We start from the raw sequence: 222,238 nt of genomic DNA, 5'->3' as shown, positions 1-222,238 counted from the left end.
AGCGTTCCGCGTGACCCAAAACGGACGCTCCCCCAACGAGGTAACGACACCGATGAGTCCGACCTAGACGGTCAGACTGTACTGGAACAGGCGGAAGCGATCACAGATCACATCAGCCGCGTCGTTTTCCCGGCGTTCTCATTGGACCGTGGTGAGGGTTGTGAGATCCATGAGAACGCCTACTGGGACTTACAGACCTATCTCGGTCTCCGCGAGAACTTGGCTGCCAACGAGGGGGCTCGGAGCTTCATTTGCGAGTCAACGCGTGATCGGAAACCACTCGGGCACGCCCATCGCGAGCATATTCGTGACCTCTCGATCGCGGAGATTCGCGAGATGTACCGCCAAGCAGTGAAACGTCTACTGGATGAAGTCGCGGAGACAGAGCAGTTCTTTCGAGCGGGAATCATCGCGATCGATATCACGGAAGCTGACCCGTTCACGGGTGACCGAAGTGGGCACAAGGACGAGATTCTCGGAACGAAAGAGAACACCGACGAGTACGCCTACCAGTGGGCGACAGTCCAGCTGGTCGGTAATGCTGTCCCACTTGTGCTCGATGCGCGGCCAGTTCGACGAGGTAAGTCACGCAAGGAAATCGTTGAGGACTTGCTGGATTCGGCTGAAGGGCTCGTCCACGTCGATAACGTCCTGATGGACCGGGAGTTCGACAGCCAGCACGTTCTGGAGATGATCAGCCAGCGTGGACTGTCCTACGTCGTTCCGAAACGGATGCAGACCAGCGAGAAAGCTCAGGCGAAGCGGTTACTCCAACAGAGCCAGGACCGGTACGAGACCGACCGCAAACTCCATCTCGGGAAGAACGAATGGCACGAGACGACGCTGATCTACCGACGCAAAGAGAACTCTGAACACGACGATCACCGGCAGTACTCGGTGTTCATGTCCAACCGTGGCAGTGGATTCCTCAGCGAGTATGGGTATCGCTGGGAGATTGAGAGCGGTTATCGGTCGATCAAGCGATTCATGGCTGCGACAACCTCGACCGATTTCGGACTGCGGTTCTTCTACTTCGTGTTTGCGTGTCTTCTCTACTCGATTTGGCGAGCGGTCGATCTACTCGTCCAAGTCGAGTTGACGGGTGAGTACGAACACTCACCCATTGTGACGGCCGACAATACGCTTACGCTGCTGAAGAAGGAGACCGGAATTGGATAGGGAGGTACTCTGTCCGGGGCAAAGCGGATTCCTGAGTGGCAACGCTGTCGTGAATCTTGGAAATTCACCGTTCTAGTTGGTAGTACTACACGAGAAGACCAACGAGAGAAGATTCGAAGTAGCTTCGCCTCGAGAATTTGGTCGAAACCACGCATTACAGCCCCTCTAAACCCGCCGTAGTCTCAACTTCCGGGGTCCGGCAGTAGTTGAGACGCGTCGTCTCAATGCATATGGAAGCCTGGCGCAGTTCATAAATAGTATGAAGGCGTAGTTTGGGATAGGACGATGGCACGAATTACCGGCTCCTATCCAGACGACCTCGACCTCCTCATCGAGGGTGCTGTCGAGGCTGGTGTGTTCGGGGGCAAGAGCGATGCGTTGCGAGAGTTCGTGCGTAAATACTTCGAGGACCACGAAAACGAACGCATTGCGGCTGCAGTCGCCCTCTACGAACGGGAACGAATTACGCTCGGTGATGCTGCGAGACTTGCCGACGTCGACCGTTGGACGATGCGTGATATCCTCCGTGAGCACGGCGTCGAACTCCGTCTCGGACTCGTCGACGAAGACGACGCAGCCTACGAGGTAGAGGCAGCAAGCGAACTCGAATTCGATGACGAGGACTCGGACGACGAGGAGTCACGCGCGAAATGACAGGTGACGATATCCCACCCAACCCGAGCGCTCTGAACACGACCGTCCTCTCGAATTTTGCGTACATTGACCAGCTGTGGGTGGTTGCAGGACTCTCTGGGATCTGTACGGTTCCAGTCGTTCGCGAGGAACTCGAAGACGGGGTCGACGACCACCCGTATCTTCAGTCAGCACTCGATACACTCGACGATGAGATCCCAGTCGCGACGATTTCGGACACCGTCGCAAACAGAGAGGCTGTTGTTGGTGGCCATCTCGATCCCGGCGAGGCCCAAGCGTTCGCCTTGGCGGACGCAGCGGACGGCCGCCTACTGACCGACGACGGGGATGCCCGGTCGTTTGCGAAAGATCAGGGCGTGACCGTTGTCGGATCCGTCGGAGTTCTGTTGGCTGCAATCGACGCTGGGAAGATCGATGAAGCGACTGCTGACGAGTGGCTGTCGACGTGGATCGATGAAATCGGGTACTACGTCCCGTATCGAACGATTTCGGAATATCGATGAGGAACTCGCTCGAAGTTCGAAACGCCTGATTAGTGTGACCGTAAACACGTCTATTACCAATGAGTGAAGCCGACAGACGATTGTCAGACGAGAGCGAACAACGGTTTCTGGATCTCTATGCCCATCTGTTGGTGTACGTCAACGAACGGTTCGATGTCATCGAAGGGATCGAAACAGTCGCTGATCTGGAACAGCACTACACTGACGAGCTTCTCCCACTCCGAAATACGCTGTACAACGAGTCAACGACGGACCTGATAGAGGACTTCGTTGAACAGAATCCTCCCGAACTGTCAGAAGCTGATCTCGAACAGGTCGCAGCGTGGACTGATTTCGTCGCCGGAGAGTTCGTCGCCGTTCGCTATCGAGCGGACGATGCGATCTTTCTCGATTGGACAGAACCGCCGAAAGCATACGCAGTCCGGCCGGCTCGGCTGCCGTTCACCGAAGTGTGGGACGAATCTGCACTTCCAGTCCCGGTTTCGAGTGTCGTCCTATTGCCGTTCGAGGACCAGATCGTCTACGATGGATGGATCGGTGTCAAGAACATCATATTCGGGGGCTCGCTCAGTACCGACATCGACGACGAATACGAGGAGGCCAAACATCGTTTCGGCATAATCGACTCGCTTCCAGTACCCGAGGAAGACGAAAAGACGGACGCCGAGGAGTTGCGCTTCTATATGAAGAACAAGCGTAATCGGGAGCGATACGCGTCGGAGATCGAGCAGTTGCGGGAGAGAACCGACGAACTGGAGTGGATTTACCATCAGGAGACGGGGAAGGCTCGAGCTCGAAGCTTGGGTCGAGAACTGCGCGAGTTGGGACTTAACGAAGCCTATGTGGCGATCTACGACGATCGGATCATCACTAGTGCGCCCTCCGAATCTGAGGTTCACGAGCTACTCGAAGAGATTATGCCCGCTGGGAAGGTTGATCACCCCTATATCTACCACTTCGATCCCTGAACGAGAGTCCACAGCCTACGACTGGAGTTGCGTGACAGTCGATGCGATTTCGCTTTTGGACGGTTCGCTTGAGAACTCGAACACTCTGTCTCCGACACCGAAGGCGTATCTCTGGTAGGAGACATCGACGTGAATCCAGCATTCGACATCGCTGTCTGTCGCCTCATACTCGGCTTTACCTGTATTCTGTCCGTGCTTCAGCACATCGAACAGGTACTCTTCGATACGTGGCGAATTCGTGATTCGCAAGAGATGGTCGGCAGCGACGTTGTCCAACACGTCTGCTGGGGTTCCGTATCCTTGGCCGACGAGATAGAACTCGCCGTCGTACTCGTGTGACTCGATCTGAACACGGAGTGCGTACGTCTCAGCCATATCGGTAGTTCCGGAGAGACACGTATCAGACTGTCTGTTACGGAGACTGCCCACCGATGGCCGCGTTGTGAACAAGATTTAGTCTGAATGGGCCACAACCACAGTATATGTCTTTCACCGCCAGCTGGCACACGCTTCTCGAAGAACTCGATGACCTTCCTGAAAGTGCGACGCTCATCACGCCGCTCTCCCATCACCGATTTCGTATTACTGACGTACAGGACGCTCGCGTCATTATCCATTTCGAAGACAGGGATGAGACGCGGCCGCTCCAGCGAGACCAGTTCGAAACGCTCTATCGGCGAATCGAGGACGCCCCCGACGGGTTTGATCTTGATCGTCTCCCGGCAGATGCCGATCCGTATCCTGCGGTGTGGAGTGTCCATCCACGATTCGAGGTTGATGAGGATGCTGGTGTCATCACTCAATCAGAGATCGCGACGGCGACGCAGGTAGTCAACGCGGAACAGGAACCCACGGACGAGGACCGAATTGAACCCGACGGACTGGCTGTCTATTCGGACGCGCTCCTCCTCATTGATGCACTCGAACGTCACGAAGTGACTGATCTCCCTGAATTGGACACAGATGCGCTGGTGAATCTCTACACACTGCTCTCGGATGTCCAGCGAGATGCGAACGACTTCCGCCAGGAGGTCGCAGATGTCCTCCTCGCTCGACTCCATCACGACCGTCCGGTCTCTGGGCAGTATGGCTCTGTCCAGCGGACGAGTCGCCGCAATCGCTCGCTCAAAGACGACGAGGAGGTGTTAGATCGCCTTGGAAACGCTGGTATCGACCGTGAACGTGTGCTGAGCGTCGACCGCTCGAAAGTCGATGAAGCACTCGAAGTGACCACACTCTCTGAATCGGATGTCTACAACATCGAGGAAAGCGAGTACGTCCGGAAGGCAGAGGTCGATGAAGACGTGAAAGAATCTCGGCTCCAGGGGTTGAAAGACCGTCTCGCCGCCAGTGATGACGACGAAGCTGAACAACTTCGAGACGAGATCGAAGACCTAGAGCAGCGTATCGACGACCTCACGAGCTTCCGCACGGGTACGGAGATGCAAGGATGACTGCCTACCGCTTTCGCGTCAAATTCGATCCGGACCCGACATCGCTGTGGCGAGATATCATCGTCGGGGCAGACAGGACGATCGCCGAGTTTCAGTCGGCGATCAACCCCGCATTCGGACTCGATCAGGGTCATCTCTGGTTTGTTGGGGACGATGAGAATTACTGGGACAGCGCAGTCAAATACCAGTGCTTACAGGAGTATGAGGAATCACTTGGTGGCGATCCGGTATTACGCACCGAGCGGATCGAGAACGCGGGTGATGTGACGATCGGTGAAATGACTCGTCAGCTCGGTCTCGAACAGTACGACCGCATCTGCTATCTCTACGACTACGGCGACGAGTGGCGCTTCTACGCTATCCTGAAAGAGATTCTCAGCGAGGAACCGAGTGACACAGAGCCAACAGTCGTGAAAGAGAAAGGCGATCCGATCGACGACCAGTACGAGCCGTCGGGGGCCGATGAGAGCGGCCCTCTTCTGCCTGATCCGCTGTATTCTGTACTTCCAGAAACCGCTGTGCCCGTTGCGGACCTCCGTGAACTGGAGGAGCACGAGGATATCGTCCACGTCATTCCGTTGCTCAGCATCGAAACCGGGTTCGGAGCAGTCTGTGAGCGGTTCGCGATTCAGTTCAAGGAGACAGGATACGTCCTCGAAAATTTTCAGCCGGGGTGGCAGATCGTCGAGGAAGTCGATGGAGCAAACAAGCCCGAAGAAGAACTCCTCGCCGCGCTTGCGGACGCAGTTCGCGAGTGGCACGCTGAGATCGCGGAGATCTCGGGAGCGATGACGGGACAGCACTTCGGCGAGGAAACTGTCAAAGCGATGCACGTCGAACTGGAAGCCGAACTCGAACGCAAAGGGTACGGCCACCTGTTGTAGTAGTCGTCTAGCCCTCTGTTGATCTGGACGAATTCTTGTGCGTGTCCTACTGACTATCCCGTAGTGGCTTCGACTCCTGTCTCTCGTCGCACGGTCTTTCGAAGCATCGCTCGACAATCGTACGTCGAGTGGCCGGCGTATGATTCGACACCACTGTATGACCGAACGTCGCTCGCGGGACTGGAATCAGATGTTCGGACGATTTCGGAGACGTGGTTCAGCCACGAGAGCCACAACTCGGTCGAAAAATTCGTCTGTTCGCTGCCGCTCGCTTACTTCAAATTCGAGACCCATGACCGCTATGCGGGATCGACGAGCTACGAGATGGACACCCTCTTTCGAGTGTTCATGTTGAAAGAACTCCACGGATGGAACCACGAGACAGCACTCGTCGGATTCCTCGAGTGCCACCCTGAATTGCGTGAGCAACTCGGACTCGAGAGCGTTCCGAATCAGTCGACGCTCTGGCGTAGCTGGCACGAGCGCTTCACGGGTGAGTTACGCGAGACGGTTGAGACGGCTGCCCAGACGGCCCTGATCAATGCCCAAAACGCGGGTGTGAGCGTTCCGCGTGACCCGGACAGGACGCTCCCTCAGCGAGGAGACAGTACCGGAGACTCCGATCCGGACGAGCAGACCGTGCTGGAACAGGCGGGAACGATCACGGATCACGTCAGTCGCGTTGTCTTCCCGGCGTTCTCGATGGATCGCGGAGAGGGTTGTGAGATCCACGAGAATGCCTACTGGGACTTACAGACCTATCTCGGCCTCCGCGAGAACTTAGCTGCCAATGAGGGGGCTCGGAGCTTCATTTACGAGTCGACGCGTAGTCGGACACCTCTGGGGCACGTCCATCGTGATCAGATTCGTGACCTCTCGATAGCGGAGATTCGTGAGATGTACCGTCAGGCCGTGAAACGGCTACTGGATGAAGTCTCGGAGACAGAGCAGTTCTTCCGAGTCGGAATCGTGGCCATCGACATCACTGAAGCTGAGCCCTTCACCGGTGATAGAACAGGTCACGAGGATGAGATCATCGGGACAAAAGAGAAGACCGACGAATACGCCTATCAGTGGGCGACCGTCCAGTTGGTCGGGAACGCTGTTCCACTCGTGCTTGATGCTCGTCCCGTGCGGAAAGGCGAATCACGCAAAGAAATCGTCGAGGACTTGCTCGATTCGGCTGAGGACCTCGTTCACGTCGATAACGTGCTGATGGACCGGGAGTTCGATAGCCAGCACGTTCTGGAGATGATCAGCCAGCGTGGGCTCTCTTACGTCGTTCCGAAGCGGATGCAGGCTAGTGAGCAAGCTCAGGCCAAGCGGTTGCTCCAGCGCGACCAAGACCGCTACGAAACCGACCGGAAGTTGCATTTAGGGAAGAACAAGTGGCACGAGACGACGCTGATCTACCGACGGAAAGAGGACTCAGAACACGACGACCACCGACAGTACTCGGTGTTCATGACGAATAGAGGGAGTGGACATCTCACGGAGTACGGGTATCGGTGGGAGATCGAGAGCGGCTACAGGTCTATCAAGCGGTTTATGGCCGCCACCACGTCGAAGGACTTCGGACTGCGGTTCTTCTACTTCGCGTTCGCGTGTCTGCTGTACTCGATCTGGCGAGCCGTGGATCTGCTCGTCCAGGTTGAGCTGACCGGTGAATACGGACATTCGCCGATCGTGACGGCCGACAATACGCTGACGCTGCTGAAGAAAGAGACAGGGATCGGATAACAGGTCCTCGCTCTGGGGCAGCGCAGATATCTGAGTGGCAACGCTATCGAGACTCTCGGGAGAACGACGATATAGTTGCTACTGCGACAGGAGTATGCGAACGAAGGGTGATCTGAAGCAGTTTCTGCTTACTGATTCGGCTGAGACCACGCATCACAGCCCCGCTAAACCCACTGTAGTCTAACTTCCACCGAATATAATAAATATAGCGATATACGATATACAATTTCTTGTAGTGCGGAATTTCGACGCTATGAGCCTCCAGATACTCGATTTCTCCCGATGAGACGAATACAGCAAGTGATCTTGATTACTCTGATAATCACGACCAGTTTGAAGTACCCCGACGCCGTCGGTGAAGCACGAATGCTGCAACCCCCTCACAACGGCGCTTCCCCCGGGTAGAGCCGACAAGACCGGGCTCCGAGTTTGCTCTGACTCTCCTCAGCCGGGGTCGAGGCGATGGCGAAGAAACGCACTCGATATAGAACTAATGACCTCAACCTATATTAAGACAAAGCGCGAACGGTGTTGTATGTCCGAAGACGAACCGAACTCCGAGGGCCTAATGGAACGCCAAACCACGGGCGAAGACCGCGTGAGGATGACCGCCCGGCAGCTTTCGGAGCCTCAGACGGCCAACTGGATCGCCTCGGAAGCGGGCTGGTCACACGAGCCGACCAAACGCGTCCTCGATCGGCTCGTCGACGATGGCATCCTCCACCGGGACGAAAGCGGTACTCACACCACGTATTACCCAGATTATCGCCGCCAAGCGATGCAGGAGGCGATGCGGCTTCGAGACAGCGGGCACACTGTCGAGGAGCTTACGGACCGTCTCGCCGATATGAAGACGCAGATTCGCGACTGGGAGGGCGAATTCGGCGTCGAGTCACCGAATCAGCTTCGCGGAACGCTCGCTGACGAGTCCCTTGACGGTGACGAGGAAGACCGTCGCCGTGAGATTGCCCGCGAGTGGGAGCACCTTCAGCGTCGTATCCAGATCGTTGGCTTTGCCATCCGCGAATGGGACTTCCTCGCTCCGACGACAGAGTCTGCCGAGGCCAGCAGCTAACGGATGTCGGTCCCGCATCCAGGTGGTGACCCGAACGCGAACCTCTACGCCCAATTGAAGCGGGACGTCCTCGACCGTGTCCCCCAGATCACGGCCGTCGAGTACGTTCCTGACGATATCGAGGCCAAGCAGCTGCGGGCGGTTTTTGATCCAGCCCGCCTTAATCCCCCAACGGGCCCTGATTCGCCGGAACTGACCGTCAAGTGGTATCGACAGGACCCTCACGACTGGTTCCGTATCAACTACACCGATCCGAACACGGGCTTTCACGCCGGCTGGCACCAGGACGAGGACCATCCCGATCTCGGACGGGCGCATTTCCAGTACTCTGCCGCCAATACGGAGGACCGCTGGGGGATCACATTTGAATACGAGACTCCTTCCCTGATCCTCTGGGAAATCGTCGAAACGCTCTTCGAGGACGTCCGTCCGACTTACCAGTACGCGAACGAGGAACGATGACACCTCGAGAACGCACTAATCAGTCACTCGCGAGTTCCTTCGAGCGCTACCTCCAGGACAAGGGGAAAGGCCGCGGCGGCGACGGTGGGAACTATCGACGTAACGCTGCACGCGAGCTTGAACGGTTCGCCGAGTGGGCCGCCGGCGACCGCGGCGCCGACGACTGGACCGGGATCGTCTCCGACGACGTCGACCGCAAACCGACCTTCGACGATCTCGACGAACGCGTGTTCCGGGAGTACGCCCGACATCTCGGTGGAGATCGGGGACTCAAGCAGAACACGGTACAAACCTATTACCGCTATATCTCTGCCTGGTGTGGGTGGTGTGTCAACGAAGGGTATCTCGAGGCGCATTACGCGCAGCGGGCGAGTGCGATGGCACCGTTACCGGAGGACGACGGCCGCAAGCCCGGCGACCAGCAGGCCTGGACGTCTGAACAGCGCCACGCTCTCACCCGCCACGTCGACGAACGGGCCCGCGACGCTGTCGAGGCGTACACGACACTCCCAGAGGATACTGACCCCCTCGACAAGCAGCGAGCGCGCTACGTAGCGCTGAAGGCGACTCGTGACCGGGCTCTGGTGTTCGTCCTCGCGTACACCGCTGTCCGCGTTGGCGAACTCCTCCGAGATCCAAACGACCCGCGCCGGCGCGGCGTCCGCTGGGAGGATCTCTCCCTCGACGACGGGAGTATGGACGTCTACCGGAAGAAACAGCAGTGGGACGCCGCGAGTCTCCCCGATCCAGTGATTTCTCCGCTGCGAAGCTATCGCCAGCTGATGGACCCGCCGACGGAGCAGTGGCCGGTGTTTCCGACGTTCGACCAACGGACGCTCGCAGAGCTCGTCCAGGATGACCTCGCCGATCGAGGGGAACGCCCAGAAGCAATCACTGAACGCCGTGCGGAGTACGCTCGCGACCTGCTGCTGGCGCTTGATCAGGACATTCGGCCTCCATCGATCACGACGGACGGCGCACGGTCGATTCTCCAACGGCTCTCAGAGGCTGCAGAGATCGACATCGACCATCCGAAACACGACTATCTCGCGCCCCACGGTGGTCGACGTGGAATGGGCGAGGTGCTAGTCCGCGCGTTCGGGTACACTGTTGCGGCTCGCTATCTCGATAACTCGGAGGAGATGGTTCGTGAACGGTATTCGCATATTGAAGCCGGTGAATTGGGTGATGTCGCAACTGAAGCACTCGAACAGATCGATTGACGCAAGCGTTTATACGGGAGGAGAACCTAGATTAGGTTAACCAATGAGCCTTGACCAAGCGGTTGACGAAGCGCTCGCGACGTACAATATGTCGCGCAGCGAAGAGGCCGAGGAAACGGGCCGAACAGTCGCCACGCTTCAAGACTAGTAGAACCGCTTAGTTGAGGTCTCGGATTTTTTCGGCGAATTCTGCTTTCGAGAGGCCAGACGTCTCTTTTAGCTCCGGATAGCCGGCACGTTCGACAGCCTCCTCAACAAACGTTACCCAGAGATCTTCGTGCTTCTCCGCGTAGGCGATTTTCGCCTCACTTGGGTACATATCCAACTCGTATTCAGTCAGATCGATCTCGACTGCGTGTTTTCGCTCAAGCGTCCGCGCACCGAAGCTATACAGGTGCTTGAAGAGGACGTTCTTCCGTCGAACGGTCAACAGTCGCTTCGATTCGTTGATGTACTCGTTCACCCACTCTCGCCAGTCGTAGGATTCTGGATCGGTCTCTACAGAGGTTTCCGGCATAGCGAAATCCGGATTCAGTCGCCGGAGGTAGAACTGAATCAGCGCAACAGCGGTTCGATGGTTGGCATTTGGAAGCGCGTGCTTGAGGATCAGGTTCGAGGCGAGTCGGCCCGCTACGTCTGTTGCTGATCCTTCCCACGACGTCCGGTCGAGAACGTCCGGCAGTGCATCGACGTCGATATTCTTGTACGCCTCAACGGGAGTTCCCTCTTCTTCTTCGTTCTGAGCGATAAGTGCGCGGTAAATCTCGAGAAGACGAACGATGATGGTACTGTTGTCGGCACTCATCTCTGAGAGCGACTCGTTCAGGTTAAAATCAATCTCTTGAACAGGCCCACCGCCGACGCGGGATGTGTAGATGACGTAGAACGGTTCGTCGATATCGTATTTCTGGACCTTCACAGCGACGTCGTCGCCGTAGTCGACGATCTTCGAGACGATTTTGGCAGGAGCTGGATGGACGAAGTCAAGGGAGAACTGCTTGTCGCCGGGGTGGTGGTAGTAGACGTGGCCCATCTGCGTGCGTATTACTACTCATCTGTGCTTCTTAATCAAGTTCACGAGCGAGATTCTCTTCGAAAAGTCGGTGGACTGCTTTTTTATACTGCTAAGCATGCCGAATACCTATTTCTCCAGTTATGGCCGTCCGTGGTCTGAATTCAGGTGTCTCATTCGTGCGTCTCTCGACGTTGTTCATGTTCATCGTGAGTCAGTTCTCCGCGGGCGTAGGCGAGAAGGGGCTCCTCGACGACGGAAACGGCGAGGTTGTAGAGCTCGAGTAAGCGAGCTGATTCTCATTCTTAACCAACAGATGCCCAACTTTCTCAGTGGATGTTGGTTAAGACTTTTTCTACTAGGTCAACAAGTGATTTGGTTATAATTTATCGGATAAATTTGCACCACTTGGCAGCCAGAAAGCATTTATTCCTCATCCAGCTACCGTGCCAATATGTACCGGGACTCAGCCGGTGCATACCCATACCCGCATGTATGATTACGAGGTCAGTCACCATCGAGGACATCGATGACCTGTACCTGATGTGGAACGACCACATCAACGCCTCCGCCCTCTATCTCCGCGCCCTCCGCGAGGAAATGGAAGTCCGCGGTGTTGACCCCGATGAGCTCCGCGACCTCCTCGAACGGGCCCGCGAGCAGGGCTACACCCTCGAAGAGATCGCAGAGGACACCAACCGATTCGACGACCTCCAGTCGCTCGTCGAAGAGCAGCAGAACCAGCCAACGGCTGGAGACGCCACCGATGATTGACCCGCTATGTCACAGGACCAGACTCCCTCCGACCCTGAGCGTAGCACTGACACCGAGTCACCGCTGACTGGGAAAATCCCTCGGCAGGCAGCGCTCACCATCGTCCTCCTGAGCCTGTTTGCCGTTCAACCGGTTGCAGCCCAGAGTAACGCGGTCTGTAGCGCAGACAACCTCCCGAGTATGATTGAGGGGTTCTTCCAGCTGACCACCGCGCTGGGGATCGTCGGCCTCGCAATCGTTTGGCAGGCTGACTCCCTTATCGAGATGTTCACCCTCAATCCCGAGCAGAAGAAGGGGCTCAAGCGCCACAAGCGTTCGGCGATGAAGTCCGCGGTCGTCCTCGTCGTCCTCGGCCCGCTCTACACCGTCGCCGGGTCAATGATGGGCCTCCCGCTGGCGCAGTGCGTCGACCTCGTCCCCTGGTAAGCACTCCACAGCACCGTTGCGAGCCCTATGAACCACCGAGAGCTCTCCGTGCTCATGGCCGGCTTGCTCGCGACGAGCCTAGTCACGGGTATCGTCGCCGCTGACCCGCCACGACCAGGTACGGAGGGGAATGGGCTCACGGAAAACGAGTCGGCAACGCTGTGGTCACGTGATGCGGACAACTACATCAGCCAGGAGGAGTACCGCCAGCGCTACGGCGAGGACCGCTCCGCCGTCCATCAGGTCGCCAACGGGACGGACGTTACGTTCAAACGGCCGCCCGCGACCGCGGCGACGTGGACGCGGAACGACTTCGAGGACCTCGACGCCGCCGGCCCAGATACGTCCGTGCATCCGCCGCACGCGGACCTCGAGGAGGGCGTCTTCATCGAAGATGCTCACGCGACGATCTTCGCGGTCCAGCCCTCTACTCGTGGCCACCTCGAGTCCGGTGAAACCCCACTCTACATCGCGCCGAATGGGACGATGCGCGGGTTCGTTGATTACCGCGTTCGCGTCCCCAACGGGAGTTCCTCCGGCAACACGACTATCTCGTGGTCGCTCACGGAGCACGAGATCGAAGAAGTCCGGTTGAAGAAGGACGGCGAGACCATCGCCGAGCGTGACGGAGCCCATACGCCTGTCCTCGACTACCAGATCGAGGACGACTGGAGTGCGAATCTCACGCTGGAAGCGGAGATTAGCGTCCGGCTGAAGAAAACCGTCAGGACCGACCTGGGTGACCGGACGGACGTCGACGTCACCTATCGGACGGAATCACACAACGTCTCCGATTCGATCGCCGTCGAGATCTACGACCTCTCGGCGTACCCCTACTACGCCGAGTATCCGAACGGCGAAGCCGGCGTGGCCATCTTCCAGTCGCGGCCGTGGCAAGGTCTTCGGCGCACCGGGCTCCTACGAGGTCGACTGGTGGAGTCCAGCACCTGGGGAGGACTGGGAACCGGTCGAACGTGGTGAATTCGACGACGTAGAGGAACCAGACGAGGTATCACATCTCGCGTAGCGGATTGCAATCCCGCAACGACTGCGTGGTGTTGTTCCTGCGCCGGCGATGGGTGCCGGCGCACACGCGCCGGCGAGTATCGATGTCGACACGGAGTCAACTCCGATTCGTCCAACGAGTCGAACAGATTGGTGAGACAGATGGCAGTGCCGACCGCGTCGCGCAGGTGTACCGGCATTCGGATGGCTACCCGGGGAGCGTCCTCCGGGATCTCATACAGCTGAAAGGGCTTCTCGATGCGACCCGTGCGGAGCGCGGACCGGGGTACACAGCGGCGACGTTCATGTTCCTCGACAAGCTCTCGACGGTCGACCTCTATCTGGATGGCGACCTAGAGCGAACGATCGACGCGACTCAGCCAGCGGATCTCCTCAAGCCGGCCAATATGGAACACCTCGACCAGCCATTGTTCCTGCTTGGCCACGGCGTCGAGGATCCAGCTGACGGCATTCACGGCGACGAGGAGTATCTCTACGTCGTGGAACTCCCGACGGAGAACCCGTTCGACGAGCCGACTGAGTGGACAGTCGAAGTGAGCGGTCGCTCTGCATTCCCCCGCTGGGACGGCCCGACCGACGAGGCTTTCGAACGGGCAAACTGGCAATTCCGCGGACCTCTCGAGGACGCACTCAGAGACGTCGTCACCGAATAGGAGATTCGTCAACCTAAATCCAAAAACGTATTTATACGGGTGAGTGTTAAGGTATACATGGATGATTTCAAAGGCCGGACTCGCCGTGATTGACGCGCTGAGTACCGGTCGCGAGGCGACGCCAGTAGACCTCGCAACGGAAACCGGGTATTCACAGGCACACATCTACGAGGTGCTCGATGACTTGCTGGACGCGGGGCTCTTGGTCGAACGCCGTGGGCCCAACAACCAGCGGCAAGTCCGTGTCGCGGACCACCCGGTCATTGAAGCATACCGGACGTTGCAGTCGGAACTCAGCCACGTTGAATGGGCCGACCTCCTCTCGCCTGCTACCCTCCAGGTGTGCTGGTTTCTTGACGAGCCCCGCCGAGTATCCGAGATTGCAGAGCGACTCGAGATTACTCGACAAGGCGTTCATAAGGCGCTGTCGCCGCTCAAACATCGGGCGATGCTGTCCCCGTCCGGCCCCGAGTATGCGGTGAGTGAGGACCTCGTGCCACTGCTGGCATTCGCGCAGGCCGTCGTGACCCACGAACACCGATCACGAGCACGGGAGATCGCGCCGAGTGCGACTGTCGAGTGGTGCGATCCGAAACGCGCACTCGTCCGCGTGCAGACCACCGAGGATACGGACACGCTCCTAGACAGACCTGATTGGCAGGTCACTGGACTCGGTCGATTCGAGGAGTACGGGCTACAGTTCTTCCTCGCGGGCGAACCCGCGTTCTGGTATGCACCCGACGAGGAACTCACGCCCGCCGACGTAGTGTGTCACACCCTCGTCCGCAATAGTGAATCCCGTCGCGTTAGCTATGCAATGCTGTTGATCGAAAAGTTGGACATCGACCAAGAGACGCTCACAGACACTGCAACGTGGTACGATCTGGAATCCACGATCGCTGCGATGTACCAGGCACTGCAGGAAGGGGTTGAGGACTCGGACGAGTTCCCTGTCGTCCTTCCAAGTGAATCAGAATTTATGGCGCTCAAAGAGCAGTACGGAGTCGCATGACTGTATTCAAGGGTGGCGAAGCGATCAAAGATTTCCTCGAAGAGTTCGACAGTTGGCTGTCGGAGTCCGTGACGGTGTATCTCCTCGGCGGATCTGCGATGACAGTGCGGGGATTGAAAGACCAGACCGAAGATATCGATCTCGCAGTGGGTGTGGTGTCCGAGTTCGAGCACGTCCACCAGACGCTCACGTCTGAAGGATTCACGGTTGTCGATGAACCTACGGAGTCGTTCGAGGGCGTCGGAAAAACCGTCGAACTACATCACGAAGATCGTGGTTTTCGGATCGATCTCTTCGAACGGCAGATCGTCGGGAAAGTCTGGATCACCGACCGGATGCATGACCGGGCCGAAGAGCTCTGGACCGGGCGTTGCGTAACCGCGTTCATCCTCTCGGATGAGGACATGTTCCTGCTGAAGGCAGTCTCCGGCGGTGACCTCGGGAGTGGCCGTCGACGCGATATCGAAGATATGCGGAAATACGCCCAGCGTGGGCTGGACTACGAATCGATTCTGGCCGAGATCGACGAACAGCGGCCATTCAACACCGGATCCACGGAAGCACAGCAGATCCATGACCGTTCACATCCGCTGTTCGCGATCGAGACAGCGGTAAACTCGCTCTCGGGGCTCCCAAACACGTTTACCTCCCGTATCGAAGAATTTGCGACGGAATTCGAGATCGAATACACCATTCTGAGAGCAGTGGACGATGGGATCGACGACATCGATACGATCCGAGAGCGAGTACTCTCGGATGTGCGAGTGCTTTCAGACGACCAAGAAGACGCCGTCGCTGACGCGATTGACCGACTGGTCACCAAGCAGATTCTCGAGCGCGACGGCGAGACGGTTCGACGCCGGTGAGCTGGCACTTCGTCCGCAGTTGTTGTTTGTCGCCCCCCGAGGGGTGCGGGGGTGTTCGAAGGAGCCTCCGCGGACCAACCGATGAGTGGAATCAGCGACCCACAATCGCACGTACAGTCACGAACCTCGGATGATTGCGATGTCGTCTACGTCGGCTACCGTCGTCAAGGCCGCGTTATCGTGGAGAAACGACCCGACCAAGAACAGCTGACACCGGAGCGAAGTCTTGAACTAGTAAATCACAGTCCAAGCGGATTCGAGGTTGGGTATTGTGGCAGCGGGCCGGCCCAACTCGCGCTCGCACTCTTGCTCGATTACACCGACGACGAGGACGTCGCCCTCGCGGAGTACATGGAATTCAAGGCCAAGGTCGTGAGCCAACTGGAGTGTACAGAACCCGACAGCTGCTGGCGGCTTACCGGGCGCGAGATTGATGCAGCCCTTCGCGAGCTAGCTGACGAACCGGTCGCACCGTCCGCCTGAAATCGATTCCAGAGAGCAACCCATGTCAGAACACTCGCAGCAGTCTCGCACGAACGCTGAATCGACAGAGAACAACGAGCGACAGACACGGACCGAGTACGTCGAGCGAAGCGACGTCGGCGTCTCCCTCACGGTGAAGCTCAAACGCGGAACCGGAACTCGAGATCAGGACGAGGTGATCGCGAAAGCGAAAGGCAAGACGCTCGAAGACGCCCGCGAGGATATGGAGACCCTCCGCAAGTATATCCACGACCTCGCCGAAGACGCCCGCCAGATCCAACCAAGAGACGACGACGAGTAGCGGGCCGATGCTGTTTCTCGTCGCCCCAGGAAGCACGGAGGCGACCAAGAGTGAGCGACACAGAAGAGCAAGACTCAGATTCGAGCGACCTATCCCCGGAACAGCGCCTCGACCCACCGAATACACGGCTCATCAACGCCGGTATCACGACGATCAACGACATGGAGACGCTGCGAGCATGCGTTGCCTACGAGAACACCCACCAGCAACGCGTCCAGATCCTTCGCCGGCTCGAAGACCGGGCCAGCGAGCTTCGGTCAGACGATACCTGACGGGACGCTCGCGGGCTGTTTGTCGGCGCCGTCACGGGTGGAGGCTCGAGATAGATGAGCGATCGACCCGAGATCGAGATTCAACGACAGACCGCATTCGGTGACGATGGCCAACTCGAAGTGACCGAAACGAGCGTCGAGACCTCACTCGAGGATTTCGGCGCTGACGTGGATCATCGCGACCGCGATTCGCGTCTCGATCGGCCCGAAGCGAGTGAGTTCGGTGTCGACGATCGACCCGAAGCTGAGCAACCATCCGAGGGCGATCAGTCGACGCTCTTCGCAGATACGGACGAGGATCAACAGACCCTCGCTGGCGACGATGCAGCCGCTCGCTGCCTTTTCGAAGAATAGACTTGCCTCTATCGAGTGGTTGTCTGATGGATTGTTATAGTCTGAACTATAATAATGGCTGTGTTGAATCGCTGTAAGGCGTAGAGATTCACTGTTTGACGAAGCGCTTGATGTTATAGACGACACACATCAGCGCGATCTCGCGGAACTCACGAAACCATGACCGCGCTCGCACGGCGAAGCCGAGCGAGCGCTTCACAGCCGAGTTCACAGTTTCGGTCATAGAGCGCTGATTGTAGCGGTTATCGTCGATTCTAGCGTTGTGGGCGTGATCGTACGAAGCGAAGATACGGTGCTTGATCAGCGGTCTGATCCCGATCTCACGTAATCCTTCACGAAGCGATTGCTTGTCATAGCCTTTATCGGCCGCGAGAGACCGCAGATCGCCCGCGTTCCGGCGGGCGATCTGCTCAGCAAGGTCTGCGTCGCTTCCTTCCCGATTCGTTGAGCAGTGAACGTCAAGGACGGCTTGAGACGCTGTATCGACGAGTTTTGTGACTTTGAGTTTTTGAACGCGGTAGCTGATTCGCTGGCAGTAGTGGCGGCTCGCTGGTGAGCGGTCGTAGAACGTGGCGTCAATCGCGGCGTGTTCAGAGAGATCGTGCAGCTGCGCCGACTGGCGCAGCAGCACTCGACAGACGCTCATGCTGATCCGATCGAACGCCTTACACAACGTGGACGGTGCGGGGAGATCGGCCGCGTTGAGGCCGATCTCCCCGGTTATTTGTGGCATCTCTTTGAGCAGGTCGATCGTCATGCGGTACGATGAATCGAGGTAAATCCGCAGACAGTGAAGGGAAACGAGTGCATAGTCGGCGAATCCGCCGCCACCGTCCGGGGCGGCGGATTCGCCTCCATCGCCAGTAACTCTTTGAGCAACCGGCACAACTTCCCCGATGAAGCGGGAGATTTGCGTCATAGACAACCGCATTCTCCCGCTTCAGCTCCTTTGATTTAGCGGCCTATCTCGCTGCTGTATGGCGATTCAACACAGCCCGACACTTCGACCAGGGGCTTCTTCACGCCCTTTACTGCCGCCAACGATCGGCGGTTTGCCGGTGACAACACCCGGTGTTGTCTCACCTTCTTGCATCGAGTACGCGTCCATCAACCACGCCATAGTTTGTGGATCCGTTCCCATATCAGGCGCGGGAATATCCTGATTGGGGCCGATGGCATCACGAAGTTCCTGCGCGAACCGACGAGTGAGCCGCTCCTTTTCGTCCGAACTCAGGTCCTTTGGATTGACAGCGACGCCGCCTTTGGCCCCGCCGAAGGGCAGGTCCATAACGGCACACTTCCAGGTCATCCACATACCGAGTCCGACACACTCGTCTCGGGTGACGTGCGGGTGGTACCGAAGCCCACCCTTGTACGGACCTCTGACGCTGTCATGTTGGGCTCGATAGCCCGTGAACACTTCGACAGTTCCGTCGTCCCGCTTGATGGGGATCGTCACCTCGTGAACCTTTTTCGGGTGTTTGAGACGCTCGACGACGTTCGGATCAATGTCGAGGTGATCGGCAGCTTGGTACAGCTGGCGACGGGCCGTTTCGAGCGCAGATTCCGACTCGATCGATGATTCCGCCTCGTCGCCTGACTCGTCGCGGGTAGTATCGGCTTTGGAGGCCATAGTCATTCGAGCGGCATTTGACGGTTTCGCATCGATCCACTACAGTCGGGACACTGGTCGGGGCTGGTCTCTGCGATGATGATTTTTCCACACTCGAAGCACTCGTATGTGGTTTCTTCGTCTGTTTCAGGGTCGATATCTTTCATAGTGAGTTCACGAGTGCCAGCACACAGACCAGGGCACTCTACATACGGATAATAAGTGTATAAGGGAATATTGGGCTGTTGATTAACAAATGCCTTGTTTTGCCGCCTAGTGACGACGTTCTCAGACGCTCTTACTGTAATATTCCGTTAGATTAACCCGGAAATGGACGCCGTCTGGCGATATGGCATCGCTCAGACGGCTTGCTTGGATGTGTCGAGATCTTGCCAAACAGCATGTTGATGATCCGGACGTACCCGCCGCGCCGGACGGCGCGGACGGGTACGCCGAGTGGGTGCAGATCGCGTTGATCCTGTACCGCGTCGAACTGGAGAAGAGTCTCCGTGAGACCGAAGACTACCTCAACGAAATGCCCGGCGTCCTCGCCGTGTTTGATCTTGACGACGCACCGCACTACAGCTCGTTTTGTCGGTGGGAAAAGGAGTACCGAATGCGTGAACTCCGCCGCCTGCTCCGCGCTTCGGCGGAGCAGGCGGGCTGGAGTGGTGAAGCCGCAATTGACGCAAGCGGCTTTCAACGCGATCAAACCAGCTACCACTACCGCGACCGCGCAGACTTCTCGTTTCAGTCGATGAAGACGACGATTTTGATCGACGTGAATTCGCTAGCGATCAAGGACGTTCATTTCACGACGCAGAAGGCATGGGACGGTCATATTGGGATGCAGGTCTTCCGCCGGAACGCGGAAGACCTGCGCGTGTTATCTGCCGACGCAAACTACTCATGGAGCGATCTCCGTGAGGAGTGTCGCTCCAACTCAACGCGACCACTGATCAAGCACAGAGAGCAAACACCGCTACAGAAGGCTCACAACGCCCGGATGAATGAGGATTACAACCAGCGCTGGATGAGTGAAACGGGCTTCTCGCAGTTGAAGGAAGACGACGGCGAGAAGCTACGCTCCCGGAGCTGGCACGGCCAGTTCCGGGAGCTCACGCGGAAGTGCATCATCCATAACCTAACGCAGGCGGCGAGTTAGGGCTCGCCGCCTGCTCCCCCTTCTCCGGACATATTTGGGAGAGGCATCGCCATCGTCATCTGATCAAGGGAGTAAGATGGCATAGTTTTGACTCTTCGAGCAACACCGTCAGCGGCAGCTACTACATCTTCTGAGTGTAAGAACCGTGCTTTAACGCCGTGAAACCGTGAGTTACCGACCCTACCCCGACGCTGTCTTGCGTTCAACAAGGCATTAACAAACCATCTCAATGATCCATAGTTTGTTATTCAACCGTCTTAACAGAAGCAGCGAGAGGGAGGTTGTTCTCTTCAAAAATCGTCGCAAACAGTTTGCGCTGGACGGTCCGAGCGTGTGTATAGAATGCGGGCGGAGAAATTCCTAACGTCGCTGCAACGTCTTCCCCGGTGCTCTCGCGTGGTGATTCGAAATACCCACTGTAGTATGCGGTTTGGATCACCTCGAGTTGTCGCTCGGTTAGCTTGTCGAGGAACTTCGAATAGAGATCGTGTGCAGCGGTCTGGTCGAGTGTCTGTTTGGAACGGAGTTCGACAGTGGAAAACGTCTCGCGAACGAGTTGCGTGATCGTTCGGACGTCGATACTGTCCGGGATATCGATGACGAGTGTCGTCGTGATCGGATCAGCCGTCGCTTCACGAAACACGGCGCCATGATCGGCCAGTTCTAAGGCGAGAAACGGCTGTGTAAGCCGGAGTCGTAGAACGCCGCCTTCATCCTCGGTGCTGATCGTCTGGACATCACCGATAGCAACCAACTGCGAGGCGGCTTCTACGACGTCTTCCAGCGATGCGTTTTTAACGGTGACGAACACATAACTCCCCTCTCTGGATTGCTGGACTCCCCCCTGGTACGAGAGAGTACACCCAGCGTCCTTCGCAAGTCGTGAGAGGACGAATACCGGATCATCGATGGTGAACTCGACACGCGTCATCGATGTCGTAAGTAGCGCATTTTTCCGCTCGATCGCACTAAGAGCAGACGCAATTGTTTCGCCGAGTTCGGCCAAGACGGCTTTCGTCGTGTCGCCGAACGCATCTTGGGTCGGCGCGTAGACCGTCAGGACGCCGTGCGTGAGGTCGTTGTACACGAGGGGAATGCTCAATACCATCCGTCTTTAGCTAAGCGAAGAACCGCGTGACAGCAGCGGCTTATCGAGGCTACTTTTCGGAAGGAATGAGGAGGTGTCGAGTGTGTACAACGAGACCTCCTCATCGAGAATCTTGCGTCGTCTCACTACACTGTTTCCCTCTGAGTTCCTTGAAGAGCACGCCGAGGAACTCGGCGTGGTCGAACGGGAGGGGAAGCTTCAGATTCCCGTCCTCGTGTGGGCGCTTGTGTTCGGCTTCGCCGCAGGCGAGAGCCGAACACTCGCTGGATTTAGACGCAGCTACAACTCTACAGCCGATGAGACGATCTCTCCCGGTGGCTTCTATCACCGGTTGACACCGTCACTTGCAGAGTATCTCCGCGACCTCGTCGAGCGTGGTCTCGACGAGGTCGCTGTTCCCGACGCTGTTGACGCTGATATCAACCGATTCAGGGACGTGATGATCGCTGATGGAACGGTGTTGCGGTTGCACGAGTTCCTTTCCGACGAGTTCCAAGCTCGCCACGAGGAGCAGGCTGGAGCGAAGCTCCACCTGCTCCACAATGCCACCGACCAGACGATTGAACGAATCGATGTGACCGATGAAAAAGCGCACGACAGCACGCTGTTCAAGACGGGATCGTGGCTGCATGGACGGCTGGTTTTGTTCGACCTAGCGTACTTCAAGTACCGCCGCTTTGCGCTGATCGACGAGAACGACGGCTACTTCGTGAGCCGGTTGAAGCAGAACGCGAATCCGGTGATAACAGAGGAACTACGGGAATGGCGCGGCCGCGCCATTCCCTTGGAAGGGGAGAATATCCACGACGTGGTCGGTGATCTCTCGCGGGAGTACATTGACGTAGAGGTCGAAGCGGAGTTCAAGCGGGGTCAGTACGAGGGAACACGGTCGCTAGACACGAAGCGGTTCCGCGTCGTCGGCGTCCGGGACGAGGACGCCGACGACTACCATCTGTATATCACAAATCTACCGAGAGAAGAGTTTCTCCCAGCAGATCTAGGGACGCTGTATCGGTGTCGATGGGAGGTAGAAACGCTGTTTCGTGAGTTGAAGACGCAATACGAACTAGATGAGTTCGACACGAGCAACCCTGTTGTGGTGGAGATTTTGCTGTATGCGGCGTTGCTGTCGCTGCTAGTGAGCCGTGAGTTGTTGGATCTGGTCACCGAGCAGGCTGACGACGAGATTGTGTTTCCACCGGAACGCTGGGCGGCGACCTTCCGGTCGCACGCCCAGCTTGTTCTCCACGAACTCGGTGAGTACCTCGGCTACTCACCACCACCGTTGCTGGAGCGGCTCATCGAGGATGCTCAGAAGATCCATCAACAACGACCGATCTTACAAGAGACGCTCGCTACCGCTACACAACCGAGGTGTGAGTCTTAGCTAAAGACGAATGCTGGCGGTCGATTATCTAGCGATTGATGCGGTCGCTGGTGGTTATAATAATGTGCAAACTGCAAACACCAGCGACGAACGCTCGACCGACTGCCCACCCACGAATTATGGAAGCGGTCGATCCTCATTTTGAGTGTCTGAAACCACTTTTCGATCAGGTTTCGGTCGATATAATCACGCCGACCGCCCAGTCCTAATCGAGCAAGGGCAGTCTGGTATCCGAAGCCATCGACGAGAAACACGGCCTCGGAGAGGTCGTGTTTCTCGGAGAGCCCATGCAGAAACGCAGCAGCTGGATCGGTACCGTGAGATCCGAACAGATCGACACCCAAAATCAACTTGGTGTCGAGGTCTATTGCAGCATACAACCAAGACCACTCGCCATTGATTTTGACAGCGGTCTCGTCTACAGCGACCCGCTTCGGCTTCGCCTCAGGCGGGTCGGGAACGCTGTCAGCAACTCGATGTACCCACTGAAAGATTGCCTGATGAGAGCGTTGTACGCCGAATAATCGCAGAATTGCTTGTGTCTCTCTAAGCGAACAGCCGGTCGCGTGGAGTCGGACGGCGAACGCCCTGACGGGCGTGGCCGTCCGCTCTCGCTCCCAACATTCAAGATTTGCCGTGTCCAACGTCTCCCTGAGCAGTTCTGGCGACAGCATCAACAACTCAAACCACGAACTGCTCGCTTCTCAAACTGGCTTAACTAGACAGTGCCGTTTGAGTTGGATCACTAACCGAACGGGTGTCTCAGCCAGGATTTGAAGCGGGTCGAGTTCATTGATTCGGTTGAAATCCTGCATTCTGACCATCCTATAACCCGTGTAGCCTCAACTTCTCCCCGCGAAACAGTAGTTGAGACTGGTCGTCTCAATGCATAGGATGTTCTCTTTGGGTCCTCAAACAATCAACTCCTCTCGGATTCAATAGAACCGTAGGCGGAGATAATCTCAGTCAGAAGAGATGATGGTCAATACTCTCCACCCCGTTACCGACATGCCACGTCCGAGATTCTACTCTAACCCCTTGACTGCGTCTGAAACTTCATCAGCGTATTCGGCGGTTGTGTTGAGATACGCTGTCGCTCCAGTATCAGACGAGAAATAGACGGGAATACCAGTCTCTCGCAATTGACGAGCTAACTGGAGCAACTCAAGCGTCTCCGGCTGCCAGTAAACCCACCCGTCGGGTCCGGTCATCGTCACGGCGAGGAGGTTGAGTGAATCGCGCTCTGCACGCTCGAACGCCGATTCGAAATCTCCGCTCTGAATTGCATCACGCATCTCGGCCAATTCGCTGTGGATGTGTGCAAGCCGGCCGCGAAAGAGATGTGACCGTGGTGTCTCCATATGAGCACGAGAAGTTCGCTTGTATTCCGGCACGACTCCAACGATTATTCGAATATCCTCCTCAAAACTGTCAGATATCCGTTCCCCGACGCAGTCTTCCGCGTGTTCGCTCGTACGCAGATGTGAGAAGCCCCCAGTTACGCTCCGAGCAGCAGATGTGGATCCACGCCGAGCCACCCTCGAGAGCTCCTTGCGCGGAAGATCGAGACCGGCTGCTTCCGTCGCTGCAAGGGCGAGGGCAGCGAACGCTGAGGCTGACGCACCAAGACCGATGTTCGACTCGAAGTTGTTCTCGGAGATAACCCGGGCGTGGCTATCGATACCAGAACGATCCCTGACAAGGTCAAGGACGGTCGTCACCCGTTCGAACCCCTCATCGTCGATTGGGGACCCGTCGACGCGACATGTGTCGGCCTCGTACCCGAACGCTACAGTCGTCCACGTCTCCGAGGGCGCAGTGCAGACTGAAATCGAATCGTGGTACGGGATATTCAGGGGTGGGTCCCTCTGGCCGTGATACTTGATCAGCCCTTGGATTGGGTGGGCACGCGCGCTGGCCTTCATATTCACAGCTCTCCGCTAGTCAGAGACGCTACGTGTCTGCGACATCCACGACCTCATAGCTGAGATTCTGATCCCGGAGTTTGTCGGTGTGTGCCGAGAGCAGATCTGTCGAAGAGAGGAGCAGTATGTCGAGTCCCCTCGCAGCCGCTTCTTGAACAGCAGCCGTGCTTCCGAAACGGATGTCGGGCTCGAGATCTGCTGCCTCCGCGACGGCGATAGCTTCGACTCCACCAACCGCTATCAGGTCGTGCCTTTCGGCCATCTCAGCGATTCTATTGGAATCCACCGCCGAACTTCCACCGTTCTGCACCCGTGGGATCGAGACGATAGTCACCGAACCCAAGTCGTAATCGACGACCCCGTCGAAATTCGTAATCCCAACATCCTGCCCTGCCTCCGCGTTCGTTACTGCAACTGCAGTTGCGCTCCCGGTCCCACCAGACATAGCCCGTAGAACACCGTCCTGCATCGTCAGTGAGACGGTCTCTCCTTCACTGATTTCCGTCGTCGCGATCGCAGTTTCGATCTCGACCTGTCCGATGACGTCTTCAGAAACGTGTTCGATGAAGTGGCGCAGCTCATCGGTCTGTGAAATCAGCCAGTCGACCCCTTCTTTGGTTACTTCGTATCGGCCACGGCCGTGCTTGTTGACGTATCCGTGTTCAACCAGGTCTTGGAGGTAATCGCTCACAGCCTGGGCAGTGACCCCGATGGCATCGGCTATCTCTTGTTGGTTTACCGCGGGTTGTCGTTCTGCGATCTGGACGAGGATTTGATACCGCGTGGCGTTTCGTTTGCTCTGGAGAACGCCGAATTTCTCGGGATCGGCCGCGTTCTTCGGCATTATCTCTTCTCTGGACTACGAACTAAAGTAACTTTGGCTTAGAACGCCTGAGGTTGGGTAAAAATACCTTCTACGGCGAATTACCCAACTTAGATTTCTCTAAATCAACCACAATTGTTTTACGCCTCAGGATAGTTGTGTTCGGCGATGGCACACGTATCGCTCCCACACGATGCGAAGGCCGGCCCGACGAAACCGGAGGTCAGGGCCGTCCTTCTCAGCAAACTCGACCTCGGGCCGACCAACCACTTCGCAGAGGTCGGTTCGTGTACCGGCGCCGTCACGATCAAGGCGGCACGGCGCGCGGGTCGGGTCACTGCAATCGAACGAAAAGCAGAACGGATCGAAACCACCAGAAAAAATCTCGCTGCCAACGACGTGACCGGGGACGTTGACCTTCGGGAAGCCGAAGCTCCCGAGGGGTTACCCGGCGACGCAGACGTCCTGTTCATCGGCGGCAGTCGGAACTACGAGGCAGTCCTCGACCACGCCGTCGAAACCGAGGTTGACCGTATCGTGATGAACGTTTCGCGGCTCGAAGTCGCTGGCGCCGCCACCGAGGCGTTCCGTGAACGGGACCTCCTAGAAGAGGTCGTCCAGTTGCAAGTGAGTCACGGGTACGAACTCGCCGGCGCGACGAGTTTCGATGCCGACAACCCGGTGTACATGCTGGTGGGCGGGACCGATGCGGTCGCGACAGACGGGAGACAGCGATGACTCTCTACGGTATCGGACTCGGCCCCGGCGACGCCGACCTCGTAACCGTACGGGGACGTCGCGTCCTCGAAGCGGCGGACGTCGTCTACTCGCCGGGACGCCTCTCCCGATCGGTCGCGACCGAGCACGTCCCCACAGACCGAATCGGTGACGTCGACTTTCCGATGACTCGCGACGAGGACGAACTCCGGCGAGCGTGGCGCGAGGCCGCCGACAGGATCGCACCGCGTGCTCGCGACGGAACTGTGGCGTTCGTCACGCTCGGCGATCCGAACGTCTATTCGACGTTCGGGCACTTGCGGCGGACGCTCTCCGCGTTTCACGCTGATGTCGATATCGAGGTCGTTCCCGGAGTGAGCGCCGTAACGGCCTTTACCACGGCTCTCGGCGTCGAGATCTCTTCCGGGGCGAGTCTCGGGCTTCACGAGGCCGCTCGTGGTGCAGCACCTACCGGACCAGACCGGCTGATTCTGTTCAAGGTCACCGACGTCCCGACGACCCACGAACAGCTCGTCGAGGCGGGCTATGACGTGGTGTACGGCCGCCGACTGTACATGGAGCAAGGCGAGACGGTCGTGACGGATGATCCCGGAACGCTGAACGAACGCGACTACTATACGCTGGCCTACGCAGAGAAACGCGGTCTCGATTCGGAGCCAGCGACTGCGGCCTTCGAAGAGACCGAATCGGAGAGCGACTCTGGCACCGGAGCGAGAGTGAAGACCGATGGCGGGGCGCAGCCCGCTTCAGAGCCTTGGTCTGGGGATGAATCTCGGAGTGATACCGTGTCGATGGAGCGAGCCGAAGGTGAAGCCTGCGGCGACGAAGTCCCAGAGGTCCCGCCGCGATGACCGACCCGCAAGACGCTATCGACGCGGCGACGGCCACCCGAGCGGCGGAGCGGGACCCTCGCATCGAGGAGCGAACTGCTGGCGAGAGACAGGAGGGCATCCCGTTCATCGGTGCCGGTCCCGGCGACCCAGGGCTCCTCACTGTCACCGGTAAAGAGCTGGTCGAGGCGGCAGATCTCGTCGTCCACGCCGGATCGCTGGTCAACAGCGAACTTCTCGACGAATACTGTGCGGACGCCGAGCAGGTGTCGAGCATCGGTAAAGACCTGGAGGAGTTGGTGCCGCTGATGCGGGACGCCTACGAGGCGGGGCAGACAGTCGTCCGTCTCCACAGCGGCGACCCGGCCATCTACGGAGCAGCCTTGGAGCAGATGGACGCTCTGGAACACGAGGGAGTTCCAACCTACATCGTTCCGGGCGTAACCTCGGCGTTCGCAGCCAGTGCGACGCTCCGAACCCAGCTCACGCTGAACGGCGTGGCCAACCACGTCGCGTTCACTCGTCCTCAGGGGAAGACGCTCGACCCGGAAGACGACCACATCGGCGAGTTCGTCGAGATGGGCGACGTGACGACTTGCATCTACCTCGGCACCCACGCGGTCGGCGAGACGATGGATCGCCTCCTCGAAGACGGCCACGACCCGGAGACGCCGGTTGCCGTCGTCTATCACGCCTCGTGGCCGGACGAAGAGATCATCGAGGGGACCATCGGAACGATCGGCGAGCGACTGGAGGCAGCCGGCTACCGTGCGTCCGCGCTTGTCGTCATCGGCGACGCGGCGCGAAAAGCGGGATACGAGCGTTCCTACCTGTACGGTGACTGGGCGAACCGCAGTTCCACCGAGAGCGAAGCAGACGACTGACACATGAGTACTGACACCAACGACGCGGATTCGGACGAATCGAGCGGTCACTGTTCCACACCGGACTCGGATGGTGAGGTGGCCGAGGAAATCGCGATCATCAGCTTCGAACGAAAACTCGACACCGCTCGCGAGATCGAGGCGGGAATCGGCGACGCCTACGAGCGCGTGGACATCATCGAGTACCACGGCGACGTGTTCGCGGAACACTGGGGCGAGTACGATTGCTTCGTCGGGCTAATGGCCTCGGGTATCGCGATGCGCAAGACTGCACCGCTCCTCGATGACAAGTGGGACGATCCCGCTATCGTCGTCGTCGACGAGGCGCTCACGTGGGCAATCCCGATCACGGGTGGCCACCACGGTGCGAATCAGGTCGCCCACGATCTCTCACAACTGGGCGCAGTCCCAGCGATGACGACCGCGAGCGAGGCTGCGGGCAAGCAGGGCGTCGAGAGCAAGGCGAAGGCGCTGGACACCCACGTCGTCAACGGCGATTCGACGGTCGCGACAAACCTCGCCGTGTTGAACGATGAACTCGGTCCGGTGGCCCGTCTCGACGGCCCCCGAGCGGTCCTCGTCGGCGACGACGTGACCGTTCTCAAGCGTAACGCCGAGGACGGCGTCGTCCTCGGGACCGGCACCGTCTCGGGGGTGAAGAGAGCGCAGGTACTCGATGCCTGGGAGGCTGTCCTCGACGATTTGGGTCTGGGGTTCTCGGACGTGGAGTTCGTCGCGACCGGCACTCGAAAGGAGGGTGAAGAAGGACTCTACGAGGCAGCCCAGGAGGTCGGTGCGGGGGTCGTCCTCTTAGAGAAAGAAACACTGGAGGAGTTCGAGGGGCCCTCACCCTCGCGGTCGAAGGAACTCATCGGCTGGCCGGGAATCGCCGAAGCGTCGGCTATCGCCGGTGGTCGCGAGCACGACCTCGCCCGGAAGAAAGAGCGGTTCGACGACGCCGTGACCGTCGCGGTGGGGCGGTAACATGGATGGCAAAGATGCTCCCGCCGACGCGATGGGGACCCTCTACGTCGTTGGTATCGGTCCTGGACTGCCCCACGCGATGACACAGCGGGCCAAGGACGTCATCACCACCGCCGATTGCGTCGTCGCGTCGAACCTCTATCAAGAGTTCCTCCGGCGCGACGGAACGCTCCCCCCAGAAAACGCCGAGGTGGAAGCAGCACCTGATGGAGGGACGACGACGGGAGACGAGTCCGGTACCGTCCTCGAACGGCCAGGGGGTACCCGCCAGACCCTCATCCGCTCGACGATGGGAAAACAGGTCGAACTGGCCCGTGAGGCGTTCCAGCGCGTCCGGGCGGGCGAAGCTGTCGCCCACGTCTCTGGCGGCGATCCGAACGTCTACGGTAAGAGCGACCTCCTGTACACGATGGCCGAGGCGGACGAGGCGTACGACGTTCCCATCGAGGTGGTCCCCGGTGTGACGGCGGCGCTCGGCGGCGCGGCGAACCTCGGCGCACCGCTGTCGAACGACTTCTGTACGGTCTCGCTGTCCGACAAGTGGCGCGGATGGGACGAAATCGAAGAGAAGCTTCGAGCCGCAGCGATCAGCGGCTTCGTCATCGTCCTCTACAACTGCTGGCGGGATTACCAGCGGGCCATCGACGTGGTTCGAGAGGAACGCGCTGACGACGTGCCGGTCGGCATCTTCAACGACGCCGGCCGCGGCGACGCAGGTCGAAATCTGGACGACGAGACACACACCATCACCACCCTCGGCGAGGCGAACGACTACGACGACGAGGTCGGTGGGATGGGAACGTCCATTCTGATCGGCAATCACGAGACGACGGTCTGGGAGAACGACTACGGCAACCACCTCGTCACCCCGCGCGGCGGGCGTGACGTCGACGACTTCTGACAATGAGCACTGACGATACCACCACTGAGACGAGCACAGACACCGAAACCAGCTGTGGCGCGAGTGACGATTCGAACGCGGCTGAAACTGCGACTGACACCGAATCCGGTTCGAAATGCGGCGCTTCGACCTCGGACGCCGAGGCCGACGGTGGCGTCACGAACGCAGCCGGAACGGCGACAGACGCTGACGAGAGCACGTCGACGTGTGGCGGGTCCACGTCGTCGTCCAGTTCCGGGTGCGGCAGTTCGAAGAAGTCGGCAACCGACGAGAAGGTTGGGTCGACCGTCGACGACTTCGAGGCGGACCCCGGACGACTCATCGCAGTTGGCTTGGGTCCCGGACAGCCGGAAGGGATGACCCAGCGTGCCCACGGGGCGCTGCTCGACGCAGAGCATATCGTCGGATACACCACGTACGTCGAACTCCTGCCAGAGGAGGTCACGGAGTCGGCAGAGGAACTGTACGACACGCCGATGTGTGGCGAGGTGTCTCGCACGGAGGAAGCGATCGACCGCGCGCTCGCAGGGAACGACGTCGCCATCATCGGGAGCGGCGATCCGAACGTCTACGCACTGGCCGGTCTGACGCTAGAGATCCTCGAGTCGAAGGGCGCGACCGCGAGCATGGTCGACTTCGAGGTCGTTCCAGGTGTCCCCGCTGCCCAGTCCTGCGGCGCGCGGTTGGGCGCGCCGCTCGTGAACGACACGGTCAGTCTCTCTCTGTCGGATCACCTGACATCGATGCCGACCATCGAGTCACGGCTCCACGCGGCAGCTAAGGAGGGTTTCACCATCGCAATCTACAACCCTTGGAGCCGCAAGCGCCGAGAGAACTTCCAGAAGTGTTGTGAGATCCTCTTAGAGCACCGCGCACCGGACACGCCTGTCGGGGTCGTCCACGGGGCGGGCCGCGACGATGAGGAGGTCGAGATCGTCGAACTCGGCGATCTCGAGGAGCTCGGCGAGACGGACCTCATCGACATGACGACGACGATCCTCGTCGGAAACGAGGAGACGTACGTCTGGGACGACCGGATGGTGACGCCACGGGGATACGAGTCCAAGTATGACTACTGAGTATCAGGTTCGGCTCGACCGTAGTGTCTGTGATGGCGTGTTCGCTTGTCTCGTCCGAGACGACCGCTTCGTCGAGGCGTCGGACGGGTTGGCGACCATCGACGGGGGCGACGACGGTAATCCTCAGGAGCGAGACGTGAACGGAGAACAGCTCGTGACGTTCACCGACGAGCGGCTGTCGGCGGCCGAACAGGCGGCTCGCGCCTGCCCGGTCGACGCGATAGAGGTGCTGACGGAGGAAGACGATGAGTGACGCGAACCGACAGTCCACGACGCCCGACCCGGTCGAGGACCTGCTCACCTCGACATCGGCCACGGCGTACTTCTGGGGACGGGTGGCCGGCGATGGCGACCTGACCCAAGACTGTGTGACCGTTCGGACAGAAGACCAGATGTCGGCCGACGCGCTTGCGGCGGTCGCCGGTGCCGGTCGAACGGATCACGACCATCGCATCGCCGCCCGTGAGTCGGCGCACGACGCCTCTATCGTCCGGTTCGAAGACGAGTACCAGTTACAGGTGTTCGGGATGCTGGCCGACCGCGCAAGTGCTGCGCTTGGACTTCCCATCGACGAACAGCCGGGTGGATATCGGTTCGACACGTTCTCAGAGCACCGTCCACAGCTTGTTCGTGGATTACTCGAGGCCTGTGGAACCGTCTGTTTCCGTGAGTCCTCGGGGTCGGTCGGTGTCTCGTTCGTCCACGACGACCAAGCCCTGCTTCGGACGGTTCAGTCCCTCCTCGCCGCCGCCGACCCCTACGTTCCGGCCGACGACCTCTCCGAGACGTCCTCCGGTGGCTACTGGTTCGGTCTGGGCGACGATGCGGACACGGCGGCGTTTGCACGGTGGGTATACGCCGGCAGCGACGGGTCGGGACTGTACTCGACGGAGCGGCGGCAGAAACTCCGCCGGAGCATCGAACGTGCAACGGGTAGCGAGGTGGGCGGACTCTCCCGATGACCACGAACGCGAAAGCGACCTCCATCGGGCTCGACGACGAAGCGGTGCTGCTGGTCGGACACGGGTCTCGCCGCGAGAAGTCGAACGAACAGGTTCGCACGCTCGCCGCCGACCTAGAAGGACGACTCGGCGTGCCGGTCGACGCCGGGTTCCTCGAACTCGCGAAACCGTCGATTCCCGACGCCATCGCAGGCCTCGCCTCGAGTGTTTCGCGAATCACCGTCGTCCAGTTGTCGCTCTTTGCAGCCAGTCACGTCAAGAACGACGTGCCACTGGCAGTCCAGAACGCCCGCTCGGAACACCCTGGGATCACACTCCACAACGGTGCACATCTCGGGGTACATCCCGCACTCGTGGACCTCCTCGACGAACGGGCCGCAGCTGTGGAAGCGGAGCTGGGAATCGACCGTGACGAAGCAGACGTCGCGGTCGTCCTCTGTGCCCGTGGCTCCAGTGACCCGGACGCGAACAGTGACGCACACAAACTCGCCCGGTTACTGTACGAGGGGCGCTCTTTCGCCCGTGTCGAAACCTCGTTCATCGGTGTTACCGCCCCCCGCCTCGAGGAGACACTCCACACAGTGGCGAAAACCCGTCCGGACGCCGTGGTCGTGCTTCCGTACATGCTCGGCGACGGCGTACTCACCGGACGTATCCGCAACGGTGCCGCCGAGTTCGACGACGAATACCCGTACGTCGACGCCGCGGCCGGCGACCCGCTCGGGACCGACACCCGAATTCTGGACGTACTCGGTGATCGCTGGCAGGAAGCCCGGACGGACAGCGTGGACATGTCCTGTGACAGCTGCAAATACAAGGTGGAACTCGACGCGTACGAGGAGGACGTCGGCGGAGCGAGAGCGATGCTGCGGGCGCTGACACATCAGGAGTCTCACGCAGACCGCGACGACGTCGACGCCCAGCCTCACGCGCACGACGCACCGGAGAAACACGTCGCGGTCTGTACGAATCAGACCTGTGCCGCCGACGGTTCACCGGCCGTTCTGGAACGGTTGAGACAGGAGGCCCGGGACTCCGACGCCTGTGACGCCCGAATCACGCGTTCGTCGTGTCTCGGCCGCTGTGGCGACGGCCCTATGGTCGCCGTCTATCCCGACGGTGTCTGGTACGGGGATATCGACCAGACCGACGCGGAGCGAATCGTTTCGTCCCATCTCGACCGGGACCGTATCGTCTCGAATCTCGTCGATCAAACGCTGTAACCACAACCATGAGCTGCTACGAAATCGAAGCCCTACGACTCGGATTGATGAACGTGCTCGGAACCGAAGACCGGAGCGCACGCGAACACGCGGAGACCGAACTAGAGGGTCATCTGGATGGGCCGATCGAGGCCCTGGCAAACGCGGAGACCGTTTCGGAGATCGAGCGTCACCTCGATGCGGCGCTCGTCGACCTCGAGGAGGAAATCGCCGCCACCGATTCAGATGACCCGGAGTACGGCTACATGCGTGGCCGACTCGTGGCCGTCCGCGACGCGGAGCGCGCCATCCATCGACTGACCGACCAAGGTGAGAGTGTCCTGAGCGGGTTGGGTGAGGCACACGACGTCCTCCACGAGACCTTCCCCGTCGATGAGTGACGCACTGCAACAGCGAACGGTCGGACTCGGTGACGTACCGCCCGCTCGGTCTCGGCACGCGGGCAGACGGTCGGCAGTCACGTTGCTCGAGGAGCTGGTGGTCACTGGAACGGCCACCGGCGACGTGGTCGCTCACGACCGAACGACCCTCGACGAACGATGGCGCGGAGGAACGGAAACTGAGATGACGTCTGTCGTAGCAGCGGCGCCGTTCGGCGACGGTGTCGCGGTCGGCGAGCGAAGCACCGAGGGAACAATCCGAGTCTACGACCAGGAGACCGGCGACCTTCGGTGGCAGTACGCCACAGCGACGGACCTCGGAGCTCCACAGAGATCGTCTCGGTTCTTCCTTCCCTTCGTCGCAGATATCGAGACGGATGGAGACCGGTTGTACGTTGCGTCCCGTCGCTACGAGCGCGACGGCGAACGAAGTGAGCCGTCGGGACGAGTGAGCGGGGAGGCGGAGCCGACCCGTGAGCAAGAACGAACCGCGAGCAGCGACGGTGACTGTCGGTCGTTCACCAGTGTCGTCTACGCGTTCGACGAGGCGGGCGATATCGTCTGGGCGCACGATACCGACGCCTCTCCGATCAGTCTCGATGTCGACCATCGCCGCCTAGCCGTTGCGTACAATCGCTGTCCCGGTACCCACCAACACGGCTTGGTCGTCCTCGATGCCGAAACGGGCGCCGTGCGATACGAGTGGGACCCCGGTTCCGACGGCCAGCGACGCGTCGGTGACGTTTCACTCGTCGAAGACGGGGTTGTGGTTGCCAGCCACGGCGACTACTGTGGCTACCGTCTCCGCGACGGGGGTGCCGAACAGTGGTTTGTCGACCTTGGGACACCAACTGAGGTCGACGACGAAACGCTGTACGCCTATCCAAACCATGTGCACGCGACAGAGCACGGTGTGGTCTTCGTCACGGGGAACACGTATTCGACGGAAGGTCGCGAGACGACGTCGCTGCATCCCTGTGAGCACACTGCCCTCGGCTACACGCCGGACGGTGAGCGCGCTTGGACGGCCTCGGTCGGCGGCTTCGCGGGGGAACTCGGCGTCGACGGCGGGCGCGTGGCCGTACCCGGGGCCCAACACTTCCGGACGCGCGAGGCCGACGTCCACGGGCTCCGCCTGTTCGACGCGGCGACCGGCCCCGAGACGAGCCTCGAAACCGACGGCGTCGTTACGGCTGTCGCGCTCGATGGCGACGCGTTCGCCGCCGTGGAGGAGCCCGTCGTCTACCACGACGAGGGGACGGAGCGGGGGACCTATCGGCTACACCTTGGAACGCCCCGTGACTGTTAGTCATCGGAGGTGGGCTCCGGCCGTGAGTCAGCCTCCGGTGTCTTGGCGGGGTCCCATCGACCGTCGTGAACCAATTCGTCTCGGGCGATGCGGTCGCGCCAGCCCTCTCGTTGGAGCACCGGTTCGTCGGGGAAGCCGTCCTCGGGATAGCCGACGCAGAGATAGGCGACGGGTCGAACGTGGTGCGGAATGTTCAGGACGTCCCGGAGTTCGTGGGGGTAGAGGAAGGAAACCCATCCGACACCGACTCCCTCCGCGCGAGCGGCCAGCCAGAGGTTCTGGACCGCGAGACACGTGGAGTAGACGTCCATCTCCTGCATCGTGTTCCGCCCGAGGACGTGCGGTGCGTCGCGGGTCGGGTCGCAGGTGACACAGACGTTCACCGGTGCGTCGGTGATTCCTTCCAGTTTCAGCTCGCCGAACTCCGAGCGTCGGGGTTCCCGGTACCCCTCTCGGGCGGCGGCGATCGCCCGTTCGGCGATCTCCGCGACTGAGACTTTCGTCGCGTCGTCCTCGATAACGATGAAGTCCCACGGCTGGGAGAACCCGACGCTCGGTGCGTGGTGTGCTGCGCCCAGAACCCGCTTTAGTACCGCCTCGGGGACGGGCGCGTCGCGGAACCGCCTGATATCTCGGCGTGCGTAGATGGCGCTGTAGACGGCTTCCCGTTCGTCCGCTCCAAATTCAACCATACTTGAGATACTGAATAGGTGTTTGTATATCGGTTGGGAAATCGCCCCGATTGACATCTCATCGAGGAACGTCGCCGAGTTCCTGTGAGCGACCGAACTTTTTCAATGCCGTCAACCAATCACAAACCTGTGGTTTACGAGACCGATAACACGACGATAGCCGACGCCGTCGAGCGGGTACTGGCGGGCGAGCGATTGGATCGCCGTGACGGGCTAGCACTCATCGCACAGCCGGTCGGGGAGCTCGCGGCCGCCGCCGACTACGTCCGCGCGCAGTTCGGTGACGACACGGTCGACGCCTGCTCGATCGTGAACGCGAAAGCGGGCAACTGTGCGGAGGACTGTGGCTTCTGTGCCCAGTCCGTCCACTTCGACGCCGGCATCGAGACGTACGGGTTTCTCAACCCCGAAGAGATACTCGAAGCGGCGAAACGGGCCGAGCGCGACGGTTCCCAGCGCTTCGGCATCGTCGTCGCCGAGAAAGGCGTCTCCAAAGAACGACGACCCGACGAGTGGCAGGAGGTGCTCCGGGCCATCCGCCTCGTTCGCGACGAGACCAACGTCGAGGTGGACGCATCGCTCGGCATCCTCACGGAGACAGAAGCCCAGATTCTCGCCAACGAGGGGATCAACCACTACAATCACAACATCGAGACCTCTCCCCGGTTCTTCCCGGAGATCGTTGGGACCCACTCCTTCGAGGACCGTGTCGAGACCCTGGAGATCGCCAAAGCGGTCGGAATGGACCTCTGTGCCGGCGTTATCCTCGGCATGGGTGAGACGCCGACGGACCGCGTGGACGCCGCTATCGCCCTGCAGGAGATCGGTGTCTCCTCGCTCCCGGTGAACGTCCTCAACCCGATCGAGGGGACGTCGCTGGGCGACCGACTCGGTGAAGACGCGGCAATCTCCACCGACGAGATCATCAGAACCATCGCAGTCTATCGGTTGCTCCACCCCCACGCGCGGGTGCGGCTCACGGGCGGTCGCGAGGTCAACCTCGAGACGGACGAACAGCACCTGCCGTTCGAGGCGGGAGCCGACGGCATCCTGACTGGCGACTACCTCACCACGTCGGGGCAGTCCCCCGGTGACGACATCGAGGTGATGGAGCGGGCCGGGATGGAGCCGAACATGGCCGTCAACGAGTTCGATACGGAGGCCGTCAAGGCGCGGACGACACGGGAACGCAGGACGATAAAAACGGCAGCAGAACCGGCGATAAGCAACGCGGAACTAGAGGAGTAACATGCACGAAAGCAACTTCGCAGTGCTCGGTACCGGCGGTATCGGTCGACGAATGCTCGAGGTCTCGACGGAGAAGGCGGGGCTGACGCCCGTCGCAGCGTGTGACCGTCACGGAGTCGCCATCGACCACGACGGCCTCGACGTGGACGAGTTGCTTGCGGCGACGGAAGGGAACGTTGCGAGCGACCCCGAGGGGCGCGACGTGACCACGGACGGCGGGTCGGCGTCCACCCGAGGTAGTGGCGTCAAGCAGACCGGCGAGGACGCTGGCGTCGTCGCGTCCGCACAGGCGACCGCCACGGAGACGCCGATCGACGACGTCATCGCAGAGAGCGACCGGATCGACGCGGTGCTCATCGCGCTCCCGAACTTCGAACACGACTTCATCCCGCGGGTGGCCGACCGCTTCGCGGACGCGGACTACTCCGGTGTCCTCGTCGACGTGCTCAAACGCTCCCGAGTCATCGGGATGCTCGACGAGCGCGCGGATACCTTCCGAGAGCGAGGGATCACGTTTGTCTGCGGTGCCGGTGCCACGCCTGGCTTGCTCACCGGCGCAGCGGCCATCGCGGCCCAGTCGTTCGTTGAGGTCGAGGCGGTCGATATCTGGTGGGGTGTCGGACTCAAATCCGGTTACGAGGACAACCGCGGCACCGTCCGCGAGGACATCGCCCATCTGCCGGGGTACGATATCGAGGACGCCCACAAGATGAGCGACGAGGAGATCGCGGCGGTCATCGACGAGCACGACGGCGTCATCGAGTTCCGGGACATGGAGCACGCCGACGACGTACTCCTAGAGCGCGCTGGCATCTGCGACGCCGCGGATGTAACGGTCGGCGGTATCCTTGACGTGACCGCCGACGAGAAGCCCACGACGACGACCGTGCGTGTCACGGGTCGGACGTTCGACGGGGAGACGGCGACGAACACCTTCCAGCTCGGCGATGATACGAGCATGGAGGCCAACGTCAACGGGCCAGCCCTGGGCTACATGAAAGCGGCCCTCCGCCGTAATCGCGCTGGCGAGTACGGGGTGTTCGGTCCCGCCGAGCTGATGCCGGGGTTCTAGAGATGCGCCGCGAATCGGACCTTGGTTTGGATGCCGACGCGGGCCGGAGCCGAGGACACGGGTTCGACCTCGCGCCCCGGCTCGCTGCGCGGGAGCGACGGGGGCTCAGGCGGAACCTCACTCCGGCCGAACGGGTCGCCGCGCGCACCCGCGTGGCTCCCGATCCGAAGGGGGGAGTACCCGACTTCGATAGCCGGGAGCAACTGGTGTTCGCCGCGAACGACTACCTCGGCCTCGCAGCTAACGAGCGCGTACAGGCGGCGGCAGCCGATGCGTCCCGCCAGACCGGGACCGGTGCCGGTGCGAGTCGGCTCGTGACCGGTGACACACGAACACATCGCGCCCTCGAACGCGAGATCGCCGAGACGAAGGAGACGGCGCGCGCGCTCGTTTTCTCGTCGGGGTACGCGACGAACCTCGGGGTGCTCTCGGCACTGGCTCCGGACCTCGTCTTCTCCGACGAACTGAACCACGCAAGCATCATCGACGGCTGTCGCCTCGCCGACACGGAGACGCAGGTGTACGACCACTGCGACCCCAACGATCTCCGTGCGATGCTCGACCGACGCGCCCACGAGGCGACCGGGGACGAATCGTGGCTGGTCGTCACTGACTCCGTATTTAGCATGGATGGTGACGTGGCTCCCCTCGAGGAGCTCTGTGCCGCCGCCGAAGAGTACGGCGCGTGGCTGATGGTCGACGAGGCGCACGCGACCGGCCTATACGAGGCAGGCGGCGGTATCGTCCAGCGCGAGGGGCTCGCCGACCGCGTCCACGTGCAGATGGGGACGCTTTCGAAGGCGCTCGCGAGCCAAGGCGGGTACGTCGCTGGCAGTGAGATGTTGATCGAGCATCTGCTCAACACCGCCCGCTCATTCATCTTCTCCACGGGTCTCACACCGCCGGCCGCGGCGGCCGCCCACAAAGCGTTCCAGATCGCTCGCGATGGCGACTGGCCGGCGCGGCTCTGGGCGAACGTCGAGCGACTGCGCGACGGACTCGAGGAACTGGGGTACGAGGTGTGGGGCGAGACCCAGATCCTGCCCGTTGTTGTCGGCGAGCGGGAGACCACAATGACACTCGCCGAGCGGCTCCGCGAGCGAAACATCATCGCGCCGGGGATTCGACCGCCGACGGTCTCCGAGGGGACCAGCCGTATCCGGGTGGCACCGATGGCGACGCACACGGACGAGGAGATCGACCGCTGTCTGGCGGCCTTCCGCGATGCTGGCCGTGCTCTCGATCTGCTATGACCGAGGATTTTGCGGTCGTTGGGACGGACACAGGCGTCGGCAAGACCATCGTCACCGCAGGACTGGTCGGGAATCTCCGCGAGGCCGGTGTCGTCGCTCGCGCTGTCAAACCCTGCCAGACCGGCTTCCCCCCGGACGACGACGCGGGGTTCGTCGCCGAAGTCTGTGGGACGTCCGCTGCCGCAACCTGTCTCCGCCGCCTGGAGGAACCGCTGGCTCCCCAAGTTGCTGCCGAAAAAGCAGGCCGCACCCTCTCCTATGGGACGCTACTGACGGACTGTGAACGGGCGCTGGCCGACGCGGCGTGTGGCGTCCTCGAGGGCGTCGGTGGACTCCGAGTGCCACTGGCCGAGGGACGGGAGGTAATCGACCTCGTGGCCGACCTCAAGCTCCCCGCCGTGGTTGTCGCCCGGTCGGTGTTGGGGACACTGAATCACACGGCGCTGACCGTCGACGCGCTTCACGAGCGCGGGATCCCGGTCCACAGTGTCGTTCTCAACGAGTACGAGGAGGCCACCGTTGCCGAACGGACGAATCCAGCCATGCTCGAACGAATGCTTGACGTGCCGGTCGAGACGCTCCCACCACTGGACCTGACGGACCCAACGGCCGTTGTCAGTGGTACGGCGGAACTCCTTTCGGAGTCGCTGATCGGGGACGCCGGATAGCGTAGCGGCCCGGGCCGCCAAACCGGTTGCTCCACGGCCCGGCGACCGGAATCAGTCGTCCGCGTGCGACTCCGGTGTGAACGTGACCCCATCAATTTCGATTTTTTCGGGAATGCGACTGGTGTCGTGTGTCCCTACCGGCGGGAGGTTCACGTCGGCAGCGACCGAGACGGACAAGTCCGTTTCGTCGTCGATTGCGGACATCTCGCCATCTGCGTTACGGGCGTCCTGGTCGATACGCATCGAGCAGAACTCGACGCCACACATCGAGCAGAACCGTGCGTCCTTGTAGTTGTCACCCGGCAACGTCTGGTCGTGATATGCTTGTGCTCGTTCCGAGTCGAGAGCGAGTTCGAACTGACGGCGCCAGTCGAACTCGTACCGCGCCTCAGAGAGCGCATCGTCCCAGTCCCGCGCGCCGGGGAGACCAGTCGCGACGTCCGCCGCGTGCGCCGCGATTCGATACGCTGCGAGGCCGTCACGAACGTCGTCTTTGTCCGGCAGACCGAGGTGCTCTTTGGGCGTGACGTAACAGAGCATCGCTGCACCCGCACGGGCGGCTTCCGTCGCGCCGATTGCGCTGGTGATGTGGTCGTATCCCGGCGCAACGTCCGTGACGAGTGGGCCGAGCACATAGAACGGTGCGCCGTCACAGACTTCCTGCTGCCGCTCGACGTTGTCCTCGATTTCGTCCATCGGAACGTGCCCAGGTCCTTCGACCATCACCTGCACACCGTGCTCCCACGCGGTCCGCGTAAGTTCCCCGAGTGTTTCGAGTTCGGCGAACTGCGCTTCGTCGCTGGCGTCGGCTAGACAGCCAGGGCGGAACCCGTCGCCGAGCGAAAACGTCACGTCGTGCTCGGCGAAGATGTCACAGATTTCCTCGAACTTCGTGTACAGTGGGTTCTGCATCCCATTTTCTTCGATCCACTGGGCCAAGATAGACCCTCCTCGCGAGACGATACCCGTCTTGCGACCATCCGTCAGCGGCAGGTGCTCCATGAGTACACCCGCGTGGATGGTCATGTAGTCGACCCCCTGTTCAGCCTGCTTTTCGATAATGTCGAGAAGGAGTTCGTGCGTGATATCGGCAGGACTTTCGGCCTGCTTGATGGCCTCGTAAATCGGGACCGTTCCGATGGGAACGGGTGAATGTTCGACGTTGGCTTCACGAATCTCGTCGAGGTCGTCGCCCGTCGAGAGATCCATCACCGTGTCGGCACCGTAGTGGACTGCTGTGTGGAGCTTCTGAAGCTCCCCCTGAAGGGTGCTGGTCGTGTCGCTGTTCCCGATGTTGGCGTTGACTTTCGTGGAGAACTCTTTCCCGATGATCATCGGGTCGAGTGACTCGTGAGCGTTGTTATTCGGAATCACTGCCTGGCCGTCCGCAACCTGCTTACGGACGAACTCTGGCTTCCGATTTTCCCGTTCTGCCACGCGTCGCATGGCAGCGGTTATCTTTCCGGACTTGGCGTGCTGAAGTTGGGTTCGTGCCACGTATTACATAGTAGTACTACTAAGTTATAAATCTCGGGTAGAAGGAGCAACGACCCCTGTCGAAAGTGTAGAAATATCGTCGATTATCGTTCTCGATTTGACCACAACATACGGAGAAAGCTTGCGAGGCGTAGGTCAGGGTTCGGCCGTCTTTTCGTCGTTGCTCTCGTGCTCATCGTCTATCTCGACGCCCAGCCGTGAGCCGTCGACGCCGAACTCGTCTTCGAGTAGTTTCGGCACCTCCGTGGGGCTCACATCCGAATACCACCGATTGCGTGGATGAATCACGATTGCCGTTCCCTCGGCGCTACACAGTCCGAGACAGCTCGTCTCTGCGACGTGGACGCGCGACCAGAAGATATCCTGCCTTGTTGAACGCAAGACAGCGTCGGGGTAGGGTCGGTAACTCACGGTTTCACGGCGTTAAAGCACGGTTCTTACACTCAGAAGATGTAGTAGCTGCCGCTGACGGTGTTGCTCGAAGAGTCAAAACTATGCCATCTTACTCCCTTGATCAGATGACGATGGCGATGCCTCTCCCAAATATGTCCGGAGAAGGGGGAGCAGGCGGCGAGCCCTAACTCGCCGCCTGCGTTAGGTTATGGATGATGCACTTCCGCGTGAGCTCCCGGAACTGGCCGTGCCAGCTCCGGGAGCGTAGCTTCTCGCCGTCGTCTTCCTTCAACTGCGAGAAGCCCGTTTCACTCATCCAGCGCTGGTTGTAATCCTCATTCATCCGGGCGTTGTGAGCCTTCTGTAGCGGTGTTTGCTCTCTGTGCTTGATCAGTGGTCGCGTTGAGTTGGAGCGACACTCCTCACGGAGATCGCTCCATGAGTAGTTTGCGTCGGCAGATAACACGCGCAGGTCTTCCGCGTTCCGGCGGAAGACCTGCATCCCAATATGACCGTCCCATGCCTTCTGCGTCGTGAAATGAACGTCCTTGATCGCTAGCGAATTCACGTCGATCAAAATCGTCGTCTTCATCGACTGAAACGAGAAGTCTGCGCGGTCGCGGTAGTGGTAGCTGGTTTGATCGCGTTGAAAGCCGCTTGCGTCAATTGCGGCTTCACCACTCCAGCCCGCCTGCTCCGCCGAAGCGCGGAGCAGGCGGCGGAGTTCACGCATTCGGTACTCCTTTTCCCACCGACAAAACGAGCTGTAGTGCGGTGCGTCGTCAAGATCAAACACGGCGAGGACGCCGGGCATTTCGTTGAGGTAGTCTTCGGTCTCACGGAGACTCTTCTCCAGTTCGACGCGGTACAGGATCAACGCGATCTGCACCCACTCGGCGTACCCGTCCGCGCCGTCCGGCGCGGCGGGTACGTCCGGATCATCAACATGCTGTTTGGCAAGGTCTCGACACATCCAAGCAAGCCGTCTGAGCGATGCCATATCGCCAGACGGCGTCCATTTCCGGGTTAATCTGGCGGAATATTACAGTAAGAGCGTCCCAGACCGTCGTCACTAGGCGGCAAAACAAGGCATGCTAACATCAAATATCCCAACAAACGCATGATCGTTCATTTCATGCAGCCCCATATGCCGTATTTAGGGAGCAAGGCGGACGAACTCCGTCGTCGCGTCGAAGACGAGGGGCTTGTTGTTAGGTCTCGAGATCCGAAAAAAATAGAGAAATACGATACTGACGAGGCAAATGTGGTCAGTGGGCTAGATGGGGGGTTTAGAGAGGGATACATCAGTGAATCGGAACTTCGACAGATCTATATTGAAAATCTAGAAATCGTACTGGAACACGTCGAAGAACTACTCAAAGAGATCGACGGAAAAGTCGTCATAACCTCAGATCACGGCGAACATCTCGGGGAAAACGGGTTAGCTGGACATTTCAAATACAAATATACAGAGGAACTCCGGATCGTTCCATGGTTAGTTATTGACAACATCCGTCTTTAGTTAGGAGACGAACCGCGTGACAGTGGCGGCTTATCGAGGCTACTTTTCGGAAGGAATGAGGAGGTGTCGAGTGTGCACAACGAAACCTCCTCATCACGGATTATGCGTCGGCTCACTACACTGTTTCCCTCCGAATTCCTCGAAGAGCACGCCGAGGAACTCGGCGTGGTCGAACGCGACCGCAAGCTCCAGATTCCCGTCTTCGTCTGGGCATTCGTGTTCGGCTTCGCCGCAGGCGAACGCCGAACACTCGCAGGGTTTCGACGCAGCTACAACTCCACAGCTGACGAGCCGATCTCACCGGGTGGGTTCTATCAGCGGTTGACGCCGACGCTCGCGGAGTACTTCCGCGACCTCGTCGAGCACGGTCTCGACGAGGTCGCTGTTCCCGACACTGTTGACGTTGACATCGACCGATTCAGTGATGTAATGATCGCTGATGGAACGGTGTTGCGGTTACACGAGTTTCTCGCTGATCAGTTCGAAGCCCGCCACGAGGAGCAGGCTGGAGCGAAGCTCCACCTGCTCCACAATGCCACTGAACAGACGATTGAACGGATCGACGTTACCGACGAGAAAGCACACGACAGCACGCTGTTCAAGACAGGGTCGTGGCTTGAGAACCGCCTCGTATTGTTCGACCTCGCGTACTTCAAGTACCGACGGTTTGCGCGGATCGACGAGAACGGCGGCTCCTTCGTGAGCCGGCTGAAACAGAACGCGAATCCGGTGATTACGGATGAATTACGGGAATGGCGCGGCCGCGCCATTCCCTTGGAGGGCAAGCAACTCCGTGATGTGCTCGACGATCTCGACCGGACGTACATCGATGTGGAAGTCGAAGTCGAGTTCAAGCGCGGGCCGTACAACGGGACGCGGTCGCTGGATACGAAGCGGTTCCGCGTCGTCGGCGTCCGCGACGAGGACGCCGACGACTACCATCTATACGTGACAAATCTGTCGCGAGAGGAGTTCTTTCCGGCGGATTTAGCGCAGATCTACCGGTGTCGGTGGGAAGTGGAGTTGCTGTTCCGTGAGTTGAAGACGCAGTACGACCTGGACGAGTTCGACACGAGCAACGAGCACGTGGTGAAGATCTTGCTGTACGCAGCGTTGCTGTCACTGCTTGTGAGCCGTGATCTGTTGGATCTGGTCACCGAGCAGGCGGATGATGAGCTCGTGTTTCCACCGGAACGCTGGGCGGCGACCTTCCGGTCGCACGCCCAGCTCATCCTCCACGAACTCGGTGAGCACCTCGGTTATTCGCCACCGCCGCTGTTGGAGCGGCTGATCGAGGACGCACAGAAGATCCACAAGCAACGACCGATCTTACAAGAGACGCTCGCTACCGCTACACAACCGAGGTGTGAGTCTTAACTAAAGACGAATGGTTATTGACAACGGTTCGCGACCAGTAATAACCGAAGAAGAACCAGTTACTTCAGCGACTGTGAGTCAAGCGGATATCGAAGAGAGGCTGAAAAACCTCGGATACAAAGAATAAAGCGATTCTCTAAACTCTACTGTGGTTCGTTCTCTGAGAAGTCAGTCGATTCTAATTACTCGTCGAACTGGGCTGCAGTTTCACGAAGTCCCGTTTCAAGGTCGACAGTGGGACTGTAGCCGAGCATCGACTCGGCTTTCGAGATTGAAGCCTGCGAGTGGCGCACGTCACCCGGCCGTGGATCGTCGTGTTTCGGATGGAGAGCAGTGCCAAGCACCTCGTTTATCGTCTTGACGAGTTCGTTGATTGTGATTCGGCTGCCCCCAGCGATATTGAAGATTTCGCCAGCACAGTCGGCGGTCGCTGCCGCGAGGTTGGCCGCCATGACATCGTCGACATAGACAAAATCCCGTGACTGTTCGCCGTCGCCGTAGATCACTGGCTGCTGGCCGTCGATCATCAACTGGATAAACTGGGGAATAACTGCTGCATACTCCCCCTCAGGATTTTGTCGGGGACCGAAGACGTTGAAATAGCGGAGCGCAATGGCATCGAGTTCGTATTGCTCGGCATACTGCAAGGCGAGCTGTTCGGTGTACCGTTTCGAGAGCGCATACGGCGACTCTGGTGCTGTCGGCGCCTCCTCTGAAACTGGGACCTCATTATCAGAACCATAGACGGCGGCTGACGAGGCGAGTATCACCCGACAGACACCTTCGTCACGGGCAGCTTCAAGCAGTTTTGCCGTCCCTGTACAGTTGACATCGGTTGTCCGTGCCGGGTGTTCGATACTTTCTGGCACCGAGATGGCCGCCGCATGATGAAACACCACGTCCACGCCTTCGATGGCTGTTTCTAGTGCGGCCTCATCCCGCAGATCACCCTCAACCAGCTCAAAAGACTCGCCAGCACTCGACAGATTTGACCGTGTTCCCGTGGAGAAATCATCCAATCCCGTGACCTTCCACCCCTCATCGAGAAGAGTGTCGACCAAATGAGACCCGATAAATCCGGCAGCACCAGTGACAAGCGCAGATCGCATAGCAGTATTTGGTGGTGACGGCCTATTGAAGACGTTGTTCTCGTCCGTGACACCTATTCCAGACTGTCTGTCCGTATCTCTCCGAGCGTTTCACAGATACGACTCGTTGCGTCGGTGGCGAAATACTGCTCACGGTCAAATTCCTTGGAATCATTGTCTAGCGCTGATACAAGTTGGTCAACTGATGAGACAAGCGTCGCTACCCCATCGTCAAGCAGCCGTTGAAGCGTCTCACCTTCCTCACAGTCGTAGAGATAGGTCTCTAGCCCGAACTGTAACCCCTCGTAGAGTGCCGTTGAATATACCCCAATTTGACCGCTGGCCTCGGCAAACAGACGATATAGTGCCGGCTCCGACGTATCGATCACCTCGATATCCGTGTCGACGAGCCATGGATACTCGCTGCGCCACCGATCGTACTCCCCGGGATGGAGTTTGTAGACGACTTCAGAGCTAATCTCCGGGTGTTGATTGACGGCAACTGCGAACTTCGAGAGCTGTTTTCCGATTGTACCCTGTGAAATAAACAGGAGACGATCGGTGGTCTCGACATCGTCGTAGGTGTGGGCCGCCTGTTCGAGATACGGATAACCGACTGGGATAACACGCTCCTTCGGTATGGGAAATTCGGCTGCGTCCGTCCAAAATTCGCCGAATGTGAGCAGGTAATCCGGAAATGTCTCTTTGGTCCGTGGACTAGGATAGGCGTAGCCGAAGTGATTCGGATAAATGACGCCGTGCTGGAGTTCAACGACTGGTACGTCCTGCTGTTGGCAGACTTCAATAAATGTTTCTCGACCGTAGCTGGCGATAATGACCACCAGTTCAGGGTCAACTTGGTCAATAAGTCGTCGGTAGAACGGGAGTGTCGTCCGCCGGTCGTACAACTCCGCGTGTGCCATCGAGAGGAGGTTGATACTCGCATCGAACCGCTCTCGAATCTCGTCATGGGCAGTTTCTAGTTGCTGACGTTCGGGCGCTGGAATAGTTGGTTCGTTGAACCCGAGTAGCTGCTGCAGTTCTCTACCAACAGTTATTAAATCGAGATAACGGAGGTTCTTGGTTCGGGCCGGTCTCCGGTGAGTCAGAAAGTACGGCTCTTCGAAATGGACGTAGTCGTAGTCACAGGCTTCGTGGACCGGATCACAGTAGAGGTCCCACCAGTAGCCGTCCTCGCGCTGTTTACGTCGTCGCGTGCCGAGATAGAGAATATCATGTTCGCCGGCGAAATACGGATTATTCCGAACGAGGTTTCTGAGGAACAGTCCAGCTCCTTTGCTATACTGCCGCCACGCCGTGGTGTTGTCACCATGGGCGACCCCCCTACCATTTTGTTGTTTGATCTGTTTAAAAACTGGAAGCCGAAGCCGCTCCCAGACCGGAACACCGTCTATTCGAATATCAAAAAGGGAGTGATCGAGTTCGAATGACTCGAAGTTGGCGGCGACAGTGTTCATTATATATATCTCGAACCAGCAGCTGGATAAATCGTTTCGTCTTTGACTGTCTTGTTGTCTATAGTTCTGCCGTCTGTTCTCGCCCCGGCGCCCACGACGCTCTGTTATCAAGCTCCGCGAGCACAAAGTATAATATTTGCAGTTGAATATGGGTACTTATTAACCGCAGTACTAGGGCTCGGATCTTTCAGTGGCGCGTTCGAAGCACCGTCCGGACGGTGGTAGACAGACTCCCGGTCGACATCACCGGCGCTGTCAAGCCACTTGACGAGATGGCCTTCGATGAGCTACTGTCGTCGTTTGATGCTGACACCGTGTTCGTTCACGTCGGGCTGAGTGATGTGAATGCGGCTGTCGACGGCAACCCCTACACGTTTCTCTACGACACACTTATTGACAACTTCGAGAGCGTGTTAGCTCCTGGGTTTACGCCATCGTTTCGAAGCTGTGGCGTCTACCACAAGCAGTTCTCCAAACCAGAGTACGGGATGTTTTCGAAACTGTTTGGGGCGGATGCCGAGTATCGGACTAACGACGCCATTCATTCGATACTCGTTGACGGGAATTACCGGTTCGACAATTGTGACCACCACGATAGCTTCGGTCCATCAGGATGCTGGCAGCAGCTTGAGGAAGATAACGTGCTGTACCTCAACATCGGTACTGACGATTTCCTGGCCACACAGCTCCATTATCTCGAAGTCGCGCTTGATCTCCCCTATGTCACCACGCCTGAACACGATGGTGTCGTCTACTACGACGTCGACGACTACGAGGAGATTACCCAATCGAACTACGGCTACGAATACGACTACTGGTTGGAGACGTTTCCGAACTGGTCGAAGATCAGACGCTACCTCGAGTCAACAAACGCGGTAACCGACCATTCGACAGGCGGACTCACGATCTACTCATTCAAAGCTCGCGATATTCGTGAGGCGCTCGAACCGAAACTTGCCGACGATCCTTACTATTTGGTCACCTAGAACGCTGAGCAATCAGATCAGCTGTCTGTTCCAGAACCTTATAACAACGAAACGCCTATCGGTAGTCAGAATATTCGATGATCGTCTTCAGCTTTGATCGCGATAGCACGGTCGACGTCAACCCGATCGACTCGTCTCAGTCTGTAGTGCCGCTCGACTGGATTCAGTATCTCGCCCACGAAACTGATCACGTTGTCTGGGCGCACGGAAATCAAGATTTGAAGCGCGAGGCCGTCATTCCCGGGAAACAGGAACTCGTTGATGCCTACACTGAGCGCTGGGGTAGCCCCGTAGCTCACGTTAACGACAGGAGATACAAACATATGGAAACCCAACTGGAGGTTGAAAGCGACAACCAACCGCCGGATCCAGATGTCACCACGGCCGCAGCCGAATATCTGAAAGGCGGCGATCTACATAAGCATCAAATTCTCCGGCTGCTTCGGTCTATCTATCCAGACGCGGAAAAATACGTTTGTGTCGATAACCAGTATCTGGGTTACGTGGACGGCTGGGAATATCATCTCCCACACGGGTTCGTCGAAGAATACGCCTCGCTCGCTGCTGATGTTGAGGCCGCTGACATAGATATGGACGCCGTTCAGCAGTCGAGACCCTCGGCGCCCACCACGAAGCGACGGCGGTCGGTTGCACTTCTCCGACAACTTGGACGGTACGTACCACAATCGGTCAAAGAGATGGTTGACATCACACCCGACAACCGGATTCCGATTCGACTGCGACGCAAATAATAATCACTTTCGAGATATCCATGCAGGTTACACGCTTCGATACCAATCCGATCATTGAAACTTCCGAGGACATCGGTGACATCGTCAATTATCCTTCTGTCATTGAGGCCCCATCGTGGATCGATGATCCACTCGGGGAATACTATTGTTACTTTTCACATAAAAATGGCAAATATATTCGGCTTGCATATGCGAATTCGGTCACGGGACCGTGGAAACTCTATTCGCCAGGGACACTTCGACTTGAAGAGACACCCTTCGTCGGCCACATAGCCTCACCGAACGTCCACGTCGACGATGATAACGAACTGATTCGGCTCTACTACCATGGCGAAACACGAATTAGAGACCTCATTGCGACTGACAGACAGAACACTGACTATCGGCGGGACCATTATAACTACCGAGCACGCTCGCTTCCCCACCGCGTCCTCTTCGAGACCGGCCGATATCTTGTCAACACTGTGGAAACCAAACGCGCTGCCAAGCGATCTCAGCAACAGGAAGCGACAGAATCCACTAGCCAATCGATACAGACTGATACGTCGGTTCTCTCTTCGCTCGTCGAGAACGCACCGTATAAACGATGTCTTCGTGGGAGTCGGCTGATTCCACCTGCTGTTCAAGAGACGAGACAAGCGATTTCGACTGACGGTCTGTCGTTTTCGGCTGATTCACCGATTCTCGGTCCCTCATGGTTCGCGGTGTTCAAGTATGACGATCGCTACTTTGCAATGGCTCGGGACGGCTACGTGTACGAATCCAGTGGACCAGACACGCCGTTTAGGCGCTGTCGGGATTTGTTTAGTGGTCATCGCCATTTCGGTGTTCACGTCTCGGGTGACGAATTGGAAGTCTACTACTCTCGAACGACCGAGAGCCCGGAGTGTATTCTGCGAACACGTATTGCGCTGGCTCCGACTGTCGGCGAATGGGAGATCGGGGAGACGACGACGGTTATCTGTCCAGAGACGACGTACGAGGGCGTCGATATCGATCCCGAACTGTCGAACCAACGGAACCCATGGGAGCGCAGGCAGGAGCTTCGAGACCCCAATGTGTTCGTTGATGACGGTACCAAATACCTGTTTTATGTCGTCGGTGGCGAATCTGGAATCGCTGTTGCCGAGTTGACAGAGTAACACTGACACCCGAGACGTACCGCCCGAAGCGGATTCAGTCCCGGTTCCGTATCATATCACGCAGGTCCGTTTCGGTGTACTGTCGGACGATCTCCCACGTTTCACGGTTGTGATCGTAGTTATCAGCCGCGTGGATCAGTAGGTTCGCCTCTGGAGAGTCAGGATCGAGCCGAGGTGTGAACTTCTCCCGCACGCGCTCTTTCATTTTAATCATCTCGTTGGAGAACCCCTCTCTGATCCGGGGATTGGGTACTTCCACCCCACCGATGGTGATGACCTTCTCGTAAGGGGCCATACAGTCGAGTTTCGTCTGGATGTGTTTGGGGTCGAGATCGTCTTGTGATTCGTACAGTGCCCAAATAAACGATTCGAAGGCCTCCTCGCTCAACTCGAGTGTGGTTGTGAAATGAACACGTTTCTCTGCTTGGAGTTGTGAGAGGATCTCCTCTCGGTACTGCTGGGCTGGCGGCCACAGCATGAACGGGAACATCGCGTTAGACTGGTACAGTAGTTCGGCGAACCGCGTCTCGATCTGCTGGCGGTGTTCATGCGAAAAACCAACCGAGTTGAACCACTCACGGGAGCACGCTCCTTGTGTGGTGCCCGACTGAATTCTCACCGGTACCGATTCTGGCGTCCGGGCGAACGCACATGCGAGTGCGTTTGCATCAAGAATCGATGAATCGTAGCCGATTGTAACTGGTTCATTGCCCCATGTCTCAAGATACTGTTCGATGTCTGCACGCAGTGTAGTTCCGGTTTTCTCTGCGAACTTGGAGACGACTGCCGGAATCTCGTCACCTGCGCGCAGTGTTTCGACAGCAAGCAGTCGAACGACGATATCCATCCGAGTGAACGTCTCACCATCGTACTGTTTTTCAAAGAGCTTTGCTGTGGGATATCGAAGTTCTAGTTCTCGATCAACGAGGGTGCCGAGTTTTACTTTCCGACGAAACCCACTGTACCGGTCCAAGAGACCAGTTGGCTCTGTGAGTCTGACGAGCCGAACCCCACGGCTGAGAGTCGTTCGAATACCGTCTTCTCGAAGTGACCGGACTGCTTTTCCGGGAAGAGTCGTCGGCTGGCCGCTGTAATCTGACCTTCCTCGTGGCAGTGATCCATGCCAGCGAAGGTATGTGATTCCATGGCCGAGTGTCGTCAGCAGACCATCTTCTTGGAGTGAGTGCACCCCGCGGTGAACGAGATGACTGAGATCAACTGTATAGTCGTCGACTTCCAATGTCTGATCCCAACTATCAGTTTGGGATTTATATGCTTCGAGGAGTTCGATATCTTCAATATCTTTCTCCCACTGCCGGATTTTTTTGTGGGAGTACTCGATCTCCGGACGGATGATCTTGAAGCCCCCTACGACATCGTGATATCGGTCGTCCGAGAGAATCTCTTCGTCAGAGATGCCAATGTGTTCGTACTTGTTTGGAGCCGTTTCGATCCCCTCAAACTCCGTGACATCTATGCTTTCTCGGATAGATGGTGCAAAACAGACATCCAAGTCGCCATTTTCACGCAGATCGACTGCAGCCAGCGATGCACTGCCAACGAGACAGAACTCCTCTGCCGAGAGATCGTACCGGTCGATTAATACCTCTAGCGAATCGATCCAGTTGATGGTTGAGAGTGTTCCCGGCATATGATTTTTGAAAACTCGCTATTCAATCTACCTAATAATTACGTTCGATATACGACAGTGTCCTGTAGAAATCAATGAGACGCCAAATTCGGGAACTCGGTCGTCGCTCGAAGCGGGCTATCGAGTATGGACTTGCCCGAATTCCGGGGGTTAAACGAGTCTACTGGCGATACGCGCCTGTCTACTATCGGTGGAAACTTCGTGAACAGATCGGCCACGATACCCCTCTCGATCCTATTAGGGTCCTCTCGGTAAATCCGGATCAAATCATCCGGTTTACTGGTCGGACGGATGCTGCTGGCTACCGGTATCAGGACCTCGGGACGGTGATGGAAGGAGAGTGGGATACTCAGCCAACACAACTGATCGAGGACACGGTTATCTACCGTTCGTTCGTCGACCGATATAGACGGGACCAGCCGTGGGAAGAGACTGAACTGTTCGCCAAACTGTTGTCTGGAGATCTCACGAAAGTCGATATGAATACGGAATCCGCCGAGACGCTTCGCGAAGAATTGGAACGGTATGATGACCTGTATCAGATGCTCCAACAGACACAATATAAGACACAGCAAGAACTCCGTCGGGAGACAGGTATTCGGTTCGACAACCGAGTCGGGCTACTAGATCGGCTCACAGATGAGATTACGGTTGATGTGGGTCGAGATGGCGAACTCCTCTTTGTCGATGGTCGCCATCGGCTTTGTCTGGCGAAGCTGCTGGGTTTGTCTACGATTCCGGCTGTGGTACTTGTCCGACATGCGGAATGGTTACCGAAGCGTGAGGCCGCGCTGAATAATGGGACACACGAACACCGTGATCATCCCGACATCGCTCCATATTTGCGATCGACCTGACAGCGTCGCCGGGGTGTTCGGGCTCAGGAGCCGGTCAATCACGGTCTTTTTATCAGTAATTCGCTTCAACAGTGATATCTCAATGTCACAGCCGTCGATCTCGATTATTATTCCAGTCTACAACGACCCTGAGGGGGTGAGACAAACAGTTGATTCTCTGATCGCCCACACCGACTCGACCGCGGAGATCATCCTAGTTGACAATGACTCCACTGATCGGACTCCTGAGACTGCCGCCGAATACGCAGAGAAACACGATCATGTCTTACTCGTGGTTGAACGAGAGATCCAGTCCTCCTACGCAGCCCGAAACACTGGTATCGAACACGCCACGAGTGACCTCATCTGCTTCCTCGACGCCGATCAAACGGTCACCGATGGGTGGCTCGAAACCGCCCTAGAGACGATCGACGAGCGGGATGCCCACTATCTCGCGCCGAATGTTCACCTCGTCGAACCAGATAACCCTACGCTTGCAGGACGTTACAATACCAGTACGGGGTTCCCAATTGCGGACTTCCTTGAGCGCCATCACTACGCTCCGACCAGCTGCCTCTTTGTCACTCGAGAACTACTCGAGGATGTCGGCACCTTCGACGAACGGCTTATTTCGGGCGGCGACAAGGAGTTCGGTAACCGCGTCCACGATACGGGTTACGAACTCCACTACGCACCCGAGATCGTCGTCCACCATCCGGCGCGTAACTCGCTCCGCGCACTTGCAAAGCGCAGCCTTCGGATCGGCGGCGGACACTGCCAACTCCAGCAGTATTATCCCGATCGATATGGTCGCGTCGGGATTCCCCCAAGACCGAGCGGAATTCATGGAGATCAGATCCGAACTCCGGACACAGAACAGCCAAACCACGAGAGCTCGAGAGGATTCGAGCGAATACTGTTTACTATGCTCGCGCTCGGAATGACTGCGACCCGCGGGATCGGATATTATAAGGAATATCTAAGATGGATCGCACGCCGGATTTCCGGCACATAACTACTCCTCGAACGCTTTTCGGGATTCGGTATCAACTTCCCAGGTTCCGTCTTCCTCACCGCGTAGCAAGCGTAACGAGGCGATAACGAGCGAAATGTTTGAGTCGAACACTGCATATAGCGGCTGTGTTGGACCGAGCGCATCACGCTGACCCATAAAAACGAACCCCGCAAGCGCGATGAGCGTGCTTACACCACCCACTCCGAGCCAAGAGAACCCCATCATAATAGTCCCGACAATGAGTACCAGCATGAGCCATGGAGCGATGATCATGAACCACCAGTTGAACGGAAGGACGACCCGTCCGTACCACCCGTATCCACCGAGCATGTCTCGGGAACGCACGAGCATTTGAATAAGGCCCATTGCACGACGATCCTTTCGCTGCCGACGTCCACGTATATCGGAAACGCCGGATTCAGTAAACTCCATTTCTGGATCAAGGACAACCCGTTTGCCTTGTCTACGGAGATTCACACCGAGTTCAGTATCATCTGCCAATGAATTGGGGTGGATCGGCTCGAAATCCTCACGACGGAATGCGAAGCACGGTCCATGGACGATGAACGTTGAGTCAAGGTATGATTCCAACGCCTGATTACGTGCCTGAAGATTCCGATAGTCAGTCTCGACTTGACTCTCGCCGAGTACTTTCGTCTGTTGACCCATGACACCACCGATATCGGAATCGTGGAGTGCCGCGACTGCGTGCTGTATGGTCTTATTGTCGATCCGAGAATCACAATCGGTTCGAAATATCACATCCCCCTCAGCAGCATCGACACCTAGATTTACCGCAGTTGCCACCCCTCGGCGTTCGGACTCAGTTATCACTCGAATGCTGAGTGATTCATGCTTATTTGCGAATTTTTGAGCTATTTCCGCAGTGTCGTCCGTACTCGAATCAACGACGATGATTTCGAACTGGTCCACGGGGTACTCAATGTTGGCGAGCTCCTCGAGCTTCGACACCACGATCGACTCTTCGTTGTATGTGGGCAGAACTACACTCACGGACTCCGCTTTGAAAGATTTGTTTGCCGGGCAATCAGTCGGTTGGATGAGAGCGTACCATACCAGATAGACGACATATGGGGCAACGACGAGGAGGGCAAAAAAAAGGAGTATCGATACAAGCACTCTCTATGATCTACTTTGGGCTAATAAATGATTTCCGAAGCGTGTCAACTTTAGTCAAATCACAACGGTCGTGGCTATGTAAGGCTGAAAAGTGAGCCAGAAATAGCTTGCAACCGATCTATGAAAACCTACGAACCTTATGACTCGTAGTGTTTAGCAACTGAACGACTGTTATTTGTTTTGGTATTTCTTCATAGATCTAAGACAACATCAAGAAAATACTCTAAAAAGAAAAGATGGCCGCTGTTTAGTAATAGTATTACTCGCGTCAGTCCAGAGACCATCGAAACGCCGTTACAAGCCTTCGACATCTGGTGGATTCGGTTGGTTTAACACATGAGAATATTTACTCTGAGCAGTCAGTGACAGAGACGATTTCAATTCGAAAATCTATATGTAGCTGCGTTATAACGGGATTATAGATTGATGCATTCAAGACAGCGTCTGTTTATAATTTTGTTTATAATCATTTTGCTATTCCCGTTGGGTTCCATATATGCTTCAGTTGATTATAGATCATACCCAGAGAAATCAGAAATCATTACTGATCCAGTCACTAATACAGGTGAGACAGTGTTAATATTCGCAGATGTTCTAGCGACTAACGAGGATCAAAATAGTTTGTATATTCGACTCGAGGATGATCGGGTCGTGGATATCAACTCAAATGGGATGTCGAAATCAGAATACAGACAGAATATAACGGTTCAGATAAATAACACCAGTATCTTTGGCAATATTGAAAAGGGATCTTATATCCAAATATATGGAGACCTCCGCGACGAATCAACTGTCATAGATGCGGAAGTAGTGGTCGTTGATTATCAAGACTCATCTGACTATAATTATATGTACGGCATATCCCTTCTTGGAGCGTTCTTCGCTATTCTATACTTTTTCAAGCACTGGCGTATCAATTTGCGTGTTGGGTGTTTTCAACCACGAGGTCGAAACGATGGCTGAATGGCTCACTCACGTTTTGCTCGCTTACGCTACGTTTCGAATTCTTAGTTGGTATGTCGAATGGCTCGATAGTCAGTGGATATCAGTAGGAATGGTCGGTGCTATTCTTCCAGATCTGAGTCGCTTGAACTTAGTTATCTCATCAGACATAATATCCTATTTTATCGGATCAGAGTTTGACTGGTTTGGAATTCATACTGCGGGAGGAATTATCCTGCTATCCGGCATTGGAGCGCTTCTATTTCGTGACGCGTTAGAACAGCAGAAGGCATTTATTATGCTATTGAGCGGGTCAATATCACATATCCTAGTGGACCTGCCACAACGGTACGCTGATGGAAAGATGATATTAGACATGTACGCCTTTCCGCTTCCCCTGCCTCGACCGGTAACTCCCGGATGGTACGTCACACCAGATCGGTGGGTCGTACTTGTGGCGTTCGTTACAGCGATAGTCGTATTTTTCGCTGATCAACATCGAAAAAGTGTCAAATGATAAAAATATTACGCACGATCTACCCTTGAATTTCACTACTCACACACTGTTCCAACGTCACACAAACTAGTCATCAAGTGTTGGGTCGATCTCGCTGTCCATCCTCCTGTGTAGCGCACAAATTCCATGAAATTGTATTGTTCAGTTTATAATTCCAAACAGCTTTGCTCAGATATAACCACGACACTATCTTTGGGTTTGACAAACCAGACTACTAATATTTATTATAACCATGATGTTGCGTCTTGTTCCAGAGAGATCACAGTGATATCAACGAAGCAGCCACTGTCGCGGTCGTTTTCAGACATGAATTACATTGGAATAGAACCATTTTATCTTTCAATCGTTATCTGAACACCGCCAGACGGAGGTCAAAAGCCTTATGCGCATTTTACCAGTCATTGTGCATAATGAGCGGAAATCGCACCTCCGATCAGGAGGATATGTCGATACTCGATTACTTCGAGTCCTACTACCACGTCCCGGCCCTCGTCGGGGCGCTCGCGTTCATGCTGTGGACACGCCTCCAATCGTACGGCAGTTTCGTCCAAAACGGCGAGGTGTACTTCCGCGGCAACGACCCGTGGTATCACCTTCGCGAGACAAACTATCTTCTCGAAAATTGGCCGAACACGCTCCCGTTCGATGTCTGGACGGGCTTCCCGATTGGAAGTCAAGTCGGTCAGTTCGGTACTCTCTGGGACCACATCATGGCGATCAGTATCTGGATCGCCAGCCCGATCATGGGCAGTCCTGAGGAAGTCATGCTTATCATGGCTCCTCTCGCCGGCACGCTCGTCGCGATCCCGACCTACTTCATCGCGCGGCGGTTCGTCGACCGCTTCGCTGCCATCGCCGGCGTCGCCGTCCTCGCGCTGCTCCCGGGTACCTTCTTCAGCTACTCACTCGTCGGCTTCCCAGACCACAGCGCGGCCGAGGTGCTCTTCCAGAGCCTCGCCGTCCTCGCGTTCCTCGTCGCCTTCGCGGTCGCCGAACGCGAGGCACCCGTCTGGGAACTCCTCGTCGATCGAGATTGGATCGCTCTCAAGCGACCCACGCTGTATGCGGTCGCCGCGGGTGTCGCACTCGGTCTCTACCTCTGGACGTGGCCCCCGGCCGTTCTCATGGTCGGATTCACGGGTGTGTACCTCGCAGTGAAGCTCGTAAGCGACACCTTCCACGGCCGGAGTCCCGAGCCGATCGCCTTCGCTGGCTCACTCGCACTTGGCGTCACCGGTCTAATGCAGTTGATTCCGCTCGACACGTTCTCGTTCTCGGCCAGTCAGTATTCTCTCCTCCAAGTCGTCCTCCCGCTCGGCGTCGCTGTCGGCGCAGTGTTCCTCGCGTGGCTCGCTCGCCAGTGGGAGTCACGCGATCTCGACACTACGACTTACCCGCCCGCCGTTGCTGGACTCATCCTTGCGTCGGCAGGAGTCGTCTGGCTTGCACTCCCCTCGTTGTGGTCTACGCTCACCCGCAACCTCCTCAACTTCGTCGGCTTCAGCGCCCGCGCAACCTTCCGCACCATCGGCGAAGGCCAACCACCACTACAAAACGCCTCCTTCGCCGACTTCGTTCTCTCGCAGTACGGCCTCGCGTTCTTCCTCGCGCTCGCGGCGGTCCTCTACATCATCGCGCGTCCCCTCTACCGCTCTGAGGACACCAACCACACGCTCTACATTCCGGCCGCGCTCGCGGTCGTCGGCTCCGTCTACGCAGTCCCCCAACTCTACGACACCATCGGCGGCGTCGTCGGCGTGAGCTGGCAGGTGATCGGGCTCGCGCTCGCCGCCGCCCTGCTCGTCGGCGCGACGTTCCTCGTCGAGTACGACGCCGAAGAACTCTACTTCGTCGTGTGGGCGGCGTTCATCGGGAGCGCCGCGTTCACCCAGACCCGGTTTAATTACTATCTCGCCGTCATCGTCGCGGTTGGCGCGGCGTACTTCCTGCAGATCACGCTAGACGCGATCGACCTCACCTCGCTCGCGGCGCTCCGCGATATCGAGGGCTGGCAGGTGATGACCGCGCTCGCGGTGATCGCCATCCTGATCGTGCCGCTCGTCGGCGTCGCGACCCCGGTCTGGACCGCCGGCAACTCCACCGGGCCCGGCAGCGTCGTCGAGTGGGACGACAGCCTCCAGTGGATGAACGACGAGACGCCCACGCCGGGCGAACTCGAGGGCGCGGACAACCCGATGGAGCTGTACGGCACCTACGAGCGCCCCGAGGACGGCGACTTCGAGTACCCCGACGGGGCGTACGGCGTGCAGTCGTGGTGGGACTACGGCCACTGGATCACCACGCGCGCAGAGCGCATTCCGAACGCCAACCCGTTCCAGCAGAACGCGGACGAAGCGGCGAACTACCTGCTCGCCCCCAGTGAGGAAGAGGCCCGCGAGGTGCTCGCGAGCCAGAGCACCGAGGGCGAACACACCCGCTACGTGATGGTCGACCGACAGATGGCGTCGCCGAACTCCAAGTTCAACGCCCCGGTCACCTTCTACGAGGGCAACGAGACGACGGAGGACTTCAACCGCGTCCTCTACCAGCAGACGGAGCAGGGCGGGTTCCAGACGCTGATGCAGGTGAACACCCAGCGCTACCACGAGAGCCAGATGATTCGCCTGTACGAACACCACGGCAGCGCGGTCGAGCCGCGGCCGGTCGTCGTCGACTGGGATCAGCAGGCGGCCCAGACCGCGGGCGGCGACCGGATCGACGTCTCCGTCGCGCCGCAGAACACGAGCGCGACCGTTCGCCAGTTCGACACCATGGAGGAGGCCCGCGCGTTCGTCGAAGAGGACGGCAGCGCGCAGGTCGGCGGTATCGGCGGCGTCCCCTCCGAGCGCGTCGAGGCGCTCGAACACCACCGGCTCGTTCACGCCACGGAGTCGCAGGGGCAGTCGCCCTCGGCGCTGCAGGTGAGCGTCCTCCAGCAGCTCGGCGTCGACCTCCAGAGCGCGCTCGGCGAGAACGCGCTGCGGGCGTTCCAGGACGACTGGGTGAAGACGTTCGAGCGCGTCCCCGGCGCGACGGTCGAGGGCTCGGGCGCGGAGCCCGGCCAGGAGGTCGAAGCGACCGTCCAGATGGAGAAGGCCTCCGGACGGACGTTCACGTACACGCAGTACGCGACCGCGGACGACAGCGGGAACTTCGAGCTGACGGTGCCGTACTCGACGACGGGCTACGACGAGTTCGGCCCCGAGAACGGTTACACGAACACGAGCGTTCGCGCGACGGGTCCGTACCAGGTCTCGACCGGCCTCTCGATCGACAACGGCACGCCCAGCGCGCTCACCGGCACGGTGAACGTGACCGAAGGGCAGGTCGTCGGCGCAGATGACGCGGCCGCCACCGTCGAACTCGAAGAGACGACGCTCGGCGGGAGCGAGGACGGTAGCGACGGCGGCAGCGACACCGAGGACGGATCGAGCGACGAGACCACCGGCGACGACGCGAACACGACGAGCGCGGTGACTGCGAGCGACGCGCTCGCCGTCGACACGCCCACCGACTCCGGGCTCGTGGCCGCGTAACACGGAGCCCCGCCGTACCGTCCACCCGTTTTATGACATTTCCGCCTGTACTGCATGAGTATCTCGTCGTACGAATTCGTCTCGCACGAGTCGCACCCTGCACCCCACACGACCGTGGTAGCACATGAGTGACCGTCGCGACTGGGCCGTGCTGTACCTGAAGGGGATCGCGATGGGCAGCGCCGACGCGGTCCCCGGCGTCTCCGGCGGCACCATCGCGCTGATCGTCGGGATCTACGAGCGGCTGATCGCGGCGGTCACCGCGGTCGATCCGGACCGGATCCGGCGCGTGCTCGCGGGCGTCCGCCCCGCGAACCTCCCCGACGCGCGCGCGGCGTTCCGCGAGGTCGACGGCGGGTTCCTGCTCGTGCTCGGAGCCGGCATCGCCACCGCGGTTGTGGTCGTGTTGAGCGGCGTCGACTACCTGCTCGCCACGCGCCCGGTCGCCACCTACGGCTTCTTCTTCGGGCTGATCGCGGCGTCTGCAGTCGTCTTGCTCGGCGACGTCGCGCTCGACACGCCGCGGCGGAAGGCGGCCGCGCTCGCCGGATTTGCGCTCGCCTTCCTCGCTTCCGGTGCGGCCGCGACGTCGCTCGGGAGCCCGCTCCCGCTCGTGTTCGTCGCCGGTGCGGTCGCGGTCAGCGCGATGGTGCTCCCGGGGATCTCCGGCTCGCTCCTGTTGGTCGTGCTCGGGCAGTACGAGTACATGTCTGGGACGGTGAGCCGGGCGATCGACGGACTCGCCGCGCTCGCGCTCGGGAACGGGAGCGACGCGCTCGTCGAGACGCTGCCACCTGTTGTGACGTTCCTCGCCGGCGGCGTCGTCGGCCTCTTTACGGTCGCACACGCCGTGCGCTACGCCCTGAAGCGCGCGCGCGCCGCGACGCTCGCCTTCCTCGTCAGCCTCGTCGTCGGCGCGCTGCGCGCCCCCGTCGTCGAGGTGTCGGTCCGGCTGACCGAGAGCGGCGAGTCGTGGCGGGCCGCCGCGCCGCGGTTCGCGCTCGCCGCGCTCGCGGGCGCGACGCTGGTGCTCGTCTTGGACCGGTACTCGGCGACGATCGAGTACTGACAATCGAACTCCTACGCTGAAACAGCCGGTCGATGAAGACTGCGAAATGATCGCTGAGAACCTCTCAGTTTGAGACCACCTGACTACGCACTCGCGGGGGCGCTGTCGGCATCGCCGTTATCGATGAGCGGGTAGTCGATGTGGACTTCGATGCGGTCGAATGGGACGATCGGTTGTATCGCGCCGCTGGGGCCGCCCGCTTCAAGCGTCAGGATACCCAGTACTTCCAACTGCTTCAGGTCAGAGTGGACGTCGGATACGTCTCGCTCGACGAGCCGCGCCGCTTCGCGCATGCTTTCGGGAGCTTCCTCAGCGATCGCTCGGATGAGTTCGAGGCGGAGCGGGGTGAGACTGTCGACGAAGTCATCGTAGGTTCCGAACTGGAGCGTCGCTTTTCCGTCCTGGTCGTCGAGATCGTCGGCCTCGACGTCTTGGACGAACTGGAGTGCGTCCTGACGGGTCTGTTCTCGGTCGCCGACGGTGATGTGGAGTGTGGTCATGGTTGGGATGGGGTGGGTCGGAGGGTGTTCGATCAGTGTGGCCGGGGCGGGTCGCCGCCGACAGCGTCCCAGTACTCGTCCGCGCTCGCCCAGAACTCGACGAGCAGCTCCTCTATTCCGGGGAACCCGACGCCGTCGAGATCGCCGGCTGCGGTGTGATGCTCGTGCCCCTTCGTGTCCTCGTGGGAGTTGTCGTACCGGACGAGCGTGAGATCGTCGAGGGTGCCCAGATGGAGCGTGTACTTCCAACCCGAGGGGTACGTCTCGGTGTCGTCAGTCGGCCGAAGCACGACGTTCTCGACGAGGCCGGCTTCGACGTGCGTGTATTGGAAGAACGGCTCTGGGGGCATCCCTTACGTGTTGGGACACCCCCCAACGCCATAAGCGTTGGGCAGAAGTCCAACACCGAACAGAAACGCCGCTCGTCGGCGACATCTTCAGTGGATGTTAGTTGTTTGTTGGTTATTTGTTTCAGGAAATACACACCTGAAAGAGATCGGAATCTTCGAGATCGATACTGTTTCTGGCGGACCAACACAAATTCTTCCAAGTCACGAGTTCCTGGATGCGATCGAGAAAGAGCCACCCAAATCTTCGCTTCGGCAGTCCGATCGATAACTAGCGCCATCACTGCTCTACGAGCGCATTGAGATCCAACTGTTGGCAGATGCTAGTGTACAGCAACTCACCGCAATGTCTAAGTCATTATCTAGATAATGATTATTTAGATAATGACCTTTCACGATAGGGTAGACGAACTCGACGCGCTCGAATCCGCCTTCGAGTCGCCGGGTCACGCGTTCCACGTCGTGTACGGCCGCCGCCGCGTCGGGAAATCCGAACTGCTGAAACGGTTCTGTGCCGACCGGCCGCACGTGTACTTCCTCGCGGCACAGGAGGCGGAAGAGCGCCAGCGCGAGAAGTTCACAGAACGGGTCGCCGCTCACTTCGACGACCGTGTGCCACGCGTCGAGGGGTGGGACGACGCCTTCGCGTATCTCGGGGAGAAACTCACTGACGAGCGACTCGTCGTCGTGATCGACGAGTTCCCGTATCTCGTTGAAGGAAACGACTCGATTCCGTCGTATCTCCAGTCGTTCGTCGACGAGCAACTATCGGACACCGAATCGATGCTGGTTCTGTGTGGCTCCAGCGTGAGCACGATGGAGTCGACAGTTTTGGGCCACGAGAGCCCGCTGTACGGCCGCCGCACGGGCCAGATCGATCTCGAACCGTTCTCGTTCACCGAGGCTCGCGAGGTGATCGACTACGACTTCGAGGACACAGTTCGATCGTACGCGATCACGGGCGGGACACCGATGTATCTCCTGCAGTTCGACTACACGCAGTCGCTTGCAACGAACGTCCGAGAGCAGATTCTGACGCCGTCAGCGGTGTTGTACAACGAGCCGGAGTTTCTGCTGCGGACCGAACTCCGAAATCCCGCCCGGTACCTGAGCATCCTCGAAGCGATCGCGACGGGCCACACGACGCCCAACGAGATCGCGGGCGCGACGGGGATCGACTCGGGGCCGCTCTCGAAGTACCTCCAGACGCTCCGTCGGCTCAGACTCGTCGACCGAGAGGTTCCCGTGACAGCCTCCGCCAAACAGTCCAAGCGATCGCGATACGGCGTCGCCGACGAGTTCTTGCGGTTCTGGTTCCGGTTCGTCGAGCCGAACCGCTCCAGTATTCACGAGGTGCCCGGTGTCGTGTACGAGGGAACGATCGAGCCGGCGCTCCCCGATCACGTCTCCCGAACCTTCGAGCGAGTCTGTCGGGAGACGGTCTGGGAGGCGGTTCGCAGCGGCGTACTCGATCCGTATTCGGAGGTCGGTCGGTGGTGGTACGGAGAAGACGAGATCGACATCGTCGGACTCCATTCGGCCGACGATCGGATCCTCCTCGCGGAGTGTAAGTGGACGGCAGAGCCTGTTGGACACGCACTCGTCGACTCGCTCCGTGCGACGGCCGACCACGTTCGCTGGGGGACACCCGACCGCTCCGAGCGGTTCGCGCTCTTCTCGAGGAGTGGCTTCACTGACGGACTGCGAGCCGAACTCGGCGACGACTGGTCGCTGTTCGGTCCCGAAGCGATATCGACACTGGTGTCGGCTGAACTGTCCAATCCCGACCGATGACGGAAAACGACTCGCTCCCTGCTGGTGTCCAAACGCTATTACTCGTCACTGGCCAACCCGAACCGTGACGACCACCAACCGCGAGTGGGTCCTCGCCGAGCGACCATCCGGCGAACCCGACCTGGACTGTTTCGAACTGCGCGAGACGGACGTGCCCTCCCCCGACCCCGGTGACCTCCTCGTTCGCACCCGGTATCTCTCGGTCGACCCGTACATGCGCGGCCGGATGCGCGACGCGGAGTCGTACGCCGAACCGTGGGCCGTCGGCGACGCCCTCCGTGGCGGCGTCGTCGCCGAAGTGATCGAGAGCGAGAGCGACGCCTACGACGCGGGCGACCTCGTCACCGGCGAGGGGACGTGGAGCGACTACACCACGCTCGCCGCCGCCGATGTCGCGCCGGTCGATCCGAGGGTCGCCGACCTCGAAGCGTACCTCGGCGTCCTCGGAATGCCCGGCCGGACGGCGTACTTCGGGCTCCTCGAAGTCGGCGAGCCCAAACCCGGAGACACCGTCGTCGTGTCGGGCGCGGCGGGCGCGGTCGGCTCCGTCGTCGGGCAGATCGCCAAACGTAACGGCTGTCGCGTAGTCGGGTTCGCGGGCACGGACGAGAAGATCGACTGGCTCACCGAGGAGTTGGGCTTCGACGCCGCGATCAACTACACAACCACGGACGACTACCGCGACGCGCTCGACTCGGCCGCGCCCGAGGGCGTCGACGTCTACTTCGACAACGTCGGCGGCCCGATCACCGACGCCGTCTTCACGCAACTGAACCTCGACGCGCGCGTCGCGGTCTGCGGGCAGATATCCCACTACAACGACGAGGAGGTGCCGACGGGGCCGCGGAAGCTCCCACAGATCATCGCGCCGCGCGCGAAAGTCCAGGGACTCCTCGTGAGCGACTTCGCGACCCGGTTCGAGGAGGCGAGCGAGCGGCTCGGCGAGTGGGTCGCCGCCGGCGAGTTGGAGCATCGCGAGACGGTCGTCGAGGGGTTAGAAAACGCGCCCGACGCCTTCCTCGGGCTCTTCGCCGGCGACAACATCGGCAAGCAGGTGGTGCGGGTGGCCGCCGACTCCGGCGACGAGTGAGTCCGAGGTTCGGGCCAGCACTGTGAGACGTGATCGCCGACAGAACACTTTTCACCGATACCACGCCTCAGTATAGGTAATGGCAACCACTTCGGAGAACGATCGCGGCGGCGGAGTGGTGTTTACGTACGAAGAGGATCTCGTGACGGCACGGGATACGGAGTCGGGAGTTGCCGCGTCAGGCACGTCGAAGCCGGCTGCACTCTCTCGGCTCGCGGACGCGTTGACCCTCCAGGCGGGCGGTGGAGAGCCGATCGACGACGAAGAGGCGTTTCTCGAGGAAATTGGCGTGGACGCCGACGAGATCGACGACGCCGGCGAACCGCCGTGGGAATAGCCCTCCCGGATGGTCTATGCGAACTTCGCCGGTCGAGAGATTGTGAAAGCGCTTCGAGCGATGCGATATCGACCGGTCGGCCGTGAAGGGAGTCACGTCAAACTTCGATACGAACATCCAGAGACAGACGAGATCCGCGTGGTGAGCGTCCCGCTGACGGACAGCGATCATATATCTCAGGACACGTACCGGTCGATCGCCGGTCAGTGCGATGCCGACGATTTCGAGTCGTGGTGTCAGTGGATCGACGAACACCGCTGACCGATATTCGAGGGACGGTCGTCGACGGCTTGGAGAACGCGCCAGATGCCTTCCTCGGGCTCTTCGCGGGCGACAACATTGGTAAGCAGGTGGTGCAGGTGGCCGGCGGCTCCGCCGACGAGTGACGCCGCGGTTCCCGACCGCTCCGGTGGGTTCAAATCGGCGCGCGGAGAACAGCCGGTCGATGCAGACGCGTAGGAGCCTGCTTGCCGCGGGCGGTGCCGGTGTCGCGGGACTCGCGGGGTGTTCGGCCGCCCCCTCGGAATCGAGCGGGACCGGTGCCAGCGAGGCGGGCGAGACCGGAGGCGACACCGCCGACGGCGACGAGACCCGAATCGGGTTCGTCGGCGACCTGATGCTGGGCCGGAGCGTCACCGATCGGTGGGTCGCCGGCGAGAATATCGATTCGACGGGCGTGTGGGGGTCGACGCTCCCGCGACTGGAGGCGCTCGACGGACTCGTCGGCAACCTGGAGTGTTGCGTCTCCGACCGGGGCGAGCGGTGGCCGGACAAGACGTACTACTTTCGCGCGCCGCCCGCGTTCGCGGTACCCGCGTTGGAGGCCGCCGGCGCGTCGTTCGTCTCGCTCGCGAACAACCACATTCTCGACTACCGCGAACAGGCCCTGCGCGACACGAAAACGCACCTGTCAGACGCGGACATCGCGCACGCCGGCGCGGGAACGAACCGAGAGACGGCGCTCGAACCCGCGGTGTTCGAGGCGGGAGACGTTCGGGTCGCGGCGTTCGGCCTCACGGACCAGTCCGCGGCGTTCGGGGCGACGGACGACGATCCCGGGACGGCGTACGCGACGCTCGACCCGGGCCGACCCGGGACGCGCGCGCTCGTCGACGACGTCCTCGACCGGATCGGCGCGCTGGAGCCGGATCTGGTCGTCGCCTCGCTGCACTGGGGACCGAACTGGGAGACCGAACCGCGGGCCGTCCACGAGCGGTTCGGCCGGTTCCTCGTCGACCGCGGCGTCGACGTCGTCCACGGCCACAGCGCACACGTGCTGCAGGGCGTCGAGGTGTACGACGACTCTCCGATCATCTACGACGCCGGTGACTTCGTGGACGACTACGTCGATTACATCGACCGCGAGGGCGTCCACAACAAACGCAGCGCGTTGTTCGAACTGACCGTGCGCGACGGCGACCTCCACGAGATCGAGGTCGTCCCGATCCGTATCGTCGACGAGGCGGCGACACTCGCCGAGGGCGAGGTCGCGACGTGGGTCCGCGACACCGTCGCCGAGCGATCGCGGCCCTACGGGACACCTGTCGAGCGCGACGACGGTCGGCTGACGATCCCGCTCGGAGGAGATTGACATCTTCCGGTGTCTGAAGGCGCCGGAATCGCGATCACAGATGAGAGATCATACAGAACAAAGATTACACCGGCACGGACGCAACAGCAAATCGAATGGCTGACTCATTCTGGTATCCCTCCGTCGACGATGTCTGCACCATCCATGATGACATCGTGTCGGAGTATTCTGACACACATACCGGAATCCAGAACTCCGGCGATATCGAGTTCGCTCTGCACTACATCGAAGCGGGTCGCTTTGGGACAGCACCAGATACGGTTCACGAGAAGGTGTACCATCTGCTTCGACTGCTGGTTGCGAATCACCCGTTCGTGGACGCAAACAAGCGTACTGCGCTCAACACGGCGGTCGTGTTCTACTACCTCAACGGATACCGCTTCGAATACGACGACGAGATCAGGTCGATTCTCAAGCAATTCGGTACTGACGAAGCCGCCGTCGATGAAGCTGCAGTCATCGAATACCTTCGCTCACATACCAAGGCGATCGACCTCCCCGGCGCAATCGAGGAATGGCGTGAGGATCTCATCAGGTTCGGGGTGGACGAACTGACCGGTGACTCGTCGGACCCGAACGATTAACGGCGCTCGGGACGACAGGTGAGATATGGCGACCGAGGACAGAGTGGAATCCAGCTCCCCGCTCGACGAAGTGATGGAAGATATCCGACGGGAACTAGTCCGCCGAGTCGCGGCGGGCGATCGAGACGCGAACCGAGACATCTACGACGCGCTCGAAAACGAGTGAGGTCAACGGCTTCAGCTTTCTAGCTGTCGGACGTTGAATAGTCTGTTTCCTCGGTAGCAAGTGCTGACTATACTCTCTGTATTCAGAGCCCGTACTGCTCGCGGACGACGCCGTCGAGCCCGCGATCTTCGAGTAGGTCGAGCGGGGCGAGCATGTCGAGTTGGATGACGCCCGGCAGCCGACCGATCTGGACGCCGCCGGTGAACGTACACCGCGCCCGGATCTCGCCTTCGCTCATCTCCAACAACTGGCCGGCGCGGTCGAAGGCGTTCTGCGTCGCGTCGTTGACGGTCGCCCCCGAACCGACCACCTGAATCGGGGCCATCTCCGACTCCACGTCGACGCCGTGTTGCGCGCCGAGGTCGTCGCCGGCCGCCACCTCCTCGTCGCTGTAGGGCTTGCTGATGAAGGGGAGATCCTCCTCGTTCGGCAGCAGGACGGGGCCGTCGAGTTCCAGTCCCTCGATCACCTCGACGTCGAACGTGACGGTCCCGCTCACGTCCGTGGTGTGCAAGGAGAGTTCGCCGTCGCCCTGATTCGCGTGGAGATCTCCGACGTACACTCCACCGCCGTCGACGTCGACCGGACAGATCAGCGTCGCGCCCGCGCGCACCTCGGGGATGTCCATGTGGCCGTCCGTCCGCTTTTCTAAGTCCGCCTCGGTCTCGACGCCGTAGTCGTGGTCCGCGCCGATCAGGCTCTGGCCGAAGTCGCCCGCGTTGTGCGAGTCCGGCATCGTCACCGACGGCGTCGTGCCGATGTTGCCGATGAACGGTCGGAGGCGACCGAGCGTGCCCGGCATCCCGTCGGGCTCGTACAGCAGGATCGGATGCTGGCGGGCGTTCTCGGGGATGTCCATCACCTCGGCGGCGTCGAGCGCCAGCTCGTGTGCCCCGTCTTTGTCGAGGGTGATCCCGACGGCATTCTCGTGGTCGAACGCGACGGTGTACCCGTACTCGAATCCGAACGAGGAGGCGTTCGCGCCGCACTCGGCACAGCGGATCGCGTCCTCACCGGTGCCCTCGACGACCGAGTCGGGCCACGCCGTCCCGCACTCGGGACAGCGGTGGTCGACGAACGGGTCGTCCTCGAAAGCCCCCTCGCGCTCCGCCATCGATCCCGTGCTCGTCGCCATGCTCGTCACCTCGACGTCGCGGATGTGGATGGCGACGGCGTCGCCGACCGACGCGCCCTCGACCCGGATCGGTCGCGTCACTTCGTGTCCGCCGCGGAACGACGGCGTCACCATCGGCCCCCAACACCCCGGCGGCGTGTACGTCGTGACCGTGCCCCCGTCCGCGACCGTCCCGGCCCACTCCTGATCGGGCCCGACCAGCCCGAGCGTGTACCGATCGACGTACAGCTCCTCTTGAACGCCTTGCTGTGACATACCATGATACTGTACGCAGCTCATCGGAATAACCCTAGCGCTCGCGGAACAGAGCGTGGCTGCGGAACTGGATCGGCGTGGTCGTCTGTTCGTGGCCGAGGGAGCTAGAATTCCACAGAGCTAGTCAGACGTTTCGAATCCTCGGCGGGGACTCACCGATACTCCGAGATGGTTCGATACGGAACGTAGTAGCCGATATCATCAATCCACATCGACAACCACTCGTCAGCTGTCGAATCCTCTATCTGTCCGGCATCGATCGCGGCCAACAGGATACCAACCGATCCGACAACAGTCACGCCTTGGTCTTTCGCAAACGACCGGGCATCACCGTCGTCTGTCAGCAATCGACCGTGGTGTGCGTCCGCCACGGCGAACGCTTGTGCCTCTCCGGGATCGAGATGATCCCTGACGACTGACTCTCGATTTGCGATCGTATCCGAAATCGTCGCGACAGGAATCTCGACCTCGAGTGTATCGAGTGCTCGCTGGAGGTATCGATGGGTCTCAACGCTCCTCTTGAACGACTGGAACTGCGCAGATTCCAGAGAGCCCTGCAACTACCCACAGCTGGTCAATGTACGCGAAATTTGAGAGGACAGTCGTGTTCAGGACGCTTGGGTTGGATGGAGTGTCGCCACCTGTCATTTCGACTGAGACGTCGTATCATCTGACCCTTCAGCATCGAATTCGAGTTCCCTCGCTGCCTCTACCTCGTAGGTTGCGTCGTCTTCGTCAACGAGTCCGAGGCGGAGTTCGACGCCGTGTTCGCGGAGGAGATCGCGCATCGTCCAGCGGTCGACATCAGCGAGTCTCGCGGCATCACCGAGCGTGATCCGTTCGCGTTCGTAGAGGGTGACTGCGGCTGCGATACGCTCGTTTTCGTGGTCATCGAAGTATTCACGGACGAACTCTCGCAATGCATCGCTCTTCCCTCTAAACACCCCAGCCTCGACGGCCCCTTCGATGAGGAGATCGAGGTCGTCTGGATACGAGCCAGTGATTCGTGCCATCGTTTCACCTGAAACTACGTATTCATACTATTTATGAACTTCGGCAAATAGGCACGTACACGAGAGGATCGATCGGCTTCATCCCCACCCTGAGGGGCGAGGCATTCGCCTCGAATTCCCCGAAACTACTGCAGGTGCGAGCGAGAAGAGATGACCCAAACAGTACTCTTCAAAGTCGATCACTGACGGAGATACTGTACTACAAGTACTCACCGAGCAGCGGCTCGACGCGCTTGCGAGTGTCGTCGGGGATCGCCTCGGTCGGCGTGTTGACGGTTCCGTCGAGGGCGGTGTGCGCGGCACAGTCGTGGTCTTCGGGAAGCGTCCGGACCGCCTCCTCGACGGCGGCTTTGATCGCCGTCTGGTTCTTCTCGGCGTTTTCGAGGACCTCCGCGAGCGTCACCTCGCTGTCCTCCTTCCAGACGTCGTAGTCGGTGACGCCCGCGATAGTCGCGTACGCGATCTCCGCCTCGCGTGCGAGCTTCGCCTCCGGGACTGCGGTCATGCCGACCAGATCCCACCCCTGACTCCTGTAGAACTCCGATTCGGCGCGCGTCGAGTACTGCGGCCCCTCGATGCAGACGTAGGTACCGCCCTTCACCACGTCGGTGTCGGAGGGTGTGGTCGATTCCGCGGCCGCGGTCAGGTGATCGACCAGTTCGGGGCTGTACGGGTCCGCGAAGGGCTGGTGGACGACGACGCCGTCGCCGTAAAACGAGAGATCGCGGCGCTTGGTCCGGTCGTAGATCTGGTCGGGGACGACGAGCGTGCCGGGCTCTAGTTCCTCTCTCAGGCTTCCCACCGCGTTCGACGCGAAGACGTGGGTGACGCCGGCCCGCTTCAAGGCGTACATGTTCGCGCGGTACGGCAGGTCCGTGGGGGAGACGCCGTGGTCCGAGCCGTGTCGCGGGAGGAACGCGACCTCGCGACCGGTGTCCGCGAACTCGCCGATCGCGATCGCGTCGCTCGGCTCGCCGTAGGGCGTGTCGTACTCGACCTCGCGCACGTCGGAGAGCGGCAGCGCCTCGTAGATTCCGCTGCCACCGATGAAGCCGATGGTGCTCATGGCGAGAGTGCGGGCGCTCGCTACTTATACAGACTGAACCGGGGTGGCGGGACTGCTCGCGGCGACGACCCGCCGACAGCGCGGCCTACAGCAGCCACCGAACGGCCACGAGTGCGAGCGCGCTCACGACGAGTAAGTGGACCAAGACGGCCCCGACCGCCGCACCACCGACCTCGCGCATCTCCCGCAGCCGGATCGAGAGACCGAGGCCGACGAACGCCAGCGTGAACAGCGCGTCCGAGACGCGGCCGATAGAGTCGAGCGCGGCCGGCGAGAGGACCCCGCTGTTGGCGACCGCGGCGATCACGAGGAAGCCGAGCAGGAACTTCGGGAACTCCGCCCACAGCCGTCGCACGTCGGGGTCCGCGGCCGAGCGCGCCGCGTACGTCAGCGAGTACGCGATCGCGACGAGGCCGAGCAGGGAGTTGCGCGCGAGCTTCGTCACGGTCGCCCACTGCCCCGCCTCCGGCGAGTGCGCGAAGCCGGCGGCCGCCACCGGTCCAGTCGAGAACATGCTCACGCCCGCCCAGACGCCGAACTGACGGCTCGTCAGGTCGAGCCACTCGCCGGCGAGCGGGAACGCGACGAGCGTGACGGCGTCGAAGAGCAGGACGGTCGCGGCCGCGAAGGTGATCGCAGACCCCCGCGCCTCGAGCACGCGACCGATCGCCACGACCGCGGAGACGCCACAGATGCTCGCGCCCGCGGCCAGGAGCGAGGGCGTCGCCCCGTCGAGCCGGAACAGCACCCGGGCGATCGCCTCCGCGAGCAGGAGCCCGCCCGCGACCGCGACGACGACGAGGCCGAGGACGGTCGGGCCCGCCGCGAGGAACTCCTCGATGACGACAGCCGCGCCGAGCAGGACGATCCCGGTCTCTAAAAAGAGTTTGTCGACGCTCACACCTGGCTCGGCCACCGTCGGCGTGCCGACCGTATTACCCACGATCGCACCGACGCCGACGGCGACGACGAGCGGTTGGAGCCCGTCGACCGCGCCGGCGACGACGTTCGCGAGCAGCGCGCCGGCGACGAGCAACGCGAATCCGGGTACGTACGGCCGGGCCGCGGCGACGGCGGAGGTCACGACGTATCGCATCACAGCGAGCCAACCGCGAACTGGATCGCGAGGTGAGCGGCGACGATACCCAACCCGAGCAGTAGCGCCTGCCAGCCGCGATCGAGCGCGGTCCAGCGATTGACGAGCGGTGACTCAGTTCGGTCCGCGGCGGACGGTCCGGCGTCCGATGTCATTGTGTGTCCGTCATCACGGCACTACTTACCGATATCGCTCGCGGCACGAACTCGGGATCGAAACGAGAGAACGAGTGCGTTCGAAGTCAGTCGCTGGCTTCGGCGGCGATAGGGTCGTCGTCGGTGGACGATCCGTCGACCTCGGATCCGGAAGAAGTTGCCTCTTCATTGTCGTCAACTCGAGGGAAGTTCTCGATCGTCGCGTCGCGGAAGGCCGCCTCGTCGAACGCGTACTCTCCGTCGAAGAATTCGAGCACGGTCTCCACGTCGGTCATCGCGGTCTTCAGCGCGGTCGACGCCCCGGGAGAGGGCGTGATGTTGAACAGGATGCCGTCGCCTTCGATCTTCGCTTCGCCCATGTCGAGTTCCTTGGTCTCGGTGTCGACGATCTGCGGGCGCACACCGCCGTACCCCTTCGCGCGCTGGATGTCGTCCGCCTCCACGGTCGGCACGACCTTCTGCACGTGCGGGAGGAACGCGCGCTTGCCGAGTTCGGGGACGTCGTACACGAGGTTCCGCATCACGTAGGGGAACAGGATGCGATCAGAGAGGATGTTGGCGTAGCTCAGGAACGACGAGACGTTGAGCCCGAACACGTCGGCGAAGTCGCTCACGGTCGAGATCTCGCCGCGTTCGAGCGCGGGCACGAGCTTCGCGGTCGGTCCGAACCGGGTGACCCCGTCGTCGTGAACGTCCGCGTCGCCGTGGACCGCGGCGAATGGGAGCTTCTTCATCTGTAACGTGTACACCTTCCCGTTCAGCAGGTCGTCGGCGAGGAAGAAGCTGCCCGCGACCGGGAGCAGCGACATGTCCTCGCCGTAGCCCATCTCCTTCGCGAACTGGAGGCTGTGAGAGCCGGCGGTGACGACGACGGCGCCGGCCGCGAACTCGCCGTCGTCGGTCTCGACGGTGAACCCCTCATCGCCCTCGTCGACGTTCGTCACCTCGGTACCGAGGTGGACGGAGACACCCTCTTCGGTGCGGGCGGCGTCGACGAACGACTGCGCGACCGCGCCGTAGTCGACGACGTACCCGTCGGGCGTCTGGAGCGCCTTGAGTTCGGTCTCGGAGTCGCGCCCCTCGACGACCTTCGGCTCCAGCTCCTCGATCTCATCGCGGCCGATCTCGCGGAGCTTCGGGAAGAGGTCGCCGAACCCCTCCTCACGGTACCGCTGCTCCAGCTTGTCGACCTCCCCGTCGCCGACGCCAAGCACCATCTTGCTCCGCTTGCTGTGCATCTCGCGGTCGGGGTCGGTCCCTTCGAGGTACCCCGCGAGCAGCTCCGCCCCCTCTTTGACCTCCTCGGCCTTCTCGAGGGTGTAGTTCGTCTCGATGTCCCCGAAGTGCAGCGTCTGGGAGTTGTTCGTCCGGTGAGAGTTGACCGCCGCGATCTCCCGCTCCTTTTCGATCAGGGTCACGTCGTCCACGTCGGTGAACTTCGCCACCGTGTACAGAAGCGACGCGCCGCTTATCCCCCCGCCGACGATTAGTAGATCTGTGTTTTCGGACATGCGTGGTGAAAGCTCTCACGTGTCGAGACGGACTCCCCCGTTAACCATTTTACCATCTCTGCGCGGAATCTGGCCGTAGAAGCCCTACAAACGTCGTTTAAGACATACGACGATCGTCGAACTACTATCGCTACGTTTCCTCACGCGTCCCGAGCGATCCGGTACCGCTCGCGGAGTCGCTCGAACAGGTCGCGGCCGGTCTCGGTCCGGATCCGGGGCTCGGACGTCGCGAAGAACTCATCGAGGTCGGCGTACTCGCGGAACGCGTCCGGGTCGCCGGCGGCGGGATCGTATCGGTCATCACGCTCGTAGATCACGGCCTGTAGACAGACGTCGAGGATGTCGCACTCCTTGACGAGGACCGCCTCCGGCGACTCGCGGGCCTCGTAGGCCTCCCACGCGTCGCGGACGCGGTCGGGGAGCGGTCCGGCGAGGTCGGTCATCACCTCGCGCTCTGCGGCCGCTTTGGCAGCCGGTTCCGGTGAATCGGCCGTGGAATCGGCGCGTGTCGCCACGTCGCCCGTCTCCGCCTCGGCGACGTCGTGGACCACCGCGAGCCGGAGGGCGCGGTCGAGGTCGACGCCGGGGAGGTCAGCGCGGAACCGGTCGCCGAGCGCCACCACGAGGTAGGCGACGCCCCACGTGTGAGCGGCGACCGACTCGGGGTCTTCCACGCCGCGGAGCTGCCACCCCGTGCGACGCTCGTCTTTGAGCGCGTAGGCGTCACAGAGCGCGTCGAGCGCGGGATCGAGGTCCGGATCGTCGTCCGTGGACATCGAGATGTGCGGACGGCTACTCGACGAGCGTCAGCGCGTCGCCGTCGGTCCGGGCGGCCACGTCCCGGCGGACCATCTCGTCGACAACCTCTTCGAGGCGGTCGGGTTGAGCGACCTCCATCTCGATGCGCCCGATGCCGTGGTACTCCTCCAGGTAGTGACGAATCGCTTCTCGGTCGAAGACGGTCTGGTCGGCGCGCTCCATCGCGCCCTCAGTGAGGTCGATCATGTCCTCGACGAAGTTCCACGGGTAGACGACCCACGTCCACTGTTCGAGCCGTTCGCCGACGAAGTCGGGCTGGAACTCGGAGGTCCCCAGAAGCTGGAGCGTGGCGGTGCGCACGTCGCCCGCGTCGCGGTCTTCGACGTACTCCTCCGCCCGGCGGATCGACCCGCCCGTGTCCGCGATGTCGTCGATGATCAGGACGTTCTTCCCCTCGACGGAGCCCTCAGGCATCGGGTAGCGGATCTGCGGCTCGTCGGTCTTCTCCGCGGCCCCGACGTAGTGTTCCATCTTGAGGCTCGTCAGGTCGTCGAGCCCGAGGAAATCGCAGATACACCGCCCCGCGAACCAGCCGCCGCGCGCCAACGCGACGACGACGTCCGGATCGAAGTCCGCGCGCTTCACCGCGTTCGAGACGTTGCGGCAGAGCCCGTAGATGTACTCCCAGTTGGTGAGGGTGCAGTCGAAGTCGTCCGGGAGGTCGCTCATACGGCCGTTCGTCCCACCCGCGCGCTGATAAGGGTTTAGCAACGCTCCCAGAGCGGTCCCGACACGATTTAGGTGACCCGCTCACAACGGGTCGGTAATGAGTACGCAGGCCGCAACGGCGGAGCGGACGGTCGTGATCGGGCTGGAGGTCCACGTCCAGCTCGAGACCGACACGAAGATCTTCTGCGGCTGCTCGACGGAGCCCGGAGACGACGAGAAGCCGAACACGCGCACCTGTCCGACCTGCCTCGGTCTCCCGGGCGCGCTGCCGGTCCTCAACGAGGGCGCCGTCGAGGCCGCGGTGAAGATCGGCAAGGCGATAGACGCCGACATCCCCGAGACGACGACGTTCCACCGGAAGAACTACTACTACCCCGATCTGCCGAAGAACTTCCAGCTCACCCAGTACGACGCCCCGATCTGCCAGTCCGGCGAGTTGGAGGTGCGCGTCGACGACGAGACGCGCGCCATCGGGATCACTCGCGCCCATCTGGAGGAGGACCCCGGCAGCATCCAGCACGCCGGCGGTTCCATCGAGAACGCCACCCACACGCTGGTGAACTACAACCGCGCGGGCACGCCGCTCATGGAGATCGTCACCGAGCCCGACTTCCGGTCGCCCGCCGAGACGCGGGCGTTCCTCGCGAAGCTGGAGGAAGTGCTGGAGTATCTGGGCGTCTTCGACCCCACCCGCGACGGGAGCCTCCGCGTCGACGCCAACGTCTCCTTAGTTCCCGAGGGCGACGTCGCCGCCGACGGAACCATCACCGAGGAGGCGCTCGCCGAGGCCAACCGCGCCGAGGTGAAGAACATCTCCAGTCACAAGGGCGCAGAGCAGGCGCTCGCATACGAGGTCACTCGCCAGGAGAACGTGCTTCGCCGCGGCCGCGAGATCGAACAGGAGACCCGTCACTGGGACGAGGCGCGCGGCGTCACCGTCTCGATGCGCTCGAAGGAGGCGGAGAAGGACTACCGCTACTTCCGGGAGGCCGACCTCCCCGCGCTTGCGGTGTCGGACTGGAAAGACCGGATTCCGATCCCGGAGCTTCCCGACGCCCGCCGCGAGCGCTTCCGCGAGGAGTACGGCCTCGACCGCGAGGCGGCCTCGAAACTCACCTCCACGAAGGAGGTCGCGGACTTCTTCGAGGACGTCGCGACCGAGTTCGACCCCGAACTCGCGGCGACGTGGGTCGCCGACAACCTGCTCGGCGAACTCAACTACCGCGAGATGGCGATCACGGACGTAGAGGGACGGCTCGACGAGTTCACGCGGCTGATCGAGCTGGTCGCCGCGGAGGAGCTAACGGTGAAAAACGCCGAGGAGGTCGTCCTCCGTCAGATGCTCGACGAGGGCGACGACCCCGACACCGTCATCGACCGCGAGGGGCTCGGAAAGGCCGAGAGCGACGAGGTCGAGCGCGCGGTCGAGACCGCCATCGACGAGAACCCCGACGCCGTCGCCGACTACCACGAGGGCGACGAGGGGGCGATCAACTTCCTCGTCGGCCAGGTGATGCAGTCGACCGGCGGCAGCGCCGACCCCGGACAGGTGAACGGGCTGCTCCGCGAGGAGTTGGACGGGTAACCGTCGTGTTCAGCAGCGCCGAGGCGCGCGGCCGATGAATGTACGCGTACAGGTAGTCGGCGGAGAGGCCGACGAGTTCGACCTCTCAGACGACGCCACCTACGACGACTTGATCCGCGCCGCCGGCTACCATCCCCAAGAGGCGTCCGCGCTCGTCGACGGCTCGCCCGTCCCCGGCGACCGAGTCGTCGACGCCGACGAGGTCAAACTCCTCCGGCTGATCAAGGGCGGCTCGACGGCTCCGGGCGTGTGAGCGACAGTGCCGCGACGAGATCCGCCAGACGGTTTCACTGTGGAACCCGCCACCCCTGACGACCGGCTCGATATCCTCCGCGTGCTCGACGCCGCGATGTTGGAGACCGATGCCGAGACCGTCGCCGCCGCGATCGACGCCGGCGCTGCGCTGGTGGCGCGCTTCGATCGAACGGACGCGGTCGTCGGCGCGCTGGTCGCGGTGCGACCAGATTCTGACCGACTCCACGTTGACGCCGTCGCAGTCCGCCGACCGCGTCGCGGGCGCGGAATAGGAACCGCGCTCGTCGCGACCGCAGTTCGGCAGGCTGATCGAGATCCGGTGATCGACGTCGTCACCGCCGAGTTCGACGCCGACCTGGCGGAGTTCTACCGCGGCCTCGGGTTCGATGTCGTCTCCGTGGGAGACGGCGAGGAGGCCGGTCGGCTGCGTGGCAGTCGGCGAGTCGGCGATGGCTCTCGTAACTGATCGGTCCCCGCCCCGTCGCCGCTCACGCGCGGACGACGAGGACGGACAGATCGGAGAAGGCGGTGTCGTCGGGGGCGTCCCCGCCGGCCCCGTCAGCGAGGGTGCCGAGGTCGGTGTGCGTGATCTGTTCGTCGGGGTGGGTCAGCCGCTCGCAGACGATCGCCTTCAGAGCCCGGTCGGCGCCGCCGTCGACGAGGTCGGCCGCGACGTCCTCGGGCATCCAGTCGTACGGCCGTGGGATCACGATCAGGTGGCGGTCGCCGACGGCCCGCCGGAGACGCGCGAGGGCGGGCGAGAGGTCGCCCCTGACGTGGAGCGTCTCGAAGACCGAGTCTTCGAGCGGGGTGCGGGCGCGGCTCGCGGCCATCTGCACCGAGGAGATCCCGGGGACGACGCGGACCGGCGCGTCGACCGCGGCCTCCACCTTCCCGAGGAACTGGTAGCCGGAGTGGTTCGGGTCGCCCATGAGCACGGCGACGCCGCGCGCGCCGTCGGCGACGCGGGCGGCGAACCGGCCGAGCGCCTCGGGCTCGTCCCGGTACCCGCAGGTGATCAGCTCCGCGTCGGTCTCGTCGGCGACGAAGTCGACCACGGTCTCGAAGCCGACGACGACGTCCGCGTTCCGGAGCAACCGCCCCGCGCGCCGCGTCAGGAACTCGGTGTTGCCGGGACCGATCCCGACGGCGTGGACCTGCGGATCGGTCTCGGGATCGCCTCGAGACGGCTCGGGCGCCGCGCTCGACGCCTCGGCCGGCGCGTCGGGGAGATCGGGGACGGCGGGGTCGTCACCGGTCACGGCCCTGCTTCCCCTTCGTCTCGCGGCTCCGCGTCCTCGCCGCTCGACCGTTTGGAGGCCTCTACGGAGGCCTCCCCCTCGCCGTCTCGCGGCTCCGCGTCCTCGCCGCTCGACCGTTTGGAGGCCTCTACGGAGGCCTCCCCCTCGCGGGCGTCGCTGGCGACGTGGACGAGTTCGTTCGTCAGCCCGGCCGCGAGGCCGCTGCCGCCGCGACGACCCACGTTTGTCACGGCGGGCACGCCGTGTGCGGCGCAGACTTCGCGGAGTCGCTCGCGCGAGTCCGCGGCCTTCACGAAGCCGACCGGGGTGGCGACGACGACCGCCGGCCGCGTGCCGTCTTCGATGCAGTCCGCGAGCGCGAGCGCGGCGGTCGGCGCGTTTCCGACGACGGCGATAGCCCCGTCGTAGACACCCTCGCGGTCGAGTTCGAGCACTGCCGCCGCGGTCCGGGTCATCCCGGTCTCGGCGGCCAGCTCCGCGCCGTTCCCGATCGCCTTGCGCACCGGACAGTCGTGGCCGCGGCCGGTGATCCCGGCTTTCACCATCGTGATGTCCGTCACGATCGGCCGCTCGTCGAGCACCGCTCTCGCGCCCGCGCGCACCGGCTCGCTCCTGTCCGCGCCGGTGAAGCGGACGAGGTGCTGGAACTCCGGGTCGCCGGTCGCGTGGACCGACTTCGCGCGCAGGCGGTCCGCGAGCGTCTCCTGTGGAACCAGCTCGTGGACGCGGTCCATGCTGGTCTCGGCGATGTCCATCGCCGCCTCCGTCGTCGCCCCGAGGTCGGCGTACGCCTCGCGGTCGCCGGAGTCGTCGTCCGGTTCGGGTGTCGTTGCCGTCGCGTCTGGTGTCTCTGGTGTGTCGCTCATGATGAGATGATGGTGGTCGGAATGAGGTGATGGTGGTCAGATCAGTCGTCGTCGCCGGCGCGGCCCGCGAGCGCGTCCGCGTCGCCCCGCGATTCGCGCTCCTCGATCGCCCCCTCGGCGCGGAGGTTCAGGTCGCGCAGGCGCTCTTCCGTCTCCGCGTCGGCGTCCCACAGCCCGCGGTCGATCGCTTCCGTCAGCGTGTCGGTGATCGAGTCGAGCGCCCACGGGTTCACGTCCGAGAGCCACTCGCGGCGGTCCCCGTCGAAGGCGTACGCGTCCGCGACGGCCTCCCAGAGCGTGTCGCTCACGACGCCGGTGGTGGCGTCCCAGCCGAGGACCACGTCGACCGTCGTGGAGAGATCGCCGGCCCCCTTGTAGCCGTGCTCCTCCATCGAGCCGAGCCAGCGCGGGTTCAGGACGCGCGAGCGCAGCGCCTTGCGGACCTTCTCCTCGTTGGTGTAGACGCGCACGTCGTCGGGATCTGAGGAGTCGCCGACGTAGGAAGCGGGCTCTTCGCCGGCGTGTTCCGTGACCGCGGTGATGAACCCGCCGTGGAACGCGTACCAGTCGGAGGAGTCGAACTCGTCCTGCTCGTCGGTGTCCTCGATCTTCACGGTCGCCTCGACGCCGGAGAGCCGGCGCTCGAAGGCGTCGTGCGCCTCGCTCACGCGGCCGCGCTTGCCGAGGGCGTAGCCGCCCCACTGGGTGTACACGTCCGCGAGGTCGGAGCGGTCCTCCCACTCGCCCTCGTCGACTGCCTTGTTCGTCCCCGCGCCGTAGCCGCCGGGCGTCGTCGTGAACACCCGGTGTCTCGCGGCCGACTCGGGGTCGTCGACCCCCGCGGCGGCGAGGTCCTCGGTCTCCGCTTCGACGTGTTTTTTGATGTAGTTCATCGCGTGGGGCTCGTCGAGGTCGACCACGGCGTCGACGGCGTCGTGGATCACGCCCGCGGCCGCGGGGAAGGCGTCGCGGAAGAGCCCGGAGACGCGCGTCGTCACGTCGATCCGGGGGCGGTCAAGCTCCTCCAGCGGGATCGGATCCACGTCCTCGACGCGGCCGGCGTCGGACCACACCGGCTCGACGCCCATCAGCGCGAGCACCTGCGCGATCGTCTCGCCGCGCGTCCGGACCGTCGGCGTCCCCCACGCGACGACGCCGACCTCCTCCGGGTACTCGCCCTCATCATCTACGTGGCGGTCGAGCATTCCCTCGGCGACCTCCCTGCCCACGTCCCACGCGGCGCGGGCCGGCACCTTCCGCGGGTCCAGCGTGTAGAAGTTCCGGCCGGAGGGGAGGAGATCGACGCCGCCGCGTGTGGGCGCGCCGCTCCCGCCCGGCGGGACGTACTCGCCGGCGAGCGCGTCCGCGACGTTGCCGACCTCGGCGCGCGCGCCGCCGACGCGCGGGGCGGCCTCCTCACATATGTACGAAAGCGCCTCGCGGAGGTCGTCGTGCGCGCCCGAGGTCGCTCGCGCGTCGCCGATCGTGTCGACGTCGACGACGAGCAGGTTCATGTTCACCTCGTCGTCCGGGCCCGCCTCCCGCTCGGACTCTGGCACGTCGAAGCCGCACTCGGCGAGCGTCGCCACGAGGTCACAGCTCACCTCGTGGACGCGGTCGGCTGCCGCCGAGTAGGTCATGCCCAACTCCTCGTCGTACGCGCCGGGCTGCTCGCGCATTTGATCGTAGTCGACGCCGAGGACGCCCGCGACCGACTCACGGAGGCTCGGTGCTCCGGGATTCTCAAGCCGGGTGAGCGCGACGAGGTACTCCACCAGCCGGTCGCCCGCCGGCGGCTCGCCGAGCGTGTGCAGCCCCATCCGGATCTGCGTTGTCTTCACGTCGGTGAGGTACGCGTGGATCCGCTCGACCAAGGTGTCGATGTCGAGGATTTCGCCCGCTACTTCGCCCTCAGCGAGCGTCGATCCGGCCTCGTCGGGACCGCGCACGTCGGCTTTCTCGTCGATATCTCCCGCGACTCCCAGCTCGACCGCCAGGTCCAGTTCGTCGACCGCCTCGCGGATCCGACGTTTGAGCCGCTCGCCGTCGTCGGGGCGCGCGTCCGTCGTGCCGGCCTCGCGGTACTGGTCGGCAAGCTCCTCCAGTTCCGCGAGGTCGTCGTAGGTCCCGGCGTTCGCCATCGGCGGAGTGAGGTGGTCGACGACGGCGGCGTACGACCGACGCTTCGCCTGCGTCCCCTCGCCGGGGTTGTTTATCACGTAGGGGTAGACGTTCGGGAGGTCAGAGATTAGCTGGTCCGGCGCGGACGACGCGTCCAGCCCGACGGTCTTGCCCGGGAGCCACTCCAGCGAGCCGTGAGTGCCCATGTGGACGACCGCGTCGGCGTCGAACGCTTCCCGGAGCCAGCCGTAGAAGGCGACGTAGTCGTGGGGCGGTTGGAGGTCGGAGTCGTGGTACACCTTCGAGGGGTCCATCCCGAACCCGCGGGGGGGTTGGACCGTGACGAGGACGTTCCCGAACTCGACTCCCGGGATCGCGAACGGGCGATCGGGCGGGTCGCCCCACTCCGTCAGGACGGCCTCACGGAACTCGTCGTCGAGCGCCGCGAACCGCTCCCGGTAGGTCGCGGGGCTCACGGTGTCGACGCTGAGGTCCCGAACGTCCTCGGGAGCGACCCAGCGGTCGTCGAGGGTGAGCTGGGCGGTGAGCGCGTCGATGAGCGCCGCGCCGTCGCGTGGGGGAGTCTCTGCACCGTCCCCGCCAAGGTCGTACCCGCGCTCGTCCAGCTCCCCGAGGAGGTTCGCCGTGCTCTCGGGGGTGTCGAGCCCGAACGCCGTGCCGATGCCGTCGTCGCTCGGCGGGTAGTTGTGGAGGACGACTGCCACGCGCGCCTCGTCGTTCGGGCGGTGTCGGAGCCGCGCCCAGTTGACCGCCAGCGACGCGACGTGATCGATCCGGTCGTCGATCGGGTAGTGCTGTTTGGGGGCCGAACCGATCCCCGCCGCGTCGTCCGTGCGCTCCTTCCCCGAGACGGGGTGGGTGATCACGTTGCCGTCGAACTCCGGTAAGGCGATCGAAAGGGCCAGTTCGAACCCCATCACGCCCGTGTCGCTGGCCTCGTAGCGCGACCGCGACCGCATCGTCGTCACCGTCTGGAGAACGGGGACGCCCAGACGGTCTAAGAACACCTCCTCGGCGCTCGCCCCCTCGTCGTTGGCGTCGCGGCCGCGCTCGTCCATCGACAGCGCGAACATGAACGACGAGCACATCGCGTCGACCACGGGCTCGCCGTCGTCGAGCAGCCACTCGTCGGTGACGCGCTCTGCGTCCCAGCCGTCCTCGTCGCCCGCGGGGTTACAGAATATCGGGAGCGCGTCGACGCCCCGCGCCTCCAGCGCGCGCACCTGGGCGTCGACGTACCGCGTGTTCTCGTGGGTCCAGTGCGACTCGTAGAACCACACGCCGACGGTCGGCGTGTCGGGGTCGAACGTCGCGACCAGTTCCCCGTACTCCGCCCCCGGGTGATCGGGGTGGTAGACGCCCTCGGACGGCAGCGCGACCGGGTCGTCGTACGCGTACCCCTCCGGCGGCGCGTCGGCCGGCGCGCCGTACGTGTCGGCGAGATATCGCAGGAGGTTCGCGAGGTTGGCGACGCCGCCTCGCTCCAGATAGGCGCGAGCGCGCTCGGCGACCGCGTCGTCGGCCGTCGTGTCCTCGGCGGCGAACGCGTCCCCGGTCGCCTTCACGACGACGGGGATCCCCGCCTCGCGGAGCCGAGCCGTCGCCCGCTCGTAGCCCGGCATGCTGTCGGTTCCGCCGTGGAGCCACAGCACGACCGCCGCCGCGTCAGCCTCGGTCACCGCCGAGAGGAAGTCGTCCACGTCGGCCGGGTCGTCGAGGTCGCCCTTCGAGCGCGCGAGCAGATCGATGTCCGTCTCGTCCGCCGCGGCGGCCACGGACCCGAGTTCGTTCTCCGTCGCCGTGTAGAGTCCGAGTGTCGTCATAAGGTTTGTAAATCCTCGTTGCTGTAAGTCAACTGTGCTTGATGAAGGCAGCGACAAAAACCCACCGACGCCGACCGCCGAGTTCGACGACGTGGTCGGACAGACCGAACTGAAGCGGGCGCTTGCGGCCGTCGGCGCGAACGACGAACTCTCCGGCGCGCTCGTCCGCGGCGAGAAGGGGACCGGCAAGTCGACGCTCGCTCGCGCGCTCGCGTCGTGTCTCCCCGAGCGACGCGTCGTCGCCGACTGCCGGTACGGCTGCCCGCCCGGCGACCCGGACCGACAGTGTCCGACGTGTCGCCGGCGGGCGACCCTTCCGGTCGACACCCGGCCGGCACCGTTCGTCACGCTGCCGCTCGGGGCGACCCGCGAGGCGGTCGTCGGGTCGCTGTCGGTGGCGGACGCGCTCGACGGCGACGCGGCGTTCGACCCGGGGGTGCTCGCGCGCGCGAACCGCGGCGTCCTCTACGTTGACGAGGTGAACCTCCTCGACGACCACCTCGTCGACGTGGTGCTCGACGCGGCCGCGTCGGGCGTGAACACGGTGGAGCGCGACGGCGTCTCGCTGACCCACCCCGCCGAGTTCACGCTGATCGGGACGATGAACCCGGAGGAGGGGGCGCTCAGGCCGCAGCTTCGCGACCGATTCGACCTCGCCGTCGACGTGACCGGCCTCGACGCCACGGCGGACCGGATGGCGGTGGTCGACCGGGCGCTCGGCCGCGACGGCGGCGCGAGTCGGGAGGGCGACGCCGGGCGCGACGCGGACGGCGTGACGGCCGGCGATCCGCCGTTCGACGATCCGGCCGCGGCGATCGCCGACGCCCGCGAGCGCCTCGGGTCGGTGACGCTCCCCGACTCGTTCGTCCGCGACATCGTCGAGCTATGCCGCGACGCCGGCGTCGACGGTCACCGGGCGGACATCGCGGCCGCGCGCTGCGCCCGCACCCTCGCCGCGCTCGACGGCCGGAGTCGCGTGATCGAGGGCGACGTTCGCGAGGCGGCGTCGCTGGCGCTTCCGCACCGCCTGCGCACCGATCCGTTCGAGGAGTCGGCCGACGCTGAGGAACTGATCGACGACCACCTCGACGGCGACGACCCGGAACCGAGCGACCCGGACGCCGATGGCGATGATGGAACAGCAGACGGCGAGTACGATGAGCGCGGAGGCGACGTCGGCGACGGGAGCGGAGACGACGCGGCCGATGGAAGCAGAGACGACGCGGTCGATGAACACAAACCCGATGCGTCCGGCCGGCGGGGAGACGGAGACTCCACCGAAGACGGCGACGGCACCGGTTCAGAGACCGATCGCGGAGACGCCGGTGCGGAGGTCGACGCCGGCGACGGCGAGAGGGAAACCGATCGCGGCGATACCGGCGGCAGCGGGTGCGGCGAGTCCGCCGAAGCGACCGGCGGGAACGCCGAGGGCGACGGCGACAACGAGTCGACGGTCGGCGAGCCTTCGGGCTCGAACGGCGGGCCCGAAGCCGAGACCGAGGAGGCGACGCCGCTGGTGCCGGGGGCAGACCGGGTCGGCGTCGGCGACGCGGTCGCGCCCGAGATGGAGAAACCCGACGCCGACTCGACGGTCGCGGGCGACGGCGACGGGCGGTCGAGCGCGGCTCCCTCGACGCGCGGGACCGGTCCGCGAGTCCGAACCGAGCGAGCGACTCCCGCCGACCGGATCGACGCCGGCGCGTCGGTCCGCGCGTCGGCCGAGCGCGGGGGGCGGGCGGTCGAGGAACGCGACCTCCGGCGGTCCGTCCGCGCCGGCGACGCAGAGACGCTCGTCTGCTTTGCCGTCGACGCCTCCGCCTCGATGCGCGGACCGATGCGGGCGGCGAAGGGCGCGGCGGTCGACCTGCTCCGCGACTCCTACGAGCACCGCGACGCCGTCGCGCTGGTGGCGTTCGCCGGCGACGACGCCGGTGTCTTGCTCCCGCCGACGGACGACGTGGGACGGGCGGCGCGCCACCTGAAGGACCTACCGACGGGCGATCGCACGCCGCTCTCGGCGGGAGTGGACGCCGCGGCGGACGCGATCTCGCGCGCCGACGCCGACGTGGCGCTCGCGATCGTCGTCACCGACGGCGGTGCCAACGGCGCGGAGCGGCCCACCGCGGCCGTCAGAGAGGCCGGCGGCCGGCTCCGCGAGGTCGCCGACCGGACGCTCGTCGTCGACGCCGGCGACGCCGAGGGCGTCGTCCCGACGCTCCTCGATTCGACGGGCGGCGAGCGCGTCCCGCTGTCGTCGCTGTCGGCCGAGCGGGTCGACCGGGAACTCGGTGGAACGGCGGAAAAATAGGTCGCGGAGCGGAGACCGTCGCCGACAGAACGGTGCGATGGCTTCCGGTGTTCACCGTCGCCAGCGGTGGAGCCGGTATGCGCCGCGTTCGTCGGCGTCGCCGTCGTGGTACGCGACCGGTTCCTCGACCGCGGCGATCGCGCCCGCATCGAGCGCGACTGCGGTCGAGACGCCGTCGGTGTCCGCGGACGCCGCCGCTCCGGTTTCGAGATCAACCACGGACACGCCGTGGACCGCTGGGTCGCGGTCGCGGAAGTGCTGTGCCGTCGGCACCGCCAGCGCGGCGTCCGTGCCCGCGACGTGGTGGGCGAAGCCGCCCACGTCGGCGTGCCAGCGTTCCGCGCCCGAGAGGTCGACGCCGACGACGGTGTGCTCTGCGGGATGGCGGGCGACCGTCTCGCGGCCCGCCTCGGGGAAGGTGTTGCCGACGACGAACGCGACGCCCGCGGAGCCGGCGTGGACGTGGTTCGGATAGGCGTACACTCGGTCCGTCGACGTGTCGTCGGTCGACTCGCTCGGGTCGGACGCTCCGTCGCGCACCTCTCGATCGACGGGCGTCCCGAGGTCGAGCGACGCCTGGACCGTTCCGTCGCGACCGAGCAGGTAGCCGCGGTAGTCCGCATGGCTCGCGACCGCGTAGCCGTCCGGAGTGAGCGCGATGTCGCCGACGGGTCTGGTCGCGTCGGCATCGCCGCCGGCGTCCGGCGCGCGACGGGGATCCCACCGGAGCCTGACCTCGCCCGACGCGGGGTCGAGCGCGACCAGCCCGTCGTCGTGGGCGTCCGGCTCGGGACAGCGGTTGTACGCCACGGCGACCCGATCGCCGTCGGCCACCACCGCGATCGGCGAGGCGGCGGCCGCGTACCGCCACGCGACGGTTCCGTCCGGGTCGAGCGCGTACACGACGCTCTCGAAGTGCCGCGCGCTCGCGTCGCCGTCGGTCCCCCGTCGCTCGTACCGCCGCGCGGCCGCGTACGCCCGGTCGCCGTGCGTCTCGATCGCGGCGACGAACGGGTACCAGAAGCGCGTCTCTTTCGCGGGCGGTCCCACGTCGTCCGCCGCCACCAGCCGCCAGCGCTCGGAGCCGTCGGCGTCGACGAGGCGCACGAGGCCGCGCTCGCCCCGAGTGCCGGCGAGGACCCCGCCGTCGAACGGCGTCAGCGCGACGACCGGCTCGTCGCCGGAGAGTCGCCAGCGCTCGGAGCCGAGCCGAACGCCGCGAGTCGCGTCGGAGGGAGAGCCGTCGGTGCGGTCGAACGCCCGGATGTCCCCGTCGGCGGTCCCGACGACGACCGAACCGTCGGTCAGCGCGACCGCGGAGCGGCGTCCTCGCTGGCGCGAACCACCGGGGTCGACGTCGCCCAGCGGAGCGGCGGCGTGCGCGTCGAGCGCGGCGTCGATCCGCGAATCGCTCGCTCCGGGGTCGTCGTCGGCCCCCTCACTCCTCGACGGGGAAGGCATCGTGGAGATCGTGGTGGGTCTCGCCCAGTCCGTCGAGCAGGTCGGTGCCGTGGGTCGCGAGGCGAGCGAGGCTCCGCTCGGCGTCGCGGACGGCGACGAGCCGGCCGCGGACGTAGTCGGCCTCCGGGTCGTCGGCCTCAAGCGTCGCGACCTCCTCCTCCAAGTCGACGAGCGCGGCGTCGAGGTGGCGGCGGAGTTCGTCGAGCGTTTCGGCGGTCGCGAGCCCCTCGATGGGGCCGCTCAGTTCACCGTCCAGTTCCTTCTCGGCGTGTTCGCGCGCGGCGCGGTCGTCGGTGCCGAGGACGTTCATCAGACCGAGTCGCAGCGCTTCGAGTTCGTGGCAGCTCATGTTACTGTAGGGTGTCGTGGACCAGATCGGAGACGATGCGCTCGCGGTCGAGATGCGAGGAGACGATGCGGTCCGCGTCGGACTCGTCGACGCCGCCGTACCAGACGCCGTCGGGGTAGACGGCCACCATCGGGCCGTCGCCGCACTGGTCGAGACAGGAGGTTCGCGTGACGCGCGCGTCGCAGGCGTCGGAGTCGCGGACGGCCTGACGGAGCCGCTCCAACACCGCGGGCGAACCGGCGGCCGCGCAGGTCTGGTTCGTGCAGACAGCGACGTGGTTGGCGGGCGCGTCGTGGGCGTGCGGGTCGTCGTCGACGTCCTCGCGGTCGGCGTGGGCTGCGCCGTGGGTGAGTGCGCGCAGCATTGCGCGGGCGCCGCCCTCGTCGGCCTCGTAGCCGTCGAGTTCCACCTTGTACTTGCAGGTGTCACAGGACATCTCGACGCTGCCGGTGCGGGCCTCCTGCCACCGATCCGAGAGCACGTCGAGCAGCCGCGGGTCCGTCCCGAGGGGTTCGCCCGGAGCCGCGTCGACGTAGGGGTACTCCGCGTCGAACGACTCCGCGCCCTCCTTGATCCGTCCGGTGAGCACGCCGTCGCCGAGCATGTACGGGAGGACGACGACCGCGTCCGGCCGCGCGCGGGCGACGCGGTGGAGCGTCTCGTCGAGCGTCGGGTCGGTGACCCCGATGAACGTGGCGCGCGCGTCGGCGAACTCGCGGCCCTCGTACAGCAGCCGCGCGAGCTTGTGCACGTCGGCGTTGGCGTCGGGGTCGGAGGAGCCGCGGGCGCACAGCACGACCACGACCTCGTCGTCCGCGCGGTCGACGCCCAACTCTCTCTCGACGGCCGCCGCGCGGTCGTCGAGCAGGTCGAGCAGCGCGGGGTGGACGCCGAGGTGCGACCCGTTTTCGATCTCCACGTCGGGGTGTTCGGCCCGCGCACGCTTCACGGCGAGGGGAACGTCGTTTTTCACGTGGCTCGCCGCGAAAAGCGAGAGGTGGACGACCGAGACGCGCGAGACGGTCCCCGCGAGCCCCGAGATCGCCTCGTCGATGGCCGGAGACGCGAGTTCGAGGAACGCGGCGTCGACCGGGATCCCCAGTCGAGATTCGAGGTCGGCCGCGAGCGCCCGCACCTGCTCGTTCGACTTCTCCCGACGGGAGCCGTGCCCGACGAGCAGCACCGCTTCGTCCGAGATCGCGGCGGGCGTGAGAGCGGCGTCGCTGCTCATGCGCGCTCCTCCCCCTCGCGGACGCGCTCGATGCTCTTCCGAGTCTTGGTCCGTCGCTGCGGCGCGAACAGCCCGGAGTCGCCGCTCCCCTCGTAGAGCCATTCGCCGAGGGCGGGGCCGGCGTCGTCGGCGACGCCGAACCAGTAACCGCTCGACGAGGACTCGTTGAGGTCGCCGTACGGGGCCTCGACCGGCGCGGCGTCGAGGTGACTGCGAACGGTCGCGAGCAGCGCCTCGTCGTCGTGGACGACCGAGATGCCCACCGCGTTCGCGTCCGACTTGTAACACACCGTCCCGCACCCCTCGACGATTCCGCGGAGCAGCTGGCGGCGGTGGTCGGCGAGAGCGGAAAAGCGGTAGCCCCCGTCTCCGTCAGAGGCGTCGCCACCGGACGCGCCTCCACTGATCGGGAGCCCGAACGCGGCGGCCGCCCGCCGGGCCGCGGGCGTCTCGACGGCGACGACGTACTCGTCGCTCGTGCGGGTCACGTCGGTGTCGTGGGCGTACTCGCGCTCGGTCACCTCGCGCTCGCGGTCGACGTCGCGCGCGCCGAACAACGCCGCGACCCGCGTCGCCGCCGGCGCGTCGCCGACTCGGACCTGCACCTCGTCACCGGCGACCGCGCCGTCGGCGGCCACGCGGCCCCACAGGTACGCCGCCTCGGGCGTCGCGTCGAGGAGGTCGTCCGGCGCGTTCGGCAGCGGGTCGCCGGTCCAGTCCGCACGATCGCTCATTCGTCGTCCCCCTCCGCGACCGTGATCGCGTCGAGCGGGCACGCGGCGGCCGCCTGCTCCGCGTCCGCGATCCGGTCGTCGGCGAACGTCGCCGTCACGTTCGCGGCCGTCCGCTCGACCGCCTCGGCGGCGTCGGCGTCGATCCCCGCGAGTCCGTCGTCGTCCTCCACGAACCGGGGGTCGCGGACCAGACACGCGAACACGCCGTCGCAGGCGTCGCGGTCGACCGTCACCGTGTAGCGCTCACTCATCTCAGTAGTCGTACTTGGTCTCGTAGCCGCGCGGGGTGACCATCCGGTCGTCCCACACGTACGTGTCCTCGTTGCCGACGACGACGGTCGTCGTCATGTCCACGAGGTCGGTCTCGCCGTACGCCTCCAGTTCGCCGAGCGTCGTGATCTCCATGGTCTCGTCGTCTCGGCCGGCCCCGTGAACGATGCCGACGGGCGTGTCGTCCGCGCGGTGCTCTCGCAGGATCTCACAGGCCGTCTCCCAGTTCTCGCGGCGCTTGCGGCTCCACGGGTTGTAGACGGTGATCGTGAACCCCTCGTCGGCGACGGCGTGGAGCCGAGACTCGATCTCCTCCATGGGCGTGAGGTGGTCCGACAGCGACACCGACACGGAGTCGTTCACGAGCGGCGCGCCGAGCCGGGCCCCGCAGGACTGCGCCGCGGGGACGCCGGGAACGACCTCGAAGTCGACCATCGAGGCGGTCGCCCCCTTCGATTCGAGGATCTCCAGTGCGAGCCCCGACAGCGCGTACACGTTGGGATCGCCGGAGCCGACGATCGCCACGTCGTTGCCGGCGAGCGCGCGGTCGATCGCCTCCTCGGTGCGGGAGACCTCGCCGCACATCGGCGTGTCGTACAACTCGTCTGCCTCCTCGGTGATCTCGTCGGGGATGAGGTCGATGTAGGTGGTGTAGCCGACGATGTGCTCGGCGTCCGAAAGCGCCGCCTTCGCCCGCGCGGTCATCCCCTCGGCGTGGCCGGGTCCGAGCCCGACGGCGACGAGCCGCCCGGGGTCGGCGTCGAACTCGTCCACGGTCGCCTCGACCTTCTTCTTCGTGTCGCTCGACGCGCCGCCGCAGGCGCTCGCGTCGGCGGAGTCCGCGGAGTCGCTCGCGGTCGACGACGCGCCGCAGGCCGATTCCGACGATGGGGTCGCGTCCGCCTCTGCCGCCTCCGCGGCCGCTCCGCCGTCGGTCGCCGCGCCGCACGCGCTCGTCTCGGTGTTGTCTCCCGTGCTGTCCGCCTCGTCCGTCGAACCGCCGCAGGTGGTGTCGCTCATGGTGTGTGGTGTCTCAGAAGTCCTCCACGTCACGCCCGCCGCGCGGGGTGACGAGGTAGTCGCGGTAGTCGTTCTCCCAGACCTCGGTCTCGTGGGTGCCGACGAGGATGGAGGTGCCCATCCCGCCGACCTCCTCGTCGTGCTCGGTCGCCTCGCCGAGCGTCGTCAGGGTGTACGTCTCGCCGTCGACGTTGCGGCCGGCGTCGCCCCGGCCGGCGTCGTTGACGATGGCGACGGGCACGTCGTCGTGGCGCTCCTCGCGGAGCACCTCGATCGCCCGCTCGTAGTCGCGCCAGCAGTTGTACAAGACGATCACGAAGTCGGCGATCGCCGCCGCGCGGAGCTTCTCTTCGATCTCCGCCCAGCCGCGCCACTTGTCCGACAGCGAGACCGTACAGAAGTCGTTCGACAGCGGCGCGCCGAGCGTCGCCGCGCCGCCGAGCGCCGCGGTGACGCCGGGAACGATCTCGACGGGCACGTCGGTCGCCGCCTCTGCCTCGGCCATCGTGAACAGCAGGTCCGACTTCCCGTACACGTTCGGGTCGCCGCCGGAGACGTGCGCCACGTCTTGGCCGTCGCGGACGCGCTCGAACGCCTCGCGGGCCAACTCGACCTGCTTGCCCATCGACGAGCGGACGAGTTCCTGGTCGGCCGCCGCCTGTTCTTCCTCGGGCGGGAGCGTCCCGTCATCGCGGAGGAACGCCTGATACAGGTTCGAGGCGATCACGCAGTCGGCGTTCTCGATGACGCGGCGAGCGCGCTCGGTCATCTCGCCCGGCAGCCCCGGACCGATGCCGACGACGTACAGCGTACCGTACCCCTCGGGCGCGTCGCCCGCGGGGTCGCCGCCGGCGGCCGAACGGGAGTCGGGAAGGGTTCCCGTCTCCGCGTCGCCGCTCATCTCCCCACCGCCACGGTGACGCTGTCCTCGTAGCCGATCTTCTCGACGACGAGTTCGTGGTCGCGGCCGCCGGCGATGGCCGACGCCTCGGAGATGCCGGGCCACCCGATCAGCTCCTTCGAGCGCGACGGCGTCGGGCCCTCGAACTCCTCTAAGGTCTCCTTCTCGAAGCTCACGACGCCGAGATCGCGGTTCTCGGCCGCCTCCAACAGGCCGGACTCCTCCTCCTTGCGGGTGCCGGTGGCGACGAACTCCACGTCCTCGAAGTCGGCGTCGGCCTCGTCGAGCGCGTGCGACCACGCCGCATCGAACTGCTCCGCGGTCGCGCCCGACACCGATCCCGTCCCGAGGACGACCCCCTCGTCGGGGCCGCTGTTCCGTTTGAGGACCGTCACGTCGTCGCCGACGAGCACCGCGCGCGGCCCGTCGAGCCGCGCGACGGGGCCGAGCTCGTCGTCGAGGACGGCGAGGTTCGTCGCGACCGTCGAGTCGCCGTTGACGACGTGGGCGTCGAGCGCCTTCGCGCGCTCCTCCACGCCCTGCTTGCCCGCGGCCTCGCTGGCGGTCGTCATCGCCGGCACCGCGCCGAGCGAGGCGAGGTCGTCTGCGACCTGGTTCGCGCCGTGGTGTCCGCCCGTGAGCGGGATCGCCCACGTCAGCTCCTCGTCGACGACGACCACCGCGGGGTCGTCCCACTTGTCGTCGAGAAGCGGCGCGGTCTTGCGCATCGCGATGCCGCTTGCCATCAGCCCGCAGAACACGTCGTACTCGCCCCAGTGCTCGGCGAAGACGTCGCCGTGGTACTCCAGCAGGTCGATCCGGTCGTAGCGGTCGGCCAGCCCCGCTTTGATCTCCTCTGCGGTGTCGCGCTTGCGCTCGAAGGTGACGATCCCGAGCGTCTCGGCCACCTCGCCGTCGGAGTCCGCCGTCGAGCAGTGCCCGCCGCCGGAGTCGGAGTCGTTCACGTCGTTCGATTCTGTCGCCGTATCGTCGTCCGTGCTCATTGCGCAGATTCCTCCGTGATCGCGTCAGTGTCGTCGCCGTCTCGCGTACTCTCCTCCGCGTCTCGCTCCGGTTCCTCGTCCGTGGAGTCGCCCCCGCCGATTCCGTCTCGCGCCCCCTCGACCTCGCCGTTGGCCCAGTCGCCGTAGAGGTAGGAGCGCTCGTAGCCGCCGCCGGTGACCGCCTCGCCGATGACCACGAGCGCGGAGGCGCGGTAGCCAGCCTCCTCGACCGCGTCGGCGATGTCGCCAACCGTCCCGCTTATCACGTCCTCGTCGGGCCACGAGGCGTGGTACACGACCGCGACGGGCGTGTCCGGGTCGACGCCGTCGTCCAGCAGACGGTCCATCGTCTCGCGGACCGCGTGGGTGCCGAGGTAGATGCAGGTCGTCACGTCGCCCATCCGGACGAACTCCGAGATGTGGTCCTCCTCCGGGCTCAGGGTCTTCCCCTGCGGTCGGGTGAACGCGACGTGGTTGGCCACCTCGTTGAGCGTCAGTTGAGTGTCGAGCGTCGCGCTCGCGGCGAACGCCGAGGTGACGCCCGAGACGAAGTACGTGGAGATCCCCTCGGATTCGAGCGCGTCCATCTGCTCTAGGGCGGCCCCGTAGATCGACGGGTCGCCGGAGTGCAGCCGGACGACCGTTCGCCCCGCTTCGTGGGCGTCCCGCATCAGGGGGATCAGCTCTTCGAGGTCCTTCCCGACGGAGTTCACCTGCTCGGCGTGGGCACAGAAGGCGTCGAGCAGCTCGCTGTTCACCAGCGACCCCGCGTGGACGACGAGGTCTGCCTCTTCGAGGAGCGCTCGTCCGCGCACCGTGAGGAGTCCGGGGTCACCGGGACCCGCGCCGACGAACGGAATTCCCTCTCGGTCCGACAGCACCTCGGTCGCGGGGTCTGGGGGCGCGTCGCTCACGCGTCTCCCACCTCCGCGAATGCCGCGGTCGCCGGATCCTCGCCGGCGTCGGGGCGGCGAGCGTACGCGAGCGTGTAGTAGTCGCGGTCGGCGACCGCCTCCGGGTCGTCGGTGACCACGGTGTCGCCCTGCTCCATGAACAGCCGGCGGCCGTACGTCACGTCGTAGCCGGCCGCCACGAGCCCCTCGTGGGTCGCCGGCGCGTCGGTCACCTTGAACAGCACCATCCGGTCGGGGCCCGTCGGCGACTTCCCTGCGTCGGCCTCGCGGAGCGCCAGCCCCGCGCCGGCCTCCACCTCGACGCCGAGGGCGGTCGTGAACGCGGTCGTCGCCGAGACGCCCGGCACCGTCTCGACCGCCACGTCCGGGTGGAAGGCGTCGAGTGTCCGCCGGAGATGGCCGAACGTCGAGTAGACGTTCGGGTCGCCGAGGGTGACGAACGCCGCGTCGCCGTCGCGGGCAACGGGTGCGACCGCGTCGGCGGCCTCGCGCCACGCCCGCCGGAGCTCGTCGGGGTCGCGCGTCATCGGGAAGTCGAGGTCGCCCAGCCGCGACTCGGGTACGTGTTCGACGGCGACGGAGCGCGAGAGCCGCCCCGGCGTGTAGACGGTGTCAGCCGACTCCAAGACGCGCTTCCCCCGGAGCGTGATCAGGTCGGCGGCCCCCGGGCCGAGGCCGACGCCGTACAGGGTCACGCGCCACCTCCGGCGCTCGGCGCGTCAGCCGTCGATTCGGCCCCTCCGCCCGAACCGTCTCCGACCCCACCCGTGATCACGTACACCGGGTTGTCCGAGTCGAAGCTCGTCGCGCCGGCAAGTTCGTACCCGTGGCTCGCCTGGAACTGGACGACCTCGTCGAGGATATCCCGATCGCGGAACGCCTCAACCGCGCGCCCGGCGACCTCCAGCCGCGAGACGTTCATCACGACGCGAGAGACGCCCGTCTCGACCGCCCGGTCGAGCACCGCCTCGAAGTTTCGCGACCCGCCGAGAAACAGCGCGTCCGCGTCGTCGGGGAGGCCGTCCGGAGCCTCGGCCTCGACCAGGTCCACGTCCGCGTCGAGGGGAGCGTTCGCCGCGAGGTTCTTCTCCGTCACTGCCAGTCGGTCGGGCTTGCGTTCGAGCGCGGTGACGCGACCCGCGCGGCGAGCCGCTTCGATCGTCACCGCGCCGGTGCACGAGCCGACCTCGACGAAGTGGTCCTCGGGAGTGAGTCCCAGCTTCGAGACGGTCACGGCTCGGATCTCGGGCTTCGTCGGGCCCGCTTTCGCGTCGTGGGGGAGGCGTGTCGACGGCGTTCGAGGCATCGGTTCCACGAGAGGAAGCCCGCGTAATAACAATTTGGATTGTTCTAAGAAAAGTTATATTGAATTACGGCTCACGGACCGGTCGGTACGCGGTGGGGGCTGAAACGCTCGGCCGTCGTCGACGGCTCGCGTCGGCGGCGGGAGGGCCGGTCAGTCGGCGTCGGTCGGGGGCGCAGTCGGCCCGCGTCCGAGGTCCGTCGCGTCGGGGCCGAACACGTCCGCCATGAGTTCCGGAACGTCCGCGGGCGTCACCTCGGTGAACCACCGCCCGCGGGGGTGGACCGCGACCGCGGCCCCGTCGGCGCTACACAGCCCGAGACAGCTTGTCTCGGCGACGTACACGCGCGACCAGAACACGTCGCGGTCGCGGAGCCACGACCGCACCGCGTCGACGACCCCGTCGGCGTCGGCCTCCGCACAGGCGGCGTACTCCGAGTCGCGGGCGTTCGTGCAGACCAGCACGTGGTCGGTGAAACCGGCGTCGCGGACCGCCGCGCTCTCCTCGTTCACGGGCTCCCCGCGGGCGCGTCGTCCGCGAATCCGGTGCCGGTCAGTCCCGCGTCCGCGCCGCCGCCGTCGTGGAACCGCGCGTGCGCCCCGGCCAGCACCAGCCAGGTGAGCGCCTGTCCGAACACGACGAGCCCGGCCAGTCCGTTCGCGAGCGCCGTCGACATCCCGCCCGGGACGGGAACGGCCGGCACGCCGACGAGAGCGACCGCGCCGGCGACGAGCAGCGCCCACGGGAGGAGACCGCCGACGACGGCCGTGACCCGGCCACGCTCGTCGCAGAGCCGGTCGTAGGCGTACATGCCGGCGACGGAGGCGCCTGCGCCCGCCGCGACGGCCCCGCAGTAGAGCAGCGTCGCCGCGTTCGGGTCCAGCGACCGCGCGACGCCGGGCGGCGCGGGCGGGAAGACGAGCCACGGCGCGACGGAGGCCGTCAGGAAACCCGCGCCGCCGAAGACGTAGCTCCGGACCGCGCCGGTGCCCGGGACGATCGGTTCGAGGACGTAGAAGGCGATACCGAACCCCGCGACGCCGAGGAACACGCCCCAGAGCACGCCGGAGAGCACGCTCACACCGTTCGACACGACCGCCGGGAGGCCGCCGTCGGCGTGGTCGTGGCCGCCGGCGTCGGTGTGACCGCCATCGGAGCCAGCGCCGGCGTGGTCGTGGCCGCCCGTATCGGCCGCGTCCCCGTCGTGTTGGATCTGCGCGCGCTCCTCCGCGAACGCCACGAGCGGGTTCGCCACGAGCGCCACGAGGAGCCCGAACGCGACGCCGGCGACGAGGCCGGCCTTGACGCCGTTCACCACGTAGGCGGCGATCATCTCAGTGGCAGACGACGCCCGCCGCGTGCCGGAAGTTGTGCATCGCCTCGTGTGCCGTCGGCTCCTGGAACATGACGAGGGTGAAGCCGAGCGCCGCCACCGCGATGAGGACGGACAGCACCTGCGTGGGCGTGAGCGTCGTTCGCGCGAGCGCCAGCCGATCGTGTACCGTGTTCGCCGTCATTGACAATCTGATTTGTACGAGAGAAAGCGCACTTGTAAATCTTTCCGAGTCACGCGGGCTCGGCGAACCGGCCGCCGACTCGTCCCGCCCGTTCGACGTACCTTTCCGGATCCGCGACGTGTGCTCCCGTATGAACGCGAATTCGCCGGCGAACCGAGATCTGACCACGGCACGGAGAGGGGTGACGTGCCGATGAGCGGGAAAGACGACTACTACAATCGATCGAAACAGCAGGGGTACCGGAGCCGGGCCTCCTACAAGCTGAAACAGCTCGACGAGGAGGCCGACCTCTTCGAGCGCGGCGACACCGTCGTCGACCTGGGCGCCGCGCCGGGCGGGTGGCTGCAGGTCGCGGCCGAGGAGGTCGGCGAGTCGGGCACCGTCGTCGGCGTCGACCTCCAGCGCATCGACGAGTTCGACGAGCACGACGTGGAGACGATCCGCGGCGACATGACGGAAGAGCGCACCCGCCACTACCTGCGGGAGGCGGTCGGTGAGGGCGGCGCGGACGCGGTCGTCTCCGACATGGCCCCGAACATGACCGGCGAGTACGGGCTCGACCACGCCCGGTCGGTCCACCTCGCGCGGCAGGCGTTCGACGTGGCCGAGGAGCTGCTCGCGCCCGGCGGCGACTTCGTCGTGAAGGTGTTCCAGGGCGACGATCTGGACGCGTTCCGCGAGGAGGTGCGCGCGGAGTTCCAGTACCTCCGAACCGTCTCGCCGCCCGCCTCGCGGGACTCCTCCTCGGAGGTGTACCTCGTCGCCAAGGGACTGAACACGGCTCCCGTCGCGGCCGGCGACCGGCTGGAAGTGACCGTCGAGGAGCTGGGCGACGAGGGCGACGGGATCGCCTACGTCGAGGGGTACTCGCTGTTCGTCGGCGACGCCGTCGTCGGCGAGACGCTGACCGTCGAGGTCGTCGACGCCAAGCCTCGGTTCGGGTTCGCAGAGCGCGTGCGCGAGGAGAGCGAACGCGAGGACGAAGTCGACGAGGCGTAGCGACCCGTGAAACGCGACGCCGGAGTATTCGGGTCGCTGTCGGTCGTCGGCCTGTTGAGCCTCTGTTGTCTCGGTATCGGCGGTATTGCGGGGGCAGCGGCCATCGCGGGCGGCGGCGCGTCGACGACCGCGATCGCGACCGGCGCGACCACGGCCCGCGGCGCGCTGATCTCGGGGGTCGTCACGTTCGGGACCGTGCTCGTCGTCGGACTCGTCGTCAGGCGGCGGCTGCGCCGCACCGAGGGTCCCGAACCGGAGTGACGCTCAGGCCGCGGTCTCGCGTCGGACCCACTCGCGGAGCGTGAACCGGTCGTAGTCGGTCTCGGCGACGACCGTCCAGTCCTCGTCGTCCCACGCGGGGTAGACGGTGTCGCCCTGGTACGCGCCCTCGACGTGACTCAGGATCATCCGATCGAGGTTGGGCTGGAACAGCTCGTAGATCGCGCCGCCGCCGAGCACGTAGACGAAGTCGTCGGTCGCGTCGGCTCCGCGGGACTCGATCGACGGATCCGGCGGTACCTCCGTCCCGGTGACGGTCGGGTCGGCCTCGACCGGCTCGGACTCGACCGCCCCGCTGACGACCGGGTCGGCCTCGGCCGCGACCGGATCTGCTTCGGTCGCCGCCGGGTCGGGTTCGCCGGGCGTCCCGCGATCGCCCCCGCCGACGAGGTCGCGCGCCAGCGCGACAGCGGACTCGACGTCGTTCGCGACGACCGCGGTCGGCACGTCCACGGAGCCGACGCTCCGGCTCACGACGATCTGGCGGCTGCCGGGGAGGTCGTCGCGCATCGAGTCGAAGGTGCGACGGCCCAGGATGACCGGCGAGCCCGCGACGCGCTCGCGGTACTGTCGCACGTCGGCCTCGATGTGGGGCCACGGCACCTCGCCCTCGCGTCCGATGGTGCGGTTCTCCGCGAGCGCCGCGACGCTGACCAGTTGCACGGGGGTCCGTACGGGACCGACAGTCAAAAACCCGCGCGTCGGGCGCGCCCGCCCGTTCAGCCGTCGAGCCCGAGCAGGTCGAACGGGTAGCCGTTGTCGTTGTCGTCGGCCTGCGCGTAGACGACGCGGGCGGCCGCCACGTCCTGGATCGCGAGGCCGGTCGAGTCGAAGACGGTGACGCCGCGCACGCCGTCGTCCGCGTTCGCGTCCGGTACACCGCCGGCTCCGGCTCGCCCGGCGCGCCGGCCCACGACGATCTCGCCGAGTTCGCCGTAGATGTCGTCGTCGGTGAGGACGCCGGCGGCGTACGGGACGTTGATCTCGCCGGAGTGGGTGCACTGCTCGCGGTCGTCGATGACGATCGTGGCCTCGGTGAGCAGGTAGTCGTCGAGTTCGTGTTTGCCGGCGGCGTCGGCCCCCATCGCGTTGACGTGTGTGTGATCGCCCACGTCGTCGGGGCCGACGATCGGATCTTCGACGGGGGTCACCGTCGAGAGCACGTCGCAGTGGCCGGCCTCCGAGACGGAGCCGCCCCGAACGTCGAACCGGTCCTCGAAGGCGTCGACGAAGGCCGCGACGCGCTCCGCGTCGAGGTCGCTGACCACGACCTCCTCGATATCTCGCACCTCGGCGATCGCCTCCAGTTGGGTGTACGACTGGACGCCCGCGCCGACGATCCCCAGACTGGTCGCGTCGGGGACCGCGAGGTGGTCGGTGGCGACCGCCGCGGCCGCGCCCGTGCGCTTCATCGTGAGCGTCGTGCCGTCGAGGATCGCCAGCGGGAACGCGGTCTCGGGGTCCGAGTAGATCATCGTCCCCATCACGGTCGGGAGATCGTGGTCGGCGGGGTTGTCCGGGTGCGCGTTCACCCACTTGATCCCCGCAGCGTCCCACCCGCCGCCGTCGGCCGTCTCCTCGGCGGTGTCCGCCTCGCGCACGTCGAGGTACGCGGGCATCGAGCGGAAGTCGCCGTCGTACTCCGGCAGGTCGATGTACGACTTCGCCGGCATGATCGCGTCGCCGCGCTCGTAGGCCGCGAACGCGCCGCGGACCGCGTCGATCACGCGGTCCATGCGGGCGTTCTCGTCGACGGCGTCGGCGTTGAGAAGCAGGGTCTGCATGTCGCAATCTTTGCCGGTGAGACACTTGAACCCTGCTGGATCGACGCCGGACTGCGAGGCGGTCGGCATGGCTGACTGCGAGGCGGTCGGCATGGCTGACTGCGAGGCGGTCGGCATGGCTGACTGCGAGGCTGACAGCGAGGTGGGCGGCGCGACTGACTAGGCTGCGGTGGCGCGCGCCTGTGAGCGCCCGGTGGGCGCGAACAGCGCCGCGCGAGGGAGTCGCGAACGGAGTGAGCGACGAGGTTGGGGAGGCGTGAGGTGCTGTGCGGAGCGGTCGGGCGGGAACACGATTATACCGACTCACGCTCCACGGTACCACATGGACCTCTCGCTCGATGCGACGCAGCTCGATCGCTACTCCAGACACATCATCATGGACGAGGTCGGTCCGGAGGGGCAAAAGCGCCTCCTCGACGGGCGCGCGCTCGTGCTCGGCGCGGGCGGGCTCGGCGCGCCGGTCGTCCAGTACCTCGCGGCCGCCGGCGTCGGCACGCTCGGAATCGTCGACGACGACGTGGTCGAGCGCTCGAACCTCCAGCGGCAAGTGATCCACGGCGAGAGCGACATCGGCGAGCCCAAAGTCGAATCGGCGGCCAGATACGTCGACCGACTCAACCCCGACATCGACGTGGAGACGCACGAGACGCGTCTCGACGAGACGAACGCCCGCGAACTGATTGGCGAGTACGACGTCGTCGTCGACTGCGCGGACAACTTCCGCACGCGGTACGTCGTCAACGACGCCGCTCGGATCGAGGGGGTTCCCGTGGCTCATGGTGCGATATACAAGTTCGAAGGGCAGGCGACCACACTCGTCCCCGACGGGCCCTGCTACCGGTGTCTGTTCCCGGAGCCGCCGGAGCCGGGGACGGTTCCCGACTGCGCGGCGACCGGGGTGCTCGGCGTCCTGCCGGGCACCGTCGGGTGCATCCAAGCGACCGAGGCGGTCAAGCTCCTCCTCGACGCCGGCGAGCCGCTCACCGGTCGCCTCCTGTTTTACGACGCGATGGAGATGTCCTTCGAGACGGTCTCGTATCAGCGGAACCCCGACTGTCCGGTGTGCGGTGATGACGGCATCGAGACGATAACGGGGATCGACTACGCCGGCGGCTGTCGGGTCGACGCCGACTGAGGCGGCCGCGCCGCGTCACAGCGAGCGCCCGGTCATCGTCGGCCCGGCGGTCGCGTCCGATCCCTCGCCGACGAACCCGGAGCGGACGCACCACCGACAGTAGCGGAACGCCGGCCGATTCTCCGCGCCGCAGTGGCGACAGACAACGGTCTCGCCGTCGGCGTCGAGCGGCGGCGGATCGCCCTCCGGTCGCTCCGCGGGGGCGGTTCCGACGCCCGCCTTCGGCCGAGAGGCCGCTCCGCGCTCGACGGCGGTCGACCCCGTCCGCTCACCGCCGAGAACCGCGTCAGATCCCGGACTGCGTCGGACCAGGAACCACGCGGTCACGAGGGTGAGCGCGAGCGTCCCGACGAACACCACGGCGATCGGCACGAGAGAGTCACCCGTCATGTGGTGTGTGTTAGCAGGCCAGTAGTAAATGCACATCGGTGGTTCTGCCCGGCGGGGAGCGGAACCGACGGCGAGTCGGTTCGGGAGCACGCGCGGGACGAACGGCGACCGCCGACGCGGTCGAAGGGGCGCAGGCGGCGGCAGTCCCGGGTACTCTTTGTGGCTCCCGTCAAACCGGCGAACGCATGAAAGAGACAGTCCACACCGACGACGCGCCCGCGGCAGTCGGCGCGTACAGCCAGGCGACGACCACGGGCGAGTTGGCGTTCACGGCCGGACAGATCCCGCTCACGCCGGAGGGGGAGCTGCTCGACGACGCACCGATCGCCGCGCAGACCGAACAGGCGCTCGACAACCTCGTCGCCGTGTTGGCGGAGGCGGGCGCGTCGCCCGAGGACGTGCTCAAGACGACCGTCTTCCTCGCCGACATCGACGACTTCGAGGCGATGAACGAGACGTACGCGACGTACTTCGAGGAGTCGCCGCCGGCCCGGTCGGCGGTGCAGGCGGGCGCGCTCCCCAAGGGCGTCGGCGTCGAGATCGAGGCGGTCGCCCTCGTCGAGTAGATGGGCGACGGAGACGGACCGGTCATCGACGCTCGCGCGAAGTCCGCCGCCCTGTGGGGGCTCGTCGGGGGACTCTCGTTCCTCGCGCTCGCGCAGGGATATCGGCTCGTAGCCGGGAGCGATCTCCCCGTCTCGTTCGCCGGAGCGGTCGCTATCGCGACGGGGATCGCCGTCGCGTCGGGCGGGATCGCGTACGTCACCGAACACCGACTCCGCGCGAAAAGAAGGACTTAACAGTCCCACCGAGTTATCCGGATACGGGCCAGGATGGCCGAGTGGTAAGGCGCACGCCTGGAAAGCGTGTTCCCATCCGGGATCGGGGGTTCAAATCCCTCTCCTGGCGTTTTGCTGTCGCAACAACGAGCGAGGAGCGACAGCGACGAGCGAGTACTGCGATAGCGAAGCGCCGCAGATTTGAACCTATCAGTCATCGACCGCCCCACCGAAACGGGTGTTCTCACAGCTGTGCTCCTGTCGCGAGCCGCAGCACTGTAGCGACTATTCCAGCGGTGTCGAGGCGAAAAGACAAATCCCCGACATAAGACTCATATGTGTGGGAAGTGTTATCACGGATGACGATGCCAGACACGAAAGCAGGCCGCGAGCGGAAGGGGAAAAACAAGCGCCGACAGTTGGAGAGTCGGCTCAACCGACGCGAACTCGACGCGGACGACGAACCGCCGGAGCCGACGGCTGACGGGGCCGATACCGAGTACCTCGCGAGCGACGGTGACTCGGCTCGGTGATCTCGCGGCCGAACTTCTTTTCGCTCCACGTTCGATGACGATCGCGGCGTCGTGAGCGTTCTCGCTTCGCGCGCGTGCTCAGAACAGAGACCGGATGGAGGAGAGACCGGATAGAGGAATCGCGGTCTACCGCGAGACAAGTATATAAACGGCACACGATAGCCGGTTCGAACCCGTCAGAGTGTTGTGCTAACTATTCGCATGTATATTGCGAAGAACCGACACTGTCCGGTGGTTTCACCCGTAGCTCGCGTCCGATGTCTGGAATCGCCGAGATACTGATCAACGAAATGTTTATATAGAATCACAATCAATCAAACGCTGTATGAGCCAGCGAATGCAGCAGGGTCAGCCGATGATCATCATGGGCGACGACGCCCAGCGCGTCAAGGACAAGGACGCACAGGAGTACAACATCTCCGCGGCGCGCGGCGTCGCCGAGTCCGTACGCTCGACGCTCGGGCCGAAAGGGATGGACAAGATGCTCGTCGACTCGATGGGCGACGTGACCATCACGAACGACGGCGTCACCATCCTGCAGACGATGGACATCGACAACCCGACCGCCGAGATGATCGTCGAGGTCGCCGAGACCCAAGAGGACGAGGCCGGCGACGGCACGACGAGCGCGGTCGCCATCGCGGGCGAACTGTTGAAGAACGCCGAGGACCTCCTCGAACAGGACATCCATCCGACCGCGGTCATCAAGGGATTCAACCTCGCGAGCGAGTACGCCCGCGACCAGGTCGACGAGATCGCCACCCCGGTCGATCCCGACGACACGGCGACGCTCAAGAACGTCGCCGAGACGTCGATGACGGGCAAGGGCGCGGAACTCGACAAGGTCACGCTCGCTGACCTCGTCGTCCGCGCGATCCAGGGCGTCACCGTCGAGGCCGACGACGGCTCGCACGTCGTCGACCTCGCGAACCTCAACATCGAGACGCGGACCGGGCGCGCCGCCGGTGAGTCCCGGTTGCTCTCCGGCGCGGTCATCGACAAGGACCCCGTCCACGAGGACATGCCGACCGACTTCGAGGACGCGAACGTCCTCCTCCTCAACGACCCGATCGAAGTCGAAGAGGCCGACGTGGACACCTCCGTCAACGTCGACTCTCCCGACCAGCTCCAGAAGTTCCTCGATCAGGAGGAGAAACAGCTGCGCGAGAAGGTCGACCGGATCGTCGAGAGCGGCGCGGACGTCGTCTTCTGTCAGAAGGGGATCGACGACCTCGCTCAGCACTACCTCGCGAAGGAGGGAATCTTAGCGATTCGTCGGACGAAGAAGTCCGACCTCGCCTTCCTGAAGAACGTGCTCGACGCCCCCATCGTCACCGACCTCGACTCGCTGTCCGCCGAGGACCTCGCGATCGGCTCGGTCGAGCGCGACACGGAAGAAGAGCTGTTCTACGTCGAGGGCGAGGACGCCCACGGCGTCACGCTGCTTTTGTACGGCACCACGGAGCACGTCGTCGACGAACTCGAACGCGGAATCAACGACGCGATCGACGTGGTCGCGACGACCGTCTCCGACGGACGCACGCTCCCCGGCGGCGGTGCCATCGAGGTCGAACTCGCTCGCCGGCTGCGCGACTACGCCGACTCCGTCGAGGGGCGCGAGCAACTCGCCGTCGAGGCGTTCGCCGACTCGCTCGAACTGATTCCGCGCGTGCTCGCCGAGAACGCCGGACTCGACGCGATCGACCTGTTGGTCGACCTGCGCGCGGCTCACGAGAGCGGCGACGCACACGCCGGACTGAACGTCTTCTCCGGCGAAGTCGAGGACACGGCCGAAGCCGGCGTCGTCGAGACGGCGCACGCCAAAGAGCAGGCGATCGCCTCCGCCGCCGAGGCCGCGAACCTCGTGTTGAAAATCGACGACATCATCTCGGCGGGCGACCTCTCGACCGCCGGCGACGACGACGAGGGCGGCGCGCCCGCCGGCGGCATGGGCGGTATGGGCGGTATGGGCGGCGCTATGTGAAATCTGTCGGAGACAGATTTCCATAGGCCGTCAGGCTCCGTCTGACGCAGCCGATGTAAGCGAGGTTCCGTCAGGAGCCTCACTTTTGACGGCGAATCGCAATTCGAACACACGCACGCTCCCACCCCGTTTTCCACGCGCGCTAGTTCGACAGCCGCCGCGCTCGTCGGCGGGAGGCGGTCACAGCAGGTCGAGCAGCGCCGCACGCCGGCGGTCCAAATCGAACGCGGCGTCCGCGGCGTCGAGCCGGCCGAGGAACGCGAACACGTCCGCCCCGGCGCGCTCCGCGTGTTCGATCAGCGTCTCGACCGACTCGCGTTCGAGCGCGAGCGACTCCAGATGGCCGCAGACGAGCGCGAGCGCGACGCCGGCCTCGCCGCTCGGGAAGGCCGGATCGACCGCGCCGAAGTCGGCGTCTCCGGTCGAAGCCACGTCGCTGGCGGGGACGTCGACTTCGGCGGCCGACGTCGTCCGCAGACAACGCGTGCAGATCGCCGTCTCCGCCGCCGGCGCGTGCTCGCGGATCGACGAGGGAACCGCGAACGCGACGACCGCGGCGCCACAGTGAGGACACGTCATGGTCGGCGGTAGGGCGGGGACGTCCATAAGCGGACCTACGGGCGACGCCGGCGTGGCCGGGGCGAATCCGCATCTTCTAGACGCTCCGGTCGCATTCGTGGCCTATGTTCGAGAAGACCACGTGGATCAAGCTCCCGCGAAACGTGCTCGTGGGTCACGACGTCCTCAACGACCTCGGCGAGGCGGTCGGCGACCTGTACCTCACGGGTCGCCCGCTGATCGTGACGAGCCCCACGCCGAACGAGATCGCCGGCGACCGGGTGCGCGCCCAGTTCGACGACCCCGCGACGGCCGTGGTCGAAGACGCCTCCTTCGACGCGGTGGAGAAACTCACCGCGACCGCGGAGGCGATCGATCCCGGCTACCTGATCGCGTTGGGGGGCGGCAAGCCGATCGACATCGCGAAGATGGCCGCTGACCACCTCGACGTCGGGTTCGTCTCCGTCCCCACGGTCGCCTCCCACGACGGGATCGTCTCCGGGCGCTCGTCGATCCCCGAGGGCGACACGCGCCACTCGGTCGCCGCCGATCCTCCGCTGGCCGTCGTCGCGGACACGACGCTGCTCGCGGAGGCCCCGTGGCGGCTCACCACCGCGGGCTGTGCGGACATCATCTCCAACTACACCGCGGTGAAAGACTGGCGACTCGCCCGGCGGCTCCGGAACGTCGAGTACAGCGAGTACGCGGGCGCGCTCTCGGAGATGACCGCGGAGCTGCTCGTCGAGAACGCGGACATGATCCGCCCCGGATTAGAGGAGTCGTCGTGGGTAGTCGTGAAAGCGCTCGTCTCCTCCGGCGTCGCGATGTCGATCGCGGGATCCTCGCGGCCCGCCTCCGGGGCCGAACACCTCATCTCACACCAGCTCGACCGGATAGCTCCCGACAAGGCGCTCCACGGCCACCAGGTCGGCGTCGCCTCGGTCCTGACCGAGTACCTCCACAGCGGCGAGGACGGCCGGTGGGCGGCGATCCGCGACGCGCTCTCCGAGTTGGACGCGCCGACGACCGCCGCCGAACTCGGAGTCGACGACGCGGAGCTGATAGCCGCGCTGACCAGCGCTCACGAGATCCGCGACCGGTACACGATCCTCCAGGGCGGGATCAACGAGGAGGCGGCGATCGAGGTCGCGTCCGCGACGGGCGTCATCGACGGGTGAGACTTGCCGCGGACCGGCGTCCGCGACGGGCGTCATCGGCGGTCGGCGACGGCCGCCGCCGACCCTCGAAAGCAAGTTAACCGTCCCGCGACAACCCCGCGTATGTCCACCGCGACCCTCCGCGACCGGGCCAGAGACCGAGCAGGCGCGATCACCCTGCTCCTCACCGCCGTCGGCTACGGGGCCGTCGGCGGGGTGTTTCTCGTCCCCGATTTTCAGGCGCTGTTTCCCACGCTGACAAAGGCGACCGTCGATCTCCTCGCACACGCGATTGCCGCGGTCAACACGATAACGGTTTGTACCCTCTCGCTCGGCTGGTACTGGATCCGCAACGACGAGGTGAAAAAACACGCCGCGGCGATGACGACGTCGTTCGCGCTCATCCTGTTGTTCCTCGGGATGTACCTCCCCAAGGTCGCCGGCGGCGGAACGAAGCTGTTCGTCGGTCCAGACCCGGCGTACTACGCGTACCTGGTCATGCTCGCTGTCCACATCGTCCTCTCTGTCGTCTCCGTTCCCGTCGTCCTCTACGCCATCGTCCTCGGACTCACGCACACCGAGCGCGAACTCCGAAACCAGACGCCGCACCGACGCGTCGGGCGGATCGCGGCGAGCGCGTGGCTGCTCTCTCTCGTCCTCGGCGTCGTCACCTACCTCCTCTTGAACCACGTGTACGACTCGACGTTCGAGGCGGCTGAGGCCGCCGCGGTGCTCCTCCCGGCTCTCCCGGGACCGTAGCCGGGCAGAGCGCGGCCCGTCGGCGGCCGTGCCGCCACCGAAACGCTTGAGCGCTCGCCGACGCACCCACACGCATGACCGACTGGATCGGCGACACGTTCACGAGCGACGTCGGTTGGGCCCACCTCGAGACCCTCGTTAATATCGGAAACCGCATGGCCGGCTCCGACGGCGAGCGCGAGGCGCTGGAACGCACGCGCGACGCGCTCGACGCTGTCGGCGCGCGAGACGCCCGCATCGAACCGTTCGACGTGCAAGGGTGGGAGCGCGGCGACAGCGCGATCCGACTGGTCGAGGGCGACGAGGCGACCACCGACTGCGAGAATCCCACCGTCGCGAGCGGCCCGAACCAGTGTGTCGCGCTCCCCCGGAGCCCGGCTTCCGAGGCGGCCGGCGAGTTCGTCGACCTCGACTACGGCGTCCCCGAGGACTTCGAGGCCGCTGGCGACCTCGACGGGGCGGTGGTGATGGTCTCGTCCGATACGCCCGACTCGCTCGACCGGTTCGTCCACCGGCGCGAGAAGTACTATCGCGCCGTCGAGGCGGGGGCGTCCGCGTTCGTCTTCGCGAACCACGTCGAGGGGACGCTTCCGCCGACTGGAAGCGTGGGCACCCCTGACGCGCCGATCGGCGACATCCCCGCGGTCGGGGTGAGCAAGGAGGCCGGCTCGCGCCTCGCGCGCCGGTACGAGGGCGACGAACTCGCCGTCGCCGTCGACTGTACGACTCCCGAGGCGGAGAGCGGCACCGTCGCCGCCGAGATCGGTCCCGACACCGACGAGTATCTGATCGTCTCCTCGCACGTCGACGCTCACGACCTCGCGGAGGGCGCGATGGACAACGGCGCGGGAACGGCGACGGTGGTCGAGGTCGCCCGCGCGCTCGCCGCCCGCGAGGACGACCTCGACACGCGCGTCCGATTCGTCGGGTTCGGAGCGGAGGAAGTCGGGCTGGTCGGGTCCTCACGGTTCGCGGCCACCGTCGATCCGGAGCGAGTCAAGGCCGTCGTCAACGTCGACAGCAACGTGTTCGGTCGCACGCTGCGGCTCGATCACCACGGGTTCGACGGGCTCGAAGCGGCCGCCGATCGCGTGGCGGACCGGTTCGATCACCCCGTGTCTCTCGGTGCCGAACTCGTTCCGCACAGCGATCACTGGCCGTTCGTCGAGCGGGGGATCCCCGGGTACATGGTCTCCGGTGAGACGGCGGGTCGCGGTCGCGGCTGGGGCCATACCGGCGCGGACACGCTCGACAAGCTCGAATCGCGGAACCTCCGTGAGCAGGCGATCTTGGTGACCGAACTCGTGGTCGAACTCGCCGACGCGACCGTGGACACGGAGCGGCGCGACCGCGAGATGATCGCGGCGGCGCTGGAAGCGGAGGGGAAGGCGACCGGCATGAAGCTCACGGGCGGCTGGCCGTTCTGACCGCCGCCCGGGTTTCGCACTGTCCCGCCGCGAACCGGGAGGTTTTCACGCGCCCCGAGCACACCTCCGAACATGGACGCGTCGGAACGCCGCGTCGCGGTCGTCGGAGACGGCGACCGAGCGACGGAGCTTCGCGGGGTCATCGGCGACATCGCCGACCGCACCAGAGGGGATCGGTCGACCGCGACGAACGCCCCCGCGCCGACCGACGACGCCGCTGTCATCGTCGCCGTCGGCTCCGAGGCGCTCCGAGAGACCGTCGTCTCCGCGCCGAGCGGGACGGTGATCCCGGTCGGACGTGATCGACTCGCGCTCGATATCGATCGAGTGAAGCGAGTCCTTCGGCGGTTCCTCGGCGGATCAGCCCCCGGAGATCCCGCGTCGCGAGACTCCTCACATGCCGCTGGCGACGCTGATATCGCCGCCACGCTCGAACCGATCGACGGCGTCTGTCGGACCTCACATCCCGTTCTCACCGTGGACGGCGCGTCGTCGTCGACGCGAGCCGCGTTCGATATCGCGCTCGTCACCGACGCTCCCGCTCGCATATCCGAGTTCGCGGTCGGATTCGACAGCGGAACGGCGGAGACGTTTCGCGCGGACGGCGTCGTGGTCGCCACACCGCTCGGCAGCGGCAGGTACGCGAACGCTGCCGGCGGATCGGTCGTGGAGCCCGGTGGCGGACTCTCCGTCGCGCCGATCGCACCGTTCAGAACCCAGACCGACTCGTGGATCGCCGCCACCGGGCTGAGGGTGACGATCGAACGCGAGGGCGAGCCGGTTGCGCTCGTCGTCGACGGGACGAGCCGCGGTCTCGTCGAACCGAACCGTCCGCTCGCGATCGAGGCGGTCGATCGGATCGATATTGCGGTGGCGACACCCCGATCCGAGCGCGACGATCGGAAACACTCTAATAACTCGTAACCGGATATGTCGGTATGGACCCACTGCAGTTCCTCATTCCCCTCGGCTGGCTGTCCGCCGTTGGACCGGTGCTGCCGTACGCGATCTTCACGATGGCCGTCGCGAACATCGTGACGCGCCATCTCGCCCACAGGCGGCACGTCGAACACGGGACTGACGGCGACAGCGTCGATCCGTACACGCCGCACGTGTTCACGAATATCGGACTCGTCCTGTTGGGCGTTCTGTTCGCTATCGACTCGCCCGTCAGCGGCGTCATCGTCTCCGTGATCATCATCACGATGGTGATAGCCGACCTGTTCGAACTGGAGGCGCGCAACGTCGAGGCGCGAAACGACATGACGATCGAAGCGCCGAAAAGCGCTATCGCCGCGTCCGGACTCCTGTTGGTGTACGCCTCCTACTACGCGCTGTTCTTCCTCGTCGAGGGGATCTGGAACCAGTACATCGTCGCGTAGGGGCGTCCCCCTCGACGGAAGCGTCGGAGCGACCTCTCCGACGGCCGATCTCGCGGCCGTCGTCTGATCGACTGCAGTGTTGCGTACCGTTTGTCGCGTTCGGTGTCGGCGCGGCTCGAACTGTCGCGCGAGGCTCGTTTCTCGGCTTCCTCAGTTCGGCGGGCAGACAGAACGATACGACCGTCGGCGTTGCTCTCGGTGCATTCACGCGGTGAGAAGAGATATCACGCGATGATGAGAGGCACGACGAGCGCATCGATATCTGCTCACGAAGGGTTGCACGCAGCGCGCCACGATGACGGCGAAAAACAGCGGGATGCCCGGATCGACAATTAGTTCGTCCGACCGTACGCCTCAGTTCGCGGCCTCGGCGTCGCCGTCGTCGTTCAGCGACTTCCGGAGTTCGCGGCTCACTGGAATGAGCACCCAGAACACGACCGGACCCACAATCATGAGCCAGAAGGCGACGTCGCCGGCGAGGAGTGCCACTTGCCCGTAGGCGGTGTTGACTCCCTCTGCCGGGTTGACCAGCTGGACGATCTCGTAGTACGACGGCGTCCGGTACCATCCGCCGAAGGTGAACCAGGCGAGCGCCCCGAGCGCGAACAGGGTGAACCCCTTGATGAACTCGTCTGCCATTACCTCATGATTCGTCGGACGTGTCTTGAGACTTTCCCATCCCGCGTCCGCGGAATCGCGTCCCCAAGACGTACACTGCCGTTCCGCCCACGATGAACCCGATTCCGGCGATCGCGAGCACCGCGACGAGCACGTCGTCCGACGGGAGGACGCCGGCGCTGTCAAGAAGGTAGATGATCACGGTCCGGACCACGCTCAACTGAAGCGTCGCCGCGTCGATGAGCGTGAACCCGACGATGTACGCGAGGGCCGCGGCCAGCGTCGAGAAGACGGTGACGGCCTTGTAGAGCCGAAACGGGACGACGACCTCGCGGCCGGCGGGGCCCTCTCGAGGACCGGTCGGTTCGTTTCGCGGGTCGTCTGAATCGTCCGCAGCGACGGGGTCACCCGTCTCGTCGAACGCCTGCGGATCGTCATCGGCGGCTGATGGGGATGAGGACATGAACGGTGATGGAAACGGCGAGAGAACGGCTACGACTACTTCGGCGGCCGCAGCATGTAGTACCGCCGGTTCAGGTCGTACATGTACCCTTCACGCATCGTCTTCAAGGCCGCGTAGGTGATAATGCCGCCCACCGGTGGAAGCAGGAACGTGAGCGTGAACAGCAGGTCGAGCCCGATCGGGAAGAAGTTCTGGATCGCGAGGGCGGCGAGCGTGAACGAGAGGATGACGCCCGTGACGCCGACGGCGCTCCAGAACGGCTGTTCGACGGGCCGCCGCGCGCTCCCCTTGTTGAGGAACGGAACGAGCGTGATGGCGGCGAAGATGACGCCGTGCGCGATGATCCCGAGGAACTCGTTGCCGAGGAGGATGTTCCCGCCGAGCACCGCGAGTTCGGGGTTCATCGGGTTGAGCTTCAGCAGTCCGAACGACCAGTAGAGGTACCAGTCGGGGAGGATGACCGACGGCGTCGAGCCGGCGTTCGCCGGCGACCCGAAGTGGACCGGCAACACGGCCGCGACGAGCACGATGATCCCGATGAAGAAGCTCGTGATCGCGAGGTTCCGAAGCGTCTCGTGGGGCCAGGCCGGGAACCCGAGCACGTCGCGCTCGACGTAGGTGGACTCAGCTCGAAGGTCCTCGTCTTCGCGGCGCGAGCGCTCGAAGTACTGGTAGGTGAGCTGTGCGAGTCCCTGTGAGCGCTCCTTGCGCTCGGACCAGGTCGGCGTCTCGTCGTCCGGCGGAACCGTCGCCGGCGGGCCGCCGTCGGTGCGCGCTTCGCCGTCGGTGCCTCCGTCAGTCATGGGAGTGTGTTCGTCGGTCATTGGATTAGTGCGGCTCCGCGATGCCCTGCACCCAGACGATACCGACGTGGAGCGCGATGAGGCCGGTCACCACGAACGGCAGCACGAAGACGTGCAGGATGTACATTCTCACGAGCGTCGCTTGGCCGAGCGTGAACCCACCGAAGACGAGCTGTGCGGCCCACTCGCCCACGATGGGAGTCGCAAGCGCCATCTCGACGCCGATCTGTGCCGCCCAGTACGACAGCTGCTTCCACGGGAGGACGTATCCGGAGAACCCGAAGAACAGCGTCAACGCGATGAGGACGACGCCGAGCACCCAGTTGACCTCACGGGGCTCCTTGTATGCCCCGGTGAAGTACACGCGGAGCATGTGAAGGAACACGGCCGCCGTCATGAACTGAGCGGCCCACTTGTGGATAGACCGGAGCATGAAGCCGAACTGAACGTCGGTCATGATCAGCACGAGCGAGTCGTACGCGGCCGTCGGATCGCCCTGTGCCGCCGCGCCGGCGGTCGACGGGGAGTAGTAGAACCCCAACAGCGCGCCGGTGATCGCCGCGACGAGATACGCGATGATAGAGAGCGAGCCGAGCGAGTAAAGCGGGTACCAGTACCAGAACTTGTTATCGAGGTCGTACTGTTCGGTGTGGCTCTTCGGCATCTGGAGGTTCGCGCGGTAGTACATCGTCTCCAGCAGCTCGAGGTAGTCGACGATGCGGAGCCGCTTGTCCAGCCAGATGAGCGTGGTCAAAAACGCGGTCTCGATGACCGTCAGATCCTGCTTTTTGAGCCACGCGTTGTGGTCCATCTCATCTTGTTTCTTGAGACTCATTGGGGGATCACTTCTTGTAGTAGGGGTACACGGCGCGTTTGAGCATCTCCATCGCGCTGCCGGTCTCGACCGTCACGCCGTCTTTTTCGTCCTCGCGGACGTACAGGTCCTCCCACTTGCGGCGGCGCTTCTTCACGATCATCACATCGGGGAGGAACTCCTTGCGGTACAACATGAGAACGAACGCGAGGTCGATGAATATCATCGCCAGCAGCGCGCCGACGAACATGTTGCCGAACTCCGTCGAGGCCCACGCGGACATGAGCCCGAAGACGAAAAGCGAGACCAGCACGACCTCGATGATAGTTAAGAGGACGATTGCGATGGCGGCAGCGGTGCTCTCTCTGGCGGGCTCATACCGGTGGATGTCGCCATAGGATGACTCGTTGGAACTCATCTGGCACCCCCGTGGCCGGTGTGAGCGGACTCACCGTACTTCAGCTGGTAGAAGGTGAACACGAACGTGAGCCCGACGCCGAAAATCGCGGCGAGGCCGACCCAGTGCGGGTGGAGCACGATACCGACGTAAGCGATATCTTCGGGCCAACCGTCGGACGCGCCGCCGACCTCGACGGTGGAAACGTCCTCGCCGACGGCGATACCGGCGTGCATTCCGGTCGAGGTGTGCGGGACGCAGTGGTAGTGAGTGATGCCGGCGTCTTCTTCTGTCACCTCGTACTCGTAGGTGGTCCCCTCCTCGCCGACCGGATCGCCGCTGTCGAGGCTCGCCGGGCCGCCGTCCTCGACGGTCTGGACGTTGTGTGCCCCGCCGCTACCCGTCCACTCCCAGGTGATCGTGGTGCCCGTGTCGACCCACAGCTGCGTGGGATCGAACGCGAGGCCACCGTCGCCGGCACCGACTTGGACGGTCACTTCGTCCTGGCCGCGGGCGTCGACGTACGACCCGAGGTTCCCACTCGTGACACCGCTCGGCCACTCCGGTTGCACTTCCTGTGCGGCGGCCGATCCGGTTGCCCCAGCCCCGGCCGCGACCGCGGCGGTCGCACCGCCGGCCGTCCGCACGAATTCCCGCCTTTTCATACAGGTTCACTCAGGACGGGGTGCGCTTAAACCCACCGACTGAACCCGTAGACGGGGAAGGGTTTACACGCCCTGTAGCCGTTGATATCGCCGGTTCACTCCTCCAGTTCGTCTTCGATTACGACACCCTCATCGACCGGTACGAAGTCGGGGCGTTCCTTCGCCTCCCGGAGGGCCCGAAGCCGGTCGCGGTACTCCTCGGATCGGAACCGATCGGAGAGCCGCGCGTTCGCCACTATCAGGAACAGGAACGCGCCGACGATCAGAAACAGAATCCCCATCGCCGGGGCGACGATCGTGTCGAGATCGGTCGCGACGGTGGCGACGAGCAGCGCCGCACCGGCGAGGACCTGCACGGCCGCGATGACCTGTATCAGCAGGTTCCCGAACTCGCCGGTTCCCTCCGGGACCGTGTCCGGGTGGGGGAGCGACCAGTCGTCCGGCGGCGTCGGCACCTCGTACGACTCCATCGCCGCCAGCGCGACGATCGGCTCGACGTCTCTGAGGACCGTCCCCTGCCCGATCACCTCGCCCGTCGGTCGGATGATCGCGTACCCCTCGTCCGAGTACACGAGGAGCCGCTCCTCGTCGTCGGCGCGGACGCGCTCTAGCACGCCGAACACCTCCCGCCGAGCGATGCGGGACTTCAGCTCGTCTGCGGCTCGGTCGAGGAGTCGGTCTCCCGTGATCCACGTGTCGGGATCGAAGGCGGCGTCCCACTCGTCGGCACTCATCTGCGCCATGTCCGACGGACCGAAGTCGTCGAAGTCGTACTCGGATTCGACTCGCTCGCGGAGTTCGTCGAGTTCGTCGGCGGATCCGCTGCGGTCGTCGGCGGACCCGTCGGGGACCCGATCTCCCTCCGATCGAGCGTCTCCCTCGTGTTGAGAGCCTCGCTCCGATCGAGGCGCGGCGTCCGATCCCGTCGAGGTGTCCTCCATCGTCTCGGTCGTACGGGCTCCGGACGCTAACTGTTTTCGTCCGCGGCCCGTCGATCGAGGAGTTTTACGCGCCGGAGACCGTACCGGTCGACGATGGTTGATTCGTCGGTCGTCGCGGCGATCGCCGGGCTGTCCGTGACGGCGAGCCTCCCGTTTCTCCTCTACGGGGCGTGGATCATGATCGACGCCGAGGTCGTGACGTGGAACGTCCTCACGCACCACCTGCGGTACATCGGCGTCGGGCTCGCGCTGACCACCGTCCCGGTCGTCGGATGGATGATTCCCCGGCTCTTCCGGCGACTGACGGGGCTCGCCGTGATTCACGCGTTCTTCGGCCTCCAGGCGTACGCGCTGCTGGCGTTCGCGCTCACCGGAATCGTCCGCATCCTGCAGGCGAAGCGGAACGCCGACGCCTACGGGAACCCCGACGTCGACATCGACGAGATCCACGAGGACATGGGACACTGGCGGTCGCGGCTCCGCGTCGGCGTCGCCGGGTTCATGCTGCTCTGGCTCTGCGCGTGGGTCACCGGGATCTACCGGTTCTACGCGATCCACGTCGCCCCGGCGATGGGGTGGTGACCACGGTGAGGTGGCGACCACGGTAGTGGTGAGTCGGTCGCGGCGACCGACAGCTTCAATCCCGGTTTGCCCCTACGGTACCCATCGTGGCAGTCACCTTCGATCTGTTCGGGACGCTCGTCGACGTCGCGTACCCGTCCGACCCGGCAGAGGTCGTCGCGCGCGAGTTGGAGTCGCGCGGCGTGGACGTGCCCGACGACTGGCACGTCGCGTACGGCGAGCGACACGTGGACGCGCCCGCCGGTGCCGAGGTCCCGCTCCCGGCGCACGTCGCGCACGCGCTCGAGTCCCGCGGCGTCGACGCCGGCGGAACCGCCGTCCGACACGCCGTGGTCGCGGCGTTCGATCCGGACGTGACGCGACGCGACGGGGCGCGAGCCGCCGTCCGCGACGTGAGCGAACAGGGACCGGTCGGCCTGCTCTCGAACTGCGCCGTCCCCGAGCTGGTTCCGAAGACGCTGATCCGCGCCGGGCTCCGCGGCGAGTTCGACGCGGTCACGACGAGCATCGGCTGCGGCTGGCGAAAGCCCCACGCGAAGGCGTTCGAAGCCGCCGCCGAGGCCCTCGGCGTCGCGCCCGAGACCCTGACCCACGTCGGCGACGATCCCCAGACCGACGGCGGCGTCGTCGACGTCGGTGGCCGCTTCGTCGACGTGACGGAGACGCCGCTGTCGGCCGTCGCGAGCGAACTCGAAGCCCAACAGTGATCCCGATACTCGGCTCTCAGCAGTCGTCCTCGCGGTCGAGCCGCTCTCTCCACACCTCGTCGATCCGTCTCTCCGCGAGCAGCTTTTCCAGATGCGCGACGACCGTCGCGCGGGCGAGATCCTCGACGCCCGATAGGTCCTTCTCGTAGGCGGTCTCGAGGACGGCGTCGACGTCGCGTGCACCTCCCTCTATCGCGCCGAGAACCGACCGTTCCCGAGCCAGGCGATGATCGATCAGGCGCTGGCAGGCGGCTGCCGGATCGCCGATCGGCGGGCCGTGTCCCGGCCACAGCCGATCGAAGTCGGCGTCACGGACGCGTCTCAGGCTCGCGAGGTACTCGCCGAGGTCACCGTCGGGCGCCCCCACGACGACGCTTCCCTCCGCAACGGCGAGATCGCCGCAGATCAGGTCGCGGCGCTCGGTGGCGTCGTCGTCGACCTCGCCGTCACCGGTTCCGCCGCCTCCGCTGGCGACCGCGAACGCGAGGTGGTCCGCGGCGTGACCTGGAGTCTCGACCGCGCGGACGGCGGTCTCGCCGATCCGGTCGCCGTCGCGGACGGTCTCGTCCGGTTCGATCCCCGTCGCGTCCGCGAGCCGGTCGGGGTAGTCCGCGTGCGCGACGACCGGTGCGTCCGTCAGTTCGGCGTACGCGGCGACAGCGCCCACGTGATCCGGATGGACGTGGGTGACCGCGATCGCGTCGATCGCGTGCGGCGTCTCCGCGTCGACCGCGTGCGGCGTTCCCGCATCGCGCCCCTCGACACCGGTCCCGCCCGCGTCACCGACACTGACGGCGTCGCCGACGCCGACGGCCGCGTCCAGCGCGTCCGTGCGAGCCGCGGGATCCACGAGAACGCCGCCAACGAGGTATGCGTTCGTCGTCCCGCCGGGCGCGCGAGTGTCGACCGGGATCTCGACGCGGGTGACCTCGGGGGGCTCCGTCGGCGTCGGTCTCGTCGATCCCTCGCGGTTCCCCGTCATCGTCTCAGTCGCCGCGGCCGATAGAAGAGGTGTCTCGCCGGTCGAGAAGCGACCGCGCGGCCGGACCGGGTCCCGCCCCCGATCGCTCGCGACCGGGGATCGACACGTCGAGATCGCCGACGACGGCGAACCGCGAGAGGTCGCTGACGCCGGCGTCGACCTCCTCGACCGACTCGTACGGGCGACCGACGACGACATCGCCCGCCGTGCTCCGGTTGATCCCGGGGATCGCGGTCAGCTCGTCCATCGACGCGGCGTTGACGTCGAGCGGATAGGGAACGCCCGTGACCGATCGGTAGCCGTGGTCGGTGATCGCCACGTCGATCGCGGCCCCCAGCTCGCGCTCGCCGGGGACGGCGACGAGCAGCGCGTAGGTGCCGAGCTGACGTCCGAACGTCTTCCCGTCCTGATGGTACTCCAAGTGGACGTCGGGAAGGACCGTTCCCGGCGGCACGACCCGGTCGAGCATCGGGTTGTCGATGGTCTCGCGCACTTCCCGCTTGTACGACTGAAACTGGTCTCTGTGTTCCTGTGCGATCTCCGCGCCCGTCTCGGCCATCTCGGTGCCCGCGAACGCCATCACCTGTCGGACGTTGATCCGGCGGAGCATCAGCCCCTCGTCGTAGACCGTCTGGAGGAACCGCTTGTTGTGCTCGTAGGTCTCCGGCCGCTCGCCCGCGAGCCCGTGAACGAGGTTGATACCGGGGAGGAGCTTCGGCAGTCGCGGCGAGGCGTCCGGTCCCGTGGAGGGACCGACGAGCCGCTCCGGGTCGCCCGGCGTCGACCCGGACGCGTCGCCCGGCCGCCAGCCCCCCTCCTCGTTGACGACGCGGACCGCCTCCAGGCACTCCTCCGCCGTGACGAGCAGGTTGTTCTGCTCTTGGACGACCGGGTCGGCGGACTCCAACCCGAACGCCGCCGTGTCGCCCGGGGTGTTGTGCTCGGCGATGACGCGGATCGCCTCGCGGGAGGCCTCGGGGTACTCCGTGATCGTCACCGGGTTCATGTTGTCGAGGTGGAGCGTCCGGAGGTCGGGAGCCACCTCGCGGATGCCGCCGTACAGCTCCCGTAAGGCGTCCGGGTTCGGTGCTTCGCCGTCGCCGCCGAACGCGAGGATGTCGGCCTGCCGGCCGAGCCGGAAGTGTCTGACTCCCCTATCGGAGAGCGCGTCGACCTCGTCGACGACCGAGCGGGCGTCGCGGAACGCCGGGCTCCCGTACAGCGGCTCCGTGCAGAACGAACACCGGTAGGCGCAGCCGCGGGAGGTCTCCATCTCGCAGATGAGGTAGTCGGGGTGGTTGGGGTGCTGCTCGACGACGAACGCCCCCTTCCGGGCCCAGCGGTCGACCTCCTCGTTGCTTCGCATCCGGTTGCCGTATCCCTCTAGTCCCTCGCGGACGAGGTCGTAGGCGGCGGCCTCCACGTCGCCCATCGCGACGAAGTCGTAGTCGAGGTCGTCGCGCTCGGTCTCGGTCGCACCGGCGTTCTCCTCGCCGACGCCGAACCGCACGGGCCCGCCGAGCAGCGTGACGCCCTCCGCCGTCCACCCGAGTTCTCGCACCTCGTCCGGTTCGGCCGGCGTCCCGCCGACGTAGCTGCCCGGCACGGTCATCCCGCCGACGTAGACGAACAGGTCCGCGCCGGCGACGTCGGCGTGTTTGCTCCGGTCGTCGCGGAGCTCGTCGATGGTGTGATAGGTGATCTGCGACTCGGGCACGCCGGCGTCGACGAGCGCGCCGGCCGTGTACCGCGGGTACGTCGAGACGTACGGCGGGACGCCGAAGTGCGCCGGCTCGTCGACGTAGCCGTCGACGATGGTGACGGAGAGGTCGGCCGGGTCGGGCGGGAGGGAGCCGCGACCGGCCGCGGACGGATCGGTCATGTTGCCCGACCGTAGTCGGCCAAGACGGGAAAAGCGTGCGGAACGTGCGGCGCAGACGCCGGAGCGGGCACCACCGCCCGATCGGTTCAGACCAATCGGAGAGAACGGGCGGTCGTGCCAGCCGACTCGCCCTCCCGTCGCCAGCGACTCGTCCGGTACGTCGTGATCGGTACGGTCGTCTGCTATGGCGCGGTCCGGGGTTTCCGTGCGGCGTCTCCGTCGGCGTCGCCCTCGTCGCGCTCGCGGAGCGCACCGCCGTCCCCGCTCGCCTCCGAGGTGTGTCGAACCACTAACTATTAACGCGGCGATTGAGAACGGTCGAGACATGTCCGACGCTCCGGCCGAACTGGGTGTCCTCGCCGTCGGGACTGACCCGGCGGTCGTCGGCCGCGACGTGAGCGCCCTCGAAGACCGGGGTTGCGAGGTGCACGTCGAGACCGTGACGACGACGTCGGCGGGGCTCGAACGGGTCCGCTCGGCGTCGATCGACTGCGTCGTCTCCGACCACGGCCCGCCCGAGTGGGACGGGATCGAGTTCCTCGAACGCGTGCGAGACGCCGCGCCGGACGTGCCGTTCGTACTCTACACGGCCGACGGGTCCGAAGCGCTCGCCAGCGACGCCGTCTCCGCCGGCGTCACGGCGTACGTGCCGCGAGGCCACACCACCGAAACCGCGGACGGTGACGGCCGGGACCGCGGTGACAACGTCGACGGCGACCGCTCCGCCGACGCGGACGCGCTCGCGGAGGCGATTCGGTCGGCCGTCGCGAGAACGCGTCGGAGCGATCGAGACGGCGTCGGCCCCGAGGCGGGCTCGGACGCCGCGGAGCGCCACGCCGATCACGCCCGTCGGCTGGAGACGCTCATCAGCAACCTCCCTGGGTTCGTCTACCGGTGTCGGAACGAGCCGGGGTGGCCGATGGAGATCGTGAAGGGGGAAAGCGAGTCTATCAGCGGCTACACAACGGAGGAACTCGCGAACGACGAGGTCGTCTGGGGCGAGGACGTCATCCACCCCGACGACGCCGACCGAATTTGGGAGGTCGTCCAAGAAGCGATCGGCGCCGGCACCGAGTTCGAGGTCACCTACCGCATCCGCACGGAGGACGGCTCGATCAAGTGGGTGTGGGAGCGGGGACAGCTCGTCACCCCCGAGGACGACGACCGGTCCGTGTTGGAGGGGTTCATCACCGATATCACCGAACGGAAACGGTACGAAGAGGAGTTAGAACGGCGGAACCGGGAACTCGAACGCTTCGCGAGTATCGTCTCGCACGACCTCCGGAACCCGCTGAACGTGGCGTCCGGTCGCGTCGAACTCGCCCGCGAGGAGGTCGACAGCGAGCACCTCGATCGGGCCGCCGACGCTCACGAGCACATGGAGTCGCTCATAGAGGACCTCCTGACACTCGCGCGGAGCGGCGAGCGGATAACGGAGACGGAGCCGGTGTCGCTGTCGGCGGTCGTCAGACAGGCGTGGCGGAACGTCGCCACGGGGGACGCGACGCTGGTGGTCGACGTCGACCGAACCGTCGAGGCGGACCCAAGACGCCTCGCACAGCTCGTCGAGAACCTCGTGCGAAACGCCGTCGAACACGGCGGCGACGACGCGACGGTGACCGTCGGCGAACTCGGCGGAGCCGCTGCCGACGAAGGCGCCGAGAGCGAGGGGGGCGTCACCGGTCGCCGCGGGTTCTACGTCGAAGACGACGGTCCGGGGATCCCGGAGGACCACCGCGACGACGTGTTCGAGATGGGCTTCTCCACCGAGGAGGACGGCACGGGGTTCGGACTCCCGATCGTGGCGCAGATCGCCGAAGCGCACGGCTGGGAGGTCGAGGCCTCGTCCGGGACCGACGGTGGTGCCCGGATAGCGGTGACTGACGTCGAGTGGGTCTGAACCGCTGGTTCTCCGGGTGTCGATGTAGATCCGGCCGGTCCGGTGGCGTCCTCGCGAGGCGCGTGCGAGTCGGTTCCCGTCGGTTCCGCCGCCACGTCGTTTAAGCCGCCGCCGGTCCAACGGTATCACATATGCCATCGACTATGGAGGTCGCGTGCGAGTCGGACGACTGCGAACTCGACATGTTCGAGAATCACTACACCTACGACGTCCCGGACGACCACTCTGTCGCGGACCTCTCGTGTCCCTACTGCGGCGGAAGCGACCTCGCGGAAATCGAGGTGTGACCCGTGGGCGGACTCGTCGAGGCCGGGCGGTCCGCGTTCCGGCGGGCCCTCGAACGCGTCGGGCGGGGCTGGAGCAAGATGCAGGAGCGTCGCCCGCTCTCGTACGACCTCCTCGAGAGCGACGACTCGTATCTCGTCGTCTTCGACGCCCCGGGCGTGCGAGGCGAGGACCTGAACGTCACGTTCCTCGATCACACCGTCGAGGTCACGCTCGACCGGTTCCGCGACTTCTATGACGGCTACGAACTGCTGTTCCCCGGCCGCGGCGTCTCGCTGTCCGGCACCGCGGAGCTGCCGGCCGACGCGAACGTGACGCCGCAGGGAGCGAACGCGACGCTGGCGCGGAACGGGACGCTTCACGTAGAGATCCCCAAGTCCGACGCCGCACGCGACGTGACGGTCGTCGAAGAGGACGCGGCAGACGACGATCCGGCCGACGACCCCAACTGACCGGCCCCGGGACCGCCTCGGCCCGCCGCAGTCGACCCATCTCACCGCGGCCGTTCCCGATCGGCGCGTCGTTCCGCGGTCACGCTTCATCCTCACCGCATCGTTCCGCGCTCGCCCCATCTCGGCGTTCGACGGTCATCCCCTCGACTATCTCGAACGTCTCGTCCCCGTCGAACCGCCCGGGATCGAGGGCGTCGATCCACGGACCGTCGCGTTTCGGTTCACGGTCGCCACATCCCGGTTCGTGAGTGCTGTGCCCCGCCCGTGCGTCGGAGAGCGACGCCAGCACGCCCTCAGCGACGTGTTCACCGATAGCGGGCGCGCGCATGAACCCGTGTCCCTGCCAGCCGGCGGCGACGAAGACACCGTCGAGGCCGTCGACCGGGCCGACAAGCGGGTCGCCGTCCGGCGTCGCCGTACAGAGGCCGGCCCACGCGCGAGCCACCGGCGGTCCGCCCTCGTCGATCGCGGGGTCGCTGACCCGCTCGCGGAGCGTCTCCGAGACCGATTCGACGAACCAGTCGTCGGCCGCGCGGTCGTACCCGTTCGGGTCGGCCGCCACCGGTTCCGTGCCGTCTCCGGCGAGGAGTCCCGTCGGGTGCGGGCGGAGGTAGACGCCGGCGGTCGCGTCGTAGACCATCGGTCCGTCGTACGGGACGGCGGCCGCGAGCGCCTGCACGCGATAGGGCACGACCGGCAGGCCGACGCCGACGTCGGCGAACAGCTCCGAGGTGTGCGCGCCGACGGCGACGACGACCGCGTCGAACGCGCGACTGCACCGACTCGGGTCGGATCCAGTGTCGGTCTCGGGAGTCGGTCGGAGCGTCGGCCGGTCGCCGACGCGAGACAGTCTCACCGCGGTCTCCGTCTCGACGTCGACACCCTCGCGAGAGGCCCGATCCCCCATCGCGGCCACGTAGCTCGCGGGGTCACACCATCCGGCGTTTTCGGCGACCACCGCGGCGGCGAGGTCATCCGCGGCGATCGGGAAGCGGTCGCCGAGCGTCGCGGGGTCGACGCGCGTCACGTCGCGGTCGTGCGCGCGCATCCGCTCGACCATGGCGGGCACGGCGTCGGCGTCCGCGTCGCCCTCGCGGACCGCGATGACGTACGGGTTGGGCGTGAACTCGAATCCGGGCAACGACCGGTCGAACGCCCGAAACCGCGCCATCGACCGCGCGGCGAGCGCGGCGTCGAAATCCTCGGCGTAGGCGTCGTACAGCACGCCGGCTGCGCGCCCGGTGCTCCCGCTCCCGAGGTCGCCGCGGTCGTACAGGGTCACGTCCGCGCCGCGGGCGGCGAGGTCGGTCGCGGCGGTGACGCCGACCGCGCCGCCGCCGACGACCGCGACCGCCGGGGGCTCGTCTCGGTGGATCACGCCTCGGCAGAGCACGGGCGTCACCGAAAAGACACCGGCGTCACCCCCGATGGAACTCCCTTCTCACTCGGGCTCGCGGTTGCTGCAGATCGAGCCGGTGACGTGCTTGCCGCAGATCGAGCCGGTGACGTGCTTGCCGCAGATCGAGCCGGTGACGTGCGTGTCCCCGGCCACGTTATGGGCGTAGAGCCCCTCGTTCGAGTATGAACCAACTCGTCGACGGCGAGTGGCGCACGGACGCCTACGAGACCACGAACGAGGAGGGGGCCTTCGAGCGAGGAGAGACGACGTTCCGGAACTGGATCGCGGGCAGCGACGTGCCGGACCACGTCGACGCCGAGCCGGACGAGCGGTTCCAGCCGGAAGCGGGACGGTACCACCTGTACGTCTCGTACGCCTGCCCGTGGGCGCACCGAACGCTGCTCGCGCGGTCGCTGCTCGGACTCGAAGACGCTATCGACGTGAGCGTGGTGGACCCGTGGCGCGGCGAGGGTGGCTGGCAGTTCTCCCCCGAGAAGGACGGCTGCACGCCCGACCAGCTCCACGACAGCGACTACCTCCGCGAACTGTACGTCGAGGCCGACCCCGACGCCACCTGTCGCGTGACCGTGCCCGTGCTGTGGGACACGGAGGAGGAGACGATCGTCAACAACGAGTCCAGAGAGGTGCTCCGGATGCTCTCGACCGCGTTCGACGACCTCGGCAACGGCGTCTCGCTGCTGCCGGACGACGAGTCGGTCGCGAGCGACGGCGAGGTGACCGTCGCCGACGTGGACGAGGTGATCACGGAGATCTACGAGCCGATCAATAACGGTGTCTACCGCGCCGGTTTCGCCACATCACAGACCGCCTACGACGAGGCGATAGACGACCTCTTCGAGGCGTTAGACTACTGGAACGACCAGCTGTCGGAGCAGCGCTACCTCGTCGGCGACTCGCTCACCGAGGCGGACATCTGTATGTTCACCACGCTGATCCGGTTCGACCAAGTGTACCACACCCACTTCATGTGCAACCGGAAGTTCATCCACCAGTACGAGCATCTCTGGCCGTACCTGCGCGACCTCTACCAGACGCCGGGGGTCGCAGAGACGGTGAACATGGACCACATCAAAGAGCACTACTACACGACCCACCCGGACGTGACCCCGTCCGGCATCATCGCGCGCGGCCCGGACCTCGATTTCGACGCGCCCCACGACCGAGACCGGCTCGGTGGCGACGCGCCGAACCCGCACACCGCGGACTGAGGCGAGACTGCGCGGAAGCGGTCGCCGTGGACGCGACTCGAACGCCCCGTCCATGCATCGCGTCCCGGAGCCGAGCGACGCCCAACGGGTTCAAGTACGCGGTTCCCCGACCGGTGCCTACGATGGAGCCGCCGAACATCGAACGGCTGGACGAACAAACCGTTCAGCGGATCGCGGCCGGCGAGGTCGTCGAGCGCCCGGCGAGCGTCGTGAAAGAACTCGTCGAGAACAGCCTCGACGCGGGCGCGAGCCGGATCGCCGTCGCCGTCGAATCCGGCGGCACCGAGGGGATCCGCGTCCGCGACGACGGCGTCGGGATCCCCGCCGACCAGTTGGAGGCGGCGGTCGCGGAACACGCCACCTCGAAGATCGGCGATATCGACGACCTCGACCGCGGCGTCGCCACGCTCGGCTTCCGCGGCGAGGCGCTGTACACCGTCGGAGCCGTCTCGCGGCTCACAGTCCGCTCCCGACCGCCGGACGCCGACGCCGGGGCGGAGATACCGGTCGAGGGCGGCGAGGTCGGTGAGGTTCGCCCCGCCGGGTGCCCCGCGGGCACGTCCATCGAGGTCGAGGACCTGTTTTATAACACGCCCGCGCGGAAGAAGTTCCTCAAGCGGACGGCGACCGAGTTCGACCACGTCAACACCGTCGTGACGAGCTACGCGCTCGCGAACCCCGACGTCTCCGTCTCGCTGGAACACGACGGCCGCGAGACGTTTGCCACCGAGGGGAACGGCGACCTTCGGTCGGCCGTGCTCGCCGTGTACGGTCGCGAGGTCGCCGAGTCGATGGTCGACGTCGAGTGGACGCCGGACGACGACGCTTCCCCCGTCGAGCGCGTGACCGGGCTCGTCTCGCACCCGGAGACGACGCGGTCGACCCGCGAGTACCTCTCGACGTACGTCAACGACCGGTACGTGACCGCGAGCGCCCTCCGCGAGGCGACGCTCGAGGCGTACGGCGGCCAGCTCGCGCCCGACCGGTACCCGTTCGCGGTGCTGTTCGTGACGGTTCCGCCCGGCGACGTCGACGTGAACGTCCATCCCCGAAAGCTCGAAGTCCGGTTCGACGAGGAGCCGGCGGTGCGGTCGGCCGTCGAGACCGCCGTCGAGTCGGCGCTCCTCGATCACGGGCTGATCCGATCGACCGCTCCCCGCGGGCAGTCCGCGCCGGACGAGACGGCGGTCCGTCCGGAGTCGTCCGACCACGCCGCCGTCGGCGGCGCCGGAACCGAACACGAGCGGGCGGCGCGCGAGAACCGCGAGGAGGCCACGAGCGCGAACGGAACCGAACGCGAGTCGGGCGGGGCCGGGCGCGAGGAGACCGACGATCGGACCGGCGGAGCCGCCGAACTCGACCCCACCGACGCGGACGCGTGGGCGGTCGACGACATCGACGGAACCGGATCTCCGGACAGCGGCGACGACCGACGGTCAGAGGCGACCGCGAGTGTCGACCACGAGACGACTGACCGAAAAGTCGGAGCTGGATCCGACGAAGGGACGGCGACGACAGATCCGACGAGGGATTCACCGACGACAGATCCGACGACGGAGACCGCAGCGGCGGAGTCAGACGGTGAACCGTCGGCGACCGCGGACGACACCGCGACGGCGTCGGCTCCGACCGATCGCCCGTCTCCCCGGACCGAGCGGTCAGAGTCGGGCGAAGGGAACCTCACGGAGGCGAGTCCGTCCGTCGCCGACGCCGGATCGGCTCTCGACCTCGCCTCGACGCCCGGCGGCGACGCCTCGTCGATGCCGACGGATCAGTCGACGCTCGGCGGCGGGACGACGGCCGAGGAGCGGCGCTACGACTCGCTGCCCCCGTTGCGGGTGCTCGGCCAGCTTCACGAGACGTACGTGGTCGCGGAGACGCCCGAGGGGCTCGTGCTGATCGACCAACACGCCGCCGACGAGCGCGTGAACTACGAGCGACTCCGCGAGACGTTCGCTGACGGCGCGGACGCGCAGGCGCTCGCCGAACCGGTCCGCGTCGAACTGACGGCGCGGGAGGCGGCGCTGTTCGCGGAGTTCGCGGACGACCTCGCCGAGATAGGGTTCCGCGCCGAACGCGCGGGCGACCGCGAGGTCGTCGTGGAGGCGGTGCCCGCGGTCTTCGACGCCGCGCTCGACCCCGATCTCCTGTGCGACGTGCTCTCGTCGCTCGTCGGCGAGGCGACCGACGGCGACGAGCCCGTCGCGGACGTGGTCGACGAACTGCTCGCGGACTTGGCGTGTTACCCCTCGGTCACCGGTAACACCTCGCTGACGGAGGGGCGTGTCGTCGACCTGCTCGATCGGCTCGACGCGTGCGAGAACCCCTATGCGTGCCCGCACGGGCGGCCGGTGATAATTCGATTCGACCGCGAGGAGATCGGCTCCCGGTTCGAGCGCGACTACCCCGGACACGCCGGACGCCGCGCGGAGTGAGTCGCGTCGGCGGTTGGCGTGTTCACCCGCCCGTAGAGAGGTACGTTTTAGTCGACCGCCGTGAACCGACGGATATGGAACGCGTAGCGATCATCGGCGCGTCGATGACCCGGTTCGGGCAGCGTGACGCGTGGGTGCGAGAACTGTTGGCGGAGGCGGGCGCGGCCGCGCTCGACGACGCCGGGGTCGACGGCGACGACCTCGATCACCTGTACGTCTCGAACATGGCGAGCGGCGAGTTCGAGGGACAGACGGGCGTCTCGAACGCGCTGGCTCACGACTTGGCCGCAACGCCGGCGTACACCGCCCGAATCGACCAGACCTCCGCCTCCGGTGGGGCCGGCGTGTACGGGGCGTGGCAGTCGGTCGCGTCCGGCGCGAGCGATCTCACGCTGCTCGTCGGCGGCGAGAAGATGACGCACCGATCCACCTCGGAAGCGACCGACGTGATCGCGTCGCTCACGCATCCGGTTGAGTACAAACACGGCGTCACGCTCCCTTCCTTCGCGGGGATGACGGCGCGGCTCTACCTCGACGAGTACGACGCGCCCCGCGAGAGCCTCGGCAAGGTCGCCGTGAAGAACCACCGGAACGGCGTGGACAACCCCCACGCCCAGTTCCAGAAGGAGGTCGACCTCGACACGGTGCTCGACTCACCGATCGTCGCCGACCCCCTGCGACTCTACGACTTCTGTCCGATCACGGACGGCTCCGCGGCGCTCGTATTCTGTCCAGAGTCCGTCGCCGAGGAGTACGTTCCCGCGGACGAGTACGCCGTCGTCTCGGGCATCGGTGGCGCGACCGACACGCACGTCGTCCACGAGCGCGTCGACCCGACGACGATGGGCGGCGTCGTCGACTCCTCTGCGACCGCCTACGAGATGGCCGGGATCGGACCGGACGACGTCGACGTCGCGGAGCTACACGACATGTTCACGATCTTGGAGTTCCTCCAGAGCGAGGACCTCGGCTTCTTCGAGAAGGGCGAGGGATGGAAGGCGGTCGAGGAGGGCGTCACCGATCGGGACGGCGACCTCCCGATCAACACCTCCGGGGGGCTCAAATCGAAGGGACATCCGCTCGGGGCCAGCGGCGTCGCACAAGTGTACGAGATATTCGAGCAGGTCACCGGAGACGCCGGTCCGCGGCAGGTCGAGGCCGACACGGGGCTCGCCTGCAACGTCGGCGGGTTCGGAAACTGCGTGACCACCGCGATTCTGGAGGGCAACCAATGACCGACGAGGAGACACGGACCGACGGCGGCGAGGAGACGGACGAGAAACCGACCTTCGAGGCCGCCGAGTACGCGGACGGGACTGTCACGTACCCGCCCCACACCGTGAGTCCGAACGGCGCGGAACGGACGGGATCGATCGATCTCCGCGGCCGCGAGGCGCGGGTCGTCACGTGGACGACCTCAACGGCGACGCCGCCGGGCGTCCGCGAGCCGAACACGCTCGCGATAGTCGAGTTCGAGATGGGCGACGGATACGACGGACCGCCGGTCCGCGCGCTCGGGCAGATCGCGACGCCCGGCGACGGGTCGGACGACGACGCCGAACCGTTCGACGTCGACATCGGCGATCACGTCGAGCCGGTCCATGCGGACGACCTCCGTGACCCCGGCGCGGGGATCCGTGAGCCGGACAGCCAGGAGTGGGACGGGTTCCGGTTCCGACCGATCGACGAGTAGCGCCGCTCGCTTTTTCCGGTCACACCTGTCTGAACTCTCCGAGTCGCGTCCCATCGAGCAGGTACGCGTCCCCGGTCGGGAGCGCGTCGGGGAGGAACGGCGCGAGGAACGACTGGCCGTCGACGTTGACCCACGTCCCGCCGGAGCGCTCGTTGAACGCCGGGAAGACGACGAGTTCCGGTGGCTCTCCCGAAGCGGTCGAATCGTCACCTCCGCCGTCGACGAACGCGTTCGGGTCGATCGCTCCCCGGAGCCACGCGCGCTCGACGCGCGAGCCGCCGACCGCGTCTTCGAGTCTGACCTGCGGGTGCTCGTGACCCATACAGACCACGTCGGCGTCGAGGAGCTTCGGGTCTGGCCACGTGTGGCCGTGTACGAGGGCGACACCGCCGTCTCCGGTCACCCTGTCGGCGCCGGCCACGCCGCCCTTCGGCCCGATCACGTCGACGCGGTCGGCGAACGCCTCCGCGACGCCCGCGTCGTGGTTCCCCTCGACGAGCGTCATCGGGACGCGGTCGGTGACCGCCCGGATCAGGGCCGCTAACTCCTCGCGCTCGTCGCCGTCGGGCGCGCCGATCCGGTGTGCGAGGTCGCCGAGGACGACGAGCCGGTCCGCGTCGGTCTCGGCGATGAGGTCACAGAGCCCTTCGCGGCGCTCGTCCGCACGGGAACTCAGTTCGACGCCGCGCTCGTACCTGAGTCCCACTTCGATGCCGGCGTGGACGTCGGCGACGAGCAGTGCGCGTTCCCCGCCGAGGTCGGCGACGGCGGCCGGCTCGCCGACAACCGGCTCGACGCGAGCCATCAGATCGGCTTGAGAACCCCGTCGCCGGGCTCGTAACACTTCCCGCCCATCAGCGCGTCCTGGATGGCGTCCTCGACCGCGCCCGGTTCGACGCCGTGCTCGTCGGCGACGCGCTCGACGACCGCCTCGCGGGGAGCCCCGTCGCCGTCGTCGAGGTCTCCCATCGCCGCGACCGCCGCGGCTTCGAGATCGACCTCGTCGCCGTCGGCGTCCGCCTCCGGGCCGCCGGCGGTCGCGGACTCGGCGGAGTCGGCCTCGACGGAGTCGGTCCCGGTCTCGTCGTCCGTCGTCGACGAGGGATCGTCGACCGGCTCCTCGGCGAGTTCCTCCGGGTCGGGCACGTCGATGTCGGCCTCGCCGGGATCGTCGACCTCGGTCCCGGTCGCGAAGTCGGTTCCGAACTCGGACTCGATCTCCTCGCGCTCCTCGTCGTCGAGCTGGTACATGTCGTCTGCGTCGGGGTCCGCGGTCGCGTCCCCGTCGCTGTCGGGGTCCGATCCGTCCCCGTCGCTGTCGGGGTCCGATCCGTCCCCGGCGTCGAAATCGCCGAGCCCGGCGTCGTCTGGATCGACGGAGTCGGCGGTTTCGGCGGCGTCAGAATCGGCGTCGGCGGCATCGATCACCGCGTCCGGGTCGCCCCCGCCGGAGTGAGGATCGGATCCACCGGCCGAACCGGAGTCCGACGCGGACGGTTCGTCGGTCACCGGACCGGTCGATACGCCGGTGTCCGCGATCGGTTCGGCGTCGCCCTCGTCGTCGGACGGTTCCGACTCGGGGCTTACGTCCTCGTCCGGAGTCGGGTCGTCTCCGGTCGGTTCGGACGACGCCTCGACCGTTACGTCGGTGTCCGGAAGCGGACCGATCGCCGTCGCGTCTCCCTCGTCGGGGTCGACATCGAGGGGGCGAACCTCGTCGCGGTCGCCCGCGATCATCTCGAGCGCGTCGACCGCGAGTCGGCGGACGGCCTCGACGTAGGCGGTCGTGGTGTCATAGTGAGCGATCGCTCGCGGGATCCCGTCCGCCAGCGCCGCCGGTGCGCCGCCCGCCTCCAGCCCGGCGCGGAGTTCCTCGCCGCGGAGGTCGGAGTCGAGGGCCATCTCGAACACCGCGAGCCGGTCGAGCGTCGCCTCCGCGGCGGAGACGACCCACCGGTCGCGGGTGTCGGCGTCGACCTCGCTGAGGCTCTCCGGTCGAACCGAGGTGAACACGCGGTCCGAGTCCTCGGGCTCGAAGGTTCGCGCCTTTCCGGTGAGCGCGACGAACGCCGGCGGGTCGGCGCGCTCCAAGAAGGTCTGTGCCTCCGGCTGATACTGGCCGGCGTAGGTGACGAACGCGCCGGTGGGGTCGACGACGCGCCCGCGGCGCGTCTCGTCGTTGACGCGCTCGACCTCGGTGAGCACGCCAGCGACGAACAGCCGGTTCACGCGCGCCCCCGTCGGCGTGACCACGTAGTTCGGGGCGCGCTCCTCGTCGCTCTCGGAGTACGAGAGCGAGGCGTCGTCGAACTCGGCGGCGAACACGCGTCGTGCGACCTCGCGCGTTCCCGGGCCGTCGGCGCTCATTCGCCCACCTCCGCGAGCGCGGCGCGGGCGGCGTCCGCCGGGTCGTCGTCCGCGACCGTGAACTCCGTCGCGTCGAGCGTGGCCCCGTACTCATCCACGGAGAGGTTCCCGCGGACGCGATAGGCCAGTCCGACCACCGAGTCGGCGATGGCGTCGGACACGACCGACTTGTCCATCGCGTCCTGTGCCGCCGACAGCGCGTCGTCGAGTCCACCGCCGTACACCTCGGCGGTCAACTCGTCGTCGAGGACGACGGTGACCGTGTCGGTGCCGTCGTCGAGGATCGCCTTCACGCGCAGGTCGTCGTCGCCGTCGACGGCGCCGTGGCTCCGACACTGGCCGTTCTGGACGACGCGGCCGCACTCCGGGCAGCGCTCGATGAGCCCGGAGCCGTCCCGGATTTCGAGGACGTTGCCGACGACCTCGACGTCGAACATGCCGCCGGAGTCGACCGCGTCGGAGACGGAGAGCCGCGGGGCGTCGGTCGCGACCGAGACGGGATCGGGGAGCGGCGTCACCGTCGAGAACTCGGTGAGATTGATCGAGGGGACGCCGCGGAACTCGCGGACGTACACGTCCTCGATCCGGAGGTCGGCGCCGACCTCGATCTCGGATCGCGGCTGCCAGTCGGTGAAGGGGAGCTTCGCTGTCTCGTCGCCGACGACGCCCTCGACGATCTCCGTCTCGCCGTCGCGTCCGGAGATCGTCTTCTCGTCGGCCTCCAGCACGCGGACCTCGACGTTGCGGCCGCGGTCGCCCGCCCGGATGTCGACGAGGGACCGGTCACCGCCGACCTCGCGGTCGACCTCGACCGACTCCTCGGCGATCGCGACGGTGGTGGAGTCGTTGAGGTTGAGTTCCGGCTCGCCGTCCCACTCGCGGACGCCGGCGTTGCCGATCGTCAGCGAGTCGCCCGGCTCGAAGCCGAAGTCCTGCCACGCGGTGTAGGAGACGACACCGGTCTCGTCGGCGAGTTCCCCCTCGCGGATCGTGAGGTCGTCGCCCTGGTAGCGGATGGTGCGCGTCCCCTGCGTGAGCACCCGAACGGTGACCGTCACGCCGTCGTGGTCGGTCGTGATCTCGTCGACGTCGACCGCGTCTGGCGTCGGGGCCGATCCGCCGTCTCCGCCGCCGTGTTTCCGACGGACGCTCTGTTTCGCCTCGTCTATCGGGACGCTGTACTCCAGTAAGTTCTGCAGGTCGGCTTTGACCTCCTCTTTGTCGACGCCGAGGTCGGAGGCGAGTTCCTCGGCATGGCTGTTGACATCCATCGCCCCGAGGTTCGGCGCGACCGCACAAAAGGATTCACCACGGAGAGGAGTCGCACGCCGACACGCGAAGACTCAAACCACTCGACGGCGAACCCCGAGCCACGAAGGTGATCACGTGGGGTACGTTTCGACAGCCGCAAGCGTCGTCCGAGACCTCCGGAGCGAGGGACGCGGCAGGATACTCGTCGTCGTCGCGTTCGGCTGGTTCCTCTCTATCAGCGTCCGGATGGTCTACCCGGCGCTTCTGCCGTACATCCGCGAGACGTACGGACTCACGCTGACGACCGCCGGCCTCCTGTTGACCGTGCTGTGGACCGCGTACGCGCTCGGACAGCTTCCCGCCGGAATCCTCGGTGACTGGCTTGGCGACCGCCCGCTACTCGTCGCCAGTCAACTGCTCGCCGCGGCGATGCTCGCGCTCGTCGTCATCGCCGATTCGGCGGCGGTGTTGTACGCGGCGACGGCGCTGTTCGGCGGCGCGACGGCGCTGTATGGGGTCTCCCGGTTCACGGTCTTGGAGACAGTGTACTCGGACAATCTCGGCACGGCGACGGGCGTCACGATGGCCGCCGGTGACGTCGGGAACGCCGTGATGCCGCCGGCGGCGGGGTTCATCGCGGCCGCACTGACGTGGCAGTACGGGTTCGGCGTCGCCGTGCCGCTCTTCCTCGTCGCGGCGGTCGGACTGTGGCTCGTGCTCCCGCGGCCGACCGCGACGGAACCCTCGCTGCGCGACGCCATCCCCGTCGAGGACGTGATCGCGACGCTGTCTCGACCGGCGGTCCGACGAGGGACGCTGCTGCTCGTGTTGTGGGCGGTCATCATTCAGGCGTTCATGGGGTTTTACCCGACGTATCTGATCGAACAGAAGGCGGTCCCGAGACGGACGGCGACGGTCCTGTTCGGGTTCTTCTTCTCGCTCGGGATGGTGTGGAAACCGATCGCGGGACGGGCGTACGACCGGATCGGAATCCGCCGGCCGCTGCTGGTGATCGCCGGCGCGGCCGGCGCGGCGTTCGTCGCGCTCCCGCTCGTCGAGGGGATCCGGGCGTTCATCCCCGTGACCGTTCTCGCGAGCGGGCTCCTCGGGTTCGAGACGGTCGTGGTGTCCGACCTCACGAACCGGCTTCCGGACGGGACGCGGGGAACGAGCCTCGGCGCGCTTCGGACGGTCTACCTCGCGTTCGGCGCGGCCAGTCCGGCCGTGTTCGGCGCGGTCGCGGACGCCGGGTACTTCGACGAGGCGTTCTTCGCGGTCGCCGTCGTTGCCGGCGGCGTCGCGGTCGTGGCGCTGCGCGTGGACGGCGACTGACTTCCGGTCTCCGAACGGTTGCACTCGCACGCCGCGGACGGGGCGACACACGGGCGCGCCGCGACCACGTCCGGCCGAGTTCCAGTAATGCGGCCGGTAGGGCTAAACCGCCGCCGTCCACAACGTGAGACATGGACGAGATAGACATCGACGCGCGCGTCACGGGCGACCGTACCGTCATCGACGTGACCGGAACCCGCGACGTCGCCGTCGTCGTCCGATCGACGGGGGGCGAACGGATCTACCTTCCGCCCGAGGGCTTCGACGAGCCGGTGTCGGAGTCGCCGTACACCTCGCCGTATCAGGGCGGAAGCGGAATCGACGGGGAGGAGAGTCCGTACGGCGGCACCGCGAGCAGCACTCGCGGCGTGGTCGAGACCGTAGACGGGTTCCGGATCACGCACCCGGAGGCCGCGACCGCGTTCGACGTGTTCCGAGGCGGCGAGTAGTCGGCAACACGATCGCGATACCCTTACGCCACGTCCTCGTACACCGCCAGCGTGTCCTCGGCGACCGCCGACCACTCGCGGCGCTCGTACGCCGGCGGTTCCTCGCGGTCGAGCGCGGTGATGAGCCCCTCCACGATCGACTCCGAGTCCGTCTGGACCTCGACGAGACAGCCGTCGGGGAGCACCTCCGCGACGCCGGACGGGGTCGCGACGACCTGCGTGCCCGCCTCCAGCGCCTCGGTGATCGTGATCCCGAACGGTTCCGCGAAGGACGGCGAGACGAACGCGTCGGCGGCGGCGTAGTAGTCGCCGAGTTCCTCCTCGGGGACGTACCCGACGAACTCGACGCGGTCGTCGATGTCCAGCAGTTCGGCGAACCGCTTCAGCTGCTCGGTCTGGTGGCCGGACCCGCCGACGACGAGCGTGGTGTCGCGTCCGTGGAGCTTCTTCATCGCGTACAGCAGGTGCGATATCCCCTTCTGGTCCGTGTGACGACCCACGAAAAACAGCATCTCGCCGTCGATCCCGAGGTCCGCGCGGACGTCTTTCCCGGAGAACGTCGGCGTGGAAAAGCCGTTGTACACGACGCGGGCGTCGGCATCGTACAGCTCGCGGATGTCCCCGCGGACGATCTCGCTGACGGCGATGTTCGTATCGGCCGCGTTCGCGAGCCGGCGCTCCGTCTCGACCTCGCGTTTCGGCGGGTCGATGTTGCGGTCGCTCGCGAGCGAGTGGAACGACGACACCCACGTCGCGTCCGACGCGCGGGCGGCCTGTCTGCCGGGCGCGTAGCCGAACCAGTCGTGCGTGTGGATCACGTCGCGGTCGGACGCGAGTTCGGCGAACCGGTCGCTGAGTCGCTCCACCCGGGTGGCGACGTCGCCCTCGCCCGTCTCGACCGGTTCGAGCCCCGGCTCGTCGTCCGGCGCGAACTCCGCGGGCAACACCAGGGTGGCGTCGACCCCGAGGTCGTCGCGGAGCCCGGCGAACAGTTCACCGACGTGGACGTCGAGGCCGCCGGTGATGTTCGGCGGATACCCCCATCCCAACATGAGTACGCTCGGCGGCATATCCACTCGTTTCGTGAGTCACCACTTAGGTATGCCCCTCGTTCGCTCGACAAGATGGCGAAACCGACGCCGCGACGCGGTCCGGAGTCCGGACCGGTCAGGCCGCCCGCACCGCGTCGCGAAGCGCCGCCGTCTGGTCCGTGATCGAGTCGGCCGCCTCGCCGACCAGATCGAGCGGGTCGCCGGACTCGGATTTCACCGTCAACACCGGCTCCGTCTGTCCGCCGGACTGCTCGGGGTTCACGTCGTAAGTCGCGGCCGCGACGTCCTCGGTCTCCAACAGGACGCCCTTCAGCACGTTCATGAAGGTGTGATCCTCACCGGCGACTTCGATGCGGAGTTCCGTGTCGGTCTTTTCGATGACCCGCAGTTCCATGCTCGAAACCTCGGGCGAGCGGCGTTTCAAGGTTTCGTCTCTCGGATCGCGGCGGTTGTGGGACGCCCTCTCGGGGCCTCCGCTGGGTCCGAACACCGATGCGAGCGGTCCGATACGGCGAGGAAAGCGCGGCCGCTGGCGAAGGGAAATAAACGGAGAACGTCGGAAGGCGGCGTCGACTACTCGTCGGCGTCGACCGCGACTTCGTCGGCGTCGACGTCGACGGCGGCCTCCTCCTCGGCGGCGACCTCGGACGGTCGCGCCTCAAGGGTCAGCTTCTGGACCTCGACGCGGCGCAGCGGGTAGATAGTCTTCGCCTCGCCGTAGACGGCCGACGAGAGATTCCCGTCGACGATCGCGTCGACGAACGATTCGAAGGTCCGGTCGTCGGCGGCCGCGTGGACCTTGTCGATCATGACTCGGCGGATGGCCTTCTCCTGGGACCGGTCGGCCTTCTTCGTCGTCAGCGCGACGGGCTGGACGCGGATCCGGTAGTCGTCGGTCGTCAACACGGTGATCGACGCCTCGACCTTCGAGGCTCCGCGACGCACGAGCGAGCGCAGGTAATCGCGCGTCAACTCGTATTTGATGAACTCGGTGTACGCCGTGTCGCTGCCGACGTCGGTGATCTTGAAGGTCAGCTTCGTGTTGTTCGCGCCGGAGTCGCCGGTGAGTTCGCCGAGCGTCGTCGTGATCGTGCGGCCGACGACCTGCTGGGGCTCCTCGGCGAGGGTCTCGCCGATCTCCTGTCGGTCGAACTGTTCGGGCGCGAGTACGCTGTACCAGCGCTTCTGTTCTCTGCTCTTGGATACGGATCGTTCGCTCATGTGTTGGATGTGTCTTCGGTGTCTGCGGCGTTCGTGCCGTCTTCGGTGTCTGTCTCTGCGTGTGAATCGCCGGCGGCGAGGTGCGCTCGCGCGCGTTCGGCGATCCGGTCTGCGACGTGCAGGTTCACGACGTAGTCGTCCGCGGTCGCGTTGAGCCCGCCGGTCTTCGCTCGCTCGATCTCGCAGGTGATCGCGTCGCCGTCGACCCGCGTCGTCATCGACTCGGTGTCGTCGGGCGCGAGCGCGGCCGCGACGAGCGCGGCGTCGTCGTGCGTCGTCCGGACGGTCGCCGTCCGGGTCGACGCGGCCGCGGTGCGGTCCGCGTCGGTGCGCGCGGCGTCGGTGGACTCGAACCCCGTCATAGCGCCTCCCTGAGCGCGGCGAGCGCGCCCGTGATGTCGGCGTCGGTCTCGGTTCCGGCGGCGTCCGCACCGTCGACCGCGATCCCGCCGCGATCGGCGGTCCCCCAGCCGACGGCGGCGAGATCGGTCGCGACCGATCGACAGGCGTCTCCCAGTCCCGTCGACTCCGTCGCGGCGACCGCGAGCCGACCGCTCGACTCGTCGACCGCGACGGCCACCGGTTCGGGCGACCGGAAGTCGCGGAGCAGCCGGGCGACGGTCGGGAGGACGGCGCGCGTCGCACCGGGGCCGTCGTCCGCCGTCTCGACCGTCCCGACGCGGGCGACGACGCAGCCGTCGTACCGGCCGATCGTCGCGGTGTCCAGCGCACGGTGTGCCGCGAGTCCGTGCGCCCGCCACGCGTCGAGCGCCGCGGTCCGAACGCCGTCGTTCGGGTCGGCGTCGAGCGCGAGCGCGATCCCCGTGCCGGGGGCCTCGCGGGCGAGCGCGTCGAGCACGTCGGCGTAGCCGCCGACGGTCTCGACCGGTGCCGCGTCGCCGACCGTCGCGTACGGGCGGAGCGCGCGCTCGACCGCCGAGGCCGACCGGGCGGTCGCGCCCTCGGCGTCGACGACGTCGACGGCGACGAGCGACGCAAGTCTCTGGTGGGCGTCCTCGTCCGTCTCGGCCGGGAGGCCGAGGTCGGCGAGGGCCGAACGGGACCCCTCCGGATCGCCGGAGTACGGCGTCCGCACGAGTGTCGAGGCCGCGAGATCGTCCGCGAACTCCGCAGTCGGAACCGCGATCCCCGGACGTCGTTCGACCAGACCGTTCCGTTCGGCCGCGTCGAGGGCGTCACCCGACCCGTCCGTACCGGGAACGGAGCCGGCGGCGGTCACGCCCGCGAGCGCGACGACCGGGTCGGGATCGACGCCCAGCCGACGGGCGACGGCGAACGCGTCCGCGCTCGCCGGCCGGGCCGTCCCCGGTATCGCGCGGGATCCACGGTCGGTTCCGAGGGTTACCGCGACGCCGTCGTCGATATCGTCGACGACGGGATCGCGAGAGACGCGGACCTGAAACGGCGTACCGGTCGCTCGGAGCGCCCTGGCGAGCAGCCCGGCGGCTGCGAGCGCGTCGCCGTCGTCGGTCGCGACGAGCCGGACGAACGGCGCGTCGGCGAGGACGCCGGCGAGGGCGTCGGGGGCGGGCGCGGCGGATGTCGCTTCGGTCATGGTCGGACTGTGTCGTGTCTGCGCGTCTGTCGGTGCGTTCGTGTGTTCGGCGGCGGAGCTACTCGTCGGCGAGCAGCTCGGCGGCGCGCTCGTAGGTGTACGTGAACTCCTCGTCGATCTCGTCGCCGCGGTAGTAGTTCGCGAGACGGCGGATCTTCGACTCCGTGTTCTGGAGCGCGCGCTTGTTCTGGTAGTCCTGTCCGTTCTCGCTCATGTGCTCGCGCAGGCGGACGGCCTGCTCCATCAGGTTGCGGAGGTCCTCGGGGTACTCCGAGCCGGCGTCGTGCTCTTCGAGGATCTCGGTGAGCTTCTTGCCGGTCGCCAGCTTCACGTCGGGGACCGGGACGCCCTTGACGCCCTCGTCACGGAGTTTGAGTCCGATGACGCTGGGGTCGTGGCCCTGCTCCGCCAGTTCGACGACGCGGGACTCGATGTCCTCGGCGTCGACGTCGCTCCACTCCGGGTTCTCGTCCGTCGCCGGCTTGTCCGAACCGGACGAACCGCGACGGCGCGTGTGCATTCGTGCCATTGTTTTGAAATTGGAACGGCACAACCACAACGTGACCGCGACTCCGCGCGACGCGGCTACCGGGTACTCGCGGCTGCGAGCGCCCTGACAGACCGGTCCGCGCTCGCGGATCGGTCCGGGCCGCGACGCCGGAAGCGTCGGTGCACTGCCACATTCCCAAGCCGCGGGCGAAGAGGCCCCGGCGCGTCGGATCTGCGGCTGTGCTGTTCCCGTTCGTCCGGTCGCCGCCGAGGTTCTTAAGGGTGTTCGTGTGGCTCGGCCGCGGCACAGAAACGAGGATTTAGGTGGATCGTCTGGCACAGAGCGTGTGGGAGAGACACATGATCAACCCACCCGACGACGATTCGACGGATCGAACCGACGACGCCCCGCCGGACGACGCCCCGCTAGACGACGCATCACCGAGCGGCGAGCCGCGAGGCGACAGATCGCGTGACGTCGAACCGAGGCGCAGCGGAGACGGAGTCGAGACGAGCACCGACGCCGGCGGTCGCGGAGACGAGCCAATCGCGGTCGCGGACGGCGGATTCTCGGACGACCCGGACGCCGCGGTCGGACCGCGGATCTCCTTTTACGGCGGGAAGTGGGCCAGCACGATCCCGCTCGCCGTCTTCATCCTCTGGGCGATCTTCCAGAGCGGCGTGCTCGGCATCGGCGACACCAACGGCCTCGTGATCGGCGCGCTGCTCGGAACGATCCTCGGGATGTTCTTCGTGCGCGGCGACTGGAAGGCGTACGCGAACACCATCTTCGAGGGTATGACCCAGCGCGTCGCGGCGACGGCGATCGTCGCGTGGCTGTGGGCCGGCATGTTCGCAGAGACCCTGCAGGTCGGCGGGTTCGTCGAGGGACTCATCTACGCCGCCGACGCGTTGAACGTCGGCGCGGCGACGTTTCCGGCGGCCGCGTTCGTCCTCTGTGGCCTGCTCGCGACGGGCATCGGCACGGGATACGGCGCGACCGTCGCGTTCGTGACGCTGTTTTTCCCCGCCGGCGTCCTCATCGGTGCGAACCCCGTCCTGCTGTTCGCCGCGATCCTGTCGGGGGCCGTCTTCGGCGACAACCTCGCGCCTGTGAGCGACACCACGATCGTGAGCGCGGTGACGCAGGACGCCGACATCGGCGGCGTCGTCGCCTCGCGGTTCAAGTACGCGATCCTCGCCGCGGTGCCGGCATTCGTCGCGTACCTCGTAATGGGGTCGGTGCTCTCCGGCGCGAGCCTCGAGGGCGCAGCCGCGCTCCGCGAGTCCGCGACTGCGCCCGGACTGGTTCATCTGATCTCAATGGGCGTGGTCATCGCGACCGCGGTCGCCGGCCGGCACATCGTCGAGGCGATCTCGTGGGGACTGATCGTCGCGATCGCGTTCAACCTCGCGTTCGGGCTCTCTTCCGTGTCCGACATCCTCGTGTTCACGGTGACCGAGGAGGGGGCGTTCACCTCGCTCCCGTTCGTCGCGGTCGGTGAGACCGCCGGCGTGGGCGGGAGCCTCTACGCCGGCGCGATCGGATTTTTCCCGCTCATCGTCCTCACCCTCCTGATCGTCGGGATGGCGCGGATCATGATCCGCGGCGGCGGGTTCAAGGCGATCTTGGAGTTCCTGTTGAACTCGGTCGCGACGACCGTCCGCCGCGCCGAGGTGACGATGGTGCTCGGCACCGCCGCGATCAACGGCATGATCACGATCAACACCGCCGCCGAGATCGCGATCGCGCCGTACATCGCACGGATCGGCGAGAAGTTCAACATCAACGGGTACCGACGGGCGAACATCTTGGACGCCAACACGTCGGCGCTCGGCTACATCTTCCCGTGGGCCGGCGGCGTTCTCGTCGGGTACCAGGTGATGGTCGGCCCGAACGGACTCGGCGCGGAGTACGGCCCCGAGATGGTCGTCAACCCGATACAGGCCGTGCCGTACGTCTTCCACGGCTGGTTCCTCGTGATCGTCTTCCTGATCGCGGCGGTGACCGGCTTCGGGCGGGAGTACATCCCCGACCGGACCTCTGAGGAGGTGTCGCGCGCATGAGCGTCTTCGACAAGTTCCTCGCCGGCTGGTCGTTCCGGAGTTCGACGCCCGACTACGAGCCGGGCGAGACGATCGAGGTGATGGTGACCGGCCGCGAGGGCGAGACGGCGGTCGCCCGCATCGGCGACTCGACGCTGCAGATTGAGGAGGCCCCGGCCGACGCGGTGGACACCCGCGTGCTCGTCGACGTCGAGACGTGGGACGCGGGCGAGCGGCGCGGAACGGGTACCTACCGCAAGACGGTGGGTGAGAGCGCGTTCTGACCGTCGGATCCACCTGATCGCCTCGGCCGGTGGCCGCACGCCGGCCGCCGCGGACCGAGGCGCTTTTTAAGTCGACCCGCGAACGCAAGCGCGTGCTATCGGTCGAGCTGCACGCGCACTCGGCGCTCTCGTACGACGGGCGTGACCCGGTCGAGCTCCTGCTCGAGCAGGCGGCGGGAGTCGGCCTCGACGCGCTCGCCGTCACGGACCACGACGAGATCGACGCCAGCATCGAGGCGGCCGAGAAGGCCGCCGACTACGGGCTCGTCGGTATCGTCGGGATGGAGGTGACCTGCGCCGCGGGTCACGTCCTCGCGTTCGGCATCGACGAGCGCGTCGAGAGCGGCCTCCCCTTCGACGAGACGCTCGACCGGATCCGCGAGCTGGGCGGGATCGCGGTCGTCCCCCACCCCTTCCAGAAGTCCCGCCACGGCGTCGCCGCTCACATCACCGACGAGCAGCTGGCGAGCGCGGACGCCCTCGAAGTGTACAACTCCCGGCTGTTCACGGGGCGCTCGAACCGACAGGCCGAGACGTTCGCGATACGCAACGGACTGCCGATGACCGCCGGCAGCGACGCGCACATCTCCGAGATGGTCGGGCAGGCGGTGACCGAAGTCGCCGCCGAGGAACGGTCCGCCGACGCGGTCCTCGACGCGATCCGCGACGGTCGGACCAGCGTCGTCGGGAAACGAACGCCGTGGCGCGTCTCGCTCCGTCAGTTCGGCGGCGGCGCGAAGCGGAGAGCCCTCCGCGCGCTCCGGGAGCTTCGCTGACCGAGATGACGCGATCACCCGCGCTCCGCGGCGCGTCGGCCGACCGCGTTCGCGCCGCCCTCCGGACTCGCGATCCGCTTCCCGGCGGGCGCGGCTTCGCGGGACGCCTCACCGACCCGCCCGACCGGTCCGGGCCCGTCCTCGTCCGCGACGTGCTCGGACGAGAGCCGCTGTTCGTCGAACGTGACGCGACGGCTCCGGACCTCGATTCCGACCCGACAACAGACCAGAGTTCGACCGCCACTGACCGCGACCCGACCGCACCGGGCAACTGGAGCGCCGACAGCGCCGACCTCGACGATCCGGCGTCGGTCCCCGCCGGCAGCGTCGTGTCGTCGGGCGGCGTCGAACGCGTCTGGACGCTCCCCGACGACGGGCCCGTCGATCCCGCCGTCGGACAGGCCGCAGTCACCGACGCGCTCGACGGCGTCCTCGGTGATCTCGCCGGGGGAGGCGACGACGGCGGCGGTTCGGGCAACGAGAGCGGGACCGCCGACCTCGCCGTGGCGTTCTCCGGCGGCGTCGACTCCGGCGTCGTCGCCGCGGCGGTGCCGGACGCTCCCCGGTACGTCGCCGGCTTCGAGGGGTGTCACGATGTCGCGGCCGCGCGCGAGGCGGCCGCCGAGACGGGTCGCGAAACCGACCTCCGCGTCGTCGAGATCACCCACGGGGAACTGGTCCGCGCGGTCCGCGCGGTCGCCAGCGCGACGGGCCGACGGAACCCGATGGACGTCGCCATCGCGGTCCCGCTGTACCTCGTCGCCGAGGCGGTCGCCGACGACGGGTTCGATCGGATCGCGGTCGGACAGGGCGCAGACGAGCTGTTCGGCGGCTACAGCAAGGTCGAAGAGCCCGCACAGGACCACCGCGTCGACGCGGACACTGTCCGAGGGGCGCGGACCGAAACCGTCCGCACGCTGCCGGACCAGCTCGAACGGGACGTGCTCGCGGTTCGGGCGGCCGGAGCGGAGCCGGTCGCCCCTTTTCTCGACGACCGGATCGTCGACGCCGCGCTCGCGCTGCCGGGATCGCTGCTTTCGGCCGACGGCGAGCGCAAAATCGCTCTGCGCCGCGCGGCGGCGGGACGCGTCCCCGAGTCGGTCCGAACGGCCGACAAGAAGGCGGTCCAGTACGGGACGTACGTCTCGCGCGAACTCGACCGGCTCGCGCGACGGGCGGGGTTCAAGCGTCGCATGGACGACCACGTCGGGCGATATCTCGACGAGCTGTTGAGCGACGGCTGAGCGTCTCGATTGAAAAACGGCCCGTGAGGGCCGGTGCTGACCAAGCCACCGTATGGAGTACCAGTCCTACGGCCGACGCCCGATCGATCGGGCGTCTGGTGTGAGATAGCAGCGGTCGTTATAAAATACGGGCAGTAGTGACAAATATAGCTACCCTACGAGCCCAAATGCTGACGATCGGGCTGTCCTTTCTCTGGTTCTTCCCGAACGATCCGATCCGCGACCCGGAGCACCGTCGGAACCCCACGTGTATCAGGCAGGGAATCGGAGCGGTCCAGTGACCGCGGCGATCGTCGTCGACGGGTCGACGGTCGCTCGAAGGCCGTCGACCCGGATCTGGGACGCCCGACGGGACCCGGGTCGCCTGCCGCGGTTCGAGACGCCCGAGGGGGCCGGATCACCTGACCAGATACGGATCGCTGCCGGCGATGAAGCGACCGAGATCGCTCTCCCGGCGGAAGTCGGTCGACTGGAGCTCTCGGAGCGAGTCGACGAGCCGATCCCCGTCGCCGTCCGCCCACTCGGCGGGGTCTCTGATCGGGACGACGAGCCAGCCGGACCCGAGGATCTCCTCGGCGTGGAGCGTTTCCATGTCGATGTCGGTCTTCCACGCCCGCGCAGTGTACTCCCGGAGGACGTGGTCGGTCGCGCGCGCGCCCACCGGAAGCAGAACGTGGGCCGCGATCGCTCGGAGCTCCGCGTCGAAGAACCGCTCCATGTCGGCGTAGGCGTCCTCGCTCGGCGTCCCCGTCGTCGCACACATGTGGAGGTACGAGAAGAACGAACGCTCGGATCGGATCGGCGCCTCGCCGGCCGCTGACGCGGCGTCCGAATCGAATCCCGCGATCAGCCCGGCGTCAGTCAACGCCGACAGAAAGGCGTCCGACCACGGCTCACCGGTGAACGGGACGCCGGCCTCGACGCCGCCGTGGACGCCGGGGTGGTCGCCGACGACGTGAAAGTCCGCGTTGGCGTCGCCGTAGCCGGGGACGTACGTCTGACAGTCGGGCCGCATCCCGAACGGATTGCGGGTCCGGTCCGTAACGTTCTGCACGCGAACCGATAGGTGCGCGCCCGGATATATCCCGTTCGGTCTGCGGTCGCCGCGGCCGATCCGGACTGCCCTTGCTAACGGCGGCGGGTGCCGATATCGGCCCGACACCACGAGCCGTACGGGGCGTGAAGTGAGGCGCACGAGTCGGTGGTAATTCACATAACTTATGGAAACGAGCGTGGTTCACACGGCCTGTGATATGAAGGCCGCGGCCGACCGACCGAATCGTTTCGAAATTCATATACGATTTTTCGAAAACGCACGACTGCGTCGGGTTCAAGACGACGCGCGCCACGGAAAGTATATATACACCCCGATGCTCGGGTCGGTGAAGACTAATGTTCGACCGCATCCGTTCGGCGGCCCTCTTCGGGCTGCACCAGGCGACTGTCGCCATCGGCATCTCGCTGTTCCCGGTTGCCGTCTTCGCGCGCAACCGACTCGGCATCAACGTCCCCATCGGCCGGCTCGTCGAGACCACCGGCTCCGCGTACGAGAACGCCGACAGGTAAACTCACGAGCCTCGGCGTGCCGCTGCGACGGACTGTCCGGTCCGATCTGCGGCCGGTCCGGTCGCAGCGGACTCATAGTCCCGTCGGAACCGGTGGTCGGTCCCCGAAGGGTTGCCTTTATCAGCGCGCCGGGCCAACGAGAGCGTAATGCGACCACCGACTGGCGATCTCTCCAGCAGCCCGGTCGACGAGTTGGGCCGCGACCAGCCCGTCTTCGGACCGGAGATCGGCGAGTTCGAACACAGCGAACGCCGCGCGGCGCAGGCCGACGGCGAGGGCGAGATGAAGACGGGTACGACCACCGTCGGCATCCGCACCCCCGACGGCGTCGTGATGGCGACCGACATGCGCGCCTCCATGGGCGGCATGGTCTCCTCGAAGGACGTCCAGAAGGTCGAGGAAGTCCACCCCCGGGGCGCTCTCACTATCGCCGGCTCCGTCTCCGCCGCGCAGAACCTCATCTCCACGCTCAAGGCCGAAACGAGCCTCTACGAGACTCGTCGCGGCAAGGACATGTCGATGGAGGCGCTCTCGACGCTCACCGGCAACCTCCTGCGGACGGGCGCATTCTTCATCGTCCAGCCGATCCTCGGCGGCGTCGACGACGACGGCGCCCACATCTACTCCATCGACGCCCTCGGCGGGACGACCGAAGAGGAGTACACCGTCACGGGCTCGGGCTCGCAGTACGCCCTCGGTGTCTTAGAACAGGAGTACCACGACGACGTCACCGTCGACGAGGCGAAGACCATCGCCGCGAAGGCGATCCAGTCCGCCGTCGAGCGCGACCTCGCGTCCGGCAACGGGATCAACGTCGCCGTCGTCACCGACGAGGGAGTCGACATCACCCGCTACAAGGACTTCGACGCGCTGCTGTAAGCGCGGTCCCTGTCGGACCGCTGTTTTGCTGTCTTCGACCGGACCGCGCGTCGGCGCGGTGCCCGGTCAGGCTCGCTGCTCCGTGGCTTCGTCGGGCGGCGACCGGATCCCGTCGCCCCAGTAGAACCGCGGACCGAGAAGCAGGTAGCCACACGAGAGGAACAGCAGCGCGAACGCGAACCCCTCTCCGATCCACGGCGGGAGACGCGCCGTCGCCACGTGCGCGAGCGGGGTGACGATCACGGCGACCTGCACGACGCCCATGACGAGCGCGTCCTGCGCGTGGAGGTCGGGATAGGTGATAGTCGACCCCATCAGCACGGCGAAGGCCGCGGTGGCCGCGACGAGCAGCGCGGGCGCGGTGTACCCGGCGATGACCCCGGCGGCGAGCACCGTCGCGGCGAGCGTGGTCGGCACGCCGATCGTCTCGCGGCTGCCGCTGTCGTAGGCCGTGTACATCCCGAGGCGAGCGACCGCGGCCGAGACGAACAGCCCCGCCGTTGCGAGACCGACGGCGACGAACAGCGGATCGGTCGCGAACGACCGCGCGTCGAGGACGAGGAACGCGACCAGTCCGGCGGGGGCGACGCCGAACGAGGCCACGTCGGCCAGTGAGTCGAGGTACGGCCCGGCGTCCGTCGAGCCGCGGTGTCTGGCCACGACGCCGTCGAGCCCGTCGGCGACGGCGGCGAGAAGGATCAGCCGGGCCGCGAGCGTGGCGTCGACGGTCGCGGCCACGACGGCGAGAAATCCCACCGCCGCGTTCGCCACCGTCACCGCGTCCGCGAGCCCCAGCCGCCCGACGAACCGCAGGTGCATACCGGATCGGTCGACGAGCCGGGGTTTAGGGTTTATTATCGCGGGTCGGATAGCGACCGACTCAGATCACCGTCGCGACCGACGGAGCGATCGACGCGGCCGAAGTATTAAGCGTCCAATGGCCTAACCGTCGGTATGGGCCCGATTACCCTCCAATCCGGTCTCGGCTTTGGGCTGGTGAGCGTCGGTCTGCTCTTCTTGTTGCTGGCGATCATCACCCTGTGGCAGTCGGTCGAGATCGTCGACGCCTACGAGAAGAAGACGCTCACGGTCTTCGGCGAGTATCGGAAGCTGCTCGAACCGGGAATCAACCTCATCCCGCCGTTCGTCTCCCGCACGTACCCGTTCGACATGCGGACGCAGACGCTCGACGTTCCCCGCCAAGAGGCGATCACGCGTGACAACTCGCCGGTGACCGCGGACGCGGTCGTCTACATCAAGGTGATGGACGCGAAGAAGGCGTTCTTAGAGGTCGACGACTACAAGAAGGCCGTCTCGAACCTCGCACAGACCACTCTCCGCGCGGTCCTCGGCGACATGGAACTCGACGACACGCTGAACAAGCGCCAGGAGATCAACGCGAAGATCCGCAAGGAGTTGGACGAGCCGACCGACGAGTGGGGGATCCGCGTCGAGAGCGTGGAGGTCCGCGAGGTCAACCCCTCGAAGGACGTCCAGCAGGCGATGGAACAGCAGACGTCCGCGGAGCGCCGCCGGCGCGCGATGATCCTCGAAGCCCAGGGGGAACGGCGCTCGGCGGTCGAGCAGGCGGAGGGTGACAAGCAGTCGAACATCATCCGCGCGCAGGGTGAAAAACAGTCGCAGATCCTCGAAGCGCAGGGGGACGCGATCTCCACCGTGCTCCGCGCCCGCTCGGCCGAGTCGATGGGCGAGCGCGCCATCATCGAGCGGGGCATGGAGACCCTAGAAGAGATCGGCAAAGGCGAGTCCACCACGTTCGTCCTCCCGCAGGAACTCACGAGTCTCGTGGGTCGCTACGGCAAGGCCCTGTCCGGATCCGACGTCCAACAGATGGACGGGCTCGAAGGCAAGGAGTTCGACGAGGAGACGCGCACCATGCTCGGACTCGACGACATCGACGAGATCCTCGGACAGATAGAGGAGTCCGCGGAGATGGACGTCGAGGAGCTAGAGAAGGAGGCGGAGGCGGTGAAAGCCGGCGACGCGGGCGCGAACATCAGATCGGCCGACGAGGTCATCCAAGAGATGGACGAGGAGGGCGCGGACGCCGAGGTCGAACGCGAGCCCGAGTCCTGACGCGGAGATGTCTCGGGGGCTCCCCCCGAGCGAAGTGCTTTTGCGCCGTCGACGACTATCAGAGGCCGTGACAGACGATTTCGACGGACGGAAGCGAGAGACGCTCCGGCGGTTCGCCGCCATCGGAGCCGCCGCTCCGTTCGTCGGAAGCGCGAGCGCAGATGCCGGGGACGACAACGAGACCCGGGAGGCGATCCGGGGATACGTCCCGACGACGCCCGGCGCGCACTTCTCGAAGCTCCGCGACGACCTCAAACTTGGCACCGGCGAGGCCCAGTACCACCTACGGACGCTGGCGGACGCCGGGGAGATCGAGTCGGCGAAAGACGCCGACTATCGCCGGTACTTCCCGGCAGAGCGCTTCGACGACCTCGACAAGCGGGCGCTCGGCTACCTCCGACGGGAGACCGCGCGCGGACTGATCCTCGCGCTGTTGCGCGATCCGGACGCGGCCGGTGCGGACCTGGCAGCGACACTCGACGTGTCGCGTCCGACGGTGAGCGCGACCGCGGCCGCGCTCGAAGACGCCGGCCTCCTCGATCGGACCGACGGGTACGCGCTGACCGAACCCGAGCGGCTGCTCACGCTCGTGGTCCGGTACGCCGACTCCTTCGACGCGGACGCGGTCGCGTTCGCCGACGAGGCCGCCGATCTCGTCGCGTACGACCCGTAGTCAGCCCGTTACCATCCAGGTCGTTCCCGAGGAGTACCCCCACTTCTCCACGTCGATGTCGGCGGCGTCGGCGACCGGCCCCATGTTCGCGCCGACCTCCTTCGCCGAGAGGCCGAGATCGTCGGCGATCAGCCGCGATTTGAAGTACGTCCGGTCGTCGGCGTTCTCCCGAAGGTACCGCAGGATGCGCGTCTGCTTCGCGGAGAGGCCTGTAGACTCGATCGCGGCCGCGTCGGGATGTACCGTGCTCATACCTGACAGTAGTCGGCTCACCACATAAGGCGGTTGGTAGAGCGAGTTAACACCTCGCTGTCGTGCGGTTTTGGGAGGTTGTCGCTCGTGCTCGGGCGGCCCAGCGGGGCGTTTCGGTACGATCCGTGAACGGCGGGTGCGTTCGCGAGTCAGATCAGTACAGGTCGGAACCGAACGGGCCGAGCGCGCCGGCGATCGTCTCCGCGTGGCCGACCGGTTGCTCACTCACCCCGGACGGAACGGGGACCGGTTCGATGGCGTCCGCGTCGAACACCGTTCGACGGCGAGTCGCTTCACCAGATTGCCGCTGCCCACGCCGACCCGTAGCCCCTGGCTGTCTCGGAGGTCCGTCACGGGCGGTCTCTCTCCGAATCCGGAACCACGTCGGGATGGAACGTCCGCGCCAGCCGCTCGATCCCGTCGATCAGGGCCGGGCTCGGCTGGTTCAGAAGCGAGTCGTCGATCACGTGGACCGGCGCGTCGACGCTCCAGTCGCGCCCGGCGATACTCGCGGGGTCGACCCGCTCGCCGTGTCCGCAGACGTGGACGACGACGTGATCCGGGTCGGCCGCGGCGACGGCGTCGATATCGATCTCGCGCGAGCGCTCGCCCGCGTCGACGAAGGGGTACCGGCCGCCGGCGGCGTGAACGGCGTCGGGCACCCAGTTGCCGGCGGCCATCGGCGGGTCGGACCACTCCTCGCAGTAGACGGTCGGGCGCGGTCGGTCGGCGACCGCCTCCGCGACGCGTTCGAGCCGCTCGCGGGCCGCGGACGCGAGCCGCTCGCCGGCCCCGGGTCGTCCCACGTCGTCGCCGCGGGCCGCGAACGTCGCCACGACCGCGTCGAGGTCGGCCGGCGCGCGGTGGCAGACCGGGAGTCCACGGTCGCGGCACGCCTCGGCGAGTTCGGCCTGCAAGCCGTCGCTCGTGAGGACCGCGTCGGGGTCGAGGGCGGCGACTCGGTCGAGGTCGGGATTCAGCCACCCACCGACCGCCTCGGGCGTCGTCTCGGCCGCTTCCGGCAGGTCGCAGTGACGGGTGACGCCGACGAGCCGGTCGGCGGCACCGATCGCCGCGACGGTCGCCGTCGCGCTGGGCGCGAGCGAGACGACGCGGAGTTCGGACATGGTCGGGGGTCTGCGCGCGAACGGTGCAAGCGTTTCGATCGCCGAAAACACGTGATAGATCGTGTGCTTTTGTCGAGTTTTCGGCGACACGTTCCGGTCGTTTTAAGTTCGGTTCTGCCGTTTATCGGGCAAGATCGCTCTCGGGCAGTGTTCAGTTACCGGGAGAGGGTTACGCCATGAGTGAACGATTACACACACGGGGGAGTCGCTCCCGAACGGAGACGGAAGACGAATCGGAACGCACCGACGAGACGCTGAGCTGTCCCGAGTGCGACGGGAACGTCATCAACGACGAGGAGCACGGGGAGAGCGTCTGTGCCGACTGTGGGCTCGTCGTTGAGGCCGACTCGGTCGACCGCGGGCCGGAGTGGCGCGCGTTCGACTCCCGCGAGAAAGACGAGAAGAGCCGTGTCGGAGCCCCGACGACCAACACGATGCACGACAAGGGGCTCTCCACGAACATCGACTGGCGCGACAAGGACGCGTACGGCCGCTCGCTCGGCGCGCGCCAGCGCCAGAAGATGCAGCGGCTCCGCAAGTGGAACGAGCGGTTCCGCACGCGCGACTCGAAAGAGCGCAATCTGAAACAGGCGCTCGGAGAGATCGACCGCATGGCGTCGGCGCAGGGGCTCCCGGACAACGTCCGTGAGACAGCCTCCGTCATCTACCGCCGCGCGCTCGACGAGGACCTCCTGCCGGGTCGCTCCATCGAGGGCGTCTCCACCTCCTGCGTGTACGCCGCCGCCCGGATGGCCGGCGTCCCGCGCAGCCTCGACGAGATCGCCGACGTCTCCCGCGTCGAGAAGGCGGAGATCGCCCGCACCTACCGCTACGTCGTCCGCGAACTCAAGCTCGAAGTGAAGCCCGCGGACCCCGAGCAGTACGTCCCCCGGTTCGCCTCCGACCTCGAACTGAGCGAGGAGTCCGAGATGCGCGCGAAGAGCCTCCTGCGCAACGCGAAGGAGAAGGGCGTCCACTCGGGCAAGTCGCCGGTCGGTCTCGCCGCGGCCGCCGTCTACGCCGCTGCGCTGCTCACCAACGAGAAGACGACGCAGGCGGCCGTCTCGGACGTCGCCGACATCAGCGAAGTCACGATCCGGAACCGCTACCACGAGCTGTTAGAGGCCGAAGACGGCCTCGTCGCCTGATCAGTCGCTGATCTGGCCCGTTTCTCGCCCCGTCACACCATGTCGCCGCGCACCGACGCGCCCTCCTGTTCGGCCCGTTGCGCGGCGAGCGTCTCGGCGGCCGCGCTCGCGACGTCCTCGTCCGCACCGAGCATCCCCAGCGCGTTGGCGAGCGTCGGCATCGCCAGATCGGCCGCACGCAGCCGGTCGAACGCCTCCTCGTCGCGGGTGCCGTCGACCCACAGACAGACCCCTCGGGGATCGAGCACCTCCTCGTAGGCGTCGCGAGCCAGCGCGCCCTTCAGCCGCTGGCGCACGTTGTCCTCGAAGCTCGCGTTACACACTTCGAGGTGGATCGGCTCGTCGACGTCGCCGGGCGAAGACCGGTTTTCCGAGAGACTCTGTCCCTCGCTGTCGACGAGCTCGGCCGCCAGACACTTCTCGGGGGCCGCGTACCCGTTGTCGCTCGCACGGATTTGGTCCGGATTCGCCTCGGCCCACTCCGCGCTGACGGAGGTCCCGACTCCCTTGACGCCGTACTCCGCCTCGAAGTCGGCGGCCGCCTCGGCGTCCCCGCCCATGATCACGTCTTTCGTGAGGTAGACGTCGAGCCGCTCGATCGGGTCGAGCCCGAGCGCCACGTCCCCGAACGCCCAGACCTCCCGGACGGGCACGGGCATCGGCTCGCGCTCGACGCGGTCGACGAGCGCCTCCAGTCTGTCGACGGCTCGGTCTCGTTCCATCGAATCACGGTAGACGGTCGCCGGGCAAACCCGTTACGCTCGGCGTCGGACGTAGATCGCGTCGAAGGACAACTTCTCGTCGCGGGCGTCGGCATCTACCCGTCTAGAAACGCCAGCAGATCGTCGAGCGAGCGCGCGTTGAGAACGTCTGCGGTCTCGGCCCACCCCCGTCGAGCCGTGTGGACACCGTACCGGACGTTGTCGAACTCGCGGGGCGCGTGCGCGTCGGTGTTGACGGCGATCGTCGCGCCCGCCTCGACCGCCGCGCGCACGAATCCGCCGTCGGCGTCGAGCCGGGCGGGGTTCGCGTTCACCTCGATCGCGGTGCCTGCTGACGCGGCCGCCTCCGCAACCGCCTCGACGTCCGGGTCGAGTCCCGGCCGCTCGTTGATGAGCCGCCCGGTTGGGTGGCCGAGCACGTCGACGTGCGGGTGGTCGACAGCGCTGACCAGTCGCTCGGTGGCGCTCTCGGTGTCCTGTCCGAGCCCCGAGTGCGGCGAGGCGACGACCAGGTCGAGGTCGGCGAGCGTCTCGTCGCTCGTCGCGAGGTCGCCGTCGGCGTCGATGTTGGCCTCGATCCCGTGGAGCACCTCGATCGCGTCCTCGACTTCGCCGGCCGCCGCCGCGACCGCGTCGGCCTGTTCCGCGATCGCCGCCTCGTCGAGACCGACGCCGCCGACCATCCCGGGGCCGGTCGCGTGGTCGGTGACGACGTGGTAGTCGTAGCCGCGTTCGGCGGCGGCCGCGACCATCTCCTCGATCGCGAACCCGCCGTCGGACCAATCGGTGTGCGTGTGGAGGTCGCCGCGGATGTCACCGGGCGCAACGAGGTCCGGGAGTCGCCCCTCGGCGGCGGCCGCGACCTCGCCGGTGTCCTCGCGGAGTTCGGGCGGCACGGATTCGAGATCGAGCGCCTCGTACACGCCGTCTTCGGTCCCGCCCGCGACGCGCTCGCCGACGCGGGTGGCGGTCGCCTCGGCGGAGCCGTCGTCCGTCTCGATCGATTCGTCCGCATCGTCGACGTCGCGCACGTCGAAGAGACCGTACTCGTTGAGCTTCAGCCCGCGCTCGATCGCTCGGTTCCGGACCGCGACGTTGTGCGCGCGCGATCCGGTGAAGTACTGCAGCGCCGCGCCGAACTCGTCTGGGTCGACGATCCGGAGGTCGACGCGGGTGCCGTCCGCGCGGACGCTCGCCTTTCCCGTGCCCGCCTCGATCGTGTCGTCGGCGTCGGGCCACGCGGTGAACGCCTCGACGATCGGATCGCGCGCGTCGCTCGCGACGAGTAGGTCGATATCCCCGATAGTCGCCTTCCAGCGGCGGATCGACCCGCACACCTCGACGACCTCGACCCCGTCGAGCGCGGTGAGGTACGACAGCGCCGCGTCAGCGACGGGACGAGCGTCACCGAGGCGAGTCCGCTCGCGCGACTCGCGAGCGAACGGAATGTTGTCGAGGATGTTCTGTTCCGTCGTCGCGCCGAATCCCGACACTTCCTGAATCTCGCCCGCCTCCGCCGCCGCTTCGAGTTCGTCGAGCGTCGTAATTCCCAGCGCCTCGTACAGCGATCCGACCGTCTTCGGACCGACCCCCTCGACCGCGGTCAGCGCCGCCATGTCGACCGGCAGCGTCTCGCGGAGTTCCTCCAGCTCCTCGATCGATCCGGTCTCGACGTACTCGACGATCTTCGCGGCGATGGCGTCGCCCACGCGGTCGATCTCACCGACCGCGTCCTCGCCCTCCTCGGCGAGCGCTTCGACGGCCGCGGGATGGTCGCGAACGTTCTCGGCGGCGCGACGGTACGCGGTCGGCTTGTACTCCACGCCGGTCGCTTCGAGCAAGTCGGCGAACTCGTCGAGGCGGTCGGCGACCTCGTCGTTCCGGCTCATTGGCCGTCCGTTCGGCCGCACGGTACTTATACCGCAGCGTGGATCCGCAGCGGGCCCCACACCGCGCCGGCCGGTCACTCCGCGATTTCGACGGTGACCGCGTCGCGCTCGACGGCGAGTTTGAACGTCGGAACGGTACGGTAGACGACTTCGACCACGTTCTTGCGTTCGAGGCTGCGGAGCGCCCGGCGCACCGCGTCGACGTCGGGATCGGCGTCGAACGCGTCGCGGACGGCGTTGAGCACGGCGACGACGGACTGCGAGCGCTCGTCGGGACCGGCGACCACCTGAAACACCTGCGCCTCCAGCTCCGGAACGCGGATCGTCTCGGGGGCGCCGCCCTTCGCGACCGCGTCGGCCTCGATACCGGGCTCGACGTCAACGAGGTCGTTCGCTTCGGCGGTCGACCGGATCAGGCTGTCGTCGTCGCGGTAGTAGTACTCCTTGAGGTGGTTCTCGAGATACTGGTGGACCTCGCTGCCGCTCTCGAGCCCCCACGCCTCCTGTAGCTCGCCGTTCTTCGTCGGCTGCAGCCGGACCACGTCGGCGAGCCGGCTCAGCTCCTCGTCGGTGAGGCTCATCGCTCCTCGACCGCGCTCGCCGCGCGGATGATCGCCTCCTCGCCGAACGCCGGACCGACGAGCTGGAGCCCGACCGGGAGCCCGTCCGCCTCGCCCGCGGGCACCGAGACAGCGGGGAGGTTCGCGAGGTTGACGGGGGTGGTGTTCGCGTCGGCGAGGTACATCCGCAGCGGGTCCTCGAGGCTCTCACCCAGCTCGAAGGGGAGCACCGGCATCGTCGGCGACGCGATCACGTCGACGTCCTCGAAGGCGTCCTCGAAGTCCTGCCGGACCCACGCGCGGGCGTCTTGGGCCTTCTCGTAGTACTTGTCGTGATAGCCCGCAGAGAGCGCGTACGTTCCGAGCAGGATCCGGCGTTTGACCTCGGGGCCGAACGCCTCGCGGGTCTCCGCGAACGACTCGTTCCAGTTCCCGTCGCTCTCGCTCCGGTGACCGTAGCGCACGCCGTCGAACCGCGCGAGGTTCGAGGAGGCCTCTGCCATCGCGATCACGTAGTACGCCTGTACCGCGTGTTCGACCGAGGGCAGCGAAATTTCGGTCGTCTCCGCGCCCCGCGCCTCCAGGTCGTCGATCGCCGCCTCGACCGTCTCGACGACGCGCTCGTCCGCGCCGTCGAACAGCTCCGTCGGGACGCCCACGGAGAGTCCGTCCACGTCGCCGTCGGCGGCCGCGGCGTAGCTCGCGTCGGGGTCGGCGCCGTCGACCTCCTCGAGGTCGCGGGTCGTCCCGTCGTTCGGGTCCGCACCGGCGATGACGTCGAGCGCGGCGGCGGCCTCCTCGACCGTGTCCGCGATCGGGCCGATCTGTTCGAGCGAGTTCGCGTACGCGACGAGCCCGTACCGCGAGACGAGACCGTACGTCGGCTTGATCCCGACGACGCCGCAGAAGGCGGCCGGACAGCGGACCGACCCGCCGGTGTCGGAGCCGAGCGCGAGGTCCGCCTCGCCCGCCGCGACTGCGGCCGCGGAGCCGCCGGAGGAGCCGCCCGGGACGCGCTCGGGGTCGACGGGGTTTCGCGTGGGGCCGAACGCGGAGGTCTCGGTGGTCGTCCCCATCCCGAACTCGTCCATGTTCGTCTTGCCGACGACCGTCGCCCCGGCCTCGGCCAGGCGGTCGACGACCGTCGCGGAGTACGGCGGGACGTAGTCGGCGAGCATCTCGGAGCCGCAGGTCGTCCGGATCCCCGCGGTCGAGATGTTGTCCTTGACGGCGACGGTCGCGTCCGCGAGCGGTCCCTCGGCGTCGCCCTCGATCGTCTCCTCGGTGATGAACAGGTTGAGATCGGCCGACATCTACGACACCTTCGGTCCCACGAAGAACCCGTCTTCCGTCTCTTCGGCGTTCGACAGCGCCTCCTCCTGCGTGAGGCCCTCCTCGATCTCGTCGGGGCGCATCACGTTGATCAGGTCCTCCTCGCGGTCCGTCTCGGGGACCTCGTCGAGGGCCTCGAAGGAGTCGAGGATGTCGCCGAACTGGTCGACGAACGTCTCCACCTCGTCGTCGTCGAGGCGCACGCGGGCCAGTTCCGCGACGTGACGGACCGCATCGGCGTCGACGGACGCGGCGGACGCGGCGTCGTCGCCGCCCCCGTCGTCCGTCGACTCGGACGTATCACTCATACGTCGAGGTGTCCCGGACCGGGAGTAAGGGTTTCGGAACTCCGCACGACCGCCGACACGCGGGCGACCGGTATCGGAGGGTACATTTCGCCGCGCCGAAAAGGCCGGTTCATGTGTCGGGGTTGGCGATGGATTGTCGGCGTCGGGAGACGGAGCGTCGGTGTCGGAGAACAACTCGGTAGCGGTCGGGAGCAGCTCGGCGACCCGGCGGAGCGAGCACGGCCATGAACTGGCGGTACCGCCACACCGTGCTGGCGCTCTGCATGCTCGCCTTTTTCGTGACGTACTTCGCCCGGCTGGCGATAAGCCCGGTCGTCCCCTTCATCGTCGACGACTTCGCGGTGTCGAACACCGCCATCGGGGCGGCGCTGTCTGGCATGTGGCTCGCGTACGGCGTCTCGCAGTTCCCGAGCGGTATCCTCGCGGACCGGTACGGCGAGCGCCGGGTGATCCTCGTTGCCGTCGGCGGCTCGGCGGCGATGAGCGCACTTCTCGCGTTCGCGCCGGTGTTCCCCGTGTTCGTGCTCGTGGCCGTCCTCCTCGGCCTCGCCGCGGGGCTCCACTACGCGGTCGCGACGACGCTTCTCTCGCGGACGTTCGACGAACTCGGAACCGCGGTCGGCCTCCACTCGGTCGGCGGGCCGCTCGCCGGACTGACCGCCCCCGTCGCCGCCGCGTGGGTTGGCGTTCGGTACGGGTGGCGGCCGGCGGTGGCGCTCGCGGCGGTCGTCGGCGTGCCCGTCTTCGTGCTGTTCGTCCGGGGCGTCCGTCCGACCGAGCCCCGCCGGCCCGACCAGCCGATGCGCGATCGACTCAAGCTCGCACCGCTCGTCGAGTTGCTCTCGCGCCCGGAGATACTCCTGCCGCTGTTCGTCGCGATGATCGGCACGTACGTCGTCCAGGGCGTCATGTCCTTTCTCCCGACGTTTCTCGTCGCGTTCCGTGACTACTCGCCGGGGACCGCCGCCGCGATATTCTCCGCGTTCTTCGTCGTCCGGACGGTCGCGCAGATCGGCACCGGGAAGGTGGCAGATCGGTTCGGCCGCGACACCGGAATCGGGATCTCGATCGGTGCCGGCGCGGTCGGTGCCGCCGGATTCGTCGCCGTCCCCGGCGTCGGCGGTGTCGCGCTCGGCGTCGCGGGTGCCGGCCTCGGCTCCAGTTTCTTCTCGGCCATCGACCCGCGGTTCATGGACGCGCTGAGCGACACCGAGCGGGGTGCGGGGTTCGGGCTCGTTCGCACCGTTTACACGGTCGTCGGCTCGACGGGCTCGTTCGGCGTCGGGCTGGCCGCGGACCTGTTCGGCTGGGGCGTCTCCTTCGCGCTGCTCTCCGGACTGTACGTGATCGCGCTCGCGGTGTTGGTCGGGAACAAACTGCTCGGAACGGGGTACTGACCCGCGGCGAACGATCGGATTTCGGTTCGAACGGGCCTGTTGAAAGTTCATTCTTCGAACACAAAACGGGATGAAACAGCCGGTCGCTGAAGAGTGCGAATTGTGCGGTTGGTCTGCCAACGGAATCGATAAGTTGCACAAAAGTGGGAAAAGCTTTAGTAATTTGACAAGCAAGCCATGTGTATGTTAAGATCAGACAATGTCTCAATCATCGAATACTGATTCCGGACACGATCCTCCGCTGGAGCATATCCAACAGTTGTGGAACATAACCAACGATTCGGATACGAATTTTTCTACGAAGGTTGATCGCCCATCCGTCTTTAGTTAGGAGACGAACCGCGTGACAGTGGCGGCTTATCGAGGCTACTTTTCGGAAGGAATGAGGAGGTGTCGAGTGTGCACAACGAAACCTCCTCATCACGGATTATGCGTCGGCTCACTACACTGTTTCCCTCCGAATTCCTCGAAGAGCACGCCGAGGAACTCGGCGTGGTCGAACGCGACCGCAAGCTCCAGATTCCCGTCTTCGTCTGGGCATTCGTGTTCGGCTTCGCCGCAGGCGAACGCCGAACACTCGCAGGGTTTCGACGCAGCTACAACTCCACAGCTGACGAGCCGATCTCACCGGGTGGGTTCTATCAGCGGTTGACGCCGACGCTCGCGGAGTACTTCCGCGACCTCGTCGAGCACGGTCTCGACGAGGTCGCTGTTCCCGACACTGTTGACGTTGACATCGACCGATTCAGTGATGTAATGATCGCTGATGGAACGGTGTTGCGGTTACACGAGTTTCTCGCTGATCAGTTCGAAGCCCGCCACGAGGAGCAGGCTGGAGCGAAGCTCCACCTGCTCCACAATGCCACTGAACAGACGATTGAACGGATCGACGTTACCGACGAGAAAGCACACGACAGCACGCTGTTCAAGACAGGGTCGTGGCTTGAGAACCGCCTCGTATTGTTCGACCTCGCGTACTTCAAGTACCGACGGTTTGCGCGGATCGACGAGAACGGCGGCTCCTTCGTGAGCCGGCTGAAACAGAACGCGAATCCGGTGATTACGGATGAATTACGGGAATGGCGCGGCCGCGCCATTCCCTTGGAGGGCAAGCAACTCCGTGATGTGCTCGACGATCTCGACCGGACGTACATCGATGTGGAAGTCGAAGTCGAGTTCAAGCGCGGGCCGTACAACGGGACGCGGTCGCTGGATACGAAGCGGTTCCGCGTCGTCGGCGTCCGCGACGAGGACGCCGACGACTACCATCTATACGTGACAAATCTGTCGCGAGAGGAGTTCTTTCCGGCGGATTTAGCGCAGATCTACCGGTGTCGGTGGGAAGTGGAGTTGCTGTTCCGTGAGTTGAAGACGCAGTACGACCTGGACGAGTTCGACACGAGCAACGAGCACGTGGTGAAGATCTTGCTGTACGCAGCGTTGCTGTCACTGCTTGTGAGCCGTGATCTGTTGGATCTGGTCACCGAGCAGGCGGATGATGAGCTCGTGTTTCCACCGGAACGCTGGGCGGCGACCTTCCGGTCGCACGCCCAGCTCATCCTCCACGAACTCGGTGAGCACCTCGGTTATTCGCCACCGCCGCTGTTGGAGCGGCTGATCGAGGACGCACAGAAGATCCACAAGCAACGACCGATCTTACAAGAGACGCTCGCTACCGCTACACAACCGAGGTGTGAGTCTTAACTAAAGACGAATGGTTGATCGCCTATTTGAGTTAGAGACAGACCGGCTTGAATTACCATATGGATTCCTCAGTCGGGTTGAGGTAGCTACCGAGACGCAAACAATCGAACTCGCAAGGGGCGATCACGAGTTATTGCAGGCAGATGAATCGGTGCCGCTTTCCGAGTCGTACTGTCGGAAAACGATTCAACAGCCAAATGGGATCTTTCATATCAATAACGCTGAGCAAGAGGGATTTGTCACAGATCCCGCATATCGTCGGTTTGAACTCGGAACCTATCTCGGTGGAAAGATCGAATTCGAGGACGAAACCTATGGGACATTCTGTTTTGCGAGTTCTGAGCCCAGAGAGGATCCAATCACCGAACGCGAACAGATCCTCATCGATATGTTGTCCACGTGGGCAAGTAATGAACTCCACCATCGGCGTATTCAAAACCGGTACAAACGAGATATGGAACAGATTGAGGAAATGACCGGGATCGTATCGCACGATCTCCGGAATCCGTTGGCTATCGCTCAGGGGCAGGTCGAATTATTGAGTGGCTCGATTCAGGAATCCGTCTCGAAAATCGACAAGGCTCACAAGCGGATGGATACGCTTATCGAAGATATTCTCACCTTTACTCGGATTGATGAATCGGTAGAGAACCCAGCACCGGTCAGCTTGAAATCGTGCGTTGATGATGCGTGGGAAGGTATCCAGACCAGCGACGCTACTCTTACAATAGCATTTGAGGATACGACGATTCGTGCCGACGAACCGCGTCTCAAGCGACTGTTTGAAAACCTGTTTCGCAACGCCGTCGAACACGGTGGGGAGTCAGTTTCCATCGAAGTGGGGGTCACAGAAAACGGACTGTATGTCGCCGATGATGGGCCAGGAATCCCAGCATCCGAGCGTGAGCTTGTGTTCGAAGCCGGTTATTCGGGAACGACGGAGAATACAGGCTTCGGACTCAGTATTGTCCACAGAGTCGCGGATGCACACGGGTGGAAAATATTCATCACTGATAGTACAACTGGGGGTGCACGATTCGAGATAACTGGAGTTCAAACCGAATGATCGGTTTTCCGTCTGTATTGACCGCACACAGATCAGATATATTACTTGATTCGCATTCCAACAGAGCCGTTCGAGCGTGAGCCGCGTCGGGACGGTCGGATAAGCGGACGCGGTAGCGACTACAACAGGTCGTTCGCGACCAGCCGGTCGACCGCCTCGCGGAGCCGCTCCGCGCTGGCGGCGTAGGAGATGCGCGCGTATCCCGGTGCGTTGAACGCGCTGCCCGGGACGCACGCGACCGAGGCCTCCTCGATCGCGGCCTCACACCACGCCTGGTCGTCCTCGTCGACGGGGAGCATCATGTAGAACGCGCCGTCGCCGACGTCCACGTCGATCCCGTGTTCGCCGAACAGGTCGACGAGGAGGTCGCGCCGGTCGGCGAACGCCCGTCGCATCTCCGCGACGGACTCGTCGGTGTTCTCCAAGGCCTCGACGCCGGCGTGCTGGACGAAATTGACCGCACACGAGACGGAGTGCGAGTGGAGTTTGCCGGCCTCGCCGACGAAGTCGCCCTTCGCGTGGATGTAGCCGAGCCGCCAGCCGGTCATCGAGTACGCCTTCGAGAAGCCGTTGACCGTGATCGTGCGGTCGGCCATGCCGTCGAGGCTCGCGAGCGAGACGTGCTCCGCGTCGTAGACGATCCGCTCGTAGATCTCGTCTGAGATCACGGCGATGTCGTGTTCGACGGCGAGGTCGCGGACGCCCTCTAGGGCGGTCTCTGAGAAGACGGCACCGGTGGGGTTCGACGGGGAGTTGACGACGAGCAGCTCGGTGTCGTCGGAGACCGTTTCGGCGAGTTCGTCGAGGGCGGGCTCCAACTGGAACCCGTGCGGGGCCAGGTCGACGCGCGAGAGGTCGCCGCCGGCGAGCTTCGTCATCGCCTCGTAGGAGACCCACGCCGGATCGAGGAGGACGACCTCGTCGCCAGCGTCTATCAGCGTCTGGAACGTCTCGTACAGGGCCTGCTTGCCGCCCGGAGTGACGATCACCTCGTCGGCGTCGGCATCGATGCCGGTCCCGCGGAGCTTATCCGCGATCGCCTCCTTGAGCGGTGGGATGCCGTTCGAGGACGTGTAGCCGGTGTGGCCGGCATCGAGGGCCGCCTTGCCGGCCTCGACGATGTTCTCCGGGGTGTCGAAGTCGGGCTCGCCGACCGAGAGGTCGACGATGTCGGCCCCCTCGGCCTCCTTTTCGGCGGCGAGGTTCGATATCGCCAGCGTCGCGCTGGGTTCTACGCGTTCGATGCGGTCCGAGAAGTCGTATGCGTCGGTCATTGTCGTGTGTGGAGTCGGCACGTCGGTCTGTCAGTCGAGTTCCGCTGCGAGGTCGAGCGCGGCGTCGGCCGCGTCCGCGCCCTTGTCGATCCGCTCGCGCGCCTCCGCGCCGGACATTCCCGGGCCGCTCACGCCGAACGTGACGGGGGTGTCGCGGTCGAGGCTCACCTGCGTGAGCGTCTCGGCGGTCGCGTTCGCGATGACGCGGTCGTGGTCGGTGTCGCCGGTGACGATGGCTCCGACGACGGCGACGGCGTCGACGTCGTCGCGTCGAGCGAGTCTGTCGGCGGCCAGCGGGCTGTCGTACGCTCCCGGCACGGACAGTTCGTCGACGACGACCGCGTCGCGCTCGGCCGCCGCTTCGCGGGCGGCCTCGGCCATCGGCTCCGTGACGGAGTCGTTGAACCGAGCCACCACCAGTCCCAGCGAGACCATACCCGTCGGTCACACGGGAGGCGGCAAAGGTCTACCGTTCGACCGCCGGACGGTACCCGTCGAGAGACGCCACCGGCCCGTCGTCCGGTCACGCCCCGTCGGCGCGATCACGCCACGTCGTCCCGTCGCGATCCGCCAACAGCGAGACGTGAACGACCAGGAATGCCAGCGCGTACCCGAGGAAGTGGACGTACACGTTGACCCGCGGTCCGGTGGCCGAAACGGTCGGAAACCCGATGAACGGGTACGCGAAGAGCACGACGACCGCGACGGCGACCAGTTCACCGCATCCCGGACATCCGAGGATCCGCCGAACGGTCCCTCGCAGCGGTTCGCGCCCGTCGCCGCTCCGGGCGAGAACGGCGTCTCGCCCGCGAAGCCCGCCTCGACCGCGGACCATCTCGTGTCCGTACGGAAGCGCGAACACGGCGCTTGCGACGCCGACACCGGCCGAGACGGTCGAGACGGGAAGCGCGATGACCGCGATGTACGCGATCGAGACGAAAAAATGCCCGGGCGCGTACCGGCGCCACGCGACGTCGAACTGCTCGTCGAGCGCGACCGGGAGGATGACCGCGATGTAGCCGAAGAAGGCCATGTTGACGCCGGAGAATCCGTATCCGATCGCGTTCCGCGGAACCGCGAGGTTCAGCCCGGAGAGGACGAACGGGAACGCGAGTACGAACGTGGCCGCCGCCGCGAAAAAGAGCCGCCGCCGTCCGGCCAGCAGGCTCAGTCCGTACGCGACCGCCGCCAGCAACGCGAATCCGACGACGTTCCCGACGAGGTGCGGCACCGTCAGGTGGACGTAGTGGGCGGTGAATGCCGTGCGAAGCGTCGGTTCGGTGTACGAGAACGCAGCCGCTCGCTTCACCGGCTCGGGCAGCGTGAACACGGCGATTAGCACGGCAGGTACGACGAGCAGCGCCACCGCGTCGGCGACGGACCGAGCGACCGGTGCCTCCGGTACCAGCGGTCTGAACCGGCCGGTCTCGGTCCGTCCGTGTGTCGATCTCCCGCCGTCCGTTGCTGTCACGGGAGAGCCGACGGGTGCGATCGGTTTAGCTGTTCGTCGCAAATTATCGAACCTGATGTCTATTGTGGGCCCGTTCACTCAGATACGGACTCAGACGGTATCTATCGTCGTATCGGCTTTTTGGCGACAACTGGATAACACCCGAAAATATCGACACAGAAAATGGGGACAGCGATGTCCTCAGCGGAACGGGTTTTTGTCTTTGGACTGCCGTCGGCGACGAATTACGACCGCGGCGGCGGCGACGACGACTATGGCGACCAGTCCGCCGATGGCCGGGAGGCCGAGACCGGCCGGCTCCTCGGTCGGGTCGTCACTGCCCGCTTCGCCGTCCGTCGAACCGTCATCGCCGTCTCCGGCGGATTCGACGACGAGGTCGGCGGTGGCGGTGTCGGTCTCGCCGGCGTCGTTGGTGACGGTGAGTTCGACCGCGTACTCGCCGGCTTCTCCGACCGTTGCGGTCGCGGTTTCGCCGGAGATCGATTCACCGGCGACAGACCAGTCGTACGCGACGATCTCGCCGTGTTCAGCTGTCGAGCCGCTCCCGTCGAGCGTGACTTCCTCACCGGCGGCCACCGTACCGGGGTCGACCGCTGCGGCCGCCTCCGGTTCGCTCACCGCGTTCACCGCGAAGTACGAGAACCCGGGCGTTTCGGCTTCGAGGACCACGCCGTCCGCGGTTTCCTCCGCGACGGTCGTGTCGAGCGACTCCCACTCTCCCTCGTTCAGCCGGGTGACCCGCAGTTCGTCCGCTGACGCGTCCGTCTCGTCGAGCCGGGCGGCCGAGACCTGCATGCGGATCGTCGCGGATGTGTCGGTCGCATCGTCGGGGACGGTTATCTCCGAGACCTGCACCGCGGTGCCCGGCGACGGTGTGACGTCGGACGGCTCAGACGTCTGTGTCGTCACGTCGACGGACCCCTGCACGTCGGCGTTCTCGAAGGCGATCGACTCCACCGGCGCACCGGTGTCGAACGTCGCCTGCGCGCCCTCGCCGCCGTCGGCGGCCTCGATCGACGCCTCGGCGCTCTGAACGACCGAATCGTCGGTCGTCTCCGTGTCGCTCTCGCTGACTGGAGCCGCACCACCGCCACCACCGCCGCCACCGCCGCCACCGCTCGCACCATCACTTCCATCGCTGCCATCACTTTCGTCGCTGCCGTCACTTCCGTCGCTGCCATCGCTCCCGTCGGTCGCGACACCCTCGAAGGAGAGACTCACCTCACGTACGTCGCCTTCCTCCCACGTGATGGTCGTATCGGCGGTCACGTCACCGACACGGAACTCGACGGTGTCGCCGGAGTCGGGCTCCTCAACGGTGAGTTTCTCTTCGAACGGGCCGGACCCGCCGAACGACCCCGCCTCCTCGACGGTGATCGTGTCGTAGATGGAGCCGTCGACGACCGCCTCAATCTCCGTGCCGGGTTCGGCGTCGTCGCCGTTGACCGTCACGTCGCCGTAGTAGGACGCCGGAACGGCCTCCTGTCCCGCGGCGAGTCCGGGGACCGCGGCGGTCGCGACGAGCACGGCGAGGAGGACGGTCACCCCGGCGGTGAGCAGTCGGTCCGGTGAGGTCTCGATGGCTCGCGCTGTGAGTCCGCGGACGGTCGCTGACGCGCGTCGGAGCGTGCGCCGTTCGGTGTCTGTCGATCGCGTTGTGCGGTTCGAGGGTGTGGGATCTGTCATCGGTTGGAGTTCGTGTGTTCGTTCGTTCGGGCTATTCCTCGGGCGACGTCGCCGACAGCCGACCGGATGCCGCGACCCGCGTGCTGCGGGCCGCGGGCGGTCCGTCGCGGTATCAGTTCCGGCGGACCCAGACGACCGCCGCGGCCGCGAGCAGCGCGAGAACCACGAGCAACGCGATCGCCGTGGTTCCGAGCCCCGCGGGCTCGTCGGTCGCATCGCCACCGTCCGTTCCGTCACCGCCGTCCGTGCCGTCGCCGCCGTCAGCGGCGGATTCGACGACGAGGTCGGCGGTGGCGGTGTCGGTCTCGCCGGCGTCGTTGGTGACGGTGAGTTCGACCGCGTACTCGCCGGCCTCTCCGACCGTCGCGGTCGCGGTTTCGCCGGAGAGCGATTCACCGGCGACAGACCAATCGTACGCGACGATCTCACCGTACTCGTCGGTCGAGCCGCTCCCGTCGAGCGTGATTTCCTCACCGGCGGCCACCGTGCCGGGGTCGACCGCTGCGGCCGCATCCGGCTCGCTCACCGCGTTCACCGCGAACACGGAGAATCCGGGCGTCTCGGCTTCGAGGACGACGCCGTCATCCGTCTCCTCGCTCACCGTGGTGTCGAGGGTCTCCCACTCCCCCTCGTTCAGCCGGACCGCGGTGAGTTCGCTCGACTCGGCGCCGATCGCATCGAGGCGGCCCGCAGAGACGCTGAACTCGATCGTCGCCGACCGGTCCGTCGCGTCGTCGGGGACCGATATTTCCTGGACTGTGACCGCCGCGCCCGGCGGGTTCACGTCCGCCGAGTCGGGGTCGACGTCAGCGACTGCGACCTCGCCGACCCGATCCGTCGCGTCGAAGGCGATGGACCCAACGTTCGAGACCGAATCGAACGTCGCGATCCGCTGATTCGCCTCGAAGTCGGCCGAGGGCGTCACCGTCTCGGTCTCGACCGCGTCGAGTTCGAGCGAGTCGGCAGGTTCCGCACCCAAGACGCCACCGCCTCCGCCGCCACCACCGCTGGTGGAAACGGAATCGTCGGTCTCGTCAGTGTCGTCGTCACCGGACGGATCGACGGACAGTTCGACCGTGTCTGTCCTCGTTTCGCCGCCGGCCTCGTACGACGCCTCGATGGTAGTCGTCCCGGCCGCCTGCGCGGTAACTGTGTCCCCGCTGATCGTCGCGACCGTCGTGTTGCTGCTCGTGACGGTCGCGCTCTCGGTCACCTCGCTTCCAGAGCCGTCGGTGAACGCCGAACTCACGGTGACGGTCGCCGTCTCACCGACGACGATCGTGTCGTCGGTCGCTCCCGATAGCGAGAGGGAGACATCGGACAGCGCGGCGTCGGTGATAGTGACCGGAGTAGACGACTGCGCGAGCGTCGACTCGCCGTCGACGAGCGCCACGGTCGCTTGACCGGAGCCAGTCTCGCTGGGCGTCCAGGTCAGTGTTCCGTTCGTCGTGTCGGATCCACTCACAGTCACTTCGGTCGAATCGACCGTCGTCCCGTCGAAGTCCCGCAGTTCGGTTGTCACGGTGTCCTCGCGGTCACCGGTGTTTTCGACGGGCGCCTCGACGGACAGCACGTCGCCGAGTGGAACCGTCTCCGGCGCCGCTTGCGGCGTTCCGAGTTCGAACGCTGCCGGGTCGTCGACGTCGACAGTGTTCTCAGTCTCCTCGTCTAGACTCGCGACGGTGAGCGAGACCGATTCGCCGTCGGCCGCGCTCGTACTGTCCGAGAGCGTGACAGTTCCGGACTCGCTCCCGTTCAGTCCGAGCGGTTGGCTGTCGACGATGGTCCCGTCACCATCCCGGAGTGCGACGCGTTGCCGGTCGGCCCCGGATCCGGTGTTCTCGATCGTCGGTTCGACGGTGAACGTCTCACCGCGAACGACCGATCCCGGGAGGTCGCTCTCGTCGACGGTGAACGTCGACGCCCTACGGCTGTCGAGCGGATCTCCGTCGTCAACGACGCTGCGTGCGATCCAGTCTGACCCCTCGACCGGATCTCCGCCGCCCCACCAGTTGTCGGTGGCGTCAACGTAGCTGTCGTCGGAGAAGAGGCTCACGCTGTTGGATTCGAGCGTACTGTTGGTGACCGTCACGCTCGGGTTATCGTCGATGTCGCTCGCGTTCGCCTCATCGGGAACATCACCGGGCACCTCCGTCACGCGGACCCCGTAGTCGGCGCTGTTCCGAACGGTCGCACCATCGACCACGGTGCCCGCGGCGAGCAGTTCGATCCCCGTCGCCGAGTTCAGAACCTCCGCGCCGACGATCTCGTTGTCACCGCTCTCGACGCGGATCCCGGTGTCGATCGCGTCGGTCACGCGAGCGAAGTCGACGGCGGTCTCGTTGTTGCCCGCGAGCCGGATTCCGACTTCAGTGTCGGAGACCTCGACACCTGTCAGGGCGTTCGTGCCGGCGGTCTCATCGACGCCAGTCGTCCAGTTCGCCGCCTGAACAGACGTGAGCGTCGCGTCGTCGGCTGCGATCTCGACGGCCGTGCCGTTTCCGTCGCCCTCGAACGTCAGCCCGTCGAGGGTGACGTCCTCGCCGACGATCCGCACCGCGGTCTCGTCGGTTCGGCTCGGCTGGCGGATCACCGGCGAGTCGACCGGACTGTCGGCCTCGACGGTGATTCCCGACGGGATCTCGATCGCGTTTCGAGCCTGATACTCACCCGGACGAACGGTCACGGTGTCTGCGGTGTCGTCTGCCTCCGCGGCGTCGACACCGCTCGCGACGCCCTCGAAGTCGATGGCCACCGTCCGAGTGACCGTGTCGTCTGCGAACTCTTCGCTGCCGAAGCCGACCGTTGCCTCGCGATCGAACGTCCCCGCCAGCGGTTCGGCGGGCGGCGTGACCGCGAGACCGACTTCGGCTTCCGCGCCGGGGTCGAGCGATTCGCCCTCCTCGACCGACTCGGAGGCGTTGAGCCCGACCGAGTCGTTTGCGACCGTGCCGTCCTCGTACGCGAGCGTGACCGTCTCGTTGCCGTCGAGAGGCTGGTCGCCCGCATTCCGGACGGTGATGGTCGCGGTCAGCGGATCGTCCTGTGTGGCCGTCTCGTCGATCGCGACCTCGGTCAGTTCCGGCGTCGGCGGGTCCGGCCCGGTGACGGTGAGCGTCCCCTCCTCGGTCTGGTCGTCTGTCTCAGACGCGACCACGTAGGTCACGTCCGTCGATTCTTCATCGTTGAGGGTGAGATCGAGTTCGCTAACGTCGAACTCGAAGGAAACCTCTCTGGCGGTTCCGTTACCGTCGATAGAGAGGCTCTCGTTCGTCGCTGATACCGCGTCGCCCGCGGTGAAGGTGACGTTCTGCGTGCCGTCGCGGTCGCCGATGTTCGTCACGGTGGCGTTCACCGTCACGTTCGCGTCATCCGTGTTGAGCACCTCGTCGGCGTTGGCCTCGAGACCGTCGACGCGGAAGTACGCGTCGTCGGGTTCGGGTCGGACGGTCACGCCGCGGTCGACGCGGTCCTCGGGCGTGACGACCGAGACATCCGCGGTCTCGGTCTCTCCCTCTGTGACGGTCCGATCGAGTTCGCTCGTCAGTTCGACCGTCTCGGTCGCGCCGCCCGCGACGTCGACCGTCGTCGTGTCGGCGAGGCTCCCGTCGATCGAGAGCCGGACGCGACGGTCCTCGAGATCGCCGTCGCCGACGTTCTCGGCCGCGACGGAGACGGTGACGTTCTCATCGGTCGTCACCGGATCGGTGATCGAACGAACGGAGATGTCGAGTTCACCCGGCTCGCCAACGTCGACGGTCGACTCCGACACGTCGTCGTCCGTGACACCCTGGACCGCGAGTTCGCCCGCTGATTCGGGCGAGAGTTCGAACTGTTCCGTCGTCTGTTCGCCGGAAGCGAGTTCGACGTCGGTCGAGGCGACCTCCTGCCCGTCGGCCAGCAGACGGACGTCGGTGGCGTTGCCCGCGTCGCCGCCGTCGTTCGTGACCGTGACCCCCGCGGTCACCGTGTCGCCCGCGATCGCACTCTCGTCGACCGTGAGATCGGCCGTGAACTCGGCGTTCTCGCGCACGTCGACTTCCTGGGTGGATTCGTCGTCGGGCGTGGAGACGGTCACGTCGCTCACCGATCCCGCGTCGGCCGACGTCGGGGTGTAGGTGACTGATTCGGTGACCGGCGAGTCGTCTTCGGAGAGATTCAGGTCGGTCGTTTCGAGCGTCGTGCCACCAAACTCAAACGTCACGGGCTTCTCGGCGGTGACGCCGCCGGTGTTATTGATCGTCGCCTCGATGTCGATCGTCTCTCCCTGATCGACTGACGAGGCAACGCTCACGTCCTCCACGGCGAAGTTTGCGGGCTGACCGATCGCGACGCGATCGGTGTCCGCGTTCATCTCCTCGGTGGCGTCGTTCGCGACCTCGGCTTCGAGGAGATAGTCGCCCTCCTCGAAGTCGCTGGCGTTGATCGAGAAGCCGCTGTCGCCTTCCGGCTCAATAACAGTCGTGGATCCGCCTGAGCCGATCGAACTGAAGTCGATCGTGTCCTGTTCGGTGCCGTTGAAGAACACCGTGACGTTGCCGGATCCCGACTGTTCGCCGACATTCTCGACGTCGATCGTCGGGGCGAACTCGTCCTCGCTCAGATCCTCCGTTACGTTGGTCGGTTCGTCGATCGACACCGCGAACTGTGCCTGCGACGTGACATCGAGCGGCGTCTCGTCTGTCGTGTCCGGTTCGTCGTCGTCGCCGCGCTTGGCTTCGGCCCCGACCGTCACCTCGGGCGCGTCACCGAGTTCGACATCGTAAGTGACGTTGTACGTCTGCGTGCCGTCCGATCTGTCGAAGTCTCGAGTGGCGAACTCATCGCCGTTCACGGTGAACGTCACATTCCCACTTACATCTCCGCCGAGGTTCTCGACCGTCGCGTCGACTCGCACCGATTCGGTTTCACCGGCCTCGGGTTCGGTCACGGACGACTCGTTCAGCCCGTCGATCGTCACGTCGAGGAACGGACTTCTCTCGCCGACGTCGGCAGTGACGGTCTCCGTGTCGTCGCCGGTGGCGATCTCGTAAGTGAGTTCGCTGCCGGCATCACCATCGGTCGTCTCCACAGACGGGTCGAAGTCCTCACTTTCGCCGGGTGCGAGAGAGAATTCCCGAGATGCAACTTCATTGTTCGCGTCGCCGGTGATGTTCGTGAGATTCACCTTGCGATCCACCACGCCCGCCTCGCCGACGTTCTCGATCTCGGCGACGACCGAGACGTTCTGATTGGCGACGGGCGACAGCGTCGACTCGTCGTCGATCACGTCGACCTCGAGAGTGCCCGGTCGCAGGACCGAGACTGTCCGCGTCGCGATATCGTCGTCGGTCGTCGCGGTCAGCGTCGTGTCGCCCGCGTCGGCCGCAGTGAGCGTGCGGTTGAACTCGATTTCTTCACTGGCACCCCCGTCGAGTTCGACCGCGCGGTCGACGAGCGTCTCGTCGCCGAAGGAGACGGAGACGTTCTGCTCGTCGGTCACTTCGCCGACGTTCTCGACCGTGACGCTTCCGTTGAGATGCCTTGTTGAACGCAAGACAGCGTCGGGGTAGGGTCGGTAACTCACGGTTTCACGGCGTTAAAGCACGGTTCTTACACTCAGAAGATGTAGTAGCTGCCGCTGACGGTGTTGCTCGAAGAGTCAAAACTATGCCATCTTACTCCCTTGATCAGATGACGATGGCGATGCCTCTCCCAAATATGTCCGGAGAAGGGGGAGCAGGCGGCGAGCCCTAACTCGCCGCCTGCGTTAGGTTATGGATGATGCACTTCCGCGTGAGCTCCCGGAACTGGCCGTGCCAGCTCCGGGAGCGTAGCTTCTCGCCGTCGTCTTCCTTCAACTGCGAGAAGCCCGTTTCACTCATCCAGCGCTGGTTGTAATCCTCATTCATCCGGGCGTTGTGAGCCTTCTGTAGCGGTGTTTGCTCTCTGTGCTTGATCAGTGGTCGCGTTGAGTTGGAGCGACACTCCTCACGGAGATCGCTCCATGAGTAGTTTGCGTCGGCAGATAACACGCGCAGGTCTTCCGCGTTCCGGCGGAAGACCTGCATCCCAATATGACCGTCCCATGCCTTCTGCGTCGTGAAATGAACGTCCTTGATCGCTAGCGAATTCACGTCGATCAAAATCGTCGTCTTCATCGACTGAAACGAGAAGTCTGCGCGGTCGCGGTAGTGGTAGCTGGTTTGATCGCGTTGAAAGCCGCTTGCGTCAATTGCGGCTTCACCACTCCAGCCCGCCTGCTCCGCCGAAGCGCGGAGCAGGCGGCGGAGTTCACGCATTCGGTACTCCTTTTCCCACCGACAAAACGAGCTGTAGTGCGGTGCGTCGTCAAGATCAAACACGGCGAGGACGCCGGGCATTTCGTTGAGGTAGTCTTCGGTCTCACGGAGACTCTTCTCCAGTTCGACGCGGTACAGGATCAACGCGATCTGCACCCACTCGGCGTACCCGTCCGCGCCGTCCGGCGCGGCGGGTACGTCCGGATCATCAACATGCTGTTTGGCAAGATCTCGACACATCCAAGCAAGCCGTCTGAGCGATGCCATATCGCCAGACGGCGTCCATTTCCGGGTTAATCTAACGGAATATTACAGTAAGAGCGTCTGAGAACGTCGTCACTAGGCGGCAAAACAAGGCACGTTGAGATCGTCTTCGGTCGGATCGTATTCGTCGCCGTCCGCCGGCGCGTCGAGGCCGAGTGCGACGGTGACGTTCGACGGATCTTGGAGACCGACAGTTCGCTCGGTGGACTCCTCGTCGGTCGCGAGCGTGAGCGTGATCTGATCGCCGTCGCTCTCGCGAGTCGGGACCGAGAGCACCTCGGTGGTCGTCTCGTTGGTGTCGAGATTCAGCGTCCGGCTCGCACGCGGTTCGTCCTCATCCGCTGCGGTGACGGTGAGTTCGTCCGCACCCGCGGTGCCGGTGTTCTCAATCGAGACGGTGATCTCAGCGTCGTCGCCTCTCGGGACCGACTCGTCGGCGTCCTCGACATCAAACTCGTAGATCGGATCGAGACCGCCGGCCCGGAGGTCGACGCGCTGCACGTCGCCGGGCGAATACTCCACGCTGGACGGATCGGTCCGCGTGACAGGCTCGCCGTTTACGCGGAACTCGATTGGTGCCCCGCTCTCGGGGACATCCTCGGCGGCGACTTCCAGTTTCGGATCGAATATCTCGGGGCCGCCGTACTGCCCCGTCTCGTTGATCGTCAGGGTGTCGACGATCTCGCCATTGACGACGGCCGAGACGTTCGTCCCGTTCGGCGCGGGTTCACCGTCGACCTCGACAGCCCCGTAATAGGACGCTGGCTCGGCGGCGTCCGGGCTATCCGGTTCGTCTTGCGCGGCTACCGACCCCGGAACGGCCACCATGGAGGTGACCATGAGGACCGCGACCAGCACCGCTGCGATGCGTTGTCCGTGCATCGTCCTACTCGTCCTCGTCGACCTGATCGGCTAGCTCATCGGGGTACTGACCCGCTGGGTACAGCACTTCGCCTTCGTACTGGAACGGCGTCTGACCCGAGCCATAGCCGGGCGAGATCGAACCGCTACCGTCGACGTAGACCCAGGTGCCGTCGAAGGCACCGTACGTGCTCTCGGTTGCGACACCGGGTTGATCCGGCCGCTCTTGGAGCCACTGAGTCGAACTGATGCTTCCCGTCCCACCGAGTGCGTAGTCGATGTTGTTCGGATCGTCTGCCGCACCGGTCGCGACGAGGTTCCAACCGTTTTCGACTTGCACCTCGGTCGGAACGCCGGACTCATCGTCCGGGACCGCGTCGACCGGGATGACGACATCCTCATCGATTCCTTCGTCGTCGGTTGTGATCACGATCACCTCGCCCGCGGTGGGCGTGAACTCGCCGTCGACGCTCTGGTAGCCTGTGCCGGATTCGTACGTGAACGCGTTACCGGTGACGTTAAGATCGTCGAACACCTCGGCGGCAGTCTCGTCCGGCGGCGCGGAGAAGCCGACCGCAAGCGCGCGCGTGCCGTCGCTTTCGAGTTCGAGAACAGAGCCGTACTCGCGGATGCTGGACGGCGACTCGGGATCGACGTTATCGATCGAGGTTGTCAAGACCGGGTCGTACACGATATCGCCGTTGCCCTCGATGAATTCTACGCCACCGATGTTCTCCCACCGGTTGAGCCGCATGTCGAGAGCACCGCTGTCCGTCTTGTGTTCGATGGTATCCACTTTAGCGAAGTTATTGTATTTGACATCTTGGTCAGCAGCTGCCGCTTGGTCTTCGATACCGAATCCAACACCGTCGAGATCGTCCGCTTCACCACTCGCTTTGAGTTCGTTCAGATAGATGCTGGCAGAGGAACCATCACCACGAGTGACAGTTGCGAAGCTGTAGCCGGAACTAGTGGCAGAGATGTTGTTTCCGATGATGTCGGCAGAACCATTTGCACTCGCCGTGCCGATACTCACACCAACAGCGCCGTCACCGGACCCGTCCATGACATTCACTGAGACATTACTTTCAGAAACAACGACATCATCGGCAGTAATCTCAATACCCACAGCCTCTAAGTAGCTATCTGCATTACCCTGAGCGTTGACAGTTGCGTCTTCGACAGAAGCGTTGTTTCCACCAACGTTGATAGCGTTGTTTTCGTCGACAGGATTGGGGAACACGTCACCGATCGACGTGTTAACTTGGACATCAGAAAGTGTAGTCTCTGATGCACTTAGTGCGACGGAACCGTTGATCGTCGTGCCGTCACCTGCACCCTGAATTGTGACGTTGGATGTGTCGACACTCACCGATTCGTTATAAACTCCAGATTCAACCGCAATCGTGTCATTTGACTCAACAGTACTGGTAGCCGCGTCGATCGAACTGTAGATGCCGACATCCGTCAAGACGACTCGATCGAAGTCATTCTGACCTTGGTTGCGGACATCTTCGAGAGTAGTCGAGTTCGGGAGGTCTTCGATGTGGTAGCGGTCGTTGTTCTCGAACGTCGAGTCCGTGATGGTCACGTCCGTTGGTCCATCCGGTTCACCGCTATAATCGACGCCGGGTTCCCCGAACCGAAGTCCGTTTGCGGAGTCCTCGACAGTAACGTTGTCGATCGTGACGCCATCGAGCGTCGCTGGAGTGTCACTGTATGATCCATCATCACGCTGTTTGATTGCGATAGCAGAATGGATCGAAGAATATTCCCCAGCTCCGGAGGGAATCGGGTTGGCTGACCCCACAACCCCCTCCTCTACACGTTTAACAACAGTATCTTCAATCGTAACATTCTCGTAATCGTTGTATTTCAGGTTGATATCGATACCATTGTTTGCGTTATTGGTAGGGCCGCTGTCGAGAATACCATCGACATGAATATTCTTGAGTGTCGCATTCGAGGCTCGTTCTAGGTAGACTCCTTTAAACGTATTATTGACCACGTGGAAGTTCTCTATGTGGAGATTGTCCACCTTATCGGGGCTACTCTCAGATGCAGAAGTTGAGAAACCAATTGTAGCCCCTCTAGTGCCTTGTTGAACGCAAGACAGCGTCGGGGTAGGGTCGGTAACTCACGGTTTCACGGCGTTAAAGCACGGTTCTTACACTCAGAAGATGTAGTAGCTGCCGCTGACGGTGTTGCTCGAAGAGTCAAAACTATGCCATCTTACTCCCTTGATCAGATGACGATGGCGATGCCTCTCCCAAATATGTCCGGAGAAGGGGGAGCAGGCGGCGAGCCCTAACTCGCCGCCTGCGTTAGGTTATGGATGATGCACTTCCGCGTGAGCTCCCGGAACTGGCCGTGCCAGCTCCGGGAGCGTAGCTTCTCGCCGTCGTCTTCCTTCAACTGCGAGAAGCCCGTTTCACTCATCCAGCGCTGGTTGTAATCCTCATTCATCCGGGCGTTGTGAGCCTTCTGTAGCGGTGTTTGCTCTCTGTGCTTGATCAGTGGTCGCGTTGAGTTGGAGCGACACTCCTCACGGAGATCGCTCCATGAGTAGTTTGCGTCGGCAGATAACACGCGCAGGTCTTCCGCGTTCCGGCGGAAGACCTGCATCCCAATATGACCGTCCCATGCCTTCTGCGTCGTGAAATGAACGTCCTTGATCGCTAGCGAATTCACGTCGATCAAAATCGTCGTCTTCATCGACTGAAACGAGAAGTCTGCGCGGTCGCGGTAGTGGTAGCTGGTTTGATCGCGTTGAAAGCCGCTTGCGTCAATTGCGGCTTCACCACTCCAGCCCGCCTGCTCCGCCGAAGCGCGGAGCAGGCGGCGGAGTTCACGCATTCGGTACTCCTTTTCCCACCGACAAAACGAGCTGTAGTGCGGTGCGTCGTCAAGATCAAACACGGCGAGGACGCCGGGCATTTCGTTGAGGTAGTCTTCGGTCTCACGGAGACTCTTCTCCAGTTCGACGCGGTACAGGATCAACGCGATCTGCACCCACTCGGCGTACCCGTCCGCGCCGTCCGGCGCGGCGGGTACGTCCGGATCATCAACATGCTGTTTGGCAAGATCTCGACACATCCAAGCAAGCCGTCTGAGCGATGCCATATCGCCAGACGGCGTCCATTTCCGGGTTAATCTAACGGAATATTACAGTAAGAGCGTCTGAGAACGTCGTCACTAGGCGGCAAAACAAGGCACCCTCTAGTCATGACGTTTTCAATACGGAGTCCATCGCCCTCACCGGAATTCGGAACCCGAAGTGCTAGACCACCACCAGAATCAATCTGTAAATCGCGAATTGTGACGTTGGTAGCATTAATTTCTGGATAATTCGCGTCGGGTCCGATCACCGTATTCTCCATACCGGATCCATCAATCGTTAGATTATCTGCAGTGATCTCGAAACCACCAGTATAATTTCCTCCCCCAAGCTCAACAGTTTGTTCTTCGTCTGCGCTTTCCTCTACAAACCCATCAAGAATTGGTTGAATATCTGGTCCAACGACATCGTCCTCATAACGGACAGCGCCGTCGAATTCACCGTTATCTTCGATAAACGTCGACGGAATCGGTCCTTCGGTCTCTTCTCCTACTTCGTTCCCGTTGTTGATTGCGTGATATGCGTTATTACCCTTGGCCAGATCGGAATCCGGATTCAAGAAATCGTTGTCCGTAATCGAGATTCCGTCTGTGCGGACGTTATTGAAGTCAAAACTCGCTAAGTCGTTGTCTTCATCATGCCTTGTTGAACGCAAGACAGCGTCGGGGTAGGGTCGGTAACTCACGGTTTCACGGCGTTAAAGCACGGTTCTTACACTCAGAAGATGTAGTAGCTGCCGCTGACGGTGTTGCTCGAAGAGTCAAAACTATGCCATCTTACTCCCTTGATCAGATGACGATGGCGATGCCTCTCCCAAATATGTCCGGAGAAGGGGGAGCAGGCGGCGAGCCCTAACTCGCCGCCTGCGTTAGGTTATGGATGATGCACTTCCGCGTGAGCTCCCGGAACTGGCCGTGCCAGCTCCGGGAGCGTAGCTTCTCGCCGTCGTCTTCCTTCAACTGCGAGAAGCCCGTTTCACTCATCCAGCGCTGGTTGTAATCCTCATTCATCCGGGCGTTGTGAGCCTTCTGTAGCGGTGTTTGCTCTCTGTGCTTGATCAGTGGTCGCGTTGAGTTGGAGCGACACTCCTCACGGAGATCGCTCCATGAGTAGTTTGCGTCGGCAGATAACACGCGCAGGCATTCGTCTTTAGTTAAGACTCACACCTCGGTTGTGTAGCGGTAGCGAGCGTCTCTTGTAAGATCGGTCGTTGCTTGTGGATCTTCTGTGCGTCCTCGATCAGCCGCTCCAACAGCGGCGGTGGCGAATAACCGAGGTGCTCACCGAGTTCGTGGAGGATGAGCTGGGCGTGCGACCGGAAGGTCGCCGCCCAGCGTTCCGGTGGAAACACGAGCTCATCATCCGCCTGCTCGGTGACCAGATCCAACAGATCACGGCTCACAAGCAGTGACAGCAACGCTGCGTACAGCAAGATCTTCACCACGTGCTCGTTGCTCGTGTCGAACTCGTCCAGGTCGTACTGCGTCTTCAACTCACGGAACAGCAACTCCACTTCCCACCGACACCGGTAGATCTGCGCTAAATCCGCCGGAAAGAACTCCTCTCGCGACAGATTTGTCACGTATAGATGGTAGTCGTCGGCGTCCTCGTCGCGGACGCCGACGACGCGGAACCGCTTCGTATCCAGCGACCGCGTCCCGTTGTACGGCCCGCGCTTGAACTCGACTTCGACTTCCACATCGATGTACGTCCGGTCGAGATCGTCGAGCACATCACGGAGTTGCTTGCCCTCCAAGGGAATGGCGCGGCCGCGCCATTCCCGTAATTCATCCGTAATCACCGGATTCGCGTTCTGTTTCAGCCGGCTCACGAAGGAGCCGCCGTTCTCGTCGATCCGCGCAAACCGTCGGTACTTGAAGTACGCGAGGTCGAACAATACGAGGCGGTTCTCAAGCCACGACCCTGTCTTGAACAGCGTGCTGTCGTGTGCTTTCTCGTCGGTAACGTCGATCCGTTCAATCGTCTGTTCAGTGGCATTGTGGAGCAGGTGGAGCTTCGCTCCAGCCTGCTCCTCGTGGCGGGCTTCGAACTGATCAGCGAGAAACTCGTGTAACCGCAACACCGTTCCATCAGCGATCATTACATCACTGAATCGGTCGATGTCAACGTCAACAGTGTCGGGAACAGCGACCTCGTCGAGACCGTGCTCGACGAGGTCGCGGAAGTACTCCGCGAGCGTCGGCGTCAACCGCTGATAGAACCCACCCGGTGAGATCGGCTCGTCAGCTGTGGAGTTGTAGCTGCGTCGAAACCCTGCGAGTGTTCGGCGTTCGCCTGCGGCGAAGCCGAACACGAATGCCCAGACGAAGACGGGAATCTGGAGCTTGCGGTCGCGTTCGACCACGCCGAGTTCCTCGGCGTGCTCTTCGAGGAATTCGGAGGGAAACAGTGTAGTGAGCCGACGCATAATCCGTGATGAGGAGGTTTCGTTGTGCACACTCGACACCTCCTCATTCCTTCCGAAAAGTAGCCTCGATAAGCCGCCACTGTCACGCGGTTCGTCTCCTAACTAAAGACGGATGCACGCGCAGGTCTTCCGCGTTCCGGCGGAAGACCTGCATCCCAATATGACCGTCCCATGCCTTCTGCGTCGTGAAATGAACGTCCTTGATCGCTAGCGAATTCACGTCGATCAAAATCGTCGTCTTCATCGACTGAAACGAGAAGTCTGCGCGGTCGCGGTAGTGGTAGCTGGTTTGATCGCGTTGAAAGCCGCTTGCGTCAATTGCGGCTTCACCACTCCAGCCCGCCTGCTCCGCCGAAGCGCGGAGCAGGCGGCGGAGTTCACGCATTCGGTACTCCTTTTCCCACCGACAAAACGAGCTGTAGTGCGGTGCGTCGTCAAGATCAAACACGGCGAGGACGCCGGGCATTTCGTTGAGGTAGTCTTCGGTCTCACGGAGACTCTTCTCCAGTTCGACGCGGTACAGGATCAACGCGATCTGCACCCACTCGGCGTACCCGTCCGCGCCGTCCGGCGCGGCGGGTACGTCCGGATCATCAACATGCTGTTTGGCAAGATCTCGACACATCCAAGCAAGCCGTCTGAGCGATGCCATATCGCCAGACGGCGTCCATTTCCGGGTTAATCTAACGGAATATTACAGTAAGAGCGTCTGAGAACGTCGTCACTAGGCGGCAAAACAAGGCACTTCATCACCAAAAATGTAAACCCCGACACCGTTCCCGTCAAGAGTATTTCCGGTTACGTCGATCTCATCACCGAGAGCCGCGGCGCCGTCCCGTTCCGAAAAACCGACACCGACACCGTTGTTATTGAGTTTGTTACTTGAGATGGTGAGATCCTGAACGGTATCCTCGGAGGTCTGCGTTGCTGTCGCGATACCGACAGGGAACCCGTTGACGTTGTTGCCAGTGAGAGTAACGCCCGTGACGTTGTTCTCAACCGGATCTCCGTTCGAATCTTGGTCAGTGACGAGTATTCCGTTATCCGTCTGATCGTTGTTGTTGGTACTGTTGATTACATTATCACTAACTTCAACACTGGAAGCCGCGACCCGAACACCTTGAGCTACGGTCGAACTCTCGCCGCCGCGTTCGATTGTGAGGCCCCGAATAGTGACGCCTTCAGCATCAGCGGCGAACGCAGGGGTCCCGTTGTCGGCTTCGTACGTGATTGTAGTGTTGGAGCGGTCTCCCGCAGATTCAACGGTGAGGCCGGTCGCCCCGGAACCGTCAATTACAACCGAGTTCGAGAGAGTATACTCGCCCTCTTCGATCTGTACCGTATCGATGCTATCGTTTTGGGTTGCGTTGTCAATCCCTTCTTGAATTCTATCGCTAGATGATACAATAACTGTATCATCATCGACATTCAGTGCCGCCGCACTCCCCGCCAAACCACCAACACCCGCAGCGACCATCGAAACCACCATGATCGCTGCGAACAGCACTGCTTGTGCTCTCTTCCGGCGCGATGCTCCCGTCATCGCGCATCACTCCCGTTCCGTCGGGAACGCTGTCGCTGTACCCCTGTCTCGTACCGCCGATTGTGTGCTGTCATCGTTGATCGAACTACCAGCGGCGTGACCGCGACCGGATATCCCCCCGGATGTCCGGCACAGTCGAACCGTCCGCCGCCGATACATGACAGTCAGTTAGCTACTATAATATGAAACTACCGGCGGTGGGGAATCTCGGGGACTGCGAGAAGGTAATCATTGATTTCAGAACCTGTACCGCTAACGGAGGTGTCAGACACCCTTCGACGTGATTACATGTGACTAAAGCATAAAATTAATCTGAAACTACCTTCGGGCGAGTCCGATCGGATCGAGCGGTCGTGGCGGTTCAATCGAAGGAAAATCCACAACGAAGATTCATATACATTTCATGCGAGGTGCGACAGACGGACGTATGACACCCCGTGGCGTGGGATCCCACCATACGGAACGGTCGGCGTCTCGCGGTGGTCCGTCGCCGACGGGCCGCTCGCGCGCGGTCGAAGAATCAAATGCCACGCCGTGTGTCAGTCACGGTGTAACCGGGAGGAAGTTTCTCACAGCGTCCGCCACTCGGTAGGCGTCGGATACCGAACGCGACACTCCCGGTCCCCGTCGATGCGCCGCGTCTCGACCACTCGATCGAAGATGGGCACGAACTGCTCTATCGTCTGCTCGTCGTGTGCGCCAGCGTCGATGCCGACGACGACGGGGTGGCCGGCCGCCGCGGACTTCTGGACCACGATGTGGAGGAACCGAAACACGCTGGAGGCGTCGGCGTACATCAAAAGCGGTGAGACCGTGTCGATCCCGACCACGATCGACTCCCCGTCGTCGTGCGCCTCCACGCACTCGGTGAACTTCGTACCGATAGAGGTGAGATTGCTTGGGTGTTGCGCGTACTTCGTCTCGGCGTCGTCCGGCGGCGACTTCCCGAGCGCGTTCGTCACACAGTCGACGACGACGGGGGAGGCCACCTCGCTCTCGACGGTGTCCTCCGCGTCTGCGGCGGCCATCCGGCAGTGCGTCGAACGCACGCTCTCCGCCGGTTCGCGCGTCGAGACGACGATCGGTGTCTCCGACCACTCGTGCAGCGTCCGATGGATCAGTTGCCGCCGCCCCGACAACACCGGACCTGCGACGAGCACCGACTCTGCCTCACCGACGAGTGAATCCATCAACAAAAATGAATTTCATGCGTGGTAACTAAACCTTTCCGTGGCGGTCCGACGGTGCCGCGAGTACTGTTCGGCAGCGGTGTGCGATGCTGCCGTGGTCGTTCAGGTGCGCTTATGTATCCCCCGTTCCGACACGCCGGTATGGACGATCACTCCGAGCCCGATCCGAACAAGCGCGTGACCGCCCCGATGCAGGAGTTCGGCAGCCACGAGGTCGGCATCGGCGCGGCCGTCACTCTCGTCGGCCTGCTGATCGCGTACGTGCTCCCCTTCCTGTTCACGTTCTGATCGAAGTGCACCGCTCGCGTGCCTGTCGTCTAGACTGGCGTAGAGAACTGTAACCGGCGTTTTCTGTGCGTCTAGATCGCCGTTATCGCGGGTACCACGCCAGCGGGTGGTCGGCCGACAGTTCCAGCGTGACGGGCTCGTCAAGGTCGAACTCCTCGACGTGGTTGTGCAGGCAGTGGACCGCGTCGCCGGAGTCGAGTTCGACTCGATAGACGAACGAGGGCCCGACGTACTGGCGGGAGACGATGACCCCATCGGCCATCTCCGCGCTCGCGGGGGTCGCCCGGAGGTCGTCCGGGCGGACGAGCACGTCGACCGGTGCGCCGTCGTAGACGGTGTCGTACCCCTCCAGCGTGACGGCGTCGAACCGACCGATCTCCGTCTCGACATTCCCGTCGCGGAGGTGGCCCTGCAGGAACGACGCGCGGCCGAGGAAAGAGGCGACGAACTTCGATTCGGGGCGCTCGAAGACCTCTTCCGGGCGGCCGACCTGTTCGATCTGCCCGTCGTTCATCACGGCGACGCGGTCGGAGATGGAGAGCGCCTCCTCTTGATCGTGGGTGACGGAGACCGCGGTGACGCCGGCTTCTTTCAGAATGCGGCGGACCTCCTCGCGCATCTCCACGCGCAGTCGCACGTCGAGGTTCGAGAACGGCTCGTCGAGCAGGAGGACTTCGGGCTCGGGGGCGAGCGAGCGCGCGAGCGCGACGCGCTGCTTCTGTCCGCCGGAGAGCTGGTCCGGCGTCTTCTCGCCGTGGTCGGGCATCTCGACGAGTTCGAGCAGTTCGTCGACGCGCGCCTCGGTCGCCGACGCGTCCGCGCCCTCCAGTCCGAACGCGATGTTCTCGCGGACGGTGAGATGCGGGAACAAAGCGAAGTTCTGGAAGACGATACCGACGTCGCGCTCTTCGGGCGGCACGAGCGCTCCGTCGCCGGCGACGGTCTCGTCGGCGAGGACGACGCGGCCGTCGGTCGGCTCCTCCAACCCCGCGATCGTGCGGAGCGTCGTCGTCTTCCCGCAGCCCGAGGGACCGAGAAAGGTGAGCAGTTCGCCGGGACGGACGTCGAGTGAGACGCCGTCAACAGCGGTCTCCGAGCCGAAATCCTTTCGCACGTCCGACAGCGACAACACCGGTTCGGACGACTGCGTGGTCGCCGGGCGCGTCGCGTCCGACGATCCACTCGCCTCCTCGCGTTCCCCGTCCGACCGTGTCGTTCCGACTGATTGCGTTTGAGCCATCGGTGTGGCGGGCACCGGAGCGACCGGTGTCCCGTGAGTGCCCCTACGTATTTTAGGAAGCCCTAAAAGCGTATCGCTCGGTCTCTCTCGTCGAAAATACCACCGCCCGAGGCGTCGTCGCGGTCGGCGGGATCCGATTCGAGACGATCGGAGACCGACTCAGGCGAGTTCGCGTCCGATGACGCCGCGGTGGTCGCGGATCGCGTCGGCGTCGAGCGTGACGGACTCCTCGCCGACGGCGAGTGACAGCGTCCCGTCCGTCGTCACGTCGCCGAGCCGGAGAACCGGAACCTCGCCCGCGATGTCGGCTACCGCGTCGGGGTCGGTCGTCTGGACGACGAGTCGCCCGGGCGTCTCCTCGAAGGCCGCGACGCGGTCCGGGAGCGCCGCGTCGGCACCCGCGTCGTCGGTCACCATCTCAGCGAGCGCGACCGCGATCCCGCCGTCGCTCACGTCGTGGGTCGCGAGCGTCGCGTCGTGACGCGCGATCGCCGCGAGCGACGCGACGAGGTCGTCGATCCCTTCGCCGTCACCGGGCTCACCGGCATCGTCACCGGGCTCGCCCGGCAGCGACGGGAACCGGTCTGTACCTCCGGTTTGTGCGAGGTACTCGGACCCGCCGAGCGCGTCGCCGCCCGCGCCGATCAACAGCAGTTCGGAGGCGTCCGCGCGGTCCGCGTCGAGCGCCGCAGGCGGTGCGTCGTAGCCCCGCTTGGTACCGATCAGCGCGAGGGTCGGCGTCGGTGGAATCGGTCCCTCGACGCTGTCGTTGTACAGCGAAACGTTCCCGCCGACGACCGGGGTGCCGAGGTCCGCGCAGGCGTCCGCGAGGCCGTCGACGATCCCCTCGAACCCGCCGTACACGTCCGGCTTCTCCGGATTGCCGCCGTTGAGACAGTCGACCGCGGCGAGCGGGACCGCGCCCTTCGCGGCGAGGTTGGTCGCGTTTTCCAACGCGACGGCGCGAGCACCCTCGTACGGCGCGGTTTGCGTCCAGTTCGGGTTCGCGCCCGAAGAGAGCGCGAGCCCGACGCCCTCGTCGCCAGCGGCGGTCTCGCCGTCGGCCGCCGCCTCGCGGATCGCCATGATCGCGGCGTCGTCGCCGGGCGTCAGCGCGGTCCGCGTGCCGACCTCGTGGTCGTACTGGCGGTACACCCAGCGCTTGCTCGCGGTCGAGGGAGCGGCGAGCACCGATTCGACCGCCTCGTCGAGCGCGGGGGCCGGATCGGGGAAGTCCCGATCGGGTTGGACGGGAGCCTCGCTCGGGAGGTCGTTCATCGGCGCGCCGTCGGCGAGGTACTCGGCGTCGACGTCGACAACGGTCTCGCTCTCGGGGTCGTCCGCGTCGCCTGCGAACTCACAGACGTAGTTCCCGTCGGTCACCTCGCCGATGACCGAACAGCCGAGGTCGAACCGCTCTGCGAGTTCCGCGACGCGCTCGACGTCGTCGGGGACGACCTCATAGCACATCCGCTCTTGGCTCTCGGCGAGGAGGATCTCCATCGGGTTCATGTCCGGTTCGCGCTGGTGGACCTCGTCGAGGTCGATCCGCGCGCCAAGCCCGCCCTTCGCGACAAGTTCGGAGGACGCGCCGCCGAGGCCGGCCGCGCCGAGGTCACGGGCGGAGACGACTAGTTTCTCGTCGACGAGCGCCTCGTTGCACTCGATCAGCCGCTTTTCGGCGTAGGGGTCGCCGACCTGCACTGCGGGGCGGTCCTCCGTCTCGGCGTCCTCCGCGAGGTCCTCGCTCGCGAACGACGCGCCGCCTAACCCGTCACGTCCGGTGCCGTTGCCGACGAGCACCAGCTTGTTCCCCGGCTTCTGTGCGGTGGCCGTGACGAGCCGGTCCTCGTTCGTGAGCCCGACGCAGGCGACGTTGACGAGGGGGTTCCCCTCGTAGCCGCCGTGGAATCCGACGCTGCCGCCGACCGTGGGGACGCCGATGCAGTTGCCGTAGTGGGAGATCCCCTCGACGACGCCCTCGAAGAGGTACCGCGAGCGCTCGCGGTCGAAGCCGCCGAAGTACAGCGAGTCGAGTAAGGCGATCGGGTACGCGCCCATCGACATGGTGTCTCGGACGATGCCGCCGACGCCCGTGGCGGCTCCGTCGAACGGGTCGACGAAGGAGGGGTGGTTGTGGCTCTCGACGCCGAAGGTGACGTATTGGTCGCCGTAGTCGTCGGGGTCGCGCTCGGGAGCGGGCGTGTCCGCGGCATCCGGCTCGGGCAGGGCGAGGACGGCGGCGTCGTCACCGGGACCGACGACGACCTGGTCGCCCTCACTGTCGAACGCCGACAGCAACGGCCGCGAGGAGCGGTACGCGCAGTGCTCGCTCCAGAGGTTCTCGAACAGCGCGACCTCGGCCGCCGTCGGCTCCCGGCCGAGCTCCGCGACGACGAGCTCGTGGTCCGGCTCGGACAGACTCATTCACTTACGTGGTTATCGAGCCCGTTCTAATGCTTTTCTATGTGCACGTTCGTGTGGTATCCGGCGCGATCGCCGAGAATCGCGAGCCCGACGGGAGAACGTGACCGCGGCGAGCAACGCGACACCGTCGTCGCCGGATCACACCACGAAGACGGCGACGGCGTACACTCCGGCGGCGGCCGGGACCGCGACGGCGACCGCCTTCAGATTCAGCCGGACCGCGCGCTTTCGGTCGGCCGCCAGCGCCGCCCCGTCGGCCACCTCGGTCGTCCCGTCACCGACGTCGAAGACGCCGATGCCGGCGAATCCGATACAGAACCGCTCGCGGTACTGGATGACGCCGAGCGCAGCCCCGTAGAAGGGAAACACGGACGCGAGCAGCACCCACCGGGGCCACGACAGCGCGAGCGTGGCACCGACGAGGGCGACGGCCGCGACGAGCGACGCGACCCCGAGCAGGAGCCGCCGCCGCTGCTGTGCCGGTCCGATGTTACAGACCCCGGGTTGATAGCGCATACCGATCCGGTGGGACTCCGCGAACAAAAGCGCATCCGGATCCGACGCGTCGTGGCGACGCGACCGGTCTCGACCGATCGCTGACCCTTTTGTACTCGCCCGCGGAGGCTCCGGCATGCACACCGCAGCGACCGCGGCGACCGCGCCGGCGGGGAGCGCCGTGACGACCGCGAGAGGGTGGTCGGCGTGACCGACCTAGTGACGTTCGGCGAGACGATGCTCCGCCTGTCGCCACCGCGCGGCGAGCGGCTGGAGACGACGGAGACGTTCGACGTGCAGGCCGGCGGCGCGGAGAGCAACGTCGCCGTCGGCGCGGCGCGACTCGGTGCCGACGCGGTCTGGCTCTCGAAGCTCCCCGACTCACCGCTCGGTCGACGAGTCGTCTCGGAGCTACGGAGCCACGGCGTCCGCACCGGCGTCGCGTGGGCCGATCCCGAGGCGAGCCGCGTCGGGACCTACTACCTCGAACACGGCGGCGAGCCGCGCGGAACGAACGTGATCTACGACCGCGCGGACGCCGCGATCACGACCGTCGGTCCCGAAGAGCTACCGACCGGCGCGCTGGAGTCGGCCTCGAGGTTTCACACCACGGGGATCACTCCGGCGCTCTCAGAGCGCACCGCGGCGACGACGGCAGCCCTTCTCCGCGCCGCGGGCGAGGCCGGCACGACCCGGTCGTTCGACCTGAACTACCGCGCGAAGCTCTGGGACCCGGAGACCGCCCGCGCCGCTTACGAGGACCTGTTCGAGCACGTGGACACGCTGTTCGTCCCGCGTCGAGACGCGCGGCGGGTGTTAGACCGCGAGGGCGATGCCGTCACCATCGCCAACGGACTCGCAACCGATTTTGACTTCGAGACGGTTGTCGTCACCCGCGGCACGGAGGGTGCGGTCGCGTTGCGCGACGGCGCGGTGCACGAACAGGGCGTCTTCGACGCCGACACCTTCGACGCGATCGGCACCGGCGACGCGTTCGTCGCCGGCTTCCTCGCCAAGCGGATAGCGGGCGGAAGCGTCGCCGACGCGCTGGAGTGGGCCGCCGCGGCCGCCGCGCTGAAGCGCACGATCGGCGGCGACGTCGCCGTCATCTCTCCGGACGACGTCGCCGGCGTAGTCGACGGTGCGGCCGGTATCGATCGATAGAGCGGTTCGGCGGCTTACAGCCTACTCGTCGAGAACTGTCGATCCGCGACCGATCCGCGTCTGATAGGCGCGAGCGTCGATACCGGCCTCGGCGAAGGCGTCGAGCATCGCGGCAGCGACGCCGCGTCGGTCGCGGTCGCGACAGACCGCGAGAATCGCCGGGCCCGCGCCGCTCACCGTGACGCCCGCGGCCCCGGCGTCGAAGGCGGCGGCCCGCACGTCGTCATAGCCAGTGATCAGCCGGGCGCGTTCGGGGGTGACCACCGGGTCGCTCATCCCGGCCCCGACGAGGTCGGGGTCGGACCGACACATCCCGACGGCGAGCGTGGCCGCGTTGCCGACGGTCTCCACGAGGTCGTCCATCGAGGCGGTCTCGGGAATCACCCGGCGCGCGTCCCGCGTCGAGACCGCCACGTCGGGGAGACAGACGACAAGGGGGACCGCGGCGTCGACCGCGTGGGTCGCCTCCCGCGTCGTCACCGTGAACCCGCCGAGGATCGAGGGGGCGACGTTGTCCGAGTGCGCGACGCCGGAGACGACCGCCTCCCCCTCGGCGGCGATCGGCACGAGTTCCGACCGAGAGAGCCCGCGGTCGTACAGCCGGTTGAGCGCGACGGCCGCGCCGGCGGCGCTGGCGGCCGAAGAGCCGAGACCGGACGCCGGGCGGACGCCCTTGTCGATGTGGATGCGCGCCGGGGCGTCGAGGGCCTCGACGACCGCGCCGACCGTGTTCTTCTCGGGGTCTTCCGGGATGTACTGCGCGCCGACACCCGTGACCTCGATCGTCGTCTCCGCCGCCTTCTCGACGGTAACGACGTCGGCCGGCCGCGTGAGCGCCGCCCCGAACACGTCGAACCCGCTGCCGAGGTTCGCGCTCGTGGCGGGTGCTCGTACCGTGACCATGGCGACCAGTTTCGCTCGGGGTGCAAAAAGGAGCAGGATCGACCGGCGGACCGCGAACGGAACGCGGCTCCGATCAGCGGCCGCTCATCGTCCACAACAGCGCGCCGACGAGGACCAGTGGAATGCCGGCGAGGACGTACACTTGCGGCATCGTCGTGAACGGGGCGACCATGAAGATCAGCCCGAACCCGGCGAAGATCGACGCGAACACCTTCTGGGACTTCAGCGGCACGGCTCCCAGAAGCGAGACGATGAACCCGAGCAGTATGACGTGCCCGAGGTGGTAGTCGAGCAGGAACGTGTCGATGGCCAGCGGCGAGAGCATTCTTGTCCGAAGGTGTGAGAGATTCGCGCATTAAAGTTCCGTTTCGCGCGGGACGGCTCCGACCGACGCCCGCGATCCGCCGGAGGACTCACCGCCTGTTTATAAGTTCCGGGGGTGAGACGAGCGACCGTGCGACTCGTTCAGGTCATGATTCCGGCGGGGAAGCGCGCGGCCGTCGTCCGCGCGCTCGACGACGAGGGAGTGGACTACGTCGTCACCGACGAGACGAGCGGACGCGAGTACACCGCGGTCGCGACGTTCCCCCTGCCGACCGCGGCCGTCGAACCCGTTCTCGAACGGCTCCGCGAGGCGGGGATCGACGAGCGAACCTACACCGTGATCGTCGCGGCCGAGACGGTGATATCCCGGCGGTTCGAGGCGCTAGAAGAGGAGTACGCCGAAGAGTCGGACCACGGCGGCGACCGCATCTCCCGCGAGGAGCTACAGACGAAGGCTGACGACCTCGCATCCGGACTCGGAACGTACGTCTTGATGACGGTCATCTCGGCAGTGATCGCGACTGCCGGGCTCCTGCTGGACTCTCCGGCGACCGTCGTCGGGTCGATGGTGATCGCCCCGCTCATCGGTCCCGCGATGTCGGCCGCGATCGGCACCGTCGTCGACGACGAAGACACCTTCCGGCGCGGCGTGCGAATGCAGATTCTCGGCGTCGTCGTGGCGGTCGTCGCCGCGACCGTGTTCGCCTTCTCCGTTCGCTCGCTCGCCTTCGTCCCGCCCGGCCTCGATCCGCTCGAACTCGCGGAGGTGTCGGAGCGCGTCGCGCCGAACGTCCTCGTGCTCGTCGTGGCGATCGGTGCCGGGATCGCGGGGATCGTCTCGCTCATGACCGGCGTCTCGGCGACGCTCGTCGGCGTCATGATCGCGGTCGCGTTGATCCCGCCCGCGGCCGCGGTGGGTATCGGCATCGCCTTCGGCATTCCTCGACTCGTGCTCGGCTCAGGCGTGATCGTTGCCGTCAACGTGCTCTCGATCAACCTCTCCGCGCTCGTCGTGCTCTGGTACGAGGGGTACAGACCCCAGCGCTGGTTCCGCGAGGACGACGCCCGCGCCGCGTTCCTCAAGCGCGCCGCCGTCCTCGTCGCAGCCATCGCGATCCTCTCGGTGTTCCTCGGCGGCGTCACCTACGAGTCGTACGTGGCGTCGACGACTGAAGCCGACATCCGATCCGCGACCGGCGAGGAGCTTGCGGCGCTGGACTCCGAGCTGGAGCTGCTCGAACTGGACGTCGAACGGGGCGGGACGATCCCGCCGCTCGACACCGAGCGCGTGACCGTCACCGTCGGCGCGCCGCCTGGAGGCACCGTCGACGGCGTGGCGGCCGCGCTCGACGACCGGATCGAGGCGACGATCGACGGTGAGGTCCGCGTGGAGGTCCGCTTCGTAACGGTCGCACGGGCCTGAGGGGACTGAGACCCCCCGCAGCGGACAACAAGACGAGCGTGGTGAAATATGTCCACTTGTTGTAAAACGCGCCGTTATCAGATGTATAAGAACCTAATTGGACAGTTTCGGCGCGTATGCCGAAAGAGGAACTACTTTTTATCGCGGCTCCAGTGGTAGGGTAGTGACCGATTCAACGCGACCGGACGACGATTCGATGCGCGAGGTCGTCGAGCGCTCTCGCAGCGGCGCGCCGGCGGTCGGCGAGGCCGTCCGGGACCGGTTCTCCTCCGACGAGGTGTTCCAGCGGATCATCGCCGCCGCCGACGAGGAGGTGACTTCCGGTAGCCGCGAACTCTTCTTCAGCGGCGTCGCAGCGGGATTGGCGCTCACGATCACGTTCCTGTTGTACGCGTCGCTGACGGCCGCGACCGACAGTGACCCCCTCCTGAGCGTCCTGCTGTATCCGCTCGGCTTCATCTACATCATCATCGGCGGGTACCAACTGTACACCGAGAACACGCTGCCGCCGGTGGCGTTGACCCTGGAGCGACTCGCAAGCATTCCGACGCTTCTCCGACACTGGGGGATCGTGCTGGCGGGGAATTTCACCGGGGGAGCGTTCGGCGCGCTCGTCCTCTCGTACGGCGGCGTGTTCTCGGGAGACACCGTCGATTCGGCGATATACATCTCTACCGGCGGATTCGACGTCGGCTTCTGGCCGCTGTTTTTCAAGGCGGCCGTCGCGGGGCTGATCGTCGCCGGCGTCGTCTGGGTCGGGTTCGCATCCACGAACTCAGTCACCCGGCTGCTCGTCGTCTACCTGGCGTTCCTCGCAATTCCACTGGGAAATCTCTACCACGTCGTCATCTCGTTCACCGAGGTATCGTACCTGTTCTTCGCCAAGCAGATCGGCGTGTACGGCGGCGACCTGAATCTGTTCGCGGGCCTGGGTGACTTCGTCCTCCCCGTGCTGCTCGGCAACACCATCGGCGGCGTCGTCTTGGTGACGATCGTGAACTACTTCCAGACCAGCGAAGAGCGCCTCGAAGAGGCGCGCTTCGAGGGGATGACCCGCCGGCTCACCGTGCCAGAGTGGGTGCTCGGCCGCGCGGCCGGGCGGTCGTACGTCCCGATCTTGGACGCCACGGAGGCGACGCTGTTCGCCAACGAGGGCCACCGGATCATGGTGCCGATCACGAACCCGCGGACCGACGGGCAGATCGTCGAACTCGCGAGCCAGATTGCGAGCGATCGGGAGGACGGGCTCGTCCACATCGTTCACGTCGTGCAGGCCCCGGAGCGCATGTCTCTTTCGAGGGACGCCGGTCGGATCGCAGACGTCTCCGAGGAGGGGATGGAGGGGCTCAAAGCGACGGCCGAGGGGTACGACGTCGACGTCTCCACCTCGACCGTCGTCACGCACCGCTCGTTCGAGGAGGTGTTCAACATGGCCCGCCGCACCCGCCCTGACGCCGTGTTGATGGGCTGGGGAGACGACCAGCTGTGGAGCGCAGCCCGTGCGGAGCGCCCCATCGACGAACTCACGAACCAGCTCCCCTGTGACTTCCTCATCCTGAACGACCACGAGCTCGACACCTCGCGGATCCTGCTGCCGACCTCCGGCGGTCCCGACTCGACGCTCGGAGCGGAGGTCGCGAGCGTCCTCTCGCGGACCGCCGGCGCGGAGGTGACGCTGTTACACGTCGTCGACAGCCCCGAGAAGCGAGATGAGGGCGAGGGGTTCCTCGCCGCGTGGGCCAGAGAGAACGGGCTCGCCGACGCCGCGCAAGTCGTCGACGACACCGGCGACGTCGAAGAGGCGATCGTCAACGAATCGACGGACAACACGCTCGTGATACTCGGTGCGACGGAGGAGGGAATGCTCTCGCGGCTCGTCTCCAACTCGCTTCACCTCGATATCACCAGCGACGTCGACTGCTCGATCCTGCTCGCGGAGCGCCCGAGCCGGCGCTCGATCCGCGAGCGGCTGTTCGGCTCCGGCCGGCGAGATGCGACCCCCGTGCTCGACGGCGTCGAACGCGACCACGAGAAATCTAACGGGGCCGACCTCACGGGCGCGGACGACGCCGACGACCCCCGTCCCGGCGAGTCCGGCGACGGCCGCGGGTCCGCGGTCGACAAGAGCCCCGAGACGGGTGACGTGCGGAGCGAAGACGACGGATCGGTGCACAGGGAGATACCCACCGGCGACGAGGCCGCCCGCGACGAGCCGAGCGATCCGGACGCGGCGATCGGCCGGCCGCCGGAGCGGGCTGTTGTCACCGATCACGACGACGAAGAGGACGAGGCCGACGACGACGCGTCACACGAGTCGGCGATCATCACCGATCACGACGACGATGAAGATGCTGACGACGACGAAAGCGCAGACGACGGCGACAAGGCGGATGACGAGGCTGACCCCGACGACGCTGACGACGGCGAAGATGACGAAACCGGTGCCGATAGCGGGCGAGGAGCGCGAGACTGACGGCGGTAGAATGGGTGACTGCGGCCGTACCGACCGGTAGCACAAGCGGTTCTTTGTGCCATCGGCGGCTTCTTGCCCGCGAACGACGTGCCGTCTTGTATGGACAGACGACTCACCGTGATCGTCGGCGTGACGCTGCTCGTCGCGCTGGCGGGTTGTTCGGGACTTGCGGGATCGACCGGCGGCCCCGGGAACGGGGCCGGCGACCAAGCGATGCTCGACGGGAGCATCGACGTGGCTGCGGACGGCGAGGCCACGGCTCGACCCGACCGCGCGACGATCCGCGTGGCGGTCACCGCGTCGGGATCGGACGCACAGACGGTCCGCGACGACCTCGACGCCGCTGACGACTCGCTGCGTACGGGGCTGACGGAGTGGGGACTCACCGAAGAGGACATTCGGACCGTTCGCTACGACGTCAGCGAGACGTACGAATCGCGAGAGAACCCCGACCGAGAGGAGTTCCAGGGAGTCCACCAGTACGCGATCGAACTCGACGACGTGGACGCGGTCGGCGAGGTCATCGACGTCTCGATCGACTCCGGGGCGGACGAGGTGCAACAGATCCAGTTCGGACTGAGCGACGAGCGCGAGTCCGAGGTTCGCGAGCGGGCCCTCCAGAACGCGATGACGAACGCCCGCGCCGACGCCGACGTCCTCGCGAACGCCAGCGACCTGACCATCGACGGCGTCCACGCCGTCTCGACAAGCGGGTCGGGCGTGTCGCCGTACCGAGTCGCAGACGCCGCGGCGATGGCCGAGGGCGACGACGGCGGCGCGTCGACCGGCATCGAGACCGGCGACGTGAGCGTTCGGGTGTCGGTCAACGTCGTCTACGAGGTGCAGTGACCGATAGTGTATCGCGGGCGCGACGAGAACGCGCGTGTGGCGTGAGCACACGTTTCGGACCCACGCGGCTTTTCGGACGCACACGATTCATACGTCTTCACGCCCTACCGGAGGGTATGTCCGAAACGCGCGAGACGGCGACGCTCGGCGGCGGGTGCTTCTGGTGTACGGAGGCGGCGCTCGAACTGCTCGCCGGCGTCGAGTCGGTCACGTCCGGATACGCCGGCGGCCACGTCGACGACCCGACCTACGAGGCGGTCTGTTCGGGGAGCACCGGCCACGCCGAGGTGGTCCAGGTCGTGTTCGATCCGACGGTGATCGGCTACGACGACGTGTTGGAGGCGTTCTTCGAGATACACGATCCGACACAACTCAACCGACAGGGACCGGACGTCGGTAGCCAGTACCGATCTATCGTGCTCTACCACGACGAGACGCAGCGGGAGGTCGCCGAAGCGTACGTCGACGCGCTCGATTCGGCGTACGACGGCGACGTCGTCACCGAGATCGAACCGCTGGAGACGTTCTACCGCGCCGAGGAGCATCACCAGGACTACTTCGCGAAAAATCCCGACGACGCCTACTGCACCTTCCACGCGAAGCCCAAGATGGAGAAGGTCCGCGAGAAGTTCGAGGCGACGATAACGGAGTAGCCGTTTCTGCGGCGACGGTTGCGATCTGGAGATTCATCGAACTGCTGAGAACTGTGACAGAGCGACCAGTAGGTATAATTCGCTCCTCATCAGAGTGAGTCGGACCGGCGGATATCGTGATGATCCGGAACGCACTCGCGCGGTTCTCGAACGTACTCCTCGTGCTCGGAGCCGCCGGCGTCGGCGTCCTCGCCCCGCAGCTGTCGCCGTATCTCAACCCGCTCGTCACGCCGCTCGTCGTCTTCCTCGTGTTCACGTCGCTCCGCGGAGTCCGGTTCGCGGCGATCGACTACTCGTCGTACGCCGCGATTGTCGGCCTCTCGCTCGGTCTCTCGTACGTCGCGCTGCCGCTCGCGGGCATGCGGCTCGTCGAAGTCGCGCTCTCGGACGCGGCCGTGATCGGGTTCGCGATCGCGCTTTCGGTCCCGACGACCGCCGGGAGCGCCATAATCTGGACGCGGCTCTCGCGCGGCGACGTGCAGCTGGCGACGATCAGCTCGATCGCGTCGCTGCTCGTCGCGCCCGCGGCGACCCCGCTCGTGCTCACTCGGCTCGTCGGTTCGCGGATCGCCGTCCCCACCGCGTCCATCCTCGTCGACCTCGCGGTGATCGTCGGCGGCGGGGTGCTGCTCACCGTGGCCGTTCCGACCGATACGCTGTCGAACGGGACGGTCGAGCGAGCCTCGACGCTCGCGATACTCCTCCTGATCTACACGGCCGTCGCCGGCGTCGGTGTCTTCGAGATCGACGGGACGGCGCTGCTCGCCGTCGTCGGCGTCGCAGTCCTTCTCTTTTCTCTCGGCGCTGCGCTCACCGCCGGCTGTCAACGCGCGTTCGACATCGGACGGGATCGGGCGTTCTCGCTGTTTTTCACCACTAATCTCAAGAACCTCGGGATCGCGCTTCTGGTCTCGTTGCCGTTCGCCGACCCGCTCGTCACGGCGTCTATCATCGTCTACTACGTCGTCCAGCAGACCGGCGGGGCCGTGCTCGCGGACGCGACGTGAGCCTCCGCGCGCGCCGATTTCGCCAACGCCGCCGATCTCGTCGGTTCTGTCGACGCCGCCGATCTCGTCGATTCTGTCGACCCGCCTGCACTGTCGCCTCAGTCGGCGACGGCGGGAGACGGCGACAGCCGGTCGGCGTCGGCGAGCAGCGCGACCGTCGCGAGCCGGATCGCGTGCGGCCAGCCGAGCGGCGTCGCGCTGTCGGACGTCCCGTCGTCGAAGACCTGCTCGGGGAGGTATCCCGTCGGCGCACAGAGCGATCCGCCCGGCGAGACGCGGGCGAGCAGCTCGCGCGCACGAGCGAACATCTCGTCCGCCCGCGGATCGTCGTGGTCGTCGAGCAGCACGGCGAGTTCGGCGCAGGCGTTCGCGCCCCACGCGGTCGAGACAGTCCACACCTTCTCCGAGCGCTGCCCTGCGCGCCGCCAGCCGTCGCCCTCGTAGCGTATCAGCCCCGACACACCGTCCGTCTCGCGGGCGAGCCCGTTGACCACGCTCTCGACGTGTGTAACCAGCCGGTCGAGCCGGTCGTCGTCGATCTCCCGAACGGCGTCGAACGAGCGGTGCGCGCTCGCCAGCGCCAGCGTCGACGAGTCGAGCCGATCGTCGATATCGCCTTGATCCGTCTCACGCAGCGCGTAACAGCCCCGATCAGGGACCCACAGGTCGTCGAGCGCGTCGAACACTCTCTCGGCCTGCGCGCCGGCGTGGGCGGCGAGGTCGTCCGGCAGGTCCGAATGGAGCGCATTCGCATCGAGAGCTTCCGCGTCGAGCGCTCCCGCGCCGAGCCCGTCGCCGTGGCGCGCGAGTTCGCTGTACGCTTCGAGGAACGTCGCCGCGGTGTGGCCGAACCGGCCGGTCGAGTCCTCCCACGCGTTCTGACAGGCGACGGGGCGGCCGTCAGACGCGAGCGTCTCGTCGAGACCCGCGAGCGCGGCGACGAGAGACCGCCCCGAGTCGCGCGCGTCGCGACCGACCACGGCGCGGTCGGCGTTGACCGCGACGGCGCGCGCGACTGCGTCCGCAAAATCGGCGGTGACGGCTTCGCCCACGCGCCCGCGGACGCCGCTCGTGCCGAACAGCGACTGTCGGTCTGCCGGTGGGTCGGAGTGGTCGCCGGGTAGCCGGTCTCCCGAGCTGCCGTGTTCGTTCCTCATCGAGGTCCAGATGAGCGGCGGCGGGGAAAGGTAGTCACCGCGTACCCCGTCCCCGACGGGTGAGAAGGCGAGTTTGTAGCTGCGTAACAAAGGGGAACCGACCGGAACGGCCGGACATGCTACCCGAGTACCATATCGGCGGGGTGACGGCGAGCCGCCGCAGCACCACGACGGACGACACCGAGCACCCGCGACGCTCCGAGAACCGATGACCGCCCCCACGGAGATTCGCCACGCGCGAGTGGTGACACCGGACCGCGTCATCGACGACGGACACGTCGTCGTCTCGGGCGGTCGCATCGCCCGCGTCGGCCCGACACCGAAACACTCGATCGAGATCGGCGAGACGATCGACGCCGACGGACGTGTCCTTATGCCAGGGCTCGTCGACCTCCACGGCGACGACATCGAACACCACCGGTCGCCGCGGTCGGGCGCGCAGACCGACGTCCGAACCGCGGTGACGACGGCCGACCGATCGAACCTCCTCGCGGGCGTGACGACGAAGTACCACGCGGTGGCGTTCGAAGACGCCCCCGACGATGGACGATCGCTCGACGACGCGACGGCGATTGCCGCCGAACTCGCGGACGAGTCGTACACGCTCGTCGACAACCGGCTCCACGCCCGATGCGAACTGACCGGCGGGAGCGTGCGGGCGGTCGAACAGATCGCAGCCGATGTCGATCTGCTCTCGGTGATGCACCACGCGCCGGGCGACGGACAGTACGACCGCGACGGGTTCGAACGCCACTACGTCGAGGACCGGAACTGGCCCGCCCACGCGGTCGACGAGATCGCGGCGAAACGCGAATCGCTCGACGCGTCGACGCGGACCGAGCGAATCGTTCGGCTCCGTGAGATCGGGCGGCGCGCGGGCGTTCCGTTCGCCTCGCACGACGACGAGTCCGCGGCGGCGGTCGAGGAGATGGCGGCCTGCGGAGTTGCGGTCAGCGAGTATCCCGTCACGCTCGACGCGGCCGTTCGGGCCGACGAACTCGGGCTCACCACGGTCATGGGTGCCCCGAACCTCATTCGCGGCGGGAGCCTCTGGGACAACCTCAGTGTGAGGGCGGCGATCGACCGCGGCGTCGTCGACGTGCTCTGTGCCGACTACCACCCGCCGTCGCTGCTGGCGGCACCGTTCGTTGATACGGGCGAGCCGCTCGCGACGCGGGTAAATCGCGTCACCCGAAACCCCGCCGACGTGGTCGGCCTCACCGATCGCGGGCGGATCGCGGTCGACGCTCGCGCGGACCTCATCGTCGTCGACCCGAACCCGGTCCCGACGGTCGAGCGAGTCCTCGTCGGCGGAACCGACGTCATGCGCTCCGGAGAGCCGCGGGACACCCCCGTTCGACCGCTACCCCCGATGGGGTCGTAGCGACGGTAGCGACACCCAACGCACGTCGCGGGGTGGAAATCCGCGGCGTAGTCGGCATATACTCAACCGGCGTGGAGTCGAGTCCGAAGTATGGCAGACACCACGGGTTCGACCGACATTAACAGGCGCTGTGCGAGATGTGGCGAAGCGGTGAGCCGACGGTTCGTCCGCGTGTTCGGGGCGTCAAACCGCGTCTACGGGTGTCTCGACTGTCTGACTAGACAGCGGTTGAGCAACGGGGACGCGGCGAGGCCCGACGACGCCGACGCCATCGGCTCCGGCTGGAAGTAACTCTCGGGGAGCGAGTGCGTCTGAGGGGCACAGACCGCAAGAGGACGGGCCGGTACCCTCACCGGTCGCGGGTCACGATCTCGCCCGGCTCGGTGTGGACTCCGGGGGACAGCGTGACGCCGGCGTTGATCCCCGTCTGGATCCCCGTTTTCACGCCCGGTCCGAGCACGGTGCCGAACTTCCGACGACCCGTTGAGACCCGGTCGCCCTTCACGCGGAGTGCGACGGGCTCGTCGTCGTGTCTGAGGTTGGCGACGTCGGTACCGGCGCCCAAGTTCACCCCGCACCCGAGCACGCTGTCGCCGACGTACGAGAGGTGCCCGATCGCGGTCCCGCTCATCACGACGCTGTTTTTGATCTCGACGGCGTGGCCGATGTGTACGTCCGCGTCGATCAGGGTCGCACCGCGGAGGTAGGCGTTCGGCCCGACGGTCGCGCCCGCTCGCACTCGAACCGGGCCGTCGACGACAACTCCGGGACCGACCGTGGCTCCCGGCTCGATGACGGCGTCGCCCCGCACCGTCGCGTCGGGGTGGACGCCGGACGACTCCGTTCGGTCCGCCGCCGCTCCCTCGGGACCGGCGAGACGCACGTCGCCGCCGTCCGCGGTCGCCGACACGCCGGCCGCCTCGCCCGGAAGTCGTCGCTCGTTCGCCTCCAGCAGCTCCCACGGGCGGCCCACGTCCATCCACTCGTCGAACGCGACGACGCCGAGCTCGTGTCGTTCGACGACCCGGTCCAGCACGTCCGTCAGCTCCCGCTCGCCGCGGTCGCTCTCCGGCACGTCGAGGAGGTCGATGACGTCCGCGGGGAACGTGTACGCGCCGGCGTTGACGAGGTCCGACGGCGGGTCCGACGGCTTCTCTCTCACCTCCGAGACGACGCCGTCGTCGGTCACCAGCACGCCGTAGGCGGAGGGGTTCGAGACGCGGACGCTCCCCACCTGCGGCGCCGAATCGAACAGGCGCGACAGGTCGTCCGCGTCGTACAGCGAGTCGCCGTTCAACACGGCGAAGTCGCCGTCAAGCAAGTCGGCCGCGACCGCCAACGCATCGGCCGTTCCGCGTTGACGCGGCTGTTCGGCGTATCGCACGGGGACGCCGGCGTACCGCGAACCAAAGTACTCGCGGATCCGGTCGCCGCCGTATCCGACGGTGAAGAGTAGCTCGTCGGTGCCGGCCGCGACTGCGGCGTCGGCGACGTGCGCGACGAGCGGCCGATCGGCCACCGGCAACAGTGGCTTCGGCATCGTGTGCGTGAGCGGCCCCATTCGCGTCCCTCGCCCCGCTGCGAGAATGACTGCTTGCATACCCGAACACGTCGCCCGCGTCCGGGCTTTAGTATACGCTCGCTACTCCGACGCGGTCGGCTTCTGCACCTCGGAGACGACGACGTCCCAGTCGGGATGTTCCGTGCCGTTTCGGCACTCCCAGCCGCCCTCGATGTCGATATCTTCCTCGTGAGCGCGGCGAAGAAGCGACCGCAGATCCGCACGGAACTCCGCCTCGGTCGACGGTGCCTCGTCGTCCGCCGTCATGCGGCCATCGAGCCACCGGTCTCGCGGTGCCCGTTGTCGGCGTCGGACGCCCGCGCCGCGATCACTTCGGTGTCGGTCACGGCGACCGCGTGTCCTTCGAAGGTGAATTCGACGCGAACGTCGCCGTCGGCCGCGGTCGATCCGGCGAGCAGTTCGTCGAGCGCCTCGGCGTCGATCGAGTAGTACAGCTGGTCCATCTCAGTCGGATCGGTGTCTAAGACCGCCGCAACCGTCGCGACGACGGCCATACTGGCCGACGTCTCTGCCTCGTCGTACCGTGCGAGGTACGTCTCCGACTCGGGACGGAAGGAGAACGAATCGAGGGGGATCCCGGTTTCTCTGGTAGACATACAGTCACCTAACCGTCTGCGTTGGTTCAATTGTACTACTGATAGTACAGTAGGTATTTATACTGGGGAGGGGGTTCGGGCGGCACGCGGTCTACCGAGCGTGCAGTGGGGGGTGGCAACCGCCGGTCACGGCGTGATCAGCGTCTTCGCGATCAGTCGCCGGTGGCCGCGTCTGAGCCGCGACGACAGCGACTGTTGAGAGATTCCGAGTTCCGCCGCGACGTCCTCCAGTGACGCCGTTCGCGGCGAGTCGAAGTACCCCTGTTCGTACGCCAACACGAGCGCCTCCCGCTGGGTGTCAGTTAGTTCGTATCCGTCTCCCTGGACCGGCAACAGCGAGTGTACCGCGGTGATCTCGATGGGAATGTCGTGATCTTGGCAGTCGGTCCGAAACTCGCCGATCTGATCGCGACTCTCTCCGCGGACCTCGAATTGCCAGCCCTCCTTGGTTCCCACCCCGGAGAGCACGACGATGTTGGCGTGCGCGAGTGCGTTTAACACCCCGTAGTAGTCGTCGTTCCACTCCGCCCGCATGAGGTACTCGCCGTCGACGTCGTCGATGAGCTTGATACTGACGACCCCTCGGTGCGCCTCGAACGCGGCCTCGATGTCCGAGGCGTGTGCGCCGCGAACCCAGAAGTACGGGATGATGAGCGACTCGTCCGGGATGAGCCGCTCCAGTTCCACCGTCACCCCCGGAAGGTTCTCGAACACGGTTCCCAGCGGAAACTCGTCCGCGGGACTCGTGAACTGCATGACAGTGGCCATAGCGGTCGATCGGCCCGGACGGATATAACCGCCGAGGGTGGTGTGCCATGTCAGGGCCGCCGCCACGAGACGTGCCCACATCCCGCTATCACCAAACCCTGATATACCAAGCTTCGTTTCTTTATACGGGGATCGAGAACGGAATCCCGGAGCCAATTGATGAGTGTAATTGTGGAGTTCCGTGTCTCGTCTGACGATTTCGAACTCGGTCAGATCCTCTCTGTCGAAGGAGGCTCCACCATCGAACTCGAACGGCTCGTCCCGCTCGGGGACGTCAGCGTCCCCCTCTTTTGGGTCCACAGCACCGCACGCGATACGTTCCTCGAAGCGGTCCAGAACCACCCGAGCGTCGGCGACGCTCGGGTGGTTGATGTCTTCGAAGACCGCACGCTCTTCACGCTGCAGTGGGACGCGAACCAGGACCAACTCATCAACGCCGTGCGGGAGAACGAGGGGCAGATTTCGAGTGCCGTCGGGACGGCGAGCACGTGGAAAATGGAGATCCGGTTCCCCACCCACGAGCTGTTGAGCGCGTTCTCGGCGGACGCGGAGGGCGCAGGAATCTCGCTGGAGGTGACCCGCGTGTACAACCCCTCGGAGCCGGACGTACAACCGTGGTACGGGCTCGGAACCCCAACACGAGGCTCTCACGCTCGCGATCAAGATGGGCTACTACGAGATCCCGCGCGGCTGCACGACCAAGGAACTCGCCGACGAACTGGAGATTTCGGATCAGGCCGTCACCGAACGCCTCCGGCGCGCCATCGTGGCGCTCGTCACCTACACGCTTCCGATCGGTGAGGAAGACCAGTGACGGCGCGGCGGAGCGCGTGACCGCCTGTTCGGTATCCGCTCGTTGAGCTACACCGTCCCAGTAGCACGCATCCCGCCAATCGAATTCTCTATCGCAGTATGTGATTTATCACTCGCCGAACGCGCGAATACTCTCGAACGAGCCGTCGGCGATGGCGGCGGCGATCTCACCGATGTCGGCGTCGGGGACCTCGTGCGGGTACTTCCGGGCGAAGTAGCGGTGGAGGTTCTCCACGTCGCGTTCGAGGAACTCGCGCGCGTTCTCGTGATCGACGCTCACGGCCTGCGGCCAGTCGAAGATCGTCACGCCGCTCTCGGCGATGGCGACGTTGTGTTCGGACGCGTCCGCGTGGATCCACCCGAGGTCGTAAGCGGTCTGGAGTTCGCGGAGCACCAGATCGAGGACGCCGACGGCCTGCTCGGGGTCGAGCGTCGCGCGGGCGAGCTCGACGCCCTCGAACTTGTCCATCACGATGGCGTGGCGGTTCTGATCGACCGGGCGCGGCACCGAGACGTCCGGGTACAGCGACTCCATCGCCTCGTACTCGCGTTCGGACGCCTTGCGCGCGGTGTACATCCACGAGACGTGGTCGCGGTCGGCGGTGTACTCGCGCTCGCGGTTCACCTCCCGGAAGTTGGTGTACCCCTCCCGGTGATACTTCAGCGCGAGCGGCGTGAACGACTGGACCTCGTACACGTCACCCTCTTTGCCGAGCCCGAGCGGCGACCCCACGCCGTCTATGGTCTCGCGCTCGGCGAACGTCCGAAGCGCCAGCGCGTCGTATCCTTCGAAGGTGAGCTGGTACCCCTCGTACTGGATCGTCTTCCGTTGGATCAGCTCGCGGTCGAGACACCGGTCGATCCGGTAGTCGACCTCCTCGCGCGTCAGACTGGCGTACTCGGGGAGCTTGTCGCGACGGACCCACTCCGAAAAGCGCATTCCCTGCTCGACGCCCGAGAGGAGATAGAAGTCCTCGGCGTCGAGTTCCGCCATGTCGCTGGCGACGTTTCGAACCATACGAACCCGTACACCGGCGATTCCTAAAAGGGACGCGCGTTCGGCAGACGCCGTGGTAAATGATATACTGCGATATCAAATTGTGTCGCTGTGGTTGCCCAGTCATTCGTGAGTCCCTTCGAGGCTAATCTCGGACAAGAGGAAAGCCGCGGTGGCGACGGCGAGAACTATCGACGTAACGCTGCACGCCAATTCGATCGGTTCTCCAGCGATCAAGCGATACAGAGATCGACATCGGCCATCCGAAACTCGATGATGTGGCCACGAAGCACGAACAGATCGATTGACGTACGCGTTTATCCTGTTCGTGTCGAAGTGTGAATCGTCTCGAGGGTAAGTCCAAGCACATTCGCCTTGCCCACTGACAATATCAACATTGATATTTTAGGCGGAAGCTATTTTTGTTGATTTAAGAAAGTGGGGTACATTAAACACGATATTCCCACCAGGACACCTCCGAACTATTTGGGATTCATTTTCCTATCCGGGGTTTTCCCACCACATATTGGGATACAATCGAGAACCAGCACATAATACACTGTATTTAGACGATAAAAATAATAATGAAATACTCGGATCTGCTTTCCAAGGTTAGTATTCTCTTCCTCGAAGAAAACGACGTTCAACGAGATTTGTTTTCACAGTGGATAACAACTGTCTCGACGAAGATGGCCACGGAGCCAGAGGATGTTTTTCACGAATTCGATTCAAGTGTTATCTTAGTGATCATTTCTCAAACGGCGCTTAACGACGAGGAGTCCAAAATTCAGAAGTATATTTTGACACGGAGCCCTTCCTGTCAGATGGTGTTAATCACTTCGTCAGCAGTAGACGAGACGTTCTATGAACAGGAGTATGATGTGACGATCACACGGCCCATTTCTAAACAAGAGTTCACAACCTTGGTTGAAAAACGCCTACGGTATGGGATCTATAGCGCGCTTATCGAGGAATTCTACGCGTTGAATTCTCGGTTGCTTACGCTTGAACAAGGTGATTCTGATGGGGATGATAAGTTCAAGAAAACGATTCAAGATCGCATCCAGAAAGTGGAGAGGCCGATCCAGCATCCGTCTTTAGTTAGGAGACGAACCGCGTGACAGTGGCGGCTTATCGAGGCTACTTTTCGGAAGGAATGAGGAGGTGTCGAGTGTGCACAACGAAACCTCCTCATCACGGATTATGCGTCGGCTCACTACACTGTTTCCCTCCGAATTCCTCGAAGAGCACGCCGAGGAACTCGGCGTGGTCGAACGCGACCGCAAGCTCCAGATTCCCGTCTTCGTCTGGGCATTCGTGTTCGGCTTCGCCGCAGGCGAACGCCGAACACTCGCAGGGTTTCGACGCAGCTACAACTCCACAGCTGACGAGCCGATCTCACCGGGTGGGTTCTATCAGCGGTTGACGCCGACGCTCGCGGAGTACTTCCGCGACCTCGTCGAGCACGGTCTCGACGAGGTCGCTGTTCCCGACACTGTTGACGTTGACATCGACCGATTCAGTGATGTAATGATCGCTGATGGAACGGTGTTGCGGTTACACGAGTTTCTCGCTGATCAGTTCGAAGCCCGCCACGAGGAGCAGGCTGGAGCGAAGCTCCACCTGCTCCACAATGCCACTGAACAGACGATTGAACGGATCGACGTTACCGACGAGAAAGCACACGACAGCACGCTGTTCAAGACAGGGTCGTGGCTTGAGAACCGCCTCGTATTGTTCGACCTCGCGTACTTCAAGTACCGACGGTTTGCGCGGATCGACGAGAACGGCGGCTCCTTCGTGAGCCGGCTGAAACAGAACGCGAATCCGGTGATTACGGATGAATTACGGGAATGGCGCGGCCGCGCCATTCCCTTGGAGGGCAAGCAACTCCGTGATGTGCTCGACGATCTCGACCGGACGTACATCGATGTGGAAGTCGAAGTCGAGTTGCCTTGTTTTGCCGCCTAGTGACGACGGTCTGGGACGCTCTTACTGTAATATTCCGCCAGATTAACCCGGAAATGGACGCCGTCTGGCGATATGGCATCGCTCAGACGGCTTGCTTGGATGTGTCGAGACCTTGCCAAACAGCATGTTGATGATCCGGACGTACCCGCCGCGCCGGACGGCGCGGACGGGTACGCCGAGTGGGTGCAGATCGCGTTGATCCTGTACCGCGTCGAACTGGAGAAGAGTCTCCGTGAGACCGAAGACTACCTCAACGAAATGCCCGGCGTCCTCGCCGTGTTTGATCTTGACGACGCACCGCACTACAGCTCGTTTTGTCGGTGGGAAAAGGAGTACCGAATGCGTGAACTCCGCCGCCTGCTCCGCGCTTCGGCGGAGCAGGCGGGCTGGAGTGGTGAAGCCGCAATTGACGCAAGCGGCTTTCAACGCGATCAAACCAGCTACCACTACCGCGACCGCGCAGACTTCTCGTTTCAGTCGATGAAGACGACGATTTTGATCGACGTGAATTCGCTAGCGATCAAGGACGTTCATTTCACGACGCAGAAGGCATGGGACGGTCATATTGGGATGCAGGTCTTCCGCCGGAACGCGGAAGACCTGCGCGTGTTATCTGCCGACGCAAACTACTCATGGAGCGATCTCCGTGAGGAGTGTCGCTTGCCTTGTTTTGCCGCCTAGTGACGACGGTCTGGGACGCTCTTACTGTAATATTCCGCCAGATTAACCCGGAAATGGACGCCGTCTGGCGATATGGCATCGCTCAGACGGCTTGCTTGGATGTGTCGAGACCTTGCCAAACAGCATGTTGATGATCCGGACGTACCCGCCGCGCCGGACGGCGCGGACGGGTACGCCGAGTGGGTGCAGATCGCGTTGATCCTGTACCGCGTCGAACTGGAGAAGAGTCTCCGTGAGACCGAAGACTACCTCAACGAAATGCCCGGCGTCCTCGCCGTGTTTGATCTTGACGACGCACCGCACTACAGCTCGTTTTGTCGGTGGGAAAAGGAGTACCGAATGCGTGAACTCCGCCGCCTGCTCCGCGCTTCGGCGGAGCAGGCGGGCTGGAGTGGTGAAGCCGCAATTGACGCAAGCGGCTTTCAACGCGATCAAACCAGCTACCACTACCGCGACCGCGCAGACTTCTCGTTTCAGTCGATGAAGACGACGATTTTGATCGACGTGAATTCGCTAGCGATCAAGGACGTTCATTTCACGACGCAGAAGGCATGGGACGGTCATATTGGGATGCAGGTCTTCCGCCGGAACGCGGAAGACCTGCGCGTGTTATCTGCCGACGCAAACTACTCATGGAGCGATCTCCGTGAGGAGTGTCGCTCCAACTCAACGCGACCACTGATCAAGCACAGAGAGCAAACACCGCTACAGAAGGCTCACAACGCCCGGATGAATGAGGATTACAACCAGCGCTGGATGAGTGAAACGGGCTTCTCGCAGTTGAAGGAAGACGACGGCGAGAAGCTACGCTCCCGGAGCTGGCACGGCCAGTTCCGGGAGCTCACGCGGAAGTGCATCATCCATAACCTAACGCAGGCGGCGAGTTAGGGCTCGCCGCCTGCTCCCCCTTCTCCGGACATATTTGGGAGAGGCATCGCCATCGTCATCTGATCAAGGGAGTAAGATGGCATAGTTTTGACTCTTCGAGCAACACCGTCAGCGGCAGCTACTACATCTTCTGAGTGTAAGAACCGTGCTTTAACGCCGTGAAACCGTGAGTTACCGACCCTACCCCGACGCTGTCTTGCGTTCAACAAGGCATTGCTCCATCAACTTCCTCGACGATCTGCCATCCTTGCTGGAAATTTTCGAGGACGTATCCTGTCTCCTCGAACTGAATCGCGAATCGTTCACAGACTGCTCCGAACCCGGTTTCGATGCTAAGTAACGGAATGACGTGGACGATATCCTCGTTCTCCTCCAGTTCACGGAGGTCCGCAACGGGCACAGCGGTTTCTGGAAGTACAGAATACAGCGGATCAGGCAGAAGAGGGCCGCTCTCATCGATTCCCGGAGGATCGTACTGGTCGTTGATCGGGTCGCCCTTCTCGTTCACGACCGCTGGCTCTATGTCACTCGACTCATCGCTGAGAACCTCTTTCAGGATGCCGTAGAAGCGCCACTCGTCGCCGTAGTCGTAGAGATAGCAGATGCGGTCGTACTGTTCGAGACCGAGCTGACGAGTCATCTCACCGATCGTCACATCACCCGCGTTCTCGATCCGCTCGGTACGTAATACCGGATCGCCACCAAGTGATTCCTCATACTCCTGCTGGCACTGGTATTTGACTGCGCTGTCCCAGTAGTCCTCGTCGTCGCCGACAAACCAGAGATGGCCCTGATCGAGCCCGAATACGGGGTTGATCGCCGACTGAAACTCAGCGATCGTTCTGTCTGCGCCGCCGACGATATCTCGCCACAGAGATGTCGGATCGGGGTCGAACTTGACGCGAAAGCGGTAGGCAGTCATCCTTGCATCTCCGTACCCGTGCGGAAGCTCGTGAGGTCGTCGATACGCTGCTCTAGGTCTTCGATCTCGTCTCGAAGTTGTTCAGCTTCGTCGTCATCACTGGCGGCGAGACGGTCTTTCAACCCCTGGAGCCGAGATTCTTTCACGTCTTCATCGACCTCTGCCTTCCGGACGTACTCGCTTTCCTCGATGTTGTAGACATCCGATTCAGAGAGTGTGGTCACTTCGAGTGCTTCATCGACTTTCGAGCGGTCGACGCTCAGCACACGTTCACGGTCGATACCAGCGTTTCCAAGGCGATCTAACACCTCCTCGTCGTCTTTGAGCGAGCGATTGCGGCGACTCGTCCGCTGGACAGAGCCATACTGCCCAGAGACCGGACGGTCGTGATGGAGTCGAGCGAGGAGGACATCTGCGACCTCCTGGCGGAAGTCGTTCGCATCTCGCTGGACATCCGAGAGCAGTGTGTAGAGATTCACCAGCGCATCTGTGTCCAATTCAGGGAGATCAGTCACTTCGTGACGTTCGAGTGCATCAATGAGGAGGAGCGCGTCCGAATAGACAGCCAGTCCGTCGGGTTCAATTCGGTCCTCGTCCGTGGGTTCCTGTTCCGCGTTGACTACCTGCGTCGCCGTCGCGATCTCTGATTGAGTGATGACACCAGCATCCTCATCAACCTCGAATCGTGGATGGACACTCCACACCGCAGGATACGGATCGGCATCTGCCGGGAGACGATCAAGATCAAACCCGTCGGGGGCGTCCTCGATTCGCCGATAGAGCGTTTCGAACTGGTCTCGCTGGAGCGGCCGCGTCTCATCCCTGTCTTCGAAATGGATAATGACGCGAGCGTCCTGTACGTCAGTAATACGAAATCGGTGATGGGAGAGCGGCGTGATGAGCGTCGCACTTTCAGGAAGGTCATCGAGTTCTTCGAGAAGCGTGTGCCAGCTGGCGGTGAAAGACATATACTGTGGTTGTGGCCCATTCAGACTAAATCTTGTTCACAACGCGGCCATCGGTGGGCAGTCTCCGTAACAGACAGTCTGATACGTGTCTCTCCGGAACTACCGATATGGCTGAGACGTACGCACTCCGTGTTCAGATCGAGTCACACGAGTACGACGGCGAGTTCTATCTCGTCGGCCAAGGATACGGAACCCCAGCAGACGTGTTGGACAACGTCGCTGCCGACCATCTCTTGCGAATCACGAATTCGCCACGTATCGAAGAGTACCTGTTCGATGTGCTGAAGCACGGACAGAATACAGGTAAAGCCGAGTATGAGGCGACAGACAGCGATGTCGAATGCTGGATTCACGTCGATGTCTCCTACCAGAGATACGCCTTCGGTGTCGGAGACAGAGTGTTCGAGTTCTCAAGCGAACCGTCCAAAAGCGAAATCGCATCGACTGTCACGCAACTCCAGTCGTAGGCTGTGGACTCTCGTTCAGGGATCGAAGTGGTAGATATAGGGGTGATCAACCTTCCCAGCGGGCATAATCTCTTCGAGTAGCTCGTGAACCTCAGATTCGGAGGGCGCACTAGTGATGATCCGATCGTCGTAGATCGCCACATAGGCTTCGTTAAGTCCCAACTCGCGCAGTTCTCGACCCAAGCTTCGAGCTCGAGCCTTCCCCGTCTCCTGATGGTAAATCCACTCCAGTTCGTCGGTTCTCTCCCGCAACTGCTCGATCTCCGACGCGTATCGCTCCCGATTACGCTTGTTCTTCATATAGAAGCGCAACTCCTCGGCGTCCGTCTTTTCGTCTTCCTCGGGTACTGGAAGCGAGTCGATTATGCCGAAACGATGTTTGGCCTCCTCGTATTCGTCGTCGATGTCGGTACTGAGCGAGCCCCCGAATATGATGTTCTTGACACCGATCCATCCATCGTAGACGATCTGGTCCTCGAACGGCAATAGGACGACACTCGAAACCGGGACTGGAAGTGCAGATTCGTCCCACACTTCGGTGAACGGCAGCCGAGCCGGCCGGACTGCGTATGCTTTCGGCGGTTCTGTCCAATCGAGAAAGATCGCATCGTCCGCTCGATAGCGAACGGCGACGAACTCTCCGGCGACGAAATCAGTCCACGCTGCGACCTGTTCGAGATCAGCTTCTGACAGTTCGGGAGGATTCTGTTCAACGAAGTCCTCTATCAGGTCCGTCGTTGACTCGTTGTACAGCGTATTTCGGAGTGGGAGAAGCTCGTCAGTGTAGTGCTGTTCCAGATCAGCGACTGTTTCGATCCCTTCGATGACATCGAACCGTTCGTTGACGTACACCAACAGATGGGCATAGAGATCCAGAAACCGTTGTTCGCTCTCGTCTGACAATCGTCTGTCGGCTTCACTCATTGGTAATAGACGTGTTTACGGTCACACTAATCAGGCGTTTCGAACTTCGAGCGAGTTCCTCATCGATATTCCGAAATCGTTCGATACGGGACGTAGTACCCGATTTCATCGATCCACGTCGACAGCCACTCGTCAGCAGTCGCTTCATCGATCTTCCCAGCGTCGATTGCAGCCAACAGAACTCCGACGGATCCGACAACGGTCACGCCCTGATCTTTCGCAAACGACCGGGCATCCCCGTCGTCGGTCAGTAGGCGGCCGTCCGCTGCGTCCGCCAAGGCGAACGCTTGGGCCTCGCCGGGATCGAGATGGCCACCAACAACAGCCTCTCTGTTTGCGACGGTGTCCGAAATCGTCGCGACTGGGATCTCATCGTCGAGTGTATCGAGTGCTGACTGAAGATACGGGTGGTCGTCGACCCCGTCTTCGAGTTCCTCGCGAACGACTGGAACCGTACAGATCCCAGAGAGTCCTGCAACCACCCACAGCTGGTCAATGTACGCAAAATTCGAGAGGACGGTCGTGTTCAGAGCGCTCGGGTTGGGTGGGATATCGTCACCTGTCATTTCGCGCGTGACTCCTCGTCGTCCGAGTCCTCGTCATCGAATTCGAGTTCGCTTGCTGCCTCTACCTCGTAGGCTGCGTCGTCTTCGTCGACGAGTCCGAGACGGAGTTCGACGCCGTGCTCACGGAGGATATCACGCATCGTCCAACGGTCGACGTCGGCAAGTCTCGCAGCATCACCGAGCGTAATTCGTTCCCGTTCGTAGAGGGCGACTGCAGCCGCAATGCGTTCGTTTTCGTGGTCCTCGAAGTATTTACGCACGAACTCTCGCAACGCATCGCTCTTGCCCCCGAACACACCAGCCTCGACAGCACCCTCGATGAGGAGGTCGAGGTCGTCTGGATAGGAGCCGGTAATTCGTGCCATCGTCCTATCCCAAACTACGCCTTCATACTATTTATGAACTGCGCCAGGCTTCCATATGCATTGAGACGACGCGTCTCAACTACTGTATTCGGTTGGAAGTTCACAATCTCGGAAGGTGGGTTTGATGCGTGCCTTCTATTCAAGTACAAAGCGATCGAATCAAATATTGGTAGCTGATATTCTCCTGTGTAAATCTTTGAAAATATTGTCCGAGCACATACGACAATATAATTCTGGTCGTTTGGCATCGACGCGATTGACGATGACTTGGTCTGAGGGTACGCTGCTGACTACGTAATCGACTTCAACCCCGCCCTTGGTACGCCTATGTGCTCGCGACCGCGGATCGTGCTGATGGGGCACTATAGTCGGTGTAAATGTTGACTACGACGCGATCAATGCCGAGGACGGCACCTGTATCTCTATTGAACGGTTCCGATCGGGCGGCGTATAGGTCTCGTCTCGGCAATTCTCTCCCTCTAGACTTCTACAGTTGCGACCACTCGTCGAACATTCTTTACTACACCCATACTTTAATTAGGTTACATAGAGCGTGTCATAGAATCCATCTCATAGCTTCTTGCAGCCCGGATCGTTTCCTCGCTCGTAGTTGGTGATTGCGACGACGAGTCGTAGGCACAGCGCAACGTACACCTCTGTTCGTGCGTGGACGCGGCCTCGGGCGCGGACGTGCCCGAGGCCGCAGTCCTTGACTGCATCGTTAGTTCGTTCAACACCTGTCCGGCAGTTGTACGTCTCGTCCAAGATGGATTGCTTGAGCTGAACGTCCTCACTGTGTTCGGTGATGCGGTTTTCGACCCTGTACTCGATATCGAGTGGATCGTCGGTGTTTCGCGGGTTGTAAGGAGCGATTGGCACGACCCCTGCGGCCAGCAGATGGTCGTGCCAATCGAGGATATCGTACGCGCTGTCTCCAAGCATCCAGATCGGTATCTCGACGGCGAGCGCGTCACGCGTGACGCGCATCGCCGTCTGTTGATCCGCTTGTTTGCGCTGTGTGAACTCCGCTGCTATCGGGATCTTTGCGCCGGTCGAGACGATTGTACAGCCGAAGCCGTAGTAGTGCTCCTCGGCTGTTGAATCGTAGTTCCACGAGGCAGCGTCGTTGTACTGGATCGCTTCGACGTGGGTTGAATCGATCGAGTACGTGGAGTCGAGCAGGCCGCGAGCGGCGGCCTGCTCGACGAGCCTGTCAAAGACATCGTCAACAACGTGTTCGAGGTCGGTGAGAAACCGGTCAATCGTGTCTCGTGAGGGCGGTTTGTCGAGGCCGCAGTAGTACCAGACGAGACCGTGCTTGAGCTCTCGTGCGACCGGACGTGTGCCGTAGATATTCTTGTAGTAACAGTGCAGAAAGCCGCGAAAGAGATCCGGTGGCTGGTGAACTCGTGTTCGCCCCCGCTTCGAGGGGGCGAACACGTCGTACTCCAAGAGAAACTCAAACTCAAGATGTTCGAACAGCGGTACTGTCTCGGTAGCCGCTGCATTCAAGAAGTCGTCTACCGAAGCTACGTCTTGCAGGGTTGCGCTTGTGTTGGACACACTTTCCGCACCCTGCGGCTTCGTATGTGGCGCTTTCTATGACACGCTCACACCGGCATTCGCTCTGTTCGTCCATGACTCAACACAGTTCACGAAGCGACGTTTGGGAAGTACCGACAGTCACAGCAGACTGATGAAACACCGTACCGAAGACGTCCAAGAGAACGGCTTTTCCGACCATGTGCTGGTCTGTACGAACGACCGAGACTCGGAGTATGCCTGCTGTGCGGAGGCGAATGGACGCGACGTGTACGAGACGGTGAAATCGTGGCTGCGTGAACGGGATATCTTGCCTTGTTTTGCCGCCTAGTGACGACGTTCTCAGACGCTCTTACTGTAATATTCCGTTAGATTAACCCGGAAATGGACGCCGTCTGGCGATATGGCATCGCTCAGACGGCTTGCTTGGATGTGTCGAGATCTTGCCAAACAGCATGTTGATGATCCGGTGCCTTGTTTTGCCGCCTAGTGACGACGTTCTCAGACGCTCTTACTGTAATATTCCGTTAGATTAACCCGGAAATGGACGCCGTCTGGCGATATGGCATCGCTCAGACGGCTTGCTTGGATGTGTCGAGATCTTGCCAAACAGCATGTTGATGATCCGGACGTACCCGCCGCGCCGGACGGCGCGGACGGGTACGCCGAGTGGGTGCAGATCGCGTTGATCCTGTACCGCGTCGAACTGGAGAAGAGTCTCCGTGAGACCGAAGACTACCTCAACGAAATGCCCGGCGTCCTCGCCGTGTTTGATCTTGACGACGCACCGCACTACAGCTCGTTTTGTCGGTGGGAAAAGGAGTACCGAATGCGTGAACTCCGCCGCCTGCTCCGCGCTTCGGCGGAGCAGGCGGGCTGGAGTGGTGAAGCCGCAATTGACGCAAGCGGCTTTCAACGCGATCAAACCAGCTACCACTACCGCGACCGCGCAGACTTCTCGTTTCAGTCGATGAAGACGACGATTTTGATCGACGTGAATTCGCTAGCGATCAAGGACGTTCATTTCACGACGCAGAAGGCATGGGACGGTCATATTGGGATGCAGGTCTTCCGCCGGAACGCGGAAGACCTGCGCGTGTTATCTGCCGACGCAAACTACTCATGGAGCGATCTCCGTGAGGAGTGTCGCTCCAACTCAACGCGACCACTGATCAAGCACAGAGAGCAAACACCGCTACAGAAGGCTCACAACGCCCGGATGAATGAGGATTACAACCAGCGCTGGATGAGTGAAACGGGCTTCTCGCAGTTGAAGGAAGACGACGGCGAGAAGCTACGCTCCCGGAGCTGGCACGGCCAGTTCCGGGAGCTCACGCGGAAGTGCATCATCCATAACCTAACGCAGGCGGCGAGTTAGGGCTCGCCGCCTGCTCCCCCTTCTCCGGACATATTTGGGAGAGGCATCGCCATCGTCATCTGATCAAGGGAGTAAGATGGCATAGTTTTGACTCTTCGAGCAACACCGTCAGCGGCAGCTACTACATCTTCTGAGTGTAAGAACCGTGCTTTAACGCCGTGAAACCGTGAGTTACCGACCCTACCCCGACGCTGTCTTGCGTTCAACAAGGCATGTTAGCATCTACTGCGGCACCGACGACCGTACTCGGTGCCAATCCCTCCATCGTCGAGTGTTTGACCTCCATGTCGGGAACGGAATCGTCTTCGTCAGTAAAAATCAGATCGTGGAACGATTCGCTCCCAATCCGTGCGCCATACCCGTTTGCGGTGACATAAACCGTATCGTGGTGTGTTCGATTCGCAAAGTGAGCAGTACAGAACTCTTCGCTGTGAGAGCCCTTTGAGTTGATTGCGGTCAACTCTCCATCGATATCAACCGTTTCAGAAAATATATCATACCGACAGGCATCAAGAATAATCAATACATCCCAGTCTTGCTCCATCACGTCGACAACAGGCCCATGAGTCCGCTGAAACAACCGTTTGCGAGGATAGTTCAGGAGCCGCTTTCTGATAACATTTTTTGACTCAGCAGTAATATACTTTGACCCTTTCACAGCGAGCGACGCAGGACCCTCTTCTTTTAGCACGCGGTACCCGCTACGTATTAACCGCATATAGTATCCTGTAAAAGCCTATAGTTTATAAGTTTATATTATACTCGTCGACTGCACCGGTCTGACAGTATTCAGAATGTCGGGATATATAAAATACTTCGATCATCCCAGAAACGATACATTATCTGTCAATCCGTATCTGAATACCGCTAGGAGAGTCACGGTGAGAAAGACTTAACCAGTCGCCAAATAGCACGACAAAAAAGATGGGTGAGAAGGTTCTCTCAGTAATTCCTGCCCGAAAAGGATCAAAGGGAATCCCGAGAAAAAACGTTCGAGAGTTCGGTGACCGGCCGCTGGTCGGCCACGCAATCGAGACCTGTCGGGAGTCCGAACTGATAGATACGGTCGCCGTGACTACTGACAGCCAAGAGATCGCACAGATCGGTCGACGGTTCGATGCGGATGTCGTCATCGACCGACCGAAACAGTTGGCAGCCGATGAGGTTCCTCTTGCCCCAGTCATCGAACATGCGTTCGCCGAAGTCGACGGCGAGTTTGACTACGTACTCTGCCACCAGCCAACGGTCCCACTGATTCGACCGGTGTCGGTCGATAGCGGGATCCGGGCGGGGATCCAGCAAACTGCCGACAGCGTTGTCTTCGTCGTTGACAGTACTCACCACTACTGGAAACAGACTGATGATGGTTTCGAGGCGGTGTCATCGGATCGTGAGAACCGACAGCTGATGGAGCCAATTTACGGAGAAATTGGGGTTTTTCTCTCTCACCGAGACCTCGTCACTAGGGGCAAACGGATTGGCGGGAGTATAGAATTTCATACTGTTGACCACTGGGAAGGAATCGATATCGACACCTACGCCGACTGGCAGACCGCAGAGAGTCATCGGAGTCGCAAACAACTCGTCTACCGAGTCACAGGCAACGATCAGAACGGAACGGGCCACATTTACCGTGGTATTACCCTTGCCGATCACCTATTTGAGCACGATATTGTTTTTGCGGTGGAACCAAATGACAACATCGCAATCGACATGCTCGAAGGTAGTAACTACGACTACCAAGTGTTTGACGACAATGCGTCCTTTGTAAATTTCATTGAGGAGACATCACCGTTTGTCGTCGTCAACGATATTCTCGATACCACTGCAGACTACGTCACAGCGCTCCGGGCCGCAGGAAGTCGCGTCGTGAACTTCGAGGATCTCGGTGATGGTACCGAACATGCCGACGCAGTCATCAATGCGCTGTATGAACATTCGAATCCACCGGAGAACCACTACTACGGATTTAAATACTTCTGTCTCCGCGGGGAGTTCCGGTATGCAACCCAGAAATCTGAAATATCCTCAGTCGACCGAATTATGATCTCATTTGGCGGCATCGACGAAAACAATCTGACCGCACGGACGCTACAGGCACTCGCCGAGCTAGACGATCAACTGTATGTTGATGTCGTGTTGGGACTCGGCTATGCAGATCCTGAGCAGCTTGATCCTATTGTTGAAGCACTTCCCGACAATCTGCAGGTCGAGATCAACCAACAGGTACAGTCGATGGCTCAACGGATGGAGCAGGCCGATCTCCTGATCACCTCTAACGGTCGTACGTTGTACGAAGCCGGCTCGCTCAATCTACCGGTGCTCTCGATTGCCCAGAACGCTCGGGAACAGAAACACCCCTACGCATTCGTATCCAGGGGTGTTCTTTCACTTGGACAGGCAGCGTATGTCTCTGAGGAGATGATCCGAACTGCCGTAACCGACTACATAACGGACGAAACAAGACGAGAAACAATGCGCACAGCACTTGCAGACCACGACATTGCGAACGGGATCGAGCGGATCAAACAGATCGTATTTGACGAGACACATGAAAATCGCTGACACGAGCGTCATCGACAGCTCACAGCCGTATCTGATCGCCGAGATCGGCGTCAACTACTTTGACATCGCCGAAAAACGCGATATTCTTCCGCTCGAAGCCGCCAAGGAAATGGTCGCAGAGGCCGCCGAGGCTGGCGTCGATGCGGTGAAGTTCCAGTCATACACTGCTGAACGGCTCGCGTCGAAACACTCTCCGGCCTACTGGGATACCGACGAGGAGACAACTGAATCACAGTACGAACTGTTCGAGCAGTACGACAAATTCAGCGCCGCAGAGTTTGAGGAGATTGCTGCGTGGATCGACGACAACTACGATGTCGATTTTATGTCGACACCGTTCGATTTCCACGCCGTCGACTATCTCGAAGAACTAGTCCCGGCCTACAAAATCGCGAGTGCGGATCTGACGAACCACCCACTGCTGCGGGTAATTGCACGGAAGGGAAAACCGATCCTATTGTCCACGGGCGCGAGCACGGTTGGTGAGATCGATGACGCAATTCGCGTGATCGAAGACGAAGCACCGGATCCAGAGCTCTGTCTGCTCCACTGTATTCTCCAGTATCCAACTGACGAGGCAAACGCCAACCTCGGAATGATCGACCATCTCGCAGAGATCTATCCAGAGTATCCCGTCGGCTACTCGGATCACGTACCGCCGGACGAAGGAATGATCACGCTACTCAACGCCGTCGTCCACGGTGCAGACATCATCGAGAAACACTTCACTCTCGACAAAACGCTTGCAGGGAACGACCACTACCACGCGATGGAACCCGACGACATCCGGACGTTTCGCGAGAATGTGGCCCTCATGTCGACGACGACGGGCGCATCGCGGAAAGAACCTATTGAAGACGAAGCTGATAGCCGGAAACACGCACGGCGGAGCCTCGTTGCAGCGACCGACATCGCCGACGGGGAGCGAATCGACAGGGAGCAGATCGCGATCAAACGACCGGGAACGGGTATCGCACCGGAGCATCTGGATGTCGTTGTTGGTCGAGAAGCGCGTTCGGATATCGCTGCCGACGAGATCATCCAGTGGGATCTCGTCTGACTTACTGTTTAGTCCGAACCGAACCACTGTCGAGATCGTTGTCAATCGAGATTACAGGGAACCCCTGTTGGTCGGTGGCTGCTTCCCATGCAGCTTCATATTCGCCCAACGAGTAAGTTCCATCGAACAGACGGTCCGTCTCTATCTCTGACAGTAACTGGATTGTACCGCCCATCTCAGCGGTGTCGTCGGTGTCGACGTTGATAATCGTCTTGCTCGCCAGCAGGTCGGAGGCAAGCGGCAGCGGATCGTACTGAGCCGCCAACAACAACAGCACGGCACTGGAGGCCGTCTGTTCACAGAGCGTTCGGACAGTCTCTTGGCTCCCGGTGGTATCGACGATCAGGTCGTACTCCAAGAGCCCTGTGGAGGATGATCTGTTGACTGGAAGCTGATCGAGGTGGTCAACACTGTAACCTTCGCGATGAAGAAGTTGCACAACCACCTCTGCAGCCGGATTATCCCCAACAACAATACAGTGAGCCGAGGGTGACAGGAGTTTTCCGGCACGGTCGATGCCTTTTCGCAGCCGCCCAACCATACCGGCCAAGGCTCCGTCTTTCGGCTCGGTATCCAGAGAGTAGACATGATCCGACGGAATCGCAAGGAACCGGGAGTAGGCACCGTCATCGGTATCCTGTCCCAGTTTGATCGGATCGAGACAGTCGGTGTCGGAGCCACCGCTACAGGCCGTACAGATTCCACAGTCGAACTCTGTGTCGCCGACCACAACATCCCCGATTTCGACCGATTTGACATTTGCTCCAATATCGATCACTGTACCGACGTAATTCCGGCCAGGAACGACTGGATACTGTTCGATATTAGTTCCTTCCAGACTGCTGTCAGCGGGTGAGACACCAATATAATCGGTCCGGACCAACACGTCGTTGGGTTTGATCTCCGGCAGCGGTGCCTGTTCAAGAGTGGTAGTTCCCTGCTCGTCGACTATCACACGTTCGTTGGCTTCAGGATAGAAATATTCAAACCGATCTGAATTGAGCTCTCGATCGGTTGTGAGTCCGTCGACAGTTCCCATATGCTGACAGTACCGGAATCGGCCGATCTCGACCAGTGTCTGGATATCGAACTGTCCCCCTCGAACGGCCGCAACCACGTCACCGAGGATGTCAAGTGGAATTTTCTTGTATTCGTGCCACCGATCCGACTCGCCTTTGATACCGATCTCGACATCAGCAGCTGCCTCCCGCTTGAACCGGTTGTACACTTGCGTCCACGTCTCGTCGTGGATATGGTAGATGCAGGCATCCGGATCGTAGACGACGACATACCCCTGATCCATGAACTGTTTGGCCCACTCGATGTCCTCGTGACCCGTGAGATACTCGTCGAATGGGTGTTCCTCCCACAGCTTTTTGCGGATCACAGAACTCGCATTGTTTGCAAAGTAGTCGGGTGGCGTCTGGCGTTTTGGCTCCTCGCCAAACAGTTCGTTAAACAGTCGCCGCTCGGAGAACTTGTTCTGCTCGGCTCCGATCTGATTGCTGTAGGTCATTGCCACCTCCTCGTCGTCGAACTTCTTGACCATTGATCCGAGCCACCGGTCGTCAGTCGGAATTGCATGTGCGGAGAGAAACGAAACGAACTCGCCGTCGGCTACCTTACAGCCAGCGTTACAGGAGTGACCAAAGGTAAAATCGTGTGGTGCAACGAACTCGACCTTATCAACGTACTGGTCGGCAATTTCGAGTGTCCCGTCTGTCGATCCCGAGTCGACGAGAATAATCTCGAAGTCCTGATAGGATTGCTCAGAGATGGCCTCCAGCACGTCACCAATGTGTTCGGCCTCGTTGAATGAGCGAACGACAATACTCGTTTCGGGCATTCGTTACAAAGCGTATTTTGTTCTAGTACGTATCCTTGTCGAATCGACGATTAAACCAAAACCTACACTGGTCGAAACCGAAGCAGAATCCGGACTCGTACTGTCGGTGAAGGGATGAGTACAGAACATCCGCTGATTTAAATACTTGAAAACCTACGGAATTATCAACAATGGGCACATACAATCTGGGTTCTGTATATACTGCGATACGCAATCCGAAAAAAGCGGGTCGCTATCTGAATCGGTTTCTGAACGCAAAACTTCTCAAACAGAAGTACGGAACTGGGTTCGATCTGCTAGCTGAAGACTGGGATAACCTCATTATCCTGGATGGCTGTCGGTACGATATTTTCGACCAATACAACACGTTCGAAGGGACGACAAGGCCGGTCATCTCGAAAGGCGCACACAGTTTCGAGTTTATGAAGAACACCTTCGACGGAAAACAACTCCACGATACGGCCTACGTAACGGCAAATCCGTGGTCCGAGGAGCTTCCGGACGACACGTTTTTTCTCACTCGGCGAACATATACGGATCATAACAAGGGTGGCGAAGCAAGACTTCCCGAAGATGTCGCAGATTTAACGATCAAAACGTTCGAGGAGTATCCAAACAAGCGATACATCGTTCATTTCATGCAGCCGAACAATCCGTATGTGGGTTCGAAGGCCGAGCAGCTACGGGCGGATCTGCTGGCGAATCAAAACGTTCTCTGTACGGAGCTCCACACACCCGGCGAGTCCGACAGATCGAACGTCGTCGACGAGGTGCCAAACCTCAGACGGGCCCTGAAAAAAGGCTATATTACGCAGGAACAGATGTTTGAGGTCTACATCGAAAATCTCGGAATCGTCACTGATCACGCGAAACGAGTTATCAACGAGTTAGATGGGAAAACAGCCATCACTGCGGATCACGGTGATATGTTCGGCGAACGGCTTGCGCCACTCTACATCCGGGAGTATTCACACTGGGAAAACGTGTATTCGAAACAGCTTCGAACGGTTCCGTGGCACGTCCAGGAGTCCGAAACCCGACGGGAGATCGAGACCGGCCGTCCACAGGGGAAAGAATCGATGGGCGACTCCGATGTCGAGGAGCACCTGAAAAGTATGGGATATCTTCAGTGACGGGCGACAAACGGACGATGAAATCGCTCAGACATCAGTTTCGAACGTTCGTAGGTAAATCAGCGTTTGTGCGACGAGTGCATGCGGTTTCCCTTCGAAAGTACGCCCACCTCTATCGACGGATACGGTCGACTGATCGAACCGACGCCTACCAGCAGCTAGTGAATACGGAGCGGCAGCTCAGAGACGATGAGATATCCGACGAGGGATTGTTCACCGGGACTGCTCGACTGAAGCCACACCCTGAGGCAGCGAATCCGGTGCTCACGCGGGACGACATCACCGACGCCTCGGCAACGTTCGTCGCGGATCCGTTTGTCGTCTACAATCGCGGTGTATACGATATGTTCTTCGAAATTAAAGACAGTGGCGGAGAAGTCTATATCGGTCATGCGTTCAGTGAAGACGGTCTCAAATACGAGTATAATCAAACGGTACTCGCCCCGGAGGTCGCACAACACACCTATCCACACGTGTTCCGGTACGACGGTGAGTGGATAATGGTTCCCTCTCCAGGAGCCAATGTCAATGGACAGTTCAGAGTGTACGTCGCCGATGATTATCCAACCGAGTGGCGGCTTGTCGCAACACCGATTCCGGATCGGGTTCGACAGGATCCAACGCCGATTCTCTGGGACGGGACATGGTATCTCATCTATCAAGATACAGATTCTATGGACATCGTGCTGGCATATGCCGATTCGCTAACCGATTCAGGGTGGCAAACACACCCAGCGAGTCCGATCTTTCGGAACGATAGAGATGCAATCGAGCAGTGTTCAATTGGTGGCGCTGAGATGGTTCCGTCCGGTCGGCCGGTCTACCACGACGATAGCGTGGATATTTTTTATAGATCTCACATTAATACGGAGCTGTATCAGTACCGGATCACAGAACTATCGACGGAGCGATTCAAGCAACAGGAGGTCGGTGAGCGACCCGTCTTCGCGAAAATCGATCGACAACAGTGGAACAGACGGTTCATGCACACGCTAAACCCTGTCTACCCATGGCGTTGCAGCGATGACATCATTGCAGTCGACGGGTTGGAAGCCGACAACTACAGATACAGTATTGGAATCTACACCACCGACACAAGTATCGACTCGCCGAACAGCGCCCAGCAAAATCAGTGAGCGTCGCTTTTCCAGTCAGTTGAAAGTGACTCGATTAGTGCACGGTACTCGTAGGGAACGTCGAACGGCTCTCGGCCACCGTAGATCATTAGTCGGTACAGTTCATGAATGTTCGCTTCGGACTGTTCAGGGGCATTTCCCCGGTGTAGATCCCGGAGTATGTCGACCGTTTCAGCGTTCGTAGTCGGCTGATGTCCGGCATTCGATCTATCAAACGCAGTATTATTCGAGTGGAGATACGATGGATAGAGATGATGCTTCTCCTGAAGGAACGCTTCGATCCCGATACTCGATCCGAAATTTATCACGGCATCGGACTCCTTAATCAGAGAGACAGACGGAATGTCCGCGATGATCTCCGTATTGGAGTTTGTTTCCATACTGCTGTACATATCACTCGGTAAGCTGTCTCCGCGTGTGTGTTCCTTAATAATGAGATGGACCCACTCCTCAGTCGCGAGCTCCGAGAGTAGCTGTAGTGTCTGGCCTTTGTCGACGTGGTACTTCCAGTGTGGAAGCATGAACACGACAGTGAGTTTGTCGTCGGTCTCCACTGCCGGTTCGTAGGCGTCGTAGAATTCCTCATTGATCGCTTGCCACTCCGGATAGTATCTGGCACTGCCGATCAGATAATGATTGTCCGGACGGACACCAAAGAACGTGTTCGACTCCTTGTGGAACTCGCTTTGCTCGACGTAGGCGTCATATCCGTTTCGAGAGGCCATGATCCGGTCGCCGTTCTCTGCGGCGTTCGTCCTGACATCCTTGATATCGATATGAGTGTAGATGTGGGCCCCGTGTGGGACAGAAATCCTCGGAATTCCGAGTTTCGTCGCTGCGTGATAGAACTCGGCGTGACTCGTCCGTTGTGGGGGCCCCCACTCGAAAATGCAGGCAGTCGGGTTGACCTCACGAAGCGCAGGCACAGCATATCGATTCGAGAGACGCGTCTTTTGGAGCAGTCGACGGAGATACTGATAGACGTAGCTCGCGGGTTCGGTATCGTTCTCGCCGAGCCGGAACATCGGCTTTCCCCATGAAAGACCGAGGACATCATCTATAGTTCGGAGTTCAAAATTGTCGTACTGCTGAAGAAATTGGAGCCGAGGATCGCTCTCGCCGGGATAAGTCGAATCAAGTAATATAGCGACGACATCGTCAGCCTGTTCGAGACACTCCCACATGATCGGCGAGATGTGATCGATGTCATTGAAATGACGAAGGAAAAAAACCGGATTCATACATACTCCTGTAACGAGCACCCTATTTCAATAGTGTGATTCGCGTATAGGAAGTGTTCCGTCGACTCGCCCCGTCTCAGAGTTGCGATCGAGAGGATATACAAACGAACAACATTATGCCGACCGATGACGGTCGTTCCCACATGAACCTTGGACGAATTAAAAAAGGGCTTTCGAATCCAAGACTTGTGGCTCGTTTTTTGCGAGAGCAAGGTGGAAACGCCCTTTTGCGGTGGATTTTTGACGACAGCGGCGTTCGTGTGCTCGATCAGGAGTGGGATACACTGGTTATTCTCGACTGCGGTCGATACGATATCTTTGCTGAACTGGAGCCGTCGTCCGGGACCCTCAGAAAGAAGCGCTCAGCGGGCTCCGTGACTGCGGATTTTCTCAAACGCAATTTCAGTGGCCGTCGCGCTCACGACGTGGTATATTTATCTGCAAATCCACAGGTAGCAAACCATAGAGAACATCTCGACGTTCATAAAGTAATCGGGATGTGGCACGACGACAAACGCGAAAAGCAAGGACAGGAAAACCGGCGTGGGTTGACTGATCCAGAGCCAGTTGTCGACCGGGCAATCGAGCTCCACGAGGAGTATCCGAACAAACGTCATATCGTGCATCTCCTGCCGCCGCACGTACCACACATATTCAAAGACGGCGCGGAGCTCCCGACCGATTCACCGTACCGCAACTACGAGGCAGCCCGAGCAGGGGAAGTCGACGCCTCGGAGATGCGGGACATCTACAGTGAAAACTACGAGTACGTGATCGATGCAATTCAGCCGCTCATAGACGAGATCGACGGCAAGATCGTCGTCACCGCCGACCACGGCGAACTGCTTGGCGAAGGAATGCCACGCTGGATGAAGCACCTCCACAATCGCTGGGGAAACCAGTGGTGGAAGTACGACTTCGGCCATTACGGTGATATCGATGTGCCCGAGTTGGTCGACGTGCCGTGGCTCGAACTGCCGGTCGAGACACGCCGGGAGACCGTCTCGGAGCCACCTGTTACTGACGAGTACGAAACGGAGAGTATCCGATCTCAGCTTGAAGCATTGGGTTATCGGTGACCGAACACGGAAGTGTTCTATCAATACGGTACAGCCGTGGAGTTCAGTGCTGGGAAGACGTACGGATGTAGTTGGATAGCGACACAGTCTGTTTCGTAGCTCTCACATTGCTAGCGAACGTAAGCGACAGCAACGGCGTTGCTCGGAGTCGAAATGAAGGACATGAGGAACACCCCAACCATCGGCTGAACCGGAAGAAACAGTCCACGTTGACGAAAGGTACTGTCAGGACTGTGAACGTGTGCTCACTGATCCTGCTAACTACACCTCATGAACGGTTATCGACATCCCACATCCAGTCCAAATGACCGTTGTTGAGCACAAACTTGGACGAATGCGTGTGCAGAAACGAGGTTACTACTGAACATCCTGACTGTCCAAGACGAGACGGGTAAGCCCTAACCGATCTTGGAAAGTTTCACGAACGCCTACTAAACCGCCAGTAAGCGAAGTTATTTGACATACATGACGATTTGACATCGCTCGATGAGGGCGATCCATTAGCCGCCCGCTTCTCATAGTCTGTAGCCTCAAGTCGAACGACTGCTTGCAACCGTGGCTCTCTTGGCATCGTGGAATATAAAACGACAGGCTGATGCCGTACCTCTGATCTTTTCAACACCGTAGAAAGTATACCAAGCACTCAAACATATTCTTAATGCTGTACTCTGAAACCAATGATGTACTTTTGAGGAGCGAATCACAAATTCTATATCCTCTTCTTTATATGAACGGACTGTGCCACCGTTGAACGAACTTTATAATAAATACGAAGGCGAGCGAATCTTTCTCCTTGGAAACGGCCCAAGTTTGCAGGACACTCCACTCGAAAAGATCGACAACGAGTATACGATGGGTATGAAGAGAGTCAACGATATTTACGACCAGACGTCTTGGCGACCCTCATTTTATTTTAACCCAAGAGAAGATCTACCTGATAAAGAAGAGAGATTCATTGGGCAGAACATAAAGGATGGGATAGCCTGTTTTATAAATAAAGAAACATTTCACAAGTTTGGAGAACACGACAACGTCTACTATATCGATCGGAAGGAGTGGAAACGAGAACCAGTCACAAGCATAGCGGGGAACGATATCCATTCAAAAGATTTCACCGAGTTAGAGAAGGAATCAATTGAAGAGAGCTATAGATACTGGTCAGATGATCCTGCTGAATTCTTGTATACGTACAATTCAATGTTTGCTGCCATTCAATTGGCTGTGTACTTCGGATTCGATGAGATCTATCTCCTTGGTTGTGATCTCGGATACGACTATCACGATCCACACATGATATTCGATACTGGAGTAGATCCAATGGACTACTCAACCGGACCGAAGGACTTCTTGACACGAATCCCTGCCTTCCTCAAAGGATGTCTGAAGGAACGTGTTGTTCTCAGATCAATGGCAAATGCGATTGCATTTTTGCTCTTCCTTACACCGCTGGCAGGTATGTACATCCGATTTACACAGTCTATTTTGAACAGCGGTGATCCTAATCATTTTTCATCGACGTATCGAGTTATGCCCAAAGACAATAGGTACGCTAACGAAGAAATACGAAGGAGCCACATCGTTGTAAAGAAGATTCTCGAAGATCTTAACATCGATATTTACAATGCGACCGTTGGCGGTGAACTTGAAGTGTACGAGCGGGTTGACATCGAAGAGATCCTCTAATCTACCCTGTCGGTAATTGGATAGCAGTTCTATGTCGAGACGATTTCGTATCAATCTCATAGACCGCTCTCTAATGCAGAGATAACTGTATCACTGGGGAGTCGCAGATCGACGGAATCTGTCGATTCCGTGATCCTCACCGATGATAGTTCGCTACTCCGCCACAGCTGGTAATCAAAGAGCTTGAGAACCGATTTCTACGATGCCAGATCCTGGCACAACAACGAGAGATCAAACCACTTGAGCTCGCCTCAAGCGGTACGAAAACCCAAGCACACCACCCAGTAAACAGGGTGCTACGGCTAAATCACCTAGCAGTGACGGCCAAGACGGGGACGAAGCCGAAGAACCTCAAGAAGACAACACTGGCGGCGACCCATCACCTATACGTAGCAAAGGTCACGAGGGAATTACTCGACCGCCACCTAAACCAGAAGAAACTATTCGGGTTGACCAAGGGTACTGTCCAGCTGTGAGCAACACCTCAATAACCCTGATAGCTACGTTTCACGAACTGTTATCGATGTCCCGCTTCCCATTCCAACCACTGTCGTAGACGAACTCGGCAAACACCACTGTTCCCATGGAAACGAGGTCGTTGTTGAACATCCTGACTGTCCCGAAAAGGGTAATTTGGGCCAAGTATCATGGCCTAAACCGCTCTCGATCGGTTTCATCAACGACTTCCGAACCGCAAACAGGTCGAGCTGTTTGACTGGGAGCTCGACCTCCCACCGGACGATCTACAACTTGACCAAGCGGGTCGCAGACCGGCTGTGATCCGCATACAATGACGTCAAAGAAAAGATTCAGGAGATTTAGGTCGTCTACTGTGACGAAACAGGCATTCTGGTTGACGGAGAGTAACGCTGGGCGTGAACATTTGTTACTGATGAAGAAGTGCTGTTCTGGATGGATGAAAGCCGTGGAAGTCAGGTCTTAGAGGACTCGACGTGGGCCGCGTCGAGGCTCTCGGCAAGGTATTCAAGAAGGACCGATTCAATATTTTGCTCGGTAATGAACTCGGCAAGCGTGATCAGCTGTATCGTTTTGTCGGCGTCGATGTTAACATGCCTTGTTGAACGCAAGACAGCGTCGGGGTAGGGTCGGTAACTCACGGTTTCACGGCGTTAAAGCACGGTTCTTACACTCAGAAGATGTAGTAGCTGCCGCTGACGGTGTTGCTCGAAGAGTCAAAACTATGCCATCTTACTCCCTTGATCAGATGACGATGGCGATGCCTCTCCCAAATATGTCCGGAGAAGGGGGAGCAGGCGGCGAGCCCTAACTCGCCGCCTGCGTTAGGTTATGGATGATGCACTTCCGCGTGAGCTCCCGGAACTGGCCGTGCCAGCTCCGGGAGCG

The 222,238-nt window shown here is 63.6% G+C and carries 218 protein-coding genes, 1 tRNA gene and 18 pseudogenes (2 of these 237 running past the window's edge); 122 read left to right on the top strand and 115 right to left on the bottom strand.

The window, feature by feature from the left end:
• From ACZ45C_RS12720 to ACZ45C_RS12705, 4 genes are all read left to right on the top strand, one after another.
• Window positions 1-1,179: the 3' portion of a transposase gene (locus ACZ45C_RS12720; RefSeq protein WP_464374326.1), read on the top strand. The gene continues 498 nt to the left of window position 1, outside the view; 1,179 of the gene's 1,677 nt are visible here — the last part of the coding sequence; its start codon lies beyond the left edge, outside the window; its stop codon occupies window positions 1,177-1,179.
• Window positions 1,180-1,464: 285 nt separating this feature from the next.
• Window positions 1,465-1,833, top strand: a complete 369-nt coding sequence (locus ACZ45C_RS12715) for a UPF0175 family protein (protein WP_460561851.1) — start codon at window positions 1,465-1,467, stop codon at window positions 1,831-1,833.
• Complete coding sequence (locus ACZ45C_RS12710) at window positions 1,830-2,336, top strand: twitching motility protein PilT (protein ID WP_460561853.1); 507 nt, start codon at window positions 1,830-1,832, stop codon at window positions 2,334-2,336. The genes ACZ45C_RS12715 and ACZ45C_RS12710 overlap by 4 nt, the downstream gene beginning before the upstream one ends.
• A 59-nt stretch (window positions 2,337-2,395) precedes the next feature.
• Window positions 2,396-3,304: a hypothetical protein gene (locus tag ACZ45C_RS12705; RefSeq protein ID WP_444683506.1), complete on the top strand. Its 909-nt coding sequence runs from the start codon at window positions 2,396-2,398 to the stop codon at window positions 3,302-3,304.
• A 15-nt stretch (window positions 3,305-3,319) separates the two neighbouring features.
• On the opposite strand, the gene ACZ45C_RS12700 is transcribed toward ACZ45C_RS12705, so the two are convergent.
• Window positions 3,320-3,679, bottom strand: a complete 360-nt coding sequence (locus ACZ45C_RS12700) for a hypothetical protein (RefSeq protein WP_444683505.1) — start codon at window positions 3,677-3,679, stop codon at window positions 3,320-3,322.
• A gap of 107 nt (window positions 3,680-3,786) precedes the next feature.
• Between ACZ45C_RS12700 and ACZ45C_RS12695 the strand changes: the two genes are divergently transcribed.
• The 6 genes from ACZ45C_RS12695 (at window position 3,787) to ACZ45C_RS12670 (ending at window position 10,142) form a co-directional block, all read left to right on the top strand.
• Window positions 3,787-4,758 (top strand): hypothetical protein, encoded by a 972-nt coding sequence (locus ACZ45C_RS12695; RefSeq protein WP_460561855.1) that lies wholly within the window; start codon window positions 3,787-3,789, stop codon window positions 4,756-4,758.
• Window positions 4,755-5,642: an IS1096 element passenger TnpR family protein gene (locus ACZ45C_RS12690; protein ID WP_444683503.1), complete on the top strand. Its 888-nt coding sequence runs from the start codon at window positions 4,755-4,757 to the stop codon at window positions 5,640-5,642. Before ACZ45C_RS12695 ends, ACZ45C_RS12690 begins: the two co-directional genes overlap by 4 nt.
• A 63-nt stretch (window positions 5,643-5,705) precedes the next feature.
• Entirely contained in the window at window positions 5,706-7,382 is a 1,677-nt protein-coding gene (locus ACZ45C_RS12685; protein ID WP_464374325.1) for a transposase, read from the top strand.
• A 493-nt stretch (window positions 7,383-7,875) separates the two neighbouring features.
• Entirely contained in the window at window positions 7,876-8,457 is a 582-nt protein-coding gene (locus ACZ45C_RS12680) for a DUF7342 family protein (protein ID WP_058984797.1), read from the top strand.
• Between the two features lie 3 nt (window positions 8,458-8,460).
• Entirely contained in the window at window positions 8,461-8,919 is a 459-nt protein-coding gene (locus ACZ45C_RS12675; protein WP_058984796.1) for a hypothetical protein, read from the top strand.
• The gene (locus ACZ45C_RS12670; RefSeq protein WP_460560798.1) at window positions 8,916-10,142 is read left to right on the top strand and encodes a phage integrase SAM-like domain-containing protein; all 1,227 of its coding nucleotides are present in this window, start codon (window positions 8,916-8,918) and stop codon (window positions 10,140-10,142) included. The genes ACZ45C_RS12675 and ACZ45C_RS12670 overlap by 4 nt, the downstream gene beginning before the upstream one ends.
• Before the next feature lie 157 nt (window positions 10,143-10,299).
• Here the strand turns inward: ACZ45C_RS12670 and ACZ45C_RS12665 are convergent, their stop codons facing one another.
• Window positions 10,300-11,175: a DUF8172 family protein gene (locus ACZ45C_RS12665; protein WP_079235334.1), complete on the bottom strand. Its 876-nt coding sequence runs from the start codon at window positions 11,173-11,175 to the stop codon at window positions 10,300-10,302.
• A gap of 474 nt (window positions 11,176-11,649) precedes the next feature.
• On the opposite strand from ACZ45C_RS12665, the gene ACZ45C_RS12660 reads away from it, so the two are divergent.
• The 11 genes and pseudogenes from ACZ45C_RS12660 to ACZ45C_RS12610 all read left to right on the top strand — a co-directional run bounded on the left by ACZ45C_RS12660 (window position 11,650) and on the right by ACZ45C_RS12610 (window position 17,321).
• Complete coding sequence (locus ACZ45C_RS12660; RefSeq protein ID WP_460560801.1) at window positions 11,650-11,928, top strand: hypothetical protein; 279 nt, start codon at window positions 11,650-11,652, stop codon at window positions 11,926-11,928.
• A 6-nt stretch (window positions 11,929-11,934) separates the two neighbouring features.
• A complete protein-coding gene (locus tag ACZ45C_RS12655) occupies window positions 11,935-12,354 on the top strand; it encodes a hypothetical protein (protein ID WP_074878673.1) in 420 nt (139 codons plus the stop codon).
• A gap of 27 nt (window positions 12,355-12,381) precedes the next feature.
• Window positions 12,382-13,266: pseudogene (locus tag ACZ45C_RS12650) on the top strand (DUF8186 domain-containing protein); the annotation flags it as partial.
• Window positions 13,244-13,381, top strand: a pseudogene (locus ACZ45C_RS12645) (DUF7567 family protein); the annotation flags it as partial. The pseudogenes ACZ45C_RS12650 and ACZ45C_RS12645, both read left to right, overlap by 23 nt.
• A gap of 82 nt (window positions 13,382-13,463) precedes the next feature.
• Window positions 13,464-14,033, top strand: coding sequence for a hypothetical protein (locus tag ACZ45C_RS12640; protein ID WP_460560803.1), 570 nt, complete (start codon window positions 13,464-13,466; stop codon window positions 14,031-14,033).
• Between the two features lie 61 nt (window positions 14,034-14,094).
• Complete coding sequence (locus tag ACZ45C_RS12635) at window positions 14,095-15,045, top strand: MarR family transcriptional regulator (protein WP_460560805.1); 951 nt, start codon at window positions 14,095-14,097, stop codon at window positions 15,043-15,045.
• Window positions 15,042-15,911: a hypothetical protein gene (locus ACZ45C_RS12630; protein ID WP_460560807.1), complete on the top strand. Its 870-nt coding sequence runs from the start codon at window positions 15,042-15,044 to the stop codon at window positions 15,909-15,911. Before ACZ45C_RS12635 ends, ACZ45C_RS12630 begins: the two co-directional genes overlap by 4 nt.
• 81 nt (window positions 15,912-15,992) lie before the next feature.
• Window positions 15,993-16,394: a DUF6166 domain-containing protein gene (locus ACZ45C_RS12625; protein WP_460560809.1), complete on the top strand. Its 402-nt coding sequence runs from the start codon at window positions 15,993-15,995 to the stop codon at window positions 16,392-16,394.
• A 22-nt stretch (window positions 16,395-16,416) separates the two neighbouring features.
• A complete protein-coding gene (locus ACZ45C_RS12620) occupies window positions 16,417-16,695 on the top strand; it encodes a DUF7389 domain-containing protein (protein WP_460560811.1) in 279 nt (92 codons plus the stop codon).
• Window positions 16,696-16,745: 50 nt separating this feature from the next.
• A complete protein-coding gene (locus ACZ45C_RS12615; RefSeq protein ID WP_460560813.1) occupies window positions 16,746-16,967 on the top strand; it encodes a DUF8129 domain-containing protein in 222 nt (73 codons plus the stop codon).
• A gap of 54 nt (window positions 16,968-17,021) precedes the next feature.
• Window positions 17,022-17,321: a hypothetical protein gene (locus tag ACZ45C_RS12610; RefSeq protein WP_460560815.1), complete on the top strand. Its 300-nt coding sequence runs from the start codon at window positions 17,022-17,024 to the stop codon at window positions 17,319-17,321.
• Between the two features lie 88 nt (window positions 17,322-17,409).
• On the opposite strand, the gene ACZ45C_RS12605 is transcribed toward ACZ45C_RS12610, so the two are convergent.
• The 3 genes and pseudogenes from ACZ45C_RS12605 to ACZ45C_RS12595 all read right to left on the bottom strand — a co-directional run bounded on the left by ACZ45C_RS12605 (window position 17,410) and on the right by ACZ45C_RS12595 (window position 19,100).
• The gene (locus tag ACZ45C_RS12605) at window positions 17,410-18,240 is read right to left on the bottom strand and encodes an IS5 family transposase (RefSeq protein ID WP_200532188.1); all 831 of its coding nucleotides are present in this window, start codon (window positions 18,238-18,240) and stop codon (window positions 17,410-17,412) included.
• A gap of 72 nt (window positions 18,241-18,312) precedes the next feature.
• Window positions 18,313-18,954: pseudogene (locus ACZ45C_RS12600) on the bottom strand (Glu/Leu/Phe/Val dehydrogenase dimerization domain-containing protein); the annotation flags it as partial.
• A 2-nt stretch (window positions 18,955-18,956) separates the two neighbouring features.
• The gene (locus tag ACZ45C_RS12595; protein WP_460561831.1) at window positions 18,957-19,100 is read right to left on the bottom strand and encodes a rubrerythrin-like domain-containing protein; all 144 of its coding nucleotides are present in this window, start codon (window positions 19,098-19,100) and stop codon (window positions 18,957-18,959) included.
• 182 nt (window positions 19,101-19,282) lie between these two features.
• On the opposite strand from ACZ45C_RS12595, the gene ACZ45C_RS12590 reads away from it, so the two are divergent.
• The gene (locus ACZ45C_RS12590) at window positions 19,283-20,098 is read left to right on the top strand and encodes an IS5 family transposase (protein WP_464374304.1); all 816 of its coding nucleotides are present in this window, start codon (window positions 19,283-19,285) and stop codon (window positions 20,096-20,098) included.
• 244 nt (window positions 20,099-20,342) lie between these two features.
• On the opposite strand, the pseudogene ACZ45C_RS12585 reads toward ACZ45C_RS12590, so the two are convergent.
• Window positions 20,343-21,203 (bottom strand): annotated as a pseudogene (locus ACZ45C_RS12585) (bacterio-opsin activator domain-containing protein); the annotation flags it as partial.
• A gap of 115 nt (window positions 21,204-21,318) precedes the next feature.
• On the opposite strand from ACZ45C_RS12585, the gene ACZ45C_RS12580 reads away from it, so the two are divergent.
• Window positions 21,319-22,593, top strand: coding sequence for an IS4 family transposase (locus tag ACZ45C_RS12580; RefSeq protein WP_128906734.1), 1,275 nt, complete (start codon window positions 21,319-21,321; stop codon window positions 22,591-22,593).
• On the opposite strand, the gene ACZ45C_RS12575 is transcribed toward ACZ45C_RS12580, so the two are convergent.
• The 3 genes and pseudogenes from ACZ45C_RS12575 to ACZ45C_RS12565 all read right to left on the bottom strand — a co-directional run bounded on the left by ACZ45C_RS12575 (window position 22,590) and on the right by ACZ45C_RS12565 (window position 25,362).
• Window positions 22,590-23,267 carry an IS6 family transposase gene (locus tag ACZ45C_RS12575; protein ID WP_460561949.1) on the bottom strand — a complete coding sequence of 226 codons (678 nt, stop codon included), beginning with the start codon at window positions 23,265-23,267 and terminating at the stop codon, window positions 22,590-22,592. The genes ACZ45C_RS12580 and ACZ45C_RS12575 overlap by 4 nt on opposite strands.
• 292 nt (window positions 23,268-23,559) lie before the next feature.
• Window positions 23,560-24,518 (bottom strand): annotated as a pseudogene (locus tag ACZ45C_RS12570) (GHMP family kinase ATP-binding protein).
• A gap of 28 nt (window positions 24,519-24,546) precedes the next feature.
• Complete coding sequence (locus tag ACZ45C_RS12565; RefSeq protein ID WP_460561951.1) at window positions 24,547-25,362, bottom strand: DUF7839 domain-containing protein; 816 nt, start codon at window positions 25,360-25,362, stop codon at window positions 24,547-24,549.
• A gap of 147 nt (window positions 25,363-25,509) precedes the next feature.
• On the opposite strand from ACZ45C_RS12565, the gene cbiT (ACZ45C_RS12560) reads away from it, so the two are divergent.
• From cbiT (ACZ45C_RS12560) to ACZ45C_RS12510, 11 genes are read left to right on the top strand one after another with little or no spacing between them, the layout of a single operon-like run.
• Window positions 25,510-26,079 carry a precorrin-6Y C5,15-methyltransferase (decarboxylating) subunit CbiT gene (cbiT, locus tag ACZ45C_RS12560; protein WP_460561953.1) on the top strand — a complete coding sequence of 190 codons (570 nt, stop codon included), beginning with the start codon at window positions 25,510-25,512 and terminating at the stop codon, window positions 26,077-26,079.
• Complete coding sequence (locus ACZ45C_RS12555) at window positions 26,076-26,930, top strand: cobalt-factor II C(20)-methyltransferase (RefSeq protein ID WP_460561955.1); 855 nt, start codon at window positions 26,076-26,078, stop codon at window positions 26,928-26,930. Before cbiT (ACZ45C_RS12560) ends, ACZ45C_RS12555 begins: the two co-directional genes overlap by 4 nt.
• Window positions 26,927-27,793: a cobalt-precorrin-4/precorrin-4 C(11)-methyltransferase gene (locus tag ACZ45C_RS12550; protein WP_460561957.1), complete on the top strand. Its 867-nt coding sequence runs from the start codon at window positions 26,927-26,929 to the stop codon at window positions 27,791-27,793. Before ACZ45C_RS12555 ends, ACZ45C_RS12550 begins: the two co-directional genes overlap by 4 nt.
• Window positions 27,794-27,796: 3 nt before the next feature.
• Complete coding sequence (gene cbiG / locus ACZ45C_RS12545; protein WP_460561959.1) at window positions 27,797-28,777, top strand: cobalt-precorrin 5A hydrolase; 981 nt, start codon at window positions 27,797-27,799, stop codon at window positions 28,775-28,777.
• 1 nt (window position 28,778) lies between these two features.
• The gene (locus tag ACZ45C_RS12540; protein ID WP_460561961.1) at window positions 28,779-29,678 is read left to right on the top strand and encodes a precorrin-3B C(17)-methyltransferase; all 900 of its coding nucleotides are present in this window, start codon (window positions 28,779-28,781) and stop codon (window positions 29,676-29,678) included.
• 2 nt (window positions 29,679-29,680) lie between these two features.
• Complete coding sequence (cobJ, locus tag ACZ45C_RS12535; RefSeq protein WP_460561963.1) at window positions 29,681-30,757, top strand: precorrin-3B C(17)-methyltransferase; 1,077 nt, start codon at window positions 29,681-29,683, stop codon at window positions 30,755-30,757.
• Window positions 30,747-31,010 carry a ferredoxin gene (locus tag ACZ45C_RS12530; RefSeq protein ID WP_460561965.1) on the top strand — a complete coding sequence of 88 codons (264 nt, stop codon included), beginning with the start codon at window positions 30,747-30,749 and terminating at the stop codon, window positions 31,008-31,010. Before cobJ (ACZ45C_RS12535) ends, ACZ45C_RS12530 begins: the two co-directional genes overlap by 11 nt.
• Window positions 31,003-31,719: a cobalamin biosynthesis protein gene (locus ACZ45C_RS12525; protein ID WP_460561967.1), complete on the top strand. Its 717-nt coding sequence runs from the start codon at window positions 31,003-31,005 to the stop codon at window positions 31,717-31,719. Before ACZ45C_RS12530 ends, ACZ45C_RS12525 begins: the two co-directional genes overlap by 8 nt.
• Entirely contained in the window at window positions 31,716-32,942 is a 1,227-nt protein-coding gene (locus ACZ45C_RS12520) for a CbiX/SirB N-terminal domain-containing protein (RefSeq protein WP_460561969.1), read from the top strand. Before ACZ45C_RS12525 ends, ACZ45C_RS12520 begins: the two co-directional genes overlap by 4 nt.
• A gap of 8 nt (window positions 32,943-32,950) precedes the next feature.
• Window positions 32,951-33,322, top strand: coding sequence for a DUF3209 family protein (locus ACZ45C_RS12515; protein ID WP_460561971.1), 372 nt, complete (start codon window positions 32,951-32,953; stop codon window positions 33,320-33,322).
• Window positions 33,315-34,631, top strand: coding sequence for an outer membrane protein assembly factor BamB family protein (locus tag ACZ45C_RS12510; protein ID WP_460561973.1), 1,317 nt, complete (start codon window positions 33,315-33,317; stop codon window positions 34,629-34,631). The genes ACZ45C_RS12515 and ACZ45C_RS12510 overlap by 8 nt, the downstream gene beginning before the upstream one ends.
• Here ACZ45C_RS12510 and bluB read toward each other — a convergent pair.
• Entirely contained in the window at window positions 34,628-35,323 is a 696-nt protein-coding gene (gene bluB, locus ACZ45C_RS12505) for a 5,6-dimethylbenzimidazole synthase (RefSeq protein ID WP_460561975.1), read from the bottom strand. The two genes, ACZ45C_RS12510 and bluB, sit on opposite strands and share 4 nt — an antisense overlap.
• Before the next feature lie 129 nt (window positions 35,324-35,452).
• On the opposite strand from bluB, the gene bioB reads away from it, so the two are divergent.
• Genes bioB through bioD form a run of 4 tightly spaced genes read left to right on the top strand, consistent with a single transcriptional unit; the run spans window position 35,453 to window position 39,564 of the window.
• The gene (gene bioB, locus ACZ45C_RS12500; RefSeq protein ID WP_460561977.1) at window positions 35,453-36,571 is read left to right on the top strand and encodes a biotin synthase BioB; all 1,119 of its coding nucleotides are present in this window, start codon (window positions 35,453-35,455) and stop codon (window positions 36,569-36,571) included.
• Between the two features lies 1 nt (window position 36,572).
• Window positions 36,573-37,643 carry a saccharopine dehydrogenase family protein gene (locus ACZ45C_RS12495; protein WP_460561979.1) on the top strand — a complete coding sequence of 357 codons (1,071 nt, stop codon included), beginning with the start codon at window positions 36,573-36,575 and terminating at the stop codon, window positions 37,641-37,643.
• 2 nt (window positions 37,644-37,645) lie between these two features.
• The gene (locus ACZ45C_RS12490; RefSeq protein ID WP_460561981.1) at window positions 37,646-38,896 is read left to right on the top strand and encodes an aminotransferase class I/II-fold pyridoxal phosphate-dependent enzyme; all 1,251 of its coding nucleotides are present in this window, start codon (window positions 37,646-37,648) and stop codon (window positions 38,894-38,896) included.
• Complete coding sequence (gene bioD, locus ACZ45C_RS12485; RefSeq protein WP_460561983.1) at window positions 38,893-39,564, top strand: dethiobiotin synthase; 672 nt, start codon at window positions 38,893-38,895, stop codon at window positions 39,562-39,564. Before ACZ45C_RS12490 ends, bioD begins: the two co-directional genes overlap by 4 nt.
• A gap of 51 nt (window positions 39,565-39,615) precedes the next feature.
• On the opposite strand, the gene thiC is transcribed toward bioD, so the two are convergent.
• The 3 genes and pseudogenes from thiC to ACZ45C_RS12470 all read right to left on the bottom strand — a co-directional run bounded on the left by thiC (window position 39,616) and on the right by ACZ45C_RS12470 (window position 42,454).
• Entirely contained in the window at window positions 39,616-41,061 is a 1,446-nt protein-coding gene (gene thiC / locus ACZ45C_RS12480) for a phosphomethylpyrimidine synthase ThiC (RefSeq protein ID WP_460561985.1), read from the bottom strand.
• 135 nt (window positions 41,062-41,196) lie between these two features.
• Window positions 41,197-41,451, bottom strand: a pseudogene (locus ACZ45C_RS12475) (hypothetical protein); the annotation flags it as partial.
• Window positions 41,452-41,638: 187 nt separating this feature from the next.
• Complete coding sequence (locus ACZ45C_RS12470; protein ID WP_464374304.1) at window positions 41,639-42,454, bottom strand: IS5 family transposase; 816 nt, start codon at window positions 42,452-42,454, stop codon at window positions 41,639-41,641.
• Between the two features lie 120 nt (window positions 42,455-42,574).
• Here ACZ45C_RS12470 and ACZ45C_RS12465 point away from each other — a divergent pair, with 120 nt between their 5' ends.
• Together ACZ45C_RS12465 and ACZ45C_RS12460 are read left to right on the top strand one after the other, a co-directional pair.
• On the top strand, window positions 42,575-42,976 hold the full coding sequence (locus ACZ45C_RS12465; protein WP_460561823.1) for a hypothetical protein: 402 nt from the start codon (window positions 42,575-42,577) through the stop codon (window positions 42,974-42,976).
• A gap of 102 nt (window positions 42,977-43,078) precedes the next feature.
• Window positions 43,079-44,353, top strand: a complete 1,275-nt coding sequence (locus ACZ45C_RS12460) for an IS4-like element ISH8B family transposase (protein ID WP_010890432.1) — start codon at window positions 43,079-43,081, stop codon at window positions 44,351-44,353.
• Window positions 44,354-44,535: 182 nt separating this feature from the next.
• Here ACZ45C_RS12460 and ACZ45C_RS12455 read toward each other — a convergent pair whose 3' ends face one another.
• Together ACZ45C_RS12455 and ACZ45C_RS12450 are read right to left on the bottom strand one after the other, a co-directional pair.
• The gene (locus ACZ45C_RS12455; RefSeq protein WP_460562285.1) at window positions 44,536-45,462 is read right to left on the bottom strand and encodes an SDR family oxidoreductase; all 927 of its coding nucleotides are present in this window, start codon (window positions 45,460-45,462) and stop codon (window positions 44,536-44,538) included.
• A 53-nt stretch (window positions 45,463-45,515) separates the two neighbouring features.
• Window positions 45,516-46,919 (bottom strand): hypothetical protein, encoded by a 1,404-nt coding sequence (locus tag ACZ45C_RS12450; RefSeq protein WP_460562287.1) that lies wholly within the window; start codon window positions 46,917-46,919, stop codon window positions 45,516-45,518.
• Between the two features lie 218 nt (window positions 46,920-47,137).
• On the opposite strand from ACZ45C_RS12450, the gene ACZ45C_RS12445 reads away from it, so the two are divergent.
• From ACZ45C_RS12445 to ACZ45C_RS12435, 3 genes are all read left to right on the top strand, one after another.
• The gene (locus ACZ45C_RS12445) at window positions 47,138-47,905 is read left to right on the top strand and encodes an AAC(3) family N-acetyltransferase (protein WP_460562289.1); all 768 of its coding nucleotides are present in this window, start codon (window positions 47,138-47,140) and stop codon (window positions 47,903-47,905) included.
• Window positions 47,906-47,982: 77 nt separating this feature from the next.
• Complete coding sequence (locus tag ACZ45C_RS12440; RefSeq protein WP_460562291.1) at window positions 47,983-48,657, top strand: hypothetical protein; 675 nt, start codon at window positions 47,983-47,985, stop codon at window positions 48,655-48,657.
• A 20-nt stretch (window positions 48,658-48,677) separates the two neighbouring features.
• A complete protein-coding gene (locus ACZ45C_RS12435) occupies window positions 48,678-49,799 on the top strand; it encodes a glycoside hydrolase family protein (protein WP_460562293.1) in 1,122 nt (373 codons plus the stop codon).
• A 34-nt stretch (window positions 49,800-49,833) separates the two neighbouring features.
• Here the strand turns inward: ACZ45C_RS12435 and ACZ45C_RS12430 are convergent, their stop codons facing one another.
• Window positions 49,834-51,450: a hypothetical protein gene (locus ACZ45C_RS12430; RefSeq protein ID WP_460562295.1), complete on the bottom strand. Its 1,617-nt coding sequence runs from the start codon at window positions 51,448-51,450 to the stop codon at window positions 49,834-49,836.
• Window positions 51,451-51,524: 74 nt separating this feature from the next.
• On the opposite strand from ACZ45C_RS12430, the gene ACZ45C_RS12425 reads away from it, so the two are divergent.
• Window positions 51,525-52,307 (top strand): ParB N-terminal domain-containing protein, encoded by a 783-nt coding sequence (locus tag ACZ45C_RS12425; protein WP_460562297.1) that lies wholly within the window; start codon window positions 51,525-51,527, stop codon window positions 52,305-52,307.
• A complete protein-coding gene (locus ACZ45C_RS12420) occupies window positions 52,249-53,301 on the top strand; it encodes a glycosyltransferase family 2 protein (protein WP_460562299.1) in 1,053 nt (350 codons plus the stop codon). Before ACZ45C_RS12425 ends, ACZ45C_RS12420 begins: the two co-directional genes overlap by 59 nt.
• Here ACZ45C_RS12420 and ACZ45C_RS12415 read toward each other — a convergent pair whose 3' ends face one another.
• Entirely contained in the window at window positions 53,302-54,441 is a 1,140-nt protein-coding gene (locus ACZ45C_RS12415) for a glycosyltransferase (RefSeq protein ID WP_460562301.1), read from the bottom strand.
• Between the two features lie 426 nt (window positions 54,442-54,867).
• On the opposite strand from ACZ45C_RS12415, the gene ACZ45C_RS12410 reads away from it, so the two are divergent.
• From ACZ45C_RS12410 to ACZ45C_RS12395, 4 genes are all read left to right on the top strand, one after another.
• The gene (locus ACZ45C_RS12410) at window positions 54,868-55,404 is read left to right on the top strand and encodes a hypothetical protein (protein ID WP_464374324.1); all 537 of its coding nucleotides are present in this window, start codon (window positions 54,868-54,870) and stop codon (window positions 55,402-55,404) included.
• A complete protein-coding gene (locus tag ACZ45C_RS12405) occupies window positions 55,397-55,900 on the top strand; it encodes a metal-dependent hydrolase (protein ID WP_460562303.1) in 504 nt (167 codons plus the stop codon). The genes ACZ45C_RS12410 and ACZ45C_RS12405 overlap by 8 nt, the downstream gene beginning before the upstream one ends.
• A 410-nt stretch (window positions 55,901-56,310) precedes the next feature.
• Window positions 56,311-59,436 carry an oligosaccharyl transferase, archaeosortase A system-associated gene (locus ACZ45C_RS12400; RefSeq protein ID WP_460562305.1) on the top strand — a complete coding sequence of 1,042 codons (3,126 nt, stop codon included), beginning with the start codon at window positions 56,311-56,313 and terminating at the stop codon, window positions 59,434-59,436.
• A gap of 124 nt (window positions 59,437-59,560) precedes the next feature.
• Window positions 59,561-60,505 carry a DUF368 domain-containing protein gene (locus tag ACZ45C_RS12395; RefSeq protein WP_460562307.1) on the top strand — a complete coding sequence of 315 codons (945 nt, stop codon included), beginning with the start codon at window positions 59,561-59,563 and terminating at the stop codon, window positions 60,503-60,505.
• A gap of 83 nt (window positions 60,506-60,588) precedes the next feature.
• Here the strand turns inward: ACZ45C_RS12395 and ACZ45C_RS12390 are convergent, their stop codons facing one another.
• The gene (locus ACZ45C_RS12390; RefSeq protein ID WP_460562309.1) at window positions 60,589-61,005 is read right to left on the bottom strand and encodes an HVO_A0114 family putative DNA-binding protein; all 417 of its coding nucleotides are present in this window, start codon (window positions 61,003-61,005) and stop codon (window positions 60,589-60,591) included.
• A gap of 32 nt (window positions 61,006-61,037) precedes the next feature.
• A complete protein-coding gene (locus tag ACZ45C_RS12385) occupies window positions 61,038-61,355 on the bottom strand; it encodes a toxin-antitoxin system TumE family protein (protein WP_460562311.1) in 318 nt (105 codons plus the stop codon).
• A gap of 381 nt (window positions 61,356-61,736) precedes the next feature.
• On the opposite strand from ACZ45C_RS12385, the gene ACZ45C_RS12380 reads away from it, so the two are divergent.
• The 8 genes and pseudogenes from ACZ45C_RS12380 to ACZ45C_RS12345 all read left to right on the top strand — a co-directional run bounded on the left by ACZ45C_RS12380 (window position 61,737) and on the right by ACZ45C_RS12345 (window position 66,914).
• The gene (locus ACZ45C_RS12380) at window positions 61,737-63,146 is read left to right on the top strand and encodes an ATP-binding protein (RefSeq protein ID WP_460562313.1); all 1,410 of its coding nucleotides are present in this window, start codon (window positions 61,737-61,739) and stop codon (window positions 63,144-63,146) included.
• A gap of 64 nt (window positions 63,147-63,210) precedes the next feature.
• The gene (locus ACZ45C_RS12375; RefSeq protein WP_460562315.1) at window positions 63,211-64,236 is read left to right on the top strand and encodes an NADP-dependent oxidoreductase; all 1,026 of its coding nucleotides are present in this window, start codon (window positions 63,211-63,213) and stop codon (window positions 64,234-64,236) included.
• A gap of 79 nt (window positions 64,237-64,315) precedes the next feature.
• Window positions 64,316-64,573: a type II toxin-antitoxin system HicB family antitoxin gene (locus ACZ45C_RS12370; protein WP_460562317.1), complete on the top strand. Its 258-nt coding sequence runs from the start codon at window positions 64,316-64,318 to the stop codon at window positions 64,571-64,573.
• Window positions 64,574-64,582: 9 nt separating this feature from the next.
• Window positions 64,583-64,834: a type II toxin-antitoxin system HicA family toxin gene (locus tag ACZ45C_RS12365; protein ID WP_460562319.1), complete on the top strand. Its 252-nt coding sequence runs from the start codon at window positions 64,583-64,585 to the stop codon at window positions 64,832-64,834.
• Window positions 64,835-64,842: 8 nt separating this feature from the next.
• Window positions 64,843-64,959, top strand: a pseudogene (locus tag ACZ45C_RS12360) (NADP-dependent oxidoreductase); the annotation flags it as partial.
• Window positions 64,960-65,018: 59 nt separating this feature from the next.
• Complete coding sequence (locus ACZ45C_RS12355; protein ID WP_460562321.1) at window positions 65,019-66,164, top strand: CapA family protein; 1,146 nt, start codon at window positions 65,019-65,021, stop codon at window positions 66,162-66,164.
• 95 nt (window positions 66,165-66,259) lie between these two features.
• Window positions 66,260-66,748 carry a type II toxin-antitoxin system death-on-curing family toxin gene (locus tag ACZ45C_RS12350; protein ID WP_460562323.1) on the top strand — a complete coding sequence of 163 codons (489 nt, stop codon included), beginning with the start codon at window positions 66,260-66,262 and terminating at the stop codon, window positions 66,746-66,748.
• Window positions 66,749-66,773: 25 nt separating this feature from the next.
• Window positions 66,774-66,914, top strand: coding sequence for a hypothetical protein (locus ACZ45C_RS12345; RefSeq protein WP_256403617.1), 141 nt, complete (start codon window positions 66,774-66,776; stop codon window positions 66,912-66,914).
• An 82-nt stretch (window positions 66,915-66,996) separates the two neighbouring features.
• Here the strand turns inward: ACZ45C_RS12345 and ACZ45C_RS12340 are convergent, their stop codons facing one another.
• From ACZ45C_RS12340 to ACZ45C_RS12300, 9 genes and pseudogenes are all read right to left on the bottom strand, one after another.
• Window positions 66,997-68,304: an acetamidase/formamidase family protein gene (locus tag ACZ45C_RS12340; protein ID WP_460562325.1), complete on the bottom strand. Its 1,308-nt coding sequence runs from the start codon at window positions 68,302-68,304 to the stop codon at window positions 66,997-66,999.
• A 152-nt stretch (window positions 68,305-68,456) separates the two neighbouring features.
• Window positions 68,457-68,952 (bottom strand): annotated as a pseudogene (locus ACZ45C_RS12335) (PIN domain-containing protein).
• Window positions 68,949-69,317 carry a UPF0175 family protein gene (locus ACZ45C_RS12330; RefSeq protein ID WP_460562326.1) on the bottom strand — a complete coding sequence of 123 codons (369 nt, stop codon included), beginning with the start codon at window positions 69,315-69,317 and terminating at the stop codon, window positions 68,949-68,951. Before ACZ45C_RS12330 ends, ACZ45C_RS12335 begins: the two are co-directional and overlap by 4 nt.
• A gap of 199 nt (window positions 69,318-69,516) precedes the next feature.
• Window positions 69,517-70,383: an S-methyl-5'-thioadenosine phosphorylase gene (gene mtnP, locus ACZ45C_RS12325; RefSeq protein ID WP_460562327.1), complete on the bottom strand. Its 867-nt coding sequence runs from the start codon at window positions 70,381-70,383 to the stop codon at window positions 69,517-69,519.
• A gap of 85 nt (window positions 70,384-70,468) precedes the next feature.
• Complete coding sequence (locus ACZ45C_RS12320) at window positions 70,469-71,479, bottom strand: YeiH family protein (protein ID WP_460562328.1); 1,011 nt, start codon at window positions 71,477-71,479, stop codon at window positions 70,469-70,471.
• Complete coding sequence (locus tag ACZ45C_RS12315) at window positions 71,479-71,634, bottom strand: hypothetical protein (protein WP_460562329.1); 156 nt, start codon at window positions 71,632-71,634, stop codon at window positions 71,479-71,481. Before ACZ45C_RS12315 ends, ACZ45C_RS12320 begins: the two co-directional genes overlap by 1 nt.
• A gap of 86 nt (window positions 71,635-71,720) precedes the next feature.
• A complete protein-coding gene (locus tag ACZ45C_RS12310) occupies window positions 71,721-73,145 on the bottom strand; it encodes an FAD-dependent oxidoreductase (RefSeq protein WP_460562330.1) in 1,425 nt (474 codons plus the stop codon).
• Window positions 73,146-73,285: 140 nt separating this feature from the next.
• Window positions 73,286-73,921, bottom strand: coding sequence for an HD domain-containing protein (locus tag ACZ45C_RS12305; protein ID WP_460562331.1), 636 nt, complete (start codon window positions 73,919-73,921; stop codon window positions 73,286-73,288).
• Window positions 73,922-73,937: 16 nt separating this feature from the next.
• Window positions 73,938-74,633, bottom strand: coding sequence for a phosphoribosyltransferase (locus tag ACZ45C_RS12300; RefSeq protein WP_460562333.1), 696 nt, complete (start codon window positions 74,631-74,633; stop codon window positions 73,938-73,940).
• 97 nt (window positions 74,634-74,730) lie between these two features.
• On the opposite strand from ACZ45C_RS12300, the gene gatB reads away from it, so the two are divergent.
• From gatB to ACZ45C_RS12285, 3 genes are read left to right on the top strand one after another with little or no spacing between them, the layout of a single operon-like run.
• Window positions 74,731-76,218 carry an Asp-tRNA(Asn)/Glu-tRNA(Gln) amidotransferase subunit GatB gene (gatB, locus tag ACZ45C_RS12295; protein ID WP_460562335.1) on the top strand — a complete coding sequence of 496 codons (1,488 nt, stop codon included), beginning with the start codon at window positions 74,731-74,733 and terminating at the stop codon, window positions 76,216-76,218.
• Window positions 76,219-76,252: 34 nt separating this feature from the next.
• Window positions 76,253-76,471, top strand: a complete 219-nt coding sequence (samp2, locus tag ACZ45C_RS12290) for a ubiquitin-like small modifier protein SAMP2 (protein ID WP_460562337.1) — start codon at window positions 76,253-76,255, stop codon at window positions 76,469-76,471.
• A 6-nt stretch (window positions 76,472-76,477) separates the two neighbouring features.
• Window positions 76,478-76,939 (top strand): GNAT family N-acetyltransferase, encoded by a 462-nt coding sequence (locus ACZ45C_RS12285; protein WP_460562339.1) that lies wholly within the window; start codon window positions 76,478-76,480, stop codon window positions 76,937-76,939.
• Window positions 76,940-76,961: 22 nt separating this feature from the next.
• Here ACZ45C_RS12285 and ACZ45C_RS12280 read toward each other — a convergent pair whose 3' ends face one another.
• The 3 genes from ACZ45C_RS12280 to cobN are packed head-to-tail and all read right to left on the bottom strand — an operon-like array spanning window position 76,962 to window position 82,566.
• On the bottom strand, window positions 76,962-77,735 hold the full coding sequence (locus tag ACZ45C_RS12280; RefSeq protein WP_460562341.1) for a cobalt-precorrin-7 (C(5))-methyltransferase: 774 nt from the start codon (window positions 77,733-77,735) through the stop codon (window positions 76,962-76,964).
• A complete protein-coding gene (locus ACZ45C_RS12275; protein ID WP_460562343.1) occupies window positions 77,732-78,601 on the bottom strand; it encodes a precorrin-8X methylmutase in 870 nt (289 codons plus the stop codon). The genes ACZ45C_RS12280 and ACZ45C_RS12275 overlap by 4 nt, the downstream gene beginning before the upstream one ends.
• A 41-nt stretch (window positions 78,602-78,642) precedes the next feature.
• Window positions 78,643-82,566 carry a cobaltochelatase subunit CobN gene (cobN, locus tag ACZ45C_RS12270; protein ID WP_460562345.1) on the bottom strand — a complete coding sequence of 1,308 codons (3,924 nt, stop codon included), beginning with the start codon at window positions 82,564-82,566 and terminating at the stop codon, window positions 78,643-78,645.
• Window positions 82,567-82,600: 34 nt separating this feature from the next.
• On the opposite strand from cobN, the gene ACZ45C_RS12265 reads away from it, so the two are divergent.
• On the top strand, window positions 82,601-84,874 hold the full coding sequence (locus ACZ45C_RS12265; RefSeq protein WP_460562347.1) for an ATP-binding protein: 2,274 nt from the start codon (window positions 82,601-82,603) through the stop codon (window positions 84,872-84,874).
• A 51-nt stretch (window positions 84,875-84,925) separates the two neighbouring features.
• On the opposite strand, the gene ACZ45C_RS12260 is transcribed toward ACZ45C_RS12265, so the two are convergent.
• From ACZ45C_RS12260 to ACZ45C_RS12195, 14 genes are all read right to left on the bottom strand, one after another.
• Window positions 84,926-86,335, bottom strand: a complete 1,410-nt coding sequence (locus tag ACZ45C_RS12260) for an outer membrane protein assembly factor BamB family protein (protein ID WP_460562349.1) — start codon at window positions 86,333-86,335, stop codon at window positions 84,926-84,928.
• Window positions 86,313-86,684 carry a DUF3209 family protein gene (locus ACZ45C_RS12255; RefSeq protein ID WP_460562351.1) on the bottom strand — a complete coding sequence of 124 codons (372 nt, stop codon included), beginning with the start codon at window positions 86,682-86,684 and terminating at the stop codon, window positions 86,313-86,315. The genes ACZ45C_RS12260 and ACZ45C_RS12255 overlap by 23 nt, the downstream gene beginning before the upstream one ends.
• Window position 86,685: 1 nt before the next feature.
• A complete protein-coding gene (locus tag ACZ45C_RS12250) occupies window positions 86,686-87,915 on the bottom strand; it encodes a CbiX/SirB N-terminal domain-containing protein (RefSeq protein WP_460562353.1) in 1,230 nt (409 codons plus the stop codon).
• Window positions 87,912-88,649, bottom strand: coding sequence for a cobalamin biosynthesis protein (locus tag ACZ45C_RS12245; protein ID WP_460562355.1), 738 nt, complete (start codon window positions 88,647-88,649; stop codon window positions 87,912-87,914). The genes ACZ45C_RS12250 and ACZ45C_RS12245 overlap by 4 nt, the downstream gene beginning before the upstream one ends.
• Window positions 88,646-88,900, bottom strand: a complete 255-nt coding sequence (locus tag ACZ45C_RS12240) for a ferredoxin (RefSeq protein WP_460562357.1) — start codon at window positions 88,898-88,900, stop codon at window positions 88,646-88,648. Before ACZ45C_RS12240 ends, ACZ45C_RS12245 begins: the two co-directional genes overlap by 4 nt.
• Before the next feature lies 1 nt (window position 88,901).
• Window positions 88,902-89,939: a precorrin-3B C(17)-methyltransferase gene (gene cobJ, locus ACZ45C_RS12235; protein WP_460562359.1), complete on the bottom strand. Its 1,038-nt coding sequence runs from the start codon at window positions 89,937-89,939 to the stop codon at window positions 88,902-88,904.
• Window positions 89,940-89,952: 13 nt separating this feature from the next.
• Window positions 89,953-90,840: a precorrin-3B C(17)-methyltransferase gene (locus tag ACZ45C_RS12230; RefSeq protein ID WP_460562361.1), complete on the bottom strand. Its 888-nt coding sequence runs from the start codon at window positions 90,838-90,840 to the stop codon at window positions 89,953-89,955.
• On the bottom strand, window positions 90,837-91,844 hold the full coding sequence (cbiG, locus tag ACZ45C_RS12225) for a cobalt-precorrin 5A hydrolase (protein WP_460562363.1): 1,008 nt from the start codon (window positions 91,842-91,844) through the stop codon (window positions 90,837-90,839). The genes ACZ45C_RS12230 and cbiG (ACZ45C_RS12225) overlap by 4 nt, the downstream gene beginning before the upstream one ends.
• The gene (locus tag ACZ45C_RS12220; RefSeq protein ID WP_460562365.1) at window positions 91,841-92,758 is read right to left on the bottom strand and encodes a cobalt-precorrin-4/precorrin-4 C(11)-methyltransferase; all 918 of its coding nucleotides are present in this window, start codon (window positions 92,756-92,758) and stop codon (window positions 91,841-91,843) included. Before ACZ45C_RS12220 ends, cbiG (ACZ45C_RS12225) begins: the two co-directional genes overlap by 4 nt.
• A complete protein-coding gene (locus tag ACZ45C_RS12215; RefSeq protein WP_460562367.1) occupies window positions 92,755-93,453 on the bottom strand; it encodes a cobalt-factor II C(20)-methyltransferase in 699 nt (232 codons plus the stop codon). Before ACZ45C_RS12215 ends, ACZ45C_RS12220 begins: the two co-directional genes overlap by 4 nt.
• Window positions 93,450-94,064 (bottom strand): precorrin-6Y C5,15-methyltransferase (decarboxylating) subunit CbiT, encoded by a 615-nt coding sequence (gene cbiT, locus ACZ45C_RS12210; protein ID WP_460562369.1) that lies wholly within the window; start codon window positions 94,062-94,064, stop codon window positions 93,450-93,452. Before cbiT (ACZ45C_RS12210) ends, ACZ45C_RS12215 begins: the two co-directional genes overlap by 4 nt.
• A gap of 150 nt (window positions 94,065-94,214) precedes the next feature.
• On the bottom strand, window positions 94,215-94,574 hold the full coding sequence (locus tag ACZ45C_RS12205) for a (2Fe-2S) ferredoxin domain-containing protein (RefSeq protein WP_460562371.1): 360 nt from the start codon (window positions 94,572-94,574) through the stop codon (window positions 94,215-94,217).
• Window positions 94,571-95,395, bottom strand: a complete 825-nt coding sequence (locus ACZ45C_RS12200; RefSeq protein ID WP_460562373.1) for a CbtA family protein — start codon at window positions 95,393-95,395, stop codon at window positions 94,571-94,573. Before ACZ45C_RS12200 ends, ACZ45C_RS12205 begins: the two co-directional genes overlap by 4 nt.
• Before the next feature lies 1 nt (window position 95,396).
• Entirely contained in the window at window positions 95,397-95,579 is a 183-nt protein-coding gene (locus tag ACZ45C_RS12195) for a CbtB domain-containing protein (RefSeq protein ID WP_460562375.1), read from the bottom strand.
• A 192-nt stretch (window positions 95,580-95,771) separates the two neighbouring features.
• Here ACZ45C_RS12195 and ACZ45C_RS12190 point away from each other — a divergent pair, with 192 nt between their 5' ends.
• Both ACZ45C_RS12190 and ACZ45C_RS12185 read left to right on the top strand, forming a co-directional pair.
• Window positions 95,772-96,578 (top strand): RlmE family RNA methyltransferase, encoded by an 807-nt coding sequence (locus ACZ45C_RS12190; RefSeq protein ID WP_460562377.1) that lies wholly within the window; start codon window positions 95,772-95,774, stop codon window positions 96,576-96,578.
• Between the two features lie 6 nt (window positions 96,579-96,584).
• Entirely contained in the window at window positions 96,585-96,839 is a 255-nt protein-coding gene (locus tag ACZ45C_RS12185; protein WP_460562379.1) for a hypothetical protein, read from the top strand.
• 3 nt (window positions 96,840-96,842) lie between these two features.
• On the opposite strand, the gene ACZ45C_RS12180 is transcribed toward ACZ45C_RS12185, so the two are convergent.
• Complete coding sequence (locus ACZ45C_RS12180; protein WP_460562381.1) at window positions 96,843-97,520, bottom strand: dihydrofolate reductase; 678 nt, start codon at window positions 97,518-97,520, stop codon at window positions 96,843-96,845.
• 56 nt (window positions 97,521-97,576) lie between these two features.
• Entirely contained in the window at window positions 97,577-98,641 is a 1,065-nt protein-coding gene (locus ACZ45C_RS12175) for an ornithine cyclodeaminase family protein (protein WP_460562383.1), read from the bottom strand.
• A 322-nt stretch (window positions 98,642-98,963) separates the two neighbouring features.
• On the opposite strand from ACZ45C_RS12175, the gene ubaA reads away from it, so the two are divergent.
• Window positions 98,964-99,776 (top strand): SAMP-activating enzyme E1, encoded by an 813-nt coding sequence (ubaA, locus tag ACZ45C_RS12170; protein WP_460562385.1) that lies wholly within the window; start codon window positions 98,964-98,966, stop codon window positions 99,774-99,776.
• 15 nt (window positions 99,777-99,791) lie between these two features.
• Here the strand turns inward: ubaA and ACZ45C_RS12165 are convergent, their stop codons facing one another.
• Window positions 99,792-100,166: a DUF7577 domain-containing protein gene (locus tag ACZ45C_RS12165; protein ID WP_460562387.1), complete on the bottom strand. Its 375-nt coding sequence runs from the start codon at window positions 100,164-100,166 to the stop codon at window positions 99,792-99,794.
• 185 nt (window positions 100,167-100,351) lie between these two features.
• Between ACZ45C_RS12165 and ACZ45C_RS12160 the strand changes: the two genes are divergently transcribed.
• The 5 genes from ACZ45C_RS12160 to thsB all read left to right on the top strand — a co-directional run bounded on the left by ACZ45C_RS12160 (window position 100,352) and on the right by thsB (window position 103,462).
• Window positions 100,352-100,732, top strand: coding sequence for a Rid family detoxifying hydrolase (locus ACZ45C_RS12160; protein WP_460562390.1), 381 nt, complete (start codon window positions 100,352-100,354; stop codon window positions 100,730-100,732).
• Window positions 100,733-100,966, top strand: a complete 234-nt coding sequence (locus tag ACZ45C_RS12155) for a hypothetical protein (protein WP_460562392.1) — start codon at window positions 100,733-100,735, stop codon at window positions 100,964-100,966.
• Between the two features lie 27 nt (window positions 100,967-100,993).
• Window positions 100,994-101,075, top strand: a tRNA-Ser gene (locus ACZ45C_RS12150).
• Between the two features lie 235 nt (window positions 101,076-101,310).
• The gene (locus ACZ45C_RS12145; protein ID WP_460562394.1) at window positions 101,311-101,478 is read left to right on the top strand and encodes a hypothetical protein; all 168 of its coding nucleotides are present in this window, start codon (window positions 101,311-101,313) and stop codon (window positions 101,476-101,478) included.
• Between the two features lie 337 nt (window positions 101,479-101,815).
• Complete coding sequence (thsB, locus tag ACZ45C_RS12140; protein ID WP_460562504.1) at window positions 101,816-103,462, top strand: thermosome subunit beta; 1,647 nt, start codon at window positions 101,816-101,818, stop codon at window positions 103,460-103,462.
• A gap of 180 nt (window positions 103,463-103,642) precedes the next feature.
• Here thsB and ACZ45C_RS12135 read toward each other — a convergent pair whose 3' ends face one another.
• Entirely contained in the window at window positions 103,643-104,041 is a 399-nt protein-coding gene (locus ACZ45C_RS12135; protein WP_460562396.1) for a DUF6276 family protein, read from the bottom strand.
• Between the two features lie 104 nt (window positions 104,042-104,145).
• Between ACZ45C_RS12135 and ACZ45C_RS12130 the strand changes: the two genes are divergently transcribed.
• The 5 genes from ACZ45C_RS12130 to ACZ45C_RS12110 all read left to right on the top strand — a co-directional run bounded on the left by ACZ45C_RS12130 (window position 104,146) and on the right by ACZ45C_RS12110 (window position 108,745).
• Window positions 104,146-105,198, top strand: a complete 1,053-nt coding sequence (locus ACZ45C_RS12130; protein ID WP_460562398.1) for an NAD(P)-dependent glycerol-1-phosphate dehydrogenase — start codon at window positions 104,146-104,148, stop codon at window positions 105,196-105,198.
• A 102-nt stretch (window positions 105,199-105,300) separates the two neighbouring features.
• The gene (locus ACZ45C_RS12125) at window positions 105,301-105,936 is read left to right on the top strand and encodes a DUF420 domain-containing protein (RefSeq protein ID WP_460562400.1); all 636 of its coding nucleotides are present in this window, start codon (window positions 105,301-105,303) and stop codon (window positions 105,934-105,936) included.
• A gap of 74 nt (window positions 105,937-106,010) precedes the next feature.
• On the top strand, window positions 106,011-107,363 hold the full coding sequence (locus ACZ45C_RS12120; RefSeq protein ID WP_460562402.1) for a M28 family peptidase: 1,353 nt from the start codon (window positions 106,011-106,013) through the stop codon (window positions 107,361-107,363).
• Between the two features lie 72 nt (window positions 107,364-107,435).
• A complete protein-coding gene (locus ACZ45C_RS12115) occupies window positions 107,436-108,287 on the top strand; it encodes an NAD(+)/NADH kinase (RefSeq protein WP_460562404.1) in 852 nt (283 codons plus the stop codon).
• A 14-nt stretch (window positions 108,288-108,301) separates the two neighbouring features.
• A complete protein-coding gene (locus ACZ45C_RS12110) occupies window positions 108,302-108,745 on the top strand; it encodes a DUF7313 family protein (protein WP_460562406.1) in 444 nt (147 codons plus the stop codon).
• A gap of 354 nt (window positions 108,746-109,099) precedes the next feature.
• Here the strand turns inward: ACZ45C_RS12110 and ACZ45C_RS12105 are convergent, their stop codons facing one another.
• The 7 genes from ACZ45C_RS12105 to ACZ45C_RS12075 all read right to left on the bottom strand — a co-directional run bounded on the left by ACZ45C_RS12105 (window position 109,100) and on the right by ACZ45C_RS12075 (window position 113,446).
• Window positions 109,100-109,384, bottom strand: a complete 285-nt coding sequence (locus ACZ45C_RS12105; RefSeq protein WP_460562408.1) for a DUF7314 family protein — start codon at window positions 109,382-109,384, stop codon at window positions 109,100-109,102.
• A gap of 4 nt (window positions 109,385-109,388) precedes the next feature.
• On the bottom strand, window positions 109,389-109,826 hold the full coding sequence (locus ACZ45C_RS12100; protein WP_460562410.1) for a DUF7315 family membrane protein: 438 nt from the start codon (window positions 109,824-109,826) through the stop codon (window positions 109,389-109,391).
• Between the two features lie 35 nt (window positions 109,827-109,861).
• On the bottom strand, window positions 109,862-110,650 hold the full coding sequence (locus ACZ45C_RS12095; RefSeq protein ID WP_460562412.1) for a cytochrome b family protein: 789 nt from the start codon (window positions 110,648-110,650) through the stop codon (window positions 109,862-109,864).
• 4 nt (window positions 110,651-110,654) lie between these two features.
• Window positions 110,655-111,464 carry a cytochrome b gene (locus ACZ45C_RS12090; RefSeq protein WP_460562414.1) on the bottom strand — a complete coding sequence of 270 codons (810 nt, stop codon included), beginning with the start codon at window positions 111,462-111,464 and terminating at the stop codon, window positions 110,655-110,657.
• Between the two features lie 7 nt (window positions 111,465-111,471).
• Window positions 111,472-111,861, bottom strand: coding sequence for a DUF7318 family protein (locus ACZ45C_RS12085; protein ID WP_460562416.1), 390 nt, complete (start codon window positions 111,859-111,861; stop codon window positions 111,472-111,474).
• Complete coding sequence (locus ACZ45C_RS12080) at window positions 111,858-112,505, bottom strand: halocyanin domain-containing protein (protein WP_460562418.1); 648 nt, start codon at window positions 112,503-112,505, stop codon at window positions 111,858-111,860. The genes ACZ45C_RS12085 and ACZ45C_RS12080 overlap by 4 nt, the downstream gene beginning before the upstream one ends.
• A 95-nt stretch (window positions 112,506-112,600) precedes the next feature.
• A complete protein-coding gene (locus tag ACZ45C_RS12075) occupies window positions 112,601-113,446 on the bottom strand; it encodes a DUF7319 domain-containing protein (RefSeq protein WP_460562420.1) in 846 nt (281 codons plus the stop codon).
• A gap of 93 nt (window positions 113,447-113,539) precedes the next feature.
• Between ACZ45C_RS12075 and ACZ45C_RS12070 the strand changes: the two genes are divergently transcribed.
• Both ACZ45C_RS12070 and ACZ45C_RS12065 read left to right on the top strand, forming a co-directional pair.
• Window positions 113,540-114,028, top strand: coding sequence for a DUF7321 family protein (locus tag ACZ45C_RS12070; protein ID WP_460562422.1), 489 nt, complete (start codon window positions 113,540-113,542; stop codon window positions 114,026-114,028).
• A gap of 86 nt (window positions 114,029-114,114) precedes the next feature.
• A complete protein-coding gene (locus tag ACZ45C_RS12065) occupies window positions 114,115-114,735 on the top strand; it encodes an HAD family hydrolase (protein ID WP_460562424.1) in 621 nt (206 codons plus the stop codon).
• 16 nt (window positions 114,736-114,751) lie between these two features.
• Here ACZ45C_RS12065 and ACZ45C_RS12060 read toward each other — a convergent pair whose 3' ends face one another.
• Both ACZ45C_RS12060 and ACZ45C_RS12055 read right to left on the bottom strand, forming a co-directional pair.
• On the bottom strand, window positions 114,752-115,717 hold the full coding sequence (locus ACZ45C_RS12060) for an MBL fold metallo-hydrolase (RefSeq protein WP_460562427.1): 966 nt from the start codon (window positions 115,715-115,717) through the stop codon (window positions 114,752-114,754).
• Between the two features lie 4 nt (window positions 115,718-115,721).
• Window positions 115,722-117,599, bottom strand: coding sequence for a radical SAM protein (locus tag ACZ45C_RS12055; RefSeq protein WP_460562429.1), 1,878 nt, complete (start codon window positions 117,597-117,599; stop codon window positions 115,722-115,724).
• A gap of 325 nt (window positions 117,600-117,924) precedes the next feature.
• Here ACZ45C_RS12055 and ACZ45C_RS12050 point away from each other — a divergent pair, with 325 nt between their 5' ends.
• From ACZ45C_RS12050 to ACZ45C_RS12040, 3 genes are all read left to right on the top strand, one after another.
• Window positions 117,925-119,499, top strand: coding sequence for a sensor histidine kinase (locus tag ACZ45C_RS12050; protein WP_460562431.1), 1,575 nt, complete (start codon window positions 117,925-117,927; stop codon window positions 119,497-119,499).
• 131 nt (window positions 119,500-119,630) lie between these two features.
• Window positions 119,631-119,786 (top strand): DUF7559 family protein, encoded by a 156-nt coding sequence (locus ACZ45C_RS12045; RefSeq protein ID WP_460562433.1) that lies wholly within the window; start codon window positions 119,631-119,633, stop codon window positions 119,784-119,786.
• A gap of 3 nt (window positions 119,787-119,789) precedes the next feature.
• A complete protein-coding gene (locus ACZ45C_RS12040) occupies window positions 119,790-120,236 on the top strand; it encodes an Hsp20/alpha crystallin family protein (RefSeq protein WP_460562435.1) in 447 nt (148 codons plus the stop codon).
• Window positions 120,237-120,315: 79 nt separating this feature from the next.
• On the opposite strand, the gene ACZ45C_RS12035 is transcribed toward ACZ45C_RS12040, so the two are convergent.
• On the bottom strand, window positions 120,316-121,614 hold the full coding sequence (locus ACZ45C_RS12035) for an NAD(P)/FAD-dependent oxidoreductase (protein WP_460562438.1): 1,299 nt from the start codon (window positions 121,612-121,614) through the stop codon (window positions 120,316-120,318).
• Window positions 121,615-121,817: 203 nt separating this feature from the next.
• Between ACZ45C_RS12035 and ACZ45C_RS12030 the strand changes: the two genes are divergently transcribed.
• From ACZ45C_RS12030 to ACZ45C_RS12015, 4 genes are all read left to right on the top strand, one after another.
• The gene (locus ACZ45C_RS12030) at window positions 121,818-122,864 is read left to right on the top strand and encodes a glutathione S-transferase family protein (protein WP_460562440.1); all 1,047 of its coding nucleotides are present in this window, start codon (window positions 121,818-121,820) and stop codon (window positions 122,862-122,864) included.
• 122 nt (window positions 122,865-122,986) lie between these two features.
• The gene (gene mutL, locus ACZ45C_RS12025; RefSeq protein WP_460562442.1) at window positions 122,987-125,299 is read left to right on the top strand and encodes a DNA mismatch repair endonuclease MutL; all 2,313 of its coding nucleotides are present in this window, start codon (window positions 122,987-122,989) and stop codon (window positions 125,297-125,299) included.
• Window positions 125,300-125,373: 74 nt separating this feature from the next.
• A complete protein-coding gene (locus ACZ45C_RS12020) occupies window positions 125,374-126,534 on the top strand; it encodes a thiolase family protein (RefSeq protein ID WP_460562444.1) in 1,161 nt (386 codons plus the stop codon).
• Window positions 126,531-126,992: a hypothetical protein gene (locus ACZ45C_RS12015; RefSeq protein WP_460562446.1), complete on the top strand. Its 462-nt coding sequence runs from the start codon at window positions 126,531-126,533 to the stop codon at window positions 126,990-126,992. Before ACZ45C_RS12020 ends, ACZ45C_RS12015 begins: the two co-directional genes overlap by 4 nt.
• A 19-nt stretch (window positions 126,993-127,011) precedes the next feature.
• Here ACZ45C_RS12015 and ACZ45C_RS12010 read toward each other — a convergent pair whose 3' ends face one another.
• Genes ACZ45C_RS12010 through ACZ45C_RS12000 form a run of 3 tightly spaced genes read right to left on the bottom strand, consistent with a single transcriptional unit; the run spans window position 127,012 to window position 130,630 of the window.
• The gene (locus tag ACZ45C_RS12010; protein ID WP_460562448.1) at window positions 127,012-127,797 is read right to left on the bottom strand and encodes a metallophosphoesterase; all 786 of its coding nucleotides are present in this window, start codon (window positions 127,795-127,797) and stop codon (window positions 127,012-127,014) included.
• On the bottom strand, window positions 127,797-129,359 hold the full coding sequence (locus tag ACZ45C_RS12005; protein ID WP_460562450.1) for an RPA family protein: 1,563 nt from the start codon (window positions 129,357-129,359) through the stop codon (window positions 127,797-127,799). The genes ACZ45C_RS12010 and ACZ45C_RS12005 overlap by 1 nt, the downstream gene beginning before the upstream one ends.
• Window positions 129,356-130,630 (bottom strand): Single-stranded DNA binding protein, encoded by a 1,275-nt coding sequence (locus tag ACZ45C_RS12000; RefSeq protein WP_460562452.1) that lies wholly within the window; start codon window positions 130,628-130,630, stop codon window positions 129,356-129,358. Before ACZ45C_RS12000 ends, ACZ45C_RS12005 begins: the two co-directional genes overlap by 4 nt.
• Window positions 130,631-130,745: 115 nt before the next feature.
• Between ACZ45C_RS12000 and ACZ45C_RS11995 the strand changes: the two genes are divergently transcribed.
• Both ACZ45C_RS11995 and ACZ45C_RS11990 read left to right on the top strand, forming a co-directional pair.
• Window positions 130,746-131,942: an MFS transporter gene (locus ACZ45C_RS11995; protein WP_460562454.1), complete on the top strand. Its 1,197-nt coding sequence runs from the start codon at window positions 130,746-130,748 to the stop codon at window positions 131,940-131,942.
• A 131-nt stretch (window positions 131,943-132,073) separates the two neighbouring features.
• The gene (locus tag ACZ45C_RS11990) at window positions 132,074-132,391 is read left to right on the top strand and encodes a DUF7510 family protein (protein ID WP_460562456.1); all 318 of its coding nucleotides are present in this window, start codon (window positions 132,074-132,076) and stop codon (window positions 132,389-132,391) included.
• Between the two features lie 23 nt (window positions 132,392-132,414).
• On the opposite strand, the gene ACZ45C_RS11985 is transcribed toward ACZ45C_RS11990, so the two are convergent.
• The 6 genes from ACZ45C_RS11985 to ACZ45C_RS11960 form a co-directional block, all read right to left on the bottom strand.
• Window positions 132,415-133,443 carry a glycosyltransferase family 4 protein gene (locus tag ACZ45C_RS11985; RefSeq protein ID WP_460562506.1) on the bottom strand — a complete coding sequence of 343 codons (1,029 nt, stop codon included), beginning with the start codon at window positions 133,441-133,443 and terminating at the stop codon, window positions 132,415-132,417.
• 115 nt (window positions 133,444-133,558) lie between these two features.
• Window positions 133,559-133,837, bottom strand: coding sequence for a DNA-directed RNA polymerase subunit L (locus ACZ45C_RS11980; RefSeq protein ID WP_460562458.1), 279 nt, complete (start codon window positions 133,835-133,837; stop codon window positions 133,559-133,561).
• Between the two features lie 179 nt (window positions 133,838-134,016).
• A complete protein-coding gene (locus ACZ45C_RS11975; RefSeq protein WP_460562460.1) occupies window positions 134,017-134,664 on the bottom strand; it encodes a 30S ribosomal protein S3ae in 648 nt (215 codons plus the stop codon).
• Window positions 134,661-135,026 carry a KEOPS complex subunit Pcc1 gene (locus ACZ45C_RS11970; protein ID WP_460562462.1) on the bottom strand — a complete coding sequence of 122 codons (366 nt, stop codon included), beginning with the start codon at window positions 135,024-135,026 and terminating at the stop codon, window positions 134,661-134,663. Before ACZ45C_RS11970 ends, ACZ45C_RS11975 begins: the two co-directional genes overlap by 4 nt.
• Entirely contained in the window at window positions 135,023-136,240 is a 1,218-nt protein-coding gene (locus ACZ45C_RS11965) for an exonuclease RecJ (protein ID WP_460562464.1), read from the bottom strand. The genes ACZ45C_RS11970 and ACZ45C_RS11965 overlap by 4 nt, the downstream gene beginning before the upstream one ends.
• A gap of 58 nt (window positions 136,241-136,298) precedes the next feature.
• A complete protein-coding gene (locus tag ACZ45C_RS11960; RefSeq protein ID WP_460562466.1) occupies window positions 136,299-136,769 on the bottom strand; it encodes a 30S ribosomal protein S15 in 471 nt (156 codons plus the stop codon).
• 320 nt (window positions 136,770-137,089) lie between these two features.
• Between ACZ45C_RS11960 and ACZ45C_RS11955 the strand changes: the two genes are divergently transcribed.
• The 4 genes from ACZ45C_RS11955 (at window position 137,090) to ACZ45C_RS11940 (ending at window position 141,079) form a co-directional block, all read left to right on the top strand.
• Window positions 137,090-138,796 carry a Na+/H+ antiporter NhaC family protein gene (locus ACZ45C_RS11955; RefSeq protein ID WP_460562468.1) on the top strand — a complete coding sequence of 569 codons (1,707 nt, stop codon included), beginning with the start codon at window positions 137,090-137,092 and terminating at the stop codon, window positions 138,794-138,796.
• Window positions 138,793-139,059: a DUF7513 family protein gene (locus ACZ45C_RS11950; protein WP_460562470.1), complete on the top strand. Its 267-nt coding sequence runs from the start codon at window positions 138,793-138,795 to the stop codon at window positions 139,057-139,059. Before ACZ45C_RS11955 ends, ACZ45C_RS11950 begins: the two co-directional genes overlap by 4 nt.
• Window positions 139,060-139,151: 92 nt before the next feature.
• Complete coding sequence (locus ACZ45C_RS11945; protein WP_460562472.1) at window positions 139,152-139,835, top strand: PHP domain-containing protein; 684 nt, start codon at window positions 139,152-139,154, stop codon at window positions 139,833-139,835.
• A 5-nt stretch (window positions 139,836-139,840) separates the two neighbouring features.
• Window positions 139,841-141,079 (top strand): asparagine synthase C-terminal domain-containing protein, encoded by a 1,239-nt coding sequence (locus ACZ45C_RS11940; protein WP_460562474.1) that lies wholly within the window; start codon window positions 139,841-139,843, stop codon window positions 141,077-141,079.
• 397 nt (window positions 141,080-141,476) lie between these two features.
• Here the strand turns inward: ACZ45C_RS11940 and ACZ45C_RS11935 are convergent, their stop codons facing one another.
• Window positions 141,477-142,133: a uracil-DNA glycosylase family protein gene (locus ACZ45C_RS11935; RefSeq protein WP_460562476.1), complete on the bottom strand. Its 657-nt coding sequence runs from the start codon at window positions 142,131-142,133 to the stop codon at window positions 141,477-141,479.
• A 338-nt stretch (window positions 142,134-142,471) separates the two neighbouring features.
• Between ACZ45C_RS11935 and ACZ45C_RS11930 the strand changes: the two genes are divergently transcribed.
• Both ACZ45C_RS11930 and psmB read left to right on the top strand, forming a co-directional pair.
• On the top strand, window positions 142,472-142,645 hold the full coding sequence (locus ACZ45C_RS11930) for a hypothetical protein (protein WP_460562478.1): 174 nt from the start codon (window positions 142,472-142,474) through the stop codon (window positions 142,643-142,645).
• A gap of 147 nt (window positions 142,646-142,792) precedes the next feature.
• Window positions 142,793-143,524, top strand: coding sequence for an archaeal proteasome endopeptidase complex subunit beta (gene psmB / locus ACZ45C_RS11925; protein WP_460562480.1), 732 nt, complete (start codon window positions 142,793-142,795; stop codon window positions 143,522-143,524).
• Window positions 143,525-143,590: 66 nt separating this feature from the next.
• On the opposite strand, the gene ACZ45C_RS11920 is transcribed toward psmB, so the two are convergent.
• Entirely contained in the window at window positions 143,591-144,343 is a 753-nt protein-coding gene (locus tag ACZ45C_RS11920; protein WP_460562482.1) for a protein sorting system archaetidylserine synthase, read from the bottom strand.
• Window positions 144,344-144,478: 135 nt separating this feature from the next.
• Here ACZ45C_RS11920 and ACZ45C_RS11915 point away from each other — a divergent pair, with 135 nt between their 5' ends.
• Window positions 144,479-145,621 (top strand): SPFH domain-containing protein, encoded by a 1,143-nt coding sequence (locus ACZ45C_RS11915; protein ID WP_460562484.1) that lies wholly within the window; start codon window positions 144,479-144,481, stop codon window positions 145,619-145,621.
• A gap of 67 nt (window positions 145,622-145,688) precedes the next feature.
• A complete protein-coding gene (locus tag ACZ45C_RS11910) occupies window positions 145,689-146,294 on the top strand; it encodes a winged helix-turn-helix transcriptional regulator (protein WP_460562486.1) in 606 nt (201 codons plus the stop codon).
• Here the strand turns inward: ACZ45C_RS11910 and ACZ45C_RS11905 are convergent, their stop codons facing one another.
• The 3 genes and pseudogenes from ACZ45C_RS11905 to ACZ45C_RS11895 all read right to left on the bottom strand — a co-directional run bounded on the left by ACZ45C_RS11905 (window position 146,295) and on the right by ACZ45C_RS11895 (window position 147,673).
• Entirely contained in the window at window positions 146,295-146,546 is a 252-nt protein-coding gene (locus ACZ45C_RS11905) for a DUF7123 family protein (RefSeq protein ID WP_460562488.1), read from the bottom strand.
• A 184-nt stretch (window positions 146,547-146,730) separates the two neighbouring features.
• Window positions 146,731-146,900 (bottom strand): annotated as a pseudogene (locus ACZ45C_RS11900) (DUF84 family protein); the annotation flags it as partial.
• On the bottom strand, window positions 146,897-147,673 hold the full coding sequence (locus ACZ45C_RS11895) for a cobalamin-binding protein (RefSeq protein WP_460562490.1): 777 nt from the start codon (window positions 147,671-147,673) through the stop codon (window positions 146,897-146,899). The pseudogene ACZ45C_RS11900 and the gene ACZ45C_RS11895, both read right to left, overlap by 4 nt.
• Window positions 147,674-147,849: 176 nt before the next feature.
• Between ACZ45C_RS11895 and ACZ45C_RS11890 the strand changes: the two genes are divergently transcribed.
• A complete protein-coding gene (locus tag ACZ45C_RS11890; protein ID WP_049982774.1) occupies window positions 147,850-148,821 on the top strand; it encodes a transcription initiation factor IIB in 972 nt (323 codons plus the stop codon).
• A 32-nt stretch (window positions 148,822-148,853) separates the two neighbouring features.
• Here the strand turns inward: ACZ45C_RS11890 and ACZ45C_RS11885 are convergent, their stop codons facing one another.
• The 5 genes from ACZ45C_RS11885 to gatC form a co-directional block, all read right to left on the bottom strand.
• On the bottom strand, window positions 148,854-149,543 hold the full coding sequence (locus ACZ45C_RS11885) for a DUF7095 family protein (RefSeq protein WP_460562492.1): 690 nt from the start codon (window positions 149,541-149,543) through the stop codon (window positions 148,854-148,856).
• 95 nt (window positions 149,544-149,638) lie between these two features.
• Complete coding sequence (gene polX, locus ACZ45C_RS11880) at window positions 149,639-151,432, bottom strand: DNA polymerase/3'-5' exonuclease PolX (RefSeq protein WP_460562494.1); 1,794 nt, start codon at window positions 151,430-151,432, stop codon at window positions 149,639-149,641.
• A 74-nt stretch (window positions 151,433-151,506) separates the two neighbouring features.
• The gene (locus tag ACZ45C_RS11875; RefSeq protein WP_460562496.1) at window positions 151,507-152,013 is read right to left on the bottom strand and encodes a DUF5797 family protein; all 507 of its coding nucleotides are present in this window, start codon (window positions 152,011-152,013) and stop codon (window positions 151,507-151,509) included.
• The gene (gene gatA, locus ACZ45C_RS11870) at window positions 152,010-153,305 is read right to left on the bottom strand and encodes an Asp-tRNA(Asn)/Glu-tRNA(Gln) amidotransferase subunit GatA (RefSeq protein ID WP_460562498.1); all 1,296 of its coding nucleotides are present in this window, start codon (window positions 153,303-153,305) and stop codon (window positions 152,010-152,012) included. Before gatA ends, ACZ45C_RS11875 begins: the two co-directional genes overlap by 4 nt.
• On the bottom strand, window positions 153,306-153,632 hold the full coding sequence (gatC, locus tag ACZ45C_RS11865) for an Asp-tRNA(Asn)/Glu-tRNA(Gln) amidotransferase subunit GatC (protein ID WP_460562500.1): 327 nt from the start codon (window positions 153,630-153,632) through the stop codon (window positions 153,306-153,308).
• A gap of 224 nt (window positions 153,633-153,856) precedes the next feature.
• Between gatC and ACZ45C_RS11860 the strand changes: the two genes are divergently transcribed.
• The 3 genes from ACZ45C_RS11860 (at window position 153,857) to ACZ45C_RS11850 (ending at window position 157,799) form a co-directional block, all read left to right on the top strand.
• On the top strand, window positions 153,857-155,029 hold the full coding sequence (locus ACZ45C_RS11860; protein ID WP_460562502.1) for an MFS transporter: 1,173 nt from the start codon (window positions 153,857-153,859) through the stop codon (window positions 155,027-155,029).
• 429 nt (window positions 155,030-155,458) lie between these two features.
• A complete protein-coding gene (locus ACZ45C_RS11855) occupies window positions 155,459-156,733 on the top strand; it encodes an IS4-like element ISH8B family transposase (protein ID WP_010890432.1) in 1,275 nt (424 codons plus the stop codon).
• Between the two features lie 10 nt (window positions 156,734-156,743).
• Window positions 156,744-157,799: a sensor histidine kinase gene (locus ACZ45C_RS11850; protein ID WP_460560836.1), complete on the top strand. Its 1,056-nt coding sequence runs from the start codon at window positions 156,744-156,746 to the stop codon at window positions 157,797-157,799.
• Between the two features lie 119 nt (window positions 157,800-157,918).
• On the opposite strand, the gene ACZ45C_RS11845 is transcribed toward ACZ45C_RS11850, so the two are convergent.
• From ACZ45C_RS11845 to ACZ45C_RS11775, 15 genes and pseudogenes are all read right to left on the bottom strand, one after another.
• Window positions 157,919-159,073, bottom strand: a complete 1,155-nt coding sequence (locus ACZ45C_RS11845) for a pyridoxal phosphate-dependent aminotransferase (RefSeq protein WP_460560834.1) — start codon at window positions 159,071-159,073, stop codon at window positions 157,919-157,921.
• 30 nt (window positions 159,074-159,103) lie between these two features.
• A complete protein-coding gene (gene ribH, locus ACZ45C_RS11840; RefSeq protein WP_460560832.1) occupies window positions 159,104-159,508 on the bottom strand; it encodes a 6,7-dimethyl-8-ribityllumazine synthase in 405 nt (134 codons plus the stop codon).
• A gap of 88 nt (window positions 159,509-159,596) precedes the next feature.
• On the bottom strand, window positions 159,597-160,544 hold the full coding sequence (locus ACZ45C_RS11835; protein ID WP_460560830.1) for a hypothetical protein: 948 nt from the start codon (window positions 160,542-160,544) through the stop codon (window positions 159,597-159,599).
• 180 nt (window positions 160,545-160,724) lie between these two features.
• The gene (locus tag ACZ45C_RS11830; protein WP_460560828.1) at window positions 160,725-162,230 is read right to left on the bottom strand and encodes a PGF-pre-PGF domain-containing protein; all 1,506 of its coding nucleotides are present in this window, start codon (window positions 162,228-162,230) and stop codon (window positions 160,725-160,727) included.
• A 112-nt stretch (window positions 162,231-162,342) separates the two neighbouring features.
• On the bottom strand, window positions 162,343-167,796 hold the full coding sequence (locus tag ACZ45C_RS11825) for a CARDB domain-containing protein (RefSeq protein WP_460560826.1): 5,454 nt from the start codon (window positions 167,794-167,796) through the stop codon (window positions 162,343-162,345).
• Between the two features lie 166 nt (window positions 167,797-167,962).
• Window positions 167,963-168,778, bottom strand: coding sequence for an IS5 family transposase (locus ACZ45C_RS11820; RefSeq protein ID WP_464374304.1), 816 nt, complete (start codon window positions 168,776-168,778; stop codon window positions 167,963-167,965).
• Window positions 168,779-168,850: 72 nt separating this feature from the next.
• Window positions 168,851-169,657: a CARDB domain-containing protein gene (locus ACZ45C_RS11815; protein ID WP_460561839.1), complete on the bottom strand. Its 807-nt coding sequence runs from the start codon at window positions 169,655-169,657 to the stop codon at window positions 168,851-168,853.
• Between the two features lie 4 nt (window positions 169,658-169,661).
• Window positions 169,662-171,674: a glycoside hydrolase family 28 protein gene (locus ACZ45C_RS11810; RefSeq protein ID WP_460561841.1), complete on the bottom strand. Its 2,013-nt coding sequence runs from the start codon at window positions 171,672-171,674 to the stop codon at window positions 169,662-169,664.
• Between the two features lie 269 nt (window positions 171,675-171,943).
• A complete protein-coding gene (locus ACZ45C_RS11805; RefSeq protein ID WP_464374304.1) occupies window positions 171,944-172,759 on the bottom strand; it encodes an IS5 family transposase in 816 nt (271 codons plus the stop codon).
• A 26-nt stretch (window positions 172,760-172,785) separates the two neighbouring features.
• Window positions 172,786-173,439 carry a hypothetical protein gene (locus tag ACZ45C_RS11800; RefSeq protein WP_460561825.1) on the bottom strand — a complete coding sequence of 218 codons (654 nt, stop codon included), beginning with the start codon at window positions 173,437-173,439 and terminating at the stop codon, window positions 172,786-172,788.
• A gap of 166 nt (window positions 173,440-173,605) precedes the next feature.
• Window positions 173,606-173,899: pseudogene (locus ACZ45C_RS11795) on the bottom strand (transposase); the annotation flags it as partial.
• 8 nt (window positions 173,900-173,907) lie between these two features.
• Window positions 173,908-175,182: an IS4-like element ISH8B family transposase gene (locus ACZ45C_RS11790; protein WP_010890432.1), complete on the bottom strand. Its 1,275-nt coding sequence runs from the start codon at window positions 175,180-175,182 to the stop codon at window positions 173,908-173,910.
• Between the two features lie 115 nt (window positions 175,183-175,297).
• Window positions 175,298-175,834, bottom strand: a pseudogene (locus tag ACZ45C_RS11785) (transposase); the annotation flags it as partial.
• A 72-nt stretch (window positions 175,835-175,906) separates the two neighbouring features.
• Window positions 175,907-176,725, bottom strand: a complete 819-nt coding sequence (locus ACZ45C_RS11780; RefSeq protein WP_460562031.1) for a surface glycoprotein — start codon at window positions 176,723-176,725, stop codon at window positions 175,907-175,909.
• Window positions 176,726-177,294: 569 nt separating this feature from the next.
• The gene (locus ACZ45C_RS11775; RefSeq protein ID WP_460562029.1) at window positions 177,295-177,915 is read right to left on the bottom strand and encodes a DUF7504 family protein; all 621 of its coding nucleotides are present in this window, start codon (window positions 177,913-177,915) and stop codon (window positions 177,295-177,297) included.
• Between the two features lie 141 nt (window positions 177,916-178,056).
• Here ACZ45C_RS11775 and ACZ45C_RS11770 point away from each other — a divergent pair, with 141 nt between their 5' ends.
• On the top strand, window positions 178,057-178,203 hold the full coding sequence (locus ACZ45C_RS11770) for a DUF7550 family protein (RefSeq protein WP_460562027.1): 147 nt from the start codon (window positions 178,057-178,059) through the stop codon (window positions 178,201-178,203).
• An 82-nt stretch (window positions 178,204-178,285) separates the two neighbouring features.
• Here ACZ45C_RS11770 and ACZ45C_RS11765 read toward each other — a convergent pair whose 3' ends face one another.
• The 3 genes from ACZ45C_RS11765 to ACZ45C_RS11755 form a co-directional block, all read right to left on the bottom strand.
• Window positions 178,286-179,443 carry an ABC transporter ATP-binding protein gene (locus ACZ45C_RS11765; protein ID WP_460562025.1) on the bottom strand — a complete coding sequence of 386 codons (1,158 nt, stop codon included), beginning with the start codon at window positions 179,441-179,443 and terminating at the stop codon, window positions 178,286-178,288.
• A 159-nt stretch (window positions 179,444-179,602) separates the two neighbouring features.
• Window positions 179,603-181,870, bottom strand: a complete 2,268-nt coding sequence (purL, locus tag ACZ45C_RS11760; RefSeq protein ID WP_460562023.1) for a phosphoribosylformylglycinamidine synthase subunit PurL — start codon at window positions 181,868-181,870, stop codon at window positions 179,603-179,605.
• A 138-nt stretch (window positions 181,871-182,008) separates the two neighbouring features.
• A complete protein-coding gene (locus tag ACZ45C_RS11755) occupies window positions 182,009-182,386 on the bottom strand; it encodes a hypothetical protein (RefSeq protein WP_460562021.1) in 378 nt (125 codons plus the stop codon).
• A gap of 177 nt (window positions 182,387-182,563) precedes the next feature.
• On the opposite strand from ACZ45C_RS11755, the gene kdgK1 reads away from it, so the two are divergent.
• The gene (gene kdgK1 / locus ACZ45C_RS11750; protein WP_460562018.1) at window positions 182,564-183,529 is read left to right on the top strand and encodes a bifunctional 2-dehydro-3-deoxygluconokinase/2-dehydro-3-deoxygalactonokinase; all 966 of its coding nucleotides are present in this window, start codon (window positions 182,564-182,566) and stop codon (window positions 183,527-183,529) included.
• A 21-nt stretch (window positions 183,530-183,550) separates the two neighbouring features.
• Here the strand turns inward: kdgK1 and ACZ45C_RS11745 are convergent, their stop codons facing one another.
• Both ACZ45C_RS11745 and ACZ45C_RS11740 read right to left on the bottom strand, forming a co-directional pair.
• Window positions 183,551-184,432, bottom strand: coding sequence for a homoserine kinase (locus ACZ45C_RS11745; protein WP_460562016.1), 882 nt, complete (start codon window positions 184,430-184,432; stop codon window positions 183,551-183,553).
• Window positions 184,433-184,505: 73 nt separating this feature from the next.
• The gene (locus ACZ45C_RS11740) at window positions 184,506-184,757 is read right to left on the bottom strand and encodes a hypothetical protein (RefSeq protein ID WP_460562014.1); all 252 of its coding nucleotides are present in this window, start codon (window positions 184,755-184,757) and stop codon (window positions 184,506-184,508) included.
• Window positions 184,758-184,904: 147 nt separating this feature from the next.
• Here ACZ45C_RS11740 and ACZ45C_RS11735 point away from each other — a divergent pair, with 147 nt between their 5' ends.
• The 5 genes from ACZ45C_RS11735 to ACZ45C_RS11715 all read left to right on the top strand — a co-directional run bounded on the left by ACZ45C_RS11735 (window position 184,905) and on the right by ACZ45C_RS11715 (window position 191,161).
• Window positions 184,905-186,179, top strand: a complete 1,275-nt coding sequence (locus tag ACZ45C_RS11735) for a TIGR00341 family protein (protein WP_460562033.1) — start codon at window positions 184,905-184,907, stop codon at window positions 186,177-186,179.
• A gap of 163 nt (window positions 186,180-186,342) precedes the next feature.
• Entirely contained in the window at window positions 186,343-188,652 is a 2,310-nt protein-coding gene (locus ACZ45C_RS11730) for a formate/nitrite transporter family protein (RefSeq protein WP_460562012.1), read from the top strand.
• 99 nt (window positions 188,653-188,751) lie between these two features.
• Entirely contained in the window at window positions 188,752-189,501 is a 750-nt protein-coding gene (locus tag ACZ45C_RS11725; RefSeq protein ID WP_460562010.1) for an SIMPL domain-containing protein, read from the top strand.
• Between the two features lie 116 nt (window positions 189,502-189,617).
• Complete coding sequence (gene msrA, locus ACZ45C_RS11720; protein ID WP_460562008.1) at window positions 189,618-190,154, top strand: peptide-methionine (S)-S-oxide reductase MsrA; 537 nt, start codon at window positions 189,618-189,620, stop codon at window positions 190,152-190,154.
• A 119-nt stretch (window positions 190,155-190,273) separates the two neighbouring features.
• Complete coding sequence (locus tag ACZ45C_RS11715; RefSeq protein ID WP_460562006.1) at window positions 190,274-191,161, top strand: bile acid:sodium symporter; 888 nt, start codon at window positions 190,274-190,276, stop codon at window positions 191,159-191,161.
• Window positions 191,162-191,259: 98 nt separating this feature from the next.
• Here ACZ45C_RS11715 and ACZ45C_RS11710 read toward each other — a convergent pair.
• Window positions 191,260-192,252, bottom strand: a pseudogene (locus ACZ45C_RS11710) (glucan 1,4-alpha-glucosidase); the annotation flags it as partial.
• 274 nt (window positions 192,253-192,526) lie between these two features.
• Between ACZ45C_RS11710 and ACZ45C_RS11705 the strand changes: the two are divergent.
• Together ACZ45C_RS11705 and ACZ45C_RS11700 are read left to right on the top strand one after the other, a co-directional pair.
• Window positions 192,527-193,702: an alpha-D-ribose 1-methylphosphonate 5-triphosphate diphosphatase gene (locus tag ACZ45C_RS11705; protein WP_460562004.1), complete on the top strand. Its 1,176-nt coding sequence runs from the start codon at window positions 192,527-192,529 to the stop codon at window positions 193,700-193,702.
• 90 nt (window positions 193,703-193,792) lie between these two features.
• Complete coding sequence (locus ACZ45C_RS11700) at window positions 193,793-193,993, top strand: DUF7563 family protein (RefSeq protein ID WP_460562002.1); 201 nt, start codon at window positions 193,793-193,795, stop codon at window positions 193,991-193,993.
• 58 nt (window positions 193,994-194,051) lie between these two features.
• Here the strand turns inward: ACZ45C_RS11700 and glmU are convergent, their stop codons facing one another.
• The 4 genes from glmU to ACZ45C_RS11680 all read right to left on the bottom strand — a co-directional run bounded on the left by glmU (window position 194,052) and on the right by ACZ45C_RS11680 (window position 196,648).
• Window positions 194,052-195,302 (bottom strand): bifunctional sugar-1-phosphate nucleotidylyltransferase/acetyltransferase, encoded by a 1,251-nt coding sequence (gene glmU / locus ACZ45C_RS11695; protein WP_460562000.1) that lies wholly within the window; start codon window positions 195,300-195,302, stop codon window positions 194,052-194,054.
• Window positions 195,303-195,344: 42 nt separating this feature from the next.
• On the bottom strand, window positions 195,345-195,530 hold the full coding sequence (locus tag ACZ45C_RS11690; protein ID WP_460561998.1) for a hypothetical protein: 186 nt from the start codon (window positions 195,528-195,530) through the stop codon (window positions 195,345-195,347).
• Window positions 195,527-195,880, bottom strand: coding sequence for a HalOD1 output domain-containing protein (locus ACZ45C_RS11685; RefSeq protein WP_460561995.1), 354 nt, complete (start codon window positions 195,878-195,880; stop codon window positions 195,527-195,529). Before ACZ45C_RS11685 ends, ACZ45C_RS11690 begins: the two co-directional genes overlap by 4 nt.
• Before the next feature lie 126 nt (window positions 195,881-196,006).
• Window positions 196,007-196,648 carry a helix-turn-helix domain-containing protein gene (locus ACZ45C_RS11680; protein ID WP_460561993.1) on the bottom strand — a complete coding sequence of 214 codons (642 nt, stop codon included), beginning with the start codon at window positions 196,646-196,648 and terminating at the stop codon, window positions 196,007-196,009.
• 159 nt (window positions 196,649-196,807) lie between these two features.
• Here ACZ45C_RS11680 and ACZ45C_RS11675 point away from each other — a divergent pair.
• Window positions 196,808-197,146 (top strand): annotated as a pseudogene (locus ACZ45C_RS11675) (bacterio-opsin activator domain-containing protein); the annotation flags it as partial.
• 166 nt (window positions 197,147-197,312) lie between these two features.
• Complete coding sequence (locus tag ACZ45C_RS11670; RefSeq protein ID WP_460561991.1) at window positions 197,313-197,462, top strand: helix-turn-helix domain-containing protein; 150 nt, start codon at window positions 197,313-197,315, stop codon at window positions 197,460-197,462.
• A 108-nt stretch (window positions 197,463-197,570) separates the two neighbouring features.
• On the opposite strand, the gene ACZ45C_RS11665 is transcribed toward ACZ45C_RS11670, so the two are convergent.
• On the bottom strand, window positions 197,571-198,479 hold the full coding sequence (locus ACZ45C_RS11665; protein WP_460561989.1) for a serine/threonine-protein kinase RIO2: 909 nt from the start codon (window positions 198,477-198,479) through the stop codon (window positions 197,571-197,573).
• A 563-nt stretch (window positions 198,480-199,042) separates the two neighbouring features.
• Here ACZ45C_RS11665 and ACZ45C_RS11660 point away from each other — a divergent pair.
• The 4 genes and pseudogenes from ACZ45C_RS11660 to ACZ45C_RS11645 all read left to right on the top strand — a co-directional run bounded on the left by ACZ45C_RS11660 (window position 199,043) and on the right by ACZ45C_RS11645 (window position 201,998).
• Window positions 199,043-199,579: a hypothetical protein gene (locus ACZ45C_RS11660; protein ID WP_460561987.1), complete on the top strand. Its 537-nt coding sequence runs from the start codon at window positions 199,043-199,045 to the stop codon at window positions 199,577-199,579.
• A gap of 82 nt (window positions 199,580-199,661) precedes the next feature.
• Window positions 199,662-200,408, top strand: a pseudogene (locus tag ACZ45C_RS11655) (IS4-like element ISH8B family transposase); the annotation flags it as partial.
• A gap of 93 nt (window positions 200,409-200,501) precedes the next feature.
• A pseudogene (locus ACZ45C_RS11650) lies at window positions 200,502-201,089 on the top strand (transposase); the annotation flags it as partial.
• Window positions 201,090-201,182: 93 nt separating this feature from the next.
• The gene (locus ACZ45C_RS11645; protein ID WP_464374304.1) at window positions 201,183-201,998 is read left to right on the top strand and encodes an IS5 family transposase; all 816 of its coding nucleotides are present in this window, start codon (window positions 201,183-201,185) and stop codon (window positions 201,996-201,998) included.
• Window positions 201,999-202,215: 217 nt separating this feature from the next.
• Here ACZ45C_RS11645 and ACZ45C_RS11640 read toward each other — a convergent pair.
• Window positions 202,216-202,920 (bottom strand): annotated as a pseudogene (locus ACZ45C_RS11640) (DUF7964 domain-containing protein); the annotation flags it as partial.
• Window positions 202,917-203,888, bottom strand: a complete 972-nt coding sequence (locus tag ACZ45C_RS11635) for a hypothetical protein (protein WP_460561855.1) — start codon at window positions 203,886-203,888, stop codon at window positions 202,917-202,919. The pseudogene ACZ45C_RS11640 and the gene ACZ45C_RS11635, both read right to left, overlap by 4 nt.
• Before the next feature lie 107 nt (window positions 203,889-203,995).
• On the opposite strand from ACZ45C_RS11635, the gene ACZ45C_RS11630 reads away from it, so the two are divergent.
• Entirely contained in the window at window positions 203,996-204,355 is a 360-nt protein-coding gene (locus tag ACZ45C_RS11630; RefSeq protein WP_444683505.1) for a hypothetical protein, read from the top strand.
• Between the two features lie 15 nt (window positions 204,356-204,370).
• On the opposite strand, the gene ACZ45C_RS11625 is transcribed toward ACZ45C_RS11630, so the two are convergent.
• The 4 genes from ACZ45C_RS11625 to ACZ45C_RS11610 form a co-directional block, all read right to left on the bottom strand.
• On the bottom strand, window positions 204,371-205,279 hold the full coding sequence (locus ACZ45C_RS11625; RefSeq protein WP_444683506.1) for a hypothetical protein: 909 nt from the start codon (window positions 205,277-205,279) through the stop codon (window positions 204,371-204,373).
• 59 nt (window positions 205,280-205,338) lie between these two features.
• Entirely contained in the window at window positions 205,339-205,845 is a 507-nt protein-coding gene (locus ACZ45C_RS11620; protein WP_460561853.1) for a twitching motility protein PilT, read from the bottom strand.
• Window positions 205,842-206,210 carry a UPF0175 family protein gene (locus ACZ45C_RS11615; protein WP_460561851.1) on the bottom strand — a complete coding sequence of 123 codons (369 nt, stop codon included), beginning with the start codon at window positions 206,208-206,210 and terminating at the stop codon, window positions 205,842-205,844. Before ACZ45C_RS11615 ends, ACZ45C_RS11620 begins: the two co-directional genes overlap by 4 nt.
• A gap of 570 nt (window positions 206,211-206,780) precedes the next feature.
• A complete protein-coding gene (locus tag ACZ45C_RS11610) occupies window positions 206,781-207,773 on the bottom strand; it encodes a transposase (protein WP_460561837.1) in 993 nt (330 codons plus the stop codon).
• A gap of 133 nt (window positions 207,774-207,906) precedes the next feature.
• Between ACZ45C_RS11610 and ACZ45C_RS11605 the strand changes: the two are divergent.
• Both ACZ45C_RS11605 and ACZ45C_RS11600 read left to right on the top strand, forming a co-directional pair.
• Window positions 207,907-208,062: pseudogene (locus ACZ45C_RS11605) on the top strand ((2Fe-2S) ferredoxin domain-containing protein); the annotation flags it as partial.
• Between the two features lie 252 nt (window positions 208,063-208,314).
• Window positions 208,315-209,130, top strand: a complete 816-nt coding sequence (locus ACZ45C_RS11600; protein WP_464374304.1) for an IS5 family transposase — start codon at window positions 208,315-208,317, stop codon at window positions 209,128-209,130.
• A gap of 202 nt (window positions 209,131-209,332) precedes the next feature.
• Here ACZ45C_RS11600 and ACZ45C_RS11595 read toward each other — a convergent pair whose 3' ends face one another.
• Window positions 209,333-209,821 (bottom strand): hypothetical protein, encoded by a 489-nt coding sequence (locus tag ACZ45C_RS11595; protein ID WP_460561925.1) that lies wholly within the window; start codon window positions 209,819-209,821, stop codon window positions 209,333-209,335.
• A gap of 233 nt (window positions 209,822-210,054) precedes the next feature.
• Here ACZ45C_RS11595 and ACZ45C_RS11590 point away from each other — a divergent pair, with 233 nt between their 5' ends.
• Complete coding sequence (locus ACZ45C_RS11590) at window positions 210,055-211,695, top strand: cytidylyltransferase domain-containing protein (RefSeq protein ID WP_460561922.1); 1,641 nt, start codon at window positions 210,055-210,057, stop codon at window positions 211,693-211,695.
• Window positions 211,682-212,755, top strand: a complete 1,074-nt coding sequence (locus ACZ45C_RS11585) for an N-acetylneuraminate synthase family protein (RefSeq protein WP_464374323.1) — start codon at window positions 211,682-211,684, stop codon at window positions 212,753-212,755. Before ACZ45C_RS11590 ends, ACZ45C_RS11585 begins: the two co-directional genes overlap by 14 nt.
• Before the next feature lies 1 nt (window position 212,756).
• Here the strand turns inward: ACZ45C_RS11585 and ACZ45C_RS11580 are convergent, their stop codons facing one another.
• Window positions 212,757-214,601: a glycosyltransferase gene (locus tag ACZ45C_RS11580; RefSeq protein WP_460561918.1), complete on the bottom strand. Its 1,845-nt coding sequence runs from the start codon at window positions 214,599-214,601 to the stop codon at window positions 212,757-212,759.
• 170 nt (window positions 214,602-214,771) lie between these two features.
• Between ACZ45C_RS11580 and ACZ45C_RS11575 the strand changes: the two genes are divergently transcribed.
• Both ACZ45C_RS11575 and ACZ45C_RS11570 read left to right on the top strand, forming a co-directional pair.
• The gene (locus ACZ45C_RS11575; protein ID WP_460561916.1) at window positions 214,772-215,734 is read left to right on the top strand and encodes a hypothetical protein; all 963 of its coding nucleotides are present in this window, start codon (window positions 214,772-214,774) and stop codon (window positions 215,732-215,734) included.
• A gap of 77 nt (window positions 215,735-215,811) precedes the next feature.
• Window positions 215,812-216,870, top strand: coding sequence for a glucosamine inositolphosphorylceramide transferase family protein (locus tag ACZ45C_RS11570; RefSeq protein WP_464374322.1), 1,059 nt, complete (start codon window positions 215,812-215,814; stop codon window positions 216,868-216,870).
• Here ACZ45C_RS11570 and ACZ45C_RS11565 read toward each other — a convergent pair.
• A complete protein-coding gene (locus tag ACZ45C_RS11565; RefSeq protein WP_460561912.1) occupies window positions 216,864-218,111 on the bottom strand; it encodes a hypothetical protein in 1,248 nt (415 codons plus the stop codon). The two genes, ACZ45C_RS11570 and ACZ45C_RS11565, sit on opposite strands and share 7 nt — an antisense overlap.
• 260 nt (window positions 218,112-218,371) lie before the next feature.
• Here ACZ45C_RS11565 and ACZ45C_RS11560 point away from each other — a divergent pair, with 260 nt between their 5' ends.
• From ACZ45C_RS11560 to ACZ45C_RS11550, 3 genes and pseudogenes are all read left to right on the top strand, one after another.
• A complete protein-coding gene (locus ACZ45C_RS11560; protein WP_464374321.1) occupies window positions 218,372-219,190 on the top strand; it encodes an alkaline phosphatase family protein in 819 nt (272 codons plus the stop codon).
• Window positions 219,191-219,928: 738 nt separating this feature from the next.
• Window positions 219,929-220,873 carry a hypothetical protein gene (locus tag ACZ45C_RS11555; protein WP_460561908.1) on the top strand — a complete coding sequence of 315 codons (945 nt, stop codon included), beginning with the start codon at window positions 219,929-219,931 and terminating at the stop codon, window positions 220,871-220,873.
• A gap of 81 nt (window positions 220,874-220,954) precedes the next feature.
• A pseudogene (locus ACZ45C_RS11550) lies at window positions 220,955-221,821 on the top strand (IS66 family transposase); the annotation flags it as partial.
• Here ACZ45C_RS11550 and ACZ45C_RS11545 read toward each other — a convergent pair.
• Both ACZ45C_RS11545 and ACZ45C_RS11540 read right to left on the bottom strand, forming a co-directional pair.
• Complete coding sequence (locus ACZ45C_RS11545) at window positions 221,806-221,991, bottom strand: hypothetical protein (protein WP_460561927.1); 186 nt, start codon at window positions 221,989-221,991, stop codon at window positions 221,806-221,808. The pseudogene ACZ45C_RS11550 and the gene ACZ45C_RS11545 sit on opposite strands and share 16 nt — an antisense overlap.
• Before the next feature lie 166 nt (window positions 221,992-222,157).
• Window positions 222,158-222,238 carry the final stretch of an IS5 family transposase gene (locus tag ACZ45C_RS11540; RefSeq protein WP_464374304.1) on the bottom strand. 735 nt of this gene lie beyond the right edge of the window, so 81 of the gene's 816 nt are visible here — the last part of the coding sequence; the start codon falls outside the window, past its right edge; it ends in the stop codon at window positions 222,158-222,160.

Source organism: Halorubrum pallidum, from assembly GCF_055380345.1.
This window is presented reverse-complemented; position numbering and strand designations above follow the sequence as displayed.

Bases quoted from the DNA above. Each gene is read 5' to 3' on its own strand.
- ACZ45C_RS12715 (WP_460561851.1), top strand. From the start codon at position 1,465: ATGGCACGAATTACCGGCTCCTATCCAGACGACCTCGACCTCCTCATC.
- ACZ45C_RS12710 (WP_460561853.1), top strand. From the start codon at position 1,830: ATGACAGGTGACGATATCCCACCCAACCCGAGCGCTCTGAACACGACC.
- ACZ45C_RS12705 (WP_444683506.1), top strand. From the start codon at position 2,396: ATGAGTGAAGCCGACAGACGATTGTCAGACGAGAGCGAACAACGGTTT.
- ACZ45C_RS12700 (WP_444683505.1), bottom strand. From the start codon at position 3,679: ATGGCTGAGACGTACGCACTCCGTGTTCAGATCGAGTCACACGAGTAC.
- ACZ45C_RS12695 (WP_460561855.1), top strand. From the start codon at position 3,787: ATGTCTTTCACCGCCAGCTGGCACACGCTTCTCGAAGAACTCGATGAC.
- ACZ45C_RS12690 (WP_444683503.1), top strand. From the start codon at position 4,755: ATGACTGCCTACCGCTTTCGCGTCAAATTCGATCCGGACCCGACATCG.
- ACZ45C_RS12680 (WP_058984797.1), top strand. From the start codon at position 7,876: ATGACCTCAACCTATATTAAGACAAAGCGCGAACGGTGTTGTATGTCC.
- ACZ45C_RS12675 (WP_058984796.1), top strand. From the start codon at position 8,461: ATGTCGGTCCCGCATCCAGGTGGTGACCCGAACGCGAACCTCTACGCC.
- ACZ45C_RS12670 (WP_460560798.1), top strand. From the start codon at position 8,916: ATGACACCTCGAGAACGCACTAATCAGTCACTCGCGAGTTCCTTCGAG.
- ACZ45C_RS12665 (WP_079235334.1), bottom strand. From the start codon at position 11,175: ATGGGCCACGTCTACTACCACCACCCCGGCGACAAGCAGTTCTCCCTT.
- ACZ45C_RS12660 (WP_460560801.1), top strand. From the start codon at position 11,650: ATGATTACGAGGTCAGTCACCATCGAGGACATCGATGACCTGTACCTG.
- ACZ45C_RS12655 (WP_074878673.1), top strand. From the start codon at position 11,935: ATGTCACAGGACCAGACTCCCTCCGACCCTGAGCGTAGCACTGACACC.
- ACZ45C_RS12640 (WP_460560803.1), top strand. From the start codon at position 13,464: ATGTCGACACGGAGTCAACTCCGATTCGTCCAACGAGTCGAACAGATT.
- ACZ45C_RS12635 (WP_460560805.1), top strand. From the start codon at position 14,095: ATGATTTCAAAGGCCGGACTCGCCGTGATTGACGCGCTGAGTACCGGT.
- ACZ45C_RS12630 (WP_460560807.1), top strand. From the start codon at position 15,042: ATGACTGTATTCAAGGGTGGCGAAGCGATCAAAGATTTCCTCGAAGAG.
- ACZ45C_RS12625 (WP_460560809.1), top strand. From the start codon at position 15,993: ATGAGTGGAATCAGCGACCCACAATCGCACGTACAGTCACGAACCTCG.
- ACZ45C_RS12620 (WP_460560811.1), top strand. From the start codon at position 16,417: ATGTCAGAACACTCGCAGCAGTCTCGCACGAACGCTGAATCGACAGAG.
- ACZ45C_RS12610 (WP_460560815.1), top strand. From the start codon at position 17,022: ATGAGCGATCGACCCGAGATCGAGATTCAACGACAGACCGCATTCGGT.
- ACZ45C_RS12605 (WP_200532188.1), bottom strand. From the start codon at position 18,240: ATGACGCAAATCTCCCGCTTCATCGGGGAAGTTGTGCCGGTTGCTCAA.
- ACZ45C_RS12595 (WP_460561831.1), bottom strand. From the start codon at position 19,100: ATGAAAGATATCGACCCTGAAACAGACGAAGAAACCACATACGAGTGC.
- ACZ45C_RS12590 (WP_464374304.1), top strand. From the start codon at position 19,283: ATGGCATCGCTCAGACGGCTTGCTTGGATGTGTCGAGATCTTGCCAAA.
- ACZ45C_RS12575 (WP_460561949.1), bottom strand. From the start codon at position 23,267: ATGCTGTCGCCAGAACTGCTCAGGGAGACGTTGGACACGGCAAATCTT.
- ACZ45C_RS12565 (WP_460561951.1), bottom strand. From the start codon at position 25,362: ATGCCGAAGAACGCGGCCGATCCCGAGAAATTCGGCGTTCTCCAGAGC.
- cbiT (WP_460561953.1), top strand. From the start codon at position 25,510: ATGGCACACGTATCGCTCCCACACGATGCGAAGGCCGGCCCGACGAAA.
- ACZ45C_RS12555 (WP_460561955.1), top strand. From the start codon at position 26,076: ATGACTCTCTACGGTATCGGACTCGGCCCCGGCGACGCCGACCTCGTA.
- ACZ45C_RS12550 (WP_460561957.1), top strand. From the start codon at position 26,927: ATGACCGACCCGCAAGACGCTATCGACGCGGCGACGGCCACCCGAGCG.
- cbiG (WP_460561959.1), top strand. From the start codon at position 27,797: ATGAGTACTGACACCAACGACGCGGATTCGGACGAATCGAGCGGTCAC.
- ACZ45C_RS12540 (WP_460561961.1), top strand. From the start codon at position 28,779: ATGGATGGCAAAGATGCTCCCGCCGACGCGATGGGGACCCTCTACGTC.
- cobJ (WP_460561963.1), top strand. From the start codon at position 29,681: ATGAGCACTGACGATACCACCACTGAGACGAGCACAGACACCGAAACC.
- ACZ45C_RS12530 (WP_460561965.1), top strand. From the start codon at position 30,747: ATGACTACTGAGTATCAGGTTCGGCTCGACCGTAGTGTCTGTGATGGC.
- ACZ45C_RS12525 (WP_460561967.1), top strand. From the start codon at position 31,003: ATGAGTGACGCGAACCGACAGTCCACGACGCCCGACCCGGTCGAGGAC.
- ACZ45C_RS12520 (WP_460561969.1), top strand. From the start codon at position 31,716: ATGACCACGAACGCGAAAGCGACCTCCATCGGGCTCGACGACGAAGCG.
- ACZ45C_RS12515 (WP_460561971.1), top strand. From the start codon at position 32,951: ATGAGCTGCTACGAAATCGAAGCCCTACGACTCGGATTGATGAACGTG.
- ACZ45C_RS12510 (WP_460561973.1), top strand. From the start codon at position 33,315: ATGAGTGACGCACTGCAACAGCGAACGGTCGGACTCGGTGACGTACCG.
- bluB (WP_460561975.1), bottom strand. From the start codon at position 35,323: ATGGTTGAATTTGGAGCGGACGAACGGGAAGCCGTCTACAGCGCCATC.
- ACZ45C_RS12495 (WP_460561979.1), top strand. From the start codon at position 36,573: ATGCACGAAAGCAACTTCGCAGTGCTCGGTACCGGCGGTATCGGTCGA.
- ACZ45C_RS12490 (WP_460561981.1), top strand. From the start codon at position 37,646: ATGCGCCGCGAATCGGACCTTGGTTTGGATGCCGACGCGGGCCGGAGC.
- bioD (WP_460561983.1), top strand. From the start codon at position 38,893: ATGACCGAGGATTTTGCGGTCGTTGGGACGGACACAGGCGTCGGCAAG.
- ACZ45C_RS12470 (WP_464374304.1), bottom strand. From the start codon at position 42,454: ATGGCATCGCTCAGACGGCTTGCTTGGATGTGTCGAGACCTTGCCAAA.
- ACZ45C_RS12465 (WP_460561823.1), top strand. From the start codon at position 42,575: ATGATCGTTCATTTCATGCAGCCCCATATGCCGTATTTAGGGAGCAAG.
- ACZ45C_RS12460 (WP_010890432.1), top strand. From the start codon at position 43,079: ATGCGTCGGCTCACTACACTGTTTCCCTCCGAATTCCTCGAAGAGCAC.
- ACZ45C_RS12455 (WP_460562285.1), bottom strand. From the start codon at position 45,462: ATGCGATCTGCGCTTGTCACTGGTGCTGCCGGATTTATCGGGTCTCAT.
- ACZ45C_RS12450 (WP_460562287.1), bottom strand. From the start codon at position 46,919: ATGAACACTGTCGCCGCCAACTTCGAGTCATTCGAACTCGATCACTCC.
- ACZ45C_RS12440 (WP_460562291.1), top strand. From the start codon at position 47,983: ATGATCGTCTTCAGCTTTGATCGCGATAGCACGGTCGACGTCAACCCG.
- ACZ45C_RS12435 (WP_460562293.1), top strand. From the start codon at position 48,678: ATGCAGGTTACACGCTTCGATACCAATCCGATCATTGAAACTTCCGAG.
- ACZ45C_RS12430 (WP_460562295.1), bottom strand. From the start codon at position 51,450: ATGCCGGGAACACTCTCAACCATCAACTGGATCGATTCGCTAGAGGTA.
- ACZ45C_RS12425 (WP_460562297.1), top strand. From the start codon at position 51,525: ATGAGACGCCAAATTCGGGAACTCGGTCGTCGCTCGAAGCGGGCTATC.
- ACZ45C_RS12420 (WP_460562299.1), top strand. From the start codon at position 52,249: ATGGGACACACGAACACCGTGATCATCCCGACATCGCTCCATATTTGC.
- ACZ45C_RS12410 (WP_464374324.1), top strand. From the start codon at position 54,868: ATGCATTCAAGACAGCGTCTGTTTATAATTTTGTTTATAATCATTTTG.
- ACZ45C_RS12405 (WP_460562303.1), top strand. From the start codon at position 55,397: ATGGCTGAATGGCTCACTCACGTTTTGCTCGCTTACGCTACGTTTCGA.
- ACZ45C_RS12400 (WP_460562305.1), top strand. From the start codon at position 56,311: ATGAGCGGAAATCGCACCTCCGATCAGGAGGATATGTCGATACTCGAT.
- ACZ45C_RS12395 (WP_460562307.1), top strand. From the start codon at position 59,561: ATGAGTGACCGTCGCGACTGGGCCGTGCTGTACCTGAAGGGGATCGCG.
- ACZ45C_RS12390 (WP_460562309.1), bottom strand. From the start codon at position 61,005: ATGACCACACTCCACATCACCGTCGGCGACCGAGAACAGACCCGTCAG.
- ACZ45C_RS12385 (WP_460562311.1), bottom strand. From the start codon at position 61,355: ATGCCCCCAGAGCCGTTCTTCCAATACACGCACGTCGAAGCCGGCCTC.
- ACZ45C_RS12380 (WP_460562313.1), top strand. From the start codon at position 61,737: ATGACCTTTCACGATAGGGTAGACGAACTCGACGCGCTCGAATCCGCC.
- ACZ45C_RS12370 (WP_460562317.1), top strand. From the start codon at position 64,316: ATGGCAACCACTTCGGAGAACGATCGCGGCGGCGGAGTGGTGTTTACG.
- ACZ45C_RS12365 (WP_460562319.1), top strand. From the start codon at position 64,583: ATGGTCTATGCGAACTTCGCCGGTCGAGAGATTGTGAAAGCGCTTCGA.
- ACZ45C_RS12355 (WP_460562321.1), top strand. From the start codon at position 65,019: ATGCAGACGCGTAGGAGCCTGCTTGCCGCGGGCGGTGCCGGTGTCGCG.
- ACZ45C_RS12350 (WP_460562323.1), top strand. From the start codon at position 66,260: ATGGCTGACTCATTCTGGTATCCCTCCGTCGACGATGTCTGCACCATC.
- ACZ45C_RS12345 (WP_256403617.1), top strand. From the start codon at position 66,774: ATGGCGACCGAGGACAGAGTGGAATCCAGCTCCCCGCTCGACGAAGTG.
- ACZ45C_RS12340 (WP_460562325.1), bottom strand. From the start codon at position 68,304: ATGTCACAGCAAGGCGTTCAAGAGGAGCTGTACGTCGATCGGTACACG.
- ACZ45C_RS12330 (WP_460562326.1), bottom strand. From the start codon at position 69,317: ATGGCACGAATCACTGGCTCGTATCCAGACGACCTCGATCTCCTCATC.
- mtnP (WP_460562327.1), bottom strand. From the start codon at position 70,383: ATGAGCACCATCGGCTTCATCGGTGGCAGCGGAATCTACGAGGCGCTG.
- ACZ45C_RS12320 (WP_460562328.1), bottom strand. From the start codon at position 71,479: ATGCGATACGTCGTGACCTCCGCCGTCGCCGCGGCCCGGCCGTACGTA.
- ACZ45C_RS12315 (WP_460562329.1), bottom strand. From the start codon at position 71,634: ATGACATCGGACGCCGGACCGTCCGCCGCGGACCGAACTGAGTCACCG.
- ACZ45C_RS12310 (WP_460562330.1), bottom strand. From the start codon at position 73,145: ATGTCCGAAAACACAGATCTACTAATCGTCGGCGGGGGGATAAGCGGC.
- ACZ45C_RS12305 (WP_460562331.1), bottom strand. From the start codon at position 73,921: ATGTCCACGGACGACGATCCGGACCTCGATCCCGCGCTCGACGCGCTC.
- ACZ45C_RS12300 (WP_460562333.1), bottom strand. From the start codon at position 74,633: ATGAGCGACCTCCCGGACGACTTCGACTGCACCCTCACCAACTGGGAG.
- gatB (WP_460562335.1), top strand. From the start codon at position 74,731: ATGAGTACGCAGGCCGCAACGGCGGAGCGGACGGTCGTGATCGGGCTG.
- samp2 (WP_460562337.1), top strand. From the start codon at position 76,253: ATGAATGTACGCGTACAGGTAGTCGGCGGAGAGGCCGACGAGTTCGAC.
- ACZ45C_RS12275 (WP_460562343.1), bottom strand. From the start codon at position 78,601: ATGAGCGACACACCAGAGACACCAGACGCGACGGCAACGACACCCGAA.
- cobN (WP_460562345.1), bottom strand. From the start codon at position 82,566: ATGACGACACTCGGACTCTACACGGCGACGGAGAACGAACTCGGGTCC.
- ACZ45C_RS12260 (WP_460562349.1), bottom strand. From the start codon at position 86,335: ATGCCTTCCCCGTCGAGGAGTGAGGGGGCCGACGACGACCCCGGAGCG.
- ACZ45C_RS12255 (WP_460562351.1), bottom strand. From the start codon at position 86,684: ATGAGCTGCCACGAACTCGAAGCGCTGCGACTCGGTCTGATGAACGTC.
- ACZ45C_RS12250 (WP_460562353.1), bottom strand. From the start codon at position 87,915: ATGAGCAGCGACGCCGCTCTCACGCCCGCCGCGATCTCGGACGAAGCG.
- ACZ45C_RS12245 (WP_460562355.1), bottom strand. From the start codon at position 88,649: ATGAGCGATCGTGCGGACTGGACCGGCGACCCGCTGCCGAACGCGCCG.
- ACZ45C_RS12240 (WP_460562357.1), bottom strand. From the start codon at position 88,900: ATGAGTGAGCGCTACACGGTGACGGTCGACCGCGACGCCTGCGACGGC.
- cobJ (WP_460562359.1), bottom strand. From the start codon at position 89,939: ATGAGCGACACCACCTGCGGCGGTTCGACGGACGAGGCGGACAGCACG.
- ACZ45C_RS12230 (WP_460562361.1), bottom strand. From the start codon at position 90,840: ATGAGCGGCGACGCGGAGACGGGAACCCTTCCCGACTCCCGTTCGGCC.
- cbiG (WP_460562363.1), bottom strand. From the start codon at position 91,844: ATGAGCACGGACGACGATACGGCGACAGAATCGAACGACGTGAACGAC.
- cbiT (WP_460562369.1), bottom strand. From the start codon at position 94,064: ATGCCTCGAACGCCGTCGACACGCCTCCCCCACGACGCGAAAGCGGGC.
- ACZ45C_RS12200 (WP_460562373.1), bottom strand. From the start codon at position 95,395: ATGATCGCCGCCTACGTGGTGAACGGCGTCAAGGCCGGCCTCGTCGCC.
- ACZ45C_RS12195 (WP_460562375.1), bottom strand. From the start codon at position 95,579: ATGACGGCGAACACGGTACACGATCGGCTGGCGCTCGCGCGAACGACG.
- ACZ45C_RS12190 (WP_460562377.1), top strand. From the start codon at position 95,772: ATGAGCGGGAAAGACGACTACTACAATCGATCGAAACAGCAGGGGTAC.
- ACZ45C_RS12175 (WP_460562383.1), bottom strand. From the start codon at position 98,641: ATGCAGACCCTGCTTCTCAACGCCGACGCCGTCGACGAGAACGCCCGC.
- ubaA (WP_460562385.1), top strand. From the start codon at position 98,964: ATGGACCTCTCGCTCGATGCGACGCAGCTCGATCGCTACTCCAGACAC.
- ACZ45C_RS12165 (WP_460562387.1), bottom strand. From the start codon at position 100,166: ATGACGGGTGACTCTCTCGTGCCGATCGCCGTGGTGTTCGTCGGGACG.
- ACZ45C_RS12160 (WP_460562390.1), top strand. From the start codon at position 100,352: ATGAAAGAGACAGTCCACACCGACGACGCGCCCGCGGCAGTCGGCGCG.
- ACZ45C_RS12155 (WP_460562392.1), top strand. From the start codon at position 100,733: ATGGGCGACGGAGACGGACCGGTCATCGACGCTCGCGCGAAGTCCGCC.
- ACZ45C_RS12145 (WP_460562394.1), top strand. From the start codon at position 101,311: ATGCCAGACACGAAAGCAGGCCGCGAGCGGAAGGGGAAAAACAAGCGC.
- thsB (WP_460562504.1), top strand. From the start codon at position 101,816: ATGCAGCAGGGTCAGCCGATGATCATCATGGGCGACGACGCCCAGCGC.
- ACZ45C_RS12135 (WP_460562396.1), bottom strand. From the start codon at position 104,041: ATGACGTGTCCTCACTGTGGCGCCGCGGTCGTCGCGTTCGCGGTTCCC.
- ACZ45C_RS12130 (WP_460562398.1), top strand. From the start codon at position 104,146: ATGTTCGAGAAGACCACGTGGATCAAGCTCCCGCGAAACGTGCTCGTG.
- ACZ45C_RS12125 (WP_460562400.1), top strand. From the start codon at position 105,301: ATGTCCACCGCGACCCTCCGCGACCGGGCCAGAGACCGAGCAGGCGCG.
- ACZ45C_RS12120 (WP_460562402.1), top strand. From the start codon at position 106,011: ATGACCGACTGGATCGGCGACACGTTCACGAGCGACGTCGGTTGGGCC.
- ACZ45C_RS12115 (WP_460562404.1), top strand. From the start codon at position 107,436: ATGGACGCGTCGGAACGCCGCGTCGCGGTCGTCGGAGACGGCGACCGA.
- ACZ45C_RS12110 (WP_460562406.1), top strand. From the start codon at position 108,302: ATGGACCCACTGCAGTTCCTCATTCCCCTCGGCTGGCTGTCCGCCGTT.
- ACZ45C_RS12105 (WP_460562408.1), bottom strand. From the start codon at position 109,384: ATGGCAGACGAGTTCATCAAGGGGTTCACCCTGTTCGCGCTCGGGGCG.
- ACZ45C_RS12100 (WP_460562410.1), bottom strand. From the start codon at position 109,826: ATGTCCTCATCCCCATCAGCCGCCGATGACGATCCGCAGGCGTTCGAC.
- ACZ45C_RS12095 (WP_460562412.1), bottom strand. From the start codon at position 110,650: ATGACCGACGAACACACTCCCATGACTGACGGAGGCACCGACGGCGAA.
- ACZ45C_RS12090 (WP_460562414.1), bottom strand. From the start codon at position 111,464: ATGAGTCTCAAGAAACAAGATGAGATGGACCACAACGCGTGGCTCAAA.
- ACZ45C_RS12085 (WP_460562416.1), bottom strand. From the start codon at position 111,861: ATGAGTTCCAACGAGTCATCCTATGGCGACATCCACCGGTATGAGCCC.
- ACZ45C_RS12080 (WP_460562418.1), bottom strand. From the start codon at position 112,505: ATGAAAAGGCGGGAATTCGTGCGGACGGCCGGCGGTGCGACCGCCGCG.
- ACZ45C_RS12075 (WP_460562420.1), bottom strand. From the start codon at position 113,446: ATGGAGGACACCTCGACGGGATCGGACGCCGCGCCTCGATCGGAGCGA.
- ACZ45C_RS12070 (WP_460562422.1), top strand. From the start codon at position 113,540: ATGGTTGATTCGTCGGTCGTCGCGGCGATCGCCGGGCTGTCCGTGACG.
- ACZ45C_RS12060 (WP_460562427.1), bottom strand. From the start codon at position 115,717: ATGACGGGGAACCGCGAGGGATCGACGAGACCGACGCCGACGGAGCCC.
- ACZ45C_RS12055 (WP_460562429.1), bottom strand. From the start codon at position 117,599: ATGACCGATCCGTCCGCGGCCGGTCGCGGCTCCCTCCCGCCCGACCCG.
- ACZ45C_RS12050 (WP_460562431.1), top strand. From the start codon at position 117,925: ATGTCCGACGCTCCGGCCGAACTGGGTGTCCTCGCCGTCGGGACTGAC.
- ACZ45C_RS12045 (WP_460562433.1), top strand. From the start codon at position 119,631: ATGCCATCGACTATGGAGGTCGCGTGCGAGTCGGACGACTGCGAACTC.
- ACZ45C_RS12030 (WP_460562440.1), top strand. From the start codon at position 121,818: ATGAACCAACTCGTCGACGGCGAGTGGCGCACGGACGCCTACGAGACC.
- mutL (WP_460562442.1), top strand. From the start codon at position 122,987: ATGGAGCCGCCGAACATCGAACGGCTGGACGAACAAACCGTTCAGCGG.
- ACZ45C_RS12020 (WP_460562444.1), top strand. From the start codon at position 125,374: ATGGAACGCGTAGCGATCATCGGCGCGTCGATGACCCGGTTCGGGCAG.
- ACZ45C_RS12015 (WP_460562446.1), top strand. From the start codon at position 126,531: ATGACCGACGAGGAGACACGGACCGACGGCGGCGAGGAGACGGACGAG.
- ACZ45C_RS12010 (WP_460562448.1), bottom strand. From the start codon at position 127,797: ATGGCTCGCGTCGAGCCGGTTGTCGGCGAGCCGGCCGCCGTCGCCGAC.
- ACZ45C_RS12005 (WP_460562450.1), bottom strand. From the start codon at position 129,359: ATGAGCGCCGACGGCCCGGGAACGCGCGAGGTCGCACGACGCGTGTTC.
- ACZ45C_RS12000 (WP_460562452.1), bottom strand. From the start codon at position 130,630: ATGGATGTCAACAGCCATGCCGAGGAACTCGCCTCCGACCTCGGCGTC.
- ACZ45C_RS11990 (WP_460562456.1), top strand. From the start codon at position 132,074: ATGGACGAGATAGACATCGACGCGCGCGTCACGGGCGACCGTACCGTC.
- ACZ45C_RS11985 (WP_460562506.1), bottom strand. From the start codon at position 133,443: ATGTTGGGATGGGGGTATCCGCCGAACATCACCGGCGGCCTCGACGTC.
- ACZ45C_RS11980 (WP_460562458.1), bottom strand. From the start codon at position 133,837: ATGGAACTGCGGGTCATCGAAAAGACCGACACGGAACTCCGCATCGAA.
- ACZ45C_RS11975 (WP_460562460.1), bottom strand. From the start codon at position 134,664: ATGAGCGAACGATCCGTATCCAAGAGCAGAGAACAGAAGCGCTGGTAC.
- ACZ45C_RS11970 (WP_460562462.1), bottom strand. From the start codon at position 135,026: ATGACGGGGTTCGAGTCCACCGACGCCGCGCGCACCGACGCGGACCGC.
- ACZ45C_RS11965 (WP_460562464.1), bottom strand. From the start codon at position 136,240: ATGACCGAAGCGACATCCGCCGCGCCCGCCCCCGACGCCCTCGCCGGC.
- ACZ45C_RS11960 (WP_460562466.1), bottom strand. From the start codon at position 136,769: ATGGCACGAATGCACACGCGCCGTCGCGGTTCGTCCGGTTCGGACAAG.
- ACZ45C_RS11955 (WP_460562468.1), top strand. From the start codon at position 137,090: ATGATCAACCCACCCGACGACGATTCGACGGATCGAACCGACGACGCC.
- ACZ45C_RS11950 (WP_460562470.1), top strand. From the start codon at position 138,793: ATGAGCGTCTTCGACAAGTTCCTCGCCGGCTGGTCGTTCCGGAGTTCG.
- ACZ45C_RS11940 (WP_460562474.1), top strand. From the start codon at position 139,841: ATGACGCGATCACCCGCGCTCCGCGGCGCGTCGGCCGACCGCGTTCGC.
- ACZ45C_RS11930 (WP_460562478.1), top strand. From the start codon at position 142,472: ATGTTCGACCGCATCCGTTCGGCGGCCCTCTTCGGGCTGCACCAGGCG.
- psmB (WP_460562480.1), top strand. From the start codon at position 142,793: ATGCGACCACCGACTGGCGATCTCTCCAGCAGCCCGGTCGACGAGTTG.
- ACZ45C_RS11920 (WP_460562482.1), bottom strand. From the start codon at position 144,343: ATGCACCTGCGGTTCGTCGGGCGGCTGGGGCTCGCGGACGCGGTGACG.
- ACZ45C_RS11915 (WP_460562484.1), top strand. From the start codon at position 144,479: ATGGGCCCGATTACCCTCCAATCCGGTCTCGGCTTTGGGCTGGTGAGC.
- ACZ45C_RS11905 (WP_460562488.1), bottom strand. From the start codon at position 146,546: ATGAGCACGGTACATCCCGACGCGGCCGCGATCGAGTCTACAGGCCTC.
- ACZ45C_RS11895 (WP_460562490.1), bottom strand. From the start codon at position 147,673: ATGTCCGAACTCCGCGTCGTCTCGCTCGCGCCCAGCGCGACGGCGACC.
- ACZ45C_RS11890 (WP_049982774.1), top strand. From the start codon at position 147,850: ATGAGTGAACGATTACACACACGGGGGAGTCGCTCCCGAACGGAGACG.
- ACZ45C_RS11885 (WP_460562492.1), bottom strand. From the start codon at position 149,543: ATGGAACGAGACCGAGCCGTCGACAGACTGGAGGCGCTCGTCGACCGC.
- polX (WP_460562494.1), bottom strand. From the start codon at position 151,432: ATGAGCCGGAACGACGAGGTCGCCGACCGCCTCGACGAGTTCGCCGAC.
- ACZ45C_RS11875 (WP_460562496.1), bottom strand. From the start codon at position 152,013: ATGAGCCTCACCGACGAGGAGCTGAGCCGGCTCGCCGACGTGGTCCGG.
- gatA (WP_460562498.1), bottom strand. From the start codon at position 153,305: ATGTCGGCCGATCTCAACCTGTTCATCACCGAGGAGACGATCGAGGGC.
- gatC (WP_460562500.1), bottom strand. From the start codon at position 153,632: ATGAGTGATACGTCCGAGTCGACGGACGACGGGGGCGGCGACGACGCC.
- ACZ45C_RS11860 (WP_460562502.1), top strand. From the start codon at position 153,857: ATGAACTGGCGGTACCGCCACACCGTGCTGGCGCTCTGCATGCTCGCC.
- ACZ45C_RS11855 (WP_010890432.1), top strand. From the start codon at position 155,459: ATGCGTCGGCTCACTACACTGTTTCCCTCCGAATTCCTCGAAGAGCAC.
- ACZ45C_RS11850 (WP_460560836.1), top strand. From the start codon at position 156,744: ATGGTTGATCGCCTATTTGAGTTAGAGACAGACCGGCTTGAATTACCA.
- ACZ45C_RS11845 (WP_460560834.1), bottom strand. From the start codon at position 159,073: ATGACCGACGCATACGACTTCTCGGACCGCATCGAACGCGTAGAACCC.
- ribH (WP_460560832.1), bottom strand. From the start codon at position 159,508: ATGGTCTCGCTGGGACTGGTGGTGGCTCGGTTCAACGACTCCGTCACG.
- ACZ45C_RS11830 (WP_460560828.1), bottom strand. From the start codon at position 162,230: ATGACAGATCCCACACCCTCGAACCGCACAACGCGATCGACAGACACC.
- ACZ45C_RS11820 (WP_464374304.1), bottom strand. From the start codon at position 168,778: ATGGCATCGCTCAGACGGCTTGCTTGGATGTGTCGAGATCTTGCCAAA.
- ACZ45C_RS11815 (WP_460561839.1), bottom strand. From the start codon at position 169,657: ATGCACGGACAACGCATCGCAGCGGTGCTGGTCGCGGTCCTCATGGTC.
- ACZ45C_RS11805 (WP_464374304.1), bottom strand. From the start codon at position 172,759: ATGGCATCGCTCAGACGGCTTGCTTGGATGTGTCGAGATCTTGCCAAA.
- ACZ45C_RS11790 (WP_010890432.1), bottom strand. From the start codon at position 175,182: ATGCGTCGGCTCACTACACTGTTTCCCTCCGAATTCCTCGAAGAGCAC.
- ACZ45C_RS11780 (WP_460562031.1), bottom strand. From the start codon at position 176,725: ATGACGGGAGCATCGCGCCGGAAGAGAGCACAAGCAGTGCTGTTCGCA.
- ACZ45C_RS11775 (WP_460562029.1), bottom strand. From the start codon at position 177,915: ATGGATTCACTCGTCGGTGAGGCAGAGTCGGTGCTCGTCGCAGGTCCG.
- ACZ45C_RS11770 (WP_460562027.1), top strand. From the start codon at position 178,057: ATGGACGATCACTCCGAGCCCGATCCGAACAAGCGCGTGACCGCCCCG.
- ACZ45C_RS11765 (WP_460562025.1), bottom strand. From the start codon at position 179,443: ATGGCTCAAACGCAATCAGTCGGAACGACACGGTCGGACGGGGAACGC.
- purL (WP_460562023.1), bottom strand. From the start codon at position 181,870: ATGAGTCTGTCCGAGCCGGACCACGAGCTCGTCGTCGCGGAGCTCGGC.
- ACZ45C_RS11755 (WP_460562021.1), bottom strand. From the start codon at position 182,386: ATGCGCTATCAACCCGGGGTCTGTAACATCGGACCGGCACAGCAGCGG.
- ACZ45C_RS11745 (WP_460562016.1), bottom strand. From the start codon at position 184,432: ATGGTCACGGTACGAGCACCCGCCACGAGCGCGAACCTCGGCAGCGGG.
- ACZ45C_RS11740 (WP_460562014.1), bottom strand. From the start codon at position 184,757: ATGCTCTCGCCGCTGGCCATCGACACGTTCCTGCTCGACTACCACCTC.
- ACZ45C_RS11735 (WP_460562033.1), top strand. From the start codon at position 184,905: ATGATTCCGGCGGGGAAGCGCGCGGCCGTCGTCCGCGCGCTCGACGAC.
- ACZ45C_RS11725 (WP_460562010.1), top strand. From the start codon at position 188,752: ATGGACAGACGACTCACCGTGATCGTCGGCGTGACGCTGCTCGTCGCG.
- msrA (WP_460562008.1), top strand. From the start codon at position 189,618: ATGTCCGAAACGCGCGAGACGGCGACGCTCGGCGGCGGGTGCTTCTGG.
- ACZ45C_RS11715 (WP_460562006.1), top strand. From the start codon at position 190,274: ATGATCCGGAACGCACTCGCGCGGTTCTCGAACGTACTCCTCGTGCTC.
- ACZ45C_RS11705 (WP_460562004.1), top strand. From the start codon at position 192,527: ATGACCGCCCCCACGGAGATTCGCCACGCGCGAGTGGTGACACCGGAC.
- ACZ45C_RS11700 (WP_460562002.1), top strand. From the start codon at position 193,793: ATGGCAGACACCACGGGTTCGACCGACATTAACAGGCGCTGTGCGAGA.
- glmU (WP_460562000.1), bottom strand. From the start codon at position 195,302: ATGCAAGCAGTCATTCTCGCAGCGGGGCGAGGGACGCGAATGGGGCCG.
- ACZ45C_RS11690 (WP_460561998.1), bottom strand. From the start codon at position 195,530: ATGACGGCGGACGACGAGGCACCGTCGACCGAGGCGGAGTTCCGTGCG.
- ACZ45C_RS11685 (WP_460561995.1), bottom strand. From the start codon at position 195,880: ATGTCTACCAGAGAAACCGGGATCCCCCTCGATTCGTTCTCCTTCCGT.
- ACZ45C_RS11680 (WP_460561993.1), bottom strand. From the start codon at position 196,648: ATGGCCACTGTCATGCAGTTCACGAGTCCCGCGGACGAGTTTCCGCTG.
- ACZ45C_RS11670 (WP_460561991.1), top strand. From the start codon at position 197,313: ATGGGCTACTACGAGATCCCGCGCGGCTGCACGACCAAGGAACTCGCC.
- ACZ45C_RS11665 (WP_460561989.1), bottom strand. From the start codon at position 198,479: ATGGTTCGAAACGTCGCCAGCGACATGGCGGAACTCGACGCCGAGGAC.
- ACZ45C_RS11660 (WP_460561987.1), top strand. From the start codon at position 199,043: ATGAAATACTCGGATCTGCTTTCCAAGGTTAGTATTCTCTTCCTCGAA.
- ACZ45C_RS11645 (WP_464374304.1), top strand. From the start codon at position 201,183: ATGGCATCGCTCAGACGGCTTGCTTGGATGTGTCGAGACCTTGCCAAA.
- ACZ45C_RS11635 (WP_460561855.1), bottom strand. From the start codon at position 203,888: ATGTCTTTCACCGCCAGCTGGCACACGCTTCTCGAAGAACTCGATGAC.
- ACZ45C_RS11630 (WP_444683505.1), top strand. From the start codon at position 203,996: ATGGCTGAGACGTACGCACTCCGTGTTCAGATCGAGTCACACGAGTAC.
- ACZ45C_RS11625 (WP_444683506.1), bottom strand. From the start codon at position 205,279: ATGAGTGAAGCCGACAGACGATTGTCAGACGAGAGCGAACAACGGTTT.
- ACZ45C_RS11620 (WP_460561853.1), bottom strand. From the start codon at position 205,845: ATGACAGGTGACGATATCCCACCCAACCCGAGCGCTCTGAACACGACC.
- ACZ45C_RS11615 (WP_460561851.1), bottom strand. From the start codon at position 206,210: ATGGCACGAATTACCGGCTCCTATCCAGACGACCTCGACCTCCTCATC.
- ACZ45C_RS11600 (WP_464374304.1), top strand. From the start codon at position 208,315: ATGGCATCGCTCAGACGGCTTGCTTGGATGTGTCGAGATCTTGCCAAA.
- ACZ45C_RS11590 (WP_460561922.1), top strand. From the start codon at position 210,055: ATGGGTGAGAAGGTTCTCTCAGTAATTCCTGCCCGAAAAGGATCAAAG.
- ACZ45C_RS11585 (WP_464374323.1), top strand. From the start codon at position 211,682: ATGAAAATCGCTGACACGAGCGTCATCGACAGCTCACAGCCGTATCTG.
- ACZ45C_RS11580 (WP_460561918.1), bottom strand. From the start codon at position 214,601: ATGCCCGAAACGAGTATTGTCGTTCGCTCATTCAACGAGGCCGAACAC.
- ACZ45C_RS11575 (WP_460561916.1), top strand. From the start codon at position 214,772: ATGGGCACATACAATCTGGGTTCTGTATATACTGCGATACGCAATCCG.
- ACZ45C_RS11565 (WP_460561912.1), bottom strand. From the start codon at position 218,111: ATGAATCCGGTTTTTTTCCTTCGTCATTTCAATGACATCGATCACATC.